Raw genomic sequence first — 183,642 nt, 5'->3', positions numbered from 1 at the left:
GGGTGTAGGTGACTGGTACTAATAGGCCGAGGACTTACCAACGAAGAAGCTACGCGTCCACTGTGCGGTATCTGAAACAACACACGCAACCCTTCAACCCTCTCTCTTTGTGGGGGGTGTGTGGGGGTGTGGATAGTTTCATAGAGTTACGGCGGCTATAGCGGTGGGGAAACGCCCGGTCCCATTCCGAACCCGGAAGCTAAGGCCACCAGCGCCGATGGTACTGCACTCGACAGGGTGTGGGAGAGTAGGACACCGCCGGAACATCCTTGCGGAAGGCCCCCAACAACAGTTGGGGGCCTTTCTGCATTTATCCGGTGCTTTGCACAGGCCTTACCGAAATCGACAGTGTGGCAACCGAATTCCAGGTAGGCGAGTGGATTCGGATTGCGGTCGCCGTCGTGACCGCGAATACCGCGTCACCGCCACGCTGAGTTGTTATCGCACATGGGTTTTCGCCATGGCGCGACACGCGGTTCGCGCGACCGGGCTAGGGGCGAGTACCTGTGGCCCACAGTGGCGTCGTTTCCACCCGTGACAGCCGCCAGCCCTCCGCCAAGCGAACCGCGTCGAAGCGGTAGATCTCGCCGAGGGTGTACTGCGGCTCCGGCACAGCGGTCGTGGCCGGCGCGAAGGTGGCGATGAGATTCGCCCGCACCTCTGCGGTATCGCCGTGCAGATCGATCATCACATTGGTGATGAAGTGCTGAATGCGCTTGTCATCGGAGTGATTCCGGCTCGCCTGCGCGATGAGCGCGGCGCGACCCTCGGCTTGGCCGCCGGGAGTTTTCGCGGTCGCGTCGGCGGTGTAGATCGTGTGGAAGTCATCGAAGCGCCCCTCATCCAGGACACGGCCCAATTGGTTGACCAGTCCGGTGATCTCGTCGCGATCCACCAGTTCGCGGAGCTGGTGGGTGTCGTCTCTGGTGGCGGTGGTGCAGGCGGCGAGCAGCGCCAGCGGCAGTGCGGCGAGGGGGAGGAAGCGACGGATCTTGCTCATCGGAAGAACCTTTCGAGCTACACGTTGGTCACTCCAACGTTGGTGAGCCCAACAGTAATCGATTGTGGGTGTGACCAACAAGTCTTGCTACATTGCTCTCATGGAGATCGCGCACGAGGACACACCGGGCAGGCTGCGCGCCCTGCCCACCCGACTGGTCAACCAGGTGGCTATCCTCGCCAATCGGGCGACCGAACGCGCCTTCGAAGCAACCGGATCCCGCCGCTACCACTACGCCCTGCTCAGCACGCTCGGCGAATTCGGCCCCGCCAGCCAGGCCGATCTCGGCCGTCGCACCCGCATCGATCGCAGCGATATCGTCGCCGCGCTGAACGATCTGGCCGAACGTGGCTTGATCGAACGCACCCCGGATCCGAGCGACCGTCGCCGCAATATCGTCACCATCACCAAGGCGGGCACCCGCCACCTGGACGAACTGGACCAACGAATCGAGGGTGCTCAGGACGAACTACTCGCTGCCCTTTCGGTCGCCGAGCGCCGTGAACTCGTCCGGCTGCTCACCCGGATCCTCGATGATCGTGTGCAGGGGTGATCGGGCCATTATTTCCGCAGGCCGGGGGTGGGGCGCACGGAGCGAGCAACTAAGCTGCATCCGTGAGTCTTGTGCTGCTACCTGCTGTCGATGTCGCCAATGGAGAGGCCGTGCGCCTGGTTCAGGGGGAGGCGGGCAGCGAAACCAACTACGGCTCCCCGCGCGACGCGGCACTCGCTTGGCAGGAGGCTGGGGCGGAGTGGGTGCATCTGGTCGATCTCGATGCGGCATTCGGCCGTGGTTCCAATCGGGAACTGCTGGCCAAGGTCGTCGGCGAACTCGATGTCCAGGTGGAGCTGTCTGGGGGCATCCGCGACGACGAATCCCTGGAAGCCGCGCTGGGTACCGGCTGTGCCCGGGTGAATCTCGGCACCGCCGCGCTGGAGGATCCACAGTGGTGTGCCCGCGCCATCGCCAAGCACGGTGAGCGCATCGCCGTCGGTCTGGACGTGCGGATCGTCGACGGCGAACACCGGCTGCGCGGCCGTGGTTGGGTCAGTGACGGCGGCGATCTGTGGGAGGTGCTCGAACGCCTCGAGCGCGACGGTTGCTCGCGCTACGTGGTCACCGACGTGACCAAGGACGGCACCCTTACCGGTCCCAACCTGGATCTGCTGCGCGATGTCTGCGCCGCCACCGACGCGCCGGTCATCGCCTCCGGTGGCGTCTCCACCATCGAGGATCTGATTGCCATCGCCGAACTGGTGCCCGAGGGTGTCGAGGGTTCGATTGTCGGCAAGGCGCTCTACGCGGGCCGCTTCACGTTGCCCGAGGCGTTGGCCGCGGTCCGCTGACGATTCGATGACCGCCAACCGCCTCGACACCGAATTACCGGCCCTGATCGACGTCGCCGGCGACATCCTCGATGCGGTAAGCCCGCGTTTCGTCGAGGGGGTCGGCGCGCCGAGCGTGGTGGCCAAGGGCCGCAACGACTTCGCGACCGAACTCGATCTGGAGTTGGAGCGCACCATCTCAGCCCAGCTCGAGCAGCGCACCGGAATCGAGGTGCACGGTGAGGAATTCGGCGGTCCGCAGCTCACGTCGGGAACGGCGTGGGTGCTCGATCCGATCGACGGCACCTTCAATTACTCATCGGGACATCCCCTTTCGGGCATGCTGCTCGCGCTGGTGCACAACGGGGAGCCGTTGCTCGGGCTGACCTGGCTGCCATTGCTTGGCCAGCGTTATGTGGCGGCCATCGACGGTCCGGTGCTGCTCAACGGCCAACCGCTGCCGCGGCTGCCGCACGGGAAGCTGGGCGAGGCGATGATCGGCTTCGGTGCGTTCAATGTGGACTCCGCCGGACGCATTCCCGGCCGATTCCGTTTCGACCTGCTCGGTCCGCTGAGCCGACTGTCCTCGCGGGTGCGCATGCACGGTTCCACCGGCATCGACCTCGCGTTCACCGCAGCGGGTGTGCTCGGCGGCGCGATCGTCTTCGGGCACCATCCGTGGGACAACGCCGCGGGCGTTGCGCTGGTACGCGCGGCGGGCGGGGTGGTCACCGACCTGGCCGGGGAACCGTGGACCATCACCTCGGGCTCGGTGCTGGCCGCCGCGCCGGGGGTGCACGAGGAGCTGCTCGAAATGATTTGCACGGTCGCCGACGATGCATGAGGCGGCGTACGAAGGACACTGGGGGATGGCAGCCGGCGGAGCCGGTGGGGTGGATGAACACAGCATGATTCGAAGGAGGGTGAGCTGATGACATTGGCGGTACGCGTGATTCCGTGCCTGGATGTCGACGCGGGCCGGGTGGTCAAGGGCGTCAACTTCGAAAACCTCCGGGACGCGGGCGATCCCGTCGAACTGGCCGCAGCCTACGACCTGCAAGGCGCGGACGAGCTGACCTTCCTCGACGTCACCGCCTCCACCGGCGACCGCGGCACCATGATCGATGTGGTGACCCGCACGGCCGAGCAGATCTTCATCCCGCTCACCGTCGGCGGCGGTGTACGCACGGTCGAGGATGTCGACCGGCTGCTGCGTGCGGGTGCGGACAAGGTCTCGGTGAACACCGCCGCCATCGCGCGCCCCGAGGTCTTGCGGGAAATGTCAGAGCGCTTCGGCTCCCAGTGCATAGTTCTGTCGGTGGACGCCCGCACCGTTCCGGACGGTCAGCCCGACACACCCTCCGGCTGGGAGGTCACGACGCATGGTGGTAAGCGCGGCACCGGTATCGACGCCATCGAATGGGCTGTGCGCGGAGCCGAACTCGGCGTCGGCGAGATCCTGCTCAACTCGATGGATGCCGACGGCACCAAGGCGGGCTTCGACCTGCCCATGATCAAGGCCGTCCGCGAAGCGGTCTCGGTGCCGGTGATCGCCAGCGGCGGTGCCGGTGCCGTCGAACACTTCGCCCCCGCCGTCCAGGCCGGCGCGGACGCGGTCTTGGCCGCCAGCGTCTTCCACTTCGGCGACCTCACCATCCCCCAAGTAAAAGCCGCCATGCGCGCCGAACAAATCGTCGTCCGCTAGCCCGCCCCCACACTGGCGCATAACCAATGACTGCCTCGCAAGGTATAACCTCTGCGAGGTTATCAGCAGATATGCGACAGCCCAGTCAGACTGGAGAATGGGTGGCGTCGGGGTGGGTTGCAAGGGGCGTGAGTGTCGGGATTGCGTTGTCTCCGTTCGCCCTTGATGCTGCCGACAATGCGGTAACAGTGCCGTTGCGTTGAGGTGGGAGGCTGCCGGGGTCAGGCTGTGTTCGCTGTGGTTCGGTCTCGAAGCGAACGACCGATGTAGCTGTCGCCCAAACAGATCCGGCCCCCGCAGCCGATCGTCACGCACCTGGCAGGTCCTCGGTGAGCTGAATCGCACTCGCACAGCTAGAGATTCTTTCGGATAGTTCGGCCGCCACGCCGCAGCGGTGATTGCTATCTGCCCGACAGTTACCCAGGCTTACCGACCATGTCCGCCACGTGTCCCGCATGTTCCTGGCCATCGCCGATACTGGTGTCGACACATGGTTCGGTTCGCTATCTACGTTGCGTCTGTGGCACATGGCTGGTTGCCCACCGCGGCGGGGTGAACTTGGTCGCCGGCCGGGCCGCCTGCGCCAAAAAGCCGGTGGCCGAACATCTCGAACTGATTCCGCTGCCGGAGAAGTAGAACCTATCGCGTCGGGTGTTATTTCGTCAGTACACGATGTGTTCCGGCGAGGAGCCCCCTGTATAACGGTGATATGACTCTCGATCCCGCCATCGCCGCCCGGCTCAAGCGCAATGACGCCGGACTCGTCGCCGCGGTCGCGCAGGAGCGCGGCACCGGCGATGTGCTGATGGTTGCCTGGATGGACGACGAGGCACTTGCCCGCACGCTGGAAACCCGCAAGGCGACCTACTATTCGCGTTCCCGTCAGCAGTACTGGGTCAAGGGCGAAACCTCCGGCCACACTCAGTACGTGCACGAGGTGCGTCTCGACTGCGATGGCGACACGATCCTGCTTGTCGTCGACCAGGAGGGCGCGGCCTGCCACACCGGCACGCACACCTGTTTCGACTCCGATCTACTGCTCGCTGATACCTGAGCAACTCGCCCGACCGCTACGGATTCGGCTACTCGTCGCGCTCCTCGATCGCCCGCGACCCGCCGTTGGACTGGCTCAGCGTGTGGCTGAGCTGCCTGACGAGCAGCTCGCTGAGGTCGGCGAGCTGCACCGTCTGTGCGGGATCGAGACCGTCGAATACCAACTGCCGCACCGCATCCAGATAGCCGGGCGCCGCCTCGACGACCTTCGAGTACCCGTCGTCGGTGAGCACCGCATGCACGCCGCGTCGGCCGGCGGTTGCTGACCGTTGCGCCCAGCCCATTCGCTCCAGCTTCGACACCACATGGGACAGTCGCGATAGCGATGCATTTGCTTTGTGGGCAAGATCACTCATCTGCAGCCGATGGCCGGGCTCCTCGGATAACAGCGTGAGTACCCAGTATTCGAAATGCGTCAGTCCGGACTCGCGCTGCAGCTGGGTATCCAGAGCGCCTGGTAGACGCGTCATCAGCGCTACGATTGCGCGCCAAGCTCGTTGTTCTTCCGGGTCGAGCCACTTCGTCACTGGTGCCTTCTTTCGAGCCAAGTGACGTCTTCTTGTTAGCGAACCTAGCGATTAATGAAAGGCATGTTCACGGTCACTCGCGCAGATGAGTTTGCCACGACTTCGCTCGACCGTCATGAACTTGGTTCGCGACGTGAGGTCACTCACAGAGCCGAATGGTGTGTCGATTACGTGTCCCTAGGTAGCCATCGGTGTTTGCGAAGTGGCGGCGGGCGGTGTCGGCGCTGCGGGCTTACCCGGATGCTTGCGCCGCCATCGTCCTCGGCCGATCAGGCCCACTGCGGTGAGGAAAGTCGCGAGCGCCACGATGGCGCCGGCCAGCGACGCGCCACGGAAGGCGGGCGCGTCGACGTCCAGAATCCGTTCGCCGGCATGTGCGGCATCATTGTTGCCGAGCACGATCGATAGTGTCATCAGATTCGGAATCGCGACGATCACTGCGAGCAACGCGGCGGCACCCGCGATGAATTTGCCGGCTCGCCGCTTCCAGATCAGGGTGGCGAGCAGAAGGAGAAACAACGGGATCGCGGTGCCGAATAAGCCGAATGCCAGTCCCCAGCCGATGCCTCTGCTGAAACTGCCACTGACCAGTTCGGCGATGCGCTGCGCCCACCAGCGTGGAATAAACGCCGCCAGAATGAGGTAGGTGATGATCAGTACGGCGATGACCGCCAGCGTGCCGATGATCCGCGTGCGCCACGTGGCCAGCGTGGATTTCTGTTCGTCCGGCCGAACCTCGCTCGAAGTCATGAATCCAGCGTATGCCCGGCAATCAGAAGTTCAACGGCGATGGACCTGGCGTTTTTTTGCGGTGGCCGGCGCGGTATCGGCAATAGGGCTAATGCAGAGCGCGCTCGCGTAGAAACTTCAGCGCCTCGTCCGCGTGCGCATTGGCCCGCAACTCGCCGGTGATCACCTTGGCGACTGTGCGATCCCGGTCGATCACGAATGTCTGCCGCTTGACCGGTGCGAGCTTGCCGAGTAGTCCGCGCTTCACCCCGAATGCCGAGGCGACCTTGCCGTCGGCGTCCGATAGCAACGGGTAACCGAGGTTCTGTTCGGACGCGAATCCGGCCTGGGTGTCGACGCTGTCGGTGCTGATGCCGACGCACGATGCGCCCAGCGCCGCGAATTCGGCCGACACATCACGGAAGTGGCACGCCTCCGCCGTGCAGACCGGCGAATTCGCGGCAGGGTAGAAGAACAGCACCAGTGGACCGTTCGTGAGCAGCGCTTCGAGCGAACGCGGTGTGCCGGATTGATCGGAAAGCTCGAACTCCGGAGCGTGCTGGCCTGCCTGCATAGTGTGGACAGTACCGGGCGCGAGGTCGGTTTGCCGCCCGCGTTCGGTCTCGTCATACCGGGGACCGGAATGACGGGTTCCTATTACGGCTAAGCGCCGATGAGCGCGGCGACCTCTGGATTTTGATTTCCATGACATCGAGAATTCCGTGTGCGCAGGAGCGGCCTGAGTTCCCTGATCCGGTCGCTATGGGTGGCATATTCATCCGGAAAAGTGGTGCTTGTCCAGGGCTTCCAATGCCTTCGCATAGGTGACGAAGGAAGCTGGCGCGTTCACCTGGTTTGAGCTCGGTGCTCCGCCCAGCGCATGCCGGCCGACCATCCGCGGGGGCTGACCGGGCATACCGCAGCCGGCGGCGTGCCGCCCGTCCGGTGCACCTGGTTGCGAGGGGTACACCAGTTGTCTCCTCTCGAAATAGGTACCGCGGGTGAGGTCGAACGGGGCGAGTGTGGTGACGGCTGTCACCAGTCCCTACAGCCGTGGGAACCGGACAGTTGGTTCAGGAGGGTGGGACGCGCCGACAAGGCTGTCGGCGCCGCCTGGGATGATGGACTCATGCCTGGCGTGTCCACTCCCACCACCACGACCCGCGAACAGTTCCACCTACTGGCCGCGGAGCATCGGGTGGTCCCCGTGACCCGAAAGGTGCTGGCGGACTCCGAAACTCCGCTGTCGGCCTACCGCAAGTTGGCCGCGGATCGGGCCGGTACCTTCCTGTTCGAGTCCGCGGAGAACGGGCGGTCCTGGTCGCGCTGGTCGTTCATCGGTGCGGGCAGTCCCTCGGCGCTGACGGTCGTCGACGGTAGGGCGGCCTGGCTCGGTCATACCCCGGCGGACGCGCCCTCCGGCGGCGATCCGCTGGTGGCCCTGCGCGAAACCCTGCAACTGCTGCAGACCGAGCGGCTGCCCGGTCTGCCCCCGCTGACCGGCGGCATGGTCGGCTACCTGGGCTATGACGCGGTGCGCCGGATCGAGCGGCTGCCCACCCTCGCCGTCGACGATCTGCAGCTGCCCGAGATGGTGCTGATGCTCGCCACCGATCTCGCGGCCTTCGATCACCATGAGGGCGCGATCACGCTGATCGCCAATGCGGTCAACTGGAACGGCACCTCCGAACGGGTCGACGAGGCCTATGACGATGCTGTCGCCCGGCTGGACCGAATGACTGCCGCGCTGGCCGCGCCCTCGGAGTCCACGGTGTCGGTCTTCGATCAGCCCGAGCCGGACTACATCCGCCGCCGCACCACCGAAGAATTCGGCGCGGGCGTGCGCCGCCTGGTCAAGGAGATCGAGGCGGGCGAGGCCTTCCAGGTGGTGCTCTCGCAGCGCTTCGAAATGGACTACGACGGTGCGCCTTTGGACCTCTACCGGATGCTGCGCGCCGCCAATCCGAGTCCGTACATGTATCTGATCCATATTCCGGACGGCGACGGCGGCACGGCATTCTCCATCGTCGGCTCCAGCCCGGAATCGTTGGTGACCGTGAAAGAGGGGGTCGCGACGACACATCCGATCGCAGGCACCCGGTGGCGTGGCGCCACCGAGGAGGACGATTTGCTGCTGGAGAAGGGGTTGCTGGCCGACGAGAAGGAGAATGCCGAGCATCTGATGCTCGTCGACCTCGGCCGCAACGATCTCGGCCGGGTCTGCCAGCCGGGCACGGTGCGCGTCACCGAGTACCGGCACATCGAGCGCTACAGCCACGTCATGCATCTGGTCTCGACGGTCTCGGGCCGTCTCGCGCCCGGCAAGATCGCACTGGACGCGGTCAGTGCTTGCTTCCCTGCGGGCACGCTGTCCGGTGCGCCGAAGGTGCGCGCTATGGAGCTCATCGAGGAACTCGAGCCGACCCGCCGCGGCGTCTACGGCGGTGTCGTCGGCTATCTCGACTTCGCGGGTGATGCGGATACCGCGATCGCGATCCGCACCGCACTGCTGAAGGACGGCACCGCCTACGTGCAGGCGGGTGCGGGGATTGTCGCGGATTCGGATCCGGATTACGAGGACGTCGAATCCCGCAATAAGGCCATGGCGGTCTTACGGGCGGTGGCGGCCGCGAAAACTGTTCGGGCATACCGCGGGCCGACATCTGCGGACGGCAGCGCGGAATGACCGATTCGGAACCCCTCGATACCGATCCGTCCACCCTGGACGCGCAGACCACGAAGCGTAGATATCCGGTTGGCGCGATCGTGCTGCTCGCCATCGCGGCGGCGGCACTGTGGGGCTCTTCCCGGATGACGTGGGTAACTGTCTCATCCACCGACGGTCTGACCGAACCGCGCACCGACAAACTCAACGGCGGTGTCTGGTTCGGAGCCCTCACACCACTGGCCCTGGTACTGCTGGCCGCCATCGCCGCGGTGCTGGCGACCCGCGGTTGGCTGCGGCGCATGTTCGGCGTCCTGATCGGTTTGGTCGCCGCGGTGACGGCCGTTCCCGCCTTCGCGCTGTTGACCAGATCCGGCGCGACAGCGGCCCGTGCCGCCACCCTGGCGGAGCTGCCCGGTCGCGCGACGGTCACCGAGGTGATCACCTCCCAGTTCCCCGCCGTACTTTCGTTGCTGGGAGCGCTGGCGGCCTTCGCTGCTGGTGTCCTGCTGGCCCGCATGTCAGAGGATGCTGCCCGCCTGTCCGGCAAGTACGACAATCCGGTCTTCCGCAAGGCCGCCGCCACCGAACAGGTGACGCGTCAGCGGACCGACCAAGCGGCGGGCGATATGGGGCAGCTTTCCGAGCGCGTGCTCTGGGATGCGTTGGACGCGGGCACCGATCCAACCGAGGAAGCGGATCGGCCCACTTCGGCCACCGACGATTCCGCCGATCATGATCAGGGGAAACAAGGGCATCGAGGTGTCTGAGCAGGTGACTACAAACCCCGGCGGAGTTGCGCCACAAGCAGCCATTTATTCTTTGACAGCATCGGTGAGACAGCGCCTGGGGGGATTCTCAGGCAGCAAGTCCGTCTCCCCAGAAAGGATTCGAGCCAGATGACGGTACTCGACTCGATTCTCGACGGGGTCCGCGCGGATGTGGCCGCTCGGGAAGCCCTTCTGGACTTCCCGGCGATCAAAGCGGCCGCGGGCGCCGCGCCCGCGCCGCTGGACGCCCGCGCCGCGCTCCTCGAAGACGGCATCGGCGTCATTGCCGAGGTCAAGCGGGCCAGCCCGTCCAAGGGAGAGCTCGCGGACATCCCGGACCCGGCGAGTCTGGCCAAGTCCTATGAGGACGGCGGAGCGCGCATCATCAGCGTGCTCACCGAGAGCCGCCGCTTCCACGGGTCGCTCGACGATCTGGACGCGGTCCGCGCCTCCGTGAACATCCCGATCCTGCGCAAGGATTTCGTCGTCGGTCCCTATCAGATCCACGAGGCCCGCGCGCACGGCGCCGACGTCATCCTGCTCATCGTGGCCGCCATGGAGCAGGATGTGCTGAGTTCGCTGATCGACCGCACCGAATCGCTCGGCATGACCGCTCTGGTCGAGGTGCACACCGAGGAAGAGGCCGACCGCGCGCTCGAGGCCGGCGCCTCCGTGATCGGCGTGAACGCCCGCAACCTCAAGACCCTCGAGGTCGACCGCGATGTTTTCGCCCGGATTGCGCCCGGTCTGCCCACCGAAGTCATCCGCATTGCCGAATCCGGTATCCGCGGCACCGCCGACCTGTTGGCCTACGCCGGCGCGGGTGCGGACGCCGTGCTCGTCGGCGAGGGGTTGGTCACCAGCGGTGACCCGCGCGCGGCCGTTTCCGAACTGGTAACCGCGGGCACCCACCCGTCGTGCCCGAAGCCCGCGCGGCGGGGCCGGTGACGAAGGTGACGGCACTGCCCAAGGCCTCCGACGGCATCCACGAGCGCAGCGACCACGAGCCAGATCTGGGTGGCCACTTCGGCGTTTACGGCGGTAGGCATGTACCGGAGGCGCTGATGGCGGTGATCGAGGAGGTCACCGCCGAATACGACAAGTGTCGCCTCGATCCCGCCTTCCTCGACGAACTGGACCGGCTGCAGCGCGACTACACCGGGCGCCCGTCGCCGATCTTCGAATGCCGGCGGCTCGCCGAGCACGCCGGTGGCGCGCGCATCATCCTCAAGCGCGAGGACCTGAACCACACTGGTTCACACAAGATCAATAACGTGCTCGGCCAGGCGTTACTCGCCAAGCGCATGGGCAAGACCCGGGTGATCGCGGAGACCGGCGCAGGTCAGCACGGCGTCGCCACCGCGACCGCATGCGCACTGCTCGGCCTGGACTGCGTCGTCTATATGGGTGCGGTCGACACCGCCCGCCAGGCGCTGAATGTGGCCCGCATGCGGCTGCTTGGCGCCGAGGTGATCTCGGTGCGGACCGGTTCACAGACCCTCAAGGACGCGATCAACGAGGCGCTGCGCGACTGGGTTACCAATGCCGACGCCACCTACTACTGCTTCGGCACCGCCGCGGGCCCGCATCCGTTCCCGATGATGGTGCGCGACCTCCAGCGCATCGTCGGTCTGGAGGCTCGCGCGCAGGTGCAGGCGCTCACCGGTCGACTGCCCGATGCCGTCACCGCCTGCGTCGGCGGTGGTTCCAACGCCATCGGCATCTTCCATCCCTTCATCGACGATCCGGGCGTGCGGCTGATCGGCTATGAGGCGGCCGGTGACGGCGTCGAAACCGGGAGGCATGCGGCAACTTTCACCGGTGGCACACCCGGCGCGTTTCAGGGCGCGTACTCGTACCTGCTCCAGGACGAGGACGGCCAGACCATCGAATCGCATTCGATCTCGGCCGGTTTGGACTATCCGGGTGTCGGTCCGGAACACGCCTACCTCAAGGACATCGGTCGCGCCGAATATCACCCGATCACCGATACCGAGGCGATGGACGCGCTGCTGCTGCTCAGCCGTGCCGAGGGCATCATCCCGGCGATCGAATCCGCACATGCGGTGGCCGGTGCGCTGAAGCTCGGCAAGGAACTGGGCAAGGGCGCCATCATCCTGGTGAACCTGTCCGGGCGCGGCGACAAGGACATGGACACGGCGGCACGCTGGTTCGGGCTGTTCGATGACCACGCTGCCGACAAGGAGAGCCAGCAGTGACCGAGCGCAGCGAGCGAACCATGAACACAGCCGAGCACCTCGCTCGTGCCGGAGCCGAGCGTCAGCGAGGCGCAGTCGTGAGTCAGCAGTCCCGCCTTGCGAATACCTTCGCGGCCTGCCGCGCGGAGGGTCGGGCCGCGCTGATCGGCTACCTGCCCGCAGGCTATCCGGACCTGGCCGGTTCGATCGAGGTGTGCCGCACCATGGTCGAATTCGGTTGCGACATCATCGAAGTCGGCGTCGCCTACTCCGATCCGGTGATGGACGGACCGACCATCCAAGCCGCCGCCGATCAGGCGCTGCGCGGCGGCGTCCGGGTGCGTGACGTGTTCTCGGTGGTCGAGGCGATCACCGCGGCGGGCGGTAAGGCCGTCGTGATGAGCTACTGGAATCCGGTGCTGCAATATGGCGTCGACCGTTTCGCGCGCGATCTGGCCGCTGCGGGCGGGTCCGGCATCATCACCCCCAACCTCATCCCAGAAGAGGCCGACAGCTGGTTCATCGCCTCGGCCGCACACGATCTGGACCGCATTTTCCTGGTCGCACCATCGTCCACCGAGGAGCGCCTGGTCAAAACGCTGGAGGCCAGCCGCGGCTTCGTCTACGCGGCCTCGACCATGGGTGTCACCGGCGCCCGTGACGTGGTCTCCTCCGCGGCTCCGGCGCTGTGCGCGCGCATCCGCGCCCACTCCGATATCCCGATCGGTGTCGGCCTCGGCGTGCGCAACGGTGCGCAGGCGGCCGAAATCGCCTCCTACGCAGACGGAGTCATCGTCGGTTCGGCATTGGTGACCGCCGCAGCCGAGGGACTCGACGCGGTACGGACCCTCACGGCCGAACTGGCCGAGGGTGTTCGTTCCGCGACTGTCACCTCGTAGTCGTCGAGAGGGCCACGCCGACCGCGAATCCCGCGCTGTGGTCGTGCTCCGCTACGGTTGGGGCCGTGACCTTACGAGTCCTCGCAGACAGCGTCCTGAGCAACGGAGCCGTCACCGCTGATGTGCTGGCCTACATTCCCAGCCCGTCCCAGGGCGTATGGCATATTGGTGCGTTCCCGTTACGGGCCTATGCCCTGTGCATCATCACCGGCATTGTCGTCGCCATCTGGTGGGGTGAGCGGCGCTGGCAGGAGCGCGGCGGCCAGAAGGGGGCGATTCTCGACATCGCGATGTTCGCGGTGCCCTTCGGTCTGGTCGGCGGGCGGCTCTATCACGTGGCCACCGATTGGCAGAAATACTTCGGCGCCGACGGCCATCCGATCGATGCGCTGAAGATCTACCAGGGCGGCCTCGGCATCTGGGGCGCGGTCTTCCTCGGCGGCGTAGGCGCCTGGATCGGCTGTCGGGTGTACCGAATTCCGTTGCCCGCGTTGGGCGATGCGATCGCCCCGCCGATCCTGCTGGCCCAGGCGATCGGTCGGCTCGGCAACTACTTCAACCAGGAACTCTACGGCCGCAAGACCGATCTGCCGTGGGGTCTGGAGATCTACCTGCGCTTCGACGATCAGGGCAGGCTCGACATGATGAACGGCGTCTCCACCGGCGTCGTCGACAAGGTCGTGCAGCCGACCTTCCTGTACGAGATGATCTGGAACCTGCTGATCGTGCTGCTGTTGGTACAGATCGACAAGCGCTACCGCATCGGGCACGGCCGGCTGTTCGCGCTCTATGTCGCCGGGTACTGCCTCGGCCGCTTCTTTGTCGAACTGCTGCGCGACGACGAGGCGACCAAGATCGCGGGCATCCGCATCAACTCGTTCACCTCGGCAATCGTATTCCTCGCCGCCGTCGCCTATTTCGTCTTCGCGACCAAGGGCAGGGAGACCGCCGATCAACTGCAACCGTCGACGGTTGCGCGACCATGGCCGTGGCAGATCGGGGCACTGCGTGCGGCGGGCGCCGAATCCGAGGCCGCGTCGAAGGCCGCCGCCGCGGCGGAAGCAGTGCAGCCGAAGCACAGTGCCGAGCAGAATGAAGCGGAGGCCGTCGCGGACAAAGACGCGGAAGCCGACGACGAGGACGACCTGTCGGACCAGCAGGGGGCGGAGCAGATCGCGGACGAGTCGGAAAAGGCAGGCTCGTCCGTCGGCGAAAGCGCTACTGAGAAGAAGGATTCGACGAAATCCGAGAAATACGGCAACGAACCGGATACCGCCGGCGATAACTCAACAGAGTCCGACGCCGAGCAGGGCAAGGTCGAAATCTCGAAAAAGGACGACTGATCCCGTAACGACTTGGGTAACTCGTTGGGGCACCGAGTAGACCCGCGACCGCGTGCCCGCCGCAGTACCCTCGGGTACCCGATTGCCCGGCAAAATGCGCGGGGAGGCGGGTAAGCGCCTGTCGAAATGCACGAATGATGGAGGACATTTAGTGACCGACCCCTACCAGCACCAACCAGGCTTCGGCGGCCCACAGTACGGTCCGCCCGGGACGGGGCCGGACCTGAACAAGGAGCCCGAGGCACCCGGGCAGCAGTACCTGTCGAATCCGTACAACCAGCAGCAGCCGCAGTATGGCCAGCCCGATCCGTACGGTCAGCATCCGGCCGGTTACCCACCCCCGCCGTACCCGGGCGGCGGCTACAACCCGAACGATCCGGAAGCGCCCTACGGCCGCGACCCGTTCGGCGTGCCGTTCTCGGATAAGCAGAAGCTGACCGCGGGTCTGTTGCAGATCTTCCTCGGCGGCTTCGGTGTCGGTCGTTTCTACACCGGCCACACCGGCATTGCCGTGGCGCAGATCGCGGTCACCTGGCTGACCTGTGGCTTCGGCGGCATCTGGCCGCTGATCGACGGCATCATGATGCTGACCGGCAAGGTGCCCGACAGCCTCGGGCGGCCATTGCGCGACTGACCGCCGCGAACTACTGACCGACGGCCCCGTCGCACCGGATGACGATGCGACGGGGCCGTCGCCATTTTCGGCAGGCTGTGCGAGGATTCGGCGCACGGTGATCGCAATACTGTCGGTCGGCAGCGTCCTGGCGTAGCGTAAGCCGGGTTTTTGTGTCGTGTGTGGATGTTGTTCACCGTCCAGACACCGAAGAGAGGGACTTTCGTGCGCCGCAAGTTGTTCGCCGCCGCCATGCTCGCCATCGTCGCCGCCACCGGGCTCACCGCTTGCGGCAGCAGCAGCGATCCGAACGTGCTGAAGGTCGGCACCGAAGGTACCTACGCGCCCTTCAGCTACCAGGGCTCGGACGGCAAACTCACTGGCTACGACGTCGAGGTGATCCAGGCGGTCGGGGACAAGATCGGCAAGAAGGTCGAGTTCGTGCAGACGCCGTGGGATGCGATCTTCGCGGGGCTGGAATCCAAGCGTTTCGACCTGGTCGCCAACCAGGTGACGATCAACGACGAGCGCAAGGCCAAGTATTCGCTGTCGCAGCCGTACACCACGTCCGAGGGGGTGATCGTCACGCGCGCGGACAGCACCGGCATCACCGCGCTCGCCGACCTCAACGGCAAGACCACCGCACAATCCGCGACCAGCAACTGGGCCAAGGTCGCCCAGGGCGCGGGTGCGAAGGTCGAAGCGGTGGAGGGCTTCGTGCAGGCCATTCAGTTGCTGAAGACCGGTCGCATCGATGCCACGGTCAATGACAGCCTCGCGGTTCTCGAGTACACCAAGAAGAACGGCGATGCCGGCGTCAAAGTCGCGGCCAAGACCGGGCAGGTCAGCCACCAGGCGTTCGCCGCCCGCAAAGACGACGCCCTGATCGGCCAGATCAATACCGCCCTCGAAGCATTGAGCGCGGATGGCACGTTGGCAAAGATCTCGGAAAAGTACTTCGGCACCGACGTCAGCAAGTAACCGTCCGTGGATCCCGCAACCAGGGAACTGATCTGGCACAACCTGTGGCCGATGCTGCAGGCCACGATCGACAAGACCCTCCCGCTGACCGCCATCAGCTTCGTCATCGGTCTGGTTATCGCGTTGTTCGTGGCGCTGGCTCGGATGTCACCGCTATGGTTCGTCTCGGCGCCCGCGCGCTTCTACATCTCGATCATCCGGGGCACACCGCTGCTGGTGCAGCTGTTCATCGTGTTCTACGCGCTGCCACAGTTCGATATCGTCATCGATCCGTTCCCGGCGGCGGTGATCGCCTTCAGCCTCAATGTCGGTGGCTATGCCGCCGAGGTCGTGCGTGCGGCGATCCTGAGCGTCGCGGAGGGGCAGTGGGAGGCAGCCAAGGCGCTCGGCATGTCGTATGCCCAGGAGTTACGGCTGATCATCTTGCCGCAGGCCGCCCGCATCGCGGTGCCGCCGTTGTCCAACACGCTCATCTCCCTGGTGAAGGACACCTCGCTGGCCTCGACCATCTTGGTGACCGAACTCCTACGCACCGCGCAGCTGGCCGCCGCCCCGACCTTCGACTTCTTCGCCCTGTACGGCGTCGCCGCGCTGTACTACTGGGTGATCTGTCTGGTCCTCGGCTTCGGCCAGACCCGCCTGGAAACTCGGCTGTCCCGCCATGTCGCACGCTGACGAGGCCCTTTTGTACTTTCCGCTAAGCCTTCGTACATATATTTCACCTAGCTTTCACCGAGGCCACAGCAGGCCAGGGATACTGCGCGGGACTAGGCTCTACTCGTGATGCGACGGACGAAGATTGTGTGCACTCTCGGCCCAGCGACCGCTACCGAGGAACGTATTCGGGAACTCGTCGAGAGTGGCATGGATGTGGCGCGGCTGAATTTCAGCCATGGCGAACACTCCGACCATGCCGAAAACTACAAGAAGGTGCGACAGGCCTCGGACTTGATCGGCCGGGCGGTCGGCATTCTCGCCGACCTGCAGGGACCGAAGATCCGGCTGGGGCGCTTCGCCGAGGGCAAGACCGTTTGGGCCAATGGTGAAGAGGTCCGCATAACTGTCGACGAGATCGAGGGCTCCCACGATCGCGTCTCCACTACCTACAAAGAGCTGGCCAAGGACGCCAAACCGGGTGACCGACTGCTCATAGACGACGGCAAGGTCGGTGTCACCGTCATTCGGGTCGATGGCAACGATGTCGTCTGCCGGGTGACCGAGGGCGGGCCGGTCAGCAATAACAAGGGCGTCTCGCTGCCGGGTATGGACGTGTCCGTGCCTGCGCTGTCGGAGAAGGACATCGAGGACCTGGAATTCGCGCTCAAGCTCGGCGTCGACTTCATCGCGCTGTCTTTCGTGCGTTCGCCCTCGGATGTCGAGCTGGTGCACGATGTGATGGACCGGGTCGGCCGGCGCGTTCCGGTGATCGGCAAGTTGGAGAAGCCCGAGGCCATCGACAATCTCGAGGCCGTTGTGCTGGCCTTCGACGCGGTAATGGTCGCCCGCGGTGACCTCGGCGTCGAACTGCCGCTCGAGCAGGTGCCGATCGTGCAGAAGCGGGCTATCCAGATGGCCCGCGAGAATGCCAAACCGGTCATCGTCGCCACCCAGATGTTGGAGTCGATGATCGAGAACTCGCGCCCGACCCGCGCCGAGGCCTCCGATGTGGCCAATGCGGTGCTCGACGGCGCCGATGCGGTGATGCTGTCGGGTGAGACCTCGGTCGGCGCGTACCCGATCGAGACAGTTCGCACCATGGCGCGGATCGTGCACGCGGTGGAGACCGAATCCACCCGGGTGCCACCGCTGACCCACGTGCCACGCACCAAGCGCGGTGTCATCTCCTACGCGGCTCGCGATATCGGCGAGCGGCTCAACGCCAAGGCGCTGGTCGCCTTCACTCAGTCCGGCGATACGGTTCGTCGCTTGGCCCGTCTGCACACCCCGCTGCCGTTGCTGGCGTTCACCCCCCTTCCCGAGGTGCGTAGCCAGCTGTCGCTCACCTGGGGCACAGAAACCTTCATCGTCCCGACGGTGGACAGCACCGATGCGATGATCCACCAGGTGGATGTAGCACTGCTGTCGATGGAGCGATACCAAAAAGGTGATCTGGTGGTAATCGTGGCAGGCTCCCCGCCCGGTACTGTCGGCTCCACCAATCTGATCCACGTGCACCGCATCGGTGAGGAGGACCATTAGCCGTGAGTGATCGCAGCGAACGAACCGACAACACAGCAGCGCCAGCGGTCGCAATGGAGCCGAGCGTCAGCGAGGCGCAGTTGTGAGCGCTTCGCTAGGTGGCGCTGTCGGCCTCGGGGCCGCAGCGGAGGGTACCGACCTCGATGTGCTGCTCGGACTGCTCGATCTGGAACAGGTCGACGAGGATATCTTCGTCGGCCAGCATCCGGAGAAGGTCTGGAGCCGCACATTCGGTGGTCAGCTGGTTTCGCAGGCGATCATGGCGGCGGGACGGACGGTCGACGGTGACCGTCCGCTGCACGCTGTCAATGCGCACTTCGTGCGTGGTGGCGATGTGAAGAAGCCGATCGAGTACCGGGTCGACCGCCACCGCGACGGACGCTCACTGGCCAACCGTACGGTCACCGCGACCCAGGACGGTCAGGAGCTGTTCGTCATGCTCGCCGCATTCCAGGATTGGGGCAAGGGGCTCGAGCATGCGCACGCCCAGCCGGAGGTACCGGATCCGGAGACACTGCCGCGCGTCGAGGAGAGCTTCGAAGGCTTGGAGGACAAGCTGGAGATGTTCGTCAACGCGCCGCATCCGATCGATATGCGCTACACCAATGACCCGGCATGGATCCTGAAGGGCACGGGGGAGCGGCTCAATCACAACCGCGTGTGGATGCGGGCCGATGGCCGACTGCCCGATGATCCACTGATTCACGTTGCGACGCTGGGTTATTCGTCCGACACCACAGTGCTCGATTCGATCATCACCACGCACGGTCTGTCCTGGGGCCTGGACCGCATCGTGGCCGCGACGATCAATCATTCGATCTGGTTCCACCGCCCGTTCCGCTTCGACGATTGGGCGCTCTATGCCACTGAATCCCCGGTGGCCGCCGGTTCGCGTGGTCTTGCCACCGGCCGATTCTTCTCCCGCAGTGGCGAATTGCTTGCCACCACGGTCCAGGAGGGCGTAATCCGCCACTTCCCGGCTCGCGGATGAGCTCCGTACCCGTGTGTATTGCGGACAGTAACAAGTGATTTCGCAAGCACATGGGTAACTCGGCAGGACACACAAAACATGGGCAACTGGGAAACGCCTGGTCATCGTTATATACCCGATCTGACGATTGAGGTGACCTGCACGGATCGATTGTCCGTTCCCTTCCTCGTCGTGCCCAGCCCTGCGTGCGGCCAGTTTCAAAGGCTTGCTGGCTCCTGCGCTGGTGTACTCGTGAGCGAGAAGGCCGTGTTCGGGGTGCGGTCCGGCCGGCGGGGCAGCCGAGTTGGTCGGCGGGGCGGAGCAGGATGGGCCATCGTTGTCGAAAAACGCGTCTCGACACCGGTCATGGACATGAAACTGCTGTTCCATTCGCGCGTCGCGTTGGTGCTCGCCGGTGCGCTCTTCGCGTCCCTGCAAATCGGCATCGTCTCCTACGCCATCGCCTATATGGCCCAGACCCCACCCGAGTCGACCGTCGTCACCGGCGTCCAGCAGGGCACGCTGGCCAAGATCCAGGAGATGACGGGTCGGGTGCTGCCGCCCGACGCCGTGCAGGTCAGCCTCGATCCCGGGTACACCTACGGCAGTGGGTACACCCTGCTCGAGTTCGCCTTCCGGATCGCGCTGCTCGGCTCGCTACGCCATTCCCCAGGTGCGCCTCGGCGTCGTGCCCGACGCGATGGCGCACTGGACCGTGGCCAAGGTCGCGGGGATGTCGGTCGCGGCCGACATTCTGTTGTCGGGACGGACTTTCGACGGCCCGGAAGCAATGCGACTCGGCCAACCATCTACGGCCGGCCAAAGGCGCGGGGAGGCCGGGGAGCCTAAGGTCCGGGGAGGCGGAATCGTTCGCGCTCGGTTTCGAAGTCGAAGCTGTCCCGGCGCTGCATGCGGATGGTCCGCGGGATCTCCAGATCCATTGGGCAGCGCGCGGTTTCCAACATCAGGCGCTTCTCCAGCGCGCTCAGGCTCGGTGCGGTCAGATCACGCGGCGCCCCGACCAGACTGAGTGCGATCTCATAGGTGCGCCGGGCGCCGTGCTCCTGGCCGGGATGGCCTACCCGCCACTGGGTTTCGAGTAGCAGATGCTCCGGTGCGTCGGACTCGATGGGCAATGTGAAGCGCCACGCGAAGACATCACGGTCCTGGAGGTGGTCGTCCACCACCTCGCGTACCGAATCAACAACGAGATCGAGGGTATCCGGTGTCACATAAACATGGAGCGAAACATCCGAAATTCGTTTCGGCATGTCTGATTCCTGTCGTGTGTCGAACCATCAACGGCGGAAGTTATTCCCGGCGCGAGTGTAATCCCTTTACCCACCAATTGGATACCGGGCCCGGCATATCACCGGATCCGCTGGGCGGCGAGGAAGGCGGCCAGCGGCGCTGGCCCCCGCGCTCCGGGGGCGATCACCAAGCCGGGACGCTCGTCGTCGACGGGCTGCTGCTGCTCGTGCGGTGCCAAGGCCAGCAGTAGCGGCAGCAATGCCTCGGCGATCCGGTCACCCACTTCGCAGAATGCGGCCTCCGAGAGTCCGACCGGATCGGCGATATTCTCCCGGCCGACGCGAGCGAGATCGTGGCGGGCGCGGTGCAGGTTGGCGATGGTCGTGGCGCCGGTGACCTTGGCGATGCGATGCGCTTCCAGCAAGGTGAAGGTGCGCGATCCGGCCCCGAACCCCATCTGCGCCGCCTGGTCCCGGATCTGCTCGGTCATGGCGAGCACCAGGTCCGCGCGGTCGATCAGTTCGGGCACGAGCTTGCGGGCCCGGAAATGGTCGGCGTCGGCGCCGAGTCCCTCGATGGTACGCGCGGCCAACGGCTCGATCGGAAAGCCAACCAGCGCACGGGTTCCCGCGCTCTCCGCGGTTAGTCGGAGCAGGTTGTATTCGACCGCTACGGCGCGGGTGAGCCGCTCGGCGATTACCGAACGGCAGACATTGCCGTTGCAGACGAACAGGACGTGCATGCGGATACGGTAGGCCGCATACGGGTCTATCAGAAGGCCGTGGACATCGAATCACAGCCCACGGAACACATATTCATCTGTTGGTCGAGTGCCGTACACGAAGTACGCCCCGGTATTCAGAGAGACGCTCGATACGCGTTATCGCTAGGTGGCCGATCGGTAATCGAGGTCTGGGCGTCCTGCCGAAGGTACCCGGCGCGAGTAGTTTCAACCATCACGGTATTGCCACGGTTGGGGATCGGATTTACTCGGACTCCCCACGGTAGTAAGCGGATTCGGCGACCACGGGCGCCGCCTTGGCCGCCTCGCCGTACACCCGCCCCCGCGTCGAGAACATCGGCCCGCGCGAGGCCACGACGGGTGCGAACCGCGGCAGTCCCGAACCCCGCTCCCATATCGTCGTACATCGCATCGATACCGCCGCGCATGAAGTAGGCCTCATGCCAGAACCCGGTCCCCCGGAGTCGCGCAGGAACTTCTGCCACCAATCCCGGTGCGGCGCCGAGCGTGTCCATCGTTCCAGTGAATCCAGATCCCCGCCAATACTGCCGCGCCCCCCAATGCGGCGGAAAGAGCGACCAGATCACATCCTCGTGCGACAACAGCCCATCTGGCCGATCCTTGTCCCGAGTTCGATCGCCCCGCGGCGTGCGCCGGTAGCGCGACGCCGCAACGTCCGCCGTTGACGCGACTGCAGCAGGGGGTCCGCGGGGTGAAGCCTCGCTGGGCGGGTTTTGGGAGTTGCATCCCAAAATCATCAGCCCATGCCCTCCATGGGCATGGGCTGATGATGAGTTGGTGCCGATTGTGGGACTCGAACCCACACGTCCTTTCGGACAACGGTTTTTGAGACCGTCGCGTCTGCCAGTTCCGCCAAATCGGCGCACCGGTGGGAAAGCCTAGCGGGTCACTGCCGAAATCGCGAATGGGCTGGGTCGGGGGTGATCATCGCCCGGTTTGCGCAGGGTAAATGGGTTGTGTGTGGAACTGAAAGGTACTCTCTACATCACTCGATGGCGACAGTGGGGCGATGGGCCGATGCCCGGACCGCGGCCACCCGTTCGCGTGTCGGGACACGGCATCGGAACCAGAGGGGTCTACCTATGAGCAACACAGCAGGGGGCGCCGGCACGAAGCGGGACGCCGGGGCGAAGCGAGTCGTCGTCGCGGAAGACGAGGCGCTTATCCGCATGGATCTGGTGGAGATGCTGACCGAAGAGGGCTATCAGGTTGTCGGCGAGGCGGGCGACGGCCAGCAGGCAGTGGATCTGGCGGTGGAGCATCGGCCGGATCTGGTCATCATGGATGTGAAGATGCCACGCCGCGACGGTATCGATGCCGCGGCCGAGATAGCATCGAAACGTGTTGCGCCAGTTGTGATTTTGACCGCCTTCAGTCAGCGCGATCTGGTCGAGCGGGCGCGCGACGCCGGTGCGATGGCGTATCTGGTGAAGCCGTTCACGAAATCGGATCTGGTGCCCGCCATCGAACTGGCGGCCAGCCGCTTCCACGAAATCACCGCGCTGGAGAGCGAGGTTGCCAATCTGGCTGAGCGCCTGGAGACGCGCAAGCTGGTCGAGCGGGCCAAGGGCGTGCTCATGCAGACCCAGGGATTGTCGGAGCCGGAGGCATTCAAGTGGATTCAACGGACGGCGATGGACCGCCGCACTACCATGAAGGCGGTAGCCGAGGTGGTGCTCGAAAATCTGGCCCCGAAGTGAGCTTGTTTTGCGCCGCGGCCGTTGAATGCCGGAAATTTTACTTCCCGGAAACCTGATCGCGATGAAAAATTCGAAACGAAGTCGATCGGATGATCCGAATGTGATGCGCGGCTCACGTACCAACGCTATGTTCTGACCGGGCTGACGTGGTCGGCCCTCCTCGGAGGAGAGCCCGGGGGAGCACAGGACGTAGAGGTGAAACGTGCTTAGTTCGACATGGCGCAGTCGTTCGATGCGGGGGGCATTGGCCATCGGTGCCGCTGCCGCGCTCGCACTGACGGGGTGTAGCGATAAATCGACCGACGGTGGCTCGGGCACCTCCGGCACCAGTGGCGCGGGCGGTCTGAAGATCCAGCCGGTCATGCAGATCGATGCCAATGGCAAGCAGGTGCCGAAGTCGGACAGCGCCTCGGCGGCTGACCCGGCGGGCGACGGTAAGGCCACCTGCCCGGCGGGCACCGCGATCGCCATGGCGGGCGCGCTCACCGGTCCGGACGCGGCCCTCGGCATCAATATCGTCGACGGCGTGAAGCTGGCGCTGGACAAGCACAACAAGGCCAACCCGGGCTGCAAGATCGAGCTCAAGCAGTTCGATACCGAGGGCGACCCGCAGAAGGCCACCCAGGTCATCCCACAGATCACCGATGACAAGTCGATCCTCGGCCTGGTCGGTCCGGCGTTCTCCGGTGAGACCAAGGCGACCGGCGGGAAGCTCAGCCAGGCCGGACTGGTCTCGTTGACCGCCTCGGCCACCAACGAGACGTTGACCCAGAACGGCTGGACCAGCTTCTTCCGCGGCCTGGCCAACGACGGCGTGCAGGGCCCGTCGGTCGGTAAGTATCTGGTCAACACCGCGGGCTACAAGAAGGTCTGCGTCATCCAGGACAATACCGACTACGGCACGGGCCTCGCCAAGACGATCATCGAGGGTCTCGGCTCCGTCAACGACGCGGGCTGCAATGCCAGCATCAAGAAGGGCGACAAGGACTTCTCCGCCACGGTCACCAAGATCGCGAGCGCAGCGCCGGACGCCATCTTCTACTCCGGCTACTACTCCGAGGGCGCCCCGCTGGCGCAGCAGCTGAAGTCCGGTGGCGTCAAGGCGGTCTTCGTCTCCGCCGACGGCACCAACGATCCACAGTTCGTCGCCCAGGCCGGTAGCTCGTCCAAGGGTGCGGTGCTGTCCTGCCCGTGTGGTCCGGCGCCGGATAAGTTCGCGGCCGACTACAAGGCACTCAACGGCGCGGAGCCGGGCGTGTACTCGGTCGAGGGCTACGATCTGGCCACGATCTTGGCCAAGGGCATCGATGGCGGCAAGCTGACCCGCCCCGACCTGCTGGAGTACGTGCGGTCCTACGACGCCAACGGTCTTGCGCGTCAGTACAAGTGGAACGCGACCGGTGAACTGTCCAACGCGCTGATCTGGATCTACGAGGTCAAGTAGCCCTAGACAACCGCACGGCGGCACATACGGGGTTCGTGCGAATCCCGTACGTGCCGCTGCGTCGGGTGGGCCGATAGATGAGGGCAAAAGACGAATGACATCAACGGCATTGGCCGGTGTAGCACAACTCGCCGGCGGTTCGATCGACTTCAACTACCACGGAGTGATCGATAATTTCTGGCGACTGACCGTCGACGGGGTGACCTACGGCTCTATCTATGCCTTGGTCGCCGTGGGCTATACCCTGGTCTACGGTGTATTGCGGCTGATCAATTTCGCCCATTCGGAAATATTCATGCTCGGCATGTTCGGTCAATTGATCGGACTCATGCTGTTCGGATTCGTGGCGAATCCCGATGTGTATACCCAGGGCATCATCCTGACCGTTACCTATCTCGCGTTGGCGATGATCATCGGCATGCTGGTATCCGGTGGCGCCGCAGTCGGATTGGAGCGGGTGGCCTATCGGCCATTGCGTAAACGCGGGGCAAAACCACTCAGCTTCCTTATCACGGCGATCGGCATGTCGTTCGTGATCCAGGAATTCGTGCACTTCATCCTGCCGAAGATCAATCCCAAACTCGGCGGCACCAATGCACAGCAGCCGATCAAACTGGTCGAGCCGACCGTGCAGTTCAGCTTCCTCGGCGCCGAGGTCGACAACATCAAACTGCTGATCGTGCTGGCGGCGATCGCGTTGGCGATCGTGACCGAGGTGCTGATCAATCGGACCAAATTCGGGCGTGGCATTCGCGCCGTCGCCCAGGATCCCGATACCGCTACGCTGATGGGCGTTTCGCGGGAGCGGGTCATCATGTTGACCTTCTTCATCGGCGGTGTACTCGCCGGCGCCGCTGCGCTGCTCTACGCGATCAAGATCCCGCAGGGGATCATCTACTCCGGCGGATTCATCTTGGGCATCAAGGCATTCAGCGCCGCGGTGCTCGGCGGCATCGGCAATCTGCGCGGCGCCTTGCTCGGCGGCATCCTGCTCGGCGTGGTGGAACAGTACGGCCAGTCGCTGCTCGGTTCGGAGTGGCGCGATGTCGTCGCGTTCGCCGTGCTGGTGCTGGTGCTGATGGTGCGCCCGACCGGCATCCTCGGTGAGAGCCTCGGGAGGGCCCGCGCATGACCGACTCGACCAAAACCATGGAATCCGTACCCGAGACGCCCAACGCGGCCCCGACCGGACGCGGTGTGGGAGACGCGATTCGAACCTGGTGGGACGGCCTGAGCCGCCCCGCGCAATGGGGGGTCGGTGTGCCGATCCTCATTCTGCTCGCCCTGCTTCCGTTGTTCCCGCCGCCGTTGCTGGATACCCCCGGCTACAACTTCGGTCTGGTCATGGCGCAGGTCGCGATGTACACGCTGATTGCCATCGGCCTGAATGTCGTTGTCGGACAGGCGGGTCTGCTCGACCTCGGCTACGTCGGCTTCTACGCCATCGGCGCGTATACCGTCGGTCTGCTCACCAGTCCCAACAGTCCGTGGAATCAGACCGACGGCGGCTGGCTGAATCCGACCTGGGCCTGGATGGCCTGTCTGCCGATCGCGGTCGCGGTGACGGCGATCTCCGGCATCATTCTCGGCACCCCGACGCTGCGGCTACGTGGTGACTATCTGGCGATCGTCACCCTCGGCTTCGGTGAGATCGTGCGGCTGCTCGCCGACAATCTCTCCGATATCACCAATGGCAGTCTGGGGTTGTCCGGTGTCGCCTTCCCGCACGTCGGCGAATCCGACAGCCGGCCGGAGGGGGTGTTCTCCGGCGGCAACAGCGGCAATGCCGACAGCGCGAATCTGCTCGACCGGGCCAGTTACGGCACCTGGTGGTACTGGTTTGCGATGGTGCTGGTGATCATCGTGCTGCTGATCGTCGGCAATCTGGAACGCAGCCGGGTCGGCCGCGCCTGGGTGGCCATCCGCGAAGACGAGGACGCCGCCGAGATCATGGGCGTGCCGACCTTCAAATTCAAGCTGTGGGCCTTCCTGATCGGCGCTGCCGTCGGTGGCATGTCCGGTGCGATCTACGCCGGTCAGGTGCAGTTCATCAATCCGACCGGGTTCAACATCATCAACTCGATGCTGTTCCTGTGTGCGGTCGTCATCGGCGGTCAGGGCAATAAGCTCGGAGTCATCTTCGGCGCGTTCATCATTGCCTATCTGCCCGCACGGCTGCAATCGGTGAAATTGGTGAACAACGAGTCCACCGGGTACCTCCTGTTGGCGATCGACGTGCTGGTCTTCGTCGGGTTGGTGGTCGTATGGAAGTACAAGGGCGACAGTCTGAGTGCGTGGCCGCGGCGCGCCTGTATTACCGGCATGGTGGTCACCGGCATCATGGGCGCACTGCTGCTCGGCAGCGTGCTGCTGTTCCGCGTCGGCGGTGCGCAGTCTCTCGGTGACCTCAAGTACATGTACTTCGGAATTACCTTGGTGGTCATGATGATTCTGCGGCCACAGGGTCTGTTCCCGGTGCGGCAGAAGCTGCTGACCTTCGGCAGGCAGGTGTATCAGGCCGTCCGCAAACCGGGTGAGCGTGAATTGATCGGAGCGCGACGATGACCGGGCCAGGCGCGGGCGACGCCCTGTTCGACAACGAGGATATGGCGGCCGGTTATGCGGCACCGCCCGAGGCCGAGACCGCGGGCGAGGTCGATGTCGCCGCTCTGAGCCCGGTGCTCGCCGATGCCGAGGTCGTCGCGGATGTGGTTGCGCCGCACCGCGAAATCGAGACCGCGGTGGGTGCGCCGCTGCTGCGCACCGATGAGCTCACGGTCCGGTTCGGCGGTCTGACCGCATTGGACAAGGTCAGTTTCGAAATCCGCCGCGGCGAAATTCTCGGACTGATCGGACCCAATGGCGCGGGCAAGACCACATGCTTCAACGCCATTACCGGCGTCTACAAACCGGCCTCGGGCCTGGTGTATTTCGACGGCAAACCGCTGACGAAGACCAAGCGCAATGAGATCACCCGGCTCGGTATCGCCCGCACCTTCCAGAATGTGCGGCTCTTCGGTGAGATGACCGCGCTGGAGAATGTGGTGGTCGGCACCGACGCCAGGCATAAGACCTCGGTGCCCGGTGCCATCTTCCGCACGCCGCGGCACCGCAGCGAGGAGAGGGATGCGATCGAGCGCGGCATGGCCCTGCTCGAATTCGTCGGCGTCGCACCGCGTGCGGTGGAGAAGGCGCGGAATCTGTCGTACGGCGATCAGCGCCGATTGGAGATCGCCCGCGCGCTGGCCACCGAGCCGAAATTGCTCTGCCTGGACGAACCCGCCGCCGGGTTCAATCCGAGCGAGAAATCGGCGCTGATGGATTTGATCCGCAAGATCCGCGACGACGGGTTCACCGTGCTGCTGATCGAGCACGATATGCGCCTGGTCATGGGTGTTACGGACCGGATCGTGGTGCTGGAGTTCGGACGTAAGATCGCCGACGGACTGCCCGCGGAGATCCGCGACAACCCGGATGTCATCGCGGCGTATCTTGGTGTGCCTGATACCGAGGTCGCGGCGGCCGAAAAAATCACCGCCACAACCGAAGTGGTCGAGCCGGAACCGCCCGCCGCCGAACCGGCCCCGGAGCCCGCTGAGCCCGAGGCCCGCGACTTCAGCCAGGCGCCGCCGCTGCTCGAGGTCGACGATATGGTGGTCAACTACGGCAGAATTCAAGCGCTGCACGGGGTTTCGCTGCGGGTGGCGGAGGGTGAGCTGGTCACGCTGCTCGGTGCGAACGGTGCGGGTAAGACCACCACTATGCGTGCGCTGTCGGGCTTGCTGCCGCTGACCCGCGGCAAGATCAAGTTCGATGGCCGCGATATCACCCAGATGAAGGCACACGAGCGGGTCACCCACGGGTTGATCCAGGCACCGGAGGGCCGGGGTGTCTTCCCCGGCATGACGGTCCAGGAAAACCTCGATATGGGTTGCTACGGAAGGACTTTCAAGCAGAAGGCGGAGTACGGGCAGACGCTGGAGTGGGTCTTCGAGCTGTTCCCGCGGCTGTCCGAGCGACGCAAGCAGGTCGGCGGCACGCTCTCCGGCGGTGAGCAGCAGATGCTGGCCATCGGCCGCTCGCTCATGGCCCGCCCGCGCCTGCTGCTGCTCGATGAACCGTCGATGGGCCTGGCGCCCATGGTGATTCAGCAGATCTTCCGGATCATCAGCGAGATCAACCAGCAAGGCACCACGGTGCTGTTGGTCGAGCAGAATGCCCAGCAGGCGCTGACCCGCAGCGATCGTGCCTACATTCTGGAGACCGGTGAGGTCACCAAGACTGGTATCGGCGGGGATCTGCTCACCGATTCCGCCGTGAAGTCGGCCTACCTGGGCGTGGGCTGAAAGTTGGACCCGTCCGTGGCCGCCTCGAGGCATGATTGCGGCCATGGACGGGCATGACGAATTGACGAATCTGGCCGACCGCTACTGGGACACTGTGCTGGCGGCTGCGCCGAGCACGGCCACCCTGCTCGGTGACCACCGCTTCGACGACCATGTTGAGGATCTCTCGCCCGAGGCCGAGCAGCGGCTGCTCGCGACCTTGCGCGAGCTGCGTGATCGGGTCGCCGGTCTCGACGCCGACAAGCTGAACGGAACCGACCGGGTCACTCGCGGTCTGTTGCGCACCGAATTGGATACGGCCATAGACAACTTGGCGTGGCGGCCGACCGAACTGGCATCGGACCAGATGGACGGCGTGCACGCGGGCATGCTCATGATGGCCACCCAGACCAAGGCGCCGCAGCCCGAACACGCGCTCGCCCTGGTCCGGCGGTATCGCCAGTTCGGCACGCTGTTCGACCAGGCGGTCCAGCAGTTCCGCAACGGCCTGGCCGCAGGCCGCATGCCCGCGCGCGTCACCATCGACCGCTCGCTCAACCAACTGGACAGCTACCTGGCCTCCGATATCGCCACCGATCCATTCGTCACCTTCGCCGGACCGGCGGACTGGGATGGGGAAGCCGCCTGGCGCGCCGAACTCGCCGAGGTCGCCCGCGACGTGATCCGCCCGGCCTTCCAACGCTATCGGGATGTCCTGGCCGACGAATTGCGGCCCGCCGCCCGTTCCGACGACAAATGCGGTCTGTGCTGGCTCGGAGCCGATGGCGAGGATGTCTACCGGCGGCAGCTGCGCCGTCACACCACCCTGCCTGATCTCGGCGCGGATGAGATCCACGAACTCGGCCTGTCCGAATTGGCGCTGTTGCGCGAGGAATACGCCGCGGTCGGTACTCGGCTGTTCGGTACCGCCGATGCCGCCGAAATCTTCGCCCGCCTGCGCAGCGATCCCGAACTGCGTTATGTCAGCGGCGAGGAGATCATGGCCGATGCGCAACGCGCGCTCGGTGCGGCGGTCGCGGAGATGGGCAACTGGTTCGGCCGCCTGCCCAAGGAATCCTGCGATATCGTCCCTTTGCCGGAATTCCTGGCGGCGGATTCGCCTGCGGCGTACTACTTTCCACCCGCCGCGGACGGTTCCCGGCCGGGCACCTACTTCGTCAACCAATACGAACCGGCGGGGCGCAGCCGCTACGAGACGGCGGCGTTGACCTACCACGAGGCGATTCCGGGGCACCACCTGCAGCTCACCATCGCCAATGAACTCGCTCAGCTGCCGCGATTCCAACGACAGTCCTTCGCGAATACCGCCTTCGTCGAGGGGTGGGCGCTCTACACCGAACGTCTGGCCGACGAAATGGGCTTGTACGAAGACGATTTGGCTCGCGTCGGTATGCTGGCCGCCGATTCCTGGCGCTCGTGCCGACTCGTCGTCGATACCGGAATCCACGCCAAGGGCTGGAGCCGCCAGCAGGCCATCGACTTCATGGTGGCCAACGCGCCGGTCGGGCTGACCGAGATCGAGGTCGAGATCGACCGCTACATCGCCATTCCGGGGCAGGCAGTGGCCTATAAGGTCGGTCAGCTCGAGATTCGCGGGCAACGCAGGCAGGCGGCCGAACGGCTCGGCGCCGCCTTCGACGTCAAGGTGTTCCACGATGTGGTGCTCGGCTCCGGCTCGGTCAGCCTGCCGGTGTTGCGCGAACTCGTGGCCACACTGTGACCCGCTGAGCGGTTCCTCGAGTTGCGGGCCGGGTCGGGTGGGAGTGCAATGAATGTGCGGTGATCGAGCACTATAGGTAGGTCATGAACAGCACGTTCAGCTCTCGGCTCAGTCCGTTGCGGAGCAAACGGATCGTGCTGATCTGGGTGGTGCTCGGTGTGGTCGGTGTGCTCACCACCACCGGTCTGCTCATCACCGGACATTTCGCTGACACGGGCGAAATGCATACCGCACGTACGGTTTCCGACACTTCGATGACGCCGGGATTCGCCGGTGCCCTGCCCGACTCGGCGAATCCGATCGGCGACGCCGCACCTCCGGTCGCCTTCGCGCCCTTGGCCGGCACATCGCAGGCCGGGATGTCGGTGGCGTCGAGCCGCGCGGTGCAGGCGCTTGCCGACCATCCGCTCTTCGCTCAGCACGTCGGACTCGGCAGGGTCGATTGCAAACTTCCCGCCTGGCACGAGGATCCGGCGGCGGCGCGGGCCTTCTATCGGGCCGCGGTAGCCTGCCTGGACGCGTCCTGGGAACCGACACTGCGCGGCGCCGGGCTGCCGTTCCATCCGCCGCGGCTACTCGCCCCCGCCGAATCCCGTGAAGTGGTAAGCCAATGCGTGCAGCGCCTGCGCAACGGCCCGACAACGTTCTACTGCGCCCTCGATGAAACCTTGGTCCTGCCGTACGACGCCATGCGGCCGCTGTCCAGCGGCTCGCGCCGCGGCGCCCAATTGGCCGTCCTCAGTACCGAATACGGCCACCACGTCCAGAATCTGATCGGCGTCATGCAGGCATACAACGAAAAACGCTCGACCGTCGGCAGGGACACCACCGCCGGGCACGAACAAAGCCGCCGCATGGAACTACAGGCCCGCTGCTTCTCCGGCATGTTCCTCGGCACCAACTTCGGCCGCGCCGATATCGACGAACAAACCTGGACCGAAGCCTCCCACACCGTCCGGAGTAGCCACGCCACCCGTGACCCGCGCATGCAGGGCAACGAAGAGAACGTGTGGGGCTGGTGGAAATGGGGCTCCGACAAGGGCGACACCTGGGAGTGCAACACCTGGTACAGCTCCCCGGCGCACGTGGAATAGCGCCATCTGATCCGCACTTGGGCATACCATGAACCGCGCCATGCAGATTCGATGCGGCCGGAGTGGGGCATAGTGGTCGATCCGGTGTCTCTGAGCGCATCGAGGAGATCCGACGTTCGGAGTGGGCCGCTAGCTGTTGCGGGTCATGAGGTTGTTGACGCTGGGTGTGGGGTGAGCTGAGGGGACGGGTCGTCTACTGGGTTGCCGGGCGATCCTCGGACAGCACCTCGAGCACGGCTGCGGTATCCAGATAGAACGGCCGAATCTCGGCGATCAGGCCCGCGCGGAAGGTCATCAGCTGCATTACCGAGGTCTCCAGCATCCGGCCGGTGGCGCGGGCCAGCATGCGGCCGCGGTTGTAGATGACCACCGTCTTGCCGTCCACCACGAACCGCTGCTCGATGAACTCCAACGATGCCCAGGTCCGGCTCATCGCCGCCATGAACTTCTCGATGCCGTCGGGTCCGTGCCATTCGCCACCGTAGGGCAAATGCTCGGCCTGGTACATGACAACATCGGGGGCCAAGCAAGCGGCCATCGGATCGAAGTTGGCGCCGTCTGTGATGTAGGCGGCTTCGGCGGCGAAGAAGTTCTGCAGTGCTGCGCGGGTTGTGGTCACCGGGAAATCATGGCCGCCGAGTCGCTCGCATCGCGTCTGGCGGAAATCGGACGGCTCGCTCGACTCTGGTCACTAGGAGGTGCCGCGGCTGTGGATTGTCGGTGGGGCTCCCTAGACTCTTGCACGTGACCCCAGCGACTACTGATCAGCGTTCCAGTGCCCCAAAGGCGACGGGCACAGCCGCGGCAGCCGATGAGCGGCCGACGTTGTTGCTGTTGGATGGGCATTCGATTGCCTATCGCGCATTCTTCGCGCTGCCCGCGGAGAACTTCAAGACGGTCACCGGGCAGACCACGAACGCGGTGTACGGATTCACCGCGATGCTGATCAATCTGTTGCGGGACGAGAAGCCGACGCATATCGCGGCCGCTTTCGACGTCAGCCGCAAGACCTTCCGTACCGAGGCCTATCCGGAGTACAAGGCGGGGCGCAATGCCACGCCCGATGAGTTCCGCGGCCAGGTCGAACTCACCAAGGATGTGCTCGGTGCCATGGGCATCCCGGTGATGGCGATCGACGGCTTCGAGGCCGACGACCTGATCGCCACCATCGCGACCCAGGCCGTGACCGAGGGGTTCCGCGTCCTGATCGTCTCCGGTGACCGCGATGCCATCCAGTTGGTCAGCGATGAGGTCACGCTGCTCTACCCGCGCAAGGGCGTTTCCGATCTCACTCGGTTCACCCCGGATGAGGTGATGGCCAAGTACCAGCTCACCCCGGCACAGTATCCGGATTACGCGGCCCTGCGGGGTGACCCGAGTGACAATCTGCCCGGCATTCCGGGCGTCGGGGAGAAGACCGCCGCCAAGTGGATTCGTGAGTACGGCGATCTGGTCACCCTCGTCGACAAGGTGGACGAGGTGAAGGGCAAGGTCGGCGACGCATTGCGCGCCAACCTCAGCAGTGTGGTGCTCAACCGTCAGCTCACCGAAATGGTCCGCGACGTCCCGCTGCCCTACACCCCCGACCAGCTGGCCCAGCAGCCATGGGATCGCAATAAGATCCACCAGCTCTTCGACGACCTGGAGTTCCGGGTACTGCGCGATCGGCTCTTCGAAACCCTCGCCCCGCCGGAGCCCGAAGCCGAAGCCGGCTTCGAGATCAGCGGCGGCGCGCTGGCGGTCGGCGCGGTCCGCGAGTGGCTCGCCGAACATGCGAAGGTCGGTGTCCGCCATGGCATTTCGGTAGTCGGCACCAGTGCGCCCGGCAATGGCGACACGCGCGCGCTCGCCATCGCCGCCGCGGACGGCGAGAGCGGCTACATCGATGTCGCCGTGCTGACCCCCGAAGATGATGCTGCACTGGGCGCTTGGCTGGCCGATCCGGCCGTGCCGAAGGCGCTGCACGAGGCCAAGGCCGCGATGCACGCGCTGCGCGGTCGCGGCTGGACCCTGGCCGGTCTCACCAGCGACACCGCCCTGGCCGCCTACCTGGTCCGCCCCGGCCAGCGCAGCTTCAATCTCGACGATCTCTCGCTGCGTTACCTGCATCGCGAACTGCGTGCCGAAACCGACGAAACCCCGCAGCTGTCCCTGCTCGACGATGCCGACACCGTGGACGCTGAGCTGGCGCAGACCGAAATGCTGCGCGCCAGGGCCGTTCTCGACCTGGCCGAGGCGCTCGACGGCGAACTGCGCCAGATCGAATCCAGCACATTGCTCGACGATATGGAACTGCCGCTGCTCGGTGTGCTCGCCGAACTGGAAAATGCGGGCATCGCGGTCGATATCGACCAGCTCGAGACCCTGCAGCGCCAATTCGCCGACAAGGTTACCGAGGCGGCCAATGCGGCCTACGCCGTGATCGGCAAGCAGATCAACCTCGGCTCACCCAAGCAGCTGCAGGTGGTGCTTTTCGACGAACTCGATATGCCGAAGACCAAGCGCACGAAGACCGGCTACACGACCGATGCCGACGCACTGGAATCGCTGTTCGAGAAGACCGAGCATCCGTTCCTGCGGCATCTGCTCGAACACCGCGACGCCACTCGGCTCAAGGTCACCGTGGACGGACTGCTCAAATCCGTCGCCGACGACGGCCGTATCCACACCACCTTCAACCAGACCATCGCCGCCACCGGCCGTCTCTCCTCGACCGAGCCGAATCTGCAGAACATCCCGATCCGCACCGACACCGGCCGCCTGATCCGCGACACCTTCGTTGTCGGCCCCGGCTACCAGTCACTGATGACCGCGGATTACAGCCAGATCGAAATGCGCATCATGGCCCACCTTTCCGGTGACGAAGGCCTGATCGAGGCCTTCAACTCCGGCGAGGATCTGCATACGTTCGTCGCCTCCAAGGCCTTCGATATCCCGCTGTCGGAGGTGACACCCGAGATGCGGCGGCGGATCAAGGCGATGTCCTATGGGCTCGCGTACGGTCTGAGCTCCTACGGTCTTTCGACGCAGCTGAAGATCAGCACGCAGGAGGCCAAGGAGCAGATGGAGGTCTACTTCGACCGCTTCGGCGGCATTCGCGACTACCTCTACGAGGTCGTCGAACAGGCACGCAAGGTCGGCTACACCGAAACCCTCTTCGGGCGCCGCCGCTACCTGCCCGATCTGGACTCCAGCAACCGCCAGCGCCGCGAGGCCGCCGAACGCATGGCCCTCAACGCGCCCATCCAGGGCACCGCGGCCGACATCATCAAGGTCGCGATGATCAATGTGCACAAGGCGATCAAGGAAGCGGGCCTGCGCTCGCGCATGCTGCTGCAGATCCACGACGAACTGGTCTTCGAGGTAGCCGAAGGGGAGCGCGACACCCTGGACGCACTCGCTCGCGAACAGATGTCCTCGGCGATCACGCTGTCGGTCCCGTTGGATGTCTCGGTCGGCACCGGCCGCAGTTGGGACTCCGCCGCGCACTGAGCAAGGGGCGTGAGCGCGGTCTGTAGGCGGAACGCGGCGGCGAGATCCCTTGTCCGATAGACGGTTCGGTCGTTCTGCCCGACCAGATCGACACCCGCGTCGGCGAACGCCTTCGTCGCAACGGCCGCGTCACGCTCACCAACGGCGCCCGGGGCCGCATTTCGAATGCGCGGAAACTACGTCGAACCGTCGGATCGTTCACATTCGAACGATCACCGGTCGCGCGGCACCAGCTTCGCCGACCCGGTGCGCAGATCGATCTCATCGCGCGGCGGCGCCCCATCCGACTTATCTTCTTTATGCATCAGTGCCGTCTGTCTCTGCTCGAATTCGTAAATTTTCGAACCTTGAAAGGCCGCGGCGACCTGTTCGAATCCGGTCGCGGCGACCGGTGTGTGCTTGCGGTGCTTGAACCACGGCAGTATCCGAGTTCCGGTGAGTCGATTCCATAGCACCTCGATGAATGCGAGTCCGATCAGCAGGATGGCCAATCCAGGAATGGTCATGGCGACAAGGGCACCCATGTGACCGAAAGTACCGCCGCGACGGCGGTTTGCCATCCACCGTCAGTGCTACAAGCCCTGAGCTGCGAAAATAATACTCGCTAGTAGGCGCGACGGTCCGACAAATGTGGTTGCTATTGCGTCAGGATGGACCTATTCTGGTCGGCGTGCCGAATCCCGCCGACCGCCACAGCGCCGCGCTCCATGTCGCCGACCGCGACAGCGCAGTGCTAATTCCGCTTACCGCGATGGTGGCAACTCGGCGACTTCTCGTAGTAACCCGCCGTAGCGGGGCCTGATTCGGACCGGCCCCCTCGCTGCGGGCTACTGATTACATACTGCTGGTCCCCTCTGTCAATTGAGAAGACAATCCTCGGGAAGACCTCCGCACATGACCATCCTGACTCGTGATCCCAACATGTTCATCGCCGCCGCCCCCAAGGCGCTGCGCGCCGAATGCGCCGATCTGACCCCGGCGCAGTTCCAGCACCGCTATTGCGAGCACTCCGGCCCGATTCGGGTCGGTGACTGGTCGCCCGCGGGTAATCGGAGCGCGGAATTCACGGCCACCCTGGAATTCGCCGACCACCTGCGCACGGTGATCGCTGCCGGCAGCCCGGTCGCCGCGATGACCTCGGCCCTCTACGACGAGGGCTATCCGGTCGAAATCCTGCAATTCCACCAGCGCCGCACCGCTGCCGGCACCGCGACGTTCGTGCAGTGCGAATGCAATGGCAGGCGCGGTTGGGGCGCGGCCCTTGCCGACGACGGCGCCGAATCGACGGTCCACGCCATGATCGCGGGCGTCAACAAACTGGGCGCCTGAGCGAAGCGAAACGCACCGGGCCGTTCACATTCATGTGAACGGCCCGGTGTGGTGCGAACCGGTGATTACTGACCGGCCTGCTGTTCGGCGAGTTGCTTGCGCACCTCGTCCATATCCAGCGCCTTCACCTGGGTCACCAGATCCTCCAGCGCGGCGGGCGGCAGCGCACCCGGCTGCGCGAAGACCAACACGCCCTCGCGGAACGCCATGATGGTCGGAATCGAGCGGATGTTGGCGGCGGCAGCCAGGCCCTGTTCGGCCTCGGTGTCGACCTTGCCGTGCACGACATCCGGATGCTTGTTCGAAGAGGCCTCGAAGGTGGGTGCGAAGCTCTTGCACGGACCACACCAGTCGGCCCAGAAATCGACGAGTACCACGTCGTTTCCGGTGACGACCTCATCGAAATTCTGCTGGTTCAGCGTCTGGGTGGCCATGACGTCCTCTCGTGTCGTAGTAGCCAGCTATAACGTCCGGCGCGGTATTTATCTTCCGACGGTGCTGTTATCTTCCTCGGGCGACCGGCCACTCGCGCCGTTGATCGCCGTCCCAACGCCGGATACCCACCACGGTCGCGGCGAAATCACGGTCCCTGGCTACGGCGTGGATCGCCTCGCCCAGATGCTGCGCCGGCACCCGCCTGGCCAGCGTGATATGCGGCGTCCACTCGTCGGGTTGCAGATTCGACGGTATGCCAGGACACGGCGATACGACCGAGAAGATACGACGTTGCAGCGCGAGCAACTGTTCCGAGGGCACCACCAGCCGGACCAGGATCGGATGGCGCGCACCGAAGACCAGCACGCCGCCGAGTCGTATCGGAATCGGCCGGAAGCTCAGCTGGTCCAGCGCGTGATCGATGCGCGGCCAGATCTGCCTGGCCACCGCGATGGTGATATGCGGCCGGTTGGATTCGATATTCTTCCCGGCCGAACTGGGAATGCCCGCATCCGCGAGCAACCGCCACTGCCGCCGGATCTCGGCATCGGCCACGTCGTCCAATAACAATTCGACCGACTGCACCATAGTTCACGAAAGGTTAGCCGTCCGCTCGACTCGATGCGTGGCGAACACACAGCCCAGTTGTCGGCGAACGAGCGGCGTCGCGGGAGGATGGCCTGGTGAATCGTGATACGCCGCCCATGCGACTCGGCCTCATCGAAGGTGACGGCATCGGCCCCGAGGTGGTCCGCGCCACCCGCATGGTGGTCGACGAAGCACTCGCCGCGGCCGGCGCGGCCACGGTCGACTGGGTTCGGTTGCCGATGGGGCAGCGCGCCATCGAGGAATTCGGCAATCCGCTGCCGGAGCAGACCCTCGCGGCCCTCGGCGAACTCGACGCCTGGATCCTCGGCCCGCACGACAACGCCGCCTACCCGCCCGAACATCGAATCGCGCCCGGCAGCGCCATCCGAAAGCGTTTCGGTCTCTACGCGAATATCCGCCCGGCGCGGGCCTTCGCCGGACTCGAGGCGAGTGCTCCCGATATCGACCTGGTGATCGTCCGCGAGAACAGCGAGGGTTTCTACGCCGACCGCAATATGTTCGCCGGGTCGGGCGAGTTCCGGCCGACCCCTGACGTGGCGCTGGCGGTCGGCGTGATCACCCGGCAGGCCTGCGAGCGGATCGCACATGAGGCGTTGCGGCTCGCGGCCGCACGTCGCAAGCGGGTCACCATCGTGCACAAGGCCAATGTGCTGCCTATGACCATGGGCCTGTTCCGCGACGTCTGCTACGCCGTCGCCCATGACTATCCGAGCGTCGAGGTTGACGATGAACACGTCGACGCGGTCGCCGCCCATCTGGTTCGCGCCGCCCGTGACTACGACGTGATGGTGACCGAGAACCTCTTCGGCGATATCCTTTCCGATCTCGCGGGGCAGCTGAGCGGGTCGCTCGGTATCGCCGCATCGCTCAACTGCTCGGGGACCAAGGCGATGGCCCAGGCAGTGCACGGCGCGGCGCCGACACTGGCCGGACACAATCGCGCAAACCCGGCGGCGTTGCAGCTCTCGGCGGCAATGTTGTTGCACTGGCTCGGAATTCGTGACAACAACCCCGCCTTGTCGAGTGCGGGTGAACGCATCGAACGTGCCGTCGCGGGGAGTTTCGCCGCTCGGGTCGCCACCGCCGACCTGGGCGGGCTTGCCTCAACCAGTGAATTCACCGAGCAGGTGTGCGCGAGGGTGCACCGGCGCTGACCGGGGTGACCAGCAGCCCGACTCATTCGAACATCGGACCATCCGGTATGGTCCAGCGCCGGTACCTGTGTGTTTGCTGTGCTCGAAGTGTTCCGCACAGAACGGATAATCTTCCGTTACTGTCCAGCACGAAACGCCGCGATCGCTTAGATTGCCAAACGGGTGGTGACACCCGGGTTTCTCGAATCCGAATTGTGGAGGGCTGCTGTGTCTGTTCGATCGGTTCTTGGCAGGCGCGCCCTGCAAGCGATGTGTGTACTCGCCGGTGGTGCACTGGTGCTGACGGGCTGTAGTAACTCCGAGGACAGCTCGCCCGCGGTGGCGAAGGTACAGGGTATCGACAAGTTCGACACGGCGGCGGCGCTGCTTCCGGACAAGATCAAGCAGTCGGGCAAGCTCGTCGTCGGAGTCAATATCCCCTATCAGCCCAACGAGTACAAGGATCCGAGCGGCAAGATCGTCGGCTTCGATGTCGACCTCATGGACGCGGTCGCGGCGACTCTCGGCCTCAAGGCCGAATACCTCGAATCCTCCTTCGAGAAGATCATTCCCGCGATCCAGGCGGGCACCTACGACGTCGGCATGTCCTCCATCACCGACTCGAAGGAACGCGAACAGAGCGTCGACTTCACCACCTACTTCAACGCCGGCATCCAGTGGGCACAGCAGACGGGTAAGCCGATCGACCCGGATAACGCCTGCGGTAAGCGGGTCGCGGTGCAGGCCACCACGGTTGAGGACACCGACGAGATTCCAGCGCGCAGCAAGAAGTGCGAGGCGGAGGGCAAGCCCGCCATCGATAAGAAGCCGTTCGACGAGCAGAGCGCGGCGACCAACGCCCTGATTCTCGGCCAAGTCGACGCGATGTCGGCGGATTCGCCGGTGACCGCGTACGCGATCAAGAAGAGCGACGGCAAGATCGAGCCGGCGGGCAAGGTCTTCGATTCCGCGCCCTACGGTTGGGCCATCCCCAAGGGGTCGGCGCTCGGCAAGGCGCTGCAGGCCGCCGTCCAGCACCTGATCGACAACGGTAAGTACCTGGAGATCACCAAGAACTGGGGTGTACAGGAAGGCGCGATCACCAAGTCGGTCATCAACGGCGCTGCGAGCTGATCGATGTCGTCATCCGAAATCACGCCGGCGCCCGGTGACAACACCGGGCCCGGCCGACCGATCGACACGGCAGAACCGGAGCCGATCAAGGCCGTTCCACTCCGCAGGCCGGGCCGCTGGATCGCCGCGGCGATCATCCTCGCCCTGCTCGGGTTGTTCATCTACGGTGCGGCCACCAATTCCGCGTACGCGTGGGGGACCTATCGAAAGTACCTGTTCGACAGCCGGATCGCTTCCGGCGCGGTGGTCACCCTCGAACTGACCGTGCTGGCGATGGCGATTGCCATCGTGCTCGGCACGTTGCTCGCAGTGATGCGCCTGTCGCCGAATCCGGTGTTGCGCTCGGTGGCTTGGGTTTATCTGTGGATCTTCCGTGGCACACCGGTTTTCGTGCAGTTGGTGTTCTGGGGTCTGTTCCCGTCGCTGTACAAGTCGCTCCAATTCGGGGTGCCGTTCGGGCCCGAATTCGTGCGGATCGACGTGCAGAGCCTGCAAGCCGCATTCACCTTCGCGGTAATCGGCCTCGGTCTCAACGAGGCCGCGTATATGGCCGAAATCGTCCGTGCCGGAATCAATTCCGTAGGTGAGGGACAGCGCGAGGCCTCGGTGGCGCTCGGCATGTCGTGGTCGCAAACCATGCGCAGGACCGTGCTGCCGCAGGCGATGCGGGTGATCATCCCGCCGACCGGCAATGAGCTGATCGGCATGCTGAAGACCACCTCGCTGGTCACCGCCATCCCGTTGAGCACCGACCTCTACGGGCGGGCCCGCGATATCTACGGCGTGAACTTCCAGCCGATTCCGCTGCTCTTGGTCACCGCCACTTGGTATCTCGCGGTTACCAGTGTGTTGATGATCGGGCAGTTCTACCTGGAGCGCCACTACTCACGAGGCGCCTCTCGGCAGCTGACCGCCAAGCAGCTGCAGGAACTGGCCGATGCACAGACGATTGTGAAGGCGAAATGAGCGCGAGTCCGGATAAGAACGATGCGGCTCCGATGATCGTCGCGGATCGGGTCTGCAAGAACTTCGGTGCGCTGCAGGTGCTCAAGGGTATTTCGCTCGAGGTCGGGCGCGGGGATGTGCTGTGCCTGATCGGGCCGTCGGGTTCGGGTAAGTCGACCTTCCTGCGCTGCATCAACCACCTCGAGCAGGTGAACGCGGGTCGGCTCTACGTCGACGGCGACCTCATCGGCTATCGCGAAAAAGGCGGCAAACTCTACGAAATGCACCCGCGCGATGCGGCAAAGCAGCGCCGCGATATCGGCATGGTGTTCCAGCATTTCAACCTGTTCCCACATCGGACGGCGCTGGAGAACATTATCGAGGCGCCCATCCAGGTGAAGGGCATCAACAAGGCGGACGCGGTGGCGCGTGCGCACGAGTTGCTGGACCGAGTCGGCATGGGAGACAAGGCGAATGCCTATCCCGCCCAGCTCTCCGGTGGCCAGCAGCAGCGCGTCGCGATCGCCCGTGCGCTGGCCATGGATCCCAAGCTGATGCTCTTCGACGAGCCGACCTCGGCACTGGATCCGGAATTGGTCGGCGAGGTGCTGGGGGTCATGCGCGAACTCGCCGCCGACGGGATGACAATGGTGGTCGTCACCCACGAAATGGGTTTCGCCCGTGAGGTTGCCGACCAATTGGTATTCATGGACGGCGGCGTGGTCGTGGAGGCGGGTAATCCGCGCGAGGTGCTCGCCGACCCGAAACACGAACGCACCAAGGCGTTCCTGTCGCGGCTGCTCTGAATTCAGCGGCTGCCCAGGCTGATACGGAGTTGTCCGAGTAGAACTTTCGCGGCCGGACGGTCCGGTCGATCACGTCGCCATGCCAGTGCGAGCTGTCCACGCAGCTCCGGTTCGGTGATCGGCAACACCCATACGCCGAATGCCGCGGCCTCCTCGGCTGTCAGTGCGGGCACCACCGCGATGCCGAGGCCGCGGGCGGCGAGCCGGAGCAACAGTGGGGGAGCGGCGGCCTCGAAGGCGATATCGGGCTCGAATCCCGCTGCGGCACAGGCGCGATCGAAGACACCCCGGATGCCGGTGCCGCGCGGCAGACAGATCAGCGGGTGCTCGCGCAGCTGCTCGAGCGTGATCGCACCACGCCGTTTACCGCCCGGCGCTACCGCCGCAACCACCGGCGTATCGAGCACAACATCGATGCCGATATCGGCACCGATCTCCGCGCCGGTCAACCCGACCAGGGCGATATCCAGTTCACCGCTTTGCACCGCCGCGAGCATCCGTTCGGAGGTGTCCTCGGTCAGGGTGATGCCGACCTGCGGGTGGTCGTCGTGAAAGTCCGCGAGCACCGAGGAGATATCGAATTCCTCGTCACCGGCGCCGGATATGCATCCGACACGGACGTGTCCGCGCAGCAGTCCGGTGAATTCGTCCACCGTGGTGGTGATCCGCTCGGTCGCCGCCAGCGCGGCCCTGGCATGCGGTAGCACCGCCGCGCCCACCTCGGTCAAGGTCACCGAGCGGCCGCCGCGATCGAGCAGCTGCTGTCCCAGTTCCCGCTCGAGCTGGCGGATCTGCGCGCTGAGTCCGGGTTGGGCCAGGTGCAATCGGGCGGCGGCGCGGGTGAAGTTGGCCTCCTCGACCACGGTCACGAAGTAGCGGAGCTGGCGTAGTTCCATAACTACTGATTATAGGAATAAGTAGAGTTATCTGTTGTACTTCTGACTCGGCACGCGGCATCGTCTAAGGCATGGGAAACACCGCAGAGATCATCGACACCTTCACCGGCCCGGTCTTTCGGCCTGGCGACACCGGATATGACGAAGAGATCGCCGGCTTCCAGGCCGCGTACCACCACCGCCCCGCGTTGGTCGTCGGCGCGGTGCACGCCGAGGATGTGCGTAACACGGTGGAATACGCGGCGCGCCGAGGGCTCCCGGTTGCGGTTCAGGCCACCGGGCACGGACTCTCGGTCGCGGCCGACGGCGGCGTGCTGATCAGCACCCGTCGGATGACCGACATCAGGATCGACCCGCATACGCGCACCGCCCGCGTCGGTGCGGGAGTGCGGGCGCGCGCGCTGGTCGAGGCCGCCGCGCCGTACGGGCTGGCGCCGCTGAACGGCTCCTCGCCGTCGGTCGGGGTCGTCGGCTACAGCCTCGGCGGTGGATTGGGGCTGCTGGCACGGCAATTCGGCTACGCCGCCGAACATGTGCGCGTCATCGAGATCGTCACGGCCGACAGTCGGGTTCGCACGCTGACCGCCGGCGACGAACTCTTCGGCGCGGTGCTCGGCAGCGGCGGCAACTTCGGCGTGGTGACCGCGCTGGAGCTGGAACTCGTGCCGGTCGCCACCGTCTTCGGCGGTCAGTTGGTGTTCGATACGCCACTGGTCGAGCGGGCCCTGGAAGCCTGGAAGGGCTGGACCGCAACGTTGCCCGACGAGCTGACCTCGACGGTCACCGTCATGACCTTCCCGCCCATTCCGCAGATTCCGGAACCGCTGCGCGGACGCTATGTCGCATCGATCCGTATCGCCTATAACGGATCCGCCGAGGACGGGGAGCGTCTGGTCGCGCCGTTGCGCGCGGTTGGGGATCGCTTGAAGGACGACCTGCAGGTCATGCCATACACCGAATCGCACACCATCCACAGCGATCCCGAGCACCCGCATGCCTACGCCGCCACCAACGCGCTGCTGGGTGAGCTCACGGGAGAGACGTTGTCGGCCTTGCTCGTTGCCACCGGACCCGAATCACCGATCCAGGCGGTGGTCGATATCCGGCACCTCGGCGGTGCGCTGGGCCGGCGTGGTCCCGCGGGGATTGCCGTGGACAACCGGGATGCCGAGTACCTCGTTCGCGTCATCACCATGCCCGGACCCGATGCGGGTGACGCCGCGCCCGAAGACCATGCGGTGGTCCGTGCGGCACTCGCGCCGTGGACTGTCGGCCACAGCCTGAACTTCCTCTACGGCGCGGGTGCCGCCGCCGACGAGGCGCAGACCCGAGGTGGCTACGCACCGGACACCTATGCCCGGCTGGCCGCGCTGAAGGCGAAGTACGACCCCCGCAATATGTTCCGCTTCAACCGCAATGTCGTACCCGCGAACTGATCGCCGCGACTGCCCCGAGCATCTATCGCAGGGGACGGCCTGATGCTATCTTGGTGATATCACTTTGATATTCGGAGGATGTCATGAAGCTTCGTTCGGCGTTCCACATCAACGGCTTTCTCGTGCTGGTGTTGTGGTTTGTCCTCACGCTCCTGTTCGGTGGCGGTGCCATCGCCGGATATGCCGCGGCCGCGCACAACGACAATGTGCCCGCCCTGGTCGGCGCGATCATCGCGACTGTCGTCGCGGTCGTGCTCCTGCTGTTGGCTACCGGGCTCACCGTGGTGAATCCGAACGAGGCCAAGGTCGTTCAGTTCTTCGGCCGCTATATCGGCTCGCTGAGCGAACCCGGCTTCTACTCCGTGGTACCGCTCACCGACCGCCGCAGCATCTCGATGAAGGTGCGCAACTTCGAAACCCAGAAGCTCAAGGTCAACGATGCCGACGGCAATCCGGTGGAGATCGCCGCCGTCGTGGTCTACCGAGTGGTCGACAGCTTCAAGGCCGCATTCTCGGTCGACGACTACGAGGAGTACGTGGCGACCCAGTCCGAGGCGGCCGTGCGGCATCTGGCCACGACCCACCCGTACGACGCGCAAGACCAGAACACCACCAGTCTGCGCGACGGCGCCGAGGTGGCCGAGGAACTGACCATCGAACTGCGCGACCGCACCGAATTGGCGGGCATCGAGGTCGTCGAGGCCAGGATCACCCACCTCGCCTATGCGCCGGAGATCGCCCAGGCCATGCTCGTGCGGCAGCAGGCGGCTCAGGTCGTCGCCGCGCGCACCCGCATCGTGGAGGGCGCGGTGGGTATGGTCGGCCTGGCGCTGGATCGGCTCGCCGAACAGGGCGTAGTCGAACTCGACGAGGAACGCAAGGCCGCCATGGTTTCCAACCTGCTGGTCGTCCTCTGTGGTGACCGCGCCACCCAACCCATCGTCAATACCGGCTCCCTCTACTCCTGAGTCGCCCATGGCCGAGCGCAAGAAGATCCTGCTACGCCTGGACCCGGTGATCCACGAGGCCATTGCCCAGTGGGCCGCCGACGATCTGCGCAGTATCAATGCCCAGATCGAGTACGCACTGCGCCTCGCGTTGAAACAGGCGGGGCGCAACCCGAAGGCGAAACCGGCCGAGGAGTAGCGGGACGATGAAATAGGCTCTGCCGCAATGATGCCGAATACCCACGGGTATTCGGCATCATCGGTACTCGGCCCAGGATTCCGACGAGGCTATGCCGGTTTGTGGGTGACGAAGATGGCGGTGCCGGGGAACAACTCACCCCGCAGCGGACTCCACTGACCCCACTCCCGCTCCAACCACTCGGGCCAATCCGGTTCGACGATGTCATCGAGCAGCAGTCCGGCGGCAACGATTTCACGCACCCGATCACCGATGGTGCGGTGATGCTCGACGTAGGTCGGCGTGCCGTCGCTGTCGACCTCGACATACGGCGTGCGGTCGAAGTAGGGGATCGAGGCGGTCAGACCGGCGGGTCCAGGATCGTCCGGAAATATCCAGCGCATCGGATGGTTCACCGAGAACACCCAGCGACCGCCCGGCCGCAACACCCGCGCAACCTCACGCATCACCAGTTCGGAGTCCGCGACGAACGGGACGGCGCCGAAGGCCGAACATGCCAGATCGAAGGACCCATCGGCGAACGGCAATGCCTCCGCCCCCGCCTGCACCAATGGCACCTGCGGCCCGCCGCGCGCCATCGCCGCGAGTCCGCGCCCGAGCATCCGCATGGACAGGTCGAGCCCGATCGGCTGCGCCCCCTGGCCGGCCAGCCAGCGCGAACACGGTGCGGATCCGCATCCGATCTCCAGGATCCGCTTACCCGCGACCTCGCCGAGGAAATGCATATCGCCCTCGTGCAAGCCCTCCGGGCACCAGATGAACTCCCCTTCGGGGGAGTCGACGCCGAGAAATTCGGCGTGGGTCTGGTGGTACTCCTCGGCATCGGCGTCCCACCAGCGCTGGCTGGCCCGCTGACTGGCGGCCGAGCCGATTCTGGTACGCGTGGTCGCGGTGGTCCCGAGCAGTGCGTTTGCTTGCGCATGGCGATCTTCCGACACGCCGTCAGATTATCCCGGCGTGGCGTCGGGACCGGTTTGCCCGGCTGGACCAAGGTCGCGTACGCTGAACGCGCGAGTGTCTTGGGTACTGCCGTACCGGTGTCGTTGCAGTAGCAGTTTGCAAGGGCAACTGTACTGAAGTAACAGGATGCCCGTGCTGAGTTTCACAAGCGTTTGCGTGCGGTACGTTCATCATGTCCGTCACGTCGCGTCATCGCGGTGAGATCGCAGCGTACCGAAAGTTCCAATGTCCGCAACCGACCACAATCCGTCCGGAGCAAACCGACATATGCCCACCACCGTCACCTCGCCGCAGGTAGCCGTCAACGATATCGGCTCCGCCGAGGACTTCCTCGCCGCCATCGACGCCACGATCAAGTACTTCAACGACGGCGATATCGTCGAAGGAACCATCGTCAAGGTCGATCGTGACGAGGTCCTGCTCGACATCGGTTACAAGACCGAAGGCGTCATCCCCTCTCGCGAACTCTCCATCAAGCACGATGTCGACCCCAACGAGGTCGTTTCCGTGGGCGATGAGGTCGAGGCTCTTGTTCTCACCAAGGAGGACAAGGAAGGCCGCCTGATCCTGTCGAAGAAGCGGGCGCAGTACGAGCGGGCGTGGGGCACCATCGAGGAGCTCAAGGAGAAGGACGAGGCCGTCAAGGGCACCGTCATCGAGGTCGTCAAGGGCGGCCTGATCCTCGACATCGGTCTGCGCGGCTTCCTCCCGGCCTCCCTGGTCGAGATGCGCCGGGTCCGTGACCTCCAGCCGTACGTCGGCAAGGAGATCGAGGCCAAGATCATCGAGCTGGACAAGAACCGCAACAATGTGGTCCTGTCCCGCCGCGCCTGGCTCGAGCAGACCCAATCCGAGGTCCGCAGCGAGTTCCTGCACCAGCTGCAGAAGGGCCAGGTCCGCAAGGGTGTGGTCTCCTCGATCGTCAACTTCGGCGCGTTCGTCGATCTCGGCGGCGTCGACGGTCTGGTGCACGTCTCGGAGCTGTCCTGGAAGCACATCGATCACCCGTCCGAGGTTGTCGAGGTCGGCAACGAGGTCACCGTCGAGGTCCTCGACGTCGATCTGGACCGCGAGCGGGTTTCGCTGTCGCTCAAGGCGACTCAGGAAGACCCGTGGCGTCAGTTCGCCCGCACCCACGCGATCGGCCAGATCGTGCCGGGCAAGGTCACCAAGCTGGTTCCGTTCGGTGCGTTCGTGCGCGTCGAAGAGGGCATCGAGGGCCTGGTGCACATCTCCGAGCTGGCCGAGCGTCACGTGGAGGTCCCGGACCAGGTCGTCGCGGTCGGCGACGACGCGATGGTCAAGGTCATCGACATCGACCTGGAGCGTCGCCGGATCTCGCTGTCGCTGAAGCAGGCGAACGAGGACTACCACGCCGAGTTCGATCCGTCGAAGTACGGCATGGCCGACAGCTACGACGACCAGGGCAACTACATCTTCCCCGAGGGCTTCGACCCCGACACCAACGAGTGGCTCGAGGGCTTCGACAAGCAGCGCGAAGAGTGGGAAGGCCGTTACGCCGAGGCGGAGCGTCGGCACAAGATGCACACCGCGCAGATGGAGAAGATGGCGGCTGACGCCGCGGCCGAGGCCGCGAATGGCGGCGGCGCGTCGGGCAACTACTCCTCCGAGAGTGGTTCGCAGGCCGCCTCCCAGGCCGAGCCCGCCGGCGGTTCGCTCGCCAGTGACGCCCAGCTCGCGGCCCTGCGCGAGAAGCTCTCCGGCAACGCCTGACTCGTAGCGAGGTAGCGAGGGCCCCGGTCCAATCGGACCGGGGCCTTTGCGTTGTGCTGGCGCTGGCAAGCGGTTTTTTGGTGCCGCCCGATGCCTTCGTTGCGCACATCTGCCGCGATCGCGGCGAGCCACAACTCGACGAGCAGGGCTGCGCCACGCATCGTCCTTCGGCTACCGACGGTTGGATAGCGACAAGTCAGACGATTGACCAACTTCACTCGGAAGCCTGATCGACTCCGCGGTAGGGTGCAGGCGAATAGGTGGCACCCGGCCCGACCGAGTCCGGTGAGCCAGGCCACGATGAAAGGCAACAGTACGCATGTGCGCAGCGAGTCCGTTCAGCGGTCTCAACCGTAGGCAGTTCCTGGCGAAGGCCGCCGCGGCTGGGGCGGTGGGCGCACTGGCGTCCTGGGCCAATCCGATCATCGAACGCGCCTACGCCGCCGATCCGGCCGGTACCGGCGGCCTCGGCGATATCGAGCATTTCGTGCTGCTCATGCAGGAAAACCGTTCCTTCGACCACTATTTCGGCACCATGTCCGGCGTGCGCGGCTTCGGCGAGGCATCCAAGGCCTGGCAGCAGTACGGATGGACCCCTGGTGCAGATCCGACCCCGGACGGCTTCGTGAATCCGTTCCGGCTCGACACCACCCGTGGTGCGACCCTGGACGGCGAATGCATCAACGATCCGGACCACAGCTGGGGCGGTATGCACCGGGCCTGGAACGGCGGCGCCAACGACCAGTGGATGCCGATGTCCATTGCCGGCGTCGGCCCGGCCAACGCAGCCGCGGCCATGGGCTACTACCTGCCCGAGGACATCCCGATCCACCATGAACTCGCCGATGCGTTCACCATCTGCGACAACTACCACTGCTCGGTTCTGGGCCCCACGGACCCGAACCGGCTGTACTGGATCAGCGCCACCATCGACCCGGACGGTGTGGCGGGTGGGCCGCTGCTGGAGACGCCCACGCTGATCCCACAGCACGTCTATAGCTGGCGAACCTACCCGGAGAACCTCTCCGAGGCGGGCGTCAGCTGGAAGGTCTACAACAACCGCGATGTCGGTCCGCTGTCCTCGGTGCTCCTGGACGGCATGCTCGGCTGCTTCACCCAATCCTCGGATTCGAATTGCGAATTGGCCCGGCGCGGCCTTGCGCCGGTGTATCCCAACGACTTCCAGGCCGATGTTGCCAACGACACGCTGCCCGCCGTCTCCTGGGTAATTCCGTCGCTGATCAACTGCGAACATCCCGCGCTGCCCGCGGCCTTCGGGGCGTACGGCATCGTGCAACTGCTCGATATCCTCACCTCCAATCCGAAGGTGTGGGAAAAGACCGCGCTGATCATCAGCTACGACGAGAACGGTGGTTTCTTCGACCACGTCACCCCGCCGACCGCTCCGGCCGGCACACCGGGCGAATTCGTCACGGTGCCGCTGGATCGGGTGAAGTCGTCGAACGGTATCGCGGGTCCGATCGGTTTGGGGTATCGCGTTCCCGGCCTGGTGATTTCGCCGTACAGCCGCGGGGGTCTGGTCGCATCGGAGACCTTCGATCACACCTCGCAGCTGCGGCTGCTGGAAACTCGCTTCGGCGTCGACGTGCCGAATCTGACGCGGTGGCGGCGCAGCGTCACTGGCGATATGACCTCGGCCTTCGATTTCGGCTCGGCCCCGAATGCCACGAAGCCGGTGCTCAGTGATCCGAAGCCGAAGATGGATGCCGCGATCGCCCAATGCGGCCCGAATATCGCGCTGGGCACCGCGACCTCGGGTGTCCCGTATCCGGTGCCGCCCAACCAGATGCCGACCCAGCAGCCCGGCTCCCGACGTCGGCCGAGCGGCATCGTACGGGGGTAGGCGGTGGCCTCGCCCGCGCGACAATGATGGCGGCCGCCGCGGTGATCGGCCAGGCGGTGCGTTGGGGTCCATCCGCGACCGCGACGGTATTGTCGCCGGTTTCGTCCCAGTGTTCTTTCATGCTTTCGGATCACGAATACCTGTAATCCATGGATAGGCCGAACAATACGGCGAATACCAGCATCGGCAGATGCACCCGCAGGAATCCGGTGCTGTGGAAGCCGAGCGCGGATTCGCCGATGCCGTGCTGGAATACCGCGACGGTGAGTCCGAGTGCGGCGCCGGTGGCCAGCAGATTGAGCAGAAGTGCCTCGAGCGCCAACGAGTGCTGACGGGCAGCACGAAATGACCCAGCCCCTGGTAGGGCTGGGTCATTAGAGGTCTATGGCCAGATGGGCGGCTGAAGTCAGCTAGCGGTCGCAGGCGCCCAGTACGCGGTCGCGGCAGCGGAGCGCTTTCGCATGGCAGCGAAGCTGTGCCGCGCGGGGCTGATCAAAGCGGTGAACCACGAGCGGCGGTGCTCGGCGAGCGCGGCCGCGACGGCGGGGTGCTTGATGCAGTGCATGCCCCCCGCCTTGCCCAGGCGGTGGCGACCCGCCTGGTTGATTTTGATGCCCAATGCTGTTCCTTTGCTTGCCGGTGCTGGCCTGAATCGCCACGGCGAAGATTAGTCGAACGAAAGTGTTCGGCACAGTATTTTGCACAAGTAATTGCTTCGGCGTGTCGGAAAGCTATGGCCCGCGCTCGGGGTTCGATCGGAAATGTTGCGAGATGGTCTCGGCCTAGTCACGGATCGGGCAAATGCTGTTTCGGGCAGTGGAATGTCCGGCGCGAGTGGGTAACGCGGCCGATTGAGTGGGCTGTGCGGTCAGGGGGTTGTGTTCGGTGCGAGATCGTGGATGCGAGACTGGTCGAATGTTGCGGATCGGCCTCACCGGAGGCATGGGAGCGGGCAAGTCGACGGTGGCGCGGATTCTCGCCGATCTCGGCGCGGTGATCGTCGATTCCGATGTGATCGCCAGGGAGGTCGTCGAGCCCGGGACCGAGGGCCTGACGGCGTTGGTAGCGGCATTCGGCCCCGACATCCTCGCCGCCGACGGCAGTCTGGACCGGCCGGCGCTGGCGGCCAAGGCATTCGGAAACGACGACGCGCGCGCGACGCTGAATTCCATTGTCCATCCATTGGTTGGCAAACGAACCACGGAACTGATTTCGACCGCGCCGTCGGATGCGATTCTCATTCAAGATATTCCACTTCTGGTGGAAAACGGTCTCGCGCCGCTGATGAATCTCGTATTGATCGTCGATGTGCCGGCGGAAACTCGGATACGGCGATTAGTCGAATTCCGGGGCGTTTCCGAATCGGATGCGCGGGCGCGTATTTCGGCGCAGGCCACCGACGAACAGCGCCATGCCGTGGCGGATGTGCTGTTGGACAATAGCGGCGAGCCCGGGGCCATTGATCCGGTTGTCCGGCAGTTATGGGTGCAACGGCTATTGCCATTCGAGGAGAACCTGCGCACGGCGACTCCGGCGCGCCGCACGGCGTTGCGCGTTGTTCCCGCGAATCCGGAGTGGGCGGCGCAGGCGCAGCGGCTCATCGCTCGGCTGCGGGTGGCCTGTGGTCCGGCGGCAGCACGGATCGACCACATCGGCTCGACCGCGGTGCCGGGATTGCCAGCCAAGGACGTGATCGATGTGCAGATCACCGTCGCGGATCTGGCGGCTGCCGATGGGCTGCGAGATGCGTTGGGGGCGGCCGGTTTTCCGGTGTGCCCGGATATCACCGGCGATAATCCGAAGCCGACGGCGGCGGATCCGACGGGCAGCGATACGGCATTGTGGGCCAAGCGGTTTCACCAGAACGCCGATCCGGGGCGGCTGGCGAATGTGCATATCCGGGTGGCGGGTTCGCCCGGACAGGAGTTCGCGCTGCTGTTCCGAGACTGGCTGCGCACCGATGCGGCAGTGCGCGCGGAATATCTGGAGGTCAAGCGCGAGGGCGAGGCCAAGGCGGCAGGGCTGACCGGCGAGGCGGCGACGCTTGCGTATCTGGCGGTGAAGGAACCGTGGTTCGACGCCGCCTACGTGCGGGCCGCCGCCTGGCGCGACTGCGTCGAAAACTGAGCGGCGGTACTACTGCCAGGTCAGGGTGATGTCCATGGTGGCGAGCCAGCGGTCCAGCGAGTAGCCGTTGGCGGCGATGCCATCGATCGCGATGGCAGCGCGTTCGATGGCGGCCTTGGCTTCGGCGAGGGTGATCAGACCGGCGGTGTGCGCGGCGAGCAACTCGTCCGCGTCGAGCAGTTCGGTCTCGCGGCCCGAGCGCACCACGATATCGAGGTAGTGGTCCACCGACTTCCACTTCTTCGCATCGACCTGGGTGAATCGGCCGAGGTCGAGGTAGTAGTCCTGATCGCGTCGATGTGCGGGGTGGTAGTGGAAGATCGTCACCCGAATGCCGAGCCCGGGCAGCAGCCACGACTCGATGTAGTGGAACTGCGGATGATCCGACGTGCGTGCCATGTACAGGCCCCACGGCTCGGTCCGGTAGCGCTCGACCGGCCGGACGAAGCCTTTCGGGTCCGTGTTCGTGAGGTCCGCGAGATTGAAGTACTCGACTTTGGGCCTGTGCACGTCCACTGATGGTGCCTGTGTCATGCAAACAGAATCTACCGCCGTTGCCGCGCCGTCGAGTGGTACGGCAGCGGTTGGACAGACTGGCACGGTGGATCGGCTACATCCAGGTCAGTGTGATCTCGTTGGTGGCAAGCCAGGGTTCGACCTCGTGCCCGTGCGCGGCCACGCCCGCCATCGCCTTCGCCGCCCGGTCCAGGGCGCGATGTGCGTGTGCCGTATCGATCAGACCGGCGGAATGGGCCGACAGCAGATCGGCCACCCCACGCAGTTCGGCCGAGCGAGAGTGGCGCACCGCGATCTCGAGGTACTGGTCCATGGACTTCCAGCGCTTGGGCTCGATCCGGGTGTACTCCCCGATATGCAGGCAATAGTCCAGGTCGCGGTGATGTCCGGGCTGGTAGTGCGCGATCGTCACGCGCAACCAGAGTTCTGGTAGCAGCCAGGTTTCCAGGTATTGGATCCGTGGACCATTGACGGTGCGTGCCACGTACAGGCCCCACGGCTCGACGTGCACGCGGTCGATCGGGCGCACGAAACCCTTGGGATCGGTCATGGTCAGTTCGGCGATATTGAAATGTTCGATCTTCGGTTTTAGTTGGGTGGTGGTCATCGGCGATCCCGGTGCGGTGGTGGTTGGCTGGATCACGGGCGCGACCCCCCGGAAGTCACGCGCAACGTAACCGGCGATACCGGTCACGGCGGGCGCGGCGGCGAGCAATGGAATCAGAGCGCTCATGGCCTCATCCTCAGTCCGACAACCAACCCAGATTACACCTGTTGTGCGCGATTCGGTGATGCTGAGAAAGAGACGAATTTCGTTGCGACAAAAGACATTAATGTCCGTTTACCTGTCCTATAGGACAGGTAACAGATTGCCCATCGGCATTGGTGTGAGGTGGTGCGTCAGATCGCGAAAGCGTATGTCGATCGTGATCCGATGCCCGGCCCGGCAGCGGCGGATCCGCCGGGCAGCGGAATCTGTCGGTGCCTGCGCCTAGGCTGGTGACCATGGCATTCGCAACCGAAATCCCGGCGGAAGGCTACGAAGACCGGGGCACCCCGCTGGCACATTCGGAGTTCCGGCCGGTCGGGGCGATCGAGCGGGCCGATGGGCACTTCCAGGTCGTCAGCGAACACCGGCCGGCCGGCGATCAGCCCACGGCCATCGCCGAACTGGAGCGCCGCATCAAGGCGGGCGAGCGTGACGTGGTGCTGCTCGGTGCGACCGGTACCGGTAAGTCGGCCACCACCGCATGGCTGATCGAGCGGCTGCAGCGGCCGACGCTGGTGATGGCGCCGAATAAGACGCTGGCCGCGCAGCTGGCCAATGAGCTGCGAGAGATGTTGCCCAACAACGCCGTCGAGTACTTCGTCTCGTACTACGACTACTACCAGCCCGAGGCCTATATCGCGCAGACCGATACCTATATCGAGAAGGACAGCTCGATCAACGACGATGTCGAGCGGCTGCGGCATTCGGCCACCTCGAGTCTGCTCTCGCGTCGCGATGTCGTGGTGGTCGCGTCGGTGTCGTGCATCTACGGTCTCGGTACGCCGCAGTCCTATCTGGACCGGTCGGTGCAGTTGGATGTCGGTACCGAAATCGATCGCGACGCCTTCCTGCGGCTGCTGGTCGACGTGCAGTACACCCGCAATGACATGTCCTTCACCCGCGGTTCTTTCCGGGTGCGCGGTGACACCGTCGAGATCATTCCGTCCTACGAGGAACTCGCGGTGCGCATCGAATTCTTCGGCGACGAGATCGAGGCGCTGTACTACCTGCATCCGCTCACCGGCGACGTGGTGCGCCAGGTCGATACCGTTCGGATCTTCCCGGCCACGCACTATGTCGCGGGACAGGAGCGGCTGGAGCGCGCGGTCCGCGATATCGAAGCCGAACTCGAGCAGCGGCTGGCCGAACTGGAGCGCCAGGGCAAACTGCTCGAGGCACAGCGGTTGCGCATGCGCACCCAGTACGACCTCGAGATGATCCGCCAGGTCGGCTTCTGTTCGGGCATCGAGAACTACTCGCGCCATATCGACGGGCGCGCGGCCGGCTCCGCGCCCGCCACGCTGCTGGACTACTTCCCGGAGGACTTCCTGCTCGTCATCGACGAGTCGCATGTCACTGTTCCGCAGATCGGTGGCATGTATGAGGGCGATATGTCGCGTAAGCGCAATCTGGTCGAGTTCGGGTTCCGGCTGCCGTCGGCGATCGACAACCGGCCGCTCACCTGGGAGGAGTTTGCCGAGCGGATCGGGCAGGCGGTCTACCTGTCGGCCACCCCGGGGCCGTACGAACTCGGCCAGGCCGGCGGCGAGGTGGTCGAGCAGGTGATCCGCCCGACGGGTCTGGTCGATCCGCAGGTCGTCGTCAAGCCGACCAAGGGCCAGATCGATGATCTAGTGCACGAGATCCGACTACGGACCGAGCGCGACGAACGGGTGCTCGTCACCACGCTGACCAAGAAGATGGCCGAAGACCTCACCGACTATCTGCTCGGACTTGGGGTCCGGGTGCGGTATCTGCATTCGGAGATCGACACGTTGCGTCGGGTCGAGCTGCTGCGACAGCTGCGACTTGGTGAGTTCGACGTGCTGGTCGGCATCAATCTGCTCCGCGAAGGTCTCGACCTGCCCGAGGTGTCGTTGGTGGCGATCCTGGACGCGGATAAGGAGGGCTTCCTGCGCAGCAGCACCAGCCTCATCCAGACCATCGGCCGCGCGGCGCGCAATGTCTCCGGTGAAGTGCATATGTACGCCGACAAGATCACCGACTCGATGCAGCACGCGATCGAGGAGACCGAACGCCGCCGGGCCAAGCAGGTCGCCTACAACGAATCGATGGGCATAGACCCACAGCCGCTGCGCAAGAAGATCGCCGACATTCTGGATCAGGTATATCAGGAGGCCGACGACAGTGAGGTGGCCGTCGGTGGTTCCGGTCGGAATGCCAGCCGCGGTCGCCGCGCCCAGGGCGAGCCGGGGCGGGCGGTCAGCGCGGGCGTGTACGAGGGGCGCGATGTCAAGTCGATGCCGCGGGCCGAATTGGCCGATCTGGTCAAGGAACTCACCGCGCAGATGATGAATGCGGCCCGCGAGTTGCAGTTCGAATTGGCCGGTCGGCTGCGGGACGAGATCGCGGATCTGAAGAAGGAACTGCGCGGGATGGACGCCGCGGGGTTGAGTTGAGCGGCGGCGTCTTTCGACGCCGCCGGGCTCGGTATGGCTCAGCTCTGGGTCGCCATCCATTCGTTGACGCGGCGCTCGGCCTCTTCGCGCGAGACATCCTCCACCTTGGTCAGCACCGTCCAGCGGTGGCCGAAGGGATCGATGATCACGCCGAAGCGGTCGCCGGTGACAAAGGTCTGCGGCTCCTCCGCACTGCGGGCGCCGTTCTCGATGGCGCGCTTGACGACCGCGTCGACATCGGGGCAGTAGTGCACGATCGAGGTGTGCACCCATTCGCCATTGGGGGCGAGCACGTTGTTGTCCGGAATGGGCATGCCGAGTTGCAGGGTCGAGTCGCCGATCTTCAGTTCGGCATGCGCGGGCTGGCCGTCGGGGAGATCGCTGCGGCTGATCACCTCGGCCTCGAAGACGTTGGTATAGAACTCGATTGCCTTATTGCCGTCGGGGACGGCCAGAAAGCAGGTGATGGAGTGGTAGCCCTCGGCGATGGGGTTCACGGTGTCGGTGTTCGCGGTTTCGTTCATGCCGATAAGCATGGTCGAGCGCGGCGCGCTGGTCTTGTAAGAAAGCGACAGCCGTGACCGGGGCAGCCGACAGGCCGGTTCCGGTACCCGCGCTCGACAATATGAAGGGCATTCTGCATCCCGACGAGCAAACCCGGCATCGGTCGTTGGCGCGGTTGCCGGCCGGCCCGGCGGTCGGGTGGTTCGTCGAGTGGTATTGGTCGGTGCGCTGGGATCTGACCGGTCGGCCGCCGTACTACGCCGAGGTGCTGCCGTTCCCGTGTGTGAACGTCACCTTCGAACGCAGCGAAACCCGCACCGGCGGTTTCGTCAATGGCGTCTGCACGACGAAGTTCGTCCGAGAGCTCAGCGGTGTCGGGGAGACCTTCGGCATTCGCTTTCGCGCAGGGGGATTCGGCGCGTTCACCGGACTCGATGTCGGTGCCTTCCGGAACACCGCCGTTCCGCTCACGGACGTGCTGCCCGAGGCGGCCGAGCTGGCCGACGACGTATTGGCCGAACCCTCGGATATCAAGCGCCGCACCATAATCGAGGATTTTCTGATCGGCCGAACGGCGGTGGCGGATCCCAACTACCGACTGCTGCTGCGCATCGTCGCCGCCATGGAACAGGACCAAGAGCTGACCAGGGTCGATCAGGTCACCGATCGGTTCGATATCCCGATCCGCACATTGCAGCGGATGTTCCGGCGGTATGTCGGTGCCGGACCGAAATGGGTGCTGCGCCGATACCGGATCCAGGACGGCGCGGATCTACTCGCGCGCGGGCGCATCGAAGATCTGGCCGCGCTGGCTACCGAGTTGGGTTATTTCGATCAAGCACATTTCTCCCGTGAGTTCGCCGCGGAAGTCGGAATGGCTCCACTGGAGTATGCCAAGAATTCGCTACGCTCTCAGAAGGTCGGCTGAGTTCGTGATTACATGGATAACTCGTCGGGTACGCCCGAAAGGTGATAGGCACGTGACGCAAGATCTGTATCCAAATCGGAGGGCACTTACTGTTATGGCCTGAATACGCGCAGAGGCGGTTGCGCCATGGATGTCGTGGTGTTTGATCGGGCGGGTTCTTTTCGTGGTGGTGTTCTTGGGTTCCGCGGTCGGGCATTTCATGCAGACCGACGCCATGACCGCTTATGCGCAGATTCGCGGCCTGCCGCTGGCGCGGGTCTCGGTGCTGGCCGGCGGTGTCGTGCTCGCGGTCGGTGGCCTCAGCGTACTTCTCGGCGTCTGGGCCGACCTCGGCGCGCTGCTGCTGGTAATCATGCTGGTGCCGACGGCCTTCCTGATGCATCAGTTCTGGCGGGAGACGGATCCGCAGGCCAAACAGGGCGAGATGATCCATTTCAACAAGGATCTCTCGCTCGCCGGTGCCTCGCTCATGTTGTTCGCCTTCTTCGGGCATGTCGACGAACTCGGATCGACCATCACCGCACCGCTTTTCACCGGTCTGTAGATACGATCGGATTTTGCGCCGCGCGCACCGATATTTTCCGCCGTATAGGCGATAGGAATTTGTGGTTCGACGCAGCGTCAGCACGGTAACAGCGGAACCGGGTGGTTGGCATCTGCCCGGCCGGGTACGTTCTTGTCGGTCTCGGTCGGGTATACATTTCCGTCAGGTAACGGTGCCGGTCGGGATATGTGATGAATATCCCAGGGGGACAAGAACATTCGCGCTGGTTGTGATGGATCACAAGTCGCGAACCGGTAAATTGGATCCGCCCAGGTCGCAAAGGTCCTACGGCATTCGCCGGATGAACCTGTGTCGGTAAACCCAGAACACCGGCTGTGTGATGTGTTGCGATTTCTGCTATTTCCGGCCGATTTGCCGCTATGGTCGACCCAGTCGCCGCGCGGGTGCCACGACTCCAGGTGGCGCCGACGCAGGCACCCGACATCACATAGTTGGAGGAAAGATGACCGCCTACCGGACCATTGTCGTCGGTACCGATGGCTCGGACTCGTCGTATGTCGCGGTCGACAAGGCCGCCGCGCTGGCCGCGGCCGCCGGTGCGACCCTGGTCGTGACCTGCGCGTACTACCCGACCGACGATCGCGATGTGGCCGCCGCCGACGATGTGCTCAAGGACGAGGCCTACCAAGTGCACGGCTCCGCACCCACCAACGAGATCCTGCGCACCGCCCGGGACCGGGCGGTGGCGGCGGGCGCCGAGGAAATCGTCGAGCGTGCGATCGTGGGTGAGCCCGTCGACTCGCTGCTCGCGCTCGTCAAGGAGATCGAGGCCGATCTGTTGGTCGTCGGTAACCGCGGCCTGAACACCCTGGCCGGCCGGTTGCTGGGTTCGGTGCCCTCGGATGTGGCCCGGAAGTCCCGTTCGGATGTGCTGATCGTGCACACCGTCAGGTAAGCAGTAAAGCCGAAACGGCAGCCGCACATTTCCCCGGGAATGTGCGGCTGTCGTCGTTCTCGTCAATCCAGTGTATTGAGTACTGACGGGAGCTCGCCGGTGTGCACCACTGCGAGTCGCTGGGTTGCTCGGGTGAGTGCCACGTACAGGTCGTTCAACCCGCGCGGCGATTCGTCGAGTATGCCCTGAGGTTCCACCAGATACACCGCGTCGAATTCCAAGCCCTTGACCTCGTGCACCGTCAGCACCCGGACGGATTCGCCGACCAACTCGGCGAAGTCCGCGACTATCGCATGCGGTGTGATGACGGCAGTGGTGCCGGGGCCGGTTTCCGCGGCGACCAATTGTGCTACCGCACTGCGCAATTCGCTCGCATCGACAGCATGGGCGTGCGGCCGTGCACCCGTCTCCCGCACCGACCGCGGCACCGCCGCATCCGGATCGATCTCGGCCAGCACATCGGCCGCGACCGCCATGATCTCCGCCGGGGTGCGGTAGTTCACGGTCAACTCGGTGAGCTTCCATCGTTGTGCCACATAGGGCTCCAGCATCCGCTGCCAGGACGAGGCGCCCGCCGGATCGCCGGTCTGCGCGACATCGCCGACCACGGTGACCCATCGATTCGGAATGCGGCGCATCACCATTCGCCAGGCCATCTCCGAAAGTTCCTGCGCCTCATCGACGATCACATGGCCGTAGGTCCAATTGCGGTCACCCGCAGCGCGTTCCGCGGTGGTCTGCCGGTTACGCACATCCTGACGTTTGGCCAGCTGGCTGGCGTCGATCAGGTCGTAGGCCATCAGGATCTCCGGATCGAGGTCGTCCTCGAGATCCTGCGGTGCCGAACCGGTCAGGATGTCGAGTGCGTCCTGCGCCTCGGCCAATTGTGCCCGCCAGCGGCGGCGGGCGCGTTCGCGCTCCTCGGTGTCGTCGATGCCGAGCAGTTCGGCGAGTTCGTCGAGCAGCGGTGCGTCCGGCGCGCTGAATTCGCCGTTGTCCGAGCGCGCGAGTTCGGCTCGGTCGGCCGGATCAAGACTGCTCGCGGCCCGGTCGAGTCGCTTCGGATCGGCCAGCAGATCCGCGAGCACCTCCTGCGGCGACAGCATCGGCCAGAGCTGGCCGATGGCCGCCTGGATCTCCGGATCGGCGCGCATTTCGTCCCGGATTTCGGCGAGATCGGTTCGGCTGAGCAGACTTTGGCCGCCGGACAGATCCGCGCCCATCGTCTGGGCCAGTTGCTCGGTGAGTGCGTCGATGACCGAGGAGGCGAAGATCGGCCGGGCCAGATTGTGCGGCCGCCGCGAGGAGCGGGCTCGACCGCGCGCCTTGGTGGCGATCTTGCGGTCGAGGGTGACCGGGTAGCCGTCGAAGGTGAGCCGGATCGGCTCGGATGGCACCTCCTGGCGGTCGCGCACCGCGTGCTTGAGCACCTCTAGCATGGCCAGCGAGCCCTTGACCTCGCCGGCGCGCAGCGAATCCTCGCGGGTGGCCTTCACGCCCGGATACAGATCGCCGATGGTGGACAGCAGTACGCCGGTCTCACCGAGCGAGGGCAGCACCTGGCCGATGTATTCGAGGAAGGTGGCGTTCGGACCGATGATCAGCACACCGCTCTTGGCCAGCTGCTGACGGTAGGTGTAGAGCAGGTAGGCCGCACGGTGCAGTGCGACGGCGGTCTTGCCGGTGCCCGGACCGCCCTGCACCACCAGCACGCTCTTGTGCTCGGAGCGAATGATCGCGTCCTGCTCGCTCTGGATGGTCTCGACGATGTCGTTCATATGGCCGGTGCGGGCGGCATTGAGCGCCGAGAGCAACGCGCTCTCGCTGCCGACCCCGCCCCCGCCGTCGGTCACACCGGCGGTCCGGGCGGCGTCGAGGTTCAGGTATTCGTCATTGATGGCTGTGACCCGTCGATTGCGGGACCGGATATGTCGACGCCGGATCACTCCGTCCGGTGCGGCGGTCGTTGCGAGATAGAACGGACGGGCCAGCGGCGCGCGCCAATCCAACAGCAGCGACTCGTAATCGTCCTTCTCGTCGAGGATGCCGAGCCGGCCGATATAGCGGTATTCGCCTTCCTGGTCACCGTCGAGGTCGATGCGGCCGAAACACAGGCCGTGTTCGGCGGCATCGTATTTGGCCAGATCCTCGGAGTAGAGCTGGCTGAAGGATTCGCGTTCGGTGCGGGCCTGCGGGGTGCCACCGGTTTCCAGCAGGACGGTCCGCAGCCGATTCGTGGCGTATTCACGCATATCGTCGAGTCGTTCATAGAGCACCGACAGGTATGTCTGCTCGTGATCGATCTCGCGGTTCCGCTCTGGCATGCCGTTGTGCGCGGCACGATCCTGAGTGAGGCGGTCGGGCAAACTGAACTCCTTGTCACCGCGATGAGCTGGTGCACACGCAGGTCACGGTGCACGCGAACGCCATTGAAAACAGAGTTTTCGAGTCTACTGCCGGTTCGGCGGGCTCGCTGTAACCGCAGGTAGCTGGTCTGTAGCCAGGACTGGCGTGAAATGTTGGACGACGGGGAACGGTTCGTAGAAATGGTGCAGCAGCTGCCTCCAGCGCCGATACCCGGCGGACCCGCGGAAACCATCCACATGGTCGCTCAACTGTTCCCATCCCACCAACAGCAAATAGGTATCGGGCGCCTCGATGCACCGCGACAGCGATAGCGATCGGAACCCCGGCATACTCTCGATTATCGGCCTGGCCTCGGCGAACGCCGCCTCGAAGGCCGCCGCCTCGGCGGAGTCGACGGGCAGCAGCGCGTGTTCGATGATCATGCGAAACCCTCAGGAAGCGTGCGTGTTATTCGGTCTGCGGCCCAGGCTGGTGCGTTCCCGGTGTCCGGTCGGCTTGGCACGGTACATCGCCTGATCGGCGTCGTGCAGCACCGCCTCGGGCGTGCGGTGATCGCCCTCTGCGAGTTCGGTCACGCCGATCGTGGCGTTCACCTCGATCCGGTGCCCGCGCGCGATGATCGGCTCGGCCATGGTCGAGCGCAGCCGCAGGATCAGCGAGTCGAGATCGACGCGCCGGGTCCGGCCGGACAGCAGCACCAGGAATTCGTCGCCACCGAGCCTGCCGACCAGATCAGTGCCGCGCAGTGCGCGCTGCAACCGCTGGGCCACGATCTGCAGTACGGTATCGCCGATCGCGTGACCGAGGGTGTCATTGATCGCCTTGAAGTTGTCCAGGTCGATGAACAGCACCGTCGAGACCGGCAGATCCTCGCTGGCGGCCAGCGCATTGGCGAGTTGGGACAGGATCAGCGAGCGGTTGGCCAGTCCGGTCAGCGAGTCGTGCGTGGCCTGGAACTCCAATTGCCTGCGACTGGCCCGGAATTCGGTGATATCGGCGAAGGACGACACCGCCGGCGAATCCGGATCGCCCGGATTGAGCAGCCGGGAACTGCCGGACAGCCAGCGGCGCTGACCGTCGTGACGGTCGACGCCGAAGATGTATCCGGTGATCGTTTCGCCGGTCGCGAGGGTGCGTGCGACCGGATGCCGACTCGCTGGTAGCGGCTGGGCATTGGCATCGAGCAGGGTCAGCGGCAGTTCATCGATGGTGGCGCCGATCAGTTCGCCGGTGCGTTCGTCGATGGCGAAGATCCGCACGGCCGCGGGATTGGCCGATTCGATGCGGCCGTTGCGGTCGATCACCACCACGCCCTCCTCCAGCTGTGAGACGACCGTGGTGAAGTGCTGTTCGGCCCGGCGCTGCGCGGCCTCGGCGGCGCGCTGGGCGGTGAGATCGTGGATGACCACCTGATAGGCGAGATGGTCGTGCCATGCCGTCAGCACCGAAACCGTCTCGACCGGGACGATCTCGCCGTCGACCCGGATCAGCTCCATTTCGGTGGGATCGGAGGCCGCGCCAGCGGTGGTCAGCCGGCGGATGCGGTCCAGCATGCCGGGCACGGATCGGGGATGGACGAACCGCGTCAGTGGCTGGCCGATCAGCTGATCGGCGCTGTCGGCGCCCAACATGCGCGCGGTGGCGGGGTTGGCGTAGACGACGGTGCCGCGCTCGTGCACGACGATCCCGTCCGGGCTGTGTTCGACCAGGGAGCGGTAGCGCTGAGCCAGCTGCTCGGCGTCTACTGCCTTGTCCTCATCCACTCGAACCCCCGATCATCGACCCAATCATGGCCATTGGAACATGGGATTATTCTGGTATCGATGTGTACAAGATCACATCGTCGACGCTATTGCTTCGCTCACAGTCCGGGCGCTATCTGGTGATCATTACAGAATCCGGAGCTATGAACATTCTCGATCCGAACGCCGCTTCGGCCCGGGGAGCCGGTAAAGGAGCGATGCCATGCCAGGTGCGAACCCGAACGATGAAAAGCACCATCAAGATCATATGAAGATCGCCGGGATCGGTATGGTCAGCGGGTACGGCTGGGGTCGGGAGACGCTCTGGCAGGGGCTGCTGAGTGGGAAATCCGCGGCTGCCCTACAACCAGGCTACGGCGTCGGCCGCGATGAGCACGCCTGGGTTTCGCTGGTCCCCGATGGCGGCGATCCCATGGTGAGCACCAGTATCTACGGACGCGTCGTACAGGAGTCGGCTCGCGAGGCGATCGCCGACGCGGCCCAGCGCGGTTGGCGACCGGGCCGCACCGTCGGCCTGCTGCACGCTATCGTGCTCGGCGACGTCGCCAACTGGCGCGACTTCTATATTGTCGATGATGCGCACCGGCGCTCCCGCGACTACCTGCGACTCTTGCCATCCACACCGATGTCGGTACTACAGCAGGAATTCGGTTTCCACGGCCCATCGATGAATGTCTCGGCGGCGTGCAGCTCGGCGAATGTCGCGCTGATCACCGCCAAACTATGGCTGGATTGCGGTTTCGCCGACGATGTGCTCTGTGTCGCCACCGATATGTCGGCCACTCCCGAGATGGTCGAGCACTTCGTCCGGCTCGGTGCCGCGGTCGGCGATACCGAACCGCTGTCCGCATGCCGCCCTTTTCAGGAGGGCAGCCGCGGTTTCAGTATGGGCGAGGCGTCGGTCGCTTTCGTCGTTACGCGCTCGGTCGACCGGCCCTATGCCGCGGTGCTCGGCGGCGGAATGACCAATGACGCCTATCACGTGGTTTCGGTCGATCCCGGGCACACCCAGATCTTCAACTGTGCGCGCAACGCGCTCGCCGATGCCGCCATCGCCCCCGCGGATGTACGGTATTTCAACGCGCACGGCACCGGCACCCGGCAGTGCGATGTGGCCGAGCGAGATCTGCTCCGGCGGATGTTCGACGACCGGCCGCACGTCTATTCGGTCAAGCCGCTGGCCGGGCACTGCCAGGGCGCGGCAGCGGGTGTCGAGGTGGCCGCCGCCGCGCTGGCCTACGACCGTGGCATCGTGCCCGCCGCACCGATCGTCGCGCCCGCCTACGAGCGACTATTGGATGGTCCGACGCCCTTCGAGGGTGGAATCACGGCCAAGCTGTCGCTCGGCATGGGCGGCAATAATTCGATGGTGGTGCTCGGTCCCGTCGATTGAGTCCGTGCCGACTTACGGCAGCGGCACCGACCAGGACAACTTCGTGCTCGGCATGGCCGCTGTTCGGTGTATCCCGGCCACCACCGGTCCGATGGTGAACTGCCCATCCGACTTCTCACCCCGCTGCACGGCGGCGACAGCTGCGGTCGCGGTCGGCGAGGATATCGAGTTCGCGCATCCTGCACTGGGTTTCGGCCAGCTGCATGGCCAGTGCGGCCTGGTCGGTTCTGGCAGGCTCGTAATAGCGCCTACGCCAGTCTAGTTGGTCGATTCGAGGACTTTCGGCCCTGTTCGCGGTGGCGTCGCGGTGATGGCATGGTCGCACACCGGGAATAGAAAGTAGGGATGTCCTATGAATTCGCCGTTGCGCTCTTCGGAGCTGTGGGCCACCGCCACCGATCCCGAACTGGCCGTGACAACCCGGGGTGCGGTGCCGCCCGCGGATGTGACCAGGGCGGTACGGGGGATCGGCCGCGTGCTGCGCCGGCACCACCTCGACGCGGCGGCACGGGTACGGGTGACCGCGCCGGTGGATTCGAACGAACCCACGTTGGTGCAGGCCAACATTCGCATACAGGACACCCCGACCCGGGTGCAGGTCACCGGTCCACGCGGCTTCGCGGTGACCTTCGCGGTGGAGCGGCTGGACCGGCAGATCGCGCGGCTGACGACCAAACAGTCACGTGAGTGGCCCGATCCGGCGCGTCCGCCCCTGGCCAGGGTCACCGAGCCGCGCCCGATCGTGCGGCGCAAGCACTGCGCGTTGCTCACCGGCATGCCCGCCGAGGCGACGGCGGTAATGGATGCGATGGATTACGACGCATACCTGTTCAGCGATGCCGAAACCGGTGAGGATGCCCTGGTGAGCTGGACGGATCCGCTCGGTGTCCGGCTGACCAGGCAGCGCACGACGCAGGCACCGCTGGCTCCGGTGGATCGGCCGCTCACGGTGAATTCCCTACCTCTGCTGATGGATTCGTATCCGGCACCGACCCTGAGCGAGGAGGCGGCGGTGCCCCGATTGTGCCGCAAGGGACTGCCGTTCCTGTTCTTCACCGATACCGACAGCGGTCGCGGTCGACTGCTGTATCGCCGCTACGATGGCGATCTCACCATCGTTGTTCCGGCCGAAATCCGCTAGTGCTCATGCAGTTTGGAGGCCAGCACCGCGGCCTGGGTGCGTCGTTCCATGCCGAGTTTGGCCAGGAGCCGGGAAACGTAGTTCTTGACGGTCTTCTCGGCCAGGAACATTCGGGCCGCGATCTGTCGATTGGTCAATCCTTCGCCGAGCAATGCGAGTAGTCGGCGCTCTTGTTCGGTGAGGTCGGCCAGCGGTCCGTCGTCTTCGGTGCTGGAATGCAATCGGGCCTCGAGTGCGTCCGCCGCGCGGTTATCCAATAGCGAACGCCCCGCGCCGATCTGTTTGATCGCCGCGGCCAATTCCATGCCCTTGATGTTCTTGACGACATACCCGCTCGCGCCCGCCGATGTCGCGTCCAACATGCCGTGCTCATCGGTGTACGACGTCAGGATGAGACAATGCAGATCGTCGATTTCGGCGAGCAGGTTGCGGCACAGTTCGATGCCGTTCCCATCGGGCAGTCGGACGTCCAGTATGGCGACATCGGGTCGCGTCGTGTGAATGCCCGCCATGGCGTCGGCGACGTCGCCGGCTTGGCCGATCACGGTGAGTTCCGGATCGCTCTCCAGCAGGTCGACGAGGCCGCGTCGGACGATCTCGTGGTCGTCGACGAGGAACACTGTGATCACGCGACCTCCTGTGCGGTGCAGGGGATCTCGTGCGTCCCCGGCGTGTGGTCCTACCTGACAAGGTAACCCTCGGCGGGCCACGCCGGTATATCGGAAACGACAATTTCGAGAAATATCGACTCGAATGTACCGGCCAGCGCTATCGAAACGCCGAGAAAAACCGACCCTTCGAATGGCATTGTGCGAATCGGGGTTCCGGGTATGCTGAGGCCGAAGTCATTCAAAGAGGTCTTTCGGCAGCGTGGCCTTGGAGGGCCCCATGCACAGTTATCTCGGACAATGACATATTCGGCGACACTCGATTTCGGAAATGTTTTCGGTCCACCGCAGAGCTGTCCCGATTGTGGCTCGCACGCCATCGGTACCTTCGTCGACCACCGGGATACCCTGTTCCGGTGCCGAGCATGCGGCGTGCAATGGCGGTTCGCGCACGGCCGCGCCATTCGGGAGATCCCCGTTATCGCTACGGAGCCGGAACCCGAAGAAGAGTGGACGTATCCATGAACGTCGGCTGATCGTGCCGCACACCGATTCGGACCGGGTGGCGATGATCGCCTCGTCTCGGTCGGCCGGATGAATGCGGAGAACGCAATCCAGGCGGCCCGGGCCGGCGCACCGAAAACAGGCGATGATCACCAAGAGCCGCGAACTGGAGGCGTGGCGCTACTACACTGAGCGGGTGCGTCCACCGATGGGACTCGACGACCCCGAACCGCGCGAGGCGCTGTGGGCGCCTCGGGTACCGCTGGTGCAGGATGCCGATGTACGGACGAGCCGGGCCACGGCGCCCACACCGGTCGCTTGACGAGCCCGTGGGGTGACGGCGCAGACCCCGTGGCGCCACGACCGGTCGCCGGGGTGACACTGGTCGAGGGCTCGACATTCTGCATCAGCGAGGACGGCGGTGTCATCAGCCCGAATCGGGCCGAGGGATTGTTCGTGCGCGATACCAGGGTGCTGTCACGGTGGCGGCTGACCGTCGACGGGTTGGCGCCGCAACCGCTCACCGTCCAGCACACCGAGCCCTACAGCGCGACGCTGCTGGCCAGGACGCCGCCGCGGCCCGGACGTGCCGACAGCACGGCACTGGTGACCGTCGCGCGACATGTCGGCGACGGCATGCGCGAAGACGTGACCGTGCGCAATCTCTCCGGTGCGGCGCTCAGCTGTGCGGTCGTCCTGGAGTTCGATGCCGACTTCGCCGATCTTTTCGAGGTGAAGGAGGGGCGGATCGGCGACAGCGTGGTGGTCACCAAGAGCAGGTCGACGGCGGGCACGGTCGAGATCAGCCGGACTGATCTGCCGCTGGCGGTGACGGTGACCGCCGCGGGGGCGACCGCGGTGGACCGTGAACTGCGGTGGCAGGTCGAGCTGCCCGGGCGCGGGGAATGGTCGGTCTGCATTCAGTACCAGCCGACGCTCGGATCGGTGGTAACGCCGCGGCATCTGTGTGGAAATCCGATCTCGTACAGCGCGCCCGCGCTGCGGATGCGCGAATGGTACGAGAATTCGCCGTCGGTGCACACCGACGACCAGACGCTCGCCGCGGTATTGCGGCGCGCCGTCGTCGATCTCGGCGCGCTGCGCATCTTCGACCCACGTCATCCGGAGCGGGCGGTGGTCGCCGCGGGCGCGCCGTGGTTCATGGCGCTGTTCGGGCGGGACTCGCTGCTCACCTCGTGGATGGTGTTGCCGCTGGACCGGCGACTGGCCATCGGCACGCTGCAGAGTCTGGCGGGCTTGCAGGGCACCGAGGTTCGCGCCGTGACCGAGGAGCAGCCCGGCCGGATCCCGCATGAGGTGCGGTTCGGGCGGGCCGCGACGCTGCTGCTCGGCGGTGACACCGTGTACTACGGAACCGCCGATGCCACACCGTTGTTCGTGATGTTGCTCGGTGAGTTGCATCGGTGGGGGCTGGATGCCGAGACCAGGGACGAACTGCTGCCGCATGCGGATCGGGCGCTGGAGTGGATCGAGCAGTTCGGCGATGCGGACGGCGACGGATTCGTCGAGTATCAGCGCGCATCCGAACACGGCTTGGCGAACCAGGGGTGGAAGGACTCCTGGGACGGGGTGAATTTCGCCGACGGCACGCTGCCCGAGGCGCCGATCGCGCTGGCCGAGGTGCAGGGATATGTGTACGCGGCGTATGTGGCGCGGGCGGCGCTCGCGGCCGATGTGGGCGATCACCCGACCGCGGATCGGTTCCGTGCCAAGGCGGCGGCGTTGAAGGAAGCGTTCAATAAGGCGTTCTGGTTGCCCGAGCGCGGTTGGTACGCCATCGGTTTGGCTGGGGACAAGCGCCCGATCGACGCGCTGACCTCGAATATCGGGCACTGTCTGTGGACCGGGATCATCGATGCGGACAAGGCGCGGTCGGTCGCGGATCACCTGCTGTCACCGCAGATGTTCAGCGGCTGGGGGATCCGCACCTTGGCCACCGACATGGGTGCCTACAACCCGGTCAGCTATCACAACGGGTCGGTGTGGCCACACGACAACGCGATCTGCGCCGCCGGACTGATGCGCTACGGATTCACCGAACATGCCAACCGCGTGATCGATGGAGTGCTCGACGCGTCGACTCGTTTCGGCTATCGACTGCCCGAGCTGTTCAGCGGTTTCGATCGCGCGGAATTCGACGCCCCGGTGCCGTATCCGACCTCGTGCTCACCACAGGCGTGGGCGTCGGCGGCGCCGCTGCTTTTCATGCGAAGTATGTTGCGGTTGGAGCCGGGCAGCGGGTCGGCGTCGGTCGCGCCCGCGGTGCCGCAGCGGTATCTGCCACTGCGGGTGAGCGGGGTCCGGGTGGGGTCGGATGTGCTCACCGTCACCGTGGACAGTGCGGGCTGGCAACTCAGCGGACTGGCTGGAAATCTTCGTCGATCCGACTCCTGACCTGGACCGATGACCGGGGAACCCGGCGCGCGACGAAACTTGTCGGTGGGTCGGCCTAGCATGGCGCTGGGGGTATCACGTCTGTTGGACCGACACGATCGAGAAGGGACCACCTGGTGGCGGAACGCCTCACTGTGCGCGGAGCTCGCGAGCACAATCTCAAGAGCATCGACCTCGATCTGCCCCGCGACAGTCTCATCGTGTTCACCGGTCTATCCGGTTCGGGCAAATCCAGCCTTGCCTTCGACACGATCTTCGCCGAGGGGCAGCGCCGCTATGTCGAATCGCTGTCGGCCTACGCGCGCCAGTTCCTCGGACAGATGGACAAGCCGGACGTCGACTTCATCGAGGGACTTTCGCCCGCGGTGTCGATCGATCAGAAGTCGACCAACCGCAACCCCCGTTCGACGGTCGGCACCATCACCGAGGTATACGACTACCTGCGTCTGCTGTATGCGCGCGCCGGCACCCCGCACTGCCCGGTCTGCGGTGAGCTGATCGCCAAGCAGACTCCGCAGCAGATTGTGGACCAGGTGCTCGCCATGGAGGAGGGCATCAAATTCCAGGTGCTCGCGCCGGTGGTGCGCACCCGCAAGGGGGAATTCGTCGATCTGTTCGACCAGTTGAACACCCAGGGCTACTCGCGCGTGCGGGTCGACGGCGTGGTGTATCCGCTCACCGATCCGCCGAAACTGAAGAAGCAGGAGAAGCACGACGTCGAGGTCGTGGTGGACCGGCTCCAGGTGAAGCCGAGTTCCAAACAGCGCCTTACCGATTCGATCGAGACCGCGCTGCGGTTGGCCGACGGCATCGTAGTACTCGACTTCGTCGACCGCGACGAGCACGCCCACGATCGGGAGCGCCGCTTCTCCGAACGGCTGGCCTGCCCCAACGGTCACCCGCTCGATATCGAGGATCTCGAACCGCGCTCGTTCTCGTTCAACTCGCCCTACGGCGCTTGCCCGGACTGCACCGGTCTCGGCATCCGCAAGGAGGTCGATCCGGATCTGGTGGTGCCCGATCCCGAATTGAGCCTGGCCGAGGGCGCGATCGCACCGTGGTCGCGCGGACAGACCGCCGAATACTTCACCCGGCTGCTGTCGGGTCTGGCCGAAGCCATCGGATTCTCCATGGATACGCCCTGGCAGGACCTGCCGCCGAAGGCACGCAAGGCGGTGCTGGAGGGCAGTTCGGATCAGGTGCACGTCTCCTACACCAACCGGTACGGCCGCAAGCGTTCGTACTACGCCGATTTCGAGGGCGTGATGCCGTTCCTGCAACGGCGCATGGAGAGCACCGAATCCGAGCAGATGAAGGAGCATTACGACGGGTATATGCGCGATGTGCCGTGCCCGGTGTGCAACGGGGCTCGGCTGCGTCCGGAAATTCTGGCCGTCACCATCGCTTCGGGCGGTGAGCAGAAGTCCATCGCCGATGTGAGCGAATTGTCGATCGGCGATTGCTCGGCATTCCTGAATGCCTTGACTCTGGGGGAGCGGGAGACCGCCATCGCCGGGCAGGTGCTCAAGGAAGTGCAGGCACGGCTCGGCTTCCTGTTGGATGTCGGACTGGAGTATCTGAGCCTGTCGCGGGCCGCGGCGACGCTGTCCGGTGGTGAGGCGCAGCGCATCCGGCTCGCGACCCAGATCGGATCCGGACTGGTCGGGGTGCTGTACGTGCTCGACGAACCGTCGATCGGTCTGCACCAGCGCGACAACCGACGGCTCATCGAAACCCTCACGCGACTGCGGAATCTGGGCAATACGCTGATTGTGGTCGAACACGACGAGGACACCATTCGGGCCTCGGACTGGGTGGTCGATATCGGTCCGCTGGCCGGTGAGCATGGCGGTGAAGTCGTGCACAGCGGTCCGTATCACGAACTGCTCACCGACCCGAAATCGCTGACCGGCGCCTACCTTTCGGGTCGCGAGCGCATCGAGGTGCCGATGGTGCGGCGACCGGTCAGCAGGAAGCGCCAGCTGACCGTGGTCGGTGCGAACGAACACAACCTGCGCAATATCGACGTCGGCTTCCCGCTCGGCGTGCTCACCGCGGTCACCGGTGTTTCCGGTTCCGGTAAGTCCACGCTGGTCAACGACATTCTGGCGACCGTGCTGGCGAACAAGCTGAACGGTGCGCGGCAGGTGCCGGGCCGGCACACCCGGATCAACGGCCTCGATCATCTGGACAAGCTCGTGCAGGTGGATCAGTCGCCGATCGGCCGGACACCACGCTCGAATCCGGCCACCTATACCGGCGTATTCGACAAGATCCGGACGCTGTTCGCAGCAACCACCGAGGCAAAGGTACGCGGCTATCAGCCGGGCCGATTCTCCTTCAATGTCAAGGGCGGCCGCTGCGAGGCATGCTCGGGTGACGGCACATTGAAGATCGAGATGAACTTCCTGCCGGATGTGTATGTCCCGTGCGAGGTCTGTCACGGTGCCCGGTACAACCGGGAGACCCTCGAGGTGCACTACAAGGGCAAGACCATTGCCGAGGTGCTCGATATGTCGATCGAGGAGGCCGCGGTGTTCTTCGAACCGGTCACCTCGATTCACCGCTACCTCAAGACCCTGGTCGATGTCGGCCTGGGCTATGTGCGACTCGGCCAGAGTGCGCCGACCCTGTCCGGCGGTGAGGCACAGCGCGTCAAACTGGCGGCCGAACTGCAGAAGCGCTCCACCGGACGCACCGTCTATATCCTGGACGAGCCGACCACCGGCCTGCACTTCGAGGACATCCGTAAGCTGCTGCTGGTCATCAACGGCCTGGTGGACAAGGGCAATACGGTCATCGTCATCGAGCACAACCTGGATGTCATCAAGACCTCCGACTGGGTGATCGATATGGGTCCCGAGGGAGGCTCCGGCGGCGGCACGGTGGTCGCCGAGGGCACTCCGGAGGATGTTGCCGAAGTTGCGCCCAGCTACACCGGCCAGTTCCTGCAGGAAGTCCTGGCACTGCCCGCCGCGACCGAGCCGAAGGCGCCCGCCAAGAAGGCGGCGAAGAAAGCTCCCGCCAAGAAGGCCGCAACCAAGGCAGCGGCGAACAACTCGTCGACAGCAAAGGCGACGGCGACGGCGATTCCGGCACCCAACCCCGCCGCCGCAAAGCGCGCCGCACGAAAGGCGGCGGCGCTACGCTGATCTCCTCCGCGCGTTTGTCTCGGCCACACCTGATCCTGGCGGTGTGCCGATCCGCCTGCACCGGGTCGGCGAAGGTGATCACACTGCGGCCGTCGACATCGGTTACCGACCGACGACAAAGCCTCCAGCGCCCGCCGCTTCTGCGCGGTAACCGTTGCGGCCGGGTTACTGCGAGGCGAATGTGGCGCGCCTGACCGAGTCGGGGTGAAATACCGCGCCAGTCACTTACGGCTGTCGGGTGCCTCAGCGGTTCGCGATGGTGTGGATCAGCTCGGCTAGTTCCTTGTATCTCGACCACATCGGCCAATGGCCGGTTGGCAGATCGATGTATTCGGCGTCGATCTCGGCCAATTCGGCGAACAGCGGTTCCTGACCCGCGTCGCGGAGTTGTTTGACCATGCCTGCGGTAATGCTGTTGCAGATCAGGGTCGTCGGGATGGCAAGGCGCGCCGGGGAATCGCTCAACCGCAGGGGAGCGGCGGCGATTCCGGTGGGTTCGGAGACGGCACGCTCGCGGAATCATAATGTGAACTGATTCGGCCGGTGTGAGATTGTCCGCTGATATCAGCGACGAGCGGCGGTATGAACGCGCTCCGCGAGTTGCTTCGGCCGTGAGAACATCGCGGGTTCCAGCCGGGGATCGACGGCGAAACTCGGGGGCGCAATCGGCGTGCGCACCCATGAGAATGCTCTCAGGTAGGTAGACGTCGGGCGAATGACGTCAGTGCATTCTCGAAGTCGGGGGACAAGTTGCGCGGCAAGGGAATCAGGCGCTGTGACCGAACCAACGCGTCAGTGCGTTCCGGAGCCCGTCCGGGTCGGAGTTTTCGGCGTCGGTCTGTTCGGGACCGCTCGCGGCCCAGGCGACATAACCGTCCGGGCGGATGAGCAAGGCGGCGGCCGGGGCGTCCGGACTGGTCGCGACGATCGTGTCGACCCGGTCGCGCCAGCCATCGGCGAGGTCGACGAATGCTGTGTCGTCGCTCAGAACGAGTAGCACCGATCGGGCTTTGTGCAGCAGTTCTGCGACGCGCCGCGGTCCGTCCGTGGTCTCCACCGTGAAATCCTGGAACATTCGCCCTGCGAGCGGATGCGGGTCACCCGTCTCGTAGCGCACATCGGATCCGGCAAGCAGGTGCGCCATATGTGCTGCGTTGTCGGGCTTTTCGAGCAATTCGCCGAACAAATTGCGCAGCGCGCTGATTTCCGGGCCGGGCGCCATCAACGCCAGCTGCGACAGCGACTGCATCATGACGCGTTCGGCGACCGGATAGCGCTCGGATTGGTAGGTGTCGAGCAATCCCGCGGGTGCCCAGCCATTTACCGCCGCGGCGAGCTTCCAACCGAGGTTGGCGGTATCTTGCAGGCCCAGATTGAGGCCGGGGCCGCCCATTGCGGAGTGCACATGCGCGGCATCGCCGAGCAGGAAGACGTTTCCGTCCCGATAGCGCACGGCCTGGCGGGTATTCTGAGCGTCCATGCGGCGCAAGGCATGTGGGCCCGGGCCGGGCGGTGCGACGAAGGGCAGGTCGACGCCGAGTACCCGGAGCACGCTGTCGCTCAACTCGCGCAGTGTCATCGGGATGTCTTCCGATATCGGATCGGCGTCGAATTCGATGGTTGCGACCACCGGTCGGCCGCGTTCGAGTTCGGCGAAGACGAATGCGCCGTTTTCGAGGCGGTTGTGCCCGTGCGGCAGTCGCCCGAAGCCAGGAATGTCGAATCCGCCGTCGGCGGTGCGCAGTTCCTCGGGCATGCCGACATGTGCCATTCGGGTGACCATGCGCTCGGAAGTGATTCCGGGGAAGTCGATTCCGGTGCGTTTGCGAACGAAGCTCTTGCCGCCGTCGGCGGCGACCAGGTATTTCGTCGCGATCCGGTAGTCCCCGTCGGGACCGGAAACGGTGACCGTGACAGCTCCGTCGTGCTGCTCGAGGTCGGTGAGCGTATGGCCCCAGCGAATGTTCACGTCGAGTCCGTTGGCGTGCTTGTCCAATCCGCGCACGAGGTCGGGCTGGGGGATCAGTAGGGCGTGCATCGGATTGTCTTGCAGCGCAGCGAAAGACAACGGCAGGCCACTGAACATGTAAGCCGGGATCGGTTGCGGCGCACCTGGCGCGCCCCCGAACTCGTGATAGAGCCCCCGCATGTCGAGTAACCGAATGACTTGGCCGACAAGACCGTTCGCCTTCGGTTCGGCACTGGGTTCGGCGAGCGTCTCCAGCACGATCGGGCGCACGCCGGCCATTGCGAGTTCGCAGGCGAGCAGCAGACCGTTCGGTCCGGCACCGGAAATGACAACGTCGGCAGATATTTCGGGCATGGCGAATAGACCCCTTGTTACGTGGTGTCGATTGGAGAGAGTTGTGCCGCTTAGTCGGCAGGTGGAGCTGTGTCGCTCAGTCGGCGGATGGATCGGGTAGCCCGGCGGCCACCTGATCGATCGCCTCCCGGATGAGTGTGGTGAGCAGCACCGGCGGGTCCGCTCGGACGTAGACCTCCGTAGCGGACTGGTAGACGGCTCCGAGCGCCCCAGCCACCAGATGTGGATAGATATCGCGCTCCGGATCGGTTCCGGTGCGTTTCGCGATCACCTCGACCCAATCGTCGAAGATGCCCTTGGACACCGCGATTCGAGTCTCCGGTGCCGCGAGCAGTTCGCGGACCATCGACCGCTGCGGGGCAGTCGGCAGCGCGTGCTGCACGCCGTCGGCCTCCAGGGGATCGAGGACGGCCGCCGTGATGGCGGACCAGAGCGGTTCGGCCGCGGGCCGCTTCCGCAGTGCGTCGAGGCTGCGCTGGATCCGCTCGATCTGGCGGTAGGCCAGCGCCTCGTACTTACCGGTGAAGTAGTTGTTGAAGGTCCGCACCGACACGCCCACGTGGGCGGCGATGTCGTCACGCGTGATGTTGCTCAGGCCCTGTTCGAGCGCCAATTCGAGCGCCGCGTCGCTCAGTGCCTTGCGGGTATCGAGCTTCTTGCGTTCCCGCAGGCCCAGCACCTGTTCTTCCGGCATGGTCCTAGCGTAGCGACAAAGATGCCCGGCAGGCAATATTTCCCGCCGGGCAATTTTCTGGCTCTTTTTGCTCAGTAGACCGGACCGGTGTACTTCTCGCCTGGCCCCTTGCCGGGCTCGTCGGGATGTGCCGAGGACTCGCGGAAGGCGAGTTGCAGCGACTTCAGACCGTCACGGTAGGGACCGGCGTGCGGCCCGAAGTACTCGATCGATGAGGTGATCAGTCCGGCGAGCGCGGTGATCAGGCGACGTGCCTCGTCCAGGTCGCGGCGCGGACTGTTGTCCGGATCCTCGTCGGCGAGTCCGAGCTTCTCGGCCGCCGCGCTCATCAGCATCATCGCGGCGCGGCTGATGATCTCGACCGCGGAGATATCGGCCAACTCGCGGACGTCGGTCGCGTCGGATACTGCCTCGTCACTCATACGCACGAGGATGGCATCGTGGTGCGCGAGCGCGGTCGCCGGGGCGGGGCGATTCGGCGATAGCGAGCGGCAATGTTAGACTTCCCGCTGACGACCGCCCCGGGCTTGCTCGGGGCTGATAAGTGGAGCCCGACTCCCACCGTTGCCAACGAGCAATCGTACTGGTCAAACGGTCCGGTCCCCGCCCTTCCGGGGCGGGTTTCTTGTGCGGAGGATCCTCGCGGGGATCATCACGGACAAGATCGACCACGAGCCTGCTCGTGGTCGAAGGCCGGTCGACTCGGGCCCCGTGGCGGAATACCGCACCGGGGCCTTTGTGTTGGAAAGGGGTTGCCGTTATTGCGTGCGGTCGTCTGACGACACCGCTTGACCTAGGAGGCCCCATCAGCACTGAGACCCGCATCAACGATCGCATCCGCGTTCCCGAGGTCCGACTCATCGGACCAGGTGGTGAACAGGTTGGGATCGTGCGTGTTGAAGATGCACTACGCGTCGCCCTCGAGGCGGATCTCGACCTGGTCGAGGTCGCGCCGGATGCCCGTCCGCCGGTCTGCAAGATCATGGACTACGGCAAGTTCAAATACGAGACGGCGCAGAAGGCGCGCGAGTCTCGCAAGAACCAGGTGCAGACCGTTATCAAGGAGCAGAAGCTCCGTCCCAAGATCGACGACCACGACTACGAGACCAAGAAGCGCAACGTTGTTCGCTTCCTCGAGGCCGGTTCGAAGGTCAAGGTGACGATCATGTTCCGCGGTCGTGAGCAGTCGCGCCCCGAATTGGGCTTCCGGCTGCTGCAGCGTCTGGCCTCCGACGTCGCCGAATTGGGTTTCGTCGAGACCTCCGCAAAGCAGGACGGTCGCAATATGACCATGGTCCTCGCGCCGCATAAGGGTGCGAAGACGCGGGTGAAGGCGCAGGAGGATTCGCGAGCACCGCGTCCCGCCGCCACCGAAGCGCCTGCCGCTCCCGCACCGGCCGCGGACGCACCGGCCGCCGAACAGGTCGCGCCGGCTGACCCGCAGTAACACCGATGAGAAACCGGTGGTCCGTGAGGACCACCGGTACGAGACAGATAGAGGAATCCATGCCGAAGATGAAGAGCCACAGCGGCGCCTCGAAGCGATTCAAGGTTTCGGGCCGTGGCAAGCTGCTGCGTCAGCAGGCGAACCGTCGCCACCTGCTCGAGCACAAGTCCACCCGCCGGACTCGTCGTCTGGACGGCACGGAGTCCGTCGCGTCCGTTGACGTCCCTCGCGTCAAGCGCCTGCTCGGTCTCTGAGACCGCAAGCGACCGTCTATAGGTCGCTCAGAAGGTAAGCACCCGCGCGACCGGGACTCCGGACGCCGACCACCGACCAATTTTCGGGGCCGCTACGCATGCGCCCCCTAGATCTAAAAAGGACTGACCCATGGCACGCGTCAAAAGGGCCGTCAACGCTCAGAAGAAGCGTCGTTCCGTTCTCGAGGCATCCAAGGGCTACCGTGGCCAGCGCTCGCGGCTGTACCGCAAGGCCAAGGAACAGCAGCTGCACTCGCTCGCCTACGCCTACCGGGACCGCCGGGCGCGCAAGGGTGACTTCCGCAAGCTCTGGATCGCCCGCATCAACGCCGCGGCGCGCCTGAACGACATCACCTACAACCGCTTCATCCAGGGCCTGAAGGCCGCCGGTGTCGAGGTGGACCGCAAGATCCTCGCCGAGCTTGCCGTTTCCGACGCCGAGGCGTTCGCCGGTCTGGTCGCGGTCGCGAAGGCGGCCCTCCCGCAGGACGTCAACGCCCCGGCCGCCTGATTCGCCGCTGCGTGACGACACAGCATTCGGAACGACCCGTGGACGCGCTCTCCGAGCACAATCCGCGGGTCGTTTCCGCTGTCAAGCTCCAGCGTTCCGTTACCCGGCGCAAGACCGGACTGTTCCTCGCCGAGGGGGCGAATTCGGTTGCGGCGGCGTTGGATACGGGGCGGGTGCGGGAGCTGTTCTATTCGATGCACGCCGCCACGCGGGAGCATCAGCTGATCGCCGGTGCCGCCGCTGCCGGCGTGCGCACCACACTGGTGAGCGAGCGCGCCGCCGAACATCTCGGTGAAACCGTCACCGCGCCTGGGCTTGTCGCGGTGTGCGACCAGGTCGATGTTCCGCTGACGGACATACTGGCCGAGCGGCCGACGCTACTCGCCGTCCCGGTGGAGATCGCCGAACCCGGCAATGCGGGCACCCTCATTCGGGTCGCCGACGCGGTGGGCGCGAATGGCGTTGTGCTGGCGGGGGATACGGTCGATCCGCACAATGGCAAATGCGTCCGTGCCAGTGCGGGCAGCCTGTTCCACGTGCCGATCGCGCGGCACCGCGATATCGGTGAGGTGCTCGATGCTGTTGCGGCAGCGGGTATTACGGTGCTCGCCACCGCGGCCAATGGTGAGGTCGGTCTGGACGAGGCCGACGAATTGCTGGCTGGTCCGGTGGCCTGGCTGTTCGGCAATGAGGCGCACGGCTTGGATCCCTCGGTCGCCGCGCGGGCCGACCACCGGGTGCGTATCCCGATCCACGGCCGCGCCGAGAGTCTCAACCTCGCAGCCGCAGCAGCTATCTGTCTGTACGCGAGCGCGCGGGTCCAGCATACGAAATAGGCCGGGCGCGAACTTCCCCGATTCTCGCCGGTTCGCAAGAGATTGACATTGTTTTCATCTCGATCAAGCGCAGAGTGAGATTCCTACCGGCGGCTTTGTTGAAAACATCGTCAATCCGACGTCGTGTTATCTTGAGCTACGACCTCCTCCGAGTGGCGGTTGGTCGTGAGGAGGCTCATGTCAAACTCAACGCCCACGGTCGCTGCGGCGGAGATCGCCCGGCTGGCCGGCGTTACCCGTGCGACGGTCAGCAACTGGCGGCGTCGGCATGCCGATTTCCCGGCGCCGGTGTCCGGCGGAACCGAAGCTCGGCCGGTGTTCCACCTCGGTGAAGTGCAGGAATGGCTGCGCGGGCACGGTGTACGGTCCGCCGACTCGCCTGTCCAGCGGTTGCGTGCGGTTCTCCGCGCTGAGGTGGATCCCAGCGAAGTGCCAGCATTGATGAAAGTCGTGAGCGATCGGGATGTTGCCGATGGCACTGCGGTGCATGCCGCGATTCATGACGCCGTCGCGAAGGCCGGGATCAAGGCGACATTGGATGTGCTCGCCGAACGTGGGCTGGATGCGGCGCCGAGCACAGGCGTCTATCCAACGGACCTGCCGGTCGCCGCGTTGATGGCCGACCTCCTTGCGGCCGCTTCCTCCCCCAAACCGCAGAGCATTCTCGATCCTGCCTGCGGCAGCGGCGCCCTCCTGACCGAGGCTGCGCGGATCGGTGCCTCAACCCTGGCAGGACAAGACGTGCTGGCCGTCCAGGCTGCCCGCTCCGCCGCCTTGTTGCATGCAGAGCTTCCTGGTGTCGATGTCGAGATCCGCACCGGCGACAGCCTCTTGTCCGATGCGTTCCCGGGCGAGCGGTTCGACGCGATCCTGTCGAACCCCCCATATACGCAACGTGATTGGGGCGCCGACCAACTAGCCCTCGACCTCCGGTGGGAGTACTCGGTCCCCCCGCGGGGCGAATCCGAACTGGCTTGGGTCCAACATGCCCTTTCCCATGTACACCCCGGCGGCACAGCGATCGTTCTGCTGCCGCCGGCCGTCGCCTCGCGCACATCCGGTCGACGGATCCGGATGGAACTGTTACGCGCAAATGCGCTGCGGGCTGTCATCGCGCTCCCGCCAGGGGCATCCACCCCCAAACAGGTAGGCCTGCAGATTTGGGTGCTCCGCCGCCCAGATTCCGCGGCCACGTCCGAGTTTGTTCTGTTCACCGATGCCGCTGGATTCCCCGACTCCGGGGGGAGTCAATCGGATTGGCAAGCCTTGGCCGAGCGAGTGACCGACACTTGGCGTGCCTTCGACGACGGTGACATGGAAGCCGCCACAATTGCCGGATTCACCGCCGTGGTTCGTGTCATGGACGTCCTCGACGACGACATCGACCTCACTCCGGCCCGTCGCGTCCGCGCCGCCGTCGATCTCGACAGTGTCGCTGCCTCCGCCCACGCTGCCATCGAGCTCCTCGGCGGCCACCTGACTGAACTCCGCACTGCTGCCGAGACGGTCGAGCGCTGGTCCCCGGGTGGCAACCTAACCCTGCGGACGGCCACCGTCGGTGACCTCGAACGAGGTGGCGCGGTCCACCTGGTCCCATTGGTGGCAGAAGATCAAGCCGTGGGTTCACTTCAGCGCCCGGTACTGTCCGGTCGTGACCTGCTCGCCGGCCGGGGGCCGTGCGGTCTCACCGGCCCCGGCGTCCACGCCTCCACCGAGGTGATCCGCGAGGGCGACATCCTGGTCTCGCGTTTTCGCGACGACCATGGCGCCGCACCCGGTGCTCGGGTGGCGGAAGGCGCCGACGTGGGGGCAGTTCCCGGAGTGGGCGTGATCGTTTTTCGTGCCGATCCCACCCGATTGGATCCCTGGTTCTTCGCCGGCTTCATCGGCAGCCCTGACAACTCGGCGGCGATGTTCGGCGCGACGACCATCCGGATCGACCCCACCCGCTTGCGGATTCCGATTCTGCGGCTCGAGGATCAGAAGCCATATGCCGAGGCGTTCCGTCGGCTGCACCTGTTGCGTGTGGCGGCGGCGCAGACGGCTGATGCGGCGCAACGAGCGGCGGAGCTGATCGGAACGGGGTTGACGGCGGGGGCGATCAAACCGCCACGGTAGATCCTCGGCTATCTCGCGCGGGCCGATCGGTCGCCGAAGCTTCTGGATCAATCGGTCAGATAGGCGACCCACAGGTAGTCGCGAGGGCGGCTCGTGGCGACGAGAAGTTGTCTGGCGAGCATATCGGCCCGGTCCCTGTCGCCCCCGGAGAGCTGTGTCGGATCGGCGGGCGGCTCTTCGGTGATGTGGAAGACCGCGGCGAAGTCCATCCCCTTGGCGCGCCGAACCGTGCCGACCTTGATCGGACCGACCTGGCTGCCATCGTAATGTTCCAGCGAGATCGCCGGGAAACCCGCGCGGCGTAGGACTTGTAGATAGCGGCTTGCCTCTTTGGGCCAATTGACGATCACCGCGATCTCAGAGCTGGATGGTAGTGATGCGTCACGGATCGCTTGGGGGAGCGCTCGGTCGATGTCTCGACGTCGGACGCGTATGTCGAGCGCTTGCCCGCCGGGCAGCGTGGATTCGCTGTCGCGGAGGATGACACCGGCTCCACCGTCGAGGTCGTCCACGGTGTTGCCCGCTTCGATCCGTTGCGAATATCGCAGGACAGCTTGCCTGTTGCGGTAGTTCTTGCGGAGGACGCGGCCACGGCGACCGGTGAGAGGGATGCCTGCTTCGGAGAGGGTGCAACCACCGGCGTAGACCTGTTGTTGTCCGTCGCCGACCAGAAGCAACTTTGCATCGGGATCGCCGCCCGCTATCTGGTGCACCAGCTCGAGCTGCCGAAGTGTGAAGTCCTGCACCTCGTCCACGACCACCATCGCGAAATCCTCGGTGTTGTTGAGGGGCCGCTGCTTCAGCTCGTCGACGGCCAGTGCGATGACATCGTTGAAGTCGTGCGCGCCCCGCGCTTCGAGGCCCTGCTGGTAGGGCATGTACCAGTGTTTCCAGACATACTCGCGCTTGTTCGAATGCAGGCTTATCCCCTCCCGACCGGTGCGTTTGACCGTCTTATACCTCTCCGGGTCAGAAATCCCACGGCCTTTGATCACCCGATCGATCTCGTCGGTCCAGTAACCGTGGTCGGTGCCTTCGACACGGTCCAAAACGTCCCGTGCACCCTGCCATGCCTTGGCCAGCGCCGTATTGATCGCGCCCTCATCGAGATTGAAGGCGATCCCACGGCTGCGTAGGAATGCGGTTGTCCAAGCGTGAAGACCGGTGAACTTGGCGCGATCCGCCGCGTACGGAGCAAGGCGCCGAAATCCCAGTTCGTGGTAGGAGGGCAGCGTCCTGACGAATGTAGTGAACAGGAGCCTGCCCGGATTGCGCTTGGCGAAATGTGCCATGCGATGTAGTGCTACGACCGACTTTCCTGTCCCGGCCGGACCACTGAATCTCGCCGGACCATTGAATGTGGCATGTACGTGGGAGAGCTGCTCCGGGTCGAGAAAGGTCATCCAGTCGCCGAAGGGCCGGGCCAGCGCGACATCGCGAGCCTCGGAGCGAAGGTCGACTTCGTCGAACAGGTTTCCTGCGTCGACGGATTCGGATTCGGGAGCATCATCGGCACGTAGCCACCGGTGTGATGACAGTTTCGCCGCGGCGGTCGCCGCGAGTTCGTCTGCGCGCTGGGCGCGCATTCGCTGATCACTGCGCACCAGCATGTCGACGAACCCGGCTTCATCGGCGACAAGGAATCGACCGTCGGCGAGGAAGTGCTCCGCGTTGGGCACTAGCAGAACCAGCTCGACGGAGTACGGAACGAACTGGGTGCCGCCGAGAGCGAGGCGGGCGAAGGACTCTTCGGCATTCTTGCGAATCTTCCCGATGGTGGCCGAGTCCGGCACCGACTCTGCGAAGACGAGCGCGAAGACGCCGGTTCGTCCCACTGCGAACGCGGCTGCTCGATCCGAGCGTGGCGCACTACGTTCCACCAGAAGATGCCAGCCGCGCACAGTCAGCAGACCGGCGAGAAAGCGGCGCTGTGCGGAGGTCAGCTGTCGCTGCTCGGACAGGGTGCGTTCGGCCCAGCGGGCAACTCGCTCACGATGAATGTTCGCCATGATCCCCCGATCTGCGCGGCCGGAGGCCGCCCCGGCACGCGAGCTCAAATACCTTGTTGTCCAACATAGTTGAAGATCACAGGTCGAGAAGTGGAATCAGACAAGTCCGGCCTGGCGGATGCGATTCGTGTCATGCCAGCAGCTCCGATACCCGCCCACTCCAGGTCACCACCAGCTGGTCACGCGCGCGGCTGGCTGCGACGTAGAGGAGCGATCGTTCGCGCTGCTCGGCCTCGTCGCGTTCCTCCGCAGGCACATTGCGTACCCTCTGTTGTGATGGCACATGCTCATGGTCGATGCCGGCGAGCACCACGCACCGGAATTCCATCCCCTTGGAACGGTGCATTGTCAGTACCGTTACCTGGCGCCCGGACGGCAGCGCGTCTCCGAGAACCTCTGCGGCGATACCACGCTCGCCGAGCGCCCGCACCAGGAAGTCTCGCTCTCGAGCGCCGCGGGCGAGTACCGCGATTTCACCCGGACCGACACCGTCCTCATCGATCCAGGCGGTGACCCGGTTGGCGATGGCCTGCAGTTCGTCGGGGGTGGAATCGCAACGGATCAGTGCCGGGGCAGGCCCCAGTCGTGCGGAGGTGTAGCCGGCGGTGGATTCCTCGCCCTCCTCGAGGTCGTGGTAGGTCGTTCCTTCGAGAATGCTGACAGCGAAGTGCAGGTTCTGAGCTGTGGTGCGGTAATTGTGGGTGAGCTTGCCGTTGCGGCCCCCGCGGATGTTGATTCCGAGCCTGCTGAGCACGACAGGCTGACCGTAGATGCGCTGGTGGGAGTCCTCGGCGATGAATAGGTCGTTGGGACCTTCCGCTACGAGGGCGCGCAGCAGCGTCCAGTGCGTCGCATGTAGATCCTGAGCCTCATCGACGATCACATGGTCGGCAACGCGCTGCCCGATGGTTTCGGCGCGCCACTGCAGATCTGCCGTGGCGAGTGCAAGCACCTCTGGAAAACTCAAACGACCAGCGACTCGGCCCAGTTGCCGGAATCGGGTGATCATCTGCCACACCGCAATTCGCTGGGGACGGCTGAGCCGGACACTGCGGCCGGCTCGCGGAACCTTCAAGTACTCCGCCTGCGTGGTCACCTGGTTGCCGAGCACCACGTTGATGTATTCGGTCGACAGGAACGAGGTCTGGGCGAGACGGCGGTCGAGGTTGTGCTCCGCTGATGAGATCGCTTCCGCCCAGCCGATATCGGGCGAAACTGCCTGGCCCGAGCGGGCTGGCGTATCGGTGCCGAACACAATGCGAAAGGCGGCGTCGAGGTCGGTGGTGTTTCGGAGATGAGCGGCTGCGAGCCCATCGATTCCAGTGACGTACACGCCGCGCTCACCTGGCCGGACGGCGAGCGTGGTCGTCGGATCCAGAGCGAGGAGACTGTCGCGAAGCCCCTGCGCGAGGGTCTTGTTGAAGGTCGTCAGCACGATCCGTGCGCCGGGGTTCTGCCTGGCGAGGTGACGTGCACGATGTAAGGCGACAATGGTCTTACCTGTTCCTGCGCCTCCGGACAAGCGGAAGACGCCGCGCTGGTCCTGTTCCACGAACCGGCGCTGGCTCGGGTGCAGGAAGGTTCGCCAGGCTGTGAAATCACCACCTTCGATCACTCGGCGCAGCTCGTCGTTGTCGTCGAGCAGGGTGAACTGCATTCTGCTGGCCGGATGGGTCAGGGCGGCCAGGATCTGCTCGTTTTCGTCGAGAACCGGTTCCGGATACGGCTCTGCCAAGCCCAGGGCATCACGGATGTCAGCGATGGAACGCCCCACCGCCAGTTCGAGGATCGCGTTCTGCTGCCAGGCGACATCGGCCGTCTGCGCCACGGTGAACACACCGTCCTGATCCTGGGCGCTGAGCACTTCAGCGGCCAAGTCCGTGTCGAGGCCGAGACGGTCCGTGAGTTGTTCGAGGGTGTAGCCCGCGCCGCCCAGGTAGCCATGCGTCGGTTGTGCCGCTGCCCGGCCGGCCGGACGGGCGACGTCCGGCCGCTTTCCGCGTCTGTCGAGCTGGCTGACAATGCCTTCGAGGACGCCATTGATCGGGTTGACCCGCAACGTCGCCTTCTCGGCAAGCTTGTTGGCGACGTCGTGTTTCCACGTGCCGAGGTAGATGTAGGTCGGTTCGCCGAATCGGTCGTCGACACGGAACATGACGGCCCGATAGTTCAGGTCGACTCGTCCGGTACGGACACGGGCGTCGAGGGCTCCGCGCAGCGGCTCGATGTGCAGGCCGGGTGCGGTGTCGTCAGCGCGCAGCTTGTCGAAGAAGTCGCAGACTTTGTCCTTGATCGACCCGTCGATCTTCGGCATCGCCTTGTTGTTCGCCAGGACGAGATTGGCCACGCCACACCCCACTTCGTTCGATCGGCGTCGGGTACCCGCGGTATGGGCAGCCGACGCTTGCTGCCGCGATCAAGCTGGAACGGCTGGCCGGAGCAAAGCCGATGCCCGGCCACTCCAGGTCACGACGAGCTGATCGCGGGCCCGGCTGGCCGCCACATAGAGCAGGGACCGCTCCCTCAGCTCGGCGTCGCCGCGCTCTTCCGCAGGCGCCTCATTGAGGACGGACCTGGCAGGAACGTGGGCTTCGTCTACGCCGGCGAGGATCACCTTGGCGAATTCCATTCCCTTGGCCCGGTGCATCGTCAGCACCTGCACATGCCCGAGGCCCGCGGGGTTGTCGTCGAGAACGCGCGCCTCGATGCCACGTTCGCCCAGAGCGCGTACGAACTGGCTGCGTTCGTTTCGGCCTCGGGTCAGGATCGCGATGCTCGATGGTTCCACGCCCTCGCCCAGCCATCTGCGCACCGTTTCGGTGACTCGATCGAGTTCCTCGGCCAGCGAATTACATTCCACCAGAACAGGTTCCGGCCCGGTGCGGGCAGAGCGGTAGCCGTGGGTGGTCTCGTCCCCTTCTTCCAGGTCCTGATAGTCACCGCCGGAGAGGATGTCGACGGCGAACCGCAGGTTCTCCGCCGTTGTCCGGTAGTTCAGCGTGAGCCGGCGGGAACGGCCCACGATCTTGATGCCCAGCCGTCCGAGAACGACCGGCTGACCGAAGATCCGCTGGTGGGAGTCCTCGGCGATGAACAGGTCGTCGGGGCCTTCGGCGACGAGCGCGCGCAGCATCGACCAATGGGTGGCATGCAGGTCCTGCGCCTCGTCGATGATGACGTGATCGGCGACGAATGGCTCACCTGCGGCGCTTCGCTGCCGCAGGTACTCCGCGGCCAGCGCCAGCACCTCTGGGAAGCTGACAGTTCCATCTATGCGGCTGTACCGCCGGAATGCTTCCATCAGCTTCCACACCGCGATCCGTTGCGGACGGTTCAGCCGTACACCACGTCCCGCCCGCGCCACTTTGGCGTACTCCGTGACGGTGGTGACCTTGTTGGCCAGGACAACGGCGGTGTACTCGTTGTCGAGGAACGCGGCTGTCGTGAGGCGCGGATCCAGAGGCGTATCAATAGATTTGGTGACCTCGCGCCAGACCCGGGCGGTATCGGTGCGCCGGGACAAGACCGTGGTGGCACTGCCGAGTACGGCTTCGGTGACAGGGACGAGGTTCCGCGCGCGAACAAGCACATCGCTGGCGAGCTTGTCGACTCCGTCGATGTAGACGCCTGGTTCGCCGGGGGCGGATGCGATGGCGATGTCCGGTTCGAGGGTCGTCAGATCCGCCTGGAGCTGACGGGCCAGAGTCCGGTTGAAGGTGGTCAGGACAATACGGGCATTCTTGTTGTGCCGCCAGAGATTGCGTGCCCGGTGCAGCGCCACCACGGTTTTGCCAGTGCCGGCTCCACCGGACAGCCGGAACGCGCCGTTGTAGTGCTTCTCGGCGTAGGTGCGCTGCTCTGGGTGCAGGAAGGTCCGCCATGCGGCGAAACTGCCGCCTTCGATGACGCGCCGGAGCTCGTCGGTGTTCTCACCGATGTAGGTGAAACGGAGTTGCGAGGCGGGGTGGGTCAGTGCCTGCAGAATCTGCTCGTCCCGGCCGAGCGTGGGATCGACAGGATTCTCGTCGAGCCGCAGTTTCTCCCGGATGTCGTCGAGAGCGACGCCGCACGCCAGGTCGAGAATCGCAGAGCCTTGCCATCCGTCGACTTCGGCCGCGAGGTCGTTGAGTTCGTGATCGTCGAGGGCCGCGAGGACCTTCGCCGCCAGCTGCGGTGCGAGCCCGAGCTCGCCGGTGAGCTGAGAGAGCGTGAAGCCAAGGCCTGAGAGGTAGCCCCGCTGCGGCGGCGACTGCGGAGCTGTTGCGGTGACAGCGGGAACGATCTCCGCACCGGCCGCGTGCACCACCAGGTCGAGTACCCCGTTGACCGGGTTGACCTGCAGCTCGGCACGTGGTGCCAACTCTGCGGCCGCAGCATCCTGCCATGCGCCTACGTAGACGTAGGATCCGTCGCCCTTAGCAGGTGCGACATGGAACAGGATCGCGCTGTGGCCCAAGCCGATCCGCCCGAGCCGGACGCGTTCGTCGCGCGCGCCGGCGACGGTCTCGATGAGCCCGGCGGCGGCCGGCTCGTCGTTCTGGACGGTGTCGAGGAAGTCGTACACCCGGCGCTGGACAGCCCGCTCGAGTTCGACGCCGGACTTGCTCGTACTGGTCATGACGATGTGCGCCATCACATCACCCCGTTCGTCTTCAGCGCTTCGACGAGCTCTGCCGGATCGGCCGGGCAGATCGTCCAGCCCTGCTCGGTCATCGTAGGGACCGCGTCGGGGCTTTCGAGGAGCACCCCGATACGGGCATCCGCCCACCCGATGTCGATGACGTCACCACGATCGGTCTCCACACCGAGCTCCGGTACAGGCGCCCCCACCGCGGCCAGACCGAGGATGAGTTCGCGTTCGGCGTCGGAAATCGTGTCGTCATAGAGGGCCTGCCATTCGGGGGTGAGTCCGGCACCGATGGAGTCGGGACCACGCTCGGGCACGGTGCTGTCGGCTGCCAGCAGGCTGCGGGTGGTGACCACGTGGCCGGCCAGGCCGAACCAGTTGGCCAGGCGCAGCCATTCCTTCCAGGCGTGACCCTCGCGCAGTTCGAGCGTGTCGTCGCGGTCGTCCAGGGCGAGAACCGCGTCGAGGACCTTCTTGTCCTTGCGCAATGCGGCGGTGAGGGTCAGTGGTCCGTCGGTGTAGGACCAGCACGCATATTCGCCTGCCGCGATCTGTGATCCGTTGCCCTCGATGAGATCCAGTGCCCAGCCGGCGATGGCGTCACCATCGCCGTGCACCCGGCCGTCGAGCATGAACATCAGTGGCAGCCAGTGCCCGACGGCGTTCCAATCCTCCCGATCCGGGTTGAGCATGAACTCGATCAGCTGGGTGATCGGATCTACATGCAGGAGTTTGAACAGACCAGGCCGCAGATTTCCGTGGTTGAGGGTGAACTTGGCGAGTTTGTCGGTATACCAGGACGGCTGCATCGGCTGGGCGCCCGTGAACCGCAGCAGGTCGTCGTGGCTGAACGACCACACCAGCACCCCACCGGACCGCAGGATTTCCCGCTTCCGGGCATCATCGGTGACCCGGTTCTTTCCGGGCACCGCGTGGAACCGGCGACCGTCGGCGAAGAGCGCGATGATCGGGATATCGGGGTCGGCGGTGCGGAGCTGGAAGTCGGGCTGGCTGTTACCCATCAGCACCTGGGGTTCGAGCTGCCAGGTCCGGATCTTCGTACCTGGCAGCTTGATCGTCGCCGTCGGGCCGTAGGTGCCCGGCTTCTCGACGATAGTGGCTCCCATGGTGGTCAGGCGTTTGGTGAAGGCACGGTAGAACTCCCGCTCCAGCGGCGATTCCTCACTGCCGAGACGTTTCTCCGGCGTCTCCTCGGTGATCGACGCCAGCCAGCCCTCCGCATCCGGTTCACCGCCTTGGCAGGCGAGCAGGTCGTCGAGCACCTTGGCCGCGGTGATCCGCGAAACCTTGTCCAGTTCCCGCGGCGGTGCGAACGGCAGCAGGCACTTGTGGCAGGCCAGCCGGTCGGTGCAGTCGCAGTTCTTGACCGCCTCCCGTGCCGCGGCCAGCACTGCCCACACCTGCGCCGGATTGGCGAAGTCGGCCAGGTAGCCGGTGCCGCCGGGCACGGTGTCGTGGATGAGCAGGGCGCGCTGGTTCGGTGCGTGTAGTGCATCGGTGATGGTGGCGACGTCGAGATGTTCCGGCGAGCCACCGATCACCTGGCGCAGCCCGAGCAGGATCGCCGCGCTCAGGCTCGGATGGGCGAACGAGTCGTATTCGAGCCAACTCGGCAGGTGCAGCAGCACCGCCTGCGTCCGCAGCGTCCGGGCGAGGGCGATCTCGCGAACGTGCTTCTCGTCGTCGGCTTTCCGGTACTTGCACCAGCTGCGGTGCTCGTGCGCTTGATTCTTTCCGGCGACCTTGTCGAGCTGCCCGCATCCCGAGCACACCCGGAACAACCCACCGGTTGTCGTCTTGCCCGCGATGGTGCGTTTGCTGCCCTGAGAGTTCCGCCGCCCCATATTGATCCAGCGAATATCCATGCGGCGCAAGTACTCCGCGCCGAAGTCCTGTTCGGCAACGAACCAGCGTTTGGTGATGTTGTCGGGGTTGATGTCGGCCGCGGTGAGGACGGTGAAGGACTCCTTGCGCCGTTCGTCGCGGACATCGGTGATCGCCGACTCGTCGCGGCGGACTTCGGCGGATACCTTCGTCATCTCGACCACCTGCAACTGCTGACTCACATCGGCGATGGCCGAGGTGTGGCACCGGGGGCACTGGATCGGCGGCGGGCTCTGATCCGCGGCATGGCTGATCCCGGTCCACCCGCACGACGGGCACACCCGCCAGGTGTGAATGGCGGACTCACCCGCGCCGAGGTCGACGGCGTCGATCTCGACGGCGAGTCCCTGCGCGTAGAACGTGGCGCCCGGTGCGAGCTCGGTCAACGCGACCCGAGAACCGCGCCGGTAACTGGCTGTGTCCTCGGCGTATTCGTTGGTGTCGGGGTCGATCCAAGTGATGCCGACATCCAGGGTGACCGCATCGTCGAGCAGCGTGTAGTTGGGCAGCACTGCGTAGCGTTCGAGCACGCCGACCCAGTGCTCGGTGGTGAGATCGTTGATGCTGCGGGACAGCAGTCTCAGCGTGCCGCGTGCCGTGCGGAGGTCGCGTTTGTCGTCGTCGGTCGCGGCGGGTGAGTTGGCTCGCTGCTCGAATTCGGGGATGGCGGCGTCTACGGCGGTGCGCCGGTGGCGCAATTCGTTGACATCGCGGTTCCAGCGGTGCACCGCTTCGCGCAGCAGCACTCCGAGCCCGCTGTGGTCGCCGAGACCGGGTAGCGTGGCCCAGGTTCGCAGGTTGGCCGCGGCAGTTTCGCCGAGGGTGTCACCGAATTGGGCGAGGAATTCGTCGAGAAGCAGATCGGCGTCCTCGTCGGCGGTTTCGACGAGGGTGCCCATCCAGGTCCCCTCGTCGAAGCTCGACAGAACGTTATTGGCGCTACCCGGGTCCTTGGCGCCGGCCTTCCGGGACAGCCGGTCGACGATGTGCGCAATGTATTGGCGCTGCAGGATCTCTTCGGCGGTGAGGAAGGTGGCGGGCGGTCGGACCTCACCCTGGATCACCGAGGTCGGGTCGCCGAGCTTGGGCAGATGCTCGCCTCGGCCACGCACGAACGCGAGGGCGAGGGAGTTGCCGGTGAGACGTCCGGCGCGGCCGACTCGCTGCAGGTACGACGACACCGTGCGCGGCATCGAGCCGAGCATGACGGTGGACAGGTCACCGATATCGATGCCCATTTCCAGGGTGGGCGTGGCGACGAGCACGTTCGGTGCGGCTGGGTCGGTGGCTGTGGTCTTGAACTTGGTCTCGTATTCCAACCGGGTCTTCGTCGGGAGCAGCGAGGTGTGTTCCCGGGCGACGACCCGCTTCATTTCCGAGCTGTTGTAGAGACTGCGATAGAAGTTGTCGTGCTTGGCCGCCCGAGTCAGCTCGCCGGGGCAGCGGGTGAGCAGGCAGGGCGCGCCGTCGAGCTGGTCGATGACGGTGGCGCTGCCCGGTGTCGGGGTCTGGCAGACATCGCAGACCAGCAGATACCGCATGTCCGCGAGCCCGTCGGCATCGGGAATCCCGACGAGGATCGAGTCGTGGGTCAATTGGTAGGCGGTGAGCGACTTCTCGGTGCTCTCCGTCGTGACGATCCGTTCCTCGGCGAGCACGTCGAACAGCGCCCGAGCGAGGAAACCGCCTTCATGCGGCGACACATTCAGACATTGCGCCGCCCATCGCGCATACCAGGATGTGGCTGCGGTGATGGGGTCGAAGCCCTCGGGGATTGTGCGCCCACCTACGGCCGGGAAGGCCGGGGCCGGCCGACCCTTCGGAAATGCCGGCATGCCTTGGCCTTTGGGCCGACCACCCCACACCCACCGACGGTTGGCATCGCGTTGTATGTACTTCGTCAGCCATTCGTGCGAGACCGCGCCACGTGTGCGCATGCGTTCGGCGATGCCGCGCACCCACTGGGTCACCGCCTCCGAGTCCGGTGCGGAGAACGCGAGCTGATGCTCAGTGCGTTCGAGCGCAGCGGCACCGAGCTGCGCAACCCGTTGCGGTGAACCGAGATCCACCTCGGCGACCACACTGCCGGTCAGCTCGAGGGTGCGGCCCAACCGCGACTGCAGACCGAATTCGAGGTCGATGTCGAACTGGACGCGCCGCGACACATTCTTGGCCGCTTTGCGGCGTAACGCAGCGGGCCGGTCCGGCTGCCAGTATGCGGTGAACTCGTCGTGCTCGACGATGTCGGGAGGCAGCAGCCGGTAGCGCCGAGTCGGGTCCTCACCAGCTCGTTCGAGCACGGCGGCGCACAGCTCCGACAGTGTCAACGTCTGTGACCCGCTCACCCGGTCGCCCAGTGCATTCCGCAATGTCGAGCGCAAGCTGAGCGTGTGCGACCGTGCCTGGACGAACCCCGCCCGGTGCGCCGCGTCCTGCACACTGTCGGTGAAAATCAGTGCCTTCTTCTCGGCGTCGTCGAGGCGCGCATCACCGAAGAGGTTCGACAGTGCCACCGACAGCTGGGTGGCGATGGCACTGCCGAGGAACCTGATCCCGTCCTCGGCGCCGCATGCCGGGCACAGGTCCTTCTTCGAATTCTCGTCTGCTTCGGGGCCGCTCAGGTACAGCACCGGCAGCACCCGTCCATCGAGCAGGTCTGCGCTGTCGGCGTCGGGCCGCTTGTCGACGATCTCGCGATCGTCGACCCGGAACCACTGCAATCCGTCTACGGCGTTGTTGATTTCGGCCTCGGTCGGCGCCGAGATCAACGCACGGAACCTCGGTTCGCCGGTCGCGTGATAGCCGCGGATGTCGTCATTGCTGGAGTCGAGCGTGCTGCCGGTCGGCGCAAGCCGCACACCCCATCCCGACCGCCCGCAGTGCCGGCAATACAGTGACGGGTAGTACTCGGTAGTCGCATCGTCGAGCTTCCCGTCGTCGGACCATCGAAACAGCGGAGTCACCATCGCCGCCCGGTCGATCCGCGACAATTCCCGAAGCCACAGGTGCACATCGACATTGAGCGCCGAACGACCGACTTCGGCCCGCAGTTGCGACAGTGCGGCAAGCAGATATCCGAGGTACCGCTCCCGCTGCGCTTGTCCTCGTGCGAGATCCCGCTCACCGGTGTGCGCCGGCAGAGCTCTCACCGCAAGGTCTTCGATCGAACAAACGTCGAGGGTGTTACGCAGCAGCCGTGCGACGGTGCCGTGCCGCTTGACCAGGTCGAGCATCTCGGTCTCGCCGAGCCGGTTCAAGCTCGCGGCAGCACGGTCGAAGGTGTCGTCGATGTCGGAGGTCTGGCGGAACAACGTGGCCAGCACCGAAGCTGTCAGCCGCTTGTTCGTCGGGGCCTGCGCCGCAACCCTATCCAGTTCCTCGACCGCGTCTGCGATAACCGGCTCGATCGGTGAGAAGGTCCGGTCCAGCGCGAGGCTGCGCGCTGCCAGCCAGTCCTCGACCGAGAGTCGTGTTTCCCCGATGAGGGTGTCTTTGCCGAACGATTCCCCGAATACGGTTTTCGCGAACGCCAGCATGGTTTCCGGCGAAGAGTCCTTGGATCCGAGCGTGGCCGATGTCGCCACCGGGGTGATCTTGCCGAGCGGTCTTTTCCGGTCCTCCTCGCCGACCGGCGATCCCGACGTCCAGTGCGCTTTGATCGTCAACCCGAGCCGCCGCAACAGCATTGCCACATCAGTGCCCTGCGCACCGTCATAGGTGTGGAATTCGTCGAGAACTACGTACTGCAGCGAATCCGCCGACTGCCGCCACAGCGCCGCCCGATCCGACCGCAACAACATGTGGTCGAGCATCTTGTAATTGGTGAGCAGGATGTCGGGCGGTGAATCGTGCATCAGCCGTCGGTCGGTGATGAGACCCGCCTCCGACACCAGCGTCCGCCCGCCCGAGGATTGTTCACCGGTGTAGAGGCCGGCGGTGATACCCGACAGCTCGGGATGCCGAGTGATCATCTTCGCCAGTCGCTGCTCCTGGTCGTTGGCCAAGGCATTCATCGGATAGATGATCAGCGCCTTCATCCCCACGATCCCGGCCTTTTTGGCTCGCAGCACGTGATCGAGGATCGGGATCAGGAACGACTCGGTCTTACCCGAGCCGGTGCCCGTGGTGACCAACGTGGGCTGGGGTCGCCGCTGGAATTTGGTCGACAACCGTTCGAACGCCGCTGCCTGGTGCTCATATGGCTCGAAGTACTTCGGCCACCAGTCCAGGTGCATTCCCCAGTTGCCACGGGCAGGGGAGAACGGAAGCCGAAGGCGGACATAGGGACCCTTGAACAGGCCATCCCTGGGATGGCCGATGAAGTCGGTGAGCGCGCCCTGCGTGTCCGGGTCGGTCAGGGCGAAGGTTGTCGTCAGATAGTCGGTCAAACCCTCCCGCAGCCGCTCGGCTTGCAGAGTCGGAAGCAGGGCCCCCACGTGTGCTCCTCGAATGTCACCCGGCTGTTCGGCCGGCGCGTTGTGGAAAACGAATCTGACCTGTGGTTCGTCAGGTACCCGCCACGTGTTTCGGATGTTAGTTGACCGGGCGATCCCGGCCGGGCGGTTATGCGCCCCAAGGTCTTCGGTTCATCGGGACGGTAACACGCCGCCGGCGTCAATACAATGATTGACGATGTTTTCAAGTATTCCTAGTCTGGGTGAAACCATTCAGGGTCAGCGGCCGGTCGGCAGATTTCGAGTTGGGCGACCGCAACCTCTGGATAGATGTTCCGGCTATGGCCGACGGACCGAAGTGGAACCCGTTGGAGGGCAAGTATGTTTTGACGATCTTGCAGAGGATCCGACAACGTCTTGCTGCGGCGATGGACGAGGAATCACCGGAGTGGGCGCGTACGGACAAAGCTCGAAACGACGAACTACGCCGCCGTCTCGAGAACTCCGTGTTCATTGTCAGTCCGTTTCGTGAGCGTGCAGCCATATCCCTGCGTGCAGCAGTCCGGTTCCGGTTACCCCGGCTATTGCGCGGGTTGTTGGAAGGTGAGCGTGGGCGAGGCGGGGAGTGCGAGCCATGTCGGCAAGCGTGCCGACTCGAATTGGTGTCCGGAATATGGTTCCGGACAGCTGATTCGGTGTAGGCGTTCCGGCTGATCACAGCTGGTGCCTGCGGTAGAACGGTGTCCGGAGGGTCTGGACACCGACGAGCCGCTGCCCGCTGCGGCACCAGCACCAATCCGATCGGCGATCCATCCGGAATTGGCTGCGACGCAATCATTCCCGTTCTACCGGCCGAAACTTCGCCCACCGCAGGCGGGGTCGGTTCGGCGGTCTCGGCGCGGATCTCGCTCATCGTTTCCTGCGTGATCAAAAGTCGCGACAAGCGGTGCTATGCAGCTGTTCGGTCAGCTCCGCGATCTGGCGACGCAGCTGCTCGACCTGTTCAGCAGCGGCCGCCTCACGCCGGTCCAGCTCCGCACGCCACGACATCATCGCCCACCCCGCATTGACGATAAACTCTTGGCAACCACCACAACAGTGGCCCAAGCGTTTTCGCAGGTCAGCCGACCTGGGTCGCTAAACGATCAGTTTGGCTCTCAGGCACCAAGACACGCACAGGGGGTGCCGCAGATCGTCCGCAGTCGGGACGGTTGCCACGCGCCGCCGCCCGAGATATCGGCGAAGTTGCGCTGAGCAGGCATTCTGTGTGAAGGTGCTTCGGGGTAGAGCGGCCGGCACACGGCCGAGAGGGGAGGTCCGATGTCGGAGACTTTCAAAGTCGATCCAGCCGCAGTGGACGCGTTCGCCGCGGCTTTGAAGACGCTGGCCGAGGCCAATGCGAATGTCGTGACCTATCTGGACAAGTGGCTGGTCTTGGACAACACCGTGTGGGGCGACGGCGGGCTCATCCGGGTCGGGCTGAGCGCCGTTGCCGAGGCGCACAACAAGCTGAAGCCCAATTACGCCACCCTCGGCACCCTCTCCGAGGCTGCGGCGACCGAATTGACCAAGGTCGCACAGGTTTACCGGACCACCGACCACGCACGCGCCGATGAGTTGGACCGCACGTACCCCACAGGCAGCAACTGATGACCAAGACGCCGTCCGAGCACCTGACGGAACCTTCGCTCGAGGACCCGCTCAACGACAGTTTCGAGTTCCTCATCACCTCGAACGCCATTTCGCCGTCGTACTGGGCTTGTAAGTGGTTCGAAAACGTCGTCGGGACAGACCCGCTGAAGTGGTTCACCACCAAGATCTCCGGTGATTGGGAGGCCCTGCAGAAGGCGGGCAAGGCGGTAGAAAACCTGGCTTCCTACAGCGCGAGCTTCTCCGAATCGGTCAAGTCTGCCGCGACGACTGTCGACGCGACGTGGGACGGTAACGCGGCCACCAGCGCCCAAGCCTATTTCACGGAGCTCTCGACAGCCATTTCCGCTCAGGTCGAGCCATTGAAGCAGATGGCGACCGAGATCAACCGCTTCGCGTCGACGGCGTACCACCTCTCCACCGCCATGAGTAATGCTTTGCAGACCTTGCTGGACTGGGGCGCCATGGCGGTGATCGAGTGGGCCGCGGTCAAGGCCTCCGCGCTCACCGGCGTCGGAATTGTCGCAACGGCGGCCCTGGTCGCCGCCGCCACCGCGACCACGGTGAAGGTGATCGCGGAATGGGGCCTGCTGGTCGAGAAGTTCAATGCCGCGTATGTCGCACTCGAGGCCATCGCCGGGGTCGGTTTCGGCGTGGTCGCGGTGGTCGAGTCCGCCGATTTGCCGAGCCTGCCCACCGCCACCTACGATCACCCTGGAGCCTGAATGAACGCGCCCGAGCCGATTCATGACCTGGCCCACGGCGATCTCGGGGCCTCACGCCAACTGTCCCGGGCGATTCGGGTGCTGATGGATACCGCCACCGATCCGCAATTGAAGGAGCAGCTGCGCGGTGTCCTCGAAGGCAAGGGCGGCGCACGCGAATTGATGCACAGCGAGGCATTCAATCGGGTGCTCGATCGCACGTTGCCCGCCGCCATGCAGCAGTTCGCGGACATGCCGGATGAGGAACGGGAACGGCTGGCCGCCCAGGGCGAAGCCGAGTTGGTGCGACTGCGGTCTGAACCATTAGCGGACCAGCGGCCGCCGGACCGGCTGATGCCCACTCCCGCGGATCGGCCGGCGCCCGCCGGGAACGCCGTCATCCCGGGCACCCGCAAGCCCAACCGCGATCGCATCGTCACCCCGACTGATGACGACGACGAGGAGGACGAATACTTCCGGGACCGCCAGCAGCGCGGGTGGCTGCAGTGACCAGGGCGCGGGTGGTCTTCGACACTGAGGTCAACCCGGATTGGACGCCGATTCTCGCGTCGGCACCGACGGAACTCGTTCTCACCGAGCCGATGCCGGGGTTGTGCAGCGAGCACGGTTGCACCGCCAGTGAGACCCGTTCCTTCGCAGTCAATTCCAGTGGCCCACTATCGGAGTTGCCGACACTGCGAGCCATGTTGCGCTCCACGAAACCCGGGCGGCGGGACCCCGTCCTGGCGCGCGTTCGCTTCGACTGCCCGGCCTGCGAGTTCTGTCTCCTCGAGGTCCGGCGCTTTCGTCGAATCGCGCTGCTGGCACTGCTGGCGATACCGCTGACAATCGCGGCCGTCCTCACCGCACGGGCGCTCGAACTCGAATCGCTTTATTTGCCTTTGGCTTTCGTGAGCGTGCCCGGATGCATGCCGATCGCGGCGCTGGTGGCGATGCTGTCCTGGAGTCGCTCCGGCTATTTCGCCGATGTCTGGATGAACGAAACAGCCGACCAGCTGATCGTTTCCGCGCACCCGGATTTCGTGGCCGCGGTCGAGCACAATCGGGCGGGGAATCGCTGAACGCCCCACTGGAGCCCACCACAACAGGGGCCCAAGCCTTTTCGCAGCTCCGCCCACCGGAGCCACTAAACGATCAGTTTGTTCACAGCGCTTAGTTAGTAGACAACAGCAATGGGCACATCCTTACGTGGGTCTTTGCTATTCACTTCCGCGCCACTTGCGCTTGGGTTTACGCTGCGACACTCGCACCGGCCAGCACACCGCCCACATCAACACCACCAATGGCCCACCGGCGGCCAGCGCCAGCCCGGCTGTGTTCCAACTCGTCATCTCTGCCTCTCACTCGAGAATGCGGTCCACCGAGCGAAAGACATTCGTGGAGCAACGGTTTCGACATCAGCGACACACATCACCGCATGCAACATCAGCACATCCATATGCAGCGGCGACGGCATGATCACCGCATCCACATCCGCGCCCCGAACCTGGTCGACCAGCGGCACCAGCGTGATCTCTGGCGGCCACACCAGCCCGTACCCGAGCCGCCGCGCCAGCCGCCGCACCTGTGCGGCATCCCACTCCGGCATTCCGGTGACCACCGGGTCTATCCAACCCAGCGCGGTCGGACGCGACCTCATCGCTGCCTCGCGTCGCGTTGCGCGGCTGTCGGTGTGAGCCGTGCGGCGAGTGCCGCGGCATCCGCGCCCGGGTCGGTCAGCGCATCCAGGACATCGAGCAAGGTCTGTATGTCGGGGCCGGGCGTCGCCGGTGGCTTGGGATCGACGAAATAGCGACAGTCCAGCCGCTCGGCGTGACAACGAGTCTCGATCACGCGCTCCGGTCCATTGGTCCGTTCGACGCGGGCGGCGTTCGGGCTTCTCTCGTCAGCATCGGCGGGTGTGGATCGCCACGGGGTGTACTGCTGGCAGACATCCATGTGTGGGTTCATTCCTTGCTGTCCTCCTGATCGTGCATTGGTAAGCACCTGTCGCCGGGGAGCAGTCGGAGCTGACCGGGCGGTTTGGCTGGACGGTCGATGTGCCGATGGGATACGACATCGCCCCGGCGGCGGGGCTGCGACGAACCGTTGGCACGCCCGGTGCCGGGGGATGCGGCACCCCGGCACCGGGACGTTTGTGTGGATGCGGGCTGATCTGCCCATTCGCGGACCGCGTCCGCGAACCGTTCCACCACATCGGCTGGTGTGCCGCTGTAGACGGCCGGGGGACCGATGAACGGGTCACGTTGCGGCAGTTCCGAATCGCGGTCCACCACTCGTGATCGGCGGCGTTCGGGTTTCGGGTGGTCACCAGCCCGCCTGACCGGTGTTCTCCGCGCCCCGATCGGCGCGAAGTTTCCCGATGGCATAGACCAGCCACACTCCGTAGACGAGGGTGGTGAGCACGAGGGGCAGAGCGACGATCTGAGCGGGCATCAGGCGGCACGCCTTGGTTGTCAGGTATCGGAGATCTGTTGTCAGGCAGAGGATTTGGTGCAGGTCAGGCAGTCGGCGGGCGAATCGGTGGGGTGCGGATGTCCCGTCTCGATCAGGCGTGTCCAACAGCCGCGCAACATCTCACACGTCGCAACCGTGCAGTCGGCGTGTAGATCGCGGGAGATCTCCCGATGCATCTGCGCCGGTGCCATCGCCTGGCTCGGATACCGGTGCTCGATGGGACCGACGGCCATATCAGAACCCCTGGTGCGGAACATCAGCCGGGACCAACCGCCCTGCCTCGATCAGCCGCTTCTTCGCCTGCGCCTTGACCGGGCACATCGACGCAGCGCAGTCCAGGTGGGCCTGCATCGTCGCGTGGGCGTATTCGATTGTCATCACGGGCAATTCGCTGTGGTTCGTTACGGGCAGGCCATGCATACGGAGACTCCGAACGTGGGTGTGAGTGTCTGGGATACCCGGTAGCCAAGGCCGAACTGCCTGTTCGACATGGTGATTCACTGAGGCAGTGGGTGCTTCCCGGCTACCGGGGTGATTTCAGTAGTACGCTCCTAGGGGGCACTTTGGAAGATTTCTATCTGCGATTCGCGGAATTTATTCCCGCACTTCCAGATTGCCGCTCGTAGTCATTCCAAAAACCATGCCAACGACTAGTGAGGCTACGTAATGACCGGTTCGGCTGTACCGCGTCGGATGTTGGGTCGTCAGTTGAAGAGGCTCCGAGAGGAGTCTGGTATCTCGCCTACAGCAGCGGCTAGGGCCATCGAGGTGTCGCCGCAGACGCTATGGCGGATGGAGTCGGGCCAACGCGGACCGAAGCTGAAGGAGCTGTACATCGGCGTCCTGTGCAAGATGTACGGCGCGACTGAGGAAGAGAGTACGGCGTTGGCCGGCCTCGTCGTGGAGACGAAGAAGCCGGGGTGGTGGCACAGCTACGGCGATGCGCTTCCGGCTCATTTCGACCTGTTCATCGGGTTGGAGGAGGCCGCGAAGCGGTTGACGACGTTCCAGCTCACCCTTGTCCCCGGTCTGCTTCAGACACCGGATTACCGCCGGGCGCTCGCCTGGATCGAGTTCCCCAGCCATGCCACAGCGGCCCTGGAGGCGTTGATCGAGGTACACAGTCGACGGCAGTCGAGGTTGCGGGACAGTGCAAGCGAATTCGAGTTCCGGGTGCTACTCAGTGAGTCGGTGCTGCACCATCAGGTGGGCGGTCCAGCCGTGATGGCGGGGCAACTCCGGCATCTTGCGGACGTCGGCGTCTCGCCGAACATGTCGATCCGGGTGATCCCTCAGCAGGTCGGAAGCCACCGGGGATTGATCACGGGATCGTTTGTGCTGATGGAATTTCCCGTGCATCCGACATCTCGGCTGACCGAGCCTCCGGTGGTGTATGTGCAGGGCTATACGGGGGCTCTCTACTTGGATCAAGAAACGGAAATCACGCAGTACCGGACTGCAATCGCGCAGATCCAGCAGGTAGCGTTGGATGAAGACAAGAGCAGGGAACTGCTACTGAAAGTTGCAAGGGAGTACCTAGCGTGAGCATCGACCTGTCCGGCGCAACATGGTTCAAGAGCAGCAGGTCAGCCAGCCAGGACACGTGCGTGGAAATCGCACACCTCGACGGCGGCATGGTCGGGGTGCGGGACTCGAAGGATCCCATGGGCCCGGCTCTTGTGTTCAGTCCCACCGAGTGGGATGCGTTCACGGCGGGTTTGCAGAGTGGGGGGCTCGAGCTGTCCTAAGTGGCGTGTGCATGTGAAATCGTAGGAACCCCAGGTGCTTTCGCCTTGGGTTCTTCCGTTCCCAGAGCTCCACGCCCGCACGTCAACGATGGTAGGTGGACGTGCATCGGTCCGGCTGACGATGGCCCAACGCCTTTGCGTGCTGGTGACCTGGCCGGTACGGTCTAAACGACGTTATAGGGGGCGGGGAAGCCGGTCTGGCCCCAGGTCTGGGATGGCATCGGTGCGAGAGGACGAGATGGCCAGCTGGAGTGGTGTGGTCCGGGGTGCGGTCCTCGGTGCGGGGCTGATCGTGCTGGTTTCGGCGTGCAACTCCGGTGGGGAGTTGAAGAGCAGCACGAACAGTGCTTCGGTGACGCCGACCATCGCATCGGATGTACCAGCGGGATTCGATGCGTGTAAAGACCTCCCGCAGGATCTCATTCGGTCGGAGAAGCTGAAGAACAAGGGGCCTGACACAGTAGATAGGCCTGGTGGGATAAAGTGGCGCGGCTGCGGCTGGGTTCAGGCTGGCGGCGACGGGTACGCCGCCACGATCGACACCACCAACATCACCCTGGTGATGGTGCGAGCCAACAAGGACTTTGCGGTCGATGAGGAGCTCACGGTCGCCGGGCGGGCTGCACTCACGTCCCATGTCGGCGCCCAGGATCCGCACGCGGACTGCCTAATCAACGTCGAGCTGAAAGGCGGCAGCCTCGAGATCACCATCAATAACCCACCGTGGCTCCGGAATACTGGGAATCAGCATGCTTGCGATATCGCGAAGCGCCTTGCGGGCCAGATCGTCCCAGCGATACCTGCTGCCCTCTAGACTTGAATCGATCTCCGGTCGATCCCGGCCGGAACGCCGGGGAGGAACACGAACAGTGAGCGGCGATACGACGACACCGTCATCTGCGGGCCCACTGGCCAGCGCGATCAAGGACGCTCAGGACGGCAAGCTGACCGTCAGTTTCAGCAACGAAGTCCGGGTCAACGCCGACGAGTTCGTCTACATCGAACGCGACTGCGAAGCCTTCAAGGAAGAGATCCGGAACCTCCAGCGGATCGCGGAAAAAATCTCGCACCGTGAGCACTGGGGTCTTGGCGAGACGACGGACGGCATGAGCTCTGCCAACACGCTCGTGGCTCGCTTCCGCGGCAAGGCCAAGATTGTCAATCCAGCCACAGACTCGGACAACAACGTCTTCGACATCCTCGCGCAGCACTACCAGATCGTCGACGAGATCCAAACCCTCCACCGCACAATCGCCCAGAAATACATCGAGCAGGATCAAGAATTCGCCGCTCGCTACAACGAGTTGAAGGCGAATGTAGATGCCAGCCAGATCGGTATCCCGACCCAACTGGGCGTGATTTCGCCCCCGGCCGTCGGTGCCTCGAAATAAGTGATTCGAATCATCCAGGGGGCGCTGGCCAGTGCGGTCAAGGACGCCCGGACGCTGAACTACCACGCAGCGGCCGACCATGCACGAGCGGCGCAGGAGTTCGCCGCAGCCCGCACGGAGAGACATATCTGTACATGACGGCATTCGGCCAAATGTCGAGATCCACAGCCACACTATGGAACTCGAAGCGGATGATCCCAACAAGGCAGCTGTCGAAGGCGACACGCTGACCTACACACCGGCGCCATAAGGTCTCCCACTTTGCTCTATCGCTACCCCAACGGGCATCGGTTAGGATTCGCGTCATGAGTGATGGGGGGACGCCAGCCTCTGGCCAGAACCTCGCTGTGATGCCCGAGAAGGTGCGCGAGGTCGGCAAGTACGTCTACGAGTTGGCCGAGGCACTGCGCGCGGCACTGGACTCCGCCGCGAAGGACGTCGCTTCACTGACCGATGGCAGCTGGACCGGGGACGCGGCCAACGAATTCTCCGCGGGCTGGACTGAAGTGCGTGACGGCGGTGTCCAGATCATGACCGCTCTGACCGGCATGGCGGAAAAGCTCGGCGTCACCGCCGACACCTACCAGGCGGGAGACGAGAGCAACGCCGCCACATTGAACACTTCGAGTTTGGATCTGCCATGAGCTCGCAATTCTCGGTCGACCTGGACCATCTCGATGAGATCGTGGTCCGTCTGTCGGGTCTGGCCGGGTTCATCGGTGAGCATCTCGATGAGATCGATGACCGGGTCGCCACCTTGGTCGGCAGTGGGTGGGAAGGCGTTGCCGCCCAGGCGTATGCCGATGCCCATATGCAATGGGTCACCGGCGCACGCGAATTCGTCGAAGGTGTGAAGGATATCAGCGACGCGGCGAAGGCGGCCCACGCGCGCTACAGCACCGCCCACGACACCAATTACACAATGTTCTCCCAGGGATAAGACATATGGGTGTACTGGTTATCGACTGGCAGACCTACTACGACGCCGGCAAGAAATGCCACGCCCTGGCCACCGACCTCCGTGCCGCCGACAAACCGATCCACGACGAGGTCAAAGGTGAGTGCGCGGGCATGGCCGGTGACACCGCGGGCTGCGAACAGTGGGGCAAGACCTACGACCGCGTCGCCCAGGAAACGATGCAGACCTGTACGAACCTGGCCGACGCCCTGACCAACTTCGGCAATATGCTCTACGCCGCCGGATACAACTGGGCACTCTCCAATAACTCCAACCCGATGCCCGACCAGCCCACCGTGACGGTGATGTCGGAGTACAAGGTCACCATCCCGACTTCGGTCGGCAACAACGGCGACGGTGTCACCGAGGGGCAGGGCAGTATCCCCGGCTTCTACGACGCCCTGGTCGGGAAGATCCAGGATGAGTTCGGCAGCAAGCTGCCCAACGGCAACAAAGACAAGCTCGCCAAGGCCGCATCGACATGGAAAACCTTCGCCGAACACAAGACCATCACCGATGCTGCATCCAGGATCACCGAGATCACCAACCTCTTCAGCGACATCCAGGACAAGAAGGGCCTCGACCCCCTCCTCGGCCACCTCACCACTCTCAACGGCGCCGCCACCCAACTCGCCTCCGCATCGGTCAACCTCGCCACACCCGTCGCGGAATACAGCACCGCCACCTCCGAGGTCCGCGACAAATTCCGGGACGCGGTCACCAATGCCTTGATAGCAGCCGGAACCACTGTCGTCATCGGTATCGCGGCCACCTGGATCACCGCGGCACTCAGCGACGTCGCCGCAGGCGTCGGCGTCGTAGCGATCGCTGGCAACACCGCCAGAGTGCTCAAAAGCACCTACGACACCAGCAAACTCATCAAAATCATCGGCACCGCGGCAGCAGTCGCAGGAACCACAGCCATCACCGTCACCGCATTCGACAAAGTCCCCGACCTCACCGGGGAAGCCGTCAAACTCGCCGCCATCATCCTGATGAAGGTGTTCATCAACGATGTCGCGCCAGACGGAAACGATCCGAGTCCGGGGAGTGTTGCCAAAACGGTCGAAGAAAAAGCGGCAGCGATTAAAGATGTCGTTACCGACGACACTGGAAAAATGATCGGTACTGAGGACGCTGACGGAGTCCAGATGGTATCGGCCGAAGAAGTGGCACGGGCCCACCAGGAGTTAATCGATAAACTTGGGCCACCAGACGAAGTTAAGCACACCCCTAAAGGTGATATAGAGGTGTGGAATATCTCCCGCGATCCAAAATCAACGGTCAACTATCGGCCGTTCAGTAGATCGGGTGGAGCCACGCTAGACTTCAATAATGTTCCCGGCGTGCCAATCAAGCGGTGGCATATCCCCGAATAGGAGATTTCCATATGAAATATGACACGATCGGAGGTTGGACGTGAGTACAAGTAACGCGCTCGATTACAGCGGGCAATCGTTTATCAACTTCCGCGACTTCGACTTCGGAGAAAGTGGCAGACACCGCTTCAGGTGGGTCGACTCGAAGAAGTTTGAACTCTTGCGATCCGACCTCGATGATAGCTCGGTCCTCGGGGCGCTTATTGCACACCCACAGTTTCCCGATGACTATGTCGGTGGCGGTATAGACCGCGAGGGGCTACGCCATGGGCCGTACTGGCTGAATCGGATTTCCCCCAACACGTATCAAAAGGTTGACAACGCCACAGTTGTTGACGTTTTCGATCAATGGATCTCCGGTTGTGGAATTATTCCTGAATCGCTCCAGATTGAAATCGATCGGCAGGTGCTGGACCCCGTGCGCGCAGCGACCGTATGCTACTTACTGCGAAAACTGGACAATACTGCAGCCAATGACTACGCCGACATCCATAATGAGTTTCACGAAATAGTGCTGATCGATAGAGCCGCGCGGCGCGTTCTCTTAATCGTCGCTACTGACGACTGAATGCCGGAGCCGTCAAGCTTGCCGCCGCGAGCATCTCACCGAACTCCGTAGCAATGTCAACCACTACGAACGGATCATGACCGGAGATGATGACGATGGAACATTGTTTCGGCGGCAAAGGTACGTTAATGACGCCTGAGGATTGGCGCGAGTACTTCGACGATTTGGAATAGCGGGAATGGATTTGACTACAATGTCGGAATTGGATGGTGCACATTACCTAAAATATGATATGAGGGCGGAACATCATTGGGAATCGACATAATTATTCAAAATCAAATCCACGAACGGATTGGCCTCGTATATGGGGACGTGAAAGATACGCTTGTCAAGTATCGAGAGAATGCTCCGGCAGGCTCAATACTTCGGGGTCTTCACGCGCACGCGGACACAATGTTCAACACAACCCAGCTCGCCATTCTCTTGGACGAACTAGCAAATCTGTCGCCGAACAATGACAAAGAAGCAGAGATGCTCGTCGTATTGCGCGATGCCGCCGAAACCGCTATCCGTAGGAATGGGTATCTTTGGTTCAGTGGGGACTGAAGTCGTGAGCGTTTTCCGCCATTGCTGCAGCCGGTCCTGCGCGCAGCGCGCGGCGGCGAATTTGCGCATCCGGGTGCCCGGCATGGTGGCCCTTGCGAACGGCACCTTCGCGGCCAGCGCGGGTTCTCCACAGCGATCATCTGCCGCGGTTTGGTAGCGAACAGCCGAAATACGATCTCGCGTAGGTGTTCTCGTCATCGACGGTGATCACGTCGCAGGTGCCGACAAGGACGATCGGTATCTCGGCTCCAAGGTATCTCTGGTGCGGTGTGAAAACGGGCTCCGGTGTCGGTTCGGCGGACGATGGTGATCAACCGGATGATCGGGTCGAGGGTTCGTGGAATAAACACGATGTTCTTCGCGAGGTCGTATCTGTATCTCTTTGCCAGCGAGCGCATTCGGATCTCATCCCAGTTCTGTGCGGTGCCAGAGATGTCGGATCGGATGCATCCGATGGCGGTGGGTTTCATCGGGTGAGTGCCGATCGGGAGACGTCGAGTATGGCCTGGCCGGTCGGTGTCGTCTGTAGGCGTGGCCGCAAATCGACAGTTCTCAGGTCTGGCCTTTGCTATTCACTTCCTGGATCGCGAACTGCAACGCGCCGATGCCGCTGTCGTAGAACGCTTCTGGTCGATTCTCGAAGACCCGGCCACCGTGAGCGTCAAAGCCGGGCACAAGCTCGGCGCGCTGCTCGAATCAGGTGCCTACACCGACCATGTCCTTGTGCCAGCACGCACCGTCACGGGAGAGGTCGTTCTGGTGTCGTTGCCTCGCCGCAGCTTCATCGCCGGCGTCGGTGCCGGTGCTGTCGGCTCCGGTGCCAGCGCGGCGCTGTCGAGTCGGCCGTTGGCGGATGCGTTCGCGCACAGCGGCATCGACCACGTCAAGCACTTCCTCGACAAGCGAATGGGCATCATCCAGTCCGACAACATCTATGAGCGGCAGTCACGCTTCCGGAGGTGCTCAGTGCGATCGCACGTATGGAGGCACTGCGCCGCGCGAAAGTCGCCGATTCGAAGGCAATGCTTCGCCTACTGGCGATGTATGCCGAAACCGCGGCCTGGCAGTACCAGGACCAGCGAGCATTCAACGATGCCCAGCGTTGGGCCGAAACGGCCCTCACGTGGTCTCATCAACTCGGAGACAGCTACTGCATTGGTTTGTCGCTGGTCCGACTGAGCCAACTGGCCACAGATATGGCCGATTTCGAACGCGGAAAGGAGTGGGCCGACGCCGCCAAACGCGCCGCCCGACCCGACTCATTGTTCGTGGCCGCTGCCGTCACCTTCGGTGCACACGCACTAAGCCGATCGTCTACACCACCGACGCGGGAGCGGAAAAGCTCCACCATCAACTGGGTGAACTCGCCGACATCGCGGCCGTCGGCGATGTCGGCGACTTTGCTGTCCTCCTGGAGGATCTAGGAGACCGCGGCATCGGTCAACTGATGATCGAGGGCGGCACCAGTATCCACACCACAGTCCTGTCCGCCGGCCTCGCCGACGAGCTCCACCTCGCTGTCGCTCCGCTATTGGTCGGACAAGCCGATGCACCACGCTTCGTGAACCCGGCCGCCTTCCCCGGCGGCTCCCGACGACGGATGCAACTCGTCGACGTCACGCAAATCGGTGACGTCGCGCTTCTGCGCTACCGCCCCAAGAACGACTCCACACAGTTGAGCTGAGGATGTCCGAGATCGAGGAAGACACAACGGAATTCCGGCGACTCGCCGACCTCGGTACGTTCCCGACCCTCAGCTTGACGACGTCCTAATACCGTAGCCACTGCGACACGATGCTGATGACCTCGGCCTTGTACTCCCGGCTCTTGGGATTAGCGAAGTCAGCGCTTGTAGGAGTTGTGGTCAACACGGCGCGGTGGAGAAGTACAGCAAGAACGGTAAACACCTCGGCGAATACGACGCCGAGACCGGCGCTCAAAGCAAGCCAGGCCACTCCCAGCGCAAGCCGGAGGGAAAGTAATTGATATGTGGTATTTAGAGGCGTTCGATAAGAAGACCGAATTTTTGGTCCGAGATTATCCTTTGCAGGGCCTCGACACACCGACTTTGCAAGAAATCCTTCACTTCGACGATAGCTGCGAGATCGACGGCATCGATTATCCTCCGGAGGCTGGAGGGTACGACGTGCCGCAGTCAAAGCTGCCAGAATTCGCTAAATATTTGCCTCCCGATTTCGTTGTCGATGAATCATGCGACTACCAGGTGGGCTACTATCGAGAGTGATCACGGTTGGCCGCGCGTGCGGTGACTATTTCTGATGGAAGCATGGGGGCTTTGTTAATCCCTCGTTCATCCCGTGACAGTTTCCTGATTCTATCGATGCTTGCGCTGGAGAGTCGAATTCTGGCAGTCGAAATGCGATCTGCGTGGGTGTCCTCGTCAGCTGGGCCGCTGGTCACGGCATTACTAAGGAGGCTGCAAGTAAGTCGAGACTCGCCGGATGATTTCCCGGAACTCGTGAGTATTCGGGGGCCAATGGACATTGGCCAGCGTGGGATTGTGTCGTCTGATCTGAATTCCGTTACTCAAGGACCGGCTGGTCCGTCAGCAGGTTCCCACAGAGTCCCACGTACGTCATTTCGGGGCGCTTTGCGATTCTCAGGTGGAACGGGGAATACCCCGTGATTCTGTAGGTCGCAGACCGTGAGTATCGGGGCGGCAACAATGCTCTCCAATAGCTTGTTCTGAGCTGGCTCCAGGGCGATGCAGCCATCGAGAACCGCAAGGAGTTCAAGTAGTTCGTCGTCGAATTGCGCTGTCCACTGTGTTGAGGTAATCGCGTCAAGTGCTGAGGTTTGTCGTCGGTGAGGCATTGAGAGCAGACGATAGGCGAACCATTGTCGCACGATTTGACGACCGCCGACGGTGTACTGCCACACCGCGGTAGACACTGGCCATACCCGTCCACCGTGCGCTTTGTCGCCAATGACGAGGGTTTCGGTATCCGGTTCGTAGCCAATGCTTTCGGGTAGCTGCTCGGCTCCGTCCGGGACGGGTTGTATGTACCGTGGTCTGCGTTCAATAGATGTACGCGGTGGCCCCGGCGGCCGTCCCGCAGCGGAGTCGACGAATCGTTCCCCGTAAGTATGTAGCCAGATGATCCTGCGGCCAATCTCGACGCCCGCCTGCCACAGGTCGGAATCAAGGGTGATCGGAACCCGGACCCCCGGGGTGCGGAGTCGCTCGGCGTAACGACGGGTATAGCCAGGGTGCGCAACAACTGCGGCGAGGTATGCAAGCAGGTCGTCGGCGGCCACCGTGGTGGCGAGAAACTGTGCGAGAGTGTCCAATAGGCGTGGTGCGACGTTCGGGGCTGTGGCTTCGGGGTCGCGGAACAGCGGCAGCACGCGACCGCCCCGGTTGTTGAAGCAATTCACGTCCGGTACTAAGGCTGAGAACACCAAGGCAGGTCCGTCGGAGATTGGATGTGTGTGTTGCTCGCAGGTATATACCTGACGAGTGCCTCGAGTTTGCCACAGTTCGGGTCGGGGAAAATCGACCACGCGCCGATCGTAGATCATGTGCTGACGATCGAAACTACGGAATGCGACTCGTACTGTCGAGGGCTCCATAGTTACGTCTGCTGCCAGTGGTCCGTCGTCAGCTGGAAAATTGGGGATGCCCTTGTAGATACCGTTGACTTTGCGGTCTCGGGTTTCTTTGAAGAGTGATGGCTTCTCGGTATGCCCAGCATGAATCAACTGCTGCCATCGCTGATGCAACGTTCGAGTATCAGGTGCCCACACCCAGTTTCGATTCGAACTGACGCCGGTGTGGTGCCAGGGCAGCAGGTCGCCAATAGGCACCCACGTCTCCCATCCGGTGTCCCCGGGGCGGAACGCCGCCTCCCAGTCGGTTGAGCAGTCGCGCCACACATCAGAGTCCGGTCCCACCGTCGGAATCGCCGCGAACTTCTCCTGCTGCGTGCCCGACACTGACCAATAGCGCACGCGGGCAGGCACCTTGGGTGCACGCGGCCCCTTGCACACGAACACCCCGATGCATACCGGATGCTGAGTCGCCGGGAAGACTCGAGTCGTCACGGCAGATCGATGCTGCTCGGGGGACAGATCGATTATCCATCCCTCATCCGCCACAGTGCGCAGATAACGGCGCATCCCAGCGTAGGATTCGGACGTCAGGTAGGCGCTCGGCGTGATGAAAGCGACGATCCCGGCTGGTTCATTGGCCTCGAATGCTTTCCATGCCGCCCACCGCCAAAAGTACGTCCACATATTGTTCAGATTGAACGCCAGACGTCCCTGTGGGGGACGGAATTCGTCCAGCGACGGGTACTCTTTCGTTGATAGTGGCCGCGCGAGATTGCGTCGTTGCTCCACCCAGGGGGCCGCGCCCCGTGCGCGCTCTCGCCATGGTGGATTTCCGATCACTACCATTACCCGCGCTGCGCGCTTGATGTGGTTCGCCTTCTGCCTTGTCTCGGTTAGTTTCTCGTATAACTGACCGAGGTCCAGTGGCATTTTGTCCGGATCATCCAGGGCATCCGTGAGGAAGCGAGGCTCCTCCAGTGGAATATCAACCCGGTAGACGGCGCGCAGCGCAGTGTGCAAACGGAGCTCAGCCACCGCATATGGGGCTGCTTGTAGCTCGAACCCAATCAGGCGATGCGCGAACAACTCCCGCAGGTGCGCCTTCGGCACGGTCGAGGACCCGCGCTCGGCACGCATCGTCGCTGCAGCTTCTGCCAATACCTCGACCAGGAAGGTGCCCGCGCCCATCGCGGGATCTAGCACGACGACATCGTTTGCCGCGAAGCCACGCGGTCGATCCAGTCGCGTCTTGAGCACTTCGTCTACAAAACGAACCATCGCGCGCGCCACCGGCACCGGCGTGTAGTAGGTACCGCTTCGGCGCCGCAATCCGGGGTCGTACTCGGCGAGAAACATCTCGTACAACCGCGCGTATGCATCCGTGTCGTCCAGACGTACTCTGGCCCAGTCGATGCCACCAATCACCTGTACTAGCAGATCCACCACGTTCAGTTGCTGAACCCACTTCGAGTTTGCGAGGATCGCCAAGGCCTCGCCGAGCAGCGAATGCTGTTTGGCGAGTTCCTCGGCGATCCCGGCGGGGGTCTTGCCCTCGAACGCCACGCCATCCACCCGAGCCAGCAACAGCGCGAAGGTCACAGCCTGCGCGTAGGCGTCGGCGAACACTTCGTCGGCATCGCGTTGGGGGTCAGGAACTGGGAACAGGATGCCGCGCCACTCCGCCGCCAACCGGGTGAACGGTTTCTTGCCCGGTCGGGCTGTCTCGCGCTGGATTGTTTCCAAGACCTGGTTGCGCAATAACCGGCACAGCGGGGCGACATCTGCCACTACTGCCCGCACGGAGCGCGGTGCGGCGGCACGCCACAACAAAAAGTCGGTGAACAAGCTCTCCAATGCGGCATCCGCCGGTGCTAATTTCCGCCCTGCGGAAGCCAGATCACCAACAAGCACTCCAATGTCCCCGACCAGTATTCCGCGCCGGTACAGAGCCCAGGAAATGCCGTCTGTATACAACAGATTCGGCAAGGCCTTCAACCGCTCGAACTGTTCGCGATCATGTTTTGACGCACCATTCCACGCCCCCGGGACACCCTTCCCAGGTGCCTTCAGCTCTATAAAGCCCACCCGTCCACTGGGCGCATCCACGGCTATGTCCGGACGCGACTGGATCGATGCTATGGCGACCTCGTCATGCACAACGAGGGGCAGTCCGAACAGTTCACCAGTGCGCCGCACCAGCCCTGCCACCGGACCACGCAGCCGGTCTTCGCTCCGACCATCTCCGCGCATCCGCGGGCCCAATTCGGCACCGAAATCCGAAACGGCGGAGGCGAATCCGTCGCCGCCCAAAATCCCCGATGCTATAGCCGAATTTGACACAGCCATCGACCTCCTCCGCGTGCACTACCGCGATCAGTCGCAGAGCGACTAGCCACCGTGGCGCACCGCGCCGCCCCGCGGAGGGAGTACTTCCGCAGATCTCAAGCGTAAGAGATAGATCGGTGCCAGGAAGCAGGAATGGGGGAGACGTTCTGATGGAGGGCCGGGCAGTGCGCGATTCGCCATGTACAACGTTCACCCGGTCTGCAGTCTCATGCTGTTCGTTTGTGACTGAGGCGATCTCGGGCCGAACAACGCATCTCGGGGGCGGCTCTGGGTACGGTTCGACAATGTTGCGCTGCTTCAATTCTATTGTGACACTGTAGATTACAGTGTGAGCTCCGTTTGTAGTAGTGGAACGCGATTGCTTCGCACGCTGCTTTTGAGAGCGCTGCGTTCGGGTGCGAGCCCAGCGGAACTGGTGCACGGCGTTGTGGTTCAAGGTGCCGCCTTCCGGCGATGGCGTGGCGGCGGCGTTACCAACCGTCTCGCGCGGGGCTGGCGTGAATGTTCTGCTGCTGGCCCGCTGGCTCGCATCGGATGGGACCGATGCACCTCCGGCCGGTAACGCCGACGAGCTGCAACGGGTCGGCGGCGCTCGACAACGCGCATCGGTACTTCGACGGCGCGGTCGTGGACTTCTTCCGTCATCAAGAAGCATTGGGCCTTGCCATGACCGGCGAGCCGCTGGCTGCCGTCGAACAGAATCTCGGCCAGGCCCAGCAGTTGTTGACCGCTGCGGAGGACGCTGATGACGATGCGCTCGGGGCTACTTCAATCAAGGCACGCTGATCGTGCGCTCAGCCTGTTGCTATACCGAAGCTGGCAGCCGCACCAGGCGGTGCAGTTGTTCAGTGACGCCTTGTCCGGTGGCTCGCTGTCCCGGCGTGACAGCGGCCTGTTCGGGGCCAGGCAGGCCAAGGCGCTGGCGCTCGTTGGCGAGCTCGACGAAGCGGCGGCCGTTGCTGCCACGTCGTGGTCGAAGTTGTTCGCGCGCTTGACCCGTGGCGAAACCGGCCAAGCGTCAGGATGCTCAACGACGTCCTAATGCCCTAGCCACTGTGCCACGATGCCGATGACCTCGGCCTGGTACGCCTGGCCCTTCGGATTCAGGTACTCCGGATCGTCGTGGACAGCGAAACCGTGCTGCGATCCTTCGATTTCCATCAGTTCGACTGGCGCGGTGAACTTCTCGACCGCATCGCGCGATCCGTCGATTGTCCCCCTACCTGCCAGAATGTGGCTACTTTGCCACATGCGGGCTGAGCAGTGCCGTCGTGCGCGCGCACAGGATCCTCACCTCATCTTCGTGGTTCCGCTGGGTGACTGCAGTTTCTACTGCCTCGAGTAGCAGTCTCCGCTTATTGAACGGAACTTTGGCGACGCTCCGATCGAGAAACTCGATCATTTCCCGGAAAGCGTAGACCTCATTCTTGAGTGCGCCGACTCCGCGGCGGCCGAACCCATTACTTGACCTCACTAGTAAAAGTGCGCATTCGCCAATATTTGCATTCAGTTTGAGATCCCGAGGAAATTCCGATAAGATTTTTAGTCCGAGGTGAATTCCTGATCCTGACTTGTCGAAGGCTGCACTGTAGTCCGTTGACTTGAGACGCGAATCGGACCATCTTGCCAAGTTATCGATAAGTGCCGTATAGGCAATCAGTCTCTGCGAATCGGAGGCTCCCTCAATGGCATCTTCGATATACCGTTGCCCGTCTTCGAATTCACCAGACCAGGTCAGAATTCTCCCTAGTAGCAGGGCCGTCGGATTGCACGGCAATAGTTCATATGCCCGATGTGCGTGCGGAAGTGCGAGTTCTGTATCGCGCATTTGCTTCGCAAGAACGCTGGCTAGTTCGAAGCTTGCAGTTGCTTCCGGGTGACCTCCTGTAGCGCATCGTAAGGCATGTTTGAATTTTTCGACTGCCGTGCCGAAGTTTTCGTCCAGTCGGTGCACATGCCCAGATGCTCTGTGTACCTCTGAATATTCCGGAGAAAACGCTTGCGCTCGTTCTATGTCCTTATGAGCTGCTGCGTATTGGCCAGATTTCGCAAGTCGAAGAGCTCGGTTTAACAGGAACATCGCTGGGCGATCGTTCTCATCACTCACCCAAACCCTGGTTGTGTCAATTCTGTCGTTCCGGACCGGCCCGCCCGACCGAATCGCTTCTCGGAACTCCTGCTCGCGGCGCAGAATTTCGGAAATGAACCTTCCCTGAACATCGGGGCGTGGCAAGAATGTTCGTGCTGTCTCTGTGAGGACCAATTTTCCAGCAGCGGAACCTGCAGGATCGGCTTCAACACTAACTAGCGAGCCTCGGTTCAGTTCTTGCGTTGCACGTCGAAGCTCATCGATTCCAAATGTCGTCAATACCGAGAACTCGTTGAAGCCGATGGCGCGATCTAGTGCGCGGAGAATGTTGGCAACGACTTGTGCATTATCGCTGATGCGTTCATAAACGTTCTTGACGCAGAAATCTAGCAACGCTTGCTGGTCTGACACAACCTCCAGTGGAACTCTACCTGATTCTGCCGATAGAACGTACCAACGAATTGCAAGTGGGCTGTTTCTGAGCTTGGTTACCGTGTTGGTCATTTCGTTGTCGGACATTCGGAGAATGGTACGCTGGCTTCGTGCTGCAGCAAATTTCCGGAGCAGAAGTTTTGATTCTTTGTTGTCGAGTGGGGGAAGTTTGAATGTACGCTCCAATTGTCCGATCCCGACCCTGCTGGTGAAGAGATAGTTGACCGACGTTGGAAGCTTGTCGTACATCTCGATAACTTCGTCTCCTCGAATGGATTCGAGGTTATCGATTACAATGAGGCACTCAATGCCGTCCAGAGCGAGCGCAAGATCCTCTAGGCTGCCGCTAAAATCGCTCGATATTCCTTGCCCAATCTCTATGATAGATTCCGGCACCCCATTGATCGCGTCCCTGATCTCCTCTACGCCGTGCGCCGTCAAACGCTCAGTTTTAAGCGAAACCCACAAGATGGCTTCATAGGGGTTGTCTGGGCTATCTAAGAGCCTATATGCAACATCGAGTGCAAGTGCGGTTTTCCCAATCCCTCCCTCTCCGATAACCGTGATCACTGCATCGCGACGGCGCTTGAGATCCCGAAGCAGCTTCTCGGCTTCTGCCTTGCGCCCAATAAAGGTGGTCTCATCATAGTCAACCTCGGGAAGGTTGTGAACCACCCGTTCGTTGGTTGGGGAGAGTCTTTCAAAGTATGGTTCCCATGTCGGGTCCTGTCGCAGCTTTTTGACAGTTTCCTTAGTTGTTGGCCAGTACCGTGATGTAAATTCAGTGAGAATCGAAATCGCATTTAGTGCATCATCGGCATTGAGAGGTCTACCGTGCATGACTCTATGGCGGATAGGAATCAGACAGGGCACTCTGGGAGCGATTTCCTTCAATTCTGTTGTCAGCAGATATGGAAGGTCGTCCTTGTGTCTCATCAGTAAGTCGAATGTCGCGCCGAGATCCATGTAGTGGACTAGGCTTACATCATCACTATTTTCATCACGCGCGCGCCGGCGTGTAACTTCCGTTAGTTCTTCTTGGGTCAATATATCAATGTCGGCGTGTTCAACTAGAAGATTCTTCTCAACTATTGTGCGCATGTCGTGCTCGAAGCTATCGATCAGTACGTAAAGCCGCGCTCGACTCATCCGGACATCGAGAGTTGCTGATTCGTTCGAATCCAGTTGGCCGTAGGATGTCATCCAGTTTCTCCAGCTTTGATAGCATGAATGCTTGATCGGGGAAGCGTGGTCGAACTAATAAGAAATTTGCTACACGAGGGATTGTCGAACGTCACCGTATGCCTACTGGCGTCGTAGGTGAGATCGACGTGGATATGCCCGTCTCTATCAGAAATTTACCTCGAAGATTGATGTATGCGACGTCACGATGAATTTTTCGTATACCCCCCCGCCCCCCGCTGTTCACAAGTGGAGTGCTCTGCGGTTGTCTCCAAGTTCAAGCTTGGAATCGTGATGTCAGTAGAGGTCCGTGAGAAATAGTGATGGGCGAGTTGCATGTCGCGTTCGCGGTCGACGCCGGTGAAAGGTTCTGCGTAGGTGATGCCGTCGATGGTGAGGTTGGATGGGGGGAGGGAGCCCTTTTTGCGGTATTCAGAGGCGAGTTTGGTGGGGAGTTGGCGGCCGTTGGTGTCATAGAGGGCTTCGCGTTCGTATTTTCGGAGGACGGGGAATTGGGTGCGGTAGATGGTGAGGAGTTCGTCGGCGGTGATGTTGAGCATTACAGCGACGATGGCGTCGATTTCGATGAGGGCTTGGCGGCGGTCGGCGTCGGTGCGCAGGGGGGTATGCCAAGTCCATTCGGGGGTTGTGTTGGCGAAGTCGGTGGTGCGGGGGTAGCCCGGATTGATTTCTGGGGTCCAGGTGTCTGATGTCCAGGCTGGGTCGTAGAGCTCGGCCCACAAGGGGGCGTAGGCAGTGACCAGGGCGTTTAGGCTGAGGGTGCGATGGATTAGGTGGCTGACGAGTGGGTGGTCGGCGGGGAAAGGGAGTTGGAGCCAGGTTGATGCTTTGATGTGAGCGTTTCCGATGACCTTGATCATGAAGTCGGCGACGATCGAATGGCTGATGCCGGCGAGAAGTGCTAGGCCGCGATTGTTTTCGGCAAGGGTGAGGGTCTGCACAGCGTTAACATGCGTTGGGCCAGGTGGGAGCAGAGCGGAATGAAGCGTTCGTACATTCCCTGGTTCGCACATCTCGCGCCAAGCGAGGCGGAAGTACGAAGACGACGCCTGGTTGTTCCACTTCGGGTAGGCGGCCCGATAGTCGGATAGCGGCCGAGCAATCTGGTAACTCGTACGCGGGATGAAATTACTAGAGATCTTCGTGTGGTCAATCTGCACGGTGTCCAAACGACTTCGCATAGTTTCGTTCGGCTGTTTGAATAGTGGATTTGCGACCGTCAGGTGCGGTCCCTGTAGGATTGCCCCGGACCAGTCTTCTGCAATGGCGGACCGAGTTTCGAAGTAGCCGAGTTTGCGGTCTGCGGACTCGTGCCAGCCTGCCGTCCACTGGAATTCGAGGTCTCCGAGTCGGGGTGCAGCGGCGATCTTGTCGAGGACGGCTGCGCTCGCCCGGTTGATCGGGTATAGCATTCGGGCTTCGACGGCAGGAGTACCGGGCTCGTCGATTAGGGTGGCCCACCCCGCGAGCTCGGTTTCGGTGACTTCGATGATTCGTTCCTGGTGTGGTCGAAGGTCCCAGTTGCCGTCTGGGTCTTTTACCCCGGGCGCGAGATGGCCGCCATCCAAACCGAGTCGGCGGGCGCGAAGCGATCGGGTCGGTACATCTGGGTGATACAGTGCGGAGCTGTTATAGAATCGTACCTCGGATTCGCAGCCGTAGACGTGGACGCCAAATTCCTTGTGATGGTCGACTTCGGAGAAGAGACTCAGTTCATTGCGGAATTGCCAATGCCGCCTAAGCCTTCGATAGCACGCTCGGCGGAGGTTTTGGGCGCGGGCTTCGGTGAAGTGGCTCTCGGGATGGATCAGTGAGATGATGCCGCGCGCGGACGACGATCGCCAGGTCCGTTCCATGAAGCAGCGGTACAGGTCGGGCTGCAGGCCGGCGAGGACTGGTCGGTCGATGCCGGACCCGACGTGCTGGTTTTGGCCCGCCTGGGCAGCTCGCTCGTCGAGCAGCGTCGCGCGGATCGCCGGGACCGCGAGTGCGGAAATGGCTTTGGCCTTCTTTTCCGTCTCGGAGGGTTTGTGCGCCAACTGCCACCACGGATCGAATTCGGCCAGAACGCCTGCTTCGTTCCAGTCAGGCCGTACCCACGGCGGATTACCCAACTGCAAGTCGAACCCGCCTCGCGCGAAGACCGGTGCGAAATCAAGCTCCCAATGGTGGAACCCCTGCGTTTGAGCGATCCGGGAATCGACTGTCAGCCAAGGGAATTCGGAGATAGCCGCATCGACAGGTCTGACCTGCGCGAATACCCGATCGTTGTCTTCAGCGACGCCGAGTTCGGACCAGCCCATGTCCGAAGCGAAGCTGGTCTGTCCGTACTTCTCGAACTTCCCCGCCTTTGCGGTTGTGCCGAGAACGGCCTCGAGGCCCCCGACCCATTGATCCCAGTCCGGTGCTGCGATGTCGCCGGTCACTGGCCACGACCACAGTGCACACCAGGCGTCCATTACCCGCCGCAGCCGCCTGTAGGAGCCGTTCTCGTCATTGAGCACCGCTTCGATCTGTTCGCGGGAGACCGCCGGGACATGATCGACAGGATCGCTGCGCCACAAGTGCAGATCACGCCGGATTTCGGATTCCGCGATGGTGAGGCGGCGCAGCGTGAACTCCCACAGGGTTTCCACTCGCTGAGCCAGGGAGGCGAGGCGTTTGGTGATCTCCCTGGAAGGGGACTTGCGGATCTCGTTGCGCCACAACCGGAGTTCCTCGCGTTGTTCCGGGGCGTAGGTTTTGGCTTCGGCGGTGTCGACCACCGCGCCCCAGCCTTCGGCAGGGAGGAGGAAGTGGTGGATTCCGGCGCCGATTTCGGAGCCGAGGGGGATATCCTTCGGCACGGTCTTGAGCCAAGCCTTTTTGGTCAGGTCGCTGGGCGCGTATACCGCGCGTCGCGCACCGATCAATGAGTTGCCCCGTCGCAGGTGCAGCCCGAACCACGGTGCTTGCAGCCCGGCGACCATGGTGTCCAGCCACAGCGAGATTTCAGCCAGCTCGACAGCAGTCGCATTGAGGTCGACCCCGTACACCTGGTGCAGGGCGATGTGTGCCTTCACCTTCTGCAATTCGACCGTGTATTGGTCGGCATCGATCAGCTCGCCCAGATCCTCCTGCTTGCGCTTGAGGTATTCGGCAGCGAGCTGACGTACAGCCTCGATGGCGAACGCACCGGACCCGAGGGCGGGCTCGCAGATGGTGAGGGAGAGGATTTCGTCGGGGCTGGTGCGGTGCCCGTCTTGGTCGAGGAGTTCTTCGAGGGCTTGGGAGACAACGAACTTCGTCAGGACTTCCGGCGTGTAGTACGACGCGGACTGCTGGCGCTCGCGGCCCGCGAGGCGGAAGACGAAGGTGCCCTTGGCGTGGATCACCGGCTTGTTTTCGTGGGTGACGGGGTCCTCGGCACATACGAAATCAGAGGGGGATAGGTGGTCGGCGCGGCCGACCGGAACCACCCAGGAACCCTTCTCCGGGTTGCCTTCCTTGGCGACCTCGTAGAGGTCTTCTTCGGCGAAGAAGCCGGTGTAGGACATCAGGCCCTCGTAGACCGCGCCCAGCTGGTTGATGCCCAGTTCGGCGTAGCTGATGAAGCCGCGGTCGGCGCCCTTGCGGGACTTGCTCTCCTTGGTGAGCAGCAGGTGGGCCAGCACCTGTTGGGTGGCTTCGTTGCCGAGCTTGACGTCGTCGATGAGTTCGGTTGCTTTGGTGGAGAAGAGGTCTGCGCGTAGACGGTTGAACACGAGGCCCGGGGCGGGATCATCGGCAACGTTCTCGCGCACGGACGGGGTGTGGCCCTCTTCAACGAGGTCGAACAGCCGCTTCAAAGATTCGTACAGGTGGGTGCCGGTGCGGGCGTGGTTGGAGACCAGTTCGGTGAGGGTGAGTTCGCGGAGGCGGTCGAGGCCGTAGCCCTCTTCATATTCGGCGGCGCCGGTCGGCAGCACCTGCATTTCCGGTGACGCTTCGGCATAGAGCAGGAAAAGTATTCGGTAAAGAAAGCGCAGGGAGTGCTTGGCGAGGTCGTTGCCGTCGATGCCGTCCATGGTCAGGCCACGGTCGCGGCGGCGGCGTACGACCTCGTTGGCGATGATTTCGATGGACAGGCGGATGCCTTCGCGCAAGTCTTTTGAGACGCCGACGGTGTGTTTCACCGAGTCTTCGAGGACACCGGTCCACCAGATGTTGCCGTCGGCATCTGGCTTGAGAGCTTGGTGGCCGAAGATGGCTGCGGCGCGGTCGATTTCGCCCCCCCGAGCGTCATGGCGGCGTTCGACGACTACCAGCAGGTCCACGGCGAGGTAGCGGCCTTCGGCCCAGCGTTCGGCTTCGGCGAGCAGGAGCCATCGACCGGCTTGGACAACGATGAAGGTCGGTGGAATGTCGGAGCGGAAGGCGGCAGAGACTGCTTTGGAGGCCGATTCGAGGGGCTTGTTGTCTTCGACCGCGGGGGTGATCAGGGTGCCGGTGCCGAGGAAGTCTTCGATCGACTCGACTGGGTTGGCTTGCAGGAAAAGCACATTCGAGGTGCCTGCGAGTTGGGCGTCGGGGATGGTGAGTTCGGAGCCGGCCCTTTCGGCGGTGAATGGAGTCAGTTCGCCGTCGAAACCGAACGCGGCGCGGACAGCGGCGTGGGCCTTGGAGGCGGCCTCGGGATTCTCGGCGAGGGCACCCAGCGCGGTGTGCAGGTCGCCGGCTGCGGACAACAGGGAGCTGCGGACGGTTTTCCGACCTTCCTTGGCCTCGACGTCCCACGCCTTGCGCAGCTCCATCACCTTGCCGTGGAACGACTCCTTCACCGAATCGGTGGTGAAGTAGTGTTCGCTGATCCAATCCTCGCCGACGACGATGGAATCGAAAGAGGCCACGGTTACTGGTCCTTTCCGGGGACGATTACCAGCAGTGGGCGCACCAATTGCTGGGTGGGGGCGAGGGATTCGGCGAGGCGCTGTTCTTCGGCGATGCGGCGGGCGTAGGTGTCGACCTTCTTCTTCTGGCTGCCGAACAGTTCGAGTTGGTCGGCGCCGGAATACCAGCGGTCCGCGCGGCGGCGCCACTGAGCGAGGCGCTCGTTGGCGGTGCGTTCCTGTTCGCCGAGAACGAGTTTCATAGACTGGGTGGCCTTGTCGACCGCGATGGGGATCAGCTGTTGGAAGCGGTCTGGGGCGGGGATCGGGCCGGGGTTGGCGGTCTTGGGCTTCAATCCGGTGTCGGTGAGCAGGAAGTCGAGGCTTTCCAACGGGGTGGAGAAGGCCAGCGTGGGGCGTTCGGTGTCGGGGAACTCGACCGTGGAGAACACGCGGGACACGAGCTGGCCGCGGCGGTTCATCAAAGTGCCCATCAACAGGACGGTAACGGCGTCAACTTCGCCGCGGATGGCGAAAATCTGGTTGCGGCCCAGGGCGGACAAAGCTCGGTCGCTGGCCCAGTCGAGGACAGGGTGTAGCGGGCCGAGGAAGTGGGCTTCCGGCCAGGTGGTGTTGTTGATGCCTTTGCCTTGGCGGGCAGCGCGGAGCTGGGCGTCGCCGACCTGGCGGGAGGTGGCGAGCTTCAGGTGGGTGTCGATGCGACCCTTCTCGCGGTAGTTCTGCGGCAGGTGGGCCAGGCGCTGGCGGAGGTCGCGGGGCGGGACCAGTTCGGCGACACCGTGATTGGTGTGGACGGTCCAGCCGACACCACCATTGCCGGGGGCCGCATGGGGGACGTCGTTGTAGGCGGCGCGCAGGGCTTCGTCGAGGAAGCTGATGTCGTCGGTGTAGAGGCTCTGGCGGGGGAGCTCGGGGAGCGCGGGGGTGTCGTCGTTGTCGAGCTGGGCGAAGAAGCCGTCGAAATCGTCGCCTTCGAGGACGTCTTCGACCGTTCTGACCTGATCGTCGAGGTCGAACTTCCGGGCGAGGACGTCGCGGATCGCCGATTCCTCGTCGCCCACACTGTGTTTGCCCATCAGCGAGGCGATGTCACCGAGCGTGGAATGCGCTTGGTTCTCGCGTTCGAGCAGGCGCGAGAGCACGCGGAGGTCACCGGAGAATTCGGGATCCGAGGGCTCCAGGATGAGGGAGGAGATCACCGGCGGGAACTTCTGGCCGTAGCGATCTACTCGGCCGTTGCGCTGTTCGATGCGGATCAGCGACCACGGGATGTCGTAGTGGATCAGGTTGTGGCACTGGGCATGCAGGTTCACACCCTCGGACGCGACATCGCCGGTGACCAGGACCCGGATCGGGGAGGTTTCGAGTTTGAAGCTGTCGACGATCTCCTGCTGCTCCACATCCGACAGGCCGCCATGCAGCATGGCGATATTCTCCGGCTTCAAGCCGAGAGCGTCGGGCAGGAGGTCGGTGAGCCACTTCAACGTGGCGACACGTTCGGCGAAAACGACTGCGCGCAGGGACGACTTGGGGCCAACACCGATCTCGCGCAGGCGTGAGACCAGTGCGGCCTGCTTACCTGCCGACTCGGTGAACGCCTTGTCGTTGAGGTCGCTGAGCGTGTTCAGAGCGGAAAGTTCGATGCGCTGCTCGGGGGTGCCGTTGCGAAGCTTGTCACGGCGCTGGTTGATCGACTCGCGCAGAGCTGCCGGGGAGGAAAGGAAAGCCTTGGCCAGGGTCCATGGAAACAGGGCCTTGGTTTCACCGCAATACGGGGAGGCGCCGGTTTCCGGGTGCAGCCAGACCTGCGAGAGTTCGCGGGCGACAGCGTCTTCGGCGCCGGACGGCTGCACGAGACGGTGCACCGGCTCGGCGCGTTCGGCCCAGTCGCTGCCGACCTCAGCGGCGACCTCGTCGTGGTGACGGTGCCTGCGGATCAGCAGGTTCTGGACGTCCTCCTTGGTGAAGGATCCGTCGGCGGCGACCGCAGTGGGGTCGAGCAGGCGCAGGAGTTCGGCGAAGGATTCCTCGCGGCCATTGTGCGGGGTCGCCGAGGCCAGGATCAGGGCCTCGGTGTTGGGGGCCAGGACCCGGGCCAGCTCGTTGTTCTGGGTGCCGACATTGGTGAGGTTGTGGGACTCGTCGATCACCACCGCATCCCAGTGCTGGCGTTCCAGATGTGCCTTGTAACGGGGACTTTTGAGAGTGTCGATCGAGATGATCGCGCGCCTGTAGTACGTGAAAGGATTGCGGGTGGCGGGGAGCTTCTGGCGGACCTTCTGGATGCCTGCCGAGTCGAGGCGGACGAACGGTAGCGCGAAACGGCACCACAGTTCGTGCTGCATCTGCTCGAGGACGTGCTTCGGGGTAACGATCAGGATCCGCTCGCCGCGGCCGCGGCGAACCAGCTCCGACAGGATCATGCCGATCTCGAGGGTCTTGCCGAGGCCGACCGCGTCTGCTAACAGAATCCGGGGGCGGATGTGCTGGGGGTCAAGGGCTTTGGCGACGGCGGCACGCTGGTAGCCGAGGGAATCGGCGAGCATGTGGGTCGAGACGGTGACTGTCTGGTCGCCGTAGGGGAACGGGGTTTTGCGTAGGAGGGCCTCGAGCCACAAGCGGGAGTCGCGGTAGCCGGAAGAACCGTCGGGGATGACCTGGGCCTTGGCCGGGTCGAGCACCTCGATGTCGTCGAGGCTGGCGTAGAACGTCGCGGTGGTGTCGGCGACCAGCTCGGATAGGCCGCGCACGCGTAGCAGCCAGCCGTTGGACCCGTGCTCGGCGGAGGTTACCAGCCATTCCTCATCGCGGACTACGACGATCGAGCCGGGGGCGACGTTGAGCTCGGGACGCTCGACGGCATGGGGCATCAGGGGTACTCCTGGAGGATCGATGCAGAGGAGATCCAATTTAGTGCCGAATGGGAAATCATTCGGAATTCCGCATGTTTCGGTTTGGGAGACTGCATGTTTCGTTCGGCGGCGTCACCGAAGCTTAAGAGTCGCTGAAAACTATGTCAATGAATAAAGCGTGGACGCTTGTGTATTCAGGGCAAGTACCAGCCACGCGGCTGACGCGCTGCTACCGTTGTCGCACCGAATTGGACAGGTGGGGGAGGTAGCGATCGTGGAGAACGACGCGGCCGGGGCGTCGACCGAGCTGGGCGCAGACGGTGTGCTCGCGCCTGATGTCGCAACCTACACCTCGCTGCGGACCTCCGTCTTCGCATTCCGTTCGCCGGTCGCGCCGGAGCTCGTCGCCGGAGATGGTCCGCGTCCAACGGTGTCGATCGGTGAGCTCGCGGAGGCCGGGACGCTGACCGTGCTGGAGTCACCGCCCACCCTTGTGGCGATCACAAGTGGAGCTCCGATGTTGACTGCCAAGGACATTCGTCTCGGCCGGGAACCGTCGAGGAATGGGAATCCAGGCACGCCCGGTGCGGTGTTCGGGCAGCCGGGCGACGTGGTGGTTGTGACCGGAGGGGGCCATGCGGTGGTGTCGGTGCGCACGGATTCGGCGCTGCTCGCGCCAGGGGTTGCGGTGCTACGGGTCAATCCGGATGTCATCGACGCGCACTTCTTGTCCGGAGTTGTGCGAGCGGCCGCAGACGCCGCGGACAGCCGACCGATCGACCTGTTCGGGGTCGCTTTTCCTCGGGTGCCGATCGGTGCGCAGCGGACCGTCGGTGCAGCGGTCGCGCAACTGATGGAGATCGAGAAGGCATGGCGCGGTCAGCGTCTCGCTGTCGAACGAATGGTCAGAGACGGCCTGTCCGGGCTCTCATCGGGAACGCTTCGGATTGCCGACGGGGCGGGCAATGCGGGTGGGTCGCATGGCGAATGACACGGTGCCACGGATCGTCGCCGAGCGTTACGAGCTGATCGAGGTCATCGGTCGCGGCGGCATGGGACGGGTGTTCCGGGGGTTCGACCGTAGGCTCAAGCGCCAGGTCGCCATCAAGATCATCCATCCCCATCTGGCCGAGAACAACGAATGGGAACGCCGATTCGTGCGGGAAGCCGAACTGATGGCGCGGATGAGTCATCCCGGAATGGCCACCGTGTTCGACGCCGGCATCGACCCGGGGCCGCCCGAGCAACCGTTCCTCATCATGGAATATGTCAATGGTGTCACGCTCGACAGCATCCTGGCCGTCCGCGGTCGGCTGCCGCTGGGCGCGGTCGCCGGAATCTGCGCGCAAACCGCCTCAGTGCTCGCGGAAGCCCACGGGCACAGGATCTTCCACCGCGACCTCAAACCGTCGAACCTCATGCTCTGCGCCGACGGAACAATTCGTGTGCTCGACTTCGGCATCGCCGTCGCGCTCGACGCTGATCAAACACGGCTCACCCGGACCGGATCGGGCATCGGGACACCGGAATATATGGCGCCCGAACAAGTTCGGGGTAGCTCGGTGGTGCCGCAGACCGACCTGTATGCGCTGGGCCTGGTGATGTACGAACTGCTCACCGGCGTCCGGGCCATGCTCGGGTCGTCGGAGTTCGACACGATGTTCAACCAGATCAATACGGCACCACCGATTCTCGAGCCGGTACGCGACGAGGTGCCCGAGGAACTGGCGGTGCTCGTGACGAGCATGCTCGCCAAGGAACCGGTCGATCGTCCGGCGGATGCGGCGACCGTGCACGGGGTACTGATGCGGTATGTCGGTGCGCTCGACGGGCTGATAGAACGTCCCGATCCGGCGAGCCCTGCACGGCTGTATGCGGCAGCCGTTGGTGCCTCCGCGGCGATACGGACGGCGGTGCCCCAGAACCGGCCCGAAGTCGGCGATGCGGCTCCCGCGCCCGAGTTCACCCGCGGTGATCTCGATCAGGCGGTCCGCCGTGCTCGCGACCTCGCCGACGAGTCCCGTTACGTGCCTGCCATCGAAGGGTTGAAAGACTCTCTCGGCGTTGCCGTGCCACAGCTCGGCGCTCGCGATGTGGACGTCGTCGACGCGCGGGTTCGACTGGCCGATCTGTGTCTGGAATCCGGTGACTATGTCCAGGCCGGCACGTTCTACAGCGATTTGATCGACGACCTCACTGCGGAGCGCGGACCCTATGACGACCAGGTCATGTACTGCCAGAGGCAGGTGGCCACCTGCCAGGTACACAGCGGTCAGGTGCGGGCCGCGCTGACGCGACTGCGGAAATTACACGCGCAACTGGCGGCTTGGCACGGGGAGAGCGATGCACGAGTGGTGCAACTGTCGGAGATGATTGCCCAGATCAGGTCGGGCACAAGGTAATTGGATTGCGGATGTCGCGAACATCGACGTCTGGGCGACGCGAACGAATCGGTAGCGATCATCGGCGCCGATGGTGTGGTGCTGGCGGGGGAGACCGTCGATCCGCACCACGGAAAGTGTGTGCGTGCGAGCGGGCAGTATGTTCCATGTGCCGATCGCGCGTGGCCGGGATGTCGGGGAAAACTCTAGATGCCCCTGCGGCAGTGGGTATCACGATCAAGGCCACCGCCGCCCACGGTGAGGTCGACCTCGACGATGCCGACGACTTGTTCACCGGCCCTGTTGCCTGGCTGTTCGGCAACGAGGCCCATGGGTTGGCCCTGGCCGTCGCCGCCCGCGCCGACCACCACGTCCGGATTCCCATCCGAGGCCGCGCGGAGAGCCTGAACCTGGCCACAGCGGCGTCGATAATTCTTCGGAACCGATATTCACCCAGGCCGCAACGGTTTTGGGGATCGCTATCTCGGCCAAGCTTCTCGGCAATGACCCCGAACCCGCGTTGCGGGACGCCATCCAGACTTGGTAGTGGCTGGCAAAAGCCATGAACCACCCTCTGCCCGGGGCAAGGCGATACCTCGCCTTTAAAGTCATCGGCAGCGTGTCAGAGCAGTCGGGTGGTCACGCCACCAGTCGATGCAAGATCATTATCGACCTCCGGCAGGCTCAATACTTCGGGGTCTTCACGCGCACGCGGACACGATGTTCAACACAACCCAGCTGACGATGCTCTTGGATGAACTAGCAAATCTGTCGCCGAGCAACGACAAAGAAGCAGAGATGCTTGTTGTATTGCGCGATGCCGCCGAAGCCGCTATCCGTAGGAATGGGTATCTTTGGTTCAGTGTGGACTGAAGCCGTGAAGGTTTCCGCCATTGCTGCAGCCGGTCCTGCGCGCAGCGCGGCGGCGAATTTGCGCCGTGTGTCCGGCATAATGGCCGACACGGTTGCCCTTGCGAACGGTATTTCGCTCGGTGTCGTACCCCGCGAAGGCCGCATCCACGCGATACATTCCGCCCATGTTGCCTACTAGAACCGCGATCCGTGTGACCTGCGCTATCCTGGTGGCGCTCGCCGCTCCGGCGGCCTCGGCTCCGGCCCTGACTTCGGCGGCCGTCGATGCCGCAGTATGCGGAACGGCGCTGTCCCCGGACGAGCTCCGGACGATCGCCGACCTCTCGGACACGACGACCCTCGCCGGAGATTCCATGCAGCGGTCGGAAATTGCTGTCGATCGGCTGCACCGGATCACCGAAATTTTGGTGTCGCACCGCGATCGACGTGGTCTTTTCCCGCTGGGCTGGGATGCCGTGGAGCAGGTGGCCGTGATGCCGTTGCAGCGTGACCCCGCCGCATTCGCCGACCGCGAATACGCGCACGCCATCAATCTCGAATTGCTGCGCCGCATCCTGGTCAACCTGCATGCCGAATTCACCGGCGGCAGTGTCGAACCGCAGTGGGCGCACTATTTCGAGATGGCGCGGCAGTGCGAAATCTCCGGCGCTCGCGTGGCAATGGCCGGATACAACGGCCAATACACCGTCGATCTCGCGTATTCCGTTGCCGCTGTTGCCACCAAGCCGGAGAACGCACCCGACTACTTCAAGATCATCGACGCGATCTCCTCCACCGGAGACATCATCATCGACCGGACCAACCAGGTCTACAACGCCGATCTCGGCCCGCTGTGGCGGTTCTATTTCATCGGCGAGGGGCTGGACCTGTTGATGGGCAAGGGCGTTGCGACCACGTCAATGCGACGCGCCGTCGACCTCGGCTACAGCGTCATCGTTTTCGACAATGGGCGTGCCCTACAGGATCCCGGCCTGCATACCGCGGCAGAGTCGGAGATCCGGCTGCTGTACGCCACAACCGAATCGGCCTTCGACATGCTGACTCAGCTTCGTGCGCTGTGAGTTTCGTCAGCCACTCTTCGTCAGGACGCCGGTGATACTACCGGTGTTGATCCCTGCACTCCTTTTCGGCATGTGGGGTCCTGGTTCTGATCGCGAACCTGGGCAGCGTCTGATCGCTGATCTCGACACCACGGCGTCGGCCGCTCCACCATCCACCGCGTCATCAGCGGCGACACACCACGTGTCTGATCAAGATCTCTGGATGCACACTCGCGTCGCGGGTCTCGGTCTGCGCGGACGTCTATTCGGGATCTGTCCCATAGATCGAGCGGTACTCCTTGGCGAAGGCGTGGCGGCTGAGCAGGCGCCCGGCGACTCTGGCGGCGAACGGCATATCGGCGAGGAACTTTCGGCGTTCTTGTTGGCGTGCTCGAGATTCACCGGCAGTGATGTGGTCAAGCCGGATACTCCCGACATGGTCGGGGGACGAGCGAAACCGCGACGAAGCGGTCCTGCGCATTGTCCGGCACGACGATGCGGTTGCCACCGGTCACAATCAGTATGAGCAAAACCCACACCCCTGCTGTCACAGTCCGGGACGGACGGCTCAGTTCTGCTCGGCGCAGAGGCTTTCGAGCATGTCGGTGGCCCAGCAGACCTCGACCGCGTCGGGGCCGGCGACACCCATGGCGGCCATTACGGTCAGTAGCATCCCGCTGCCGAGGAAGCGGCACATCTCCGGGACGGATGCGTCGGTGAGTTCCTTGACCACGCGGTAGATGCTGCCGAAGCGGGCGCGGACATCCGGACCGATGGCCGGATCGGAGGCGGCGGCGAAGGACTGCAACAGGACCTGGAGTAGTTCGCGTTCGTTGAGAAACGTCTGGTAGCCCTTGCCGAGCGCGTGCATCTTCTCCTCCCCGGTGGACTCCGGCGTGATGCCCTCGGCCGCGGCCGCGCGGAAGATCTCCTCGATGCGGTCGCACACCTGATGCGTCACGGCCAGGAACAGTTGCTGTTTGGTGCCGAAGAGGCGAATCACATACGGCTGCGAAACACCGGCGCGGCGCGCGATCTCGTCGGTTTTCGTTGCGGCATAACCGGATTCGGCGAAGGCGGTCACGGCCGCGCGCAACACTTCCGCGCTGCGCTCGGATGCGGTCATCCGGGTTCGGGTTGAACTCGCCATCGGTTCTCCACTTCGTCGTCGGCCCGCTCGCCATTGACATGTTATCAGTCGATGCATACTCTTCGGCTGTTAGTTATCAGTCGATTACAACAAAGGCTGGACATGTCCGAGACACTCGCAACCGCCGCCCCGCAGGCGCCCGTCGAACAGCGCGCGGGCGGGCGCGCGCTGGCCGCCGTGCTGGCCGCGGTCGGCATCCCGATGTTCATGGTCACGCTGGACAACCTGGTGGTGACCAATGCGCTGCCGGTGATTCGCACCGAACTCGGTGCCTCCCTCGCCGATCTGCAATGGTTCGTCAGCGCCTACACGCTGTCCTTCGCATCGTTGCTGCTCACCGCCGCGTCCATCGGCGACCGGCTCGGTCGCCGTCGGGTCTTCCTGGCCGGTATCGCGATCTTCACGGCGGCATCGGCGGCCTGCGCGCTGGCCACCGAGCCCTGGATGCTGATCGCGGCCAGGACGATTCAGGGGTTCGGGGCGGCCGCGGTGATGCCGCTTTCGCTGACGCTGCTGTCATCGGCGGTCCCCGAGCAGATGCGCAGCGCCGCCATTGGCATCTGGGGTGGCATCTCCGGCCTCGGTGTCGCACTCGGCCCGCTGATCGGCGGTGCCGTGGTCGAGGGGCTTAGTTGGCAGTGGATCTTCTGGGTGAATGTGCCGATCGGCGTGCTGGTGCTGCCCTTCGCGGCGCGGGTGCTGGCCGAATCGCACGGCCGGGCTAAGCGGCTTGATCCGCTCGGGTTGGTGTTGTCCGCGAGCGGTGTGCTCGCGGTGGTGTGGGGCGTGATCCACGGCGCCGACGACGGCTGGACCTCGATCGGTGTGCTGACCGCGCTGCTCGGCGGCGCGGTGCTGCTCGGCCTGCTGATCGCGTGGGAGTTGCGGACGCCGGATCCGATGTTGCCGCTGCGGTTGTTCCGTTCGCGGGCATTCGGGGTGAGCAATGCGACGTCCTTCGCGTTCTCGGTCGGCGTCTTCGGCTCGGTCTTCCTGCTGGCGCAGTACTTCCAGGTGGTGCAGGGCTTCGGACCGCTGCAATCGGGCATCCGGACGATGCCGTGGACGATGGCGCCGATGGTGGTCGCGCCGCTGGCCGGATTGATCGTGGACCGGGTCGGTGCGCGGAATTTGCTGACAGCCGGACAGGTACTGCTGGCGGCGGCCCTGGCCTGGATGGCGTGGGTGGCCTCGGTCGACGCGAGCTACCTCGCATTCGTCGGACCGTTCCTGCTCGGCGGCATCGGCATGGGGCTGACCTTCGCACCCGGTGCCACCGTGGTGATGGCCAGCGCGAGTCCGGAGGATCGGGCGATGGCCTCGGGTACCAACAGCACGATCCGTGAAGTCGGTGTCGCGATGGGTGTGGCGGTGCTGGCCTCGGTATTCGCCTCGCATGGGTCGTATGTGAATCCGCAGAGCTACGTCGACGGTTTGGTCCCGGCGGTATGGGTCGGTGCGATGATCGTCGCGGTCGGTGCGGTGGCTTCCAGGCTGCTGCCGAGTCGGATCGACGTGGCCGACTGATCACACGCAGCCGCGCTCGCCTCCCGGGGCGGGCGCATTCGCGTGTGTCCATCCGCCCCGGTCTGGCCTGCGAGAACCGCGTGACCAGCCGTCGGCTGGGGCGCGGCACGCCCGCCAGCGGTAATCCGGATGAATCGGCCCTCGCGCATCTAATACGATTCGACCAGGAGCAATGTGGGTCGGCAATACCGCAGACCCGCGAACCGATCCCCAGGGGAGAGACGAACGATCGTGGCCGACGACAACGATGGAGTCGAGAACGCAGCGCTGAGCGAGGAGGCATTGGCCGCCGCCGCGGCGGAGGCCGAGAAGGCGTTTGCGGCGGCCGCTGATCTCGATGCGCTCGCGGTCGCGAAGACCGAGCATCTCGGCGGTAAGGCGGCGCTGGCGTTGGCGCAGCGCGCGCTCGGCAGCCTGCCGAAGTCGGAGAAGGCGGATGCGGGCAAGCGGGTGAATGTCGCGCGGGCGCGGGTATCGGAGGCCTTCGAATCGCGCCGCACGGTATTGCTCGCCGAGCGCGACGCGGCCGTGCTGGTGGCCGAGACGATCGATGTGACGCTGCCCGCGCGCCGGGACGCCATCGGGGCTCGGCATCCGATCACGGTTATTTCCGAGCAGATCGCCGATGTCTTCGTCGCGATGGGGTGGGAGGTCGCCGAGGGGCCCGAGGTCGAGACCGAGCACTTCAACTTCGACGCGCTGAACTTCCTGCCCGACCATCCGGCCCGCACGATGCAGGACACCTTCCATATCGCGCCCGAGGGTTCGCGGCAGGTGCTGCGTACGCACACCTCACCGGTGCAGGTGCGGTCGCTGCTCGAGCGCGAGCTGCCGATCTATGTGGTGTGTCCCGGTCGGACCTTCCGCACCGATGAGCTCGACGCTACCCACACCCCGGTCTTCTCCCAGGTGGAGGGCCTGGCGGTGGACAAGGGCCTGACCATGGCGCATCTGCGTGGCACCCTGGACGCGTTCGCGCGCGCCCTGTTCGGGCCGGATACCCGGACGCGCATGCGCCCCAACTACTTTCCGTTCACCGAGCCATCGGCCGAGGTCGACGTGTGGTTCCCGGACAAGAAGGGCGGCGCGGGCTGGGTCGAATGGGGTGGCTGCGGCATGGTGAACCCGAAGGTGCTGATCGCCAGCGGGATCGATCCCGAGGTATACAGCGGGTTCGCGTTCGGCATGGGGCTGGAGCGGACGTTGCAGTTCCGCAATGGCATCCCGGACATGCGGGACATCGTGGAGGGTGACGTGCGTTTCACACTGCCCTTCGGTATCCGGTCCTGAGCTGTCGATTTCAACGACCCTTCGATCGAGAGAGCGAAACGTCAAGTGCGAGTAGCGCAGTCCTGGCTAACCGAAATCCTGCAGCGGACCACCCCCGACTGGTCGGTGACGCCGGAGGAACTCGATGCCGGATTCGTCCGCGTCGGGCTGGAGGTCGAGGAGGTCGACAAGCTCCAGCGGGTGACCGGTGATATCGATAAGCCGCTGGTGGTCGGTCGCGTCGCCGAGATCACCGAGCTGACCGAGTTCAAGAAGCCGATCCGGTTCTGCAAGGTGGATGTTGGCAATCCCGATCTGCAGGAGATCGTCTGCGGCGCAACGAACTTTGCTGTCGGCGACCTGGTGGTCGTGGTGCTGCCGGGTGGGGTACTGCCCGGCGGCTTCCGGATCTCCTCGCGCAAGACCTATGGGCATGTGTCCAACGGCATGATCTGCTCGGTCGCCGAACTCGGTATCGGCAAGGATCATTCGGGCATTCTGGTGCTCGAGCCGGGCACCGCCGAACCGGGCACCGACGCCAATGAGCTGCTCGGACTCGACGATACGGTCATCGAGCTGAATATCACGCCGGATCGCGGCTACTGTTTCTCGACCCGCGGGCTGGCGCGCGAGCTGGCGTGCGGATTCGATCTCGAATACGCGGATCCGGCCGTGCGGACCCTGCCCGATGACGAGCAGGACGCGTGGCCGGTCCGGCTCGAACCGGAGTCCAAGTGCACCCGTTTCGCGGTGCGCCGGGTCACCGGCATCGACCCGAATGCGGTGAGCCCCTGGTGGTTACAGCGTCGGCTGTTGCTGTCGGGCGTGCGCCCGATTTCGCCCGCGGTGGATGTCACCAACTATGTGATGCTCGAGCTCGGCCAGCCGCTGCACGCCTTCGATGCCGCCAGGCTCACCGGCGGTCTCGTCGTGCGCACCGCCAATAAGGGCGAGACGCTGCGCACGCTGGACGAGGTCGAGCGGGTGCTCGATGCCGAGGATGTGGTGATCGCCGACGACACCGGCGTGGTCTCGCTTGCGGGCGTCATGGGCGGTGCGACAACGGAAGTCGGCGCGGAGTCGACCGATATCGTGCTCGAGGCCGCCACCTGGAATCCGCTGCTGGTCTACCGGACCGCGCGCAGGCACAAGCTGGTCTCCGAGGCCGGTAAGCGCTATGAGCGGGTTGTCGATCCGGAGATCAATGTTGCCGCGCTCGATCGCGCGGCCATGCTATTGGCCGAAATCGCCGGTGGCACTGTAGAATCCGTGCTCACCGATGTGCGGGTACCGGTACCGGCCGCGCCGCCGATCCGGATCGATATCGATCTCGCGGATCGGGTGGCGGGTGTGGTGTATCCGACCGGAACCTCCGCGCGTCGGCTCGCGCAGATCGGCTGCGCGGTCGAGGTGGGCGTCAATGAGATCACCGGGCACGGACAGCTCGTTGTCACGCCGCCGAGCTGGCGGCCCGACCTGGCCCAGCCCGCCGACCTCGTCGAAGAGGTGCTGCGGCTGGAGGGACTGGAGCAGATTCCGTCGGTCATTCCGACCGCGCCGGCCGGGCGCGGGCTGACCGCCGCGCAGCGCCGCCGTCGTGCGGTGAGCCGGGCGCTGGCCTTCGCCGGATGCGTCGAGGTGCCGCCGCCGCTGTTCCTCGCCGCCGGGATTTTCGACATCTGGGGGCTGGACGCCGACGATGCCCGCCGCGACACCACCAGGGTGCTGAACCCGCTCGATGTGGAGCGTGCGGAATTGGCGACCACGGTGCTGCCGGGGCTGCTGGAGGTGGCCGCGCGCAATATCTCTCGTGGTGCGCGGGATCTCGCGATCTTCGGGATCGCGCAGGTGGTGCTGCCCGGTCCGAATGTGCGCGCGGTCGAGGCGCTGCCGGTGGACCGTCGTCCAACCGATGCCCAGATCGAGGAACTGCTCGATTCGCTGCCCGCGCAGCCGGTCCACATCGGTGCGGTACTGACCGGTCGCCGGGAACCGCGCGGGCCGTGGGGTGCCGGGCGTGCGGCGGAGGCCGCCGATGCCTTCGCGCTCGCCGATGCCGTCGGCGATGCGGCGGGCGTGACCATCGAGCGTCGTCCGGCGGCCTACCTGCCGTGGCATCCGGGGCGGTGCGCCGAGCTGGTGGTCGATGGCGAGGTCGTCGGGCACGCTGGCGAATTGCATCCGGCCGTTTTGGAGCGGGCGGGCCTGCCGCCGCGCACCTGCGCCGTCGAAATTGATCTCGATGCGCTGCCGCTGCGCGAATCTCGGCCCGTGCCAGTGGTTTCCCCGTTCCCGGCGGTGCTGCAGGACGTTTCGGTGAGTGTGCCGAAGACCGTGCCCGCCGCCTCGGTGGAGTCCGCGCTGCGCACCGGCGGTGGTGCGTTGCTCGAGGATATCGCGCTGTTCGACGTGTACGAGGGCGCGCAGGCGGGCGAGGGCCGCAAGTCTCTCACCTATGCCCTGCGATTCCGGGCCGGCGACCGGACACTGACCGAGGACGAGGCCAGTGCCGCGCGTGACTCAGCGGTTGCGGCCGCTGCCGATGCGGTCGGCGCGGTATTGCGCGGCTGATGTACTGACTTCGGCCCCGGACGCTGCGTCCGGGGCCGAAGTCGCCACTGGCGAGCCCGGCTGCAATCCGACCTGCGGGAATCCTCAGCGGTCCACTGTGTCTCGCGAACCTTCGTTCATGAGACACAGTGCCGTGCGGCACGTGCACCAGGAGCGGACAAGGCCAGTGCGACTCGACTGGTTGTGTGGTGCTGGTTCGTTGGTCATGTGGTGGAGAGCCAGGTGGCGATGTCGGTGACGACCTGTGGGTCGACGTGCTGGGGTGGAGCGTATTCGGCTGGGGTGGAGAGGCCGGTGCCGGGGAAGAACAGGTGGTTGTCGGCGTCGTAGACGCGGATGGTCACCCTGGGACGGATGTCCAGCCTGGCCCGCGCAACGTCCCTTGGTTGGGTAGGCCAGTAGAAGCCTTGCTGGGGCCGGGTCACCCGGCGGGTGCTGATGAGGGCGGCTGCTGGTGGGGCGGCGGACGAGAGCGGCTAGCGACTCCGGGCCCACAGCCCGTCGTAGAGCAGGGTGAGCAAGCGCTGCCAGTCGCCGCTGTCGGAGCGGATGGTGGCGGACAGGGCGCCGACGATCATGTAAATGTCAGCGACGGTGAGGTCGGCGCGAACGGTGCCGGCGGCACGGTCGGATTCGATGAGTACGTCCAGAATCTCGGCGAGGCGTTCCAGTGCCGGGCCGCGCGGTTCGCTGCCGCGTGAGTGACGGGCGGCTTCGATGGCCGCGGACAGTCCGTGGTCGGCAGCCAGGGTCTCACCGACGTGGGTGAGGTAACGCAGCAGGGCGCGGCCGGGGTCTGCGGGATCGAGACATGCGGTGCGCGCGTACTCCTCGATTTCGGCGAACCGTTGCGCGGCCGCGGCTTCGATCAGGTCGGACCGGGTGGGGAAGTGGCGATACACCGTTCCGATGCCGACGCCCGCGGCACGTGCGACCTCCGGGAGCTGGACCTCGCTTCCATACTGCGCGAACAGGTTTCGCGCGGTCGCCAGGATCCGGTCGCGGTTGCGCGCGGCGTCCTTGCGGCGTGGGCGCGACGGCGATGACGGGCTTGACACTCGGGCTCCCTTCGGTCCTACACTCAAAACGGATCCGGAATCCGGTTCCGTTGCTCTCGGCCGAAAGGTTACCACCATGTCCCACAATCGATTCCTGCTCCTCGACTTCGGCGCCGCCCGCCCCGGCCGCGTGCCCCTGCCGCCGGCTTTCGCCGTCAAGGCCGCCACCGCCGATACCGAGGGGCGCTTCTCCCTGCTGGAAGTCGTTCTCGCCCGCGACATCCCGCGCCACACCCATCACGAGGCCGACGAGGCGATCTATGTCCTCGACGGCATCCTCGAAGTGGAATTCGACGACCGCGTCGTGCACGCCACCGCGGGCATGTTCGTCCTACTCCCGCACGGTATTCCGCACGCGCTGCGCCGAGCCTCCACACCGCCGCCCCGCGTTCTGCAGATCTCGTCGCCCGGTGGCTGGGAGTGCTATCTGGAGGACCTGTTCGAGGCGGGTCCGGCGGTGCTCACCGACGGCGTGCTCGACCCGGTCAAGATCAACCCCATCGCCGCCGGGCATGCGATCCGGTACGAGGAGCCGCTGGTCACCTAGGCCCTACCCTGTAATTCGTTGTGGCAGTGAGTGTTAGCTTCACCGTGTGGTTGGTCGTGGTGAGTTGACTGATCGGGCACGGGCTCGGATCGAGCCCATGCTGCCGGTATCCGGGCGTGGCCGGCGCTGGCGTGATCACCGGCAGGTGATCAACGCGATCCCGTGGAAGCTTCGGACCGGTGCGCCGTGGCGTGACTTGCCCGAAAGGTACGGGCCCTGGAAAACCGCCCACGAACGGCTGCGTATGTGGACCGCGGACGGGACGTGGCAGAAGATCCTCGACCAGGTGATCGTGTGGGACGACTCGATCGGTGAGGTGGAGTGGATCGTCAGTGTGGATTCCACGGTCGTGCGGGCCCACCAGCATGCTGCCGGTGCCCGGAAAAAGGGGGCTCCGTCATGGTTGACGGAGAAGCCCTCGGCCGGTCCCGCGGCGGGCTGGGCATCAAGATCCACCTCGCCGTGGACGGCCGCGGACTGCCGATGCGAGTGCTGCTCACCGGTGGTCAGGCCGGAGACAACCCACAGCTGTTGCCGCTGCTGGACGGCATTCGGGTGGCCCGCACCGGGGCGGGTCGGGCCTGGATCCGGCCCGCGCTGTTGATTGCGGACAAGGCCTACTCGCATCCCTCGACCAGGTCGGCGTTGCGTCGACGGCAGGTCCGGTTCGTCAGCCCGAAACACCCCGACCAGATCGCCCACCGCGCAGCCAAAGGCTCACGCGGCGGGCGGCCACCGGCCTTTGACCGGGATGTCTACCAGTTGTTTTTCGCGCGATTACTACCGGAACCCCGAGCATGCGGGGAATAGTGCGGGGTGTGGGCTGGGTTGCACACGACAGCCGTGTTTTGGGCGGCGGAATTCGGTGCGACGGTGGGAGATTCGATGAGTGTGCGAGCCATCTGGAACGGCACGGTGTTGGCCGAAAGCGATGACACCGTGGTGGTCGAGGGGAATCACTACTTTCCGGCGGGGGTGCTGAAGACGGAGTATTTCCGTGATAGCGATACGCATACCGTGTGCGGGTGGAAGGGGCTCGCGTCCTATTACACGGTCGAGGTCGAGGGGGCGAAGAATCCGGATGCCGCATGGTACTACCCCGATCCGAAGCCGGAGGCCGAGCAGGTGCGCGATCGAGTCGCGTTCTGGAAGGGCGTCGACGTCGTCGAGGTGTAGTGCGTTCGGGGAGTCGGCGGACAGCGGTGGCAGGTTCCGAGTAAGAACGATGGCATGCGACATCCGGCCAGTCCGATCCTCAATGCGCTGACCTTCATGCCCGATCGGCAGATCGTGCAGACGCCGTCGAGCCTCGCGATGGATTACACCGAACTGTGCATCCATACGACCGACGGCGAGACGCTGCAGGGTTGGTGGCTGCCCGCCGCACGCTCGATCGGGCATGTCTTGTTCGCGCACGGCAATGCGGGCAATATCGGCGACCGGGTGCCGATCTACGCGATGCTCACCCGAATCGGTTTGGACGTACTGACTTTCGACTATCGCGGCTATGGCCACAGCACCGGGCGACCCACCGAGCACGGCACTTACCTCGACGCCCACGCGGCCCGGCGGGCGCTGCTGGAACAGCCGGGCGTCGATCCGGATCGCGTGCTCTACCTGGGTAAATCGCTCGGCGGTGGCGTACTGCTAGAACTGGCGATCGAACATCCGCCCACGGGACTGATACTGATGTCCACCTTTACCGGTCTGCGTGATGCGGCTCGCTCGGTATATCCCTTCCTGCCGAGCCCATTCGTCCCGGACGCCTATCCGAGCCTGCGCCGCATCGGCAAGTTGCGCGCACCGGTCTTGATCATGCACGGCGATCAGGACGAACTGCTGCCGCTGCGGCATGCCGAACGGCTGTACGCAGCCGCAGCCGAGCCGAAGCGATTGGTGGTCTTTCCCGGCGGGCGGCACAACGATCTGATCATGTCGACCGGGGTCGATTGGGCGGATTTGATCCGCTCCTGGGCCGGTGATCTGCTCGCCCGCTGATGGCGCTCGTGCGTAGCCTGGCGATATGAGTGATGTGGATGAGATCACCGCGCGGCTCGCGGCACTGTCCGATGACGAACTCTTGGCGGTACTCGGCACGGCCACCGCTGGGCGACCTCGGCTTTCGTGGGTGCACACCGCGGTCGTGCAGGCCATCGGACTCGGTCATGCGGGCTCCGATGTGGCTGTGAGTCCCGACACTGTGACGCCACAATCGCGTGACCAAGAGTCGGGTGGCGGTGCATCCGAGCAGGTCGGGGGCCTTTCTCCGGTACCGGCGGTACCGGTACCGCCGACCGGTATCCCGTCCGGCTCGGAGGCGGGTGGATATTCGTCCGGCGGCGTACCTACTTTTGAATCAGTTCGCGATAAGGTCGAGCAGCGCTTCGGTACCGCGCAGGGGATGGGCGAACTCGACCGGCAGACTCCCGCGGGCCGCAGCGCCGACGAACAATGGGAGGCGCGCGAGAAAGCGGCGCGCGAGCGTCTGGCGCAGATACGGAAATCGTTGCACGGCAACGATGTCGAATCGAACGATCCGTAAGCTGACCGAGCGCGACGGACTGCGGATGTGATGGTGTTATTCGATGAGCGAGCCGCGTGAGATCGCCGAACGGCTACTCGATGCCCAAGTGGAATTCCTGCTGGCCGAGGTGAGCGGTGAGCGCTTCACCGAGGTCGTCGTCGGTGACGTGGAATCGGTGATCGGGGTGGCCGACACCCTCATCTTTCGCGATATCGTGAGCATCGACGAGGCCAAGGAGACGGTCCGCACCGTCATCGACCTGATCGGCGGCAGTCCGGTCATCGCGGATATGGTCGGGGTATTCGCCGACTCGATCTACGACCACATCGCCGCGAACAACGACTACACCCTGGGGCAGGTCGTCGACCGCGAACCGGTCGAGGCGCTGCTGGAGAAGATCTTCGGCATGCATCAGGCGCAGGAGCGGATCCTGGACCGGCTCACCGAGAGTCCGCTGGTCGCGACCGTCGCCTCAAAGTTCGTGGATAAGCTCATCTCCGATTTCATGGACGCGAATAAGCAGCTCGCGGGCAAGATTCCGGGTGTCTCATCGCTGATTTCCATCGGACAATCGGCGGCCAAAACCGCCAAGAAGGCCACCGAGAGCACCTTCATCGGCGATATGGCGGGCAAGGGCGCGGTATTCGCGCTCAAGCGCACCAACAATGCCATCCGGGAGATGTTGCGCGATGCCCCGGTGCACGAGGCCGCGATGGAGTTCTGGGATCTGCACGCCAACGAGCCGGTGAGCGGACTGCGGGATTACCTGACCCAGCAGGATCTGAACGAACTGGTGCTGCTCTGCTACGAGATCGCGGTTACCACCAGGGAGAAGGAGTACTTCGGGCTGCTCGTGGACGAGTGCGTGGATGTCTTCTTCACCAAATACGGCGATTACACACTGGCCGCGATGCTGCCGGAACTCGGTCTGTCCGGGGACGATATCGCCACGGAGATCCTGCGGTACGGCCCTGCCGTCATCGAGGGTGCCAAGCGCAATGGTGTGCTGGGCAAGCTGATTCGGGAGCGGCTGGAGCCGTTCTATACCTCGGATGTGGTGCTCGCAATTCTGGGCGACGTCGCGAGCTGAGTTCTCGGCGTGCGAAATGATCGCTGTTGCGGACTCGCTCGGATATGCCGTTTCCGGGCGGTCGCTGGCTGACCGTCGGACCGGCGTCGCAGCCGGGCATCGAATTCATCCTGGAGAACCCCGGAGATGAACCCGAGCGAGGCCGACGAGGCCCGGCTGGCCAGCGGTGCGCAGGGCACCCTGATCTTCACCACCGAGGCCGTCGACGAGACCTTCGCCCGGCTTGCGTGATGCGGGTGTCGATGTCGATCAGGAGCCGATTACCCAGCTGTACGGCGCACAGCTGCGGTTTCCGTGACCCGTGGGGTAACCCACCTGCGGTTCTCCCAGCTGCTTGGCTGATTCGCCGAGGACCGCCCGAGGCGAATGTCACCGTCAACGGTGTGGCGCGGGGCACTAGGGTCGAAATATGACCCGAGCGCGGATCGAGACGGAACAGGACGCGACCCGGCCACTGCGCGATGACATCCGCTTCCTGGGTGGCGTCCTCGGCGACACCATCCGCGATCACGAGGGCCCCGAGGTCTTCGACCTGATCGAGCGGGTGCGGATCGAGGCGTTCCGGGTGCGGCGCGAGGAGGTCGAGCGCAGCGCGGTGGCGGAGATGCTGGATGGCGTCGATATCGCGGTCGCGTTGCCGTTGATCCGGGCGTTCAGCTATTTCGTGCTATTGGCGAATCTGGCCGAGGATATCCAGCGCGATCGGCGGCGCGCGGCGCATGAGGCGGCGGGGGAACCGCCGCAGGATTCCTCGCTGGCGGCGACCTACCGCAAACTCGACGTGGCGGCCCTCAATGGCGCCGAGGTCGCCGATCTGCTCGCCGACGCCCTGGTATCGCCGGTGATCACCGCACATCCGACCGAAACCCGGCGCCGCACCGTATTCGATGTGCAGACCCGCATCACCGAGTTGATGCGGTTACGGCAGCGCTATACCGAGACCGAGCGGGCGCGTGCCGATCTGGAGCTGCGGATCCGCCGCCAGGTGCTCTCGTTGTGGCGCACTGCGCTGATTCGATTGCAGCGCTTGCGGATTCAGGACGAGATCGCGGTCGGTCTGCGCTACTACGACATCACCCTGTTCGATGTCATTCCGGCGATCAACGCAGAGGTTCGGGCGGCGCTGCGGTCCCGGTGGCCGGGCGCGGAATTGCTGCCGCGGCCGATTCTGCGTCCCGGATCGTGGATCGGTGGCGATCGTGATGGAAACCCTTATGTGACAGCGGATGTCGTGCGTCAGGCCGCGTCGCAGGCGTCGGCGGTGGCGTTCGGCCGGTATCTGCGCGAGCTGGTGGAGCTGGAGAAGTCCCTGTCGCAATCGGCGCGGCTGGTGCGGGTGACACCGGAGGTGGCCGCACTGGCCGATGCCGGTTATCCGGATCCCGCGACGCATGTGGATGAGCCGTATCGCCGTGCACTGCACCGGATTCGGGCGCGCCTGTCGGCATCGGCGGTCGCCGCGCTCGGCGAATTGCCCGCGGACGGGCTGGATATGGGTGCACCGGCCTACCCGACCCCGCAGGCGGTACTCGACGACCTGGATGCGGTCGATGTCTCGATGCGCGCCAGTGGTGACGGTCTGCTCGCCGATAACCGGTTGGCCGCATTGCGGTATGCCGTCGAGACCTTCGGCTTTCATCTGCAGGGCCTGGATATGCGGCAGAACTCGGAGGTGCACGAGCAGGTCGTCGCCGAGCTGCTGGCCTGGGCGGGTGTCCATCAGGACTACGCGAGTCTCGCCGAGCCCGAGCGGGTGGAACTGCTCGCCGCCGAGTTGTGGACCCGCCGTCCGCTGCTCGGCCCGCATGCCCGACTCGGCGAACTCGCGGCGAAGGAACTCGACATCGTCCGTGCCGCACGGGATGCCGTCGTCACCTTCGGGGTCGACGCGGTGCCGAACTACATCATCAGCATGTGCACCTCGGTCAGCGACATGCTGGAGGCGGCATTGCTGCTCAAGGAAGGCGGACTGCTCGATCCCGGCGAGCCGGATGGACCGCCGAGCTGTCCGGTGAATATCGTGCCGCTGTTCGAGACCATCGAGGATCTGGCTGCCGGTGCGGCGACCCTGGCCGCGGTATTGGATGTCCCGGTGTATCGAGAACTGGTGGCCGCCAAGGGAATGCGGCAGGAGGTGATGCTCGGCTACTCCGATTCCAATAAGGATGGTGGGTATCTGGCCGCCAACTGGGCGCTCTACCGTGCCGAGCTGGAACTGGTCGAGGTGGCGCGCAAGACCGGAATTCGCTTGCGACTCTTCCATGGTCGCGGCGGCACGGTCGGTCGCGGTGGCGGGCGCAGCTATGACGCGATTCTCGCCCAGCCGGTCGGCGCCGTGCGGGGTTCGCTGCGGTTGACCGAGCAAGGTGAGGTTATCGCGGCCAAGTACGCGGAATCCGGTGCGGCGCATCGCAATCTGGAATCGTTGATCGCGGGGACCCTGGAATCGACGCTGCTCGATGTGGAGGGGCTTGGTCCCGATGCCGAACCGTCCTATGCGCTCATGGACGATCTGGCGGAGCGCGCCCGTGCCGCGTACGCCCGCCTGGTGCACGAAACACCGGGATTCGTCGAATATTTCCGGCAGTCCACGCCGGTCGCCGAGGTCGGCGATCTGAATATCGGCAGTCGCCCCGCCTCCCGTAAACCGACGAATTCGGTGCGTGATCTGCGGGCCATTCCGTGGGTGATGTCGTGGAGTCAGGCCCGCGTCATGTTGCCGGGCTGGTACGGGACCGGTGCGGCGCTCGAGGAATGGGTCGGCGGTGATCCCAACCGCCTGGCGATCCTGTCCGACCTCTACAACCGCTGGCCGTTCTTCCGTACGGTGCTGTCGAATCTGGCCCAGGTCATGGCCAAGAGCGACCTGGATATCGCGGCCAGATACGCCGAACTCGTCGACGATGTGGCCTTGCGCGAGCACATCTTCGGGATGATCCGCGACGAGCACGACCGCACCATCCGCATGCACGCCGCGATCACGGGCAATGATCACCTGCTCGCCGACAACCCGTCACTGGCGGAGTCGATCCACAACCGGTTCCCCTACCTGGAGCCGTTGAACCAGATGCAGGTCGAGTTGCTGCGACGGCTGCGGGCAGGCGACGATTCCGAACTCGTCAAACGCGGCATTCTGCTGACCATGAACGGACTCGCCACCGCGCTGCGCAACTCCGGTTAGCGCTTACGCCGAGACAATGGCGACCGCATCGATCTCGACCAGCATTTCCTCCCGGGGAAGGCCGGTGAATACCGTTGTGCGGCACGGCAATACATCGCCGGTAGTGTTGGCGCTGACGAATTCGCCGTACGCTTCGTTCATCGTGGCGAAGTCCTCGCGCTTGGTCAGGTAGACGCGCAGCATCACCACATCGTCGAAGCTGGCGCCCAGCCCGGCGTCGGTCCGAATCCCGATGCCGGGCTGGTCGATTCGTGCAGATCAGTCGAAGTTCCGCACGGCGGCGACGCAGCGGTCGGCGTGGGCACGAATGGCCGTGACGAGTTCGGGCGGGCCGCTGAGCAGCGTGAAGTCGATATCGACGGAGGTGATCATCCAGACCAGTGCCTCCGGTGTGTCCGCGCCGACGTGCAGTTGGCAGCTGTGATCGTCGACGGCTTCGATGACGCCCATGCCGGGCCACACGTTCGCCGCAGCGTCCTCGGCGGACCTGTGCAGCAGGGCAATTGCTTGATGTGGCCACGCGCGAGCGGACAGCCGTAGCGAAAGGTGGGCCGCGACATCACCTTCCGGGAGTTCGCGTGGCGTAAAGCGTGGGCCGGTGGGTGTTCGTGGCGCGATCCGGTCGGCTCGGAAGGTGCGCCAGTCACCGCGATCGACATCCCAGGCGACGAGGTACCAGCGCCGGCTGAAGTGCACCAGGCTGTGCGGCTCCACGGTACGACGGGTGGTCGCACCGCTGTGCGCGCGATAGTCGAAACGCAGGCACTCGTGCCGTTGACGGGCCTCGGCGACGGCCATCAACGTATCCGGCTCGACGGTTGCCTCCGCCGTGCCGACCCGGACGGTCGCGCCGCGCAATGTGCGGATCCGGTGGCGCAGGCGGGACGGCAACACCTGCTCGAGTTTGGTGAGCGCGCGCAGCGATGCCTCCTCGATGCCCGCGACGGTGCCGTCGGCGGCGCTGCGCAAGCCGACCGCCACCGCGACGGCTTCCTCGTCGTCGAGCAGCAGCGGCGGCAGGGCGGCCCCGGCACCGAGCCGATAGCCCCCGGTGCCCTGGGTGGCGTGCACCGGGTAGCCGAGTTCACGTAGCCGATCCACATCGCGGCGCACCGTACGGCCGGTGACGCCGAGTCGTTCGGCGAGTTCGGTCCCGGTCCAGTCGCGACGGGTTTGCAGCAGGGTGAGCAGTTTGAGCAGTCGTGCCGAGGTCTCCAACACGAAATCCAGCATGTCAGATGCTTAGGAACGATCCTGTCCTAAGGAGGTCATACCGTCATCTTCGTGAGCACCGAACACGACATTCGCCCCTTCCGTATCGACATCACGCAGGACCGGATCGACGATTTGCACGCCCGGCTGGCGAATACCTCGTGGCCGCCTGCAATCGCCGGCGTCGGTTGGGATAAGGGTGCATCGATCTCGTACATGAAGGACCTCGCCGAGTACTGGAGGTCCGAATACGATTGGCGCGCAGTCGAAGCGCGACTGAACGAGCTGCCGCAGTTCGTCACCGAAATCGATGGGCAGCAGCTGCATTTCCTACACGTCCGCTCGCCAGAACCCGATGCCGTGCCGCTGGTATTGAGCCACGGCTGGCCCGGTTCGTTCATCGAATTCCTCGATGTAATCGGACCTTTGAGCGATCCTCGGGCACACGGCGGTGATCTGGCCGACGCCTTCCATCTGGTCATCCCTTCGTTGCCCGGATTCGCCTTCTCGGCGGCCGGGCCGAAGGTCGGGGACGGTGCCACCGAGCAGTTCGCGCAGGTGGTGGCGAAGTTGATGGCGCGGCTCGGCTACGACCGGTACGGCGCACAAGGCGGCGACGCGGGCTTCTTCGTCTCGACCGAACTGGGTCGGATCGCCACCGACCATGTGCTCGGCATCCACGTGAACGGCCCGATCACGTTGCCGACCTGGACCGATGACGGAACGGAACCGGACTACAGCCCAGCGGATCGGGCGAAGCTGGACAAACTCACCGGAAGCGAGAGCTACACCCGGTACGGCTATGCGATGGTGCAGGCGGGGCGTCCGCAAACCTTGGCGATCGGTATGCACGATTCGCCTGCCGGGCTGCTGTCCTGGATCGTCGATATCTTTCAGCGCTGGACCAATCCCGCGGTCGAGTTGCCCGATGACGCGGTGGATCGCGACGCGCTGCTGACCAATGTCAGCCTCTATTGGTTCACCGGGACCTTCGTCTCCTCGATCCGGTTGTACGGGGAGGGGGATTCGTGGGGTATGCCGCCGCGGAACTCTGGCGTGCCCACTGCGGCAGCGGTATTCGCCGGTGACAACTCCATTCGCGTGCTTGCCGAGCAGCAGCACAACATCGTGCGCTGGACCGAATACGACCGGGGTGGTCACTTCGCGGCCATGGAAGCACCGGAACTGCTGATCAGCGATGTGCGCGCATTCTTCCGCTCGCTGCGCTGAGTCGGCACCGGGTGTGCGGGCTCACGGGGTGCGGTAGCGCTCGGCCATCGCGAAGGCCGTCGTGGCGAGCCGGTCGCGGAATTCGGGCGGGTCCAGGACCTCGCAGAATTCGCCGAGCGGCAGGATCGTACTAGCCAGCACCTCGTAGGACTCCGAGGGAATGGTCACCTCGACCCAACCCTCGGCGTCCGGTTCGGTTGCCGATGCCATTGCTTCGGCGACCGCGGCGGGCTCGTTCATCAACCGGAGCAGCCGCAGCTGGGCGGCCGCGATCCGGCAGCGAGCCCGCACGCGCAGCATCGATCGGGCGAAATCGTCGGCGGCTGCCGACCAATGCGCAGCGAGGTTGAAATCATCTGGGCGCGTGAAGGATTCGCCGATCTGTTCCGCCGATGCGATCCGGCTGACGCGATAGGAGCGGATGGCCGATCGGTCACGTGCGACGAGATACCAAGTCCCGGCCTTCAGTACGAGGCCAAGCGGATCAAGGCGGCGTTCGACGGTGCGATCCTTGCGCTGATAACGGATATCCAGTCGCCGGTCGTGCCATAGCGCATCGGCAATCGTTGCCAGCGTTGGTGTTTCGTCGGGGCGATGGAACCAGCCCGGTGCGTCCACATGGACGCGCTCCGCGATTCGTGTTGCCCGGCCGCGCAATTCGGGTGGCAGCGCGGCCAGCATCTTGAGTTGTGCGGTCGCCAGCACCGTGCCGAGTCCGAGATCGGCGGCGGCCGCGGGTTGTCCGGCGAGCAGCACCGCATCGGCTTCCTCGGTGGTGAGACCGGTCAACCGGGTGCGGTACCCGTCGACCAGTCGCACTCCGCCGTTCCGGCCCGGTTCGCTGTAGATCGGCACACCCGCCGCGGACAGGGCCTCGATATCGCGATACACCGTCCGCACCGACACCTCCAGCTCGCGCGCCAGCTCCCGTCCGGTGGTCTGGCCGCGGGTCTGCAGCAGTAACAACAGCTGCACCAATCGACTCGCTCGCATGAATCCGAGATTAGCCATAGAACTTGACAGAAGATGTCAGGTCTAGCTCATACCGTCGTGCGCATGACCACATGGAGTCAGTTCACCGAAGAAGCGCCACGCATCGCCACCGTGTTCACGCGCCGGCACCAGGCCACCGGCAACCTCTGCATGCTCGGGACGCTGCGCTCCGACGGTTTCCCGCGCATCAGCCCCGTCGAACCGCGGATTTTCGAGGGCATGCTGGTGATCGTTGGCATGCCGAACACCACCAAGTTCAACGATCTCGCCCGTGACCCGCGGTTCTGCCTGCACACCGCGACCGTCGACACGCAGGTCGGCGACGGTGACGCGAAGCTCTTCGGCACCGCCGCCGACCTTCCGGACAAGCAAGTGCACGCCCGCTTCACCCAGCAACTGTTCGACGAAACCGGATTCGATATCCGCGACCGGGACTTCGACCACTTCTACACCGCTGAGCTGACCGGCGCCTCCACCGTCGAGGTCATCGACGATCACCTCGATATCACTATTTGGAAGCCGGGACAGGGGGAGCGAGTGGTGCGCAAGCACTGAGCGATCGCGGGTTGTCAGCGGTGATCATGCCGAGCAGTTCGGTGGTGATCACCGCCGGATCGATCAACGCGTGTGATGGGCCGCCATATGCGCTCCCATCACCTCGGCCTGCACGGGATCGTCGTGGCGATGCGCCCAGCCGCCGTGGCGGAAACTGTCCCGGGTGTCCTCATCGGCCCGGCCGGGGGACTGCATGACGCCGTCCAGCGTCAGGTGCTCGACCGCGATGATCTTGCTCATGGGGATTCCTTTCTGTTCAGCCGGTCGGTTACCGGCTGCACCACCTACACGAACGGCCCCAGCGCCGATCGACATCGCGCACAGAAATTTCTTCGAGTCGGATACTTCGGTGCCGGCCGAAATGACCCGGCGCGATCATGGTGTGGTGCACACCCGAGGAGCCGAGCTGGCCGGACTTGCCACCCTGCTGGCCGATCGCACCCGCGCCGATATGTGCCTGGCCCTGGTCGACGGTCGGGCCTGGACCGCGGGCGAGCTGGCCCGCCACGCCGGGGTCGCGCCATCCACCGCGACCGAGCATCTGAACCGGCTGTTCGACGGCGGTCTGCTCATCGAACGTCGTCAGGGCAGGCATCGCTATGTGCAGTTGGCGAGTCCGCAGGTCGCCGAGTTATTGGAGACCATGGTCGCCCACCTGGAACCGGCCAGCCCCGAATCCACGACACTGCGCGCGTCCACCGCGACGGCGGCCCTGGCCCGCGGCCGGACCTGCTACGACCACCTCGCGGGCCGGCTCGGCGTCGCGATCACCGATGCCATGACCGAGCATGAACTGCTCGATGTCGACGGCGGCTTCGCCCTCACCGAGGCGGGCTTGGTCTGGCTGACGGGGCCGATGGGCATCGAGGCGAACGCACTGCGCACTCGCCGCCCGATTACCCGCCCGTGCCTCGACTGGACCGAACGCCGCACTCACCTCGGCGGTGCCGCGGGCGCACAGTTGTGCCGCCGGCTACAGGCACTGGATTGGGTCCGACGTATCGGATCCGGCCGCGCCGTCCGCCTCACACCGAAGGGTGAGATCGGTCTGCGTGCGGCGCTCGGTATCGATCCAGCGACGCTCGTCTGACAAAGCTTTGCGCGGCATTCGGCGCGCCGAACCGGATCGAGTGTCGAATCTCATCGACGCGATTGAGGCGCGACCTTCCCGGGTATCACTGCCCGTGCGATCGGGAACGGCCTGGTGAGGTGGGGTGAAAGCGACAGAGTGACACCCCGTCCATGAATGGGCTTGCATAATCGTGCATAATCATCACATGGTTGATTCGTCGGGCAGCTCGGTCTTGCGGGCTGCGGTGGCCGGTGCCAGTGGATACGCCGGCGGTGAGGTGCTGCGTCTATTGCTCGGTCATCCGGCCTACCGCGACGGACGCCTCGTCATCGGTGCGCTGACCGCGGGCTCGAATGCGGGCAGCACGCTGGGGGAGCTCCAGCCGCATCTGCTGCCGCTCGCCGATCGCGTGCTCGCCCCGACCACGGTCGACGAGCTGGCCGGCCACGACATCGTCTTCCTCGGTCTGCCGCACGGGCAGTCCGCCGCCATCGCACAGCAGCTGCCGGAGTCGACGGTGATCATCGACTGCGGCGCCGACTTCCGGCTGACCGATGCGGCGGCCTGGGAGAAGTACTACGGCACCACCCACGCCGGCAGCTGGCCTTACGGCCTGCCGGAACTGCCGGGCGGGCGCGAACGGCTGCGCGGCGCCAATCGGATCGCGGTTCCCGGTTGCTATCCCACGGTCGCCAGCCTCGCGCTGGCACCGGCGATCGCGGCCGGAATCATCGAACCGACGGTGAATGTGGTTGCGGTGAGTGGTACTTCGGGCGCGGGCCGCAAACTCGACGTCGGCCTGCTCGGCTCCGAGGTCATGGGTTCGGTGCGGGCCTACGGCATCGCCGGCGCCCACCGGCACACCCCGGAGATCGCGCAGAACCTGCGGGCCGCCGGTACTACCGAGGTCGCCGTATCGTTCACCCCCGTGCTGGCGCCGATGCCGCGGGGCATCCTCGCGACCTGCACCGCCCCGACCCGGGTCGACGCCGCGCAGGCACGCGCGGTCTATGAAAAGGCTTACGCCGACGAACCATTCGTGCGCCTGCTGCCGGAAGGCACACTGCCGCAGACGGGTTCGGTGCTCGGCTCCAATGTCGTCACCCTCCAGGTCGCGGTGGATGCCGATGCCGGGCTGCTCGTCGTGATCGGCGCGATCGACAACCTGACCAAAGGCACCGCGGGCGCCGCGGTCCAATCCATGAATCTGGCGGTCGGATTCGACGAGACCGCAGGACTTTCCACCGTAGGAGTGGCACCGTGACGACGATCGAACCCCCGGCAGGCAAGCTGGTCCGGAGCCAGGGCGTGACCGCACCGCTCGGCTTCCGGGCGGCGGGCATCGCCGCGGGCATCAAGGCCAGCGGAAAACCCGATCTGGCACTGGTATTCAACGAAGGGCCGGAATACGCCGCCGCGGGTGTGTTCACCCGCAACCAGGTGAAGGCCGCGCCGGTGCTGTGGTCGCAGCAGGTGCTCACCGGTGGCCGGTTGCGCGCCGTGATCCTGAATTCCGGTGGGGCCAATGCCTGTACCGGTCCGGGCGGATTCCAGGACACTCACCGGACCGCCGAGGAATTGGCCAAGGCACTGAGTAATTGGGGCACCGAAACCGGCGCGGGCGAAATCGCGGTCTGTTCAACCGGTTTGATCGGCGACCGGCTGCCGATGGACAAGGTCGTCCCGGCGGTCACCGAGATCGTGCACGAAATGGCCGGCGGGCTGTCCGGCGGACTCGATGCCGCCCACGCGATCATGACCACGGACACTGTGCCCAAGGAAGCGGCCTTCCACCACCGCGACAAGTGGAACGTCGGCGGCATGGCCAAGGGGGCGGGCATGCTCGCGCCGTCGCTGGCGACCATGCTGGTGGTACTGACCACCGATGCCGCCGCGAGCGCCGAACAATTGGATCGCGCACTGCGCAACGCGACTCGGCTCACCTTCGAACGGCTCGATGTCGACGGCTCCTGCTCCACCAATGACACTGTGCTGCTGCTCGCCAACGGGGCGAGCGAGGTCACGCCGACACAGGAGGAACTGGATGCGGCCGTGCTCGCGGTCTGCGACGATCTGGCTGCCCAACTGATGGCCGACGCCGAGGGCGTGACCAAGCGGGTGCGGATCACCGTCGCCGGTGCGCTCTCCGAGGACGAGGCGCTGATCGCGGCCCGCGCCGTGGCCCGCGACAGTCTGGTCAAGACCGCGCTGTTCGGTTCCGACCCGAACTGGGGCCGGGTGCTCGCCGCCGTCGGCATCGCCCCGATCACCCTGGATCCGAACCGGATCTCGGTGTCGTTCAACGGGAATCCGGTCTGCGTCGACAGTGTCGGCGCGCCGGGCGCGCGCGAGGTCGATCTATCCGGCGCCGATATCGAGGTGCGGATCGAACTGAATGTCGGTGCCGGCACTGCCACCGTGCGGACCACCGACCTGTCGCACGGCTATGTCGAAGAGAATTCGGCTTACAGCTCATGACCAGCGACGTGGTGCAGGAACTTTCGGCATTGGACAAGGCACACGTCCTCGCCGACGCATTGCCGTGGCTGCAGAAGTTCCGCGACAAGATCGTGGTCGTCAAATACGGCGGCAACGCGATGATCGATGCGGAACTCAAACAGGCATTCGCCGCCGATATGGCGTTCCTGCGCACCGTCGGCGTGCATCCGGTGGTGGTGCACGGCGGCGGACCGCAGATCAGCGCGATGCTGAAAAAGCTGGGTCTGCAAGGCGAATTCCGCGGCGGCTTCCGCGTCACCACACCCGAGGTGATGGATGTGGTGCGGATGGTGCTGTTCGGTCAGGTCGGCCGGGAACTGGTCGGGCTGATCAATGCGCACGGTCCGTACGCGGTGGGCATCTCCGGTGAGGACGCACGGCTGTTCACCGCGACCCGGCGCACCGTCGATGTCGACGGCGAGGCCACCGATATCGGTCTGGTCGGCGATGTCACCGAGGTGAATGCCGACGCGGTGCTCGACCTGATCGGCGCGGGGCGCATTCCGGTGGTCTCCACCATCGCGCCGGACGCGGACGGCGTGGTGCACAATATCAATGCCGACACCGCCGCCGCCGCACTTGCCGAGGGCATCGGCGCGGAAAAACTGGTGATCCTGACCGACGTCGAGGGCCTGTACACCAACTGGCCGGACCGTTCGTCGCTCACCTCGCGCATCGATGCGGCCGAACTGGCCGAGTTGCTCCCGCGACTGGACGCGGGCATGGTGCCCAAGATGGAAGCCTGCCTGCGCGCCGTGCAGGGTGGGGTGCCGACCGCCCATGTCATCGACGGTCGCGTCCCGCATTCGGTGCTGTTGGAACTGTTCACCGGAGAAGGAATCGGAACGATGGTGACGTCCACCCCGCTCCCGAGCGCGGCGGACACACTGAACGGAACGAGAATATGAGCGAGCGAACAATCAACACAGCCGACCTGTCGGTCGTGACGGAGCTGAGCGCCAGCGAGGCGGAGTCATGAGCGACACAGCAGAGCTGCGCCAGCGGTGGTCCGCCGCGTTGATGAAGAACTACGGCACCCCCAAGGTCGCGCTGGTGCGCGGTGCTGGTGCGGTGGTCTACGACGCGGACGGCAAACGCTACATCGACTTCCTCGGCGGCATCGCGGTCAACAGCCTCGGCCACGCCCATCCTGCGATTCTGGCGGCCGTTACCGAGCAGCTCGGCACGCTGGGCCACACCTCGAATATCTACGTCAACGAACCGGTCATCGAACTGGCCGAACGGCTGCTCGCGCACTTCGGCGACGGGGAATTCGGGGACGGGCACGGCCGCGCGTTCTTCTGCAACTCTGGTACCGAGGCCAATGAGGCGGCGTTCAAAATGGCGCGGCTGACCGGCCGCTCCAAGATCATCGCGACCGATGAGGCCTTCCACGGCCGGACCATGGGCGCGCTCGCACTCACCGGACAGCCGTCCAAGCGGGCGCCGTTCGAGCCGATGCCGCCCGGTGTCGTCCATGTGCCCTATGGCGATGCGGCGGCGCTCGAGGCGGTTGTCGACGCGGACACCGCGGCGGTGTTCCTCGAGCCGATCATGGGGGAGAGCGGTGTTGTCGTGCCGCCCATCGACTATCTGGTCAAGGCGCGGGAGATCACCGCGCGTCACGGTGCGCTGCTGGTCCTCGACGAGGTGCAGACTGGTATTGGCCGGTGCGGAAAGTTCTACGCGCACCAGGCATTCGGCATCGTGCCGGATGTGATCACGCTGGCCAAGGGGCTCGGTGGCGGGCTGCCGATCGGTGCGGTGCTGGCCACCGGACCGGCCGCCGACCTGCTGACGCCGGGGCTGCACGGCACCACATTCGGCGGCAATGCGGTATGCGCCGCAGCGGCTCTTGCGGTATTGCGGACCATCGATGAGACCGGTCTGCTCGCCCATGTCGAATCCGTCGGCAAGCGGCTCAGCGACGGCATCGAACAGCTCGAGCACCCGCTGATCGATCACGTGCGTGGTGCGGGTCTGCTGCTCGGTATCGTGCTGACCGACGATATCTCGGCCCAGGTCGAGAACCGGGCGCGGGACGCTGGCTATCTGGTGAATGCGCCAAAGCCAAACATCATTCGGCTCGCGCCGCCGCTGGTGCTCACCGAGGCCCAGTCCGATGGTTTCGTCGGCGATCTGCCCGAGATCCTGGACGGTGCTATCGCGGACGCCAAGGGGGGCAAATGAATACAGCATCGCGGAGTGATTCCATGAGGGGTGGCGGCCGGGAGACGGGTGGCCGTCTTCGACACTTCCTGCGCGACGATGATGTGACGCCTGCCGAGCAGGCCGAAATCCTCGCGCTCGCAGCGGAATTGAAGAAGGATCCGTTCGCGCATCGGCCGCTCGAGGGGCCGCGCGGGGTAGGGGTGATCTTCGAGAAGAACTCGACCCGCACACGGTTCTCCTTCGAAATGGGTATCGCCCAACTCGGCGGGCATGCGGTGGTGGTCGACGGTCGTGACACCCAGCTCGGGCGCGAGGAGACACTCGGCGATACCGGCAAGGTGCTCTCGCGCTTCGTCGATGCGATCGTGTGGCGGACCTTCGAACAGTCGCGTCTGGACGAAATGGCGGTCACCGCAACGGTTCCGGTCGTCAATGCGTTGTCCAATGAGTTCCACCCCTGTCAGGTGCTCGCCGATCTGCAGACCCTGGTCGAGCGCAAGGGCACTCTGGCCGGGCGCAATCTCGCCTACTTCGGTGACGGCGCGAACAATATGGCGCACTCGCTGATGCTGGGTGGTGTGACCGCGGGATTGAACGTAACCATCGCCGCGCCAACAGGTTTCGAACCGCTGCCGTGGATTCTGGAGGCCGCGCGCAAGCGGGCCGCGGAGACCGGTGCGACCATCACCCTCACCGGCGATCCGGTTGCCGCGGCGGCCGGTGCCGATGCGCTGGTGACCGACACCTGGACCTCTATGGGGCAGGAGAATGACGGCCTCGACCGCGTCGGCCCATTCCGTCCGTTCCAGCTCAACGAGGACCTGCTCGCCAAGGCGCAGCCGGATGTCGTTGTGCTGCACTGCCTTCCAGCGCATCGCGGTGAGGAGATCACTGACGGGGTGCTCGACGGGCCGCATAGTGTGGTGTGGGACGAGGCGGAGAATCGGCTGCATGCGCAGAAGGCACTGCTGGTGTGGTTGTTGGCCAAGCGAGGTGAGGCGCAGTGAGTGCGAGACACGGCGGTGAGGCTCGGCCATGACCGTCCAACCCGATGCCAGCAAGTCCGCTCCCGCTATCGCCCGTACCCGCGCCGGTCGCCAGTCCCGCATCATCGAATTGCTGACGGCGCATGCGGTCCGCAGCCAAACCGAACTCGCCGCGTTGCTCGCCGCCGAAGGCATCGAGACCACTCAGGCCACCCTGTCGCGCGACCTCGATGAACTCGGCGCCGTGAAATTGCGCGCCGCCGACGGCGGTGCGGGCGTCTACGTGGTGCCCGAAGACGGCAGCCCCGTCCGCGGCGTCACCGGCGGCACCGACCGCCTCTCCAAACTCCTCGGCGACCTGCTGGTATCCACCGACGCCAGTGGCAATATCGCTGTTCTGCGCACTCCACCCGGCGCCGCCCACTATCTGGCCAGCGCCCTCGACCGCGCCGCCCTCCCCTTCATCGTCGGCACCATCGCCGGTGACGACACCATCGCCGTAATCGCGCGCGAACCCCTCACTGGCGCCGAACTAGCGGCCAGGATCGAAGAATTGGCCTGATCTCCCGAGCGTCCGAGCGGCTGCTTCGATCTGCCAACCGTCCGCCAGCGCGCGGTCACGATGGGTCACGCCTAGTGGCTGCCTCGCATAGGGCACAACGTATGCGTAGGCGCTGGATGTGCGAGCCTTTCGGGCAGTGTCAGCCGAAGGGGTATCGGCCGCCGCCGCCGCGTGGGGTGTTGCCCGAGGAGCCGACATTGATGATGCTTTGGATGAGGTCGACCATCGCGCGGCCGACGTCGAGGACGGCGTTGCCGAGGGTGCTGAATTCTCCTGCCATGAGGTGCAGCATGGGGTCCGTCCTTTGCCCGCTCCGATAGTTACCGGGTCAAGCGTGACATAGGTGGAATGGGTGGGAGCGGGGATGTGGAACTCGGACCCGGTTGTGAATGGGCTTGCATCATCGTGCATAATCATTTGCATGCCCGTGCGGGCTGCCTGACGTGCGATTCGAGTGCGTCGGTGAGCGCCGCGCCCGCCGCCCGCGGATGCGGGCACGACCTGCAGACAAGCACGAAACCGAGGAGCACATAGACATGTCCGAGCGCGTCGTACTCGCCTACTCCGGTGGGCTCGATACCTCCGTCGCGATCAGCTGGATCGGCAAGGAGACCGGCGCCGAGGTCGTGGCGGTCGCCATCGATCTGGGCCAGGGCGGCGAGGACATGAATGTGGTGCGCCAGCGTGCGCTGGACTGCGGCGCCGTCGAGGCGATCGTGGTCGATGCTCGTGACGAGTTCGCCAATGAGTACTGCCTGCCGACAATTCAGGCCAATGCCATGTACATGGGCCAGTACCCGCTGGTTTCGGCGATCAGCCGCCCGCTCATCGTCAAGCACCTGGTCGAGGCCGCCAAGTTCCACGGCGCGAGCACCGTCGCGCACGGCTGCACCGGTAAGGGCAACGACCAGGTCCGCTTCGAGGTCGGTATCGGCGCGCTCGCCCCCGACCTCAATGTGATCGCCCCGGTCCGCGACTACGCCTGGACCAGGGAGAAGGCCATCGCCTTCGCCGAGGAGAACCAGCTCCCGATCAATGTCACCAAGAAGTCGCCGTTCTCGATCGACCAGAACGTATGGGGTCGCGCGGTGGAGACCGGCTTCCTCGAGGACCTCTGGAACGCGCCGACCAAGGACGTCTACGACTACACCTCGGACCCGACGGTCAACTTCGAGGCGCCGGACGAACTCATCGTCACCTTCGACAAGGGTGTGCCGGTCGCCATCGACGGCCGCCAGGTCAGCGTGCTCGAGGCCATTGTCGAGCTGAACCATCGTGCGGGCCGCCAGGGCGTCGGCCGCCTCGATATGGTCGAGGACCGGCTCGTCGGCATCAAGAGCCGCGAGATCTACGAGGCCCCCGGCGCCATCGCGCTGATTACCGCGCACCAGGCCCTGGAAAACGTCACGATCGAGCGCGAACTGGGCCGCTACAAGCGGCAGGTCGAGCAGCGCTGGGGCGAGCTGGCCTACGACGGCCTCTGGTTCTCCCCGCTCAAGCGCGCGCTGGACGCATTCGTCGCCGAAACTCAGGAGCATGTCACCGGTGAGATCCGGATGGTGCTGCACGGCGGATCCGTCGTGGTCAACGGCCGCCGTTCCGAGCGCTCGCTCTACGACTTCAACTTGGCCACCTACGACGAGGGCGACACCTTCGACCAGTCGCTGGCCAAGGGCTTCGTGCAGATCCACGGCCTGTCCTCGAAGGTCGCGGCACGTCGCGACCTGAACCAGAAGTAGCGAGCGCGCGGGACCACGTCCAACGGTGGCCATTAGGCTCGAACGGGTCGGCGCGATAGTGGCCGACCCGAAGGGAGCGTTATGCGGACCGATGACGACAGCTGGGATATCGAATCGAGCGTCGGTGCCACGGCGCTGGGCGTGGCGGCCATGCGGGCCGCTGAGAGCCGCCGCCCGGACGCACTGTTCCATGACCGGTACGCCGAAGTGCTGGTGACCGCGGTCGGTTCGGAATCCTGGACGCGTATTGCGCGCGGCGAGATCCCGGATCTCGAGGAGGCCGCCATGGCGTCGATGGGTCCTATCATCGCCGCCGTGATCGCGCGCACCTGCTACCTCGACGCCTATGTGCGGGAGGCGGCCGCCGACGGCGTCCGCCAGATCGTCATCCCCGCCGCGGGCCTGGACGCTCGGGCCTACCGGATCGAATGGCCGGTCGGCACAACGGTTTTCGAGCTGGATCTGCCGAAGGTGCTGGAGTTCAAGGAGAATGCGCTGGCCGATTTTCCGCCCGCGGCCCAGCGCCACGCGATCGCGGTGGATCTGCGCCAGGATTGGCCAGCGGCATTGCGGGACAATGGATTCGATCCGGAACTGCCGACCGCATGGCTGGTCGAAGGACTGTTGCGTTACCTCCCCGCGGACGCCCAGGACCGGCTGCTCGACAACATCGTGGCATCGAGCGCACCGGGCAGTAGCGTCGCGATCTACCGCTCGACCGGTTCCACACTGGACTCGAAGGCGTTGCAGGAGACGCGATCCGCCGGGGTCGATGTCGGCGAATTGTGGTACTCCGATGAGGGCCGCAGCGATCCGATCGACTGGTTCATCGAGCACGGCTGGACGGTGTCGCGCGCGGATCCGGCCGCGGTGCTGCGTAGCCGGGGCCGGGAGGTATCCGACGCGGCTGCCGCCCGCCTGAAGACCGACTTTTTGTTCACTGCCCGACGACCTGGAGGAGACAGCACACGATGACGCAGAGCGGCAGCACCAACGAAGGGGCGCTCTGGGGCGGACGTTTCGCGTCCGGACCGGCTGCGGCGATGGCCGCGCTGAGCAAGTCGACCCAGTTCGACTGGGCGTTGGCTCCCTACGATATTCGCGCATCGAAGGCGCACGCGCGGGTGCTGCACAAGGCCGGGCTGCTGTCGGAGAGCGACCTCGCTGCCATGCTGACCGGACTGGATCAGCTCGCGGCGGACGTGGATTCGGGTGCGTTCGTCCCGGCCGAGGCCGATGAGGACGTGCACGGCGCGCTGGAGCGCGGGCTCATCGATCGGGTCGGCGTCGAACTCGGTGGCCGACTGCGGGCGGGGCGCTCGCGGAATGACCAGGTGGCCACGCTGTTTCGGATGTGGCTGCGCGACGCGGCCCGCCGGATCGGCGCCGGACTTCTCGATGTCGTCGACGCGCTGGTCGCCCAGGCCGCCGCGCATCCGGACGCGGTGATGCCAGGCAAGACGCATCTGCAGGCCGCGCAACCGGTGCTGCTCGCGCACCATCTGCTCGCACATGCACATCCGCTGCTGCGTGATATCGATCGGCTGCGCGACTTCGACAAGCGGGCGGCGGTGTCGCCCTATGGTTCCGGCGCGCTGGCGGGTTCCTCGCTCGGACTCGATCCGGAAGCCATTGCAGCCGAACTGGATTTCCATGCTGCTGCGGCGAATTCGATCGATGCCACCTCCGCGCGCGATTTCGCGGCCGAGGCGGCGTTCGTGCTCGCCATGATCGGTGTCGACCTCAGCCGGATGGCCGAAGAGGTGATCATCTGGAGTACACCGGAATTCGGCTACGTCACCCTCGCCGACGCCTGGTCCACCGGCTCGTCGATCATGCCGCAGAAGAAGAATCCGGACGTCTCCGAGCTCACCCGCGGCAAGGCGGGCCGCCTCATCGGCAACCTGACCGGACTGCTGGCCACTCTGAAAGCTCAACCGCTGGCCTACAACCGGGACCTGCAGGAGGACAAGGAGCCCCTGTTCGACTCGGTCGCCCAGCTCGAACTGCTGCTCCCGGCCATCGCGGGCTTGGTCTCGACGCTCACCTTCCACACCGACCGCATGGCCGAGCTTGCCCCCGCCGGTTTCACCCTCGCCACCGATATCGCCGAATGGCTTGTCCGGCAGGGTGTTCCGTTCCGCGTCGCGCACGAGGCCGCGGGTGCGTGCGTGCGTGCCGCCGAGGCGCGCGGCGTCGGCCTCGACGAGCTGACCGACGAGGAATTCGCCGCCATAGATCCGGGGTTGACTCCACAGGTCCGCGAAGTGCTCACCGTGCAAGGCTCGATCGCGTCCCGCAATGCGCGCGGCGGAACCGCGGGCGTGCAGGTCGCCGCGCAACTCGGCGAGATCCGCACCGCTGTCGCCGAACTGCGCGCCTGACCCGCCCGGATCGTGTTCCAGCGTCACGGGGTCGGCTTTCGCCGCGGCGCGCCGGGGTAGTCACTGTCGATCGTCCGCGTCGATGGTCGCTGGGCCGAAGTCGCGGCCGAGTAGATCGGCCACGTGCACGAGTGGTGGGGCGAGCGCCGGGACCGCGTCCGGGTGGTGCAGCTGACCCGGGCGATAGCTCAGCGTCCATAACTCCTCCTCGTCCGACTAGCGCCGAGGTCGGCGCCACCTGTGCCGGACCTGTCGCTGCCACCAGGCAACCCCGTGACCGGAGTCTGCGCTATCGACCTTGTCATCGAGGCACCCGAAACCTTGCGGCCCCAACCGCATGTCGGCCACCCACCCCGGTTTACGCTGCGCCGATGACCCTGCTGTTGTTGGCGCTGGCCATCGTCTCCGAAATCACCGCGACCGTATCGCTCAAAATCTCCGACGGTTTCACGAAAGTTGTGCCCTCCATCATCGTGGTCATCGGCTACGGCGCCACTTTCTTCTTCCTGTCCCGGGCGCTGAAGCGCGGCATGCCGATCGGCGTTGCCTACGGCATCTGGTCGGCGGTCGGCGTCGCGGCCATCGCCGTCATCGGTGCCCTATTCCTCGATGAAAGACTGTCGTTGATCCAGGTCGGCGGTATCGGTTTGGTGATTGTCGGCGTCCTGGCACTGGAACTCGGTGGCGCACACTGATATACGCGTGGAGCTTGTCGGTGGGTGGTTGTTGAATGTCGGCTCATGAAGAGAGATTTCGAGGCAGGGACCTTCACCGCGGACCGACCAGCGAGCGCAGCGGCGGTGCCCTTCGCGGGCAGTGATCCGGCGCAAGCGTTGGCGGCATATGGGATCGAGCTTCCGGCGGCGTCGGTGGTCGAGCGAACGGTGTCGGGGGCGCCGGTGTGGGTGGTGTCGACCGAGCCCGGATATGCGGCGGCCGGGCTGTGGGAACAGGTGCGGGACGTGCATCCGAAAACCGGACTGTGGCCGGTGCTGACCAAAACCGATACCTGGTATCGAACCGGATCCGAGCACGGCTGGCAGCGATCACGCGAGTTGCCGATTCCGCAACTCGTCGCCGAAACCGATGCGGCGGACTGGCTGCGCGAGAGATATCGCGAGTGGTCGGGTGATGATTTCGAGATTCCGCGCGGCGGCCCGGATTGGGCCGATCTGGATCTCGAGCTCTACGACTACGACGGATTCGATTGGGGCGACGTCTGGAGTATTCGCGACGATTGCGATGAATTCGAACAGCTCGCCCTGGTGCCCGCCGCGAATTCCTGGCTGGTCCCGTACGAACTGCAATGGTCGGGTGCGCTCAACCACGACCTCGACGGCGCCGACCACGCAATGATGCTGCGCCGGTGGGCGGCGTCGGAGCGCCGCTGCGAACTCGTTGCGCTGGAGTCCGACACGCTGTGGCTCGCCGTCGCGAACGAGCCGGAGCTGACCGAAGACGCCGCGCTGACCCAGGCGTTGGAGGCGTACCTGTACTGTGCGGATGCGGCCGAACAGGATCACGATTCGCTCGATGAGCTCGCCGAATCCCTGTTGCGGCAGCTGTGGCGCTTCTGGTGGGACTGATCGATGTCGTTGCGCCCTGCGCATTTTGCCGAATTCGTCCCATAGGAGGTGGCGGCGAACGTAGCATCGGCCGATGGATCGGACGTTTGCTCAACCGAGTCGACGCAGGTGACGGTATGGCATCGGATGCGGGCGATGTAGTACTCGAGGCCGAGGCATTGGTGAAGCGCTACGGTGGGGTCGAGGCATTGCGGGGAGCCAACTTTCAGGTCCGCGCTGGCGAGGTCGTCGCATTGATCGGCGATAACGGCGCGGGCAAATCCACATTGGTGAAATGCCTTTCCGGGGCGGAACAACCGGATTCGGGGACCATCCTGCTCGACGGTTCGGAAACGGTGCTCAGCACGCCGACGGCCGCGCGCAAGCTCGGCGTCGAAACCGTGTACCAGGACCTGGCCGTCGCACCCGATCTGGACCCGGCGGCCAACCTCTTCCTGGGCCGGGAGTTGGTTCGCCGCGGGTTGGCGGGCAGACTCGGCATGCTCGACAAGCGGGCGATGCGGACCCAAGCTGTCGAACACTTTCGCCGCCTCGGGGTGACATTGCAGAGCGCCGATGTTCCGATCGGCGCGCTGTCGGGCGGACAGCGCCAGAGCGTCGCCGTGGCGCGCGCGGTGCTGTGGGCGAGCAAGGTCGTCTTCATGGACGAACCGACCGCCGCCCTCGGCGTTGTGCAGCGCGAGCGGGTGCTCGAGGTGATTCGCAAGGTGCGCGACCAGGGCATTGCCGTCGTCCTGATCAGCCACAATATGCCCGAGGTGCTGACCGTGGCCGACCGGATCGAGGTGCTGCGCCTCGGCAAGCGGGTGGCTCGATTCGTCGCCGCCGATGCGACCCTCGAGCAGTTGGTCGGCGCGATGACCGGAGCGCTGTCCCATGAGGACGTCCAATGAATGCAGCATCGCGCAGCGATTCCGAGCGGGGTGGTGGTCAGGTGGCGGGTGGGCCCAACGCAGTAGTGGAGTCCAATGGCGGGTCCGATCTGCCGGAACGTACTGTGCTGCAACGACTTATCGGCGCGAGCACGCTGTGGATCGGTGTGGTGCTCGTCGTACTGTCTGTGGTCTTCAGCATCATCCGCCCAGACGCCTTCCCGACCCGCTTCACCTTGCAGACCCTGCTGATCGAAACCTCGGTGCTGCTGGTTCTTTCGGTCGGTATGACCTTCGTCATCATTACCTCCGGCATCGACCTATCGGTCGGCATGGTGCTGATCTTCGCCGGCGTGCTCGGCGCGAAAACGATGGAATGGCTCAGCCCCGACGAGAACGCCACCGCAGCGGGGTGGGGGATCATCGGTGTCGGCTTCCTGATTTCCATTGCGGGCGGCGGCATCTGGGGACTGCTCAATGGAATTCTGGTGGCAAAGGCGAAGATTCCACCGCTGATCGTCACCCTTGGCTCGTTCGGTGCGGCACTCGGTGCGGCACAACTGATCACCGGCGGCGTCGACACCAGGACTGTGCCCGATAAGCTGCGCAACTCCCTGGGGTTCGGCACGTCACTGGGCGGCGTACCGAATCTGGTGCTGGTCGCGGCGGCCGTGACGGTGCTCGCCGCCTGGGTGCTGCACACCACCCGATTCGGCCGCTACACCTACGCGATCGGTTCCAATGCGGAGGCCGCGCGGCGTTCGGGCATCCCGGTAACCCGTCATCTCGTGCTGGTCTATCTGATAACCGGACTACTCGCCGGACTGGCCGGGTTCATGAATCTGGCCTACTTCGGGACCACAACCATCGGCGGACACGGTACCGACAATCTCGATGCCATCGCTGGCGTAGTCATCGGCGGGACCAGCCTTTTCGGTGGCATCGGCACCATTGTCGGCACGGTCATCGGCGTTTTCATACCGTCGGTGCTGCGCAAGGGTTTCGTCATCGCGGGGGTGCCGGTGTTCTGGCAGCCGATCGCGGTGAGCGCGGTTCTGGTCGGGGCAGTGTGGTTCGACCAACTACGCCGCCGAGCCCGGGACCGCAAGTAGAGGTAAGCAGTTACAACACTGCGCGATAAGAAAATAAGGCGGAGGTAGCCAGATGAGGGTGGCGAAGTGGACCGCGGTGATGATCGGCGCGATGGCGGCGGTCGGCGCGTTGGTGGTGGGATGTGGTGGCTCGGTGAACAATTTCGGCGGCACGGACGCCAAGAAATTGGTATTGATACCCGGTGTCGCCGACGAACCGTTCTACATCTCCATGCAGTGCGGCGCGCAGGACGAGGCGAGCAGACTCGGCTACAAGCTGGAAACCCAGGCGCCCACCAAATTCGATGCGGGCGCGCAGACTCCGGTGTTGACCGGTGTGGTGGCCAATAAGCCCGGCGGCATTCTGATCGCCCCGACACATGCACAGGCGATGGCGAATCCGATCAAACAGGCAAAGGATGCCGGAATCAAAATTATCGAGGTCGATACCGCACTCGATGACACCTCGATCGCGTTGTCGTCGATCGCATCCGATAACAAGAAGGGCGGCGAACTCGCGGCACAGACGTTGGCCAAGCTCATCGGCGACAAGGGACCGGTGCTGGTGATCAATACCAAGGCTGGAACTTCCACTACCGATGCGCGTGCGCAGGGCTTCGAAGATGGAGTGAAGGCCTATCCGGGGATCACCTCGCTCGGCGTGCAATACAACAATAACGAAGCGGCACAGGCGGCTTCGATCGTCACCGCGACCCTGGCCGCCCATCCCGACCTCGCCGGGATCTTCGCAACCAACCTCAGCTCGGCCGAAGGCGCGGCCACCGGATTGCGCAATGCCAATAAACTCGGCCAGGTCAAACTGGTCGGCTTCGATGCGAGTCCGAAACAGGTCGAGGATCTGAAAGCCGGTACCGTGCAGGCACTTATCGCGCAGGACCCGGCCGGGATCGGTGCCAAAGGCGTCGACGAGGCCGCGGCCGCACTCAAGGGTAAGCCGGTCACCCGCAGTATCCAGACCGATATGGTAGCCATCACCCAGGCCGATATGGATGCCAACTCGAAGTACTTCTACAAGCGGAAGTGCTGACGGGTCGGCAGGTCGGGGTCGGAGTGTGCACGTGTCCGCTGAATTCGAGCGAAAGTACACGTTCGGACCCATCGGCTCCTAATCCGCTACCCGCACCGCGTATCCCGAATTCTCCAGCGCGGCAAGCACATCATCGCGATGCGACGGACCCCGGGTCTCCAACGTCAGCGAGACCTCGACTTCGTCGACCGCGAGCCGGCCACTGGTCCGCGCGTGCACCACATCCACCACACTCGAACCGGTCTTCCCGGCCACCGCGAGTAATCCGCTCAACGCGCCCGGACGATCCGAAATCGTCACGCGCACAGCCAGATAGCGCCCCACCGCACCGAGGCCATGACCGATGATCCTGGTCAACATCATCGGATCGATATTTCCACCGGACAGGATCGCGCACACCGGCCCTTGCAACCCGAGTTCGGTTGGCTCGCAACTCAGCAGGGCCGCCACCGCAGCGGCACCGGCGGGTTCGATGATCAGCTTCGCCCGTTCCAGACACAGCAGCAGCGCCTTGGACAGCGCATCCTCATCCACCGTCACCACCGCGGGTACATGCGCCGCGACGTGCGCGAACGGCACCTCCCCCGGCAGTCCGACCGCAATACCGTCGGCCATGGTCGACATCCGCGCCACCCGCACGGGCTTACCCGCCGCCAGCGAATCCGGCCATGCGGCCGCCTCCGCCGCCTGCACCCCGATCACCCGCACCTGCGGTGCGACATGGTGCAGCGCAATGGCGACCCCGGCGAGCAGCCCACCGCCGCCGGTCGGCACGATTACCGTCCCGACCTCGGGCATCTGCTCGATGATCTCCAGGGCCACCGTGGCCTGCCCAGCGACGATATCGGCGTGATCGAACGGATGGATCAGCGTCGCACCGGTCCGCTCGGCGAAATCCACTGCGGCATCCAGCGAGTCGTCGATGGTCTCACCGACCTGCCATACCTCGGCGCCATACGCCTTGGTGGCCACCAACTTCGGCAGCGAGGCCCCCACCGGCATGAATACCGTCGAGCGAATCCCGAGGGAAGCCGCGGCCCATGCCACCCCCTGCGCGTGATTGCCCGCACTGGCCGCCACCACGCCGCGCGCCCGGTCTTCCGGCGGGAGGTTCGCGATCCGAAAGTATGCCCCCCGCGGTTTGAACGAGCCGGTTCGCTGCAGGTTCTCGCACTTCAGTCGCACCTCGGTGTCGGCACGCTCGGATAACACCCGTGACGCGACCACCGGCGTCCGCCGAATCACCGGCGCCAATGCCGCCGCGGCCGCCTCGATTTGCTCCAGTCCCAGCAACTCCATGCGCCCATGCTGCCAGCCCACACCGCGAATGCGCTGCCACATGGTCAGGAATCATCCGATCATTCCTGACTCGGTTCCGCGACTCGAGTCGACCCACCGAGTCCGGCCCGCCTATCCAGCCTTGGCGAGATTGTGGGCAATGGCACCAAGCCGCGCCAGCCGGGCATCGCCCAACGGCGTCAGCTTCCCGCCGAGCCGATTGGTGACGAAGGCCAGCGACATCCCGGTGGCCGGATCGGCGAATGCCCCCGAGCCGCCGAGGCCGAAATGTCCGAAGGCGGAGACGGGTTCGGCCTTGGACGGCTTCATCGGTACACCGTGGTAACCCAGTGCCCACGGAATGCGGAATGCCAGCACGTAATCGGGAGTGAAGACCTGACGCTGGGTGATCTGCTCGATCGTCTCCGGTCGGAGCAACTGGAAGCCCCCGAGCCGGCCATCGGTCGCGAGCGCGCTGTACATCTTCGCCAGGGCACGCGCCGAGAAGACCCCGTTGACGCCCGGCATCACCGAATCATGCAGGCGCGGATCGGAAACCAGATCGGCGAACCCGCGCGGTGTGGTTTCGGCGGCTGCCGCCAAACGCGTCCGCCCCATGAGCCGCGCACCGTTCTCCCAACTCATGCCCGCGACGGTGAGCCGAGGAAAGTTGGTGGCAATGCGCCCGCGCTCGGATTCCGGCACCCGGAACCAGAGTTCTTCCGCCGCAAGCGGTTCCGCGATCTCCGTGCGTAGCAACTTGGTGAAGTCCGAACCGGAGACCCGGCGGATCAACTCGGCGACCAGATGCCCGAAGGAGATTCCGTGATAGCCACTCGTGACCGCGTGTCGCGGATCGGGGGAGCAGGCCGCGAGTGCGGCGGTGACCTCGGCATCGTCGAAGAAGCGCGCTACCGGACCGGGTAGCAGATCGCGCAACCGATGCAGACCCGCCCGGTGGGTGAGCATCTCGCGCACCGTGATGCGCTGCTTGCCCGCCGCAGCGAATTCCGGCCAGTAGGTGGCAACCGGCTCGTCGTAATCGAAGAGCCCACGCTCGGCCAACCGGTGTGCCAGCGTCGAGACCACACCCTTGCCGGTGGAATAGGCCATGGCGACGGTATCGGCAGCCCACGGCACACCGGGATGCGCGAATCCGGCCCACACATCCACCACCGGTTCACCGTGCTGGTAGACCACCAGTGCGCCGCCGCCATCGCTCGGGCGGCGGAACAGCCTGTCGAATTCGGCGACCAGGCGCACATAGCGACGATCTGCCGATTGCGTTGTCGTAAGTGCCATCGGAATACCTCTGTCTGCTCGGCCAACCAACAGCATGGCATGACGGCGATGCGGCCCAGCCAGGTGTCGAAATTCCCAACCACGAGACCAGTTGGTTCGGTTCGGTGAACTTTTCCTGACCGGGTGATCCTGGACGGGGCCGCCCTGCGCCGTGATCCCGCTGCGCGAGGTCGGTGAATTATTCGGCGTCAGCCATATCCCGGTGCGGGAGGCGCCAAAACGCTGGCTGAGCTGTCAGGCGGCGCCGGTCAGGGATGTCATGGCCGCATCGGGATCGTCGACATCGACGACGAGACGGGTGAAGTCGGGACCAGCCAAGTTGATGAGAATTGCTCGGCCGTCGAACCTGGTGTCCCAGAACTCTTTTCGCCCCTTACTGCGGTAGGTGCCCGCCGCGATCACGCCAGGAATGAAGGTGCCGGGAGCGCGCAGCCACGGCGGACGCAGATCGACCGGGGCGGTCCTCACCTTTTTGATATCGGCCCGATCGAAGGTCACGTGCGTGCGTAGGGCCAGTAGTCGATGCCCGCCGAGCACATGAACGGTCACTTTATCGCCGGTGACTTCGACCTCGACCATGGTGCACCTCGTTGAACTCGAAACCTCGTACGCGAACAGTATCCGAGTCGCTCCTGTTCACGCGCTGTGCCATTCCTGTGATTTCCCGAAGGCTTTGTGCGGAGTCCCAAGTGTGGCCAATTTTCTTGCAGAAACGTAGATATGCGCATTAAGGCATGCTCTGGAGTCAACCCAAGACGACCAGCCGTGTCTGTTGAACCGGAAAAGCAGCAAGGAGGTGTGGGACCCTCTCCGTGCTATGGACTCGGTCGAGACGGCCACACGCGGATCGCCGGCGACTATGAGCGGTGGCTGCCTCGGCTCGGCCCGCCGGTATCGCCGGGTCAGCGGAAAGACCTTCGGACGACCCGCACCGCTTCTTCCGCGATATCGAGCACACCGAGCAGCCACGGCGTGTAGTTCCCGGGATTGTCGGCGATCGCATCGCGCAGCGCCTCCGGTTGGATCCAGGCGTAGTCGGCGACCTCCGCAGGATCCGGCCGCGGCGCCGCCGTCCGTAGGAACTCGGCATCGAGCCGCCCGATGAGCACGTGATCCCATTCGTGCTCCACTCGACCGGTCGCGGAATCCTCGGCGTGATACTGGAAGATGCCGACCTCGGTCAGCGCGGTGGCCAACCCTAATTCCTCGGCCAACCGGACGGCGGCGGCCACCGCCACCGGCTCACCCGGTGCGGGATGACCGCAGGCGGAGTTGGCCCACAGCAGCGGGAACCGCGTCTTCACCGCGGCACGCTGCTGCAACAGCACCCGGCCTGCATCGTCGTACAGCAGCACCGAGAACGCGCGGTGCAGCAGCCCAGGCGCGGTATGCGCTTGGGCTACCGGGCACGCACCGACCGCGTGCCCGGCCGCATCGACGAGTTCGACGGGCAGGGCTTCGCGGTCGGTGATGGGTTCGGCCAGCGTTTCGGTCACAGCTCCGCCTCGCTGGTGCTCGGCTCCGTTGTGACCGATCGTGCTGTGCCTATGGATGGCTCGCTCCTGCCTGCGCCTCGCTGACGCTCGGCTCCGGCATGAGCGAGGTGCTCGGCTGTGTTCATTGTTCGCTCGCTGCGCTCGCTCATCGCCCCACCTTATCGGCGGCGATCAGCAGGTATTGGAAGCTGCCCTCCTTGTAGGCGTTCGGGAACGGCTTCTCCACGCCGGTCGCCAGTTCGGATTGGGTGCGCAGCTCCCAGTAGGGGATCGTGGCATCGGTCGGATCGATGACATCGACCCGCACCAGATTGTGGTCGGCCATGGCCCGGAAATACTCGCTGCGTGGATGGACCATGCAGCGTAGTGGGCATCGATCCAGCTGACCGAGGCCGAGTAGCCGACCCATAATGGACACACGGTGTGGGAAGCTCGTCTGCGCACATCTGAATGTGTGATTCGGATCACTTTGCAGGGTAGGGCCAGGAGCGATCGTGAAGTTCAATGTGGAAGGTCTGGTCGGGTCGGTGCGGCGGCTGATGGCGACGGCCCAGAACGGCCTCGAGGTCATCCGCTTCGGCGGGTTGACCCACGATGTCGAGTCGTCGCCGTTCGAGATCGTCGAACGGCGCAGGATGTATCGACTGCGCCATTACTTCCCCGACGACGCGACGCCGGGTCGGGGCCTGAGCGACAGGCCCGGAGGAGGCAGCGAGCGTAACCACGGAGGGCCACGGGAAGGCCGCCATGGACACCGCCCGGTCGCGGTCCTGGTACCGCCGCTGATGGTGAATGCCGATATCTGGGATGTGAATGCCGACGACGGCGCGGTCGGCATTCTGCATCGCGGCGGAATCGACTGCTGGGTGGTCGATTTCGGTTCGCCCGCCAGTGAGGAGGGCGGCTGGGAACGGGATCTGGCCGATCACGTCCTCGCGGTCAACAGCGCGATCGATACGGTCTGTGACGCGACCGGCAGCAATGTGCACCTGATGGGGTACTCACAGGGCGGCATGTTCGCCTATCAGACCACCGCCTACCGGTTCGGTAAGGGTGTCGAGAGCATCGTGACCTTCGGCAGCCCGGTGGATGTGGTCGCGGGTATGCCGTTCGGACTGCCGTACGGCATGGTCTCCGATGTCGCGGAGTTCCTGGCCGACCATGTGGTCACCCGGCTGCCGATCACCGATTCGATGGTCCGGCTCGGCTTCCAGCTGCTCGACCCGGTGAAGACCGCCAAATCGCGCATCGACTTCCTGCGCCAGCTGCACGACCGGGAAGCGTTACTGCCCAAGGAACGTCAGCGTCGATTCCTCAGTAATGACGGCTGGGTCGGCTACGCCGGTCCGGCGGCGGCGGATCTGCTCAAGCAGTTCGTCGCGCACAACCGGATGATGCTCGGTGGCTTCGTGATCCGGGACCAGCCGATTTCGCTGGCCGAGCTGAAATGCCCGATCCTGGCCTTCGTCGGCGAGGTCGACGATGTCGGCCAGCCCGCCGCGGTGCGCGGCATCGTCCGGGCCGCACCCAATGCCGAGGTGTACGAAGCCAGTCTGGTGGCCGGACATTTCGGTCTCGTCGCGGGCAGCATGGCGACCAGGCACACCTGGCCGCTGGTGCGTCAGTGGATCGATTGGATGGACCGTGATCAGCCGCTGCCGCCGGAGATCGTGCCGATGGCCGAACATGTGGCGACCAACCGGCCGAATTCGGCGGCCACGCGGGTCGTGCACACCGCGGCCACCCTGGCCGAGGCGGGGGCGGGCGTCGGCAAGGCACTGGAGGGTATTGCCGGCAATACCGTGCGCGGTTCGATCGAACTCGCCGGTGAGGCCGCACGCGCACTGCCCCGGCTGACCCGACTCGGCATGATCCAGCCGCACACCCGCATCTCCTTGAGCAGTCTGGTCGCCGAGCAGGCACGGCGGGCGCCGCTGCGCGATCTGTTCCTCTTCGACGATCGCGTGCACACCAACGCCGCCGTCGACGCGCGCATCGACAATGTGGTGCGCGGGCTCGTCTCCGTCGGTGTCCGCCCGGCCATGCGCGTCGGCGTGGTGATGGAGACCCGGCCGAGCGCGCTGGCCACCGTCGCCGCGCTATCCCGTATCGGCGCGGTGTCGGTATTGCTCGCCCCGGGTAGCGAGTTGGATCGGGCCATCGAACTCACCGGCATCAAGGCACTGGTCTCGGATCCGGAGAATCTGCGCACGGCAGCGGCTACCGGCACTCGGGTATTGGTGCTCGGCGGCGGTAACGCGCGCACTCTCGATATTCCGTTGAGCGATGACGTGATCGACCTGGAACAGATCGATCCCACGCAGGTGCAGCTGCCTGCCTGGTTCCGCCCGGATCCGGGGCTGGCTCGGGAACTGGCCTTCGTGCTGGTCTCCGGTACCGGCGACCGGCTGGCGACCAAGTACATCACCAACCACCGCTGGGCGCTGTCCGCTTTCGGCACCGCGACCACGGCCGATCTCGATCGCAAGGACACCGTCTACTGCCTTGCGCCGCTGCATCATTCATCCGGTCTGCTGGTGAGCCTGGGCGGTGCGATCGCCGGCGGCAGTCGGATCGCACTGGCCAGGTCGCTGGATCCGGCCCGGTTCGGCGAGGAGGTGCACCGTTACGGCGTCACGGTGGTCACCTATACCTGGACCATGCTGCGCGACATCCTCGACGCCGAGGTCTTCTCGGCCGGGCAGTATGTGCCCACCCCGTCGGCTTCGCCGACTGCCAGCCCCGCGTGGCACCCCATCCGCTTGTTCATCGGCTCGGGCATGCCCGCGGGCCTGTGGCGGCGCACTACTGAACAGTTCGCGCCCGCACGGGTGCTGGAGTTCTACGCGTCCATCGAGGGCGATGTGGTGCTGGCCAATGTGACCGGTGTGAAGGTGGGCTGCAAGGGCCGCCCCGTGCCCGGCACCGCCAAGGTGGAGTTGGTCGCGTACGACCCGATCACCGAACAGATCCGGACCGACGCGTCCGGCTTCGCGCGTCGGTGTGCGGATAACGAGGTCGGTCTGCTGATCGGCAAGGCGACCGAGGGCATCGACCTCTCCGACGGCGGGCTCCGCGGCGTATTTGCTGCGGGCGATGCGTGGATGCCGACGGAAAATCTCTTCCGCCGCGACGGCGACGGCGACTACTGGCTGGTCGATCGCGCGGATACGGTAATCCACACCGACCGTGGTCCGGTCTTCACCCAGCCCATCGTCGACGTGCTCAACGACATCAGCGCGGTCGACATGGAGGTCGCTTACGCACTGCCCGTCGGTGAATATGCGCTGGCGGTGGCGGCGGTCAGTGTCCGCAACGGCTTCCGGCTGGAACCGAAGGATGTGACTGAGACGATGCGCGCACTCGATCCGGACCAGCGGCCCGACATTGTGTACGTCGTCGATGAGATTCCGCGCAGCTCCTCCTACCGGCCGTCGACGCGGGCCGTAGAGGCGGCGGGCCAGCCGCGGCCGGGACCCGATACCTGGTGGTACAACCGGGAATCCGACGCCTACGAGATCCTCACCGAGGACCAGGCCGGAAGCGTCTTCGGCACCGAATGAACCCGCGCCCCGCCGTCCCGGTATCGGTCGGAACGGCGGGGTAGCGTGGGTGCCAGGTCCGCGGCCACAACGGAGGTTTCGAGATGTCGTGGAAGGTCAGGCTGGGTGTCGGCATATTGGCGCTACTGGGCGCGCTGATGCTGATCGGATTCGTGAAGAGTCTGGTGTTGTCCCTGGTGCCGTTGGCGATCCTGCTGTTGGCCGGTTACGGCGTGTACCGGCTCTATATCGGCAGTCGCGGCAAAGCCACCGAGGCGAAACCCCAGGCCCCACAGCTGCCCACCACCACACCGCCCGCGATTCCGACCCGCCCGACCAAGGATGCGGCGACCCGACTCCGCGAGATCCGCGAGGAAGCCGCCCGTCAGCAGGGTCAGCAGTCGTAGGCCGAAATGGCCTCGACCACGCGCTCTAGCTGCGCCTGCGTGAGCATCGGCCACAGCGGGAGCCGCAGAATTGTCGCGGAGAAGTGCGCGCTGCGCGTGCAGGGCGCCGGCGTGCGCCCGTACTTCAACCCGGCCGGGCTGGAATCCAGCGGGATGTAATGGAACGGCGCGACGATGCCCTGCTGCGCGAGATGCCGGATCAGCCCATCCCGGCTCGCCTCGGTCGGCAGCTGGATGAAGAACATATGCGCGGTGTGCTCGCGATCCTCGGGCACCGCCATCAGGCGCGCGCCGGTGCGCTCGGCCCACTCCGGCAGCTGCGCGGCGTAGGTGTTCCACACTCGGAAGCGCTGCTCTTGGATCGCGTCGAACTCGTCGAGCTGCGCGTCGAGTACGGCCGCGTTCAGCTCACTGGGCAGGTAGCTGGAGCCGATGTCCTGCCAGGAGTACTTGTCGACCTGACCGCGCAGGAACCGGGCCCGGTTGGTGCCCTTCTCCCGCATGATCTCCGCGCGGCCCATCAGGATTTCGTCGGAGAGCAGCAGTGCGCCGCCCTCACCGCAGTGCACATTCTTGGTGTCGTGGAAGCTCTGCGTGCCGAGGGTGCCGATGGTGCCGAGTTTGCGACCGCGCCAGGTACCACCCAGGCCGTGCGCATTGTCCTCGATGAGCGCGATGCCGTGCTGTTCGGTGAGCGCGAGCAGTTGGTCCATATCGGCGGCGACACCGCCGTAGTGCATGACAACGACCGCCTTGGTCCGGTCGGTGATCGCCGCGGCTACCGATTCCGGGTCGATATTGCCGCTCGCTTCATCGATATCGACGAAGACACACGTCGCACCGCGCAGCGCCATCGAGGTCGCCGCCGAGGTGAAGGCGAAGCTCGGCACGATCACTTCGTCGTCGGGGCCGAGTTCGAGCAGCAGCGCGGCCAATTCCAGGGCGTGTGTGCACGAAGTGGTCAGCAGGGCGTGCGGTGCGCCGGTGATGTCCTTCAGCTTGGCCGTCGCGGATGCGGTGAACGCGCCGTCGCCGTGACTGTGGTCGGAGCCGAGGACGGTCTCGAGGTTCGCCAGCTCGCGACTCGTGCGAAACGGCCTGCTGAAGATAATGCGCTCGGTACTCACTCCCCATTGCCTTTCTCACGCGCGGCTGCCGGTACCGCGGTGTCGACTCGTCGGGTCGTGTCCGGCGCCTCGATGGTAGCCGGGCGTGGAGTGGGGGAGTCTACGGTCAGATAGAGCGGTTTACCGACCAGAATGTGCAGGGCCACACCGAGATACTCGGCGATCAGCCCGAGCGAGAACAGAATCGCCCCCGAGCAGAGCAGCATCACGACGATCATCGAGGTCCAACCCTCGGGATCGTGGTTATCGCCGATCAGCTTCTTGAAGATGATCACCGCGGCCATGATCCCGCCGACGAGCGCCAGCGTGCCGCCGAGCAGACTCACCAGTCGCAGGCCGCGAGTTCCGCTGCACAGCACCATCTTCCAGAACAGCGAGAACAGCCGCCGGTAGTTGTAGCCGGACTCCTCGCGCCCCTCGGCGCGCAGCACCACCGGCACCGAGATCGCATTGCCGACCACCCAGGTCAGTGCCACATCGAGGTAGGCGCCATTGGCCGCGACCTCGGCGAGCTGACGGCCGATAGCGCCGCGGATCAGCCGGAAGCTTTCGAATCGCGTGGAATCCGGGAAGGCGAAGACGGTGGCGAGCACGATCTTCGCGCCGCGCGAGGTGAGATTGCGCAGGAAGCCGTGTGGGCGGGTATTGGTCGGCTTGGAGTAGACCAGATCGGCACGCTGGGCCAGCGCCGCGTCCAGAAAGGCGGCGATGAAGGCGGGATCGTGCTGACCGTCCTCGTCCATCGTGACGATCCATTCGCCGCGCGCGGCCGCCATCCCGGCGATGGTCGCGGCGTCCTGGCCGAAGTTCCGGCTCAGCCACACCGCCCTCACCTGGCCGTAGGCAGTCTCGAGTTGCTGCATCACGACATCGGAGCGGTCCGGGCCGTTGTCGTGGACCAGGATGATCTCGTCGACGACGAAGGTGGTGCCACCGGGGGTCGTGGTCGGCTCGGCGAATTTGTCGAGTTCGGCGATGAGCGCGGAGATCGTCTCCTCGCCTCGATAGACGGGTACGACGACGGAGACCGAGCGCCGCTGGTCGCGCTCGGACTGGGCGTATAGAGGTTCGCTCGACCTCCCCGGAACCGGCCGGGGCGTACGTGCGTTGGGAATCGGCATTGGCGAGATCGACTTTCGATGACGGTGCGTGCCGGTACTCGTCGCTGGTGGCTGAGCCCGAGCCGTCGTGAACTCTAACACGGTGTCCGACACTCGCCGTCCGTCCCGTTGATCATGTTCGCCAGACGTCGGATTCGAGCCCGCGGCCAATGGGCGATGCGAGCGGACGGTGTTGCCCTGTAGGGTCTGGAACTCGTGGTGGAAAGTAGCGTCCGCGCCCCGCGGGACGTGTACAAATGGGGCATCATTACCGCGCTCGGGGTGATCGCGGGATATGTTGCGGTACTGCTGGCCAATGTCCGGCATTTCTACACCGACGACACGGAATCTCAGTACGCCCCGTTATGGGTGATGCTCGGGCGACAGTTGCGCGAGGGACATCTCCCCGCGCTGGTCCCCGAGCATTGGATGGCGGGCAATTACACGATCGAAGAGGCGGGTCTGCTCAATCCGCCGCAGCTGCTGATCGATCTGATCGCGCCTTCGGTCGACAACCTCGCGCTCTACGCCACCGTGGTCAAGTTGATCTTCGCGATCATCCTCGGCCTCGGCGTGTTCCGGATCTGCGTGGTGTACGGCGCGAAACCGGCCTGGGCCGCGGTGGCGGGCGTGTCGATTCCGTTCAGCGGATGGCTGCTGTTCTTCGACGAGGCCAGTTGGTTCACCGCATTCACCGGTACCGCGTGGATGGTGCACGCCTGGGCCTCAGGCGTCCGGTACGCGCGTGGCCGCAGCGGGCCGATACCGACTTTCATCTTTCTGTATCTGGCGATTTCGGTGCAGTACATCTTCCCGGCTGTCGAAGCCGGGCTGATGATCGGCGCGGTCGTCATCGGCGAACTCGTCTATCAGAAGACGTGGCGACCCGCGGTCCGGTTGCTGACCGTGGCCGGGTTCGCGGCTCTGGCCGGACTGGCCACTTACCTGCCGAGCATGCTCTCGGCGAAGGTGACCTGGCGCGGCACCTCCCAGATCAATAACGACCAATTCCTGACCGTGCCGTGGTCGGAATCGCTCAATGCCAGCCTGCCCACCGCGATGCCCGCCTTCACCTCCTGGTGGGGTTACATCCAACCGCTGCCGGTGGTCTACATCGCCTGGTTCCTGATTCCCGCGCTGGCCTTCATCGATTGGCATAAGGCGCGCGATGGCGTCCGCGAGCTCACCGCACCCGCGCTCTTCGCGATCATGGCCTTGATGTGGACCGCGGGGCCGGGCACCATCGGCCCGCTGCGCTGGCCCGCCCGGGTGCTGCCGATGGTGGCGCTCGGCCTGCTGGTGCTGGTGTGTGTGCTGCTCGGGCGCTATGCCACCTTCGCGGATTGGCGGCGGCGCGGTATCGCCGGTGCGCTGCTGATCGGCTTGCTGCTCGCGCGGACCTTCTCGGCCGATCCGCACCGCATCGGCTGGCATCTGGTCTCGGCGGCCGCCGTGGCCGCGCTCGGTGCCGCGGTAGTGTGGCTTGGACGGAACCGGGGCACGGGCGTGGCCTGCGCGCTCGCGATTGTCGCAGTGTTCCCGATCGCGTTCCTGCAGGTGAATATGGTGCAGCCGACGCCGATGAGCTGGAACCTGCCGGAGAACCGGGCGGAGATGAAGGACGCGTTTCCGAAGTTCCCCGGCACCACATTGCAACTCGCCGATCGCGGATTGATCCAGCCCAACGAGCGCACGCTGCAGGGTGCGTACGGATCGCTCGTCTTCGGTAACTACGCCAAGGACCTCGAGCTGACCTACGTCAGCGGCTACACCCCGAACGGGCACTACTGGTTCGGCGACATGCTCTGCATGCGCTGGGATACCAGCGTCTGCCCGGATGCCTATCGCCGTGCGTTCGCGACCGAACCGACCACCGGCCGGACCATTGTCGACCTGATGAAGGTCGACCGGGTGGTGCTGCAGCGCGCGCTGTATCCGGACGCGCGCAACCAACCCGCGCCGCCCGGCTGGGAGTGGGTCGACTACCCGGGCCACGAACGCTACATTTCGGTGCTCGAGCGCGAGAACGGGCTGTTGTCCACGCAGAACGGCCGAGTCGCCGATACCAACGGCGTGACCGCCACTTCGGTTTCGGAATCGGATATGACCAGCCGGGTGCGGGTGAATTCGGAGAGCGGCGGCCAGATCGTCTTCGCACGACTTGGCTGGCCGGGCTATCGGGCGACCTTGAACGGCAAGGACATCCCGATCAAAGTGGTCGCGAAACTCTTCGTGACCGTTGATATTCCGGCCGGGACGAAGAACGGCGACCTGGTGTTGAGCTGGCGTCCGCCGGGCTGGAAGATCGGCGGTGCGACCGCGGTGCTCGGACTGGCCGGATTGGGTGTGCTGCAGTGGCGGTATCTGCGCGGTAGGCGGCGCGAGGACGAACCCGCCGAGGTGGGGACCGGGGACGCGGTGACGGAGGAACCGGCGGCGGCCGAACCCGATCTGGCAGACGCGGTCCGGTGACCGCGGGGCCGGCGGATTCGGTGAATGCGGAAGATCCGGCGCGCGTGGAGTCGGTCGTGCCACGCGCCGATGATCCGCCCGGCGCCCCGGCAACTGCGGTGCAGCCCGCAGAGTCCGAGAACCCGGGACCGCTGCTGCGCATCGTCAAGCGCCAGGAGTTGGCATTCGCCGTGGTCGGCGGGGTGAATACCGCGCTGGGCATGGGCTTGACCGTCATGTGGTTGGCGATCCTCGGCGCGAGCGTGCCGCCCGCGGTCGCGGTGGTGCTGGCCTACGCCATCAGCATCGTGATCGCCTTCGTCCTGCACCGGACATTGGTATTCCGGGTGCGGGGCCACCTGGTGCGCGATTTCATCCGGTTCGTCGGGGTGAATTCCGGTGGGCTGCTGATGAATATGGCGCTGCTGTCGCTGGCCGTCTCGGTGCTGCATCTGCCGAGCAAGCCGTCGGCGGTCGTGGTGATGGGAGTGGTCGCGGTCGCCAGCTATTTCGGCCATCGCTACATCTCGTTCCGGCGGGAACCGGTGACACAGCCGCGGTCCGGTTCGGGTGCGCAACGGCTCTAGGCGCCGGGTAAGTTATCCATCATGCCGGAAGAAACCGCCTTGGACGCCACATTGTTGAGCCTGCTCGCCTGCCCGCAGGACAAGGGTCCGTTGCTGTTGGTCCGTGACGACAAGGGCGCCGCCGTGCTCTACAACCCGCGCCTGCGCCGCGCCTACCCGATCGAAAACGGCATTCCGGTGCTGCTGATCGACGAGGCGCGCGATATCACCGACGCCGAGCACGCCGCGTTCACCGGTCAGCACGCCGACGCCTGAGCAGTCATCCGCTCGGTGGCGCACCATAGCGTGCGTTACCGCGAATTACGGTGCGGGAGTATCGATTTCACCCGTGAGATAACGCTGGAGCGTCGGGGCGACGGCCGCGACGATTTCGGGAATCGGCATCGAGGCCAGCGGTTCGATCTCCAGGATTTTGCGCGCGACCAGCACGCCGATTATCTGGGTACCCACCAGCGCGACCCGGGCGCGGCCGTCATCCTCAGGCTTCGCGATCCGCGTCCGTACCCGCTCCAGCACGACATCCAGGACAAACGTCCTGGCTAGCGCGGTATCGCCGCCCGCGATAATGCTGCGCACCACCGCGACCACTCCGGGACCTGCGGGGGAGTCCCACACCGCGAGCACCGAGCCGAGGATGGTTTCGCCGAGCCGATCCAGCGGCGCCGCCTCGATCCGGCGCAGCGTGGCCTCCGGATCGACCGGCAGTTCGACCACCGCGGCGAACAGCTGCTGTTTGGTCCCGAAGTAGTGGTGGACCAGCGCAGGATCAACCCCGGCATCGGCGGCGACCGCGCGAATCGAGGTCTTGTCGAATCCGATCTCAGCGAAGCGGGCGCGGGCCGCCGCGAGGATCTCCTCGCGGGCGCCGGATCGACCCGGTCGGCGACCGGAGCGGATGCCCCGGTCGCCGTTGGTCGTCGGGTCCTGTGCGATCGGGTCCTCGGTCGTCATGCGGTCCGCCGTCGTAGCGTGGCCGCGCCCAGGCAGAGCGCGACGATCGCGAATCCGGCAACGATCGCCAGGTCACGCAGCATCTGACCGGTGACGTTCGCATTCGTCGAAACCTGTTGCAGCGCATCGACCGCGTAGCTCAACGGCATCACATTGCTGATCGCCTCCAGCCAGCCGGGCAACTGCCCGCGCGGAACAAGTAAGCCGCACAGGAAGATCTGCGGTGCGACCACCAGCGGCATGAACTGCACAGCCTGGAATTCGGTGCGCGCGAAGGCACTTGCCAAGAGTCCGAGTGCGACGCCGCAGATCGCGTCGACCATGGCGATCACCACCACCCAGACCGGACTGCCCGCTGAATGGAGGCCGAGCAGACCGAAGGAGACCACACAGGCCACCGCCGCCTGCGCCGCCGCGGCCAACGAGAAGGCGGTGCCGTATCCGGCGAGCAGATCGAGCTTCGACAGCGGGGTGGTCAGTAGCCGCTCCAAGGTGCCGGAGGTGCGTTCCCGCTGCATGGCGATCGCGGTGATCAGGAACATCACGATAAACGGCAGGATGCCGAGCATGCTGATGCCGACGCGATCGAAGATCGGCACCGGGTTGAACGGATTGGGCGGGGTGTCCTTGTAGATGAAGTAGAGCAGCGCCATCAGGACTGCGGGAACCACGAGAATCATTGCGACAGTGCGGTGGTCGTTGCGCAGCTGACGCAGGATGCGTCCCGTCGTCGCGGCGTAGGGGCGCAGTGTCGGCGTCCGGCGGCGGGGTACGAGGGTGGTGGTCATGCCGCACGTCCCATGGTGATCAGCGCGAGGAATGCTTGTTCGAGGTTCTGCTCACCGGTCTCGGTGCGCAGTTCGTCCGGGCTGAGTTGGGCGAGTAGGTCGCCCTCGCGCAGCAGGAGCAATTTGTCGCAGTGCTCGGCCTCGTCCATCACATGGCTGGAGATCAGCAGTGTCGTTCCGTTCGCGGCCAATTCGTGGAACTTCTTCCACAAGTCGACCCGCAGTACCGGATCCAGGCCGACCGTCGGCTCGTCCAGAATCAGCACCTCCGGCTGTGCGACCAAGGCGCAGGCCAGCGAGGCGCGGGTCTCCTGGCCGCCCGAGAGTTCATCGCCGCGCTGATGCGCCTGATCCAACAGGCCGACCGCGGCGATGGCCTCATCGGTGTCGTCGCGATCGCGGCCGTAGAGCGCGGCGTAGTAGGCGACGTTCTCGCGCACGCTGATATCGCGGTAGATGCTCGGTGCCTGGGTCACGTAGCCGATTCGATGCCGCAATTCCGGCGAGCCCGCGGGCAATCCAAGCGCGGAGATCTCGCCGGACGCCACGATCTGGGTGCCGACGATGCTGCGCATGAGGGTGGTCTTGCCGCATCCCGACGGTCCGAGCAGTCCGGTAAGGGATCCGCGCGGGATGGTCACCGAGATGTTGTGTAGGACTTCGCGGCCGCCGCGACGCACGGTGAGGTTGCGAACCTCGACGGCGTGGGATGAGCGCAGGTCCGTCATGGGACGCCTCAATTCATCGAGTGTTGAATTCACTATGTGATGAATTTAGTGTGCTCCGGTCCTCTGGGCAAGACCCCTCAGTGGTGATGTGCCGGTGTTCCCGCCGACTGACCGGGCTCGACGACGACAAACTGGCCCATCATGCCCAGGTCCTCATGCCAGAGCAGGTGGCAGTGATACATGTACGGCGAGTTCGGATCGGCCGGTCCGTCGAACCGCATGGCGAGCTTCGCGGTGGTATTCGGCGGCAGGAATATGGTGTCCTTCGGTCCGGTCAGCGCATCGGCCGGTGGTGCGCCGTTCAGTTCGAGGACGCGGAACTGCACATCGTGAATGTGGAAGTTGTGCGGCATGCCGTCGTTGTTGTGTACCACCCAGGTTTCGGCGGTGCCCCGGGTGACCGTCATATCTATCCGATCCATCGCCATCGGACTGCCGTTTATGCCACTCAGATTCAGTTCGAAGCTCCGTTCGCGCACCGAATCGGAGCCATCCGGCGTGGACGAATGTGCCAGTGCCGCAGGCAATTCCGGCGATGGCCGCAACGTCGCTGCTGCCCGCAGTTCGAGGATGTCGAAGCTGTCGTCACCGCCCGCGAATCGCTGCGTCCAGAAGTCCAGTCCCGCATCGAGTTTCGTGCTGCGCAGCACGGTGCGTTCGCCGGGGCGCACGCGAACCACGATCTCGGCGCGTTCGCCCGGCGACAACTGCACCCGATCCAGCGCGACCGGATGGGCCAGCAGTCCGCCGTCGGTGCCGACCAGGGCGAAGCGGCGATCGTCGGCGAAGCCGAAGGTGTAGACCCGCGCGGTCGAAGCGTTGAGCAACCGCAATCGCACCAGCTCGTCGCCGACATTCCGATACGGCGTGAGGGTTCCGTTCACCATGGTCCGGTCGCCGAGGAACCCGACGTCACGGAAGATGCCGTGCGACGAATCGAGCTGATTACCACGGAATTTCACATCCTGGACGATGACCGGCAGATCGTCGACGCCATAGTTCTTCGGCAGTGAAAGTCTTTCGGACACTTCGTCATCGACGAGGAACAGCCCCGCGAGCCCACGCCGGACATGTTGTTCGGTCGCGCCGTGCGGATGCGGGTGGTACCAGAGCGTGGCGGCCGGCTGGTCCACGGTCCAATGCGGTGTCCAGGTGCTACCGGCCTGCACCATCTGGTGTGGCCCGCCGTCCATCGCCGCGGGTAGATGCATTCCGTGCCAGTGCACGGTCGACTGTTCCGAAAGCTTGTTCCGGACTTCGACTTCTACCTTTTCCCCACGTCGCGCCCGCAGCGTCGGTCCGAGATAGTCCCCGTTGAATCCCCAGGTCTGTGTCGCCTGCCCGGCCCGGAATTCGCTTTGCCCCGACCGCATTTCGAGATCGAAGACGCGCGTGCCGTCCGCTCGCACCCGGGACTGCGCCAGCGGCGGAATCGCGAGCTCGTTATCGAATTCGCCACTGCCGACTGTGGATACGGCCGCACTGCGATACACCCATGTGACGCATCCGCCAACCGATAGCAGCAACACCGTCGCGACTGCCGCGACAATCAACAGCAGCCGCCGTAACCACCGTGGCCGGGAAACCGAAGACATGCCTCAGACGGTAGGGATGACCGGGTCACGACCACATCCGGGAGCGTCCCCATTTCACCCCTGATCCGGTGTGTGCCTCACGTCACATCGTGCGGCTGTCACGTCCGATGGCGGTGCTTTGTCGGATGGTCGTCACCAACCAACAACCCAGCCCGGGTGACACCGACCATGGGAGCAATCATGAGTACAGCATCGCGTAGCGATTCGATGAGCAGTGGTGGCTGTGGTGGGCCGACCGCGCATCGGATCATCGTACTCGGCGCGGGCTACACCGGCATGTTGGCCGCCATCCGGCTGGCCCGGCGGACCCGCAAACTCGATGTCGAGATCACCCTCGTCAACCCGTCGGCCCGCTTCACCGAGCGGCTACGCATGCACCAGATCGCCACGGGACAGGAGTTGGCCGATAACCGCATCCCGGAGATCCTGGCTGGTTCGGGCGTCGAATTCATCCAGGGCTGGGCGACTTCCATCGATCCCGAGGCGCAGCGGGTCTACGTCGACGGCACCGGCACACTGCACTACGACGAGCTGATCTACGCGCTCGGCAGCGGCACCGACACCAGCATGGTGCCCGGCGCCGCCGATCACGCCTGGACTCTGAACGATCCGCGCACCGCGCACCGTTTCTCCGAACACCTCGCGGTGGTCGCGGCCGATGCCGGCACCGTCGCGGTCTGCGGCGCCGGTCTGACCGGTATCGAGGCGGCGGCTGAAATCGCCGAGAGCTATCCGGGCGTGCGCGTCACGCTGATCAGCAGCACCGAACCGGGCGCGATGATGGGCGATAAGGCCCGTGCCTACCTGAACAAGGCGCTCGATCGGCTCGGCGTCGCCCGCGAGGTCGGCCAGGCGGTCACCAAAGTGCTGCCGGATGCGGTCGAACTCGCCGACGGCGAACTGGTTTCGGCCGATCTGACCCTGTGGACCACCGGCGTCCGCGTCTCGCCACTGGCCGCGCAGTCGGGCATCGAAACCGATGCGCGCGGGCTCATCGCGGTCGATTCGACCTTGCGGTCGGTTTCGCATCCGAACATCCACGCCATCGGCGATGCCGCCGCGGTGCGCCAGGCTTGGGGCCAGATCCACGGCACCTGCCAGTCCGGCATGCCGACCGCTGCCTACACCGCCGACACCATCGCGCGGCGGCTGAAGGGCAAGACCGTCAAGCCGTTCCGGTTCGGCTACGTCCACCAGCCGGTCAGCCTGGGCCGCAAGGATGCGGTTATCCAGTTCACCAAGGCCAACGACACGCCGGGCCGGCTCTACCTGACCGGACGCGCCGCCGTGCTGTACAAGGAGGGCGTGAGCAGCAGCCCGGTGCCGATCTTGGAGCTCAGCAACAAGATGACGGTTTCGGTCCAGCTGTCCAAGGGCGGCAAGGCTACGCGTGTTACCGCATGAGCGCACAAAATCTGCCGCTTGCCGAGAAAACCATCGGCGGGCGGTAGATTCGCTTTCGCAACGTAGGTGCACACCTGACTTGTATCGCCTGAATATTCGGGGAGGCGGATGAGCATGGTCGACGCTACGCCCGCGCAGGACCCATTCATCGAACATCGGCGGCTGCTCTTTGCCACCGCCTACCGGATGCTGGGCACCGTCACCGATGCCGAGGACATGCTCCAGGACACCTGGCTGAAATGGAATGAAACCGATCAGTCGACAGTCCAGCATCCCAAGTCCTATCTGGTGCGAACGGTCACCAATCTGTCGTTGAACCGGCTCACCTCAGCCAAGGCCAAGCGCGAAACCTATATCGGCCCTTGGCTGCCCGAACCCCTGTTGACCTCACCGAATTTCGCCGAGGAGATCGAGTTGGCCGACACCGTCTCCACCGCGATGCTGGTGGTCCTGGAGACCTTGAGTCCGGTGGAGCGCGCGGTCTTCCTGCTGCGCGAAGTCTTCGGCTACAGCCACCGCGAAATCGCCGACACCCTCGACAAGCCCGAGGCCACCGTGCGACAGATCGCGCATCGAGCCCGCGCTCATGTGCAGTCCCGCCGTCCGCGCTTCGATACCGATAAGGCCGAGCGCGCCCACATCACCGAACAGTTCATGGCTGCCTGCGCCGGTGGCGATCTCAATGCGCTGATGGATCTGCTCGCTCCCGATGTCACCTCGTGGTCCGATGGTGGCGGCGTGGTCACCGCGGCCCGCCGTCCGCTGTACGGACCGGATCATGTGGCCCGCTGGGTTCTCGGTGTACTGGTCAAACCGTCGGTCGCGGGCATCGTCCTCGAGCCCGCGCATATCAATGGGGAACTCGGTGCGCTGGCGCGCATCGATGGAAATCCGGTGGCGACGTTCACCTACGACATCATCGATGGCCAGATCCACAACCTGCGCTTCCAGGTGAACCCGAGCAAACTCGAGGGGCTCTATATGGGGACCGACGTGCTCGGGTAACCACCCGTGACCAGCCAGACCGCGGAACCGAACATGGACAGCGGACAGGTAACTTCGGGATCGATGAGGACCGCGGTGCGCAAGCACTTGCGGCGGTCCCGGATCGGGAACGCTCACGTCCCGCGGTGCTCGCCTACGGCTACGCGCTCTACCCCGCTGCTGATCGGCATCACCGTCGCGGCGGCGGGCAGCAATGCGGCCATCGCGCACGCCGCCCCTTCGCCGTTGCTTCCGCGCTGTCCGGTGGTGTCGCACGGTATCTCTTCGGCCAAATTCTGTTTCCGGCTCGCCCCCGGTCTGCCACGCCCGTGGTCGCGACTGCTCGCCGCTGCGGCAGTGGCCGCGACCATCCCGATCGGTATCGCGTGGGTCGCCTGGGCACAGCTGGCGGTGCTGGTCGCGGTCGACTATGCCGCGGTGATCACCGGCGACCTGGTCACGCTGCACTCGGACCAGCACAGTCGCTACGTCTGACTTTCGGGAACAATGGTGAATTGTGCGTAATGACGAACTCGCGGTCGAACCGCCCGCCGCGGCTTGCCGATTGCTCGGCTCGACGCTGTGGTCCGGACCGGTGGGCGTTCGAATCGTCGAGGTCGAGGCCTATGGCGGCGATCCCGCCGGACCGTGGCCGGATCCGGCATCGCATTCCGGACGCGGGCGGACCAAGCGCAATGCGGTGATGTTCGGGCCCGCCGGAGTGCTCTACATCTACCTCAGCTACGGCACGCATATGTGCGTGAACGTGACCAGCGGTCCGGACGGTACGGCGAGTGCCGTACTCATCCGGTCGGGCGAGGTGATCGCCGGGTTGGCGACGGCAAGGGAACGGCGGTCAGCAGTCCGCACTGATGCCGATTTGGCAAGGGGCCCTGGGAATCTCGGCAGCGCGCTCGGAATCACGCTGAGCGACTACGGAACGCCGCTGTTCGATCCGGCCTCGCCGATCCAGTTGCAGCTGAACGGCGCGATCGACCCCACCGAGATTTCCAGCGGACCGCGCGTCGGGGTCAGCAGTGCGGCGGATGTGCCGTGGCGATTCTGGCTCGCATCGCCGGCTGTCTCGGTTTACCGGCGCAGCCCGCGCGCCCCGATCGAGGCGGTATAACTCCAGCCGACAAGAATTTTCGGGACCAGCGATGAGTTTTCGCGGCGGCGTCCGTCCTATCTGTTGAACGCGCTTCACCCGGCGCGACCGACCCGAAGGAAAGACAGATGACCGCTATCGCCGCCACCGCCCCGTTCAGCGCCGTCCGCCGCCCCGGCAAGAAGACGAATATCGCGCTCTGGACCGTGCAGATCGTGCTCGCGCTGTTTTTCATCATCGCCTCCGGCGCCCCGAAGCTGCTCGGCGCGGATGCCGCAGTCGAATCCTTCGACACGATCGGTTGGGGCCAGTGGTTCCGCTACTTCACCGGAGTGGTCGAACTCGCCGGCGCCATCGGCCTGCTGGTGCCGCGCCTGACCGGGCCCGCTGCCGTCGGCCTGGCCATCACCACGGTCTGCGCCGCGCTGACCCAGATCTTCCTGCTCGGCGCGCCCGCGCTCGCGCCCTTCCCACTGGTGCTCGCCGTGGTGTTCGTTTGGATCGCTTGGCAGCGGCGCGACAGCATCACCGCGGTGCGGGAGCTGCTGGCTCGCTGAACATCTGCATAACGCACACGATCGGCAGACCGCGGTCTGCCGATCGTCGTCGCGTTTACCGAAAATGGTTCGCCCTGCGTGGCGGCGCGTCGCGATATTGAGGGGCATGCTGGTCGCGGGGACCGGTGCGGAAAGATGGGACAGCGTGAGCGGCGACATCATCGACGAACTGACCTGGCGCGGACTGATCGCGCAGTCCACCGACCTGGACGACCTGCGCGCGGCGGCAGCCGCCGGGCCGCTGACCCTCTATGCCGGTTTCGATCCCACCGCGGCCAGCTTGCACGCCGGCCATCTGGTCCCGCTGCTGGCGCTGAAGCGGTTCCAGCGCGCGGGCCATCGGCCGATCGTGCTGGCCGGCGGAGCCACCGGGCTCATCGGCGACCCGCGCGACGTGGGCGAGCGCACCATGAATTCGACCGATACCGTCGCCGAATGGTCGGTCCGGATCCGCTCGCAGCTCGAGCGCTTCGTCGACCTCGACGACTCACCCACCGGCGCCATCATCGCCAACAACATGGACTGGACCGGCCAGCTGTCGACCGTCGACTTCCTACGCGATATCGGCAAGCATTTCTCGGTCAACGTCATGCTGGCCCGCGACACCATCAAGCGCCGCCTGAACGGCGAGGGCATCTCCTACACCGAATTCAGCTACATGCTGCTGCAGGCCAATGACTACCTGCAGCTGCGCCGTAACTACGGCTGCACACTGCAGGTCGGTGGTTCGGATCAGTGGGGCAACATCATCGCGGGTGTCGAGCTGAACCGGCGCGTCGACGGTGCTTCGGTGCACGCGTTGACCGTACCGCTCGTCACCTCGGCCGACGGCAAGAAATTCGGCAAGTCGACCGGCGGCGGCAGCCTGTGGCTCGATCCGGAAATGACCAGCCCGTACGCCTGGTACCAGTACTTCGTGAATACCGCCGACGCCGATGTCGTTCGGTACCTGCGCTGGTTCACCTTCCTGTCCCGCGAGGAGTTGGCCGAGCTGGAGTCGGCCACCGCCGAGCGTCCGCACGCACGGGAAGCCCAGCGCAAGCTGGCCGAGGAAATGACGAATCTGGTGCACGGCGAGGCGAATACCCGGGCCGTGCAGTTGGCAAGTCAAGCCTTGTTCGGCCGTGCGGATCTGCGCGAACTCGATGAACAGACGCTCGCGGCAGCCCTGCGCGAAGCCGCGGTCGATGGCACGGTCGCCGAGGTCGGTGTGGGTGAATCGAGCACGATCGTCGATCTGCTGGTCGCCGCCGGACTGTCGGAGAGCCGCGGTGCCGCACGCCGCGCGGTGAACGAAGGCGGAGCGTCGGTGAACAACGAGCGGATCTCGGATCTGGAATGGACGCCCGCCGATGCCGACTACCTGCATGGACGGTGGTTGGTGCTGCGCCGCGGCAAGCGGAACTTCGCGGGTGTTCTGCGGGCGGGCGCATAAAGATTGCGTGGCTCGGGTCACATTCAGGTGACCCGAGCCCGTTTTCTGGGGTGCCGGATGGCCTCTGACCTGCGAAATCACATGTGTGTAGTGCGGATTTGACTCGACGTTCCCCGCCGCGTAACTTTATCCAAGTCAGAGCGACACGGACACCGACCCGGAGCCGAACGGCCTGGGAAACGAGGTAGGACGAGGAGCGCCTGACGATCAGTATTGCCGGATCGAACGAGCGGACTTGACTCTGCCCGGTCGCCTGGCTAAACTAGAACAGTTGCCTCAACAAGCCCCCTGAGAGAATCTGGGGTCAAGTTGTGTGCGTGTGTTCTTTGAGAACTCAATAGTGTGTCGATGAATGTCAGTGCCAAATGTTTTTTGGTTCCGGCCTCTCATACCCCCGTGTGTTGG

167 protein-coding genes, 1 tRNA gene, 1 rRNA gene and 5 pseudogenes are annotated in these 183,642 nt (G+C 64.7%); 112 read left to right on the top strand and 62 right to left on the bottom strand.

What is annotated here, in order from left to right:
* Window positions 1-147 precede the first annotated feature (147 nt).
* Window positions 148-264 (top strand): 5S ribosomal RNA (rrf, locus tag AB0L63_RS23040).
* 226 nt (window positions 265-490) lie between these two features.
* On the opposite strand, the gene AB0L63_RS23035 is transcribed toward rrf, so the two are convergent.
* Window positions 491-1,000: a nuclear transport factor 2 family protein gene (locus tag AB0L63_RS23035; protein WP_364504412.1), complete on the bottom strand. Its 510-nt coding sequence runs from the start codon at window positions 998-1,000 to the stop codon at window positions 491-493.
* Window positions 1,001-1,070: 70 nt separating this feature from the next.
* Here AB0L63_RS23035 and AB0L63_RS23030 point away from each other — a divergent pair, with 70 nt between their 5' ends.
* From AB0L63_RS23030 to hisI, 5 genes are all read left to right on the top strand, one after another.
* Window positions 1,071-1,553, top strand: a complete 483-nt coding sequence (locus AB0L63_RS23030) for a MarR family transcriptional regulator (protein ID WP_364504409.1) — start codon at window positions 1,071-1,073, stop codon at window positions 1,551-1,553.
* 62 nt (window positions 1,554-1,615) lie between these two features.
* Complete coding sequence (gene priA / locus AB0L63_RS23025; protein WP_364504406.1) at window positions 1,616-2,347, top strand: bifunctional 1-(5-phosphoribosyl)-5-((5-phosphoribosylamino)methylideneamino)imidazole-4-carboxamide isomerase/phosphoribosylanthranilate isomerase PriA; 732 nt, start codon at window positions 1,616-1,618, stop codon at window positions 2,345-2,347.
* A gap of 7 nt (window positions 2,348-2,354) precedes the next feature.
* Window positions 2,355-3,170, top strand: a complete 816-nt coding sequence (locus AB0L63_RS23020; protein ID WP_364504403.1) for an inositol monophosphatase — start codon at window positions 2,355-2,357, stop codon at window positions 3,168-3,170.
* Window positions 3,171-3,257: 87 nt separating this feature from the next.
* Window positions 3,258-4,031: an imidazole glycerol phosphate synthase subunit HisF gene (gene hisF, locus AB0L63_RS23015; protein WP_364504400.1), complete on the top strand. Its 774-nt coding sequence runs from the start codon at window positions 3,258-3,260 to the stop codon at window positions 4,029-4,031.
* A gap of 709 nt (window positions 4,032-4,740) precedes the next feature.
* Entirely contained in the window at window positions 4,741-5,085 is a 345-nt protein-coding gene (gene hisI, locus AB0L63_RS23010) for a phosphoribosyl-AMP cyclohydrolase (protein ID WP_364504397.1), read from the top strand.
* 28 nt (window positions 5,086-5,113) lie between these two features.
* Here hisI and AB0L63_RS23005 read toward each other — a convergent pair whose 3' ends face one another.
* The 4 genes from AB0L63_RS23005 to AB0L63_RS22990 all read right to left on the bottom strand — a co-directional run bounded on the left by AB0L63_RS23005 (window position 5,114) and on the right by AB0L63_RS22990 (window position 7,379).
* A complete protein-coding gene (locus tag AB0L63_RS23005) occupies window positions 5,114-5,554 on the bottom strand; it encodes a MarR family transcriptional regulator (RefSeq protein ID WP_364504457.1) in 441 nt (146 codons plus the stop codon).
* Between the two features lie 234 nt (window positions 5,555-5,788).
* Complete coding sequence (locus AB0L63_RS23000) at window positions 5,789-6,361, bottom strand: permease (protein ID WP_364504394.1); 573 nt, start codon at window positions 6,359-6,361, stop codon at window positions 5,789-5,791.
* 88 nt (window positions 6,362-6,449) lie between these two features.
* Window positions 6,450-6,914, bottom strand: a complete 465-nt coding sequence (locus AB0L63_RS22995; protein ID WP_364504391.1) for a peroxiredoxin — start codon at window positions 6,912-6,914, stop codon at window positions 6,450-6,452.
* A 201-nt stretch (window positions 6,915-7,115) separates the two neighbouring features.
* Entirely contained in the window at window positions 7,116-7,379 is a 264-nt protein-coding gene (locus tag AB0L63_RS22990) for a hypothetical protein (protein ID WP_364504388.1), read from the bottom strand.
* 90 nt (window positions 7,380-7,469) lie between these two features.
* On the opposite strand from AB0L63_RS22990, the gene AB0L63_RS22985 reads away from it, so the two are divergent.
* The 12 genes and pseudogenes from AB0L63_RS22985 to AB0L63_RS22930 all read left to right on the top strand — a co-directional run.
* Complete coding sequence (locus AB0L63_RS22985) at window positions 7,470-9,026, top strand: anthranilate synthase component I (RefSeq protein WP_364504385.1); 1,557 nt, start codon at window positions 7,470-7,472, stop codon at window positions 9,024-9,026.
* On the top strand, window positions 9,023-9,775 hold the full coding sequence (locus tag AB0L63_RS22980; protein ID WP_364504382.1) for a TIGR02234 family membrane protein: 753 nt from the start codon (window positions 9,023-9,025) through the stop codon (window positions 9,773-9,775). Before AB0L63_RS22985 ends, AB0L63_RS22980 begins: the two co-directional genes overlap by 4 nt.
* Window positions 9,776-9,904: 129 nt before the next feature.
* Entirely contained in the window at window positions 9,905-10,723 is an 819-nt protein-coding gene (gene trpC / locus AB0L63_RS22975; RefSeq protein WP_364504379.1) for an indole-3-glycerol phosphate synthase TrpC, read from the top strand.
* Window positions 10,720-11,994, top strand: a complete 1,275-nt coding sequence (gene trpB / locus AB0L63_RS22970; protein ID WP_364504454.1) for a tryptophan synthase subunit beta — start codon at window positions 10,720-10,722, stop codon at window positions 11,992-11,994. Before trpC ends, trpB begins: the two co-directional genes overlap by 4 nt.
* Before the next feature lie 77 nt (window positions 11,995-12,071).
* Window positions 12,072-12,872, top strand: a complete 801-nt coding sequence (trpA, locus tag AB0L63_RS22965; protein WP_364504376.1) for a tryptophan synthase subunit alpha — start codon at window positions 12,072-12,074, stop codon at window positions 12,870-12,872.
* Between the two features lie 95 nt (window positions 12,873-12,967).
* Entirely contained in the window at window positions 12,968-14,215 is a 1,248-nt protein-coding gene (gene lgt / locus AB0L63_RS22960; protein WP_364504451.1) for a prolipoprotein diacylglyceryl transferase, read from the top strand.
* Between the two features lie 151 nt (window positions 14,216-14,366).
* Window positions 14,367-14,849 (top strand): TM2 domain-containing protein, encoded by a 483-nt coding sequence (locus AB0L63_RS22955; protein ID WP_364504373.1) that lies wholly within the window; start codon window positions 14,367-14,369, stop codon window positions 14,847-14,849.
* A 231-nt stretch (window positions 14,850-15,080) separates the two neighbouring features.
* The gene (locus AB0L63_RS22950; RefSeq protein ID WP_364504447.1) at window positions 15,081-15,809 is read left to right on the top strand and encodes an amino acid ABC transporter substrate-binding protein; all 729 of its coding nucleotides are present in this window, start codon (window positions 15,081-15,083) and stop codon (window positions 15,807-15,809) included.
* 6 nt (window positions 15,810-15,815) lie between these two features.
* Window positions 15,816-16,484: an amino acid ABC transporter permease gene (locus AB0L63_RS22945; protein ID WP_364504371.1), complete on the top strand. Its 669-nt coding sequence runs from the start codon at window positions 15,816-15,818 to the stop codon at window positions 16,482-16,484.
* Between the two features lie 105 nt (window positions 16,485-16,589).
* Window positions 16,590-18,008 (top strand): pyruvate kinase, encoded by a 1,419-nt coding sequence (pyk, locus tag AB0L63_RS22940; protein WP_364504368.1) that lies wholly within the window; start codon window positions 16,590-16,592, stop codon window positions 18,006-18,008.
* 82 nt (window positions 18,009-18,090) lie between these two features.
* Entirely contained in the window at window positions 18,091-18,999 is a 909-nt protein-coding gene (locus AB0L63_RS22935; protein WP_364504365.1) for an acyl-CoA thioesterase II, read from the top strand.
* A gap of 679 nt (window positions 19,000-19,678) precedes the next feature.
* Window positions 19,679-19,726 (top strand): annotated as a pseudogene (locus AB0L63_RS22930) (hypothetical protein); the annotation flags it as partial.
* Window positions 19,727-19,823: 97 nt separating this feature from the next.
* Here AB0L63_RS22930 and AB0L63_RS22925 read toward each other — a convergent pair.
* The 4 genes from AB0L63_RS22925 to AB0L63_RS22910 all read right to left on the bottom strand — a co-directional run bounded on the left by AB0L63_RS22925 (window position 19,824) and on the right by AB0L63_RS22910 (window position 21,854).
* Window positions 19,824-20,249 (bottom strand): hypothetical protein, encoded by a 426-nt coding sequence (locus AB0L63_RS22925; protein ID WP_364504362.1) that lies wholly within the window; start codon window positions 20,247-20,249, stop codon window positions 19,824-19,826.
* A 98-nt stretch (window positions 20,250-20,347) separates the two neighbouring features.
* A complete protein-coding gene (locus AB0L63_RS22920; protein ID WP_364504359.1) occupies window positions 20,348-20,971 on the bottom strand; it encodes a low molecular weight phosphatase family protein in 624 nt (207 codons plus the stop codon).
* 244 nt (window positions 20,972-21,215) lie between these two features.
* Window positions 21,216-21,383 carry a hypothetical protein gene (locus AB0L63_RS22915; protein ID WP_364504356.1) on the bottom strand — a complete coding sequence of 56 codons (168 nt, stop codon included), beginning with the start codon at window positions 21,381-21,383 and terminating at the stop codon, window positions 21,216-21,218.
* A gap of 384 nt (window positions 21,384-21,767) precedes the next feature.
* Window positions 21,768-21,854, bottom strand: a tRNA-Leu gene (locus tag AB0L63_RS22910).
* Window positions 21,855-22,074: 220 nt separating this feature from the next.
* Here AB0L63_RS22910 and AB0L63_RS22905 point away from each other — a divergent pair.
* From AB0L63_RS22905 to AB0L63_RS22870, 8 genes and pseudogenes are all read left to right on the top strand, one after another.
* Entirely contained in the window at window positions 22,075-22,692 is a 618-nt protein-coding gene (locus tag AB0L63_RS22905) for an ANTAR domain-containing response regulator (RefSeq protein WP_364504353.1), read from the top strand.
* A gap of 232 nt (window positions 22,693-22,924) precedes the next feature.
* Complete coding sequence (locus tag AB0L63_RS22900; protein ID WP_364504444.1) at window positions 22,925-24,136, top strand: branched-chain amino acid ABC transporter substrate-binding protein; 1,212 nt, start codon at window positions 22,925-22,927, stop codon at window positions 24,134-24,136.
* Between the two features lie 94 nt (window positions 24,137-24,230).
* Window positions 24,231-25,268, top strand: coding sequence for a branched-chain amino acid ABC transporter permease (locus tag AB0L63_RS22895; protein ID WP_364504350.1), 1,038 nt, complete (start codon window positions 24,231-24,233; stop codon window positions 25,266-25,268).
* 17 nt (window positions 25,269-25,285) lie between these two features.
* Window positions 25,286-26,701, top strand: coding sequence for a branched-chain amino acid ABC transporter permease (locus AB0L63_RS22890; RefSeq protein WP_364504441.1), 1,416 nt, complete (start codon window positions 25,286-25,288; stop codon window positions 26,699-26,701).
* 41 nt (window positions 26,702-26,742) lie between these two features.
* A pseudogene (locus AB0L63_RS22885) lies at window positions 26,743-27,651 on the top strand (ABC transporter ATP-binding protein); the annotation flags it as partial.
* A gap of 135 nt (window positions 27,652-27,786) precedes the next feature.
* Window positions 27,787-28,482, top strand: coding sequence for an ABC transporter ATP-binding protein (locus AB0L63_RS22880; protein WP_364504438.1), 696 nt, complete (start codon window positions 27,787-27,789; stop codon window positions 28,480-28,482).
* A 43-nt stretch (window positions 28,483-28,525) separates the two neighbouring features.
* Complete coding sequence (locus AB0L63_RS22875) at window positions 28,526-30,202, top strand: DUF885 domain-containing protein (RefSeq protein WP_364504347.1); 1,677 nt, start codon at window positions 28,526-28,528, stop codon at window positions 30,200-30,202.
* Between the two features lie 83 nt (window positions 30,203-30,285).
* Entirely contained in the window at window positions 30,286-31,296 is a 1,011-nt protein-coding gene (locus AB0L63_RS22870) for a neutral zinc metallopeptidase (protein WP_364504344.1), read from the top strand.
* A gap of 193 nt (window positions 31,297-31,489) precedes the next feature.
* Here the strand turns inward: AB0L63_RS22870 and AB0L63_RS22865 are convergent, their stop codons facing one another.
* Window positions 31,490-31,915, bottom strand: coding sequence for a nuclear transport factor 2 family protein (locus AB0L63_RS22865; RefSeq protein WP_364504341.1), 426 nt, complete (start codon window positions 31,913-31,915; stop codon window positions 31,490-31,492).
* 125 nt (window positions 31,916-32,040) lie between these two features.
* On the opposite strand from AB0L63_RS22865, the gene polA reads away from it, so the two are divergent.
* The gene (polA, locus tag AB0L63_RS22860; RefSeq protein WP_364504338.1) at window positions 32,041-34,788 is read left to right on the top strand and encodes a DNA polymerase I; all 2,748 of its coding nucleotides are present in this window, start codon (window positions 32,041-32,043) and stop codon (window positions 34,786-34,788) included.
* Window positions 34,789-35,000: 212 nt separating this feature from the next.
* Here the strand turns inward: polA and AB0L63_RS22855 are convergent, their stop codons facing one another.
* Window positions 35,001-35,312: a DUF6191 domain-containing protein gene (locus AB0L63_RS22855; protein WP_364504335.1), complete on the bottom strand. Its 312-nt coding sequence runs from the start codon at window positions 35,310-35,312 to the stop codon at window positions 35,001-35,003.
* Between the two features lie 370 nt (window positions 35,313-35,682).
* Here AB0L63_RS22855 and AB0L63_RS22850 point away from each other — a divergent pair, with 370 nt between their 5' ends.
* Window positions 35,683-36,117, top strand: a complete 435-nt coding sequence (locus tag AB0L63_RS22850; RefSeq protein ID WP_364504332.1) for a 2-keto-3-deoxygluconate kinase — start codon at window positions 35,683-35,685, stop codon at window positions 36,115-36,117.
* Between the two features lie 65 nt (window positions 36,118-36,182).
* On the opposite strand, the gene trxA is transcribed toward AB0L63_RS22850, so the two are convergent.
* Together trxA and AB0L63_RS22840 are read right to left on the bottom strand one after the other, a co-directional pair.
* Window positions 36,183-36,551 carry a thioredoxin gene (gene trxA / locus AB0L63_RS22845; RefSeq protein ID WP_364504329.1) on the bottom strand — a complete coding sequence of 123 codons (369 nt, stop codon included), beginning with the start codon at window positions 36,549-36,551 and terminating at the stop codon, window positions 36,183-36,185.
* A gap of 67 nt (window positions 36,552-36,618) precedes the next feature.
* Entirely contained in the window at window positions 36,619-37,140 is a 522-nt protein-coding gene (locus AB0L63_RS22840) for a 2'-5' RNA ligase family protein (protein WP_364504326.1), read from the bottom strand.
* A gap of 116 nt (window positions 37,141-37,256) precedes the next feature.
* Here AB0L63_RS22840 and AB0L63_RS22835 point away from each other — a divergent pair, with 116 nt between their 5' ends.
* The 4 genes from AB0L63_RS22835 to AB0L63_RS22820 all read left to right on the top strand — a co-directional run bounded on the left by AB0L63_RS22835 (window position 37,257) and on the right by AB0L63_RS22820 (window position 41,179).
* A complete protein-coding gene (locus AB0L63_RS22835; RefSeq protein WP_364504433.1) occupies window positions 37,257-38,315 on the top strand; it encodes an isocitrate/isopropylmalate family dehydrogenase in 1,059 nt (352 codons plus the stop codon).
* A gap of 249 nt (window positions 38,316-38,564) precedes the next feature.
* Window positions 38,565-39,428, top strand: a complete 864-nt coding sequence (locus AB0L63_RS22830; protein WP_364504430.1) for an ABC transporter substrate-binding protein — start codon at window positions 38,565-38,567, stop codon at window positions 39,426-39,428.
* 3 nt (window positions 39,429-39,431) lie between these two features.
* Window positions 39,432-40,394, top strand: a complete 963-nt coding sequence (locus tag AB0L63_RS22825; RefSeq protein WP_364504323.1) for an amino acid ABC transporter permease — start codon at window positions 39,432-39,434, stop codon at window positions 40,392-40,394.
* Window positions 40,391-41,179, top strand: a complete 789-nt coding sequence (locus tag AB0L63_RS22820) for an amino acid ABC transporter ATP-binding protein (RefSeq protein WP_364504320.1) — start codon at window positions 40,391-40,393, stop codon at window positions 41,177-41,179. The genes AB0L63_RS22825 and AB0L63_RS22820 overlap by 4 nt, the downstream gene beginning before the upstream one ends.
* A gap of 2 nt (window positions 41,180-41,181) precedes the next feature.
* Here AB0L63_RS22820 and AB0L63_RS22815 read toward each other — a convergent pair whose 3' ends face one another.
* On the bottom strand, window positions 41,182-42,075 hold the full coding sequence (locus tag AB0L63_RS22815; RefSeq protein WP_364504317.1) for a LysR family transcriptional regulator: 894 nt from the start codon (window positions 42,073-42,075) through the stop codon (window positions 41,182-41,184).
* Window positions 42,076-42,146: 71 nt separating this feature from the next.
* On the opposite strand from AB0L63_RS22815, the gene AB0L63_RS22810 reads away from it, so the two are divergent.
* From AB0L63_RS22810 to AB0L63_RS22800, 3 genes are all read left to right on the top strand, one after another.
* Complete coding sequence (locus AB0L63_RS22810) at window positions 42,147-43,511, top strand: FAD-binding oxidoreductase (RefSeq protein WP_364504314.1); 1,365 nt, start codon at window positions 42,147-42,149, stop codon at window positions 43,509-43,511.
* Window positions 43,512-43,594: 83 nt separating this feature from the next.
* On the top strand, window positions 43,595-44,479 hold the full coding sequence (locus tag AB0L63_RS22805; RefSeq protein WP_364504311.1) for an SPFH domain-containing protein: 885 nt from the start codon (window positions 43,595-43,597) through the stop codon (window positions 44,477-44,479).
* Window positions 44,480-44,486: 7 nt separating this feature from the next.
* Complete coding sequence (locus AB0L63_RS22800; protein WP_364504308.1) at window positions 44,487-44,657, top strand: hypothetical protein; 171 nt, start codon at window positions 44,487-44,489, stop codon at window positions 44,655-44,657.
* A gap of 89 nt (window positions 44,658-44,746) precedes the next feature.
* On the opposite strand, the gene AB0L63_RS22795 is transcribed toward AB0L63_RS22800, so the two are convergent.
* Window positions 44,747-45,595 carry a class I SAM-dependent methyltransferase gene (locus tag AB0L63_RS22795; RefSeq protein WP_364504305.1) on the bottom strand — a complete coding sequence of 283 codons (849 nt, stop codon included), beginning with the start codon at window positions 45,593-45,595 and terminating at the stop codon, window positions 44,747-44,749.
* A 289-nt stretch (window positions 45,596-45,884) separates the two neighbouring features.
* On the opposite strand from AB0L63_RS22795, the gene rpsA reads away from it, so the two are divergent.
* Both rpsA and AB0L63_RS22785 read left to right on the top strand, forming a co-directional pair.
* Entirely contained in the window at window positions 45,885-47,351 is a 1,467-nt protein-coding gene (gene rpsA / locus AB0L63_RS22790; RefSeq protein ID WP_364504302.1) for a 30S ribosomal protein S1, read from the top strand.
* Between the two features lie 319 nt (window positions 47,352-47,670).
* The gene (locus AB0L63_RS22785; RefSeq protein WP_364504299.1) at window positions 47,671-49,215 is read left to right on the top strand and encodes an alkaline phosphatase family protein; all 1,545 of its coding nucleotides are present in this window, start codon (window positions 47,671-47,673) and stop codon (window positions 49,213-49,215) included.
* 130 nt (window positions 49,216-49,345) lie between these two features.
* Here AB0L63_RS22785 and AB0L63_RS22780 read toward each other — a convergent pair whose 3' ends face one another.
* Both AB0L63_RS22780 and AB0L63_RS22775 read right to left on the bottom strand, forming a co-directional pair.
* A complete protein-coding gene (locus AB0L63_RS22780) occupies window positions 49,346-49,537 on the bottom strand; it encodes a hypothetical protein (protein ID WP_364504296.1) in 192 nt (63 codons plus the stop codon).
* Window positions 49,538-49,621: 84 nt separating this feature from the next.
* Window positions 49,622-49,834, bottom strand: coding sequence for a hypothetical protein (locus tag AB0L63_RS22775; RefSeq protein WP_364504459.1), 213 nt, complete (start codon window positions 49,832-49,834; stop codon window positions 49,622-49,624).
* A gap of 296 nt (window positions 49,835-50,130) precedes the next feature.
* On the opposite strand from AB0L63_RS22775, the gene coaE reads away from it, so the two are divergent.
* Window positions 50,131-51,342, top strand: coding sequence for a dephospho-CoA kinase (gene coaE, locus AB0L63_RS22770; protein ID WP_364504293.1), 1,212 nt, complete (start codon window positions 50,131-50,133; stop codon window positions 51,340-51,342).
* Window positions 51,343-51,351: 9 nt separating this feature from the next.
* Here the strand turns inward: coaE and AB0L63_RS22765 are convergent, their stop codons facing one another.
* Both AB0L63_RS22765 and AB0L63_RS22760 read right to left on the bottom strand, forming a co-directional pair.
* Complete coding sequence (locus AB0L63_RS22765) at window positions 51,352-51,876, bottom strand: DUF402 domain-containing protein (protein ID WP_364504290.1); 525 nt, start codon at window positions 51,874-51,876, stop codon at window positions 51,352-51,354.
* Window positions 51,877-51,952: 76 nt separating this feature from the next.
* The gene (locus AB0L63_RS22760) at window positions 51,953-52,591 is read right to left on the bottom strand and encodes a hypothetical protein (protein WP_364504287.1); all 639 of its coding nucleotides are present in this window, start codon (window positions 52,589-52,591) and stop codon (window positions 51,953-51,955) included.
* 272 nt (window positions 52,592-52,863) lie between these two features.
* Here AB0L63_RS22760 and uvrB point away from each other — a divergent pair, with 272 nt between their 5' ends.
* The gene (gene uvrB / locus AB0L63_RS22755) at window positions 52,864-55,047 is read left to right on the top strand and encodes an excinuclease ABC subunit UvrB (protein ID WP_364504284.1); all 2,184 of its coding nucleotides are present in this window, start codon (window positions 52,864-52,866) and stop codon (window positions 55,045-55,047) included.
* A 38-nt stretch (window positions 55,048-55,085) separates the two neighbouring features.
* Here uvrB and AB0L63_RS22750 read toward each other — a convergent pair whose 3' ends face one another.
* A complete protein-coding gene (locus tag AB0L63_RS22750) occupies window positions 55,086-55,571 on the bottom strand; it encodes a VOC family protein (RefSeq protein ID WP_364504281.1) in 486 nt (161 codons plus the stop codon).
* A 53-nt stretch (window positions 55,572-55,624) separates the two neighbouring features.
* On the opposite strand from AB0L63_RS22750, the gene AB0L63_RS22745 reads away from it, so the two are divergent.
* The 3 genes from AB0L63_RS22745 (at window position 55,625) to AB0L63_RS22735 (ending at window position 57,939) form a co-directional block, all read left to right on the top strand.
* A complete protein-coding gene (locus tag AB0L63_RS22745) occupies window positions 55,625-56,479 on the top strand; it encodes a helix-turn-helix domain-containing protein (RefSeq protein WP_364504278.1) in 855 nt (284 codons plus the stop codon).
* A 163-nt stretch (window positions 56,480-56,642) separates the two neighbouring features.
* Window positions 56,643-57,023 carry a DoxX family protein gene (locus AB0L63_RS22740; protein WP_364504276.1) on the top strand — a complete coding sequence of 127 codons (381 nt, stop codon included), beginning with the start codon at window positions 56,643-56,645 and terminating at the stop codon, window positions 57,021-57,023.
* A 463-nt stretch (window positions 57,024-57,486) separates the two neighbouring features.
* Window positions 57,487-57,939: a universal stress protein gene (locus AB0L63_RS22735; protein ID WP_364504274.1), complete on the top strand. Its 453-nt coding sequence runs from the start codon at window positions 57,487-57,489 to the stop codon at window positions 57,937-57,939.
* A gap of 62 nt (window positions 57,940-58,001) precedes the next feature.
* On the opposite strand, the gene AB0L63_RS22730 is transcribed toward AB0L63_RS22735, so the two are convergent.
* The 3 genes from AB0L63_RS22730 to AB0L63_RS22720 form a co-directional block, all read right to left on the bottom strand.
* Entirely contained in the window at window positions 58,002-60,263 is a 2,262-nt protein-coding gene (locus AB0L63_RS22730; RefSeq protein WP_364504427.1) for an ATP-binding domain-containing protein, read from the bottom strand.
* Window positions 60,264-60,389: 126 nt separating this feature from the next.
* A complete protein-coding gene (locus AB0L63_RS22725; RefSeq protein ID WP_364504271.1) occupies window positions 60,390-60,728 on the bottom strand; it encodes an antibiotic biosynthesis monooxygenase in 339 nt (112 codons plus the stop codon).
* A 9-nt stretch (window positions 60,729-60,737) separates the two neighbouring features.
* Window positions 60,738-62,069, bottom strand: coding sequence for a diguanylate cyclase (locus AB0L63_RS22720; RefSeq protein WP_364504268.1), 1,332 nt, complete (start codon window positions 62,067-62,069; stop codon window positions 60,738-60,740).
* A 202-nt stretch (window positions 62,070-62,271) separates the two neighbouring features.
* Between AB0L63_RS22720 and AB0L63_RS22715 the strand changes: the two genes are divergently transcribed.
* Both AB0L63_RS22715 and AB0L63_RS22710 read left to right on the top strand, forming a co-directional pair.
* Window positions 62,272-63,462, top strand: coding sequence for a beta-ketoacyl synthase N-terminal-like domain-containing protein (locus tag AB0L63_RS22715; protein WP_364504265.1), 1,191 nt, complete (start codon window positions 62,272-62,274; stop codon window positions 63,460-63,462).
* A 352-nt stretch (window positions 63,463-63,814) separates the two neighbouring features.
* On the top strand, window positions 63,815-64,603 hold the full coding sequence (locus AB0L63_RS22710; protein ID WP_364504262.1) for a sigma 54 modulation/S30EA ribosomal C-terminal domain-containing protein: 789 nt from the start codon (window positions 63,815-63,817) through the stop codon (window positions 64,601-64,603).
* On the opposite strand, the gene AB0L63_RS22705 is transcribed toward AB0L63_RS22710, so the two are convergent.
* Window positions 64,600-65,232, bottom strand: a complete 633-nt coding sequence (locus tag AB0L63_RS22705; RefSeq protein WP_364504259.1) for a response regulator transcription factor — start codon at window positions 65,230-65,232, stop codon at window positions 64,600-64,602. The genes AB0L63_RS22710 and AB0L63_RS22705 overlap by 4 nt on opposite strands.
* A 628-nt stretch (window positions 65,233-65,860) precedes the next feature.
* Here AB0L63_RS22705 and AB0L63_RS22700 point away from each other — a divergent pair.
* The 3 genes from AB0L63_RS22700 (at window position 65,861) to uvrA (ending at window position 71,282) form a co-directional block, all read left to right on the top strand.
* A complete protein-coding gene (locus AB0L63_RS22700; protein WP_364504256.1) occupies window positions 65,861-66,037 on the top strand; it encodes a hypothetical protein in 177 nt (58 codons plus the stop codon).
* A 29-nt stretch (window positions 66,038-66,066) separates the two neighbouring features.
* Window positions 66,067-68,130 (top strand): glycogen debranching N-terminal domain-containing protein, encoded by a 2,064-nt coding sequence (locus tag AB0L63_RS22695; RefSeq protein ID WP_364504253.1) that lies wholly within the window; start codon window positions 66,067-66,069, stop codon window positions 68,128-68,130.
* Window positions 68,131-68,246: 116 nt separating this feature from the next.
* Window positions 68,247-71,282, top strand: coding sequence for an excinuclease ABC subunit UvrA (gene uvrA / locus AB0L63_RS22690; protein WP_364504251.1), 3,036 nt, complete (start codon window positions 68,247-68,249; stop codon window positions 71,280-71,282).
* Between the two features lie 243 nt (window positions 71,283-71,525).
* Here uvrA and AB0L63_RS22685 read toward each other — a convergent pair whose 3' ends face one another.
* From AB0L63_RS22685 to AB0L63_RS22670, 4 genes are all read right to left on the bottom strand, one after another.
* Window positions 71,526-71,747: a hypothetical protein gene (locus AB0L63_RS22685; RefSeq protein ID WP_364504248.1), complete on the bottom strand. Its 222-nt coding sequence runs from the start codon at window positions 71,745-71,747 to the stop codon at window positions 71,526-71,528.
* Between the two features lie 301 nt (window positions 71,748-72,048).
* Window positions 72,049-73,605, bottom strand: a complete 1,557-nt coding sequence (locus tag AB0L63_RS22680; RefSeq protein ID WP_364504245.1) for an FAD-dependent monooxygenase — start codon at window positions 73,603-73,605, stop codon at window positions 72,049-72,051.
* A 76-nt stretch (window positions 73,606-73,681) separates the two neighbouring features.
* On the bottom strand, window positions 73,682-74,299 hold the full coding sequence (locus AB0L63_RS22675) for a TetR family transcriptional regulator (RefSeq protein WP_364504242.1): 618 nt from the start codon (window positions 74,297-74,299) through the stop codon (window positions 73,682-73,684).
* 71 nt (window positions 74,300-74,370) lie between these two features.
* On the bottom strand, window positions 74,371-74,721 hold the full coding sequence (locus tag AB0L63_RS22670) for a DUF1844 domain-containing protein (RefSeq protein WP_364504239.1): 351 nt from the start codon (window positions 74,719-74,721) through the stop codon (window positions 74,371-74,373).
* 338 nt (window positions 74,722-75,059) lie between these two features.
* On the opposite strand from AB0L63_RS22670, the gene infC reads away from it, so the two are divergent.
* The 5 genes from infC (at window position 75,060) to AB0L63_RS22645 (ending at window position 79,465) form a co-directional block, all read left to right on the top strand.
* Entirely contained in the window at window positions 75,060-75,746 is a 687-nt protein-coding gene (infC, locus tag AB0L63_RS22665) for a translation initiation factor IF-3 (RefSeq protein ID WP_364504424.1), read from the top strand.
* Between the two features lie 59 nt (window positions 75,747-75,805).
* Entirely contained in the window at window positions 75,806-76,000 is a 195-nt protein-coding gene (gene rpmI / locus AB0L63_RS22660) for a 50S ribosomal protein L35 (protein ID WP_328411703.1), read from the top strand.
* Between the two features lie 130 nt (window positions 76,001-76,130).
* Window positions 76,131-76,511, top strand: coding sequence for a 50S ribosomal protein L20 (gene rplT, locus AB0L63_RS22655; protein ID WP_364504236.1), 381 nt, complete (start codon window positions 76,131-76,133; stop codon window positions 76,509-76,511).
* A gap of 38 nt (window positions 76,512-76,549) precedes the next feature.
* A complete protein-coding gene (locus AB0L63_RS22650; RefSeq protein ID WP_364504233.1) occupies window positions 76,550-77,347 on the top strand; it encodes an RNA methyltransferase in 798 nt (265 codons plus the stop codon).
* A 177-nt stretch (window positions 77,348-77,524) separates the two neighbouring features.
* Window positions 77,525-79,465 (top strand): N-6 DNA methylase, encoded by a 1,941-nt coding sequence (locus AB0L63_RS22645; protein ID WP_364504230.1) that lies wholly within the window; start codon window positions 77,525-77,527, stop codon window positions 79,463-79,465.
* Window positions 79,466-79,512: 47 nt separating this feature from the next.
* Here AB0L63_RS22645 and AB0L63_RS22640 read toward each other — a convergent pair whose 3' ends face one another.
* The 4 genes from AB0L63_RS22640 to AB0L63_RS22625 all read right to left on the bottom strand — a co-directional run bounded on the left by AB0L63_RS22640 (window position 79,513) and on the right by AB0L63_RS22625 (window position 92,442).
* A complete protein-coding gene (locus AB0L63_RS22640; protein ID WP_364504227.1) occupies window positions 79,513-81,474 on the bottom strand; it encodes a UvrD-helicase domain-containing protein in 1,962 nt (653 codons plus the stop codon).
* Between the two features lie 130 nt (window positions 81,475-81,604).
* Window positions 81,605-83,821 carry a 3'-5' exonuclease gene (locus AB0L63_RS22635; protein ID WP_364504224.1) on the bottom strand — a complete coding sequence of 739 codons (2,217 nt, stop codon included), beginning with the start codon at window positions 83,819-83,821 and terminating at the stop codon, window positions 81,605-81,607.
* A 69-nt stretch (window positions 83,822-83,890) separates the two neighbouring features.
* Window positions 83,891-86,107, bottom strand: coding sequence for a 3'-5' exonuclease (locus tag AB0L63_RS22630; RefSeq protein WP_364504221.1), 2,217 nt, complete (start codon window positions 86,105-86,107; stop codon window positions 83,891-83,893).
* Window positions 86,107-92,442, bottom strand: coding sequence for a DEAD/DEAH box helicase (locus tag AB0L63_RS22625; protein WP_364504218.1), 6,336 nt, complete (start codon window positions 92,440-92,442; stop codon window positions 86,107-86,109). Before AB0L63_RS22625 ends, AB0L63_RS22630 begins: the two co-directional genes overlap by 1 nt.
* A gap of 1,278 nt (window positions 92,443-93,720) precedes the next feature.
* On the opposite strand from AB0L63_RS22625, the gene AB0L63_RS22620 reads away from it, so the two are divergent.
* Genes AB0L63_RS22620 through AB0L63_RS22605 form a run of 4 tightly spaced genes read left to right on the top strand, consistent with a single transcriptional unit; the run spans window position 93,721 to window position 95,836 of the window.
* Window positions 93,721-94,050, top strand: a complete 330-nt coding sequence (locus AB0L63_RS22620; protein WP_364504215.1) for a type VII secretion target — start codon at window positions 93,721-93,723, stop codon at window positions 94,048-94,050.
* Window positions 94,050-94,775: a WXG100 family type VII secretion target gene (locus AB0L63_RS22615; protein WP_364504212.1), complete on the top strand. Its 726-nt coding sequence runs from the start codon at window positions 94,050-94,052 to the stop codon at window positions 94,773-94,775. Before AB0L63_RS22620 ends, AB0L63_RS22615 begins: the two co-directional genes overlap by 1 nt.
* On the top strand, window positions 94,776-95,264 hold the full coding sequence (locus AB0L63_RS22610; protein ID WP_364504209.1) for a hypothetical protein: 489 nt from the start codon (window positions 94,776-94,778) through the stop codon (window positions 95,262-95,264).
* Complete coding sequence (locus AB0L63_RS22605; protein WP_364504206.1) at window positions 95,252-95,836, top strand: hypothetical protein; 585 nt, start codon at window positions 95,252-95,254, stop codon at window positions 95,834-95,836. The genes AB0L63_RS22610 and AB0L63_RS22605 overlap by 13 nt, the downstream gene beginning before the upstream one ends.
* 138 nt (window positions 95,837-95,974) lie before the next feature.
* Here AB0L63_RS22605 and AB0L63_RS22600 read toward each other — a convergent pair whose 3' ends face one another.
* The 6 genes from AB0L63_RS22600 to AB0L63_RS22575 all read right to left on the bottom strand — a co-directional run bounded on the left by AB0L63_RS22600 (window position 95,975) and on the right by AB0L63_RS22575 (window position 97,610).
* On the bottom strand, window positions 95,975-96,106 hold the full coding sequence (locus AB0L63_RS22600; RefSeq protein ID WP_364504203.1) for a hypothetical protein: 132 nt from the start codon (window positions 96,104-96,106) through the stop codon (window positions 95,975-95,977).
* The gene (locus AB0L63_RS22595; RefSeq protein ID WP_364504200.1) at window positions 96,103-96,414 is read right to left on the bottom strand and encodes a hypothetical protein; all 312 of its coding nucleotides are present in this window, start codon (window positions 96,412-96,414) and stop codon (window positions 96,103-96,105) included. The genes AB0L63_RS22600 and AB0L63_RS22595 overlap by 4 nt, the downstream gene beginning before the upstream one ends.
* Window positions 96,411-96,725 (bottom strand): hypothetical protein, encoded by a 315-nt coding sequence (locus AB0L63_RS22590; RefSeq protein WP_364504197.1) that lies wholly within the window; start codon window positions 96,723-96,725, stop codon window positions 96,411-96,413. Before AB0L63_RS22590 ends, AB0L63_RS22595 begins: the two co-directional genes overlap by 4 nt.
* Before the next feature lie 357 nt (window positions 96,726-97,082).
* Window positions 97,083-97,211 carry a hypothetical protein gene (locus AB0L63_RS22585; protein ID WP_364504194.1) on the bottom strand — a complete coding sequence of 43 codons (129 nt, stop codon included), beginning with the start codon at window positions 97,209-97,211 and terminating at the stop codon, window positions 97,083-97,085.
* A gap of 41 nt (window positions 97,212-97,252) precedes the next feature.
* On the bottom strand, window positions 97,253-97,465 hold the full coding sequence (locus tag AB0L63_RS22580) for a hypothetical protein (RefSeq protein WP_364504191.1): 213 nt from the start codon (window positions 97,463-97,465) through the stop codon (window positions 97,253-97,255).
* Between the two features lies 1 nt (window position 97,466).
* Window positions 97,467-97,610 (bottom strand): hypothetical protein, encoded by a 144-nt coding sequence (locus tag AB0L63_RS22575; RefSeq protein WP_364352378.1) that lies wholly within the window; start codon window positions 97,608-97,610, stop codon window positions 97,467-97,469.
* A 288-nt stretch (window positions 97,611-97,898) separates the two neighbouring features.
* Between AB0L63_RS22575 and AB0L63_RS22570 the strand changes: the two genes are divergently transcribed.
* From AB0L63_RS22570 to AB0L63_RS22520, 11 genes are all read left to right on the top strand, one after another.
* Entirely contained in the window at window positions 97,899-98,777 is an 879-nt protein-coding gene (locus AB0L63_RS22570; RefSeq protein ID WP_364504188.1) for a helix-turn-helix transcriptional regulator, read from the top strand.
* Entirely contained in the window at window positions 98,774-98,980 is a 207-nt protein-coding gene (locus AB0L63_RS22565; RefSeq protein ID WP_364504185.1) for a DUF397 domain-containing protein, read from the top strand. Before AB0L63_RS22570 ends, AB0L63_RS22565 begins: the two co-directional genes overlap by 4 nt.
* Window positions 98,981-99,203: 223 nt before the next feature.
* Window positions 99,204-99,794 carry a DUF3558 domain-containing protein gene (locus AB0L63_RS22560; RefSeq protein WP_364504182.1) on the top strand — a complete coding sequence of 197 codons (591 nt, stop codon included), beginning with the start codon at window positions 99,204-99,206 and terminating at the stop codon, window positions 99,792-99,794.
* A 55-nt stretch (window positions 99,795-99,849) separates the two neighbouring features.
* Window positions 99,850-100,371: a hypothetical protein gene (locus AB0L63_RS22555; RefSeq protein ID WP_364504179.1), complete on the top strand. Its 522-nt coding sequence runs from the start codon at window positions 99,850-99,852 to the stop codon at window positions 100,369-100,371.
* 305 nt (window positions 100,372-100,676) lie between these two features.
* Window positions 100,677-101,015 carry a WXG100 family type VII secretion target gene (locus AB0L63_RS22550; protein ID WP_364504176.1) on the top strand — a complete coding sequence of 113 codons (339 nt, stop codon included), beginning with the start codon at window positions 100,677-100,679 and terminating at the stop codon, window positions 101,013-101,015.
* The gene (locus tag AB0L63_RS22545) at window positions 101,012-101,311 is read left to right on the top strand and encodes a WXG100 family type VII secretion target (protein ID WP_364504173.1); all 300 of its coding nucleotides are present in this window, start codon (window positions 101,012-101,014) and stop codon (window positions 101,309-101,311) included. Before AB0L63_RS22550 ends, AB0L63_RS22545 begins: the two co-directional genes overlap by 4 nt.
* A gap of 5 nt (window positions 101,312-101,316) precedes the next feature.
* A complete protein-coding gene (locus tag AB0L63_RS22540; protein WP_364504170.1) occupies window positions 101,317-102,708 on the top strand; it encodes a hypothetical protein in 1,392 nt (463 codons plus the stop codon).
* 40 nt (window positions 102,709-102,748) lie between these two features.
* Window positions 102,749-103,276: a hypothetical protein gene (locus AB0L63_RS22535; protein WP_364504167.1), complete on the top strand. Its 528-nt coding sequence runs from the start codon at window positions 102,749-102,751 to the stop codon at window positions 103,274-103,276.
* Between the two features lie 1,768 nt (window positions 103,277-105,044).
* Window positions 105,045-105,506 (top strand): dihydrofolate reductase family protein, encoded by a 462-nt coding sequence (locus tag AB0L63_RS22530; RefSeq protein WP_364504164.1) that lies wholly within the window; start codon window positions 105,045-105,047, stop codon window positions 105,504-105,506.
* A 193-nt stretch (window positions 105,507-105,699) separates the two neighbouring features.
* The gene (locus tag AB0L63_RS22525) at window positions 105,700-105,804 is read left to right on the top strand and encodes a colicin E3/pyocin S6 family cytotoxin (RefSeq protein WP_364504161.1); all 105 of its coding nucleotides are present in this window, start codon (window positions 105,700-105,702) and stop codon (window positions 105,802-105,804) included.
* Window positions 105,805-105,809: 5 nt separating this feature from the next.
* The gene (locus AB0L63_RS22520; protein ID WP_364504158.1) at window positions 105,810-106,067 is read left to right on the top strand and encodes a hypothetical protein; all 258 of its coding nucleotides are present in this window, start codon (window positions 105,810-105,812) and stop codon (window positions 106,065-106,067) included.
* Between the two features lie 302 nt (window positions 106,068-106,369).
* Here AB0L63_RS22520 and AB0L63_RS22515 read toward each other — a convergent pair whose 3' ends face one another.
* Window positions 106,370-109,705 (bottom strand): type ISP restriction/modification enzyme, encoded by a 3,336-nt coding sequence (locus AB0L63_RS22515; protein ID WP_364504155.1) that lies wholly within the window; start codon window positions 109,703-109,705, stop codon window positions 106,370-106,372.
* A gap of 579 nt (window positions 109,706-110,284) precedes the next feature.
* Between AB0L63_RS22515 and AB0L63_RS22510 the strand changes: the two genes are divergently transcribed.
* On the top strand, window positions 110,285-110,527 hold the full coding sequence (locus AB0L63_RS22510; protein ID WP_364504152.1) for a hypothetical protein: 243 nt from the start codon (window positions 110,285-110,287) through the stop codon (window positions 110,525-110,527).
* Window positions 110,528-110,779: 252 nt separating this feature from the next.
* On the opposite strand, the gene AB0L63_RS22505 is transcribed toward AB0L63_RS22510, so the two are convergent.
* The 4 genes from AB0L63_RS22505 to AB0L63_RS22490 all read right to left on the bottom strand — a co-directional run bounded on the left by AB0L63_RS22505 (window position 110,780) and on the right by AB0L63_RS22490 (window position 121,203).
* A complete protein-coding gene (locus AB0L63_RS22505; RefSeq protein WP_364504149.1) occupies window positions 110,780-110,902 on the bottom strand; it encodes a hypothetical protein in 123 nt (40 codons plus the stop codon).
* A gap of 76 nt (window positions 110,903-110,978) precedes the next feature.
* Window positions 110,979-113,465, bottom strand: a complete 2,487-nt coding sequence (locus AB0L63_RS22500) for an NB-ARC domain-containing protein (protein WP_364504146.1) — start codon at window positions 113,463-113,465, stop codon at window positions 110,979-110,981.
* 182 nt (window positions 113,466-113,647) lie between these two features.
* The gene (locus AB0L63_RS22495) at window positions 113,648-118,333 is read right to left on the bottom strand and encodes a DNA methyltransferase (protein ID WP_364504142.1); all 4,686 of its coding nucleotides are present in this window, start codon (window positions 118,331-118,333) and stop codon (window positions 113,648-113,650) included.
* Window positions 118,334-118,335: 2 nt separating this feature from the next.
* Complete coding sequence (locus AB0L63_RS22490) at window positions 118,336-121,203, bottom strand: helicase-related protein (protein WP_364504139.1); 2,868 nt, start codon at window positions 121,201-121,203, stop codon at window positions 118,336-118,338.
* 256 nt (window positions 121,204-121,459) lie between these two features.
* Here AB0L63_RS22490 and AB0L63_RS22485 point away from each other — a divergent pair, with 256 nt between their 5' ends.
* From AB0L63_RS22485 to AB0L63_RS22465, 5 genes and pseudogenes are all read left to right on the top strand, one after another.
* Window positions 121,460-122,176 (top strand): hypothetical protein, encoded by a 717-nt coding sequence (locus AB0L63_RS22485; protein WP_364504136.1) that lies wholly within the window; start codon window positions 121,460-121,462, stop codon window positions 122,174-122,176.
* Window positions 122,166-123,587 carry a serine/threonine-protein kinase gene (locus tag AB0L63_RS22480; RefSeq protein ID WP_364504133.1) on the top strand — a complete coding sequence of 474 codons (1,422 nt, stop codon included), beginning with the start codon at window positions 122,166-122,168 and terminating at the stop codon, window positions 123,585-123,587. Before AB0L63_RS22485 ends, AB0L63_RS22480 begins: the two co-directional genes overlap by 11 nt.
* A gap of 60 nt (window positions 123,588-123,647) precedes the next feature.
* Window positions 123,648-124,003 (top strand): annotated as a pseudogene (locus AB0L63_RS22475) (RNA methyltransferase); the annotation flags it as partial.
* Window positions 124,004-124,286: 283 nt separating this feature from the next.
* A complete protein-coding gene (locus AB0L63_RS22470) occupies window positions 124,287-124,439 on the top strand; it encodes a hypothetical protein (RefSeq protein ID WP_364504130.1) in 153 nt (50 codons plus the stop codon).
* 164 nt (window positions 124,440-124,603) lie between these two features.
* Window positions 124,604-125,500, top strand: coding sequence for a DUF5995 family protein (locus AB0L63_RS22465; RefSeq protein WP_364504127.1), 897 nt, complete (start codon window positions 124,604-124,606; stop codon window positions 125,498-125,500).
* A gap of 547 nt (window positions 125,501-126,047) precedes the next feature.
* Here the strand turns inward: AB0L63_RS22465 and AB0L63_RS22460 are convergent.
* Complete coding sequence (locus tag AB0L63_RS22460) at window positions 126,048-126,605, bottom strand: helix-turn-helix domain-containing protein (RefSeq protein WP_364504125.1); 558 nt, start codon at window positions 126,603-126,605, stop codon at window positions 126,048-126,050.
* 126 nt (window positions 126,606-126,731) lie between these two features.
* On the opposite strand from AB0L63_RS22460, the gene AB0L63_RS22455 reads away from it, so the two are divergent.
* From AB0L63_RS22455 to pheT, 3 genes are all read left to right on the top strand, one after another.
* Window positions 126,732-128,156: an MFS transporter gene (locus AB0L63_RS22455; protein WP_364504123.1), complete on the top strand. Its 1,425-nt coding sequence runs from the start codon at window positions 126,732-126,734 to the stop codon at window positions 128,154-128,156.
* A gap of 231 nt (window positions 128,157-128,387) precedes the next feature.
* Window positions 128,388-129,446, top strand: a complete 1,059-nt coding sequence (pheS, locus tag AB0L63_RS22450; protein ID WP_364504120.1) for a phenylalanine--tRNA ligase subunit alpha — start codon at window positions 128,388-128,390, stop codon at window positions 129,444-129,446.
* A 45-nt stretch (window positions 129,447-129,491) separates the two neighbouring features.
* Window positions 129,492-131,996, top strand: coding sequence for a phenylalanine--tRNA ligase subunit beta (pheT, locus tag AB0L63_RS22445; protein ID WP_364504118.1), 2,505 nt, complete (start codon window positions 129,492-129,494; stop codon window positions 131,994-131,996).
* Between the two features lie 203 nt (window positions 131,997-132,199).
* Here pheT and AB0L63_RS22440 read toward each other — a convergent pair whose 3' ends face one another.
* Both AB0L63_RS22440 and AB0L63_RS22435 read right to left on the bottom strand, forming a co-directional pair.
* The gene (locus AB0L63_RS22440) at window positions 132,200-132,421 is read right to left on the bottom strand and encodes a hypothetical protein (RefSeq protein ID WP_364504116.1); all 222 of its coding nucleotides are present in this window, start codon (window positions 132,419-132,421) and stop codon (window positions 132,200-132,202) included.
* Window positions 132,422-132,472: 51 nt separating this feature from the next.
* Window positions 132,473-133,054 carry a helix-turn-helix domain-containing protein gene (locus tag AB0L63_RS22435; RefSeq protein ID WP_364504114.1) on the bottom strand — a complete coding sequence of 194 codons (582 nt, stop codon included), beginning with the start codon at window positions 133,052-133,054 and terminating at the stop codon, window positions 132,473-132,475.
* A gap of 76 nt (window positions 133,055-133,130) precedes the next feature.
* Between AB0L63_RS22435 and AB0L63_RS22430 the strand changes: the two genes are divergently transcribed.
* The 8 genes and pseudogenes from AB0L63_RS22430 (at window position 133,131) to ppc (ending at window position 140,396) form a co-directional block, all read left to right on the top strand.
* Window positions 133,131-133,601 (top strand): cupin domain-containing protein, encoded by a 471-nt coding sequence (locus tag AB0L63_RS22430; RefSeq protein ID WP_364504111.1) that lies wholly within the window; start codon window positions 133,131-133,133, stop codon window positions 133,599-133,601.
* Window positions 133,602-133,647: 46 nt separating this feature from the next.
* A pseudogene (locus AB0L63_RS22425) lies at window positions 133,648-133,986 on the top strand (IS5 family transposase); the annotation flags it as partial.
* 14 nt (window positions 133,987-134,000) lie between these two features.
* Complete coding sequence (locus AB0L63_RS22420) at window positions 134,001-134,411, top strand: transposase (RefSeq protein ID WP_364504106.1); 411 nt, start codon at window positions 134,001-134,003, stop codon at window positions 134,409-134,411.
* A gap of 75 nt (window positions 134,412-134,486) precedes the next feature.
* Window positions 134,487-134,777, top strand: coding sequence for a DUF427 domain-containing protein (locus AB0L63_RS22415; protein ID WP_364504103.1), 291 nt, complete (start codon window positions 134,487-134,489; stop codon window positions 134,775-134,777).
* 54 nt (window positions 134,778-134,831) lie between these two features.
* Window positions 134,832-135,599 carry an alpha/beta hydrolase gene (locus tag AB0L63_RS22410; RefSeq protein WP_364504100.1) on the top strand — a complete coding sequence of 256 codons (768 nt, stop codon included), beginning with the start codon at window positions 134,832-134,834 and terminating at the stop codon, window positions 135,597-135,599.
* Between the two features lie 25 nt (window positions 135,600-135,624).
* On the top strand, window positions 135,625-136,143 hold the full coding sequence (locus tag AB0L63_RS22405; RefSeq protein WP_364504097.1) for a hypothetical protein: 519 nt from the start codon (window positions 135,625-135,627) through the stop codon (window positions 136,141-136,143).
* Window positions 136,144-136,186: 43 nt separating this feature from the next.
* Complete coding sequence (locus AB0L63_RS22400) at window positions 136,187-137,215, top strand: hypothetical protein (RefSeq protein WP_364504094.1); 1,029 nt, start codon at window positions 136,187-136,189, stop codon at window positions 137,213-137,215.
* Between the two features lie 409 nt (window positions 137,216-137,624).
* Window positions 137,625-140,396, top strand: a complete 2,772-nt coding sequence (gene ppc, locus AB0L63_RS22395) for a phosphoenolpyruvate carboxylase (protein WP_364504091.1) — start codon at window positions 137,625-137,627, stop codon at window positions 140,394-140,396.
* Window positions 140,397-140,399: 3 nt separating this feature from the next.
* Here the strand turns inward: ppc and AB0L63_RS22390 are convergent.
* Window positions 140,400-140,612 (bottom strand): annotated as a pseudogene (locus AB0L63_RS22390) (RidA family protein); the annotation flags it as partial.
* Window positions 140,613-140,654: 42 nt separating this feature from the next.
* Window positions 140,655-141,617, bottom strand: a complete 963-nt coding sequence (locus AB0L63_RS22385) for a WYL domain-containing protein (protein ID WP_364504421.1) — start codon at window positions 141,615-141,617, stop codon at window positions 140,655-140,657.
* A gap of 63 nt (window positions 141,618-141,680) precedes the next feature.
* Here AB0L63_RS22385 and AB0L63_RS22380 point away from each other — a divergent pair, with 63 nt between their 5' ends.
* Entirely contained in the window at window positions 141,681-142,838 is a 1,158-nt protein-coding gene (locus AB0L63_RS22380) for an epoxide hydrolase family protein (RefSeq protein WP_364504088.1), read from the top strand.
* 21 nt (window positions 142,839-142,859) lie between these two features.
* Here the strand turns inward: AB0L63_RS22380 and AB0L63_RS22375 are convergent, their stop codons facing one another.
* Window positions 142,860-143,831, bottom strand: coding sequence for a YafY family protein (locus tag AB0L63_RS22375; protein WP_364504085.1), 972 nt, complete (start codon window positions 143,829-143,831; stop codon window positions 142,860-142,862).
* A 63-nt stretch (window positions 143,832-143,894) separates the two neighbouring features.
* Here AB0L63_RS22375 and AB0L63_RS22370 point away from each other — a divergent pair, with 63 nt between their 5' ends.
* Window positions 143,895-144,386: a pyridoxamine 5'-phosphate oxidase family protein gene (locus AB0L63_RS22370; RefSeq protein WP_364504082.1), complete on the top strand. Its 492-nt coding sequence runs from the start codon at window positions 143,895-143,897 to the stop codon at window positions 144,384-144,386.
* Between the two features lie 63 nt (window positions 144,387-144,449).
* On the opposite strand, the gene AB0L63_RS22365 is transcribed toward AB0L63_RS22370, so the two are convergent.
* Entirely contained in the window at window positions 144,450-144,626 is a 177-nt protein-coding gene (locus AB0L63_RS22365) for a hypothetical protein (protein WP_364504079.1), read from the bottom strand.
* 109 nt (window positions 144,627-144,735) lie between these two features.
* On the opposite strand from AB0L63_RS22365, the gene AB0L63_RS22360 reads away from it, so the two are divergent.
* From AB0L63_RS22360 to AB0L63_RS22330, 7 genes are all read left to right on the top strand, one after another.
* Window positions 144,736-145,476, top strand: coding sequence for a winged helix-turn-helix domain-containing protein (locus tag AB0L63_RS22360; protein WP_364504076.1), 741 nt, complete (start codon window positions 144,736-144,738; stop codon window positions 145,474-145,476).
* A 187-nt stretch (window positions 145,477-145,663) separates the two neighbouring features.
* A complete protein-coding gene (gene argC, locus AB0L63_RS22355) occupies window positions 145,664-146,722 on the top strand; it encodes an N-acetyl-gamma-glutamyl-phosphate reductase (RefSeq protein WP_364504073.1) in 1,059 nt (352 codons plus the stop codon).
* A complete protein-coding gene (gene argJ / locus AB0L63_RS22350; protein ID WP_364504070.1) occupies window positions 146,719-147,936 on the top strand; it encodes a bifunctional glutamate N-acetyltransferase/amino-acid acetyltransferase ArgJ in 1,218 nt (405 codons plus the stop codon). The genes argC and argJ overlap by 4 nt, the downstream gene beginning before the upstream one ends.
* On the top strand, window positions 147,933-148,865 hold the full coding sequence (gene argB, locus AB0L63_RS22345; protein WP_364504067.1) for an acetylglutamate kinase: 933 nt from the start codon (window positions 147,933-147,935) through the stop codon (window positions 148,863-148,865). The genes argJ and argB overlap by 4 nt, the downstream gene beginning before the upstream one ends.
* A gap of 67 nt (window positions 148,866-148,932) precedes the next feature.
* Window positions 148,933-150,147, top strand: coding sequence for an acetylornithine transaminase (locus AB0L63_RS22340; RefSeq protein WP_364504064.1), 1,215 nt, complete (start codon window positions 148,933-148,935; stop codon window positions 150,145-150,147).
* The gene (argF, locus tag AB0L63_RS22335; protein WP_364504061.1) at window positions 150,144-151,136 is read left to right on the top strand and encodes an ornithine carbamoyltransferase; all 993 of its coding nucleotides are present in this window, start codon (window positions 150,144-150,146) and stop codon (window positions 151,134-151,136) included. Before AB0L63_RS22340 ends, argF begins: the two co-directional genes overlap by 4 nt.
* Before the next feature lie 28 nt (window positions 151,137-151,164).
* Window positions 151,165-151,677, top strand: a complete 513-nt coding sequence (locus tag AB0L63_RS22330; protein ID WP_364504058.1) for an arginine repressor — start codon at window positions 151,165-151,167, stop codon at window positions 151,675-151,677.
* Window positions 151,678-151,816: 139 nt separating this feature from the next.
* Here AB0L63_RS22330 and AB0L63_RS22325 read toward each other — a convergent pair whose 3' ends face one another.
* Window positions 151,817-151,957 (bottom strand): hypothetical protein, encoded by a 141-nt coding sequence (locus AB0L63_RS22325; RefSeq protein WP_364504055.1) that lies wholly within the window; start codon window positions 151,955-151,957, stop codon window positions 151,817-151,819.
* Between the two features lie 256 nt (window positions 151,958-152,213).
* Here AB0L63_RS22325 and AB0L63_RS22320 point away from each other — a divergent pair, with 256 nt between their 5' ends.
* The 8 genes from AB0L63_RS22320 to AB0L63_RS22285 all read left to right on the top strand — a co-directional run bounded on the left by AB0L63_RS22320 (window position 152,214) and on the right by AB0L63_RS22285 (window position 160,397).
* The gene (locus tag AB0L63_RS22320) at window positions 152,214-153,416 is read left to right on the top strand and encodes an argininosuccinate synthase (RefSeq protein WP_364504052.1); all 1,203 of its coding nucleotides are present in this window, start codon (window positions 152,214-152,216) and stop codon (window positions 153,414-153,416) included.
* A gap of 81 nt (window positions 153,417-153,497) precedes the next feature.
* Complete coding sequence (locus AB0L63_RS22315) at window positions 153,498-154,391, top strand: class I SAM-dependent methyltransferase (protein ID WP_364504049.1); 894 nt, start codon at window positions 153,498-153,500, stop codon at window positions 154,389-154,391.
* Entirely contained in the window at window positions 154,388-155,800 is a 1,413-nt protein-coding gene (argH, locus tag AB0L63_RS22310; protein WP_364504046.1) for an argininosuccinate lyase, read from the top strand. The genes AB0L63_RS22315 and argH overlap by 4 nt, the downstream gene beginning before the upstream one ends.
* 371 nt (window positions 155,801-156,171) lie before the next feature.
* Window positions 156,172-156,495, top strand: a complete 324-nt coding sequence (locus tag AB0L63_RS22305) for a multidrug efflux SMR transporter (RefSeq protein WP_364504043.1) — start codon at window positions 156,172-156,174, stop codon at window positions 156,493-156,495.
* Between the two features lie 45 nt (window positions 156,496-156,540).
* On the top strand, window positions 156,541-157,386 hold the full coding sequence (locus tag AB0L63_RS22300; RefSeq protein WP_364504040.1) for a DUF4253 domain-containing protein: 846 nt from the start codon (window positions 156,541-156,543) through the stop codon (window positions 157,384-157,386).
* A gap of 116 nt (window positions 157,387-157,502) precedes the next feature.
* Window positions 157,503-158,279, top strand: coding sequence for an ATP-binding cassette domain-containing protein (locus AB0L63_RS22295; protein WP_364504037.1), 777 nt, complete (start codon window positions 157,503-157,505; stop codon window positions 158,277-158,279).
* Window positions 158,276-159,370 carry an ABC transporter permease gene (locus AB0L63_RS22290; protein ID WP_364504033.1) on the top strand — a complete coding sequence of 365 codons (1,095 nt, stop codon included), beginning with the start codon at window positions 158,276-158,278 and terminating at the stop codon, window positions 159,368-159,370. The genes AB0L63_RS22295 and AB0L63_RS22290 overlap by 4 nt, the downstream gene beginning before the upstream one ends.
* Before the next feature lie 52 nt (window positions 159,371-159,422).
* Window positions 159,423-160,397 carry an ABC transporter substrate-binding protein gene (locus AB0L63_RS22285; RefSeq protein WP_364504030.1) on the top strand — a complete coding sequence of 325 codons (975 nt, stop codon included), beginning with the start codon at window positions 159,423-159,425 and terminating at the stop codon, window positions 160,395-160,397.
* A gap of 78 nt (window positions 160,398-160,475) precedes the next feature.
* Here AB0L63_RS22285 and ilvA read toward each other — a convergent pair whose 3' ends face one another.
* The 5 genes from ilvA to AB0L63_RS22260 all read right to left on the bottom strand — a co-directional run bounded on the left by ilvA (window position 160,476) and on the right by AB0L63_RS22260 (window position 164,798).
* Window positions 160,476-161,696 carry a threonine ammonia-lyase gene (gene ilvA, locus AB0L63_RS22280; RefSeq protein WP_364504027.1) on the bottom strand — a complete coding sequence of 407 codons (1,221 nt, stop codon included), beginning with the start codon at window positions 161,694-161,696 and terminating at the stop codon, window positions 160,476-160,478.
* 111 nt (window positions 161,697-161,807) lie between these two features.
* Window positions 161,808-162,977, bottom strand: coding sequence for a serine hydrolase domain-containing protein (locus tag AB0L63_RS22275; protein ID WP_364504023.1), 1,170 nt, complete (start codon window positions 162,975-162,977; stop codon window positions 161,808-161,810).
* A gap of 234 nt (window positions 162,978-163,211) precedes the next feature.
* A complete protein-coding gene (locus tag AB0L63_RS22270) occupies window positions 163,212-163,556 on the bottom strand; it encodes a hypothetical protein (protein WP_364504020.1) in 345 nt (114 codons plus the stop codon).
* 323 nt (window positions 163,557-163,879) lie between these two features.
* The gene (gene idi / locus AB0L63_RS22265; protein WP_364504017.1) at window positions 163,880-164,473 is read right to left on the bottom strand and encodes an isopentenyl-diphosphate Delta-isomerase; all 594 of its coding nucleotides are present in this window, start codon (window positions 164,471-164,473) and stop codon (window positions 163,880-163,882) included.
* 145 nt (window positions 164,474-164,618) lie between these two features.
* Complete coding sequence (locus AB0L63_RS22260) at window positions 164,619-164,798, bottom strand: hypothetical protein (RefSeq protein WP_364504014.1); 180 nt, start codon at window positions 164,796-164,798, stop codon at window positions 164,619-164,621.
* Between the two features lie 169 nt (window positions 164,799-164,967).
* Between AB0L63_RS22260 and AB0L63_RS22255 the strand changes: the two genes are divergently transcribed.
* The gene (locus AB0L63_RS22255; RefSeq protein WP_364504011.1) at window positions 164,968-168,036 is read left to right on the top strand and encodes an AMP-binding protein; all 3,069 of its coding nucleotides are present in this window, start codon (window positions 164,968-164,970) and stop codon (window positions 168,034-168,036) included.
* An 83-nt stretch (window positions 168,037-168,119) separates the two neighbouring features.
* Window positions 168,120-168,422: a hypothetical protein gene (locus tag AB0L63_RS22250; RefSeq protein ID WP_364504008.1), complete on the top strand. Its 303-nt coding sequence runs from the start codon at window positions 168,120-168,122 to the stop codon at window positions 168,420-168,422.
* Here the strand turns inward: AB0L63_RS22250 and rffA are convergent.
* Both rffA and AB0L63_RS22240 read right to left on the bottom strand, forming a co-directional pair.
* Window positions 168,410-169,549, bottom strand: coding sequence for a dTDP-4-amino-4,6-dideoxygalactose transaminase (gene rffA, locus AB0L63_RS22245; protein WP_364504005.1), 1,140 nt, complete (start codon window positions 169,547-169,549; stop codon window positions 168,410-168,412). The genes AB0L63_RS22250 and rffA overlap by 13 nt on opposite strands.
* The gene (locus AB0L63_RS22240; RefSeq protein WP_364504002.1) at window positions 169,546-170,670 is read right to left on the bottom strand and encodes a glycosyltransferase; all 1,125 of its coding nucleotides are present in this window, start codon (window positions 170,668-170,670) and stop codon (window positions 169,546-169,548) included. Before AB0L63_RS22240 ends, rffA begins: the two co-directional genes overlap by 4 nt.
* 228 nt (window positions 170,671-170,898) lie before the next feature.
* Between AB0L63_RS22240 and AB0L63_RS22235 the strand changes: the two genes are divergently transcribed.
* The 3 genes from AB0L63_RS22235 to AB0L63_RS22225 all read left to right on the top strand — a co-directional run bounded on the left by AB0L63_RS22235 (window position 170,899) and on the right by AB0L63_RS22225 (window position 173,942).
* Window positions 170,899-173,121 (top strand): hypothetical protein, encoded by a 2,223-nt coding sequence (locus AB0L63_RS22235; RefSeq protein ID WP_364504418.1) that lies wholly within the window; start codon window positions 170,899-170,901, stop codon window positions 173,119-173,121.
* Window positions 173,122-173,219: 98 nt separating this feature from the next.
* Window positions 173,220-173,687 carry a GtrA family protein gene (locus tag AB0L63_RS22230; protein ID WP_364504415.1) on the top strand — a complete coding sequence of 156 codons (468 nt, stop codon included), beginning with the start codon at window positions 173,220-173,222 and terminating at the stop codon, window positions 173,685-173,687.
* A 21-nt stretch (window positions 173,688-173,708) separates the two neighbouring features.
* A complete protein-coding gene (locus tag AB0L63_RS22225; RefSeq protein ID WP_364503999.1) occupies window positions 173,709-173,942 on the top strand; it encodes a Trm112 family protein in 234 nt (77 codons plus the stop codon).
* A gap of 45 nt (window positions 173,943-173,987) precedes the next feature.
* Here the strand turns inward: AB0L63_RS22225 and AB0L63_RS22220 are convergent, their stop codons facing one another.
* From AB0L63_RS22220 to AB0L63_RS22205, 4 genes are all read right to left on the bottom strand, one after another.
* Window positions 173,988-174,638: a TetR family transcriptional regulator gene (locus tag AB0L63_RS22220; RefSeq protein WP_364503996.1), complete on the bottom strand. Its 651-nt coding sequence runs from the start codon at window positions 174,636-174,638 to the stop codon at window positions 173,988-173,990.
* Window positions 174,635-175,426 carry an ABC transporter permease gene (locus AB0L63_RS22215; protein ID WP_364503993.1) on the bottom strand — a complete coding sequence of 264 codons (792 nt, stop codon included), beginning with the start codon at window positions 175,424-175,426 and terminating at the stop codon, window positions 174,635-174,637. The genes AB0L63_RS22220 and AB0L63_RS22215 overlap by 4 nt, the downstream gene beginning before the upstream one ends.
* The gene (locus AB0L63_RS22210) at window positions 175,423-176,154 is read right to left on the bottom strand and encodes an ABC transporter ATP-binding protein (protein WP_364503990.1); all 732 of its coding nucleotides are present in this window, start codon (window positions 176,152-176,154) and stop codon (window positions 175,423-175,425) included. Before AB0L63_RS22210 ends, AB0L63_RS22215 begins: the two co-directional genes overlap by 4 nt.
* A gap of 77 nt (window positions 176,155-176,231) precedes the next feature.
* Window positions 176,232-177,749, bottom strand: coding sequence for a multicopper oxidase domain-containing protein (locus tag AB0L63_RS22205; protein WP_364503987.1), 1,518 nt, complete (start codon window positions 177,747-177,749; stop codon window positions 176,232-176,234).
* Between the two features lie 180 nt (window positions 177,750-177,929).
* On the opposite strand from AB0L63_RS22205, the gene AB0L63_RS22200 reads away from it, so the two are divergent.
* From AB0L63_RS22200 to tyrS, 6 genes are all read left to right on the top strand, one after another.
* Window positions 177,930-179,153 carry an FAD-dependent oxidoreductase gene (locus AB0L63_RS22200; RefSeq protein ID WP_364503984.1) on the top strand — a complete coding sequence of 408 codons (1,224 nt, stop codon included), beginning with the start codon at window positions 177,930-177,932 and terminating at the stop codon, window positions 179,151-179,153.
* Window positions 179,154-179,267: 114 nt separating this feature from the next.
* On the top strand, window positions 179,268-180,158 hold the full coding sequence (locus tag AB0L63_RS22195; protein ID WP_364503981.1) for an RNA polymerase sigma-70 factor: 891 nt from the start codon (window positions 179,268-179,270) through the stop codon (window positions 180,156-180,158).
* A 75-nt stretch (window positions 180,159-180,233) separates the two neighbouring features.
* On the top strand, window positions 180,234-180,632 hold the full coding sequence (locus AB0L63_RS22190) for a hypothetical protein (protein ID WP_364503978.1): 399 nt from the start codon (window positions 180,234-180,236) through the stop codon (window positions 180,630-180,632).
* A gap of 22 nt (window positions 180,633-180,654) precedes the next feature.
* On the top strand, window positions 180,655-181,266 hold the full coding sequence (locus tag AB0L63_RS22185; RefSeq protein ID WP_364503975.1) for a DNA-3-methyladenine glycosylase: 612 nt from the start codon (window positions 180,655-180,657) through the stop codon (window positions 181,264-181,266).
* Window positions 181,267-181,373: 107 nt separating this feature from the next.
* Window positions 181,374-181,802: a DoxX family protein gene (locus AB0L63_RS22180; RefSeq protein WP_364503972.1), complete on the top strand. Its 429-nt coding sequence runs from the start codon at window positions 181,374-181,376 to the stop codon at window positions 181,800-181,802.
* 145 nt (window positions 181,803-181,947) lie between these two features.
* Complete coding sequence (tyrS, locus tag AB0L63_RS22175) at window positions 181,948-183,237, top strand: tyrosine--tRNA ligase (RefSeq protein ID WP_364503969.1); 1,290 nt, start codon at window positions 181,948-181,950, stop codon at window positions 183,235-183,237.
* Window positions 183,238-183,642 lie beyond the last annotated feature (405 nt).

The organism is Nocardia sp. NPDC051990, from assembly GCF_040680755.1.
Taxonomy (GTDB): Bacteria; Actinomycetota; Actinomycetes; order Mycobacteriales; family Mycobacteriaceae; genus Nocardia.
The sequence above is the reverse complement of the archived record's forward strand: the minus strand, read 5'-3'. Positions and strand labels throughout refer to the sequence as shown.

Excerpts from the sequence above, each read along its gene's own strand:
- coaE (WP_364504293.1), top strand. The coding sequence starts at position 50,131 with ATGTTGCGGATCGGCCTCACCGGAGGCATGGGAGCGGGCAAGTCGACG.
- AB0L63_RS22610 (WP_364504209.1), top strand. The coding sequence starts at position 94,776 with ATGAACGCGCCCGAGCCGATTCATGACCTGGCCCACGGCGATCTCGGG.
- AB0L63_RS22470 (WP_364504130.1), top strand. The coding sequence starts at position 124,287 with ATGTTCAACACAACCCAGCTGACGATGCTCTTGGATGAACTAGCAAAT.
- AB0L63_RS22800 (WP_364504308.1), top strand. The coding sequence starts at position 44,487 with ATGGCCGAGCGCAAGAAGATCCTGCTACGCCTGGACCCGGTGATCCAC.
- AB0L63_RS22710 (WP_364504262.1), top strand. The coding sequence starts at position 63,815 with ATGAATTCGCCGTTGCGCTCTTCGGAGCTGTGGGCCACCGCCACCGAT.
- AB0L63_RS22305 (WP_364504043.1), top strand. The coding sequence starts at position 156,172 with ATGACCCTGCTGTTGTTGGCGCTGGCCATCGTCTCCGAAATCACCGCG.
- AB0L63_RS22820 (WP_364504320.1), top strand. The coding sequence starts at position 40,391 with ATGAGCGCGAGTCCGGATAAGAACGATGCGGCTCCGATGATCGTCGCG.
- AB0L63_RS22785 (WP_364504299.1), top strand. The coding sequence starts at position 47,671 with ATGTGCGCAGCGAGTCCGTTCAGCGGTCTCAACCGTAGGCAGTTCCTG.
- AB0L63_RS22195 (WP_364503981.1), top strand. The coding sequence starts at position 179,268 with ATGGTCGACGCTACGCCCGCGCAGGACCCATTCATCGAACATCGGCGG.
- AB0L63_RS22290 (WP_364504033.1), top strand. The coding sequence starts at position 158,276 with ATGAATGCAGCATCGCGCAGCGATTCCGAGCGGGGTGGTGGTCAGGTG.
- AB0L63_RS22410 (WP_364504100.1), top strand. The coding sequence starts at position 134,832 with ATGCGACATCCGGCCAGTCCGATCCTCAATGCGCTGACCTTCATGCCC.
- AB0L63_RS22735 (WP_364504274.1), top strand. The coding sequence starts at position 57,487 with ATGACCGCCTACCGGACCATTGTCGTCGGTACCGATGGCTCGGACTCG.
- AB0L63_RS22805 (WP_364504311.1), top strand. The coding sequence starts at position 43,595 with ATGAAGCTTCGTTCGGCGTTCCACATCAACGGCTTTCTCGTGCTGGTG.
- AB0L63_RS22520 (WP_364504158.1), top strand. The coding sequence starts at position 105,810 with ATGTGGTATTTAGAGGCGTTCGATAAGAAGACCGAATTTTTGGTCCGA.
- AB0L63_RS22460 (WP_364504125.1), bottom strand. The coding sequence starts at position 126,605 with ATGACCGCATCCGAGCGCAGCGCGGAAGTGTTGCGCGCGGCCGTGACC.
- AB0L63_RS22825 (WP_364504323.1), top strand. The coding sequence starts at position 39,432 with ATGTCGTCATCCGAAATCACGCCGGCGCCCGGTGACAACACCGGGCCC.
- AB0L63_RS22810 (WP_364504314.1), top strand. The coding sequence starts at position 42,147 with ATGGGAAACACCGCAGAGATCATCGACACCTTCACCGGCCCGGTCTTT.
- AB0L63_RS22465 (WP_364504127.1), top strand. The coding sequence starts at position 124,604 with ATGTTGCCTACTAGAACCGCGATCCGTGTGACCTGCGCTATCCTGGTG.
- AB0L63_RS22700 (WP_364504256.1), top strand. The coding sequence starts at position 65,861 with ATGATCACCAAGAGCCGCGAACTGGAGGCGTGGCGCTACTACACTGAG.
- hisI (WP_364504397.1), top strand. The coding sequence starts at position 4,741 with ATGACTCTCGATCCCGCCATCGCCGCCCGGCTCAAGCGCAATGACGCC.
- ilvA (WP_364504027.1), bottom strand. The coding sequence starts at position 161,696 with ATGGAGTTGCTGGGACTGGAGCAAATCGAGGCGGCCGCGGCGGCATTG.
- AB0L63_RS22225 (WP_364503999.1), top strand. The coding sequence starts at position 173,709 with ATGCCGGAAGAAACCGCCTTGGACGCCACATTGTTGAGCCTGCTCGCC.
- AB0L63_RS22750 (WP_364504281.1), bottom strand. The coding sequence starts at position 55,571 with ATGAACGAAACCGCGAACACCGACACCGTGAACCCCATCGCCGAGGGC.
- AB0L63_RS22540 (WP_364504170.1), top strand. The coding sequence starts at position 101,317 with ATGGGTGTACTGGTTATCGACTGGCAGACCTACTACGACGCCGGCAAG.
- AB0L63_RS22510 (WP_364504152.1), top strand. The coding sequence starts at position 110,285 with ATGCACCTCCGGCCGGTAACGCCGACGAGCTGCAACGGGTCGGCGGCG.
- AB0L63_RS22215 (WP_364503993.1), bottom strand. The coding sequence starts at position 175,426 with ATGACCACCACCCTCGTACCCCGCCGCCGGACGCCGACACTGCGCCCC.
- AB0L63_RS22315 (WP_364504049.1), top strand. The coding sequence starts at position 153,498 with ATGCGGACCGATGACGACAGCTGGGATATCGAATCGAGCGTCGGTGCC.
- AB0L63_RS22365 (WP_364504079.1), bottom strand. The coding sequence starts at position 144,626 with ATGAGCAAGATCATCGCGGTCGAGCACCTGACGCTGGACGGCGTCATG.
- AB0L63_RS22980 (WP_364504382.1), top strand. The coding sequence starts at position 9,023 with ATGACCGATTCGGAACCCCTCGATACCGATCCGTCCACCCTGGACGCG.
- argF (WP_364504061.1), top strand. The coding sequence starts at position 150,144 with ATGAATACAGCATCGCGGAGTGATTCCATGAGGGGTGGCGGCCGGGAG.
- AB0L63_RS22455 (WP_364504123.1), top strand. The coding sequence starts at position 126,732 with ATGTCCGAGACACTCGCAACCGCCGCCCCGCAGGCGCCCGTCGAACAG.
- AB0L63_RS22815 (WP_364504317.1), bottom strand. The coding sequence starts at position 42,075 with ATGGAACTACGCCAGCTCCGCTACTTCGTGACCGTGGTCGAGGAGGCC.
- AB0L63_RS22550 (WP_364504176.1), top strand. The coding sequence starts at position 100,677 with ATGAGTGATGGGGGGACGCCAGCCTCTGGCCAGAACCTCGCTGTGATG.
- AB0L63_RS22370 (WP_364504082.1), top strand. The coding sequence starts at position 143,895 with ATGACCACATGGAGTCAGTTCACCGAAGAAGCGCCACGCATCGCCACC.
- AB0L63_RS22415 (WP_364504103.1), top strand. The coding sequence starts at position 134,487 with ATGAGTGTGCGAGCCATCTGGAACGGCACGGTGTTGGCCGAAAGCGAT.
- hisF (WP_364504400.1), top strand. The coding sequence starts at position 3,258 with ATGACATTGGCGGTACGCGTGATTCCGTGCCTGGATGTCGACGCGGGC.
- AB0L63_RS22285 (WP_364504030.1), top strand. The coding sequence starts at position 159,423 with ATGAGGGTGGCGAAGTGGACCGCGGTGATGATCGGCGCGATGGCGGCG.
- AB0L63_RS22340 (WP_364504064.1), top strand. The coding sequence starts at position 148,933 with ATGAGCGACACAGCAGAGCTGCGCCAGCGGTGGTCCGCCGCGTTGATG.
- AB0L63_RS22325 (WP_364504055.1), bottom strand. The coding sequence starts at position 151,957 with ATGGCAGGAGAATTCAGCACCCTCGGCAACGCCGTCCTCGACGTCGGC.
- AB0L63_RS22880 (WP_364504438.1), top strand. The coding sequence starts at position 27,787 with ATGGTGGTCAACTACGGCAGAATTCAAGCGCTGCACGGGGTTTCGCTG.
- rpmI (WP_328411703.1), top strand. The coding sequence starts at position 75,806 with ATGCCGAAGATGAAGAGCCACAGCGGCGCCTCGAAGCGATTCAAGGTT.
- AB0L63_RS22210 (WP_364503990.1), bottom strand. The coding sequence starts at position 176,154 with ATGACGGACCTGCGCTCATCCCACGCCGTCGAGGTTCGCAACCTCACC.
- AB0L63_RS22585 (WP_364504194.1), bottom strand. The coding sequence starts at position 97,211 with ATGCCCGCTCAGATCGTCGCTCTGCCCCTCGTGCTCACCACCCTCGTC.
- argC (WP_364504073.1), top strand. The coding sequence starts at position 145,664 with ATGGTTGATTCGTCGGGCAGCTCGGTCTTGCGGGCTGCGGTGGCCGGT.
- AB0L63_RS22420 (WP_364504106.1), top strand. The coding sequence starts at position 134,001 with ATGGTTGACGGAGAAGCCCTCGGCCGGTCCCGCGGCGGGCTGGGCATC.
- AB0L63_RS23020 (WP_364504403.1), top strand. The coding sequence starts at position 2,355 with ATGACCGCCAACCGCCTCGACACCGAATTACCGGCCCTGATCGACGTC.
- AB0L63_RS22480 (WP_364504133.1), top strand. The coding sequence starts at position 122,166 with ATGGCGAATGACACGGTGCCACGGATCGTCGCCGAGCGTTACGAGCTG.
- AB0L63_RS22600 (WP_364504203.1), bottom strand. The coding sequence starts at position 96,106 with ATGACGAGTTGGAACACAGCCGGGCTGGCGCTGGCCGCCGGTGGGCCA.
- AB0L63_RS22400 (WP_364504094.1), top strand. The coding sequence starts at position 136,187 with ATGAGCGAGCCGCGTGAGATCGCCGAACGGCTACTCGATGCCCAAGTG.
- AB0L63_RS22500 (WP_364504146.1), bottom strand. The coding sequence starts at position 113,465 with ATGACATCCTACGGCCAACTGGATTCGAACGAATCAGCAACTCTCGAT.
- AB0L63_RS22250 (WP_364504008.1), top strand. The coding sequence starts at position 168,120 with ATGTCGTGGAAGGTCAGGCTGGGTGTCGGCATATTGGCGCTACTGGGC.
- AB0L63_RS22590 (WP_364504197.1), bottom strand. The coding sequence starts at position 96,725 with ATGAACCCACACATGGATGTCTGCCAGCAGTACACCCCGTGGCGATCC.
- AB0L63_RS22760 (WP_364504287.1), bottom strand. The coding sequence starts at position 52,591 with ATGAGCGCTCTGATTCCATTGCTCGCCGCCGCGCCCGCCGTGACCGGT.
- AB0L63_RS22830 (WP_364504430.1), top strand. The coding sequence starts at position 38,565 with ATGTGTGTACTCGCCGGTGGTGCACTGGTGCTGACGGGCTGTAGTAAC.
- AB0L63_RS22430 (WP_364504111.1), top strand. The coding sequence starts at position 133,131 with ATGTCCCACAATCGATTCCTGCTCCTCGACTTCGGCGCCGCCCGCCCC.
- AB0L63_RS22675 (WP_364504242.1), bottom strand. The coding sequence starts at position 74,299 with ATGCCGGAAGAACAGGTGCTGGGCCTGCGGGAACGCAAGAAGCTCGAT.
- AB0L63_RS22895 (WP_364504350.1), top strand. The coding sequence starts at position 24,231 with ATGACATCAACGGCATTGGCCGGTGTAGCACAACTCGCCGGCGGTTCG.
- AB0L63_RS22200 (WP_364503984.1), top strand. The coding sequence starts at position 177,930 with ATGAGTACAGCATCGCGTAGCGATTCGATGAGCAGTGGTGGCTGTGGT.
- AB0L63_RS22985 (WP_364504385.1), top strand. The coding sequence starts at position 7,470 with ATGCCTGGCGTGTCCACTCCCACCACCACGACCCGCGAACAGTTCCAC.
- AB0L63_RS22300 (WP_364504040.1), top strand. The coding sequence starts at position 156,541 with ATGAAGAGAGATTTCGAGGCAGGGACCTTCACCGCGGACCGACCAGCG.
- AB0L63_RS22205 (WP_364503987.1), bottom strand. The coding sequence starts at position 177,749 with ATGTCTTCGGTTTCCCGGCCACGGTGGTTACGGCGGCTGCTGTTGATT.
- AB0L63_RS22870 (WP_364504344.1), top strand. The coding sequence starts at position 30,286 with ATGAACAGCACGTTCAGCTCTCGGCTCAGTCCGTTGCGGAGCAAACGG.
- AB0L63_RS22270 (WP_364504020.1), bottom strand. The coding sequence starts at position 163,556 with ATGGTCGAGGTCGAAGTCACCGGCGATAAAGTGACCGTTCATGTGCTC.
- trxA (WP_364504329.1), bottom strand. The coding sequence starts at position 36,551 with ATGGCCACCCAGACGCTGAACCAGCAGAATTTCGATGAGGTCGTCACC.
- AB0L63_RS22330 (WP_364504058.1), top strand. The coding sequence starts at position 151,165 with ATGACCGTCCAACCCGATGCCAGCAAGTCCGCTCCCGCTATCGCCCGT.
- rpsA (WP_364504302.1), top strand. The coding sequence starts at position 45,885 with ATGCCCACCACCGTCACCTCGCCGCAGGTAGCCGTCAACGATATCGGC.
- AB0L63_RS22680 (WP_364504245.1), bottom strand. The coding sequence starts at position 73,605 with ATGCCCGAAATATCTGCCGACGTTGTCATTTCCGGTGCCGGACCGAAC.
- AB0L63_RS22630 (WP_364504221.1), bottom strand. The coding sequence starts at position 86,107 with ATGGCGCACATCGTCATGACCAGTACGAGCAAGTCCGGCGTCGAACTC.
- AB0L63_RS22920 (WP_364504359.1), bottom strand. The coding sequence starts at position 20,971 with ATGCACGTCCTGTTCGTCTGCAACGGCAATGTCTGCCGTTCGGTAATC.
- AB0L63_RS22620 (WP_364504215.1), top strand. The coding sequence starts at position 93,721 with ATGTCGGAGACTTTCAAAGTCGATCCAGCCGCAGTGGACGCGTTCGCC.
- AB0L63_RS22850 (WP_364504332.1), top strand. The coding sequence starts at position 35,683 with ATGACCATCCTGACTCGTGATCCCAACATGTTCATCGCCGCCGCCCCC.
- AB0L63_RS22295 (WP_364504037.1), top strand. The coding sequence starts at position 157,503 with ATGGCATCGGATGCGGGCGATGTAGTACTCGAGGCCGAGGCATTGGTG.
- AB0L63_RS22875 (WP_364504347.1), top strand. The coding sequence starts at position 28,526 with ATGGACGGGCATGACGAATTGACGAATCTGGCCGACCGCTACTGGGAC.
- AB0L63_RS22890 (WP_364504441.1), top strand. The coding sequence starts at position 25,286 with ATGGAATCCGTACCCGAGACGCCCAACGCGGCCCCGACCGGACGCGGT.
- uvrB (WP_364504284.1), top strand. The coding sequence starts at position 52,864 with ATGGCATTCGCAACCGAAATCCCGGCGGAAGGCTACGAAGACCGGGGC.
- AB0L63_RS22575 (WP_364352378.1), bottom strand. The coding sequence starts at position 97,610 with ATGACAATCGAATACGCCCACGCGACGATGCAGGCCCACCTGGACTGC.
- AB0L63_RS22840 (WP_364504326.1), bottom strand. The coding sequence starts at position 37,140 with ATGGTGCAGTCGGTCGAATTGTTATTGGACGACGTGGCCGATGCCGAG.
- trpC (WP_364504379.1), top strand. The coding sequence starts at position 9,905 with ATGACGGTACTCGACTCGATTCTCGACGGGGTCCGCGCGGATGTGGCC.
- AB0L63_RS22505 (WP_364504149.1), bottom strand. The coding sequence starts at position 110,902 with ATGGAAATCGAAGGATCGCAGCACGGTTTCGCTGTCCACGACGATCCG.
- AB0L63_RS22995 (WP_364504391.1), bottom strand. The coding sequence starts at position 6,914 with ATGCAGGCAGGCCAGCACGCTCCGGAGTTCGAGCTTTCCGATCAATCC.
- AB0L63_RS22715 (WP_364504265.1), top strand. The coding sequence starts at position 62,272 with ATGCCAGGTGCGAACCCGAACGATGAAAAGCACCATCAAGATCATATG.
- AB0L63_RS22545 (WP_364504173.1), top strand. The coding sequence starts at position 101,012 with ATGAGCTCGCAATTCTCGGTCGACCTGGACCATCTCGATGAGATCGTG.
- AB0L63_RS22765 (WP_364504290.1), bottom strand. The coding sequence starts at position 51,876 with ATGACACAGGCACCATCAGTGGACGTGCACAGGCCCAAAGTCGAGTAC.
- AB0L63_RS22375 (WP_364504085.1), bottom strand. The coding sequence starts at position 143,831 with ATGCGAGCGAGTCGATTGGTGCAGCTGTTGTTACTGCTGCAGACCCGC.
- AB0L63_RS22835 (WP_364504433.1), top strand. The coding sequence starts at position 37,257 with ATGCGACTCGGCCTCATCGAAGGTGACGGCATCGGCCCCGAGGTGGTC.
- rplT (WP_364504236.1), top strand. The coding sequence starts at position 76,131 with ATGGCACGCGTCAAAAGGGCCGTCAACGCTCAGAAGAAGCGTCGTTCC.
- AB0L63_RS22615 (WP_364504212.1), top strand. The coding sequence starts at position 94,050 with ATGACCAAGACGCCGTCCGAGCACCTGACGGAACCTTCGCTCGAGGAC.
- AB0L63_RS22180 (WP_364503972.1), top strand. The coding sequence starts at position 181,374 with ATGACCGCTATCGCCGCCACCGCCCCGTTCAGCGCCGTCCGCCGCCCC.
- AB0L63_RS22900 (WP_364504444.1), top strand. The coding sequence starts at position 22,925 with ATGCGGGGGGCATTGGCCATCGGTGCCGCTGCCGCGCTCGCACTGACG.
- AB0L63_RS22725 (WP_364504271.1), bottom strand. The coding sequence starts at position 60,728 with ATGATCATCGAACACGCGCTGCTGCCCGTCGACTCCGCCGAGGCGGCG.
- AB0L63_RS22905 (WP_364504353.1), top strand. The coding sequence starts at position 22,075 with ATGAGCAACACAGCAGGGGGCGCCGGCACGAAGCGGGACGCCGGGGCG.
- AB0L63_RS22580 (WP_364504191.1), bottom strand. The coding sequence starts at position 97,465 with ATGGCCGTCGGTCCCATCGAGCACCGGTATCCGAGCCAGGCGATGGCA.
- AB0L63_RS22645 (WP_364504230.1), top strand. The coding sequence starts at position 77,525 with ATGTCAAACTCAACGCCCACGGTCGCTGCGGCGGAGATCGCCCGGCTG.
- AB0L63_RS23000 (WP_364504394.1), bottom strand. The coding sequence starts at position 6,361 with ATGACTTCGAGCGAGGTTCGGCCGGACGAACAGAAATCCACGCTGGCC.
- AB0L63_RS22260 (WP_364504014.1), bottom strand. The coding sequence starts at position 164,798 with ATGGCCGACCACAATCTGGTGCGGGTCGATGTCATCGATCCGACCGAT.
- AB0L63_RS22950 (WP_364504447.1), top strand. The coding sequence starts at position 15,081 with ATGCTCGCCATCGTCGCCGCCACCGGGCTCACCGCTTGCGGCAGCAGC.
- AB0L63_RS22275 (WP_364504023.1), bottom strand. The coding sequence starts at position 162,977 with ATGGCACTTACGACAACGCAATCGGCAGATCGTCGCTATGTGCGCCTG.
- AB0L63_RS22915 (WP_364504356.1), bottom strand. The coding sequence starts at position 21,383 with ATGCGATGTACGACGATATGGGAGCGGGGTTCGGGACTGCCGCGGTTC.
- AB0L63_RS22240 (WP_364504002.1), bottom strand. The coding sequence starts at position 170,670 with ATGCCGATTCCCAACGCACGTACGCCCCGGCCGGTTCCGGGGAGGTCG.
- AB0L63_RS23035 (WP_364504412.1), bottom strand. The coding sequence starts at position 1,000 with ATGAGCAAGATCCGTCGCTTCCTCCCCCTCGCCGCACTGCCGCTGGCG.
- AB0L63_RS22925 (WP_364504362.1), bottom strand. The coding sequence starts at position 20,249 with ATGCCGAAACGAATTTCGGATGTTTCGCTCCATGTTTATGTGACACCG.
- AB0L63_RS22490 (WP_364504139.1), bottom strand. The coding sequence starts at position 121,203 with ATGCCCCATGCCGTCGAGCGTCCCGAGCTCAACGTCGCCCCCGGCTCG.
- AB0L63_RS22730 (WP_364504427.1), bottom strand. The coding sequence starts at position 60,263 with ATGCCAGAGCGGAACCGCGAGATCGATCACGAGCAGACATACCTGTCG.
- AB0L63_RS22595 (WP_364504200.1), bottom strand. The coding sequence starts at position 96,414 with ATGAGGTCGCGTCCGACCGCGCTGGGTTGGATAGACCCGGTGGTCACC.
- AB0L63_RS22855 (WP_364504335.1), bottom strand. The coding sequence starts at position 35,312 with ATGGGTGCCCTTGTCGCCATGACCATTCCTGGATTGGCCATCCTGCTG.
- AB0L63_RS22640 (WP_364504227.1), bottom strand. The coding sequence starts at position 81,474 with ATGGCGAACATTCATCGTGAGCGAGTTGCCCGCTGGGCCGAACGCACC.
- AB0L63_RS22320 (WP_364504052.1), top strand. The coding sequence starts at position 152,214 with ATGTCCGAGCGCGTCGTACTCGCCTACTCCGGTGGGCTCGATACCTCC.
- ppc (WP_364504091.1), top strand. The coding sequence starts at position 137,625 with ATGACCCGAGCGCGGATCGAGACGGAACAGGACGCGACCCGGCCACTG.
- argH (WP_364504046.1), top strand. The coding sequence starts at position 154,388 with ATGACGCAGAGCGGCAGCACCAACGAAGGGGCGCTCTGGGGCGGACGT.
- AB0L63_RS22670 (WP_364504239.1), bottom strand. The coding sequence starts at position 74,721 with ATGAGTGACGAGGCAGTATCCGACGCGACCGACGTCCGCGAGTTGGCC.
- AB0L63_RS23005 (WP_364504457.1), bottom strand. The coding sequence starts at position 5,554 with ATGACGCGTCTACCAGGCGCTCTGGATACCCAGCTGCAGCGCGAGTCC.
- AB0L63_RS22220 (WP_364503996.1), bottom strand. The coding sequence starts at position 174,638 with ATGACGACCGAGGACCCGATCGCACAGGACCCGACGACCAACGGCGAC.
- AB0L63_RS22570 (WP_364504188.1), top strand. The coding sequence starts at position 97,899 with ATGACCGGTTCGGCTGTACCGCGTCGGATGTTGGGTCGTCAGTTGAAG.
- argB (WP_364504067.1), top strand. The coding sequence starts at position 147,933 with ATGACCAGCGACGTGGTGCAGGAACTTTCGGCATTGGACAAGGCACAC.
- AB0L63_RS22405 (WP_364504097.1), top strand. The coding sequence starts at position 135,625 with ATGAGTGATGTGGATGAGATCACCGCGCGGCTCGCGGCACTGTCCGAT.